Source organism: Virgibacillus siamensis (genome assembly GCF_039522605.1).
GTDB lineage: Bacteria > Bacillota > Bacilli > Bacillales > Amphibacillaceae > Lentibacillus > Lentibacillus siamensis.
Map to the genome: position 1 here is coordinate 1 of NZ_BAAADS010000009.1, position 181,472 is coordinate 181,472.

Here is a 181,472-nt window from a genome sequence, read left to right on the forward strand (position 1 = left end):
CAGCGTTCGTCCTGAGCCAAGATCAAACTCTCCATAGAAAACTCACTTTTGGTTCTTTCAAAAGTGTAGTTGAACTTGTGCAAATAAGAACCGCTTCTAATTTGCCATAGAAAGTTGATATACGATTGACACCAATCAACCATATTTGAATTCTTAGCTTTGTAAATTGAATCCAGGGGAAAGCATTTGCTTTCGTCCTGTTTCGCTAATCCAGCTCCAGCGCTCAGCGACTAGCGGACTTCCCTCACCTCCGTACGATAAGTCAACATCGATTCACTTGCGTTCATCGTGTTTCCTTTATCTCCTGCGGTTCAGTCCAGTCCGTACGTCGCTAACCGAGCGCTTACGCTTTTTTATTGACATACTGGTTGTTTTGTTCAGTTTTCAAAGAGCAAATTTGTTGCGCCGCTTCAAAACAGCGACTTGACTAATATATCACCTTTCAAAAACAATGTCAATAATTAATTGAAGTTTTTTTGAAAGAAGTGTGTTGCCTATCTAAGCGCAACGATATTCAATATATCATGATATTCTCTTCAAATCAAGAGAAAATTTCATCATGTTTCGCCGTCAAAAATCGCTCTGAATTTCAACAGCGAATATTACTTTATCATGCCTCATTTTCAAAGTCAATATTATTTTTTCAGCCAATCCAAAATTAAGACTGAAAGCTATGGTATCAATGCCATAGCCTTCATTGCTGTTCCAACCATATATTCATATGCTGTCTAAACTTCTGTTGTGCAACAATATTATAAAGCAGACTTGTATTTCAATTGGTAAACGCCAGCACCTTTTGTTGGAGCCAATTCAGTTTCCAATAAACCTTTTTCATGCAGATACATCAGCATTGCGGCAAGATCAAGCACATATGGCGATACCGCCGGCTGTTGCTTTAATTCCTCATACGACCATGCTGCATCCTTTGTTCGGATAATATCGAGTAAATGTTTTGCGGACACTTCCGCTCTGGTGCTGATGGCAAAATCTGCCGCCAGTATCATCAGCTTGATACGTTGTTCAATATCCTCTTCACTTTCGATCAGCTCTTCATACAACTTATATACCTCAGGATCAATCTGCTTCACCTGGTTCCAGAGTGTCACTTCCGGATGGTAGCCCTTTTCAATGACAGCAAGTCTCGCTAAATAATGAAGCGAATGCACCATTCTGCTGTAAGCGTCTTTAAGCTGGTTTGATTCATGAAGCTCTTTCACTTCATTATAACTTTTGACCAGCTTTCCAAATTCCATTGCTTTGCGCAAATTCCTTTTTTCAAACGGGAACGTTCTCAATTGGTTCTTCAGATCAGCAATATAACCGTTGCGGTCAAAAACAACTTTTCCATTAATCACCCATTCAACTGCTTTACGATAACCACTTGTATCAATCCATTCCATCAACCGTTTCTCTTCCACGATGTGCATGGCTGCTGTCTTTTCATCGTCAAGTTCATAATGTTTCACAAACCAATCCTGTTTTGCATCATCACTCACAATAATAAGCAGAATCACATCAAAATTATCGGTGATTGGACTGTTTGGTTTCATTTTTTCAATAATCACGATGCCCAACGTGCCGGATTCACTGGCACGCTCCTGATAAATAGGTCTCAGTAAATCTTCCATTTTGATTACTCCTCCATTAACCTCAATATTATATAATTCGTTATATTTTTGTGAAATCCTTTTTTTGAGGTCAAAAAAGCTGTTGAAATATGCTATACTGTCAATGAAATACTAAGGAGGACAATCATGGCACAGCAGCAATTAGTCTATTCAAGCAAAATAAATAAAATCCGTTCTTTTGCACTGCTCCAGGTGTTCATTGGTTTTGCCTTTATGTACGGTGGCATCCTGTCCAAAAAAATTGAATGGCTGATGGCCATATTTATGATAGTTGGCTTGCTATTTGTCATTTTCAGCTGTGTTGTTTATTTTTGGATTGGCATGCTGTCAACCAAGGCGGTACCCATTGTCTGCCCAAGCTGTGAGAAACCGACCAAAATGCTTGGACGTGTTGATGCATGTATGCACTGCAAACAGCCATTAACCCTGGACAAAGACCTTGAAGGAAAAGAATTCGATGAAAAATATAATACACGTAAATATCGTAAAGAAGCAAAAAGGAAGGCAAAAGAATACAAAAAATAAAAAAGCCCGCCAACAAGGCGAACTTCCCAAATAGCAATAAAGCCGGATGCCCACTCAGGACATCCGGCTTTTAATATTATAATCATTAGTGCTTTTGTGTTTCAAGCTGTTGGCAATCTTCGCACTTACCGTAAATCTCCATTCTATGATGACTTACTTCAAATCCGGTTACTTGTTCTGCCAGTGATTCCACTTCATCCAGCGTCGGATAATGGAAGTCCACTATTTTACCGCACTCATCGCAAATAATATGATAATGCTCTGTCGTGTTGCAGTCAAAGCGGCTGGAAGAATCACCATAAGTCAGTTCACGGACGAGACCGATTTCACGTAATACACGCAGATTATTATATACCGTCGCAACGCTCATATTCGGGAATTTTCCTTCGAGCGCTTTATAAATATCATCGGCTGTCGGGTGAACCATTGTATTAAGAAGATACTCAAGAACCGCATGACGCTGTGGTGTTATCCTGACGCCTGAATTTTTCAGTGTATCGATTGCCTCACGAAGTCTCTGTTCAGACACCGTCATGCACCTCACTTTCATTTATTATAATAAAGCCTTATTCATTCTTATTTTATAATTCTTATAAATAGTGTACCTTCCTGAAGAGCTTTCTGTCAATATAAGTATATTGAACCAATAAAAAAATCATGCGTAAAAAAACAAATGATTCGTTTACAAATCATTTGTTTTTTTATCTTTAAATATCAGCTTTCAACGGAATCTCCGTTCCCTTCAGACTTTGATTCACATATCTTGCTGCTACAAACAGAAAGTCTGACAAACGGTTCAAATAGGACACGACCAGCGGGTTCTCCAGCTCATCGCCCATACCAACTGCAGTCCGCTCCGCACGTCTTGCTACCGTTCTTGCAGTGTGCAATGCACTGGAAGCACTGTGACCTGATGGCAGGATAAAGTTTCGTAACGGCTCAAGGCTCTTATCCCACTCATCTATTTGATCCTCAAGTTCCTGAATATACTCCTGTTTCAACTTCCACTTCACTTCTTTGTCCTTTGGGGTTGCCAGCTCTGCCCCGACATGGAATAAAATGGTCTGAATCCGGTGCATTTTTTCAAGAAACGCTTCCTTCTTGTCCCATTCCTCATTTTCCAGAAAACTTAGTGCCAGTCCTATCATCGAATTGGTTTCATCACATGTGCCGTATGCTTCAACACGCAAATCATTCTTCGGTACGCGCTGGCCATAAATTAACGAAGTCGTCCCTTTGTCCCCTTTTCGTGTATAAATTCGCACTCTTAATACCCCCTGGTTACATCTATTTTATTTACGTACTCGTCACGATTTTCCAGATATGTGTGAAGGTTTTGTTCAAAAATCTCCAGCGCACGTTTCTGATACATTGGTGAACTGCCTGATATGTGCGGAGTTACAGTAATGTTCTCCTCTTTCCAAAAAGGATGGTCTGACGGCAGTGGTTCTGTTTCAAACACATCCAGTACCGCATGGGCAATCTCTTCCTCCCTGATGGCCTTTAGAATGACATCACTGCTCACTGCATCACCACGCCCCATGTTCAAAAATACTGCATGGTCAGGCAACAGCTGAAAATCTTCATAGCTAAAAAAATGTCGTGTTTCGGATGTGCTTGGCAATACAGAAACAACAATATCCGCTATAGGCAAAATGCTTTTCAAGTCACTGTTGGTGTACGTTTCATCAATATTATCAACTGTCTTTCCACTTCTGGAGATGCCATAGGTCGTCATGCGAAATGCTTTTGCCAGACGTGCGACCTCACCGCCAATTGCACCTGCCCCAACGATAAGCATTGTTTTTCCTGTTAATTCCTGCAATCGAACTGTCTTGTCCCACTTACCGGCGTGCTCATTCTCAATTATCACTTTGGCCTGACGGTATACCTGGAGGAGCATGGAAATTGCATATTCCGCCATTTGATACTTGTGAATTCCTTTCGCGTTTGTTACCAAAATCCCTTTTTCCTCAATTGTTGCTAAAGGCATTTCTTCCAAACCTGCAGAAATGACCATAATCCATTTTAATCGGGATGCACATCCCACCAATTCGGGTGTGAGATCCTGTCCATACGTAATCAATATGTCAGCATCATCCAAATGCTGTTCTGCCTCCTCCATCCTGTCACAAAAAATAAATGCGACATCCGGATATTTATCGTTCAGTGCTTGTTTATGTTTATCCGATAGTTTTGCTGACGACAGGATAACCAAATACCATTCCTCCTCATGTTTGTTTATAAGGTCTAGCCTTAATTATACTTCCTGACGTTACAAAATAAAAGCAGCCCCACATCAAAGGACTGCTTTTGAACAATTACTGGTTATCACGGATGGCCTGCAGTGCTTCTTCCACATGCCCGTCCACTTTTACTTTACGAAATTCTCTTTGAATATTGCTGTCCGGATCAATAATAAATGTCGACCGTTCAATGCCATAATATTCTTTGCCGAAGTTTTTCTTCAGCTTCCAGACGCCGTATGCTTCGGCAACTTTATGATCTTCATCAGCCAACAGCAGAAATGGAAGATCATGCTTATCAACAAATTTCTGATGCCGCTCGATCGGATCAGGGCTTACACCAATGATGATTGCATCCAATTCACTGAAGCTTTCCTGTGCATCACGGAATTCACAAGCTTCTGTAGTACACCCCGGCGTCATATCTTTCGGGTAAAAATACAAAACTACCGATTTTCCTTTAAAGTCTGACAGGCTAACCTCGTTTCCATCCTGATTCGGCAAGGTGAAATCAGGTGCCTGGTTACCTACTTCAACACTCATAGATTTATCCCTCCATGCAAATTTCACTTATCCTTACTATAGCACATCAATTTATCTGTCTCTATCTTTCTGATTAGACTGGACAAGCCTGAGTACAAAAGCAGTTGGCAGGATATAGCCGATCAGTGCCTGGATCAACGCAATCAGTCGCCCAATACCAATTGGTGTTATATCACCATACCCAATCGTCAGCAATGTTACCCCGCTGAAATACATCGAATGAATCAGTGAAGCAATAATACTGACTTCCCGCAATTCTCCATTTTCCACAAGAAGAATCTGATTGATGGACAGGATAAAATATATCAACCCAAACCCAATAATAACCGTAAAATAAACGACTAATAATGTATAAAAAATTTCAGCAGAAAACCTGCTTTCACGCAAGTGCAGATTGACGCGATATCTCCCGCCGCGAATAAATTGGATAAGGCTCCACACCATTATTCCACAAATACCGCAAATGAACAGCCATGATAAAATTCCCATATAATCCCCCGCTTAACCTATACATATGCTTATCCAACCGATGATTTGCCAATATTTTGATGGATGTTAGCGTGTTGCGGTCGTAAATCGGGTGCTGCCTGATTCAGATTCGGCTCGCTCGATTGCGTGGTCTGCCTGCTTGAACTTTTGGTAAGTGTAAAATGTACAAGCCATCAATTTTTGATATAGTAGAAAGTGGTTTTAGAAACTTGGTTGTCACCAAGCCTTTAGGTGACATCCTTATGCAGTAAGATGGTTTTTTACTTTATTATCTACCAAAAAAGCTAATCGGGAGGCATTATTAAATGGACTTTTCTAAATCAAAGGAATTACATAACGAAGCATTGGAGCATATTGTCGGCGGAGTAAACTCCCCTTCACGCGCATACAAAGGTGTTGGAGGCGGCACACCTGTTTATATGGAACATGCGAAAGGCGCGTACTTCTGGGATGTGGACGGTAATAAATACATCGATTATCTGGGGGCATACGGTCCAATCATAACTGGGCATGCTCATCCGCATATCGCAGAAGCCATATCATATGCTGCGAAAAATGGGGTTTTGTATGGGACTCCAACCCGTCTCGAAAACAAATTTGCCAAAATACTTAAGCAAGCCATTCCCTCACTGGAAAAAGTCCGCTTCGTCAACTCGGGTACAGAAGCGGTTATGACCACTGTCCGTGTTGCACGTGCGTACACCGGACGGAACAAACTGATCAAATTTTCCGGATGTTATCATGGTCACTTTGATTCCGTATTGGTTGAAGCCGGATCTGGTCCGGCGACTCTGGGCACGCCGGACTCGGCAGGAATTCCGGAATCCGTTGCGTCAGATGTCATAACCGTTCCATTTAACGACCTTGAAGCATTCAAAGCTGCGATGGAACGATGGGGTAATCAGATTGCAGGGGTGTTGGTTGAACCGATTGTTGGTAATTTTGGTATCGTTGAACCCGAAGCAGGATTTTTACAGGCTGTAAATACTATCACCCATGATGCCGGCGCCCTCGTTATATATGATGAAGTCATCACAGCATTCCGCTTTACCTATGGAAGTGCCCAGCAAGTGTACGGAATCGAGCCGGACATGACTGCGATGGGTAAAATCATTGGCGGCGGGCTGCCAATCGGCGCATATGGTGGGCGAAAAGATATTATGGAACAGGTTGCCCCGCTTGGACCGGCTTATCAGGCAGGCACGATGGCCGGAAACCCTGCTTCCATGGCAGCTGGAATTGCTTGTCTCGAAGTTTTGCAGGATGTTGGTGTTTATGAAAAACTTAATGATCTTGGCAAGCGGTTGGAAGAAGGAATTCTAAATCAGGCAAGCCAATATGATATTCCAATTTCTGTAAATAGATTATGTGGGGCACTGACCGTCTATTTTGGCAGCGGCAGGATTTCCAACTATGAACAGGCTGAAGCAAGTGATGGTGACGCCTTTGCGGAGTTTTTCCGCCTGATGCTGGAGCAGGGCATTAACCTCGCACCATCAAAATTTGAAGCGTGGTTTTTAACGACAGAACATACAGAAGCGGACATCGACCAAACGATTGAAGCTGCAGGCAAGGCTTTCCGCACAATGGCAAGCAGATAATCAAACGTTTGAACAAGAGCACCCTTCGATTATGGAGGGTGCTTTTTGTATGATTTATGGCTTTATCAGTCAGCTTAGGGGGTTTATCAGTCACTTCCCTGAATTTATCAGTCAAATTAGAGGGTTTATCAGTCAATCCAGATTGTTTATCGGTCACTTTGTCAGTTTTATCAGGATTTCACTTCACCCAGCGCATATAAAAACCCCCCTGCACTTTTGCAGAGGAGTTCACATACTCACAGTTCCATTTGTTCCGGGTTGTCCAGGTTCTGAACCTGGTACAAATCATAATAACTTCCTTTACGTGCCATCAGCTCTTTATGTGAACCGATTTCCTGAATCTCACCGTTTTCAATCACCACAATCCGGTCGGCATGTGTGATGGTTGCCAGCCGGTGCGCAACGATAAATGTCGTACGGTCGGATGCCAGTTTTTCCATCGCTTCCTGTATCGTGTGTTCACTCTCCAGGTCAAGTGCTGATGTTGCTTCGTCAAAAATCAGGATTGGCGGATTCTTCAAAAACACACGGGCGATGGCTATCCGTTGTTTTTGACCGCCCGAAAGTTTGACCCCACGTTCACCAACCAGCGTGTCATAGCCATACTGCAAATCGTTAATAAAGTCATCTGCATTTGCCGCTTTGGCAGCCGCAACCACTTCATCATCAGTCGCATCAGGGTTTCCCATACGAATGTTCATGGAGATGGATTCGCTGAATAACGTATTATCCTGCAGAACCATCCCAATGTTATCGCGCAACGAACGGGCCTGTACATCACGGATGTCCATACCATCCACTTTGATGGATCCATCTGTTACATCATAAAATCGTGGTATCAGACTGATCAGTGTCGACTTGCCCCCGCCACTCATTCCGACAAATGCAATCGTTTCACCTTCTTTTACATTCAGACTGACATTTTGTAATACGGACGGTTCGGCTTCCTCGTATTGGAAAGAAACATTTTCAATATCGATTTGCCCGTTAACACGTCCAAGTTTCGTTGCATCCTCTTTATCGACAATGTCATACTTCTCATTCATAAGTTCAAAAACCCTGTCAATTGATGCTACCGATTGTGTCAGCACCGTAGAAGAGCTGATCAGGCGGCGTAATGGACTGTACACGCGTTCCATGTAGCCGACGAATGCAACCATCGTACCCAACGTCAGGTCCCCGTTTATTACGGAATAACCCGCAAAAGCAATAACCAGTAATGGCGCAAGGTCTGTAATAGTATTCATGACCGCAAATGTTTTGGCATTCCAGTTTGTATGATTCAACGCTTTTTGCAGGAAGTTTTCGTTACGAACATCAAATTGTGTCTGTTCATAATCTTCCAGTGCAAAACTTCTGGTGACCGGGATGCCCTGCACCCGTTCATGCAAGTGACCCTGCACTTCCGCCAATGATTGGGATCGTTCCCTTGTCAGGTTCCGCAGCCTTCCATAGAAAAATTTGACAGAAAACCCATAGAACGGGAACAAAATAATAGCTACCAATGTCAGCCACGGATCCAGTGTCAGCATAATAACGATTGCGATTAAGATCGTAATCATATCCAGCCAGATGTTCATTAGACCGGTTAAGACAAAAGTCTTTGTTTGTTCGACATCATGTATTACCCGGGAAATAATTTCCCCGGTTTTTGTCTGAGAATAAAATCCCAGACTCAATTTTTGGATGTGATCAAACAGCTTATCCCTTATGTCATAAAGGATTGTGTTCCCTACCCATTGCGCCAGGTATTGTCGAAAATATTCTATCGGCGGTCGCAAAACAAGGAATATTACAAACGCTCCGCCCATCAGCCAGAATAAATCATTCAATTTTTCAGCATCCGACAGATCTTCCGCGTGAATGATTTCATCAATGACATATTTCAAAATCAACGGAATCAACAGCGGGATTGCAAATTTGGCAATACCGACGATAACCGTCCAAAATATTTTCCATTTATATGGTTTAACGAAAGATAAATATTGCTTAATACTGCTCATTATGTCGCATCCTTATAAAAGTAGTGAATTCCGAAAAGAAAAGCCTTGCTACTTTATTGTAACAAGGGACTCTTTATTAATTACATATTGCATTATAAATCGTTCAACACCCATATTCAACGAATTGAATTATATGCCGGTCAAAGAAGGAGTATCTTTACCATAAGAGTGAATGAAAAAACCAATTAGTTGCTGTCTAACTCGTTACCTGTACGTTAAATACCGCTCATACCATTTATCAATGAAATCAGCCGCAAACGGACCTTTGCCCTGCCTGATCCAGTGAAGCAGTATACGTACGTTTTTCCACAAAATTCCATCCAGTACATACGGATAGTTCATCACTGCTTTATGCTCTTCATACTCATCTTCATCAAGCAAGTCCCATGTCATATCAGGATATACCTTTACATCCAGATCATAGTCTATGTACTTCAATGCTTCCTGATCAAAAATAAACGGCGAGCTGATATTGCAGTAATAATATATCCCATCAGTACGGAGCATTCCGATAATATTAAACCAATATTTGGAGTGAAAATAACTTATTGCCGGCTCACGTGTCGTCCAGGTTCTGCCATCGCTTTCTTTAACCGATGTTTTATCGTTCGCACCAATGACAATCATTTCCGTGCCTTTCAATACAAGGCTGCTTTCCCACACCCGATGTAATTGCCCATTATGCTTATAACTTTGTATCTGCATGACCGAGCCTGCTTCTGGACTAACCATCCTATCGTCCTTTCTATAATTTAAACGAAAAGTTTGTCTTTATATTATATAGGCAACTGTACCATTTATAAAGCAATACTTCTCAAAGAAAATATCTAAAAAATGAAAATGGATGGTATTGGACCACGTTGCGTGTCGGTTTGTCCGTTTCGTGAAAAAACATTAAAAGAGCCCCCTGAGGAAGGGGGGCTCTAAATGCTTAAAATCGGGGATAGGCAAGTTACTTTTTCTTTTGCTGAGATTTTTGATTCTGCTTTTTCACTTGTTGTGCATTTGTTTGTTCGGATGCAAATTCAGTACCGTACTGACCTTGCCCTTGAGCTGCTTGTTGATTTTGTTTCTTTACTTGCTGAACGTTTGTTCCTGCAGCTGACTTTTTAGGTTGTTTAGCCATCAGTATCACCTCCGCAGCCCTTAATTTGTCCAGTACACAAGTTTTTATCCTCACTTCTAGGAAGTAAAACTTAACCGCATCTGGATAAAAATGGGAAACGACTGCAATATCGAACATGCGTCATAATCCTATTCCCCGCGTATATATTTCATCATTTTCTGGTGTGAAACAGGAAAAGGAAAATCATTCAGTCCGGTTTGGTCAACAAACTGGATTCGTTCATCACGAAGCTCAGCAGTTTCTGTGGTTGCTTCCAAAATTTCAAGCTGCCAGATAATATGAGAAAACACGTGTTTCAATTCACCCTTTTTTTCATTCAGCCTAATCGTCAAGCCATATTCCATTTCAACCCAATTTTCTATATGATCCATGCCTATTTCTGCCGATGGAACCATTGGGAATTGATAAAGGTTGGCAAGTAATCCGTCGCCCGGACGTTTTTCAATAACGTATTGATTTTTTTCATTCCTGATCAGGAGTACCACATATGGGACTCTTTTCTGCTTTTTTGCTTTTGACTTCACTGGCAATTGCTCTTCCACGCCATCTGCATATGCCTGGCAGTGCTCCTGAACCGGGCAGAACATACACATTGGTGATTTTGGTGTACAGATTAGGGCACCCAATTCCATCATTCCCTGATTAAAGGAAGATGGATCTACCGTGGAAATCAGTTCATCCACATACTTTTCAAATTGTTTCTTAATTTTGGGCAGTGCAATATTGTCCTCTATTTTCAATATTCGTGACAACACTCGCATTACATTGCCGTCAACCGCTGGCACAGGCTGCTGGAACGCAATGGACAGAATGGCACCTTTTGTATATGGACCAACGCCTTTTAATGCACCGAGGTCTTTTTCATTTGCTGGAACTTTACCATTATAATCTGCCACAACTTCACGAACAGCGTTTTGCAGGTTTCTTGCACGGGAATAGTATCCAAGACCTTCCCATGTTTTCAGTACATCCTGCTGATCGGCATTTGCCAAATCAGACAGTGTGGGATACTTCTCAATAAATTGATTAAAATATGGGATAACCGTATCAACTTTTGTTTGTTGGAGCATGATTTCGGAAACCCATACCTTATAGGGATCCTTATCCTCGCGCCAGGGGAGATCCCGTTTATTCGATTGATACCAACCGATTAAATCTTGCCGGAATGATGGAATATCAATGTTTTCCAATGCTTTCTCGTTCATGTTGAAACACCCTTTATGGTACAATTAATTAATGGAAACGTTTTTTGATAAACGCGAATTTTGTCGAGTTTTCTGAGGAGGACCTTAACTTATGGATACTGGTACCCATATTGTTATGGGAATTGCACTGGGTGGACTTGCTACACTGGACCCTGCCGTCCACAATGATCCTGTTTTATTTAATGCAGTGCTTGCAGGAACCATCGTCGGTTCACATGCACCCGATTTTGATACAATTTTAAAACTGAAAAATAATGCTGTATATATTCGCCATCACCGCGGTGAGACACATTCCATACCGGCCGTTATGATGTGGGGGATTTTGATAGCTGGTATCATCCACATATTTGTCCCGCAAGTTGACTTCCTGCACTTGTGGGCCTGGACATTTCTGGCAGTTATCCTCCATGTGCTGGTTGATATTCCCAATGCATATGGAACCCAGGCATACCGGCCCTTTACGAACAAATGGATAGCTAAAGGATTTATTAATACCTTTGATCCCTATATTTTCTTTCTGCATGTAGCTGGAATCGTTGCCTGGCTGCTTGGTGCCAATCCGGGTTACACGTTTTTAATCATTTATACCGTCATTATTCTGTACTACATTAAACGGTATATTGATAAACGGGAGATTGTCCGAAAAATTATGGATTACTTCCCGGATACAACCCAAATTGCAACATCACCGACCATTAAGCAAAATGAATGGCGTGTTGCCATTACAGCTGAAGATAATTTTTATGTAGGCACAGTGAAAGACAGACATATTGAAATCGTTGATGAATTTCAAAAAATTCCATTGCCGGAAAATGAACTGATGGAAATGGCAAAAGACGATAAAAATGTTTCGGCGTTCCTGTCGTTCTCACCCGTCTACAGATGGGAAATCAATGACTTTGATGATTTTACCGAAGTTCGCTTCATTGATTTACGGTACAGGTCAAATCATTATTACCCCTTTGTTGCCGTTGTTCAGATTGATGACAACATGCGAAAAATGAATTCATATACCGGATGGATTTTTTCCGAGCATAAGCTTCAGCGTAAACTGGACGTAGGAGATAATCCGGTTTAATTTGGACTTCGGTAAAGTGTTTATAAAATTGAAATGGTGCATTCAGTCGCTTCGGAAATATACTTCGCTTTACGCGAGCGGCTGTTGAGCCTCCCGCTGGAGTCTACGTATATTTCCTACACTAGTTTACCCTGAATTTTTTGTTCAAGATATACAATTTCAATATGTCCCCGCCAGGTTTTATTTTTCCACTTTGTCACCCAGCAATGAAATTGGAATTGCTTCTTCTTTTTCATACGTTTCATCCAGAAGGTTGATCCGGTGTCCCCATGCGAAAACACCATTTATATAATTTATTTTGAATCGGTGTCCGGGATCGCCTTTCATTTCATGAACATCTGATCCCTGAAAGTCATCTGGGTTCAGCATGTATGCCATAGCCACCTGCATTTTTCGCTCATAAATGGCTACTTCACTGACATTCCCCACTTGTTCAGCCTTCAGAGCCTTCTCTTTAAATTTACCAATTTCTTCACGCAGTTGTTCCAATGAATAGTCACTGTATCGGTAATCCATTATAATCACTCCTCTCCCTAACAGTTTACATTTTACCAATAGTTTAGGAGAATGGAAATAATGATACTCATTAATTTAGGAGGAAAAGTATATGCCAACAGTAGCAATTACTGGTGCGGGCAGTGGTCTTGGACGGGCGCTTGCCCTAAAATATGCCAAAAGCGGCTGTAAAATTTTTTTGCTGGGCAGAACGGACACGAAGCTGCAAATCGTTCAAAAACAGATTATGAACGATGGAGGAAATGCGGAAGTAATTTTATGCGATGTTCAGGAACCAGCTTCAGTCAGCATCGCCTTTCAGCAAATAGGTGAACTCGATATCTTCATCAACAATGCAGGGGTTGGTATTTTTGGCCCAGTGGAGGATTATACGGTAAGTGACATTGAACATACATTAAATACCAATATAAAAGGAACCATTTTAACCGTACAATCTGCCCTGCCATTGATCCGAGCAAGCAAAGGACGAATACTTACAATAATCTCTACAGCCGGTCTGCGCGGTAAAATGAACGAATCGATTTACTGTGCAAGCAAATTTGCCGTTAAAGGATTTACGGAAAGTTTGCAGAAGGAATGGGAAAATGACCCAATTTCGATTACAGCCGTTTACATGGGCGGCATGAATACGCCGTTCTGGGACAATTCTACACATATAACGGACACGTCCGGACTAAAAGGTCCTAAACCAGTGGCTGACCAAATTTTTGATGAAGATGATGGTCGAAAGGAAATCATAATTGACAAATAGAAAGATGCAGCTGGTACTTGCCGGCTGATTTTTTTATCGATTTATAGGTAAAAATACCTATTTGTTACAATGAATTTGTCTAAAAATCAGATAGTTAGTACTTTTTACCCACAGGAATTCAGTCCCCTTTTCGAGAATTAAGTAGTGTAAAGAAAAAACTTGTCGAAAGGGGTTATACAATGAAGAATTGGCGTATGATGGTTGCCGCTGTATTACTGGCCATTCCGGTCAGTTTTGCTGGATTTGGGGCAGATTCAGCCGCAGCAGCAAGTGACGGGAAGCCTGATCCGGTTGATATCGGTGATGAGCTGAGAAATCAGAATGTGAAGGAAGCAAATTTTGATAAATCTTCCATCCCATTCAGTACATTCAGCAAGGTGCAGTCTGAGCCGTATGAACCTGTACCGGGGACAGAGAAATTATGGGTTGCCCTCGATCAGACAAAAAACAAATACTACCTGAAGCCTTTTACACTAAAGGCAGTTGGTGAACATGCAGAGATCTGGGTAGCGAATGATCGCAAATTCCCACAGGAAAACCGGAACGATTCGATTCAAATTACCCAGGAGCAAATTGATTACATCCTTTCTGAGGTAGACAATAACATTTATCCGACAGATACAGAATTTTTTGGTACACCCGATTCGCTCAGCGGTGAAAATGCAATGCTGGAAAGTAGTTTAGGAGAAAATTATTACGTCAGTCAGAATCACAGCGACCGCAGCATTATTCTAATTGATAACATCAAAGACGAAAACTACTATGATCCTGAATTTCCAAGTTATGTAGCAGGATTCTTCTCCCCAGTGCTTGAAACATACACAAACCGCAACATTATCACCGTAGATTCATATGACTGGGCTAATCGTGTCGGGGATAACGCTGCCAATGCAAATCTGTATGAAGGCACCGTTGCACACGAATACCAGCACTTGATCCACGCAGACAATGATGCCGATGAAGAAACATGGATCAACGAAGGCATGTCAGACTTTGCGGAATACCTAGTTGGTTATGGACACCCGGAAGGTCATGTTCAGTCATTTGCAGAAAAACCGGAAAACTCCCTGGTTGCCTGGGAAGATCAGGGCCCACGGGAAGTCCTGGCTGACTATGGAAACGCATACTTGTTTCAATTATACTTAAATGATCATTTCGGCGGAAAATCATTTATTCAGGATCTGGCCAAGAATAAAAAACCTGGCATTAAAGGGGTAAATGATGCACTAAAAACAGCCGGTTATGATAAAACTTTCGAGGATGTATACCGGGATTATCAAACCGCACTTGTCCTGGATGAAGAGCGCAAATTCGATGGAAAATATGGTTTTGAAAGCATTGACTTTACGGTGAACACAGGCACCAAACAGGCCTATGCATCTGAAGGGGCACCTGCCTGGGGAACGGATTTCATTGAAATGCCGAAGAAGGACGATGCTAAATTGTTATTTGATGGAATAGATTTTCTGCCATTGCAATGGAAATCGGAAAAGGATCCAAAAGACTCCGCCAACAATGTATTATGGGGCGGAACTGGTTCGCTGGCGGATAATTCTCTAATCAAAGAATTCGACCTGTCCAATACACAAAATCCGAAACTTACTTTCGACACCATGTACAACATTGAATCCACCTGGGATTACGGATTTGTACAGGTTTCCACTGATGGCGGTGAAACATGGACATCACTTGCCAATGACAATACAACGGATGAGGTCAATTCGAGTGCTCATCCAAAAATCAAATCGAATGTTCCTGGGTTTACTGGCTCATCTAACGGATGGACAACTCAATCGTTTAACCTTAGCAAGTATGAAGGTCAAAAAATAATGATTGCCTTCCGCTATGTAACCGACTGGGCTTCACAAAAAGATGGCTGGTATATTGATAACATCAGTGTGGATGCAGTGAACTTCAGCAATGACGGCAGCAGCACCGATGATTTCAAAAGCTTGGATGAAGTGCAGAAAAACTATGTTGACTATCTCATCTCCATTATTGAAATTGAGGAAGACGACGGTGAAAAAGAATATGACGTGAAGGAAATCAATCCACTCAATTTCACAGATGACGATATGAAAAAAATTAAAGAAGAGATAGAAAGTGATGACGATGAAAGGGTCATCATGACAGTAACTTACGGTGCACCGGATGACGGACTAAACAACGTTGATTACAGTTACAAGCTTCGTGATGAAGATGAACGTGACGATGATGACAGATGGGACGATGACGATGATCGCGACGACGACCGCTGGGACGATGATGATGACCGCTGGGACCATGACAACGGTGATCGCGACGATGACCGCTGGGACCGTGACGACGATGATCGCGACAACGATCGTTGGGACCATGACAGAAGATAATGACCGGGTAATCGCAGAAGAATCAATATCTGGTATACATCATTGATTCTCATTAATAAAATGGCAACTGACCATGTGTGAATGGTTAGTTGCCATTTTTTCTAACGCGGGTTAGTCTCTTAACGGAGCAAATTTTCCCCTTCTACTCACAAAGTCCGCAAGCAAATAAAGAACAACTTGAATGGGAAACGAGTAAATATAATTCCAATGCAGCGGTTCATACAGTCCCATCCAATCCAATAATGGCAGCCCGATAAAGGAAGTAAACGCCCCCAGCACCAGTGCCTTTACGAAGGGATTGGCGTACGGTTTAATCCGTAATAAAGCCATTACCAAAGTAGGAACAACCAGTAAATCCCAGGGGAGGTAAGTGTTGATTGAAGGGAATACTTCATATCTGTAATCCCATAAACCAAAAAAAACTCCTATTAAATCGAGACATGTTGCGACAAGCGCAGTGAAAAAGCCAGCGAAAAGCAATCGGTTTCCGCTCTCATTCCTTGTCAGCTGATAGCAGCCCCATAAACAAATAAGAATAATTACTATTCCCAACCACCATCTCCAGGTAAACAAAATATGGTCAAGCCAAATTTGAAATTTTTCCTGGTGTGCAAATCTAAAAAGCATCGAATTTTTCTCAAAAACTGTTTGCGTATCCAACGAATCCACTCTCCTATTTTTATAATATCCAATCTAACAGGTTTTATGAGCGGAATTCCCGTACCATTTTCGAATTGGTACGAAATATGTGTTGGATTCATTTTAAAAAAGTGCATTTCTATACCAATTTCGTGATCAAGGGTAAAAGTTATTGCGCCACAACACGGCGTTTTCGATTTTCTTTACGAACAGGCGCTGATTCATACCACTGCTTTTCTTCCTCCGAGACCGGATATACCCCAGGAACCGGTATTGGTTTTCCGGCATCATCCACGGCAACCATCGTTAAGAAAGACTCTGTTGTCAGTTGTTCGGTGTGATGAATCAAATCGTTTGCTGTCACTTTTACATACACTTCCATCGAACTACTCCCGGTATATGTTACATAAGCCTCTAATGTCAGAGAGTCCCCCACCTTTGCCGACGAAAGAAAGTCCACTGAATCAATCGATGCGGTAACAACGGCACTTTTGGCATGCCGCATCGTTGTCAGTGCGGCAATTTCATCAATATATGCAAGAACTTTCCCGCCAAAAATCGTATCCAGATGGTTAGTATCCGGCGGTAGCACAAGTCTTGTCTGTATTGTTTTCGTACTGCTGATTGGTACCTTTTCCATTTTTAAAACCTCCAATCTTAGAAAACTTGGCTGTCACCAAGCCTTTAGGTGACGGTCTTAGTTGCAGTTATATTTTATAATTATCTGCCAATAAAAAAAGCCCTCTATGAAGGCTGTGAGCACAATCTATTTGCACCGGAGTACTAATCCAATGTAAGTTCGCGCAACACCCTCCTATCTCCCGTAGGAAAAAATGTTCTTCCTTATGGCAGGTCTCCTGGCTCAGCATCATTGACGGTTCTCTATTTCCTTCCCGTTCCTTTTGAACAGTGGATTAAAGCTGACTGGATGTTTCCGAAAAATACAGTCAGTCGATAGAGATGTCTCAGCAATACAGTGGCGGGACCGCGCTGGATTTTCACCAGCTTCCCTTTCAGCCTTGTTACCAAAGGCACCATAAGGCATTTTATTCAAATTCAATACATGTCTATTTTAGCACATCACTGGTTATCATTCATTATTAGTATCATATTCATCCAAAAACTGCTTGATTTGATCGATGGAAAATCCTTTCCGGTAAAGTCCTTCTTTTATTTTATTACGCAGTTCATAACCGGACGTTTTTTGCCGGTGCTTGCGCAAAAGCTTCTCACCCTGCTTGACCAGTGCATCCCACTCAGCAGCATCATCCTTCCTTTCATCCACATCAGCCAAGACATCCTGAATCACATCCTGCGTAAAACCTTTTTGCATCAATGTTCCCTGTAATTGCTGCACTTGCTGTTTGAACGATTTATTTTTGCTGCCGTTTAATTTTTTGCCGACCCATTTTTCAGCCCGTTCATATTGAATGGCGTACGTATACAGATTAATAGCTTCTTCCGCAGTTCCCGGTGTGACACCTTTTTCAAGAAGTTCTTTTTTTACCAGCTGCGGACCTTTGCTTGTCGTCTCAATTCGGGTGCGGACAAATGCTTCCGCAAACTGTTTATCATCGACCAATTTTTCGTTAATCAGCTTATCCATTATTTGCTTAATATGCTCAGCATCAATTTCTTTTTTGACAAGATAATCATAGATTTCTTTTTCTGTTCGCATCCGGTAGCTTAAAAAATGGATAGCAAGGGTATATGATTTATGCAGTGTATCTTTCCGGACAAGTGTGGAAACCATGATATCATCGAGTTCAAGATTTTTTCGCAGCCTGTACTCAATTAAAATCGATTCATCCACACTAAAGCCGTATTTTTCACCTTGACCATCATCCAAAAAGATATTATAACGATCACTGCGTTTTTGCTGCGTCGTGATCCGGGTAATTTTCGCCATTGCATTTCCCCTCCCCTTTTTGCTTTATTTTATCATGAAAAAATCCCTTTACACCACGAAACGGATAAATATTACTGTATAATAGATTATAATAAATGCTGTATTTTAAGGAGTGAGAAATGTTGAATATACTGATTACAGGCGGCACCGGATTTGTTGGGCAGCACCTTACAAGCACTTTAACTGCAAAAGACCATCATGTATTTATTTTGACCCGTTTCCCTGACTATCATATTGACAAAGACCGTACTACATACATAGCGTATGACCACCCGATTAGCAAGCTTCCGACAATACATGGTGTCATTAACCTGGCAGGTGATTCCCTGTTTGGCTACTGGTCCAAACAGAAAAAGGATGCAATTTATAAAAGTCGTATGGAAACGACACAATTTTTGATTGACCTGATGAAACAGCTGGAGAAAAAACCGGATATTTTCATCAGCGGATCAGCTGTAGGCTATTATGGAATGTCAAAGGATTTAATGTTTACCGAGCAAACGGCTAAACACGGTGATGACTTTTTGGCCGGGGTAGTAACGGAATGGGAGAAAACCGCAAGTCAGGCTGAAACAATGGGAATTCGGACTGTTTATTCCCGCTTTGGCGTCATTTTAGGTGAAGATGGTGCATACCCATTAATGCGTATGCCAGTTAAAATGTATGCTGGCGGTAAAATTGGCAATGGTGAGCAATGGTTATCCTGGATCCATATAGAAGATGTTGTACAACTCATGTTATTTTGCCTTTTTAATGACCACATTTCCGGTCCCGTCAATTTTACAGCACCGGAACCACGGCGCAATAAAGAATTTACCAAAGAATTGGCTGGCATTCTTAAACGTCCATACTGGCTGCCGGCACCTGCCTCACTTATCCATACTGTCCTCGGCGATATGGGAAAGCTGATAACAAAAGGGCAGTATGTTCTTCCAGGGAAGGCACTCGAGTACAATTTCCAATTTTTATTCCCGGATTTGAAGGCAGCACTGATGCAGCTGGAAAGGGGTATAAAATAAATTCCGGCGGACAATCCTAATGGTAAAGTGAGGGATTCCATATGAATAAAAAAACGAAAAATCACCGGGAAAAAATTTTATCCAAAACCCAGGAAGTCCACTATCAAAAGGAATTCAAACGGGCAGACCAAGTGTATAATCAACTTTCCCAAAAAGGAAACCGCCATTAAGGTGGTTTCTTTTTTATGGTTCTCTGTAATATATTCGTGTTTTCATACGGTATATTCGCTAATCGAGGCAGGATATTCGCGGTAATGCCTTCTATATTCGCGTTTTTGCGTATGATATGCCCGTTTTTTCCATGTAACCATTTTTTTCAACAATTCTTATCCACAAATTATTCACCGATTGTGCATAACCGCCAAACACATTTCCACAGCAACTCAACTTATGAACAGGTTGCCTGTGCATAAAATCGGTTTATCCTGTGAATTGTGTGGACAAATCAGGTGATAGCTTATGAACCGCAATTTTTATCTGTGGACAAATGTGTTGATGAATTATTTTTCTTTTCAATAGAACCTTTTTGTTGTTACGTTCGTATATAGACTAGAAGAAAGGAGTGAAATCGATGGATAAAGTTGCTCTTTTATCGGACATCAACTGGGCGGTCATTGCCCCGATAATTGTTATTCAGCTGATCCTGTTTATTGTTGCATTAATTGATCTTATTCGTATTGACAGAACAAATGGACCAAAGTGGATGTGGATTCTTATTATTCTCTTTATCAATATTATCGGACCAATCGTTTATTTCATATTTGGAAGGAGACAACAATAAATGTCCTTGCTTACCGTAAATGAACTGACCAAAAGATATGATGATAAACTTGCAGTAGACCATATTAATATTCAATTTGACCCGGGAAAATGTGTTGCACTAATTGGCCCGAACGGTGCTGGTAAAACAACGACATTACGCATGTTGTCGGGATTGATTAAACCGACCAGTGGTAAGGTTTCATTTGAAGGGATGGGGCAGCATGATGATATACGCAGATTGATCGGTTACCTGCCACAATACCCGATTTTTCACACGTGGATGACTGGCAAGGAATTTCTTATATATGTCGGACGCCTTGCATTCCTGTCAAAAGAAGAAGCAACCAAACGGACCAATGAATTACTAAAGCTGGTTGGATTGGAGGATGCTGTCAATAAACGGATTGGCAAATATTCTGGCGGTATGAAACAACGTCTTGGCATTGCCCAGGCCATTATTCATCATCCGAAAATTTTAATGCTGGATGAACCGGTAGCATCGCTCGACCCTATCGGCCGTCGGGATGTATTAAGCCTGCTCGAAACATTAAAGCAGGAAATGACCATATTATTTTCAACGCATATTTTGAGTGATGCTGATGAAGTAAGTGATGAACTGTTGTTGCTCCATGACGGTAAAATTGTTGAATCCGGTTCAATGGATGATTTGCGACAAAAATACCAGACATCGGAAATTGAGCTGGCATTTCAGGATGATCCGGTGACATATCAAAAAACCCTGGAAAAACTGCCGTCCATTGGAACATGCTACCTAAACAAAAACATGCTATTTGTTACGGCGGAGAATATACAACAGGCACGAAAAGAAATCCTTACCAGTGCTGCGCGTGAAGACTGGCCGTTAACATCCTACTCCATTAAGCGTACTTCGCTGGAAGATTTGTTCATGAAGGCGGTGAATAATTGATGCAATGGCTGACAATTTTACAAAAAGAACTGATTGAAAATATCCGTAATGTAAAATGGATCTGGGTACCGCTCATCATGATTTTAATTGCAAGTTTGGACCCTGTTTCCAGTTACTACCTGCCACAAATTATTGATGCAGTTGGAGGAATGCCTGGGGGGACCCCCGAGATTCAGCTGCCCGAATTTATGCCGAGTGATATTATTATGATGAGCTTGTCACAGCTCAGCAGCATCGGTGTACTTGTGATTGTCTTAATTTCCATGGGGACGATTTCCGGCGAACGTAAAAGTGGAGTTTCCGAACTCATTTTGGTAAAACCGGTTTCCTATGTGAACTACATTACAGCAAAATGGGTGTCCATACTGCTGTTGACACTGGCAGCAACATCCCTGGGAATACTGGCAAGCTGGTATTACGTCAATGTGCTGTTCGGTGAATTGTCATTCGGGATGCTTTTAAAAATTATTTTCTTTTACGGATTGTGGATGACCCTTGTAGTATCGTTGTCGATATTTTATAACACCTTGGTCAAAACACCCGGATTAGTGGCATTCCTGACCATCGCATCCATTTTGCTGATGAAGGCAGTCACCACAATATTCGCCCATCTGCTCGAATGGAGCCCGAACAATATTTCCGGTTACATTCACCAAATGATCGTATCAGGCAGTATCCCATCCGAATTAACCGGCGCATCTGTTGTAACAGTCATCATTGTCATATTACTGCTGGTGGCTTCTGTTTTCACCTTTAGAACGAAGCAGCCGATATAAAAGAGGACTGGGCGAACCAGTCCTCTTCCTCATTTCACCTTCACAATCGTAATCTTTCTTAAGAACACAAACGAGATAAGGTAAAGAACGATCCCTATTCCAATCATTTGGTAAAAAAACGTTAAATCAATATCGGCGAACAAATCTATAAAGAAATCAATGATCCAGCCCTTCGCAATACTGATAAGCAATAGTAACACAAGGGTTCCAAGAAAACCGCCGCCGCCTGCAAAGCCATATTTATAGAAGATTAAACCGACAATAAACATAAATGACAGGAAGAAAAACGAAACGGATGTATCAATAACAATCCTGGTATACCACGTATTTTCCAAAAAGTAGGCAAGATGCATAAAGGTAAATGTATCAATCCCTGTCGCTTCCGCAATGCCATTTACTATTTCCTGCAAGACACTTGCCGCAACAGACATGGTGAGTGAGAGTACAAAAAAGAAAATTCCCAGACTGATAAATAAATTTTTACGAGTAGCCCCCATTTTGATCGAGAAAGGCACCGATTCCTTTACGGTTAGAAATCCCAGAATCGCACAATAAACATAGATTGGGGCCGTTAACATAAAATACATAAATCCATCCTCAACACTGGTTAGAAAAATAGCAAATGCAAATGCCACAACTAAAATACTTAACAAAATCGTCCAGAATACAGTAAGCGAGTGGCGAATGTCCGTAACAAAGAAATAAAGTAATCCTTTAATTTGGTTTCCCATTGTTTAAGCCCCCTTTTTTTCAGTTAAATGGATCATTAATTCCTGAATCGGGATTCCTTCTGCCGTCAACCCGGCTGATTGGGCCTGCTTCATATCAGCGTGTACATAAGCAGTCATCATACCGGCAATTTGCTTTTTCTCAATCACATCTTTGTCAGAAATAAATGCCTCCACTTCATCAGCAGTCCCGGAGACGGCACACGTGCTGTTTCGCAATACTTCCGCTTCCTCTTTCATGACCAGCTTCCCATTTTGCAAAATCAAAATTTCTTCAAACATCAAACTGACTTCATCAATTAGATGTGTAGAAAAAATAATCATCCGCTTTTCGGCCTCAAATTCTTCCAACAGGATGTCATAAAATTTTTTTCTTGCAGCAGCATCAAGCCCAATGTATGGTTCATCAAAAATGGTAATCGGTGCTTTGCTTGCCATACCAACGATAATACCAAGTGCTGACTCCATGCCTTTGGATAGTGCTTTTACTTTGGCATTGGGATTGAGGTTGTATTCCCGAATCAATTCATCGGCAAGCTGCTGATCCCACGTTGGATAAAAATAAGCAAAGATGCGCAGTACATTTTTTATTTTTAAATCACGTTTAAAATTGTTTCCTTCTTTAATTAAACAAATCGACTCAGTCAGGCGCTGATTGTCAAAAGGATTTTCCCCATCAATCAGAATCTCTCCCCCAGATGCCAATATATGACCGGATAAAATATCCATAAACGTTGTCTTCCCTGCCCCGTTACGACCAAGCAACCCGTATATTTTCGGTTCCGCCAGCGTAAACGAGACATGATCAAGTGCATTCGTGTCTTTGTACCGCTTCGACAGGTTCTTCACTTCAATCTTCATTTAATTACCCTCCCTCTTTACCATCTCCAGCAATTCTTCATTACTGATGTTCAATTTGATTGCTTCACTTTTTAAAGGCAGCATGAAATTTTCATAAAATGTTTCTTTTCGTTTTCCGGTTACCAACGCTTTGGCATTTTCCGTAACAAACATCCCTACACCCCTCCGTTTAACTAATATCCCTTCTGCCACAAGCTCATTAATTCCTTTCGCAGCAGTCGCCGGATTTATCTGATAAAATTTAGCAAATTCATTGGTCGACGGCACCCGCTCCCCCGGCTCCACCGATCCATTGATAATAGAGTCTTCCAGTTGTTCTTTAATTTGCTGAAATATCGGCCTGTTCTCATCCAATTTATTCTTCATAAAAAGGCTCCTTAGTTATTCGGTTAATTACTTATGTAACTAACCATATAACCAAACAATCCATTTGTCAAGTAATTTTTTGAAAATTTTTATGATCTTGAACAGAAAAAACTCTGCACTTTCCGACAGTGCAGAGCATCATTAATCAATCTTCGCCTATTTTTTTATCCTGTGATTTGGGCAGGCGTCCAGCTTTTTTAGCCGATTCACGCAGGAGAAATTCCACATGACTATTGACACTGCGGAACTCGTCCTTGGCCCAGGACTGTAATATATCATATAGCTTTGGGTCTATTCGCAGCGGGAAATTTTTCTTTTTGGCCATATAACCCCTTCTATTGGTAAAGTGTTCCGGTATTTACGACTGGTTGTGTGCCATGATCGGAGACAATCGAAACGAGCAGATTGTTGATCATCGCTACACGGCGTTCTTCGTCCAAATCTACTATTCCGTCCTGCTCAAGTTGTTCAATTGCATCCTGAACCATGCCGACAGCACCTTCCACAATCTGTTTACGGGCTGCAATAATCGCGCTTGCCTGCTGACGTTGGAGCATCGCCTGGGCAATTTCGGTGGAATATGCAAGGTGTGTCAGTCTTGTTTCGATGATTTCCACTCCGGCAACCGTCAGCCGATCCTGCAGATCTTTTGCCAGATGACCGGACACTTCCTCAGCATTTCCCCGCAATGTCAGTTCATTATCCGTAAATGTGTCATACGGGTATTTCGTTGCCACTGCCCGTATGGCGGTTTCACTCTGGATTTCCACGAAATTTTCATACCGGTCAACATCAAACACAGCTTTGGCAGAATCAACCACCCGAAACACGATTACAGCAGCAATTTCGACCGGGTTTCCGTTCACATCATTAACCTTCAAACGCTTACTGTTAAAGTTGCGTACCCGGAGTGAAATGGTTCTGCGGATGGAAAATGGAACCGTAATGACAATTCCCTCTTTCCGGATACTTCCCATATACTTTCCGAGAAAAATAACAACCACTGACTGATTGGGCTGGATTAGGGTGACTCCGCTTCCCAATGTAACAGCAAGCACCAGACAGACAGCACCAAGCACAAAATATTCCTGAAAAAAGCTGAACACGGTTACTGCGAGCAAAACAATGATTGCCAGAATGCCGGCAAAACCATTCATCACCCATGCATCTTTTTCACGCATTTGAGCAACACACCTTCCCCAAATTGGATTTCATATTGATATTTTAATGATATCATAATTGTTTACTTTTGTAAAAATATTACCCCGTTTCCAGGATACTGACAGGTGTTTTTTCTGTCATAAGCAGATAACCTTCACCATCCGTACTAATGGTCATATCACCAAACACTGCTGTTGAATAAATGCCAGCATTGACTTTAATTAGGTTATTTATAACCCGGTCAACCGGGTGTCCGTAATCATTTGTTCGACCATAGCTGATTATCGCAAGCCTTGGACTTACCTCTTTTAAAAAATCGAGCGACGTACTCGTGCTGGATCCGTGGTGTGCAATTTTAATAATTTCCGAATCAAGATTATATTTTTTAAGAAGTTCTTCTTCCTGCTCCTTTTTTACATCAGCCATCAGCAGAAAATCGATTTGCTTAAAACTGATTTGCAATACAATGGACGATTCATTATTATTTTCGCTTCCACTGTGCGCGTTCAATACTCTCACGTTCACGTGGGGATCAATCGAAATAAGTTCATTTTCCTTAGCGATTGTCACCGGTATTTTGTAAAACAAAATCTGACTGATATATCTCGCGTAAGTTTTTGTTGTATACATTTTTCCCGAATCCAGTAATTGTTTCACCTCTACTGACTTCAGGATATACGGAAGTCCTCCGATATGGTCAATATCCGGATGTGTTGCCACAAGGAGATCAATCTGATTAACATCCAATTTTTCAAGATAAGAAACAACTTTTTTGCCCGCATCCGGTGGCCCGCCATCAATTAATATGTTTTTGCCGGAAGGGGTTTGAACCAAAATGCTGTCACCCTGTCCAACATCGATGAAATGCACATCCATTTTTGGCTGCTGCTCAGCCTGTATGTAGCCGGCCTGGCCAGTCATTATGAAAAATATCATGATAGTCCCTGAGAAAAATTTCAGCATAAACCGGTGCATACGTACCACCCTTTTTGATAATGTGACAATATAGTTTTTCCAGATGTAAGGTTTACTATCCGGTTTGGTTAAGCAAACGCATTATTCTGAAGGATCGTATTTTATTCTGAAGGATCGTATTTAAACTAAAAAACCCGCTGATGCAGTGCATCAGCGGGTTTTTTTCCAACATGTTATTCACTTTTAGCAACAACAATTTCACCGTTATCAACATTAACCTGTACGGAATCAACAGTTTCCTCTTCCAAAATCAGATCTGTGAGCTGATCCTCAATTTTGTCCTGGATGACACGACGCAGTGGACGTGCACCAAAGCGGCGATCATAGCCAAGACGGACCAGTTCGTGTTTTGCTTCATCTGAAATGGTAATGTTAATATTATTTTCTTCAATCGTTCCTTCTAATTCTTGCAGCATCAAGTCAACAATTTCCATCAGATTATCTTCTGTTAGTTCATTGAAGGTAATGATGCTGTCAAAACGGTTCAGAAATTCAGGCTTGAAGTATGCGCTCAGGTTTTCAAGTGTTGAGACAGATTCGTGTTCGGCACTATTGAATCCGACATTTACTTCTTTCACACCGGTTCCCGCGTTACTTGTCATGATAATCACGGTATCTTTAAAGCTTACGGTACGGCCGTGTGAATCAGTCAGTTGGCCATCCTCCATGATTTGCAGGAACATATTTTGTACATCCGGATGTGCTTTTTCAATCTCATCAAGCAACAGGATGGAATAAGGGTTTCGGCGTACACGTTCCGTTAGTTGTCCTGCTTCCTCGTGGCCTACATAGCCTGGAGGTGATCCGATAATTTTGGACACCGCGTGTTTTTCCATATACTCACTCATGTCAAGTCGGGTCAGACTGTCACGTGAACCAAACAACTCTTCAGCCAGTGCTTTGGTCAGTTCCGTTTTACCGACACCTGTTGGACCTATAAACAGGAATGACCCGATCGGACGATATTTTGATTTTAATCCGGCACGGCTGCGGCGAACTGCTTTGGCCACTTTATTAACCGCCTCGGCCTGTCCGATTACTTTTGTGCCAAGGTTTTCGGCAAGGTCCCGCATTTTTTCCTGTTCATCTCTTGCCAGTTTGGTTACTGGAATACCTGTTTTCTCTTCAACAATCAGCTGAATATCAGTGACATCGACATCAATTACCTGTTCTTCATCTTTCGCTTTGTCTAGTTGTTTTTGCAACTGAATTTCCTGATATCGCAAATGTGCTGCACGTTCATAATCTTCCTGTTCAGCCGCTTGTTCTTTTTCCTGCACGACATCATCCATTTTTTGTTGGAGGGAATTGGAATCCTTCTCCGCATTGGCAAGATTCAATCGTGAACCGACTTCATCCATCAGATCAATTGCTTTGTCCGGCAGAAAACGATCCTGTATATAGCGCTGTGACAATGTCACGAATGCATGAATCGCCTCGTCGGAATAACGCACCTCATGGAATTTTTCGTAACGGTCTTTGATGCCGTTTAAAATCTGTACTGCATCATCCACGGAAGGCTCTTTGACGATTATTGGCTGGAAGCGGCGTTCCAATGCTGCGTCCTTCTCGATTTTACGATATTCCTTCAACGTTGTTGCACCAATTAACTGCATTTCCCCGCGTGCCAATGCAGGTTTTAAAATGTTTCCTGCATCCATTTGCGAGCCTTCTGCAGTGCCTGCTCCAACTAAGAGATGTATTTCATCCACGAACAGGATGACATCTTGACGTTCCTGCAGTTCCTGAACAAGCTGTTTCATACGCTCTTCAAATTGACCGCGAACACCTGTATTCGCAACAAGTGATGCAACATCAAGCAGATAAATTTCCTTATTCATCAGCTTGGATGGAACATCGCCTTCAGTGATTTTAAGTGCCAGCCCTTCCGCTATTGCAGTTTTACCGACACCAGGTTCACCAATCAGAACCGGGTTGTTTTTATTGCGGCGATTCAATGTTTCAACAACACGTTTCACTTCATTGTCCCGGCCGATTACAGGGTCAATCAATCCTGCCCGCGCTGCATGCGTTACGTTTTTACCCATTTCGTCAAGCAGACCATTGCCTTTACCGGTGTTCTGTTGTGTCTTCGTACCTGTGAAACTTTGACCATTTCCCTGGAAAAATTTATCGGCAAAGCCGCCTTGCTGACCTTGGCCGGCATTAAATCCGCCATTCATCATCTGACCTTGAATTTCGCGAAAACATTTATTACATACGTGCATTTGCATGGTTTCATTGTTTATTTGCATAGCTACATTTATTGTTGCTGGCTGAATACCACAATTTTGACATTTCATGTGTCATTCCTCCTGGTAAAAAATTTTAAATTATCAAGGTCTGACTTTGACTATCTTTGACCTTTGATTCTTATTATACTCTGACCTTTTTTGACTTTCAAGTGGTTTGGTCAAATTTTTTTATTTAATTTTTGACCATTACAATCAACGTTATAACATTGAAATAACCCGGTACAATTATTGTTATCGCAGTTTTTTTCGTCTATAATAGTTTACACAGTAATGATAAAACCAATTTGTTTTACTCTTTCACATTAAAATTTTTCCGGAATCTGCACTTTATAAACATAAAGAATTGATCAAACTTCAATAGGGGGCGATTGGATGGTAGAAACCAGGTCAAACAGCACGAGACATAAACGTAAATCGTGGAAGAAACCCGTTTTGCTTATTATTCTTTTACTATTATTACTTCTTACAGTGATCGTAATTTATGCCGCATTTCAAGGTTACCAGGCTGCGGAAGAGGCATATCATGGACTGGACCGTCCTGGTGAAAAATCAGCATTGCGGAATAAATCGGCCACCATCGGCGAAGATCCGATCTCCCTATTACTGATGGGCGTTGAAACGTACGCAACGCATGGCCAAAACGGCCGCGCCGATACATTGGTTGTTGTCACACTTAATCCTGAGACCAACGAGATGACGATGACATCCGTTCCCCGTGATACTCGGGTGAATCTACCGGCGGAAGCAGTTGGTCAATATGCCGGATATCACAAAATCAACGCTGCCTATACATATGGTTCCATCAGTGGATATGGCAATAATAAGCTGACCGTTGAAGCGGTTGAAGATACGCTTAACATACCGATTGACGAATATATTGCCGTTAATTTCAAAGGGTTCCGCAATATTGTGGATGCCCTAGGTGGGGTTACCATTGATATTAAGGAAGGCTTTTGGGAAAAAAATATTTTTAACGATAACAAACGAATCTATTTTGAAGAAGGAAAAACAACATTAAACGGGGAAGAGGCACTTGCTTTTGTACGGATGCGCAAACGAGATGTCAATACCGTCTACCCAAGGGACGCACGGCAGCGGCAGTTTATTCAGGCTGCAGTGGACAAGGCTATATCTATAAAAACCCTGTTTAATCTGGGAGAGATTTCAGATATCCTTGGAAAAAATGTTGAGACCAGTCTCAGGCCAAAGGAGATATTTAATCTGGTGCGAACATACGCGTCACTTGACTCTTCAAAAATTCAAACCACCGAAATAGGAGGATCCGACCAGCGTGTAGGTGGATCGATATATTTCATTCCATCCGAACAAGGATTAAATCAGGCAACCAGTAAACTAAGGGAGTCTTTGAATCTAAAATGATTTATATAACCCAAGTATCAACCTTTTGTTGTGGTGTACTTGGGTTTTTTTGTATCATCTACTGTTTCGCTTTTTCTTTTTGCCTTAATTCCACGCGCCTGATTTTTCCGGAAGTCGTTTTGGGCAAATCGTCAATGAACGCTATTTCTCTCGGATATTTATACGGTGCTGTTGATTGCTTTACATGATCCTGAAGCGTTTTGATCAGATCGTCGTTTCCTTCAACACCCGGCCGCAATACTACGAATGCCTTCACGATGTTCCCGCGGATTTCATGCGGACTTGCGACAACCGCACATTCCTGGACCGACGGATGTTTGACCAAAGCATCCTCCACCTCAAATGGGCCAATCGTATAACCCGAACTGATAATAATATCATCGCTCCGGCCTTCAAACCAGAAATATCCTTCTTCATCTTTAGAAGCCTGGTCACCGGTAATGTAATAATTACCGCGTTTTGACATGCTTGTACGTTCCGAATCTTTGTAATACTCTCGGAATAAAGCAGGACAATCCAGCTTCACCGCAATGTCCCCTACCTCACCAGCAGGCAGCGGTTCACCGTTTTCATCAACGACCTCAACATCATTTCCCGGAGTCGGTTTTCCCATCGCGCCCGGAATTACCTTCGTATCCTTCATAAAGCCGAGCAATAACGTATTCTCTGTTTGACCATAGCCGTCACGAACCGTTACATTAAAATAGTTCTGGAACGTATCAATCACTTCTCTGTTCAACGGTTCCCCGGCAGAAACAGCACTGTGCAGCGCTGGCAGCTGATAGTCATCCAGGTTATCCACTTTCGCCATCAGGCGGTATTCAGTCGGCGTGCAGCACAATACATTAATGTCCTGATTCTGCAGCAGCCCCAAATAGGTCTTCGGATCAAATTTTCCGTTATAGACAAATCCTGTGGCACCAGCACCCAATACGGACAGGAACGGGCTCCAGATCCATTTTTGCCAGCCTGGCCCTGCAGTAGCCCAAACTTTATCTCCTTCATTAATGGAAAGCCAGTTGGCAGAGGCGGTTTTTAAATGCGCATATCCCCAGCCATGTGTATGTACCACACCTTTTGGATTACCGGTTGTTCCGGAAGTATATGGTAAAAATGCGATATCATCACTTTTTGTATCGGCCATTTTCAGCCCATCCGATGCATTTTCTTTTAAATTATCAAGATTGTGCCAGCCATCGACCTGTTTGCCGACTGAAAATAACTTCAGTTCATTATACTCTTTTATATCTTTATACTGATCAACAAATGGATAATAGCTGACAACACCGCTAACCTCCCCGTGACTGACACGGTACTGCAGGTCTTTTGTTTTCAGCATTTCCGAACTTGGAATGATAATAATTCCAGTCTTCAGGGCTGCCAGATACGTTTCATATGCTTCAATCAGCCGTGGGATCATAACCAGGATTTTATCGCCTTGTTTCAAGCCCTGTTCCAGGAATACATTACCTATTTTGTTTACATTTTTCATTAATTGTTCATACGTAATTTCTTTCGTTTCACCGGCCTCATTTTGCCAAATTAATGCTTTACGGGCAGGGTCTTTCGCAAAGCGCTCCATTTCCATAACAATGTTGTAGTCTTCCGGAGCAAGCAAATCATCCCTGTTCATTCTATCAACTCCAATTCTTGTGGATGGTTTTATTATAGCAAAGGTTCGGAAAATTATAAATAGAAAACACACAGCGATCAGCCGCAAACATTAATTGTAGATCGGCTCTGTGTTCATGGGAAGGTTGTGGGCACGTATCAAGTTGCAGAAGAGTAATTTCATTTATTACCGGGTAACAGAATCGGCGGGGTTATCAACGGATTCGGTCATTTTATCAGGAGGTTCGGCCGTTTTATCAGCGGCTTCAGTCATTTTATCGGCGGGTTCGGCTGTTTTATCAACGGCTTCCGTAAAAAATACGGCAGCTTCAATTTTATCGGTACCGGACCAGCATACGGCGAGTTCCATAAAATGTACGGCGGCTTTAACCTTTTATACGGCGGATTCCCGGTAAAGTACGGCGCATTTGGTCTGATGTACGGCGACTTTTTCGCAACATACGGCGGGGAGAATTTTGGGGTAGAAAAAAACTGCCCAATCAATTGAGCAGTTTTTTTACAATTAATATCCGAACACAGAGTGCGGCAGCATATCTTTCATTACCAGGTAATCAAGGCTTTTGAATTCGTAGCCTTTCTTTTTCAGTGAGGTAATCACCTTGTCAAGTGCCTTTGCATTATCAGATGACACCGTGTGAAGAAGGACAATGGCACCAGGATGGATTTGTTCCATAATATTTTCATATGCATATTTCCATCCTTGTTGATGGTCCGTTTCCCAGTCTTTGAAGGCGAGCGACCAGAAGATGTGGATGTAACCCAGTTCATTTGCCCATTTCAACGTATTTTCATTAAACATACCACGAGGCGGCCGTAGATATTTCAATTCGTCCTGATCCGATACTTCTGCAACGGCATCCTCCAATGATTCCAACTCTTTTTTCATGGATTTCTTGGTTACCGTTGTAAAATCCGGATGGTGGTATGAGTGATTGCCGATAATATGTCCCTCATCGGCCATTCGTTTTACCAGCTTTGGCTTGCTTTCGACATAATGCCCTGTAACAAAAAACGCGGCCGGTACATCTTCTTTCTTCAGCACGTCAAGAATGTCATCGGTATAACCTTCCTCATACCCATTGTCAAAGGTCAGATAAATCACTTTCTCGCCGGAGTCATCCGCATAATAAGCTCCATATTTATCAAGAAGTTCCTTATACTTGCCGATTTCCGGTATTTTATTTTCAGTGTTTTTTTTGTACCCCCAGCCATAGCCGTTTTCAGCAGACACAAATCCGCTAAAAAAGGGAAAAGCAAGAAAAAACATACAGATTGAAACAGAAACTACCGATTTCCGCATAACAACCCACCTCATTTTTCCTTACTTTCCCCTGATGCAGATAAAACTATTCAATTATAATACCATGGCACCAATCCACCCAAAGATAAACAGCGGTATATTATAGTGCAGAAAAGTCGGTACACAGGTATCCCAAATATGATGGTGCTTACCATCAGCATTTAAACCTGATGTCGGTCCAAGTGTACTGTCGGAAGCCGGTGATCCTGCATCTCCTAATGCTCCGGATGTTCCAATCAACGTTGCAATGGCCATTGGTGAAAAACCTGCAGCAACACAAATTGGCACATATAATGCCGCAAGAATCGGAATGGTTCCAAACGAAGATCCAATTCCTATTGTTACAACCAGACCAACCAGCAGCAGGATTAGTGCAATCAGTCCTTTATTGTCATTCAGTGTTCCAGAAGACACTTCGACCAATGCATCAACTGCTCCTGTTTCTGTAAGAATGTGTCCATAACCTGACGCCACAAGCATGACAAAAGCAATGGTTCCCATCATGGCGATTCCGTCAGTCATAATCTGATCGCCCTTTTTAAATGGTACAGCGACCAGCAGGAACATCAATATCAAACCAGTAAGTGCGCCAGCAACAAGGTTTTGTGTAAAAATCTGAACCACTAAAGCACCGACAATTGCCACCAGGGTCAGAAAATGTGTACAATTAAATGTCACATTTTCCACTTTGGGTGCGGTAAATTCAACCTCTCCACCACCAGCACCCGGCACTGCCACACGATCTTTCCGATACGTAATAAATACAGCGATCAATAAGCCGATAACCATCCCGGATCCCGGAATCAGCATGGAAAGAGCAGTTTCCGTCTCAGTGATTTCAACGCCATTCTGTACCATACCTTTCACAATGATTCCGTGAAAAATCAGCCCGAACCCTGCAGGTATCATGATATATGGCGCTTTAAGCCCAAACGTTAATGCGGCCGCCACCGCACGGCGATCCAGTTTCATATCATCAAAAACTTTTAATAATGGCGGTATTAATATTGGTATAAATGCAATATGAACAGGCACCAGATTTTGCGAAAGCGATGCAACACCAGCAATAACGAGCACCATCATCGTTTTCTTCCCTGTCAGTACCCTTATTAAAAAATTGACAAGGATAGCCGTGATTCCGGTATAGCTGATCGCCACTGCAAAAGCACCAAGCAAAATATAACTCAACGCCGTTTCCGCCTGACCTCCCATTCCGCCTATCATCATCTCAATTGATTCTATAATCGACTGTCCCGATAATACACCGGCCGTTATAGCTGCTATTATGATTGCCAAAACAACATTAACTCGTAATAAACTGAGTATTGTCATTACCAGAACAGAAATAACCACAACCCATTCCATCGTTTTTCCCCTCTCTGTCAAACTATCTTTAGTACTTCATTATGATAAAGCATTAAAGCAAAGAAATCAACCCTTTATATATATTTCATTTTAATTCCTATCAATTCATGCTGTGTGCCCACTAAAACATGCGATCTCAGCTCCAAAGTGCGAACTGAACCCTGAAACGTGCGATCTCCTCCCAAAACATGCGAACTAATCTCCGAAACGTGCGATCCCGCTCCCGTACATGCGAATTCCATCCGAAACATTCAATCCTGCCTTCAACGCACCCTCGATTAAAAAACCCGCCTGCAGCACAGCAAGACGGGTTTTCTTAACATTATTTCAGCTGAAATGAAAACGAGACATAGTCCTGAATCGGAATCCAGGCGCCAATCCCTTGTTTGGTTACATTTTTAATAACGATTGCTTTATCTGAACCTTTCAGTTGAAAATAAACTTCACCAAAGGTTACCTGCCCCTTCTCGTTAACAGCAGGGGCATATGTCTGCAGCACGCCAAACTTTTCAGATGGGATTACGTAAGAATTATCTTTTTTGGTATCTTTCCCAATCACGGTACTGTAGGCGAGTGGAAGCTCTATCTTTTCTTTCGCTTCTAAAAGCATCATTTTCTTTATGTCATCAGGGTTGGCAATTTTATTTGTCAGTGCCCCTTTCACTTCCCTTTTTTTATGCTGTGTATAGTGCAGTTTTTGTTCGGATTCCCCGCCCATATTATTTACTTCATTCGTATTAATCTTTTGATACTCCCAGTTAATATTCGTTTCCTTTGACTTATAGTTCAGCGGCCAGCGACCAATATAGACCATTCCCCGGTATCCAAAGGCGATGGGGGAAGGATTTATTGATGTTTCATTAAGCATTTTTATCAATTCGGGATTTTCAATCGGAATATCCACTTCCGCTATTAATTCTTTGGTAAAATCACTTGGCTCCACAATTTCCTGATCCTCGGTAGAATTCGGGTACGTATTTTCTTTCGATATGTTCAACACATGGCTTGGAACCTTCGTATCCTCTTCTTTCTTCTGTTTTTCTTTTCCAATGACAGAAAAAGGAAGCGCTAAAACCAAAGCAGATAAAATCAAAGTAATGATGAACGTTCTTTTTTTCATGTAGAGTCCCATTCCTTTCCTTTTGGCTTAGTTTTTTCGGGACACATGAAATTTATACGCTGTAAATTCACTCACTTAATTCGATTGCTTCAATTGTCTCCTCAATATCAATGGAATTTTCCACAGAACGAACCATTGAACAATTTTGACGGGATATTTTAAGATTCTTCTCCAATTTGTCATAGTTCAGATGACGGCCTTTTATCGTATAATGCAATGCAATTTTTTCAATTCGGTTTGCTTCTTGCGGGTTCCTTTCAACTTCAGCGGAAATAATCAGGTCTTCAAAATCAGTCCGCTGTTTCTCAAGAATCTTACGAAATACTGAACCGCTGCAACCGGCAATCGAGGCCACCATCAGCTGAAATGGCCTAAATCCATAGTCCTCATTTCCGGAAATTGCCAGCTCTCCGTAATCAAACTTTGTGTGCATGCCATTATCTTTCAGATGAAACTCCATTATATCCGCTCCTTTTCAATGATCTTACAGTATATATATCCATTATCGCTGCAATGGTAAACAATTGCATTGAATTTTACCAAAAAAACAATTAGATTGAAAGAATGAACATTTTTGTATGATGAGGTGATGTGAAGTGGCGTCAGTAAAAACCAGGTTCTGGATCCTGATCTCGCTCGTTTCCATTTCAGGGTTCTCACAAGGAATGCTCCTGCCATTGTTGGCAATTATTTTGGAGCAAAACGGTATATCTTCATCCGTTAATGGACTGCATGCCACAGGGTTATATATCGGCGTTTTGTTAGCTTCCCCATTCATCGAAAAACCGATGCGAAAGTACGGCTTTAAACCAGTCATTCTTGTGGGGGGTGCGTTGGTATTTATCTCCCTGACATTATTTCCTTTGTGGCAATCCCTTTGGTTCTGGTTCGTACTGCGGGTGACCATTGGTATTGGTGATAACATGCTTCATCTGGGTACACAAACATGGATAACGACAACCAGTCCTAGACAAATACGCGGAAGGAATATTGCCTTCTATGGTTTATTTTTCGGACTGGGATTTACGATTGGACCATTAATGACAAGGTTGCTTTCCATCAGCGAAGCACTTCCTTTTTTACTGTCGGCATTATTGAGCATGATTGTCTGGTCAACTATGTTTTTCGTACGGAACACCTGGCCTGAAGCGGATGAGTCAATCGAAACCGGCTCATCGACTTCCATGGGACGATTCATTAAAACAGGTAAAATCGCCTGGGTCGCCCTGCTTCCGGCGTTTGGCTATGGTTTTCTGGAGGCCACCCTTCACGGTATATTTCCAATATATGGGTTACGAATTGGACATGATGTCGACATTCTTTCCCTGATTATTCCGTGTTTTGCTGGAGGCAGTCTGATTACACAAATCCCACTGGGTGTACTTAGTGACCGCTATGGAAGACGGACGATCTTAATTGGTGCTCTCACGCTTGGCATCGGCAGTTTTCTGCTGGCAGCAACCATGGAAACTTCCGTAGCAGCATTATTTTTTTCCTTTGCACTGGCGGGCATGTTTGTCGGTTCACTGTATTCTTTAAGCATCACGTACCTGGCTGATATTCTGCCATCGTATCTTTTACCAGCCGGCAACCTGATGACCGGCATTTCGTTCAGCATTGGCAGTATCTGTGGTCCATATTTAGGAGGACTGTTTATTGAATTGATCCCCGGGGTTTCCTTCTTTTTCTTATTAGCAGGTATGCTGGCATTGATTCTGATCGCCACCTACTTCAAAAAAATACCGTCATTTCAGCACAGTTGACACTCGATTGCGGGTGTCTATTTTTGTACCATTCTGCCAGTCTTTCTCTCGACTCTAAAATTATTTTAAATCAGGTGTAATTATGTATTGACTTTATCAATTATAATGGTAATATAATAATAAATATTTATTTATAATAATTATAATCTGAGGAGATGAAGATCCATGGCAAATGGTTCCGAAACATTGCTGCCCCCCAAAAGCCATCGGTTAACAACCCTTTTGAAAACGCCCTTATTCAACCGTATTTCACCGCATCTGGAATTAATCGCAGCTTTATTGAGCGGTCTTCTGATTCTGATAACGTGGCTTCTTGGTAATCGCCTGTCAGATACCATGTGGGTTATCCTATACTTAATTGCATTTGCAATCGGCGGTTATGCCAAAGCGAAAGAAGGAATCCAGGAGACCATCGCAAACAAGGAACTGAATGTTGAAATGCTGATGGTATTTGCGGCAATTGGTTCAGCAGCTATCGGGTATTGGACGGAAGGCGCCATTCTGATATTTATTTTTGCATTATCCGGAGCACTGGAAACCTATACAATGAATAAAAGCAATAAAGAAATCTCCGCATTAATGAACCTGCAGCCGGAGCAGGCGTTATTAATTTCAGATGGAAAGGAAACCATCGTACCTGTATCCGAGCTGGGGGTAGGCGATCTTATTTCGGTAAGGGCAGGCGAACGGATTCCCGCTGACGGCACCATCATGAAAGGAACTACTGCTGTAGATGAAAGTGCAATCACCGGAGAATCGATTCCAGTCAGTAAGGTGAACAATGAGGACGTATTTGCCGGTACCGTTGCACTTGACGGATCGATTTGTGTAAAGATTACCAATCCGGCAAGTGAAACACTCTTTCAAAAAATCATTCAAATGGTCCAAACGGCACAGGAAGAAAAGTCGCCTTCCCAGCTGTTTATCGAACGCTTTGAGGGGACATATGTAAAAGTGGTGCTGGCAGCAGTTGCTATCATGATGTTCCTTCCCGCTTTATTGTTTGGCTGGACATTATCTGAAAGTATCTATCGTGCCATGATTTTGCTCGTTGTGGCATCACCGTGTGCACTTGTTGCATCGATCATGCCGGCCACATTATCGGCCATTTCCAACAGTGCCAGGCGCGGCGTGTTATTTAAAGGCGGGGTACACGCGGAAAACTTAAGCCACATGCAAGCAATAGCATTTGACAAAACTGGAACTCTGACGAATGGAACTCCTGAAGTGACAGATCTGTATGTAAGTCCCGGAATCGATAAGGAAGATGTGCTGCTCCACGCTGGTGCAATCGAAAAAGAATCAACCCACCCGCTGGCAGAAGCTATTACATCACGCAGCGGTGATTTGGATTTTTCGATGGTGGATGTACAAAACGTTAAAACATTAAGCGGGAATGGAATCGCAGCTGTTATAAACGATGAAACGTGGAAAATCGGAAAGGCCGCATTAGTTGGCGAAACCGAGGCGAATGGATTTCTGAATGGTATTGCCGAAAAACTGGCTGCAGAAGGAAAAACAATCGTATTTGTTAAACGAAGTAAGGAGATTATTGCCCTGTATGCACTAAAGGATACGATCCGGAAAGATGCCAAAATAGCGATTAAAACGCTAAGAAAGCATGGTATCCATACGATTATGCTGACTGGTGACAATGAAACGACTGCAAAAGCCATTGCAGCTGAAGCGGGGATTGATGATTATATCGCAAAATGTCTTCCGGAAGAAAAAGTGGACCATATAAAAGCACTGCGGAGTAAATTTAATCATGTCGCGATGGTTGGTGACGGTATCAATGATGCACCGGCACTGGCAACTGCAAACATTGGAATTGCCATGGGGAAAGGAACAGATGCCGCGCTTGAAACAGCAGATGTTGTACTTATGAAAAATGACCTGCCGAAAATCACAAACGCCATCCAATTGTCGGAACGGATGAACCGGATCGTCAAACAAAACGTCATTTTCTCCATGAGTGTGATTCTTTTGCTGATTGCATCCAATTTTATGCAGATGCTGGACCTGCCGCTCGGTGTCATCGGACATGAAGGAAGTACCATCCTGGTCATTTTAAACGGACTTAGATTACTAAAATAGCTGTCATATCAGACAGCTATTTTTAATTCTGCTCTATATTATTTTTCCGCAATACAGCATTGATGACTCCGCCTATTAAAATGATTATTCCGGTCAGATAAAACCAGATCATCAATACAATTACAGTTCCCAAACTACCGTACGTTGCCGCATAGTTTCCCATTGAATTCACGTAATAGGAAAATGCCAGCGATACGAGCTGCCAACTGACTGTTGCAAACAATGCACCCCATACCGCATATTTGAAATAAACCTTTCTGTTGGGAGCAAGTTTATACAGCGCAAGCAGAACAATAAAGAAAGTTACGGATGAAATGACCCATCTTAACGTTTCCCACACACTCAAGAAACCTTCCGACAAGCCAACAAATGTAAATAAAAATTCTCCGATAATCTTCCCGAACACCGGCAGCAGAAATGCCATACATATGACAAAAAACATGGCGAGCGTTAATATCACGGCGATTAACCGGGCTACAATAAAAGAACGGTCTTCTTCTACTTCATAGGCTTCATTGAATCCCTTCATTATTGCTTTAATTGCATTCGACGCAGACCATAGTGTGCCGATTAAACCTATCGATAACAACGAGCCATTGCGGTTATCGACAAGTTCGCTGACATTTTCATTAATCATATCGGCTATTCCACCGGGCGCATAGGTGGCAATAGCCTCCATAATGACCTGGTCATCCATAGGAATATATGCGACAAGCGTCATTAAAAACAATAAAAACGGAAAAAGGGATAACAGGAAAAAGTAAGCAAGCTGTGCCGCAGTTCCGAACACATCATGTTCCGTTATTTTTTCAAACAGCTGTTTGCCAAATGCTTTCGCTTGTTCCATTCACCATCATCCCCTTATATTTATTTTGACGAATCTTCAAGCTGTTCCTGTTTCCCCTGTTTTTTATTAACGTACTTGTCCAGAGAGTTTTCAACCTGATCAAGTGCTTTTAATGCATTTTCCGTGCCGCTGGTCAATTTTTTATTGAATGAATCAAATCTTGTTCTGGCTGTCTTCACGGCGTCTGACGGATTTTTCGCATAGTACCCGGAGCGGTCTTTGACAACACTCATTTTCTGTTTTGTATAGGCCCTTGTATCACGACTGAACAAAGATACAAGTCCGCCTGCAATTGCACCTGCAATAACCCCGATAAATAAATTCTGTTTACCCATTTCTGTTTCGCTCCTTTAATTTATATGTTGTTTTGCTTTTTTATATCATTTAATAATTCATTACAGCCATTCGATATCAAGTTGTAAGTATAATCAAAATTACCTGTGAAGTACGGATCCGGCACATTTACATCATCGGGATCTTTTACAAAATCCATTAGCTTGGCAATCGTAACTTCACCTGTTTCATCATTGATATCCCGAAGATCACGGATATTTTGTTCATCCATTGCAATCATGTAATCGAAATCCCGCCAGTCCTCTGTATGTACCTGTCTCGCTTTCATATCTTTGTAGGAAATACTAAGATTATCCAACATGTTTCTGGTACCTTCGTGTGGCGGCTCCCCATTGTGCCAAGGTCCTATTCCTGCAGAATCAACTATTATTTCATCCGAAAGATTGTCTTTTTCCACAAGATCACGGAATACTGCTTCCGCCATCGGAGACCTGCAGATATTCCCCAGACAAATAAATAAAACCTTTATCATACCAAAACTCCTTATCTTTTCTTTACCCAATCAAGCCAGGTATAAACTCCCCCCTAATCCGTCAACGGTGCAATGCACCCGGCATCATTATTTTTGGCAGCATTTACGTATGTATCCACATTATATGACGTAAACGCGTCAGCTTCCAGTGTTTCCAAAAAATGATGCCATTTACTTGCATCCCGTTCACGCGATGCAATCCACTCTTCTTCTTTATCCTTTGGCAATATAATTGGCATACGGTGGTGAATATCCTGCATGTACTCGTTCGCATCTTTGGTAAGTATCGTGCATGTGAACAGGTTTTGATCCTCCTGTTGCCATTTGTCCCACAATCCGGCAAAAGCGAACAGTTTTCTGCCTGCCAGCTGAATGCGCTTCGGCTGTTTTTCTTTTCCATCCCGCTTCCACTCATAAAAGCTGTCCGCTACAATTAAACAACGCTTGCGGCTCAACAGCTTCTTAAAGCTTGGTTTTTCATGGGCTGTTTCGCTGCGAGCGTTAATCATTTTGTAGCCGATTTTTTCGTCTTTTGCCCATGAAGGAACAAGACCCCATCGCAAATATCCGGCCCGCTTCTCGTTTCCGTCGTGGATGATTGCAAATACATTCTGACCTGGTGCAACATTGAAACTTGGCTGATACGAATCAATCGGCTCTTCCAGGTCGAACTCGCGTAAAATGTCCACTTCATCCGCTAACAATGTATAACGTCCACACATTTGGCTTCCCCCTTAAAAAATACTTAAGTCCCACTGGCTCGCAATATGCCTCAGCAGCCGTATACCGGCAATACTGTTGCCTTTATCATCAAGTGCCGGACCATAAACACCAATCCCGCAGCCTTCCAGAAATGGCAATTCCTCGTCACGAACTCTTGGTGGTACTGCAGCAATGATACCTCCTGAAACACCACTTTTTGCCGGAACCCCTACATATGTTGCAAATTTTCCTGAAGCATCATACATACCACATGTTAGCATAAGTGCTTTGGCAATTCTTGCAACCTGTCTTGGAATAATTTCATCCCGTGTTTCCGGGTCAATCCCATCATTGGCAAGAATTAAACCAATTTGCGCCAGATCATTAACAGTCACTTCAATGGAACATTGCTTAAAATACGTTTCCAGCGTAATATTTAAATCGGATTCCAGAAAACCGGTCTCCAAAAGATAATAACCAATCGCCCTGTTTCGTATGGAAGTATCACGTTCAGATTCGTACACATCCACATTGATTGCCGGACGGTAGCCAAGCATCTCCGTAAGCAATTCAAAAATTGGTTCCATTTTTTCATCGGACGTTCGCCCTTCCAAAATGGATGAGACTGTTATTGCTCCTGCATTAACAAGGGGGTTAAACGGTTTTTTCACCTGTCGCATTTCCAGATGCATGATGGAGTTGAATGCTTCCCCGGTCGGTTCCACATCAACTTTATCAAGCATATAGCCAACCCCGCGTTCCATACACGCCACAATAAAACTCAGCACCTTGGAAATACTCTGTATCGTGAATGGTGAATCCGTTGCACCCGAACTAATTGTCATGCCGCCCTTCCCGATAATGGTAATACCAAGATCATTCGGATCAGCCTTTTGCAGTTCAGGAATATAGGATGCCACTTCACCGTCACCAATTTTATTATGATAAAAAGCTACCCAATCATCAACATATTCCTGCAGCCATTCTTCTGTCTGTTCCGTGTTCCAGTTTGCTGTCCCCTGTACCATATCATCCACCTCACTTTTTAGTATGCCAACACTGATTAAACGTCTCATGTACTAGTTATGTTTTCCATTGTCATGCTGTAAAATGCTGCATACGTAATAATTAATATATCGTCCCAAAAAAGAAATATCATTTTTCCTGCCAAACCGCCACAACCAACATTTATAAAAACATACTCCGTTCCAATAAATCAAGCCGGAACAATGATATTAAAAGGAATTTTCAACGTTTACATGGTTTCCAAAACGGACCTTACTATTCCGACAAATCGCACGACCTTTTTACATTTTCCCGTCTGTATCAAATAGATTCCACCGAATTGCCATCGTCAAACAAATGATCATAGCAATTTGCGGGATGTTTCCTGCGGGGTCATAATCGGCTAAAACTTTTTCCGGACTCAAGTTGAAGCAGTGCATGTTTCCTGGGGTATTAAAGTCATTAAAAAAGTGCTGATCCACTTCCGATCAGCACTTTTTCAATCTTCTTATTTACCCGTTTTTATTTTCCAATGAATTGCTGGGTCCAGTAATTTCCGTTTTCTACATACCCTACTCCAATATGAGTGAAGCTTTCATTTAGAATGTTTTCACGGTGGCCTTCACTGTTCATCCAACCATTGACAACTTCCTGTGGTGTACGCTGACCTCTTGCAATGTTTTCACCTGCAGTTTTATAAGTGATTCCATATTGTTTCATCATATCAAAAGGTGATCCGTACGTCGGGCTGTTATGGGAGAAATAATTGTTTTCCGCCATATCACGGGACTTCTCACGAGCTACTTTACTTAATTCATTACTGATTTCAAGCGGTTCTAATCCCCGTTCAGTACGTTCCTGGTTTGTCAATTCAACAACTTTCTTTTCGTACTGGCTCAACTGATTGGCTTGGCTATTGTTTTGCTGTTGCCCAGTTGCTTGGTTCTGTTCTTGGTTTTGCTGCTGCGCAGGTGCTTCTGTTTGTTCCTGTTGAGGTGCCTGCACTTGTTTTGCTGGTTCTTCTTGTTGATCAGACTGTTTATTTTGCTCAGGCTGTTCCTGTTGACCTTGCTTCTGTGTTTCCTGTTCTGGTACAGGCTGTTTTGTTTCCTGTTTAGGTTCAGGTTTTTCCTGCTGTGCAGTGGCCTGCTTGTTCACGGAAACTTTCTCCCAGTCTACATTACCAAAATATTTATCAAGGAAACTATTAAAATCCTTTGATGAAAGCTGCAAGCAATCACTGTTTTGCTGTGACTGACTTTGAGATTTATCTGTATTTGCTTCGGCATCAGTGGTAGTTTGCAAAGCCCCACCAAATAAAACTGCCGCAGAAACGGTTGTTACTACAACTTTATTAAACATCTTGTCACCTCTCCTGTGTTTTTTAATTTGCAAAATCATCATACCACGTGGTTCGTGTAATAATTCTGGAAGCCATTACCATAGAAAAGTTCAGATGCAGAAAATGCCACAGAACTGAGCCTGAAACATAGATTGATAGGAAAATATACTTTATACAGGGGAAAATTGGAATTTTATCTCTCTTGACATCTTGTAAACCAGGGCTGTTATATTACAAAACCACCGGAATTGTAATAAAAATGTTACTTGATTTTCCCCCGCCAATTGTTCTCTAGAAATACCGTCAAACCAATATATGTCAGATGTTTATCTACCCCCAGAAAGTATGGTAAAGTTAAGAATAAATATAATGAATTTCTATATCTTCTGTCGTTTACACATATGATAGAAAACTGTTACATCATTGGAGGAACTTGCTATGTTATCAAATGCTGAAATTGGAATTGATTTAGGTACTGCAAATATACTTATTTATTCAAAGACAAAAGGAGTCGTATTAAACGAGCCATCTGTGGTTGCCATTGATATGAACACCAAAAACGTTGTTGCCGTTGGAGCAGAAGCTAAGGAAATGGTCGGAAAAACCCCTCAGAACATTGTTCCGATCCGTCCATTAAGAGATGGTGTCATTGCCGACTACGATGTCACCGCACAAATGCTGAAGGAATTTTTGAAAAAAGTCAGCAAAAAAATGGGGCTATCCATGCGTAAGCCGACGGTTGTCGTATGTACCCCATCCGGAAGTACAACCGTTGAACGCCGTGCCATTCACAATGCTGTAACCAGTTATGGAGCTAAACATGTTCATTTAATAGAAGAACCGGTCGCAGCAGCAATTGGCGCTGACCTGCCCGTTGATGAACCTATTGCCAATGTAATTGTGGATATTGGCGGCGGTACAAGTGAAGTAGGGATTATATCATTTGGCGGGGTGGTTTCATGTAACTCCATTCGTACCGGCGGGGATAAAATGGATGAGGAAATTACCCATTATATCCGCAAAAAGTACAATATTCTAATCGGTGAACGAACCGCTGAAAATATTAAAATGGAAATTGGTCATGCCAATGAGGATCATAAGGAAGAAACAATGGAAGTACGCGGGCGCGATATGGTAACCGGCCTTCCAAAAACAGTAACTGTATCTTCAAAAGAAGTATTTTCCGCCCTGAACGAATCATTGGAAAAGATCCTTGAGGCAATCCGCGCAACACTGGAGAACTGCCCACCTGAATTAAGCGGGGACATTGTTGACCGCGGAATCGTTCTAACTGGCGGCGGGTCATTATTAAATGGAATGCAGGACTGGCTGTCACAAGAAATTATTGTTCCGGTTCACATTGCGCCGAATCCGCTTGAGTCTGTTGCTATCGGAACAGGGAAAGCACTTAAAATGATTACGAAATTGCAAAAAGCAGCTAAATAGAAGGAAAAATCGAATCGTGGTCATAACTGAGGCACGTGTATAGCTATTCCACAAATAAATCAGAGCCTGTTTTGAAAGTCAATCTAAACAGGCTCTTTTATTATTTGCCTTGGTAAAGGTATGACAGCTTCGACCAGTACTCTCGGGATTAATCCCAATACTTAGTATGGAAATTGACGCTGTCGGTAGTTAACCGAGATCCACTTCATGGTTGTAAATTCCTCCAGGCTCCATTCCCCGTTCAGCCGGCCAAGTCCTGATTGTTTTTCACCGCCGAATGCGACAATCGGTTCATCATTAATCGTAATGTCATTGACGTGGATCATACCGGTATGTACCTCTTTGGCCAATTGGACACCGCGCTCCCCGTCAGCTGTATGGACTGCTCCGCTGAGACCAAACTCGGTATTATTTGCAATCCGGATCGCATCTTCGTCTGTTTCGAACGGTATGACACTGACAACCGGTCCAAACATTTCTTCCTGGGCAACAGCCATATCCGGCGTAACATCGGTTAAAATCGTTGGTTCCACCATATTACCGGAGATCCTGCCTTTTAAAATAGGTGTAGCACCTTGTTCAATGCCTTTTTCAATGATTGATTCAAGTCTCTGTGCCGCATCCTCGTTGACGACAGGACCGATAACTGTATCCGGGTCACGCGGATCGCCGGTTTTCAAGGAAGAAATTTTCGTTTTATATTTGGTAATGAACGCTTCGTAAATAGCTTGATGGACAATAATCCGGTTGGCGGACATACAGATTTGTCCCTGATGCGTAAACCGACTGAAAGCTGCTGCGTTAACCGCATAATCTATATCAGCATCGTCAAGAATGATAAAAGCACTGTTACCACCCAATTCGAGAAGTGGTTTCTTGAAATGTTTAACCGCAACCTGGGCAATATGACGGCCAACATTGGTTGATCCAGTGAACGAAATGATACGTGGGATCGGATGCTCCACAAATGCATCACCGATTTCGCTGATATCAGTGACCACCACGTTGAACAATCCCTTTGGAACGCCTGCCTCTTCAAAAATCTTTGCAATAAGAGTACCGCCAACAATTGGTGTCTCCTCATGCGCTTTCAATACAACACCATTGCCCGCACCAATCGCCGGCCCAATCGATTTTACAGACAGGAAGAAAGGAAAGTTGAATGGACTGATTACACCAACCACACCTGCTGGCATGCAATACAGGCGATTTTCTTTTCCATCTTCCACAGACGGCAGGATTTTGCCCTGTTTTTTCAAAGGGAAAGTTGCTGCCTCCTTTAACATATCTTTGACAAGTCCAATTTCAAATGCAGCTTTTAAGCGTGTACCGCCCAGTTCATCTATAATAAATTCAGTAATATCATCCTCATGCTCCTCTACATATGAGGCAGCATTTTCAAGAATATCCCGCTGCTTGTATGGATTGATTTGATTCCACGCATCCATTCCTTCTTTTGCAGCCTGATAAGCAGCATCCACATCCTTTTTTCCAGCCATCTTGAACTCTGTAATTACCTCACCATTGTATGGATTATTATCAGCCAGTGTACGGTTGCTGTTTCCTTCACGCCATGTTCCGGCAATATACTGTTTGTTAATCGAATTAATGTCCAACACCATTTATCCTCCTTGGAATCAATTTCTATCAAAACTTTCAATTGAAATTTCACTTACATTAGAAAATTTAGTCGGCACCAATAGCCTTTATGTGACTACCTTAGTCGCATAAGATTTACATTCCCCCTATATACCAACACTTTCTTTCTTATCTGCCAACTAACTTTCCCTTTAGCCGTTATAAAATACGGTGTCTTCTCCGAATATTCATTTTACGAAATGTGGTTGATACTTTTCCATAACCGCCCATAAATGTTCTCAAACGATGATTTTTTCGTTTGCACCTGCAGCACAAAGACCGATTATCCTTAAAAATGGATAATCGGTCTGATTTGTCTTTTAATAATATTTTTTAGACAGATCATTTACGACAGTTTTAGCAGGATCATATCCTCCCAAGAGTTACTCATTAGGTAAACTTGTATCGCCATCTCCTTGCTTCGCATTAAATTTCCACTTAAGATTGACAGTATCTCCCTGGAACTGGTTTTGCGGTTCATCACTGTTAACAAATTCAAATTCAACTGCAAATAAGTTCTCTTCGCCTGATTTTAATCCGGCTCCATGACCATCAGCTTCCGGATCAATTACATTTTCTTCTACAAGGTTAAGCGGATTTTCCTTAAGTTCTGCCAATGTCGTTTCATAAACAACAGTATAACCTTTTGTGTCATTAATAAGGAAATTCAATTTAATTTGCTCACCAAAGTCACTTGTATTATCACCATTTACATCCGTTACAGTATATTCAGTATTCAGGATGATTTGGCTCATATCAAGGTTACCTATATTACTTAGTTCAAACTCCCGAACAACTTTGTCTCCCGGCTTCATACTATCCAAATTAATAATATTTGTTTTATTTGCGGAAAGATCCAAAGTCCCGGCAGCAAATGTATTATTCGTTACGACTTGATCACTGAAGTATGCGTATGTTCCTCCTCCTACCAATGATAGTCCGAGCGCTGCTGAAGCAATGCCTAAACCTATTTTCTTCTTTATGCCCATAAACTTTCCATTCCCCTTTCCTACCTAATCTTGGTATAGGTAATATTTAATATTTTGAACCCCTTACAAGGATATCAAGCGTCAGTTGATGATACTTTCTCTTTTTTCTTATGCCCGTCGATTTCTTTAAAAGCCCTCCAAATCATGATAACGGAATGAACGAGTAATAAAATCCCAGGCAGGATTACCAGTAGTGCGGTACCTTCCTTCGATTGTGCAAAGTGCATAAAATAGCCAACAAACGGGACTGTGAATCCGGTATAAACAGCTTCAACATTCTCCGGGGATACTGGTTTAAAGTCGCGATTGTCATTATTGTCCCCCTTTGTAATATATTTTGTTTGGCTGCCTGTACCCTTAACTTCATGAATACGGTGTGTAACGGTTGTTGTTTTGTCTGTCTTATATGTAATCACATCACCTTTATTTAGCTTTAAGACATGATTAACGGGTTTAACCGCAATAATCGATCCGGTTTGAAAAGTTGGCTCCATCGAACCTGATAAAACCACCTTAAACTGATAACCAAAAATGCTAGGTTCTCCACCAGAAGCCTTTGATGAAATAACCATAAAAATCATAAAAATTAATACGATAATTAAAAGAGTTGTCACTGCATTGCTTAACCATTTCTTAAGTGTACGGAATGTCATTTTTCACCCTCACTTTTACGCAGATTCTTTTTCTCTTTGTCTTTATCATTATTTTCATCCTGTTTCTTTTCTGCAGACTGACTGTTACTTTCTGATTCATTATTAATGGACTCTTGGGTGTCATCTTCCTTTTTTGAAGTTTCTTTATCTGTGCCAGTTTTTTGGTCCTTTGGTTCCGCTGTTTCATCCTGTTTTATTTTTTTCTTCTCCGTGTTGTCTTTGTTCTTTGGATGGTCCTGTTTCTCAGTATTTGTCTGCTTCGTTTCTTTATCGGTTATTTTTTTACTTTCTTGTTTGTCTTTATCGGTTGCTTTTTTATTTTCTTGTTTGACCGGCTCCACTTCCTCCTTCTCAACCTCCCAGGTCCCCACTGTAATCGTACCGGAGGCTGTTTCTGTATCGGTAAAGTAAGCATTAGTTGGGGTTGTAATATTTATGAAACCGGTTAATGTAATTAAAAAGATAATGCCTAATTGGAGGCAAAGGATAGAAAACCAGTTTTTGTGTATAAAGGTTTTGAAGTTCTTTCGTTTAAAGATTTTTTGATTCCTCCTTCTTACAAGAAAACAAAGAATGAATAACAGCAGTTTCTCTTAAAATTACAATTCGTGGTTTTAATGCATATTCCTTTATTTTATTTCAAAAAATTACAAAATGAATAAATAGTACCCCTTATTTTATAAATAGTGCTTTGTATCTATGTTCCAGGAAGTCCTTCGTTTAAATTACATTCATTTAACCCCTTATAATTCTAGTTTTCTGTCGACAAGGAGAATTTTTTCTGTAAAAATGAAGGATTTTCGAAGGATGTATTGAATTACTGTATATAGCAGGATTGATGAGGTGATTACATGTATACCGTAATATATCTGTATCGGGTGAAGCAGGAGAAAATCCAAAAGTTTATTGATATTAATGAAAAGGCAAGTGAAATATATCTGTCAAGCGGAGCACTGGAGGACATGACTTATTTGGCGGATGATCTTGATGGAAACCACGGATGCATGGGGCTGTTCGATGTGATCGATGTGGCGGATGATGAATCTGTCATATTCGGGCAGTCTGTTTTCCGTAACAGATCCCACTATGATGAAGTAATGGAACAAATTGATAATGATTCGGAAGTCAAACAACTTTTTGATGAGATGAGGGATACAATTGACATGTCGAGGGTTATCACGTCAACTTTTTCAACTGAGCTGTAAGTTTTTGTTTACAAATTTTTCAGAATACTATATAATGAATATAGAATCATGTGAAGACGCTGCCACGTCCACCTAACATGATCATGATCGATTCCACAATACAAATACTGTGCTGCCTAATCTGTTTACAGTTCGAACCCCAGTTCTGTTCCAGCGGATAAAAAGCCAGTTCAATTTGACTCCGGAGAATTCTCCGGTCATGTTGAAGTGGTTTATTTTAATTTGGAGAGGAGTGATGTTGTGTCTGGAGCACTCGAAAATATCAAAGTGCTTGATTTGTCGCGCGTGCTCGCAGGTCCGTACTGTACGATGATTCTTGGCGATCTTGGTGCGGAAGTCATTAAAGTGGAAGCTCCCGGTGGAAGTGATGAAACCCGGAAATGGGGGCCCCCTTTTCAAAATGATGTCAGTGCTTACTACCTTTGTGCAAACCGGAACAAAAAAAGCATCACGGTGGATTTAAAGAGTGATGAAGGTGTAGAGATTATTAAATCACTCGTAAATGAAAGCGATGTCATCATTAATAACTTTAAATCAGGAACAATGGAACGGTTCGGCATTGACTACGATACGCTCGCCAAAATAAACCCGGGTATTGTGTACTGCTCGATTACCGGGTTCGGGGAGACTGGTCCCTACAAGGATTTTCCCGGTTATGATTTTATTATCCAGGCAATGAGTGGGTTGATGAGCATTACCGGTGACAAGGAATCCGGTCCACAAAAGCTCGGTGTGGCCATTACGGATATTTTAACAGGGTTGTACGCATGCGTTGGAATTCAGGGCGCACTGCTGGAACGAACACAATCCGGCAAAGGACAAAAGCTGGACATTTCCCTTTACGATGCTGCTGTAAGTTCGCTCGTAAATATTGGCAGCAACTATTTGATGTCCGGAAAAATTCCGGCGCGGCTTGGCAATCATCATGCCAACATTGTTCCTTACCAGACATTTCAGACCATGGATGGGGAGATGGTAATTGCTGTTGGCAACGATAATCAGTTCAACATGCTTTGCACGCTCCTGGGCAAACCGGAATATGCAGCGGATGAACGTTTCCAGACCAACCCGGATCGTGTGGCAAACCGTGATGTATTAATTCCGCTATTGCAAGATGAATTTTTACAAAAACCGACCGACTACTGGCAGGAAAAGTGTCAGGAAAACAAAATCCCATGCGGGCCGATTCAGACGATTGATGAGGTGGCGGACGATCCGCAGCTGAATGCACGCGACATGTTTATCAAAAGCGAGCATCCTACTGCGGGGCCGATTCAAATGATTGGCAGTCCATTGAAATTATCACGGTCACCATTCCAGCTGAATCATCATCCGCCAGACCCCGGAGAACATACAGAGGAAATTTTAAACCAATTAGGCTTAACCAACAAAAATAATTAGGAGTTGATACAATGGATTTTAATTTCTCAGAGGAACAGGAAATGCTCAGAAATACCGTCAGAAGCTTTGTCGATAAGGAGATCATGCCAAATATCGCGGAATGGGACAGGGAAGGAAAATTTGACCCAGCTATTATGGGACGGCTCGCCAACCTCGGCTTAATGGGCGTCTGTATCCCGGAAAGATACGGCGGCAGCGGCATGGATTATAATTCACTTGCCATTGTATGTGAAGAACTGGAGCGCGGCGATACAGCTTTCCGTACTTCTGTATCTGTTCATACAGGCTTAAACAGCATGTCCATTTTACAGTGGGGAACGGAAGAACAAAAGCAGAAATACCTAACCCCACAGGCAAAAGGTGAAAAAGTTGGCGCCTTTGGACTGACCGAACCTGGTGCCGGCTCTGATGTTGTCGCATTGCGAACCACTGCTAAAAAAGACGGTGATCATTATATTTTAAACGGGCAAAAATCATGGATCTCACTCTGTGACAGTGCCGACCATTTTCTGGTTTTTGCGTATACCGACAAGGAGAAAAAACACCACGGGATTTCAGCATTTATTGTAGAGCGGACGTTTGAAGGCTTCTCCTCAAAAGCGACGAAAGGAAAACTCGGAATTCGTTCCGGAAATACCGGGGAATTATTTTTTGACAATGTAAAAGTGCCGAAAGAAAACCTGCTTGGTGAGGAAGGTGAAGGCTTCAAGATTGCAATGGCCTCATTGGACAATGGCAGATTCACCGTTGCCGCCGGTGCAGTCGGGCAAATCAGAGCATGCCTTGAAGCAAGCGTAAAATACTGTCATGAGCGGGAAACGTTTGGAAAGCCGATCGGTCAGCATCAGCTCGTGAAACAGATGATCGCCAACATGGAAGCAGGGCTGCAAATGAGCAGTTTACTCGTCTATCGTGCTGGTGAATTAAAAAATGAAGGAAAGCGGAACACACGCGAAACATCTATCGCCAAATGGCAGGCATGTGATTTTGCCAACAAAGCTGCCGATGATGCTGTTCAGGTGCACGGTGCATATGGATATTCCGATGAATACCCGGTTGAACGGTACTTGCGCAACTCAAAAGCTCCGGTTATTTACGAGGGAACACGTGAAGTTCACACGTTAATGCAGGCGGATTATGTCCTTGGTTATCGTCAGGATAAACAACTGAACAACATGCTGCCAGCTTGGGAAGGAAAATAAATTCCAGGGATTTTTTCATGTATTTTGAACGAAACAAAGCGTATTTCTATTAATGGAAATACGCTTAAGTTCGATGCGCAAAAAACTGATACCGTCTATAACCCGCGTATCCGAAAAACTGGTATACGGAATAGTCGGTGTCAATGGCGTATTGCCAGCACTGGCTAAGGAAGCTAGATCACTCTGGTAAATTCAGCTGCCAGGATATGCCAAACTGATCATTCAACCATCCGAACTTTTTGCTGAATCCATAGTTATCTATTGGCATGAGTGCTATGCCATTTTGCATCATTTTATGATAAAGAGTGTCGATTTCTTCTTCGGTTTCACACGTAAGATAGATAGAAAAAGACGGTGTAAATGTAAACTCATGATCAATATGACTGTCGATACACATGAATTCCTGTCCCTTTAACGAGAATACAGCCTGCATAACTGTACCTTCTTCACCAGGACCCTCAACCCCGTATCGAGTAATGCTTTTAATTTCAGAATCCTCAATGAGTGATGTATAGTAGTTTATGGCTTCTTCTGCCCTGCCACCTTGAAACATTAAAAACGGTGTAACTTTTTCCATTATAGCGCATCCTTTCCCATGTTTTTTAACCTTCGTATCACTGTTGCTTATCTAGTCGTCTATAACAAAATGCCACTAGAGCAATGCTGACGCCGTTTCTTATTATAATTAAGCGCCTGAATATCTGACAACGACTAAGGTTGTTGGTTTTCAAACCAATTTAACGCCCTCTGTTCCAATTCCTTCACGAAAGATTTTTTTGCTTTGCTGTAAAAAGATGTATCATCATATCGTTGGGCCAGTTCCTCTTTCAAGCATTTATATCTTTCAATTTCATCGGAATGTGTTCTTAAATAATCTCGTAAAATCAGATGTCGTTTAATTTGAGGGTTGTCATACTGATAAACATGAATATGATGGGTTCTGTTCTCTCCACCTTTGCGAAATAATCGTCTCCCTTGTATCCCCCATTCACCAGCAACATCGTATCCAAGCAAATGCATCTGCTCATTAAATGAATCGATTTTCTTAATATCTTTCACAAGACACATCATATCAATAACAGGCTTTGCCTTCATGCCTGGAACAGAGGTGCTTCCAAAATGTTCAAATTTGATTATTTCATCCCCGAATATTCCTTTTAAAAATTGAGCCTCATCCTGAAACATGTGACCCCAATTTTTATCATACTCTGACAGTCGAACTTTCAAATAAATACCCCTTGGCACAGTACTTTCATTTGATAATGCCTTTAAGCACAATCCCATTCTTCATTTCCAAATTACTTCAGTATCTTCGCCCCGTTGCAGAACAGTATTACCTGTCTAACTTAATAGATATTGCTAATGTACCCCACTTCTTTTCTTTTTCCGGAGTATATATTTTATATGTATTTTCCACCATTTCTTCAACAGAGCCGCCAGCAGCATCTAAATCCATCGACGGGATATCCTCATACATTTCTTTGAATGTATGATAGACTTTTAAACCTATAACTTTCACTATTAAAGTATCATTTTCGTCAGGAACTTTAACAAAGTCAATTTTATCTCCAATTTTTAATTTTCTTCTCTTTTCGTCATTCAAACGTACTTCGACTGTTTTTCTGCCTGATTTTATTGAGTTAAATGGTGTTTCAAATAATCTCATCTTGTGAATCACGATTTATCACCCGTAACGTTACTATTTTTCTACTTGACCTATACAATACTCAATTTAAAAACGCTATAACCTTCATTGAAAATACTGACCACTCATTTAGCTTGCATTTCCAATCAATAAGCCAAATGATGTAATACGCACCAATCCTTATTAACGTATAGCGCCTGATTGTTTTAAATATAGGTAAAGACCATAATCTGTTGGTACAGAAGCATAACCCATCTGTCTTAGCATAGCTGTAATATTACCACGATGATATGTTCCATGGTTAACGACATGAGGGACTTGCTCGAACACACTGGTTTCCATGATGTCACCATTCGGATTCGCAATCTTGAGGGACTTATCTGAACTTTCCAATTGGCTAAAGAACAACCTATATCGCTCTGATAGATTAAGAAACATCGCTTCCATTTCCTCTAAGTTTTTTGACTCCGTTTCTTCTTTTAATTGCTTTTGCAACTCCAATGAATAACCCATCTCCTTACCGGAAAAAACCTCTATCCAGCCGAGATCAGAAAGATAAACGTGAGCTAAAACACTAGATATCGAGGAAAATACACTCTGAATTTCTTTATAATACACATCCTTTGGAAGCTCTTTTAGTCGATTGAAAATTTGTCCATTTGCCCATTTATTATACTCATATAACTTTAATTCAAGCCGTTCCATTTAATTTTTCTTCCTTTCATCTTTAATCTAACGCCAGTTCAATTATACACTACTACTTTTATTAATAGTAAAATGAAAATAGATTTACCCTTTTTAAGTTCTTTCAAATAATTACCTCCCACCAGAAAATAACAACTGGTGAGAGGTTTTATTTTTTGGCAAACTCATCATATTGTTTATACAAATCTTTTAAGGCCGATTCTAATGCATTTCCGGCTTTTCCAAGATAATGCTCTTTTACCACCTGGACAGGCTCATCAATTCCATCCTGCAGACTGTGCCCTCTCAGGAGTTGCTGTACAAACTCACGGCCGTGCAGCGTTGCAAGTGTACAGCCAGCTGTTACGATCACACCATATTTCTTATCAATTTCAGCGGTAATCGTTAATGTTTCATAAATACTTTTGGCTGCCATACCGGATGGGAGCCGTGCATGTCCAGCAATAAATACGGTATTCATTAGTAGATCCACCTCTCACCTTTAAAAATCAGACCTTTTGTAACCAAGTTGTCCGGAAATCGCTTTTGCAGTTTGTTTTGACTTTGTTTTTATCCACTCCAGATTTTCACCTTCAAAATGACTGGACAAACCGCTGACAGCCAGGGCAGCAACAACCTCATTGCGATAATCATATACCGGATAGGAAATACCGGTTGTATCGGCATCCTGCTCCCCGATACTATAAGCATACCTGTTTTCGCGGATTTTTTCCAATTGATCTATTAATTCCTGTTTATCAACTGATTGATTGTTCCGATAAAAGGTGTCTGCAGCCAAAATCTCATGCTGCTGTTCCGGCGGCAAATTTGCCAGCAGCATTTTGGGGCCAGATCCTGCATACAAAGGTGAGCTTTTGCCAACTCGTGTGTTAAGACGAAGCGCTCTGGAACTGTCCACTTTTTCAATGTATGTGGCTTCATTCTGATTCACAATAACCAGGTGGATTACTTCGTTAATTTCCTGAGCCAGTTGTTGCATGTACGGCAACGCGATGGTTCGTACCTCGAGCTGATCCGAGACAATTTGCCCCAGTTCAAGCAGTTTCAGACCAAGGCGATACCTGCTGTCATGCTCATTTTCTTTTGTTTTGTATAAAACATCACTTTCTTCCAGTGCAGCTAACAGCCGATATGCTGTCGGCTTTGGAATATCTGCTTTAGTCGCTATTTCTCGTAACGTCAATTCCGGTGTATCCACCGAAAAAAAGTTGAGTAGTTTTAAAGCCTTCATCACACTCTGGTTCATAGTAGGTACTCCTTGCTGTAATTTCTTCTGTATTTATAGAAAGTTGAGGCTGCCGCAATAAAGGACAACCTCAATTTCATTAATTAAATGCTGACTTTATCTTTTTCGGCTGTTAGTTCTGATTCGTGAATCATAACTCCGCGTTTTTCCATTTCCTTCATGTAAGGTTTTCCGGGGACACATTGCTCCGGTGGGAAAACACCTCGTTTTGTAATGGTGCCATTTCCAATCATCTGAGCGACTGCCGAAATAGTATTTGCGGTTGCTCTAGCCATCGCCGTAACATTGTTTTTCCTGTCTTTATATGTTGTCATTTCATAAACATATGTTTTCAGTTTTCCGTCTTTTTCTCCGCTCACTTTTATCCTCAGCAGCACCGCATCATCTTTATCCTTCAAATCGACAATCGGGTCAAGCACTTTTAAAAGTACTTCCCTCGGATTGACTGTTTGCCCGTTTACATCCACTTCATAATCCATGCGGGTTAAATTCAGATCGACAAGCAGTTTGAATTTTTCGGCATGACCCGGATACCGAATTGTTTTGTATTCCAGCGTTTTTAATTGCGGATACGAGATAGATAGTGTTGATGTTCCCCCTGATGTGTGAAAAGCTTCAAGCGGACCAAATTTTTCAAAGTGTACCCGCTCCACTTCAGATAAAGATGAAATTTCCTGTTTGATTCCATCACGAATAATCAGGGCGGGATCTGTATAATGATCAAATACCCCTTCCATGGAAAATACGTGATTATACTCAAATGGCGGTTCCGGCCGAACAGGAATGCCACCGACATATAATTTAATTTCTTCCAGTTTATCAAGTTGGCCGGCACCATGACCGGACAGAATATTGATCATGCCGGGTGCAACACCCAAGTCTGGAATAAGCGTAACACCAGCTTCAGCAGCTTCTTCCTTCAGTTCCAGAACACGATCGGTCATATGGCCAATGTGACCGCCTAAATCGACCGAATTCACGCCAACTTTAATGGCTGTTTTAGCGACAACTTCATTAAATGAATAGAATAACGCATTGATAATAACGTCAAACTGGCGCATATAGTTTGCAAGATCCTGTTCATCTTTGGCATTCACTTTATAAGCTGTCAATTTAGGGGAATTCAACTGTTCACATACTTGTTGTGCCCTTTCCAGATCAATATCCGCCAAACCGACAGCGGTAACTCCATCACTTCCTGCCAAATCCCGTGCTGCTTCTTTCCCCATTAATCCGGATCCCAATACACCTATTTTCATCAATCATCCACTCCTTCAAATAATTTAATCTGTCTTGGTTGCCCCTTTCTTTGGATAGGTCATTTTTGTGCGCAGGCCGCCACGCTGAACGGGAACCTGCGCTTTTTCCCTACTCAACATCAATTTGAGCGCGTTGCAGTTTTCCGCTGTAATCGATATAGACAGCTTTCCACTCAGTGAATACATCGAGTGCCTGCACCCCTGAGTCACGGTGGCCATTTCCGGTTCCTTTCGTTCCGCCAAATGGCAAATGAATTTCGGCCCCGGTCGTACCTGCGTTGACATACACAATCCCTGTATCCAGATCCCGCTGCGCCTGGAACACACGGTTGGCATCCGTTGTAAAGATGGAGCTCGATAGACCGAATGAAACGCCGTTGTTTACTTCGATTGCTTCCTCAAAACTTTTCACCGGAATCAACGAAATAACCGGACCGAAGATTTCTTCCTGGGAAATACGCATATCGGCTGTACAATCCGTAAACAGGGTTGGTGCAAAATAATGCCCTTCTGCATACTTGCCGTCATCCAGGACATAACCGCCGGCAATCATTTTCGCCCCTTCTTCCTTGCCAATTTGAATATATTTTTGAATCTTTTCCAGACCAGCCTTATTAATAATCGGACCGACCTTGTTTGATTCATCCAGTCCATCGCCTATGGTAAGTTTTTCAATTTCAGCAAGCAGACGCTCTTCAAGACGTTCTTTTATATCTTCATGGACAATCACCCTGCTGGCCGCGGTACATCGTTGACCACTCGTTCCATAGGCACTCCAGAGAATCCCTTCCACCGCCAGATCAAGGTCAGCATCATCCATAACTGTGATTGCATTTTTACCGCCCATCTCAAGGGATACCTTTTTCAGTTGCTTGCCGCATTCACTGGCAATATTACGGCCAGTTTCATTGGATCCGGTAAATGAGATAACCCGGATATCATCATGGTGCACCATTGCATCACCAACTGCTGATCCCTTGCCAAACACCACATTCAGGACACCTCTTGGCAAGCCGGCTTCCTCAAGAATCTTCGCCAGTTCATAAGCCAAAATCGGAGTTTCAGTCGCTGGTTTCCAGATAACCGCATTACCGGCAACAATGGCCGGAAAGGATTTCCAAGTAGCAATTGCAATCGGGAAGTTCCAAGGCGTGATAATTCCAACAACGCCAACTGGTGCACGCTGACTCATGGAAAATTTATTAGGCAGCTCTGCTGGAGTTGTGTGACCAAACAGACGGCGGCCCTCACCAGCCATATAAAAGGCCATATCAATACCTTCCTGTACTTCACCGCGTGCCTCTTCAAGCACTTTGCCATTTTCCATCGTCAATAATTGCGCAAGCCGCTCCTTCCGTTCCTTCATCATCTGACCTGCCTTAAACAGTACCTCAGCACGCTGAGGAGCAGGTACAAGCGCCCATTTTTTTTGTGCTTTTTTGGCAGTCTGAACCGCCTTATCAACGTCTTCTGCACCTGAGAGCGGAACGTCAACAATCGTTTTCCCGTTTGCCGGATTGATTACAGCTGTATAATCCTTTCCTTTTACCCATTCGCCATTAATAAAATTTTTCAGTTTCTCTGTCGTAAGCAGTGCTTCTGTCATCATAAATACCTCCCAGAAATTAGTGTTTTCCTTTCGCTCTGTCGCGAATTTGCGTAATGGTCGATGATACGGAAATCTGTTCTTTATCGGTTAAAATTTCAATCACGCACGGTTTCCCATTTTCAAGCGCTTGCTTAAACGCTTGTGCAAACGCTTCGGCTGTGCTTACCTGATAGCCATGTGCACCAACACTTTCCGCCATATCCTTAAAAGAAACATTGCCTAAATCGGTACCAATCACTTTTTCCGGATAATGCATTTCCTGGTGCATCCGGATCGTTCCATACATCTGATTATTAAAGACCAGACTAATGATTGGAATGTTGCATCGGACCGCTGTTTCCAGCTCCTGAAATGTCATCATAAAGCCGCCATCACCGGAAAGGGAAACAACTGGTTTATTCGGAAAGGAAAGCTTGGCTCCAAGTGCTGCCGGCATTCCATACCCCATCGCTCCTGAAGTCGGACCTACGTACGTATGATTTTTTTTGAAGGGATAGAAGGCGTGCAGCCATCCCGCAAAATTTCCAGCGTCATTGGTCAGCAGCGCATGTTCCGGCAATGCCTTTTCGACCATTGCTATAATATGCTTGTTAACCACATCATTATGCGAAATATCCAGCGTGCTCACACTCTCATAAGCATCTCGCCGTTCTGCTGCCCAGTTTCCCCATGAACGCTGTGCTTCCATTTCCACCATCACTTGTAATGCTTCCTGAAGATCAGCGACAATCCCAGCATCAGGGGCATACACTTTCCCAATTGAGTTATGATCGATATCAACATGAATCAGTTTTTTATCCGGTGTGATGATTGTATAATCCTGTGTGGTAACTTCGGACAGCCGTGTCCCCAAGGCCAGTATCACATCTGCATCGTGTACTGTCTTTAGCAGCTTCTGGTTGGTTCCGAGTCCGAGATGACCTGCATACAGCGGATGATCATTCGGAAAACAATCATGTCTTCGAAAAGCGGCCATAACCGGGATGGAAAACTTTTCAGCAAACTTAATGAGTGCCCCCTCCGCTTGTGAGCTTTTTACACCGCCGCCTGCAATAATCAAAGGCTTTTCGGCTGTCAAAAGAACTGTTTCAACATTTTTCATTTCCTGTTCAGACGGCTTTGGCTTTGGCTTCACTACAGCAGGGCCAAAATGCATTTTCGTTTCTACCGGGAGGACATCTTCCGGCAGGGACACCACAACGGGACCGGGCCTGCCTGTCTGTGCAATCCGAAGTGCACGCTGAACCAGCTCAGGCATGCGTTCCGGATCGTTCACTTCCACCGTCCATTTGGCAATATGACCGAAAAATCGGTCCAGGTCCACTTCCTGGAAACCTTCCCTCCCCCTGAACCTGCTATGTACCTGCCCCAAGAACACAACCATTGGCGTCGAGTCCTGATAAGCTGTATGAACACCGATTGAAAGATTGGCTGCGCCGACACCCCTGGTAGCAAAGACAATCCCGGGTTTTAAGGATGACTTTGCATAACCTTCCGCCATAAACGCTGCACCACTTTCATGCCTTGCTGATAAAACCCGAATGGCTTCTTCGTCATGCAGTGCATCCAATACCGGCAGATAACTCTCACCGGGTACACAAAACACATTGGAGATTCCTTCTATATTCAAACACTTTACAATTGCCTGTGCAGCCGTAGTCGTTTCGGTTTTGCCGGTTACCTGTGAAGTATTCATCCATTTGTCACCTCCTTTAAATCTAGCGCTTTTATTCTGTTTATCACTTCATCCAATCTGTTTTTTCCGACAGATAGTGATATTCGGACATAACCTTCTCCTTGTGAACCGAATGCGTTGCCCGGGGTTACAATGACCCCTGCTTCATTTAATAATTTCCCGGCAAACTCCATTGAGGTATACCCGTTCGGAATTTTAACCCAAAGAAAAATCGTTCCATTCGGCTGATCCGCCTGCAATCCCATTTCAGACAGGGCGTCGTGCAGTTTTTCCATCCTTTCCTGATAGATTTTATTGTTTGCTGCAGACGCTGAGAAATCACTTGTTAAAGCAGCAGCGGCAGCCCTCTGAACAGGCAGAAACTGACTTGTATCAATATTGCTTTTCAAGGCAGACAGCGCTTGAACAACCTCTTTATTACCAACCATGTAGCCAATCCGCCAGCCGGTCATCGAAAAACTTTTTGATAATGATCCGAATTCAACAGCAGTTTCTTTCGCATTCGGTACCTGCAGAACACTCGGCGATTGATAGCCATTAAAGGTAACCATGTCATATGCAGCATCATGCACAAGCAGCATATGATTTTTTTCGGCAAAAGTAATCGCTTTCAAAAAAGTGTCTAAATGAACCGTCGCTGCAGTCGGATTGGCGGGATAATTTAAAAACATTGCCTTTGCTGTTTGAGCAGTTGAAGCGTCAACTTGATTAAATAACGGAACATAGCCATCCGTATGATCAAGCGGTAATGAAACACTCTTTCCGCCTGCCAGCTGGACAGCTGTGCGGTAAACCGGATAACCGGGATCAGGTACAAGAACGCTATCATCTGGATTAATCACCGCATGCATAAGGTTGGCTATTCCTTCTTTGGACCCGATAACAGCCAACACCTCTGTGTCCGGATCAAGGTCCACATTGTACTGATTCTTGTAAAATCCAGCCACTGCTTCCCTGTATTCCTGACAGCCGCTATAAGTAGAATACCGGTGATTCTCCGGTTTTTGTGCTTCTTCAGCTAACTTATCAACGACAAACTGTGGAGCTGGTAAATCCGGTGCGCCTATGCCCAAATCGATAACATCCATCCCCTCCGCCTCGAGTTTCTTTTTTTTCTGTTGAAACTCAGAAAACAAATATGGCGGCAGATTTTTCACTTTGTCAGAAACAAAAGCCATCTCTCACCCACCTGTTTCATTTATTGAAATGCCATTTCATATCCATCTTAAGTATAAACTAACTGCATAAAATTTTCAATTGTTTCAAATAGACAGATTAATTTTATAGCATCAAATATTAATAAAAGTAACAAAGTGACTGATAAACGCACAAAACTGGCTGATACACTTCACGATTAATTCACACTACAATCCCCGTACAATCATTGTTATGATATAGATAGAAAAATACGGACAAAAAAGGAGATCATTTTACACATGAAACATTCACAGTGGATTGATATTTCACAGCCGTTAACAAACGACATGGCCCATTTTCCGGGTGATAGCCCGTACAACTATTCACTGACCTATGCCAAAAAAGATGGAGGACCGGCGAATGTCGGTCAAATGACAGCCAGTCTGCATACCGGTACCCATGTCGATGCTCCTTTTCACTATGATTCTGAAGGGGAAACCATTGAACAGCTCCCCCCTGACCTGTACATTGGTCAAGCAAAAGTTATCGATGTCAGTCATACCGAAACCATTACCGCTGATGTACTGAGCTCTTTTGATTTTGAAGGGATAAGCCGGGTACTGTTGCATACGTCGCTGCCAAACAATCCAAAGCATTTTCCGGAAGAAATCCCGGAGTTGAACCCTGACATTGCTGATTTTTTACACGTAAAAGGTATAAAATTACTTGGTGTTGATATGCCCTCGGTTGATGCACCAGACAGCAAAGAATTGGCAACACATCATGCACTGCATGCAAACGGGATTTATATACTGGAAAACCTGATGCTCGATGGGGTGCACCCTGGCACATACGAGTTAATCGCCTTACCACTCGCACTTCATGGCGCTGACGGCAGTCCGGTTCGCGCCGTTTTGAAACCGCTGGAAGAAAACAGAAACGAAGACTGACAAAGATATTGAAAGAATATCATTCGTGCTGCCGGAAGCTTGGCTGACTGTTAACCGAAAGATGATTTCGATCGTTACTTCTCCCTGAGTTATCGGATCTGCGGTCAAGGATTTGATTCTGTTATTGCGTATCCACCATGTAATGTTATACTTATGAATAATATTTTTTAGTGATGGAGGCAAACAATGGACACAAACAAAGATCAATGGTCATCACGAATCGGATTTATTTTATCATCTGCAGGTGCTGCGATCGGTCTGGGGGCAATATGGAAATTCCCATACATGACCGGCATGAATGGCGGCGGCGCCTTTTTCCTGCTGTTTATCGCATTTACTATCATTATCGGTCTTCCACTGTTAATTGCCGAATTTGTCATCGGGCGCGGTGCCGGGCGCGAAGCAATATCTGCCTATAAAAAACTGGCTCCGAAAAGTGGCTGGTCGATTATCGGACGCTGGGGAGTTTTCGGGTCATTTGTTCTGTTGTCATTTTACAGTGTTGTCGGCGGCTGGGTACTTCTTTACTGTCTATTATCAATTCCCGGTCTAATCATTAAAACCGGTGCTGATTATGAACAGTTATTCGGATCGATTACGGCCAATCCGCTGTGGACAATTACCGGCCTTGGACTGTTTCTGATTATTAATATTATTGTCGTTTCGTTTGGAATCAAAAATGGGATTGAAAAAGCAAGCAAAGTGATGATGCCGCTTCTGTTTGTCTTTTTTATCATTCTTGTTATCCGTTCTGTAACGTTTGAAGGCGCATCAACAGGATTGGAATTTTTCCTTCAGCCTGATTTTTCGAAAATAACCGGGGAAAGCGTACTCTACGCACTGGGACAATCATTCTTTTCATTGGCTGTGGGTTTTTCAGTTATGGTCACATACAGTTCTTATCTTGGAAAAGATGTCAGTCTCCCATTTGCTGCAGGATCCGTTTCGCTCATGAACATTTTTGTTTCGCTCCTCGCCGGACTGGCAATTTTCCCTGTCGTTTTTTCATTCGGGTTGGAACCGACTGAGGGACCTGGATTATTGTTTATGGTTTTACCGGAAGCATTTGCACAAATGCCTTTTGGCGAAGTATTTCTGAGCTTATTTTTATTATTATTCTTATTTGCTATTTTAACGTCATCATTCAGTATGCTGGAAATTATCACGTCTGCGTTCACAATTAATAAAAACCGTTCCAGGTCAAAAGTAGCTTTAATTGCAGGCATCGTTGTATTTATTGCTGGAATTCCAGCCGCACTATCATCAAGCTCGATGAAAAACGTCACGATATTTAATCTGACAATATTTGACGCAAGTGATTTTCTGGTCAGTAATATTTTATTGCCTGGAGGATGTTTGCTGATTGCGTTATTCATCGGAATCCGCATGGACAAAACGTTGATGAAACAGGAATTTTCCTATAGCAACGACCTGTCACCCTTCATATACAAGTTGTGGTTCCAAATTATGCGCTGGCTCGTGCCTGTAACGATTATAATTGTATTTTTGAGTTCAACGGGAATTTTGTAAAAGATGACTATTATTGGTCATCTTTTTTCTTGGTTAGAATTAATGTTTTACGGGAAATAATGACTATGGGAGGGATGATTGTGTCCGATAAAATCGTAATTGTTGGTGGTGTTGGCGGCGGATCCACCGTAACATCACAAATCAGACGGATGGATGGTGACGCTGAAATCATTTTATTCGATAAAGGAAACTATATTGGCTTCTCCAATTGCGGAATGCCTTATTACATTGGCGGCGTGGTAGAAAAGCGGGATAAACTGTTGGTCAGCACAGAAAAATTCATTGATAAATTTGGTGCTGATGTTCGAACAAGTTCCGAAGTAGTAGCAATTAATCGAAAGGATAAAAAAATTACCTATGAAGATTCATCAGGTAAACATGAAGAATCATACGATAAACTCATCTATTCACCCGGTGCATCGGCCGTTATTCCAGATGTAAAGGGAATCAACAAGGAACATACATTCACATTAAGAACGATTTCGGATATGGACGAAATCCAGCATTATATCGACGAATATCAGCCGAAAACGTGTGCCATAGTCGGCGCCGGATTCATCGGGATGGAAATGGTTGAAAATCTGAGTAGAATCGGAATTGATTGCACGATTGTCGACCGGTCAAAACAGGTGATGAAACTGGTCGATGGTGATATCGCCTCTGTCATCCATGAGCACCTAGAGAAAAAAGGTGTCAACATTCTATTGGAAGATGGTGTTGCCTCATTCTCAAATAATGGCTCCACACTTAATCTTAACAGCGGCAAATCAATACAGGCCGATATGACAATCATGGCAACTGGCGTTAAACCAAACACCGTAATCACCACTGCAGCAGGTCTGGAAACAGGTGAAACCGGAGCACTGAAGGTCAATGAATTCATGCAAACAAACGACCCTGACATATATGCACTTGGTGACGTCGTGGAAACGGAAGATTTTCTGACAAGAAACCCCCGCCATGTAGCACTTGCCTGGCCGGCACACCGGCAGGCATATATTATTGCAAATCATCTGCAGGGAGGAAAGGTTGCCTATAATGGCACATTGGGATCAGCTATTTTTAAGGTGTTTGACTTGGATGTTGCAGCAACAGGATTAAATCGTGCAGCACTTCAAAATTTGGGCATTCCATTTAAAGAAGCATCACACGATGCATTATCACACGCCGGCTACTACCCGGGTGCAGATAAAATCAGGATTAAAGTTCTTTTTGATGACACAGATGGAACCATTTACGGTACACAGTGTGTCGGCGAAAGCGGTGTCGATAAACGGGTTGCTGTTATTTCAACAGCAATGAAAGCCAGCATGACTGTCGCTGACCTCGCACAGCTCGAACTCGCTTACGCACCACCATACTCTTCACCGAAAGACCCGGTTAATATTCTTGGCTATAAAGCTGCCGGTATGCTTACGAAATAATGCCCGACCTCACGGGTAACTAGCCAATGAACCGGACACCTGTCAAAGAATAATAAAAGCACCAGGAAATTCTGGTGCTTTTCTAATCCTATAAATCGTCCGCCACACGGTATACAGCTGAAAACTTTGTCTCATCCATTAATTCACTCACATGCACGCGAACACCGTGTCCAAAGATTATTTCTTCTTTTGTCATCGCGATAATCATTGCTTTCGTTTTGTTCTGCAGATCCAGGTAGATATCACCGACAAGCGGCTTCATTTCATCGTTATCATCCATATTTTCCGGTGATTCATCTTTTAGTCTTTGTTCATCGGTAACAACATTTTTATCATAATATGCAATGTCATTGCTGTCCTCAGCCTTGCCCACAACCATCACGACATACTCACTGTGTTTCACCCCGTTATCTCTTGTTGTAACGACATTTCCATCTTCAACATTGTCAACTTTTTCAATATCATTCAACGAATAATGATCGAGAAAATCCGGAGTTGGTTTAATGATTAAAATGTAATCGCCCGGTTTGGGTTTTGTGTCTTTGTCAATTGTGTATCGTTTACCATAAAAAATAAATGAATCATTGTGATTTGGACGGTAAAATGTAATTTCGCTCGCTCTGGTCAAAACCTGCTTCATGTCTTTCATACGATATAAGTGAACAGACTGCTTAAACATCGGCTTCACGGAATATACTTTGTGAAGTTCGTTTTTGTAAAAGACGAATTGGCCTTTTCTTACTTGAAACAGCTTCATATACAACTTCCTCCCACATTACGGTATATATTATGTCCCTTTTATTTTTCCATATTACCACGGACTTTAAACATGAAACAGCGTAAAATGCAAAAAATTTTCCAGAATTGGGCTAATGTGCTGTTCTGTTTTTAAAAAAGCCGATCAAAAGCACTGCTGCCGTAATAATCGCTGTCCACAAATATGTTACAAGCCCATGATTTAAATTAAACCAGTCCATCACAACCGGATCCTCCATAATCATACCGCCTGCTGTCCAGGCGAGAATACCAGCTCCAATATAAGCAATCCAGGAATACTTGTCCATCATGCGAACAATTAGCTTGGAGCCAAAAATCATAATCGGTATACTGACTGCAACTCCAACCGCAATCATGCCAATGTGACCATTTGCTGCACCGGCAATTGCCACAACATTATCTAGACTCATAACCGCATCAGCCATGATGATGGTGCCGACTGCCTTTAAAATTGTTCCGGATGACTTAATTTCCGTTTCCTCCTCATCTTCAACCAGCAAATTAATCGCAATACCAATGAGCAGGATGCCGCCAATTAAGTGAACAAGTGGAACCTTTAGCAGGAATACAATGATAATTGCAAATAAAATCCGTAACAGAACCGCTCCACCGGTCCCGATTAAAATTGCCTTATTCCGCTGGTGCTTCGGCAAAGCTCTCGTTGCCATGGCAATTACAACCGCATTATCACCGGATAACACAATATCAATCGCAATGATATTTAATAAGGAAAAAAACGCCTCCGCGGAAAATTCAAAGCCAAACATGCTGCTTCCACCTTTCTAAAACAACCCAACATTTCTATTTTATCATTAATTCACCGACATCTAGTAAAAAAAAGCAACGGTATTCCAAAACGGATCCGGATAATATCAGCGTACATTTTCATCCATATGGACAAAACGCAGGTCGGTATCAACAGTCCCTATTATTTGTTTTGTATAAATGTTTTCACCACGGAGCCATGCCGCGAAATCGAAAATAACAGGCTCACGGTCTCCCCCAAGGGCAAACCATGCCTTCAATTGTTTTGGAAAATAGGCTGAAGTATGAATCGTACCTGACCAGTTTTTGTACTGTTTGGAAAAAACACCTTTATCCGTGTCATTCAGCAGCCGGAACGCTTTATACGCATCGGTCACTTTGTTCCGCTGGCGCTCCATGGCATCCATCCGTTTATGCGAATCGGCAAGATGATGACGATTTTCATCTTTCATCAGCTCAAAATGATTTGTACAAACGTTTGATTGCCGGACCATAACCCCGCGCGGCGTGGCTTCAACGACATATGTTTCCTCATTCCTGTCCAACAGTATGTAGCTGAACGAATGACGGTGAGGAATTTCTTTCAATAGCGAGATAGCCTCTCCTGCATCCGCACACGTTTCCAGAACTAGTCTTCCAATCATGTTACAAATAAATCCGTCACCCGGCTTCTTCCGATGCATGAAATTATAGCCTAATACAAGACCTTTTTCATTCATCCCATCCATTCGTCCAGTTATTCGTTGTGATGGTCCGATAATGGCATACCCCTGGTCAGACGGCTGGAAAAAGGTAAATCTTCCTTCATATGTTTTCGGATGATAGTCATAATTTCGAATCATGTAATCCTCACCCGTTAAGATGGAACAACCGCTCCGTACATAATCCAGACGATACCCGCCAAAGTCCTGCAGCACCGCATCCATATCCCATTCAAGAGCATCCCCGATTCCTTCCAGTTCATCCCAGACACCCGGAGCCACGCAGGTAATAGCGGCTTTTGCTTCTTGTTGGTCAATGGTGAACCGGGGCCTTCTGATTTTCCACTGCTTTTCACGATTTTTCAGCGTTAGGGAGTCCTTTAACAATTCTCCCTGCATATACCCGAAATCATAATGTGAACCCCTGAATTGTACAATATCACTGTAAATTCTTTTCAAAATTACCTCTCCCATTTCTGAAACCAAATTCGATATTTTTCGTATATATACATGTAACATATCATATCTTAGGAGCTGAAATCATGACAGGAATCTTAACAACAACCATCCTATCCTTCATTCTGTATGCCTTATTTGCAGGCATTATCATTGCCAAAAGCAAGGCCGCAAAGAAACGAACTTCGAAAATTGCCGGGTTTATTTTCATTGCCCTTTTTATAATTGGCGGAATCATCAATTACATTATTCTGCTGCCGATTACAATCCCGAATGTGGTAATAGCCAATATTATTATTGCTGCGGTGGGTACATTTCTGCTGTTTGGAATGACCGCAACCAAGTTCCAAAAGAAAATCCGCGGTACATATGAAACGGCGGCCGGATTTTTAATCATTCTGGCAGTCATCGCGGTTCCCGGAGTATTTATAATGGGTATTTTAACACTGGATAACACCTATGATTCAATCGCCAAAGAAGACGTAGAGGAAGCGAAACCACTGGATAAAGATACCACACCAATCGTCGTCTCACCGGAATTTGCCCGGAATAAAATGCAAAAGTCGATGAGTGTCGTTCCAAACACACAATTTTATGACCTTGGTAAACTGCAAGTGCAGAAAGTGGATGATGAAGTATTATTTGTTGCCCCGGTTGAATTCACTAGCTTCTGGAAATATCTAAGCGGTGGAGAAACGGAAGGGTATTTCACTATTTCTGCAACAAACATTAACGCACAGCCTGAGTTTGTCAAAAGCAAAATGAAATTTACGAATTCCAGTTATTTTAACCATAATGTACAGCGCACCATCTACAATGCGTATCCATCCTACATTCAAAGCGGTGAACCACAAATTGAAGTGGATAAAAACGGGAAACCATGGTATGTTCAAACATTGTATCAGCCGATTGGACTGACCAATAAGCCTGATATGAGTGACCTTTATGCAGCAGTTGTCGACCCGGTAACAGGCGAAGTCAAAAAATATAAAACTGAGAATGCCCCGGAATTCATTAATGGCTCCGTCAGTTCAGAAATGGCATCCGCAGAAAATGAGTATTTCGGAAAGTATGTCCATGGCTGGTTAAACTCCCTATTCGGCAAGGAAGATGTTAAAATCCCGAACGAATCCGGGACCGAAAGCAGTGTTACGCCGATATTTGATGAAAATGGTGAAATGTACTACTTTACTGACATGGCATCACCAAAAGAAAACATTGATTCCGCGCTTGGTTACACGATGATCAATGCTCGCACCGGTCAATTGACCTATTATAACGGCAAGAAAAATAATGGCATTATGGACAGCAAAGGGGCAAAAGAGATTGTCAACAAGGAGTTCCCCGAGAAGAACTGGGAAGGCTCCATGCCAGTGTTATACAACATTGATGGCAATCCGACATGGGTCGTCAATGTGCTTGACCCGAATGGTTTATTTAAAAAATATGCCTATATAAAAGCAGGAGATGCTGACTTTGTCGTATTTGGTGACACTGCCAGAGAAGCACTGGAAGCATACCGGCTGCAGCTTGTCCAGAACCCAAGTAATGTTGAGTCCACAGGCAAATCAAATCTGGAAACAGTAAAAGGTGAAGTTAACCGTGTGCTTGTAACTTCCACACAAAAAACCGGCCAGGTGATTCAGTTCATTCTTAAAAATGACAAGACCATCTATACGATTAATGCTGGAAAAGAACCACTGGCACTGTTCCTGCAGTCCGGCGACAACGTTGCATTTGAAGCTATCATCCGCGACAATGGAACCGGAATCGTGGAAACCATTGAAATAAAAGGACTTACGAATTAATCAGTAAAAAAACGTCCTGAACAGCAAATCACCTGTTCAGGACGTTTTCTATTTTTCCGCCAAGTCTTCCGCCAGTTCGGACAGTTTTTCCCAGCGCTCCATTTTCTGCTCCAGTTTTTCTTCCAGCTCTTCCTGTTCTTTATAGTAATCCTGAACCTTTTCCACATCACTTCCGGCCTGTGCAATCTTTTCCTGCACCGCTTCAATTTCCGTTTCCAGCGACGTAATATGATCCTCAATCGTTTCCCATTCCTTTTTATCCTGGTATGACATTTTTTTGCGCTGTGCCGGCTTTTTCTGCTTTTCTTTAACCGTAGCCGTTTTTTTAGCGGTATCCTGCTTTATTTCCTGTTTGAGATATTCGCTGTAATTGCCATAAAAGTGTCCAATCTGATCCGTATCCTGAAATACCAGCATATGGTCAATAACCCGATCCAAAAAATACCTGTCGTGTGAAACGGTAATAACAACGCCCGGAAACTCATCAAGGTATTCCTCCAGCACACTCAGGGTTTGTGTGTCCAGATCATTGGTCGGTTCATCCAAAAGCAGCACATTCGGCTCCTTCATCAGCACCTTTAACAGATAAAGCCGCCGCTTTTCGCCGCCGGACAGTCTGCCAATATACGTCCGCTGTTCAGGACGCGGAAATAAAAAACGTTCCAGCATCTGTTCAGCACTTATCGTTTCACCGTTTTTCGTATGGATGACCTCGGCAACTTCCTTAATGTAGTCGATAACCATCGAATCATGGTCAAGTTCTTCCTCACCCTGTGTGTAATAACCGATCCTTACCGTTTCCCCAACTTCAATTTCGCCTTGATCCGATTCTATCCGGCCAGCCATCATATTCAGCAAGGTCGTTTTCCCGGAACCATTTGGCCCGATAATTCCCAGACGGTCCCCCGGTACAATCAGAAAATCAAAATCATTTATCAGCTTTTTCCCCATGAAGCTTTTTTCAACATCTTGCAGTTCCATCACTTTTTTTCCAAGACGGGCAGAGCCAGCCTGAAAAGCTACATTCTCCTTCTTTGTATCGAATTTCTTTTCCTGTAATGCATGTACACGCTCAACATGTGCCTTCTGCTTGGTCGAACGCGCCCGTGCACCGCGTTTCAGCCAGGCAAGTTCCCGTTTTAATGTGTTTTGATGCTTTTGTTCATTTCGTGCTTCCAATGCTTCACGTTCTGCTTTCTTCTCCAAAAACAACTCATAATTGCCTTCATACGTATAAAAATTTCCTTTATCCAATTCAAAAATATGATTGGTAACCCGATTTAGAAAGTACCGGTCGTGTGTGACAAGAAGTAATGCTCCCTGGAATGAGGAAAGAAAATTTTCCAGCCATTCCACTGTCTCATTATCCAGATGGTTTGTCGGCTCATCGAGGATAAGCAAATCGGCAGGCTGAATGAGCGCTTTGGCAATAGCAACGCGCTTTTTCTGACCACCAGAAAGCTCCGTTACTTTTTTGTTAAAATCGGTGATACCAAGCTTTGTCAAAATCGTTTTAGCAGCTGAATTTGCCTCCCATGCTTCATGCTGGTCCATCTGCTGCTGCATGTTCAAAAGATGTTCCTGAGCCTGTTCATCATTCGACTCACCCTGTAAACGCTGCAATGCCTGTTCATAGTTACGCATCACTTTCATAATCGTTGCATCGCCATAATAAATCTGTTCGATAACAGTCAAATCAGGATCAAGCTCCGGATCCTGTGCCAAATATTCAATCCGATAATTTTTCGCATGGTTGATGGTGCCTTTTTCAGCTGTGTCAAACCCGGCAATGACTTTTAGAAGTGTTGACTTACCAGTTCCATTTACACCAATCAAACCAATTCTGTCCTGCTGTTTGATCGTGCAGGTTACATCCTTGAACAATACCTTTTCCCCGTAAGATTTATATAAATTCTCTATTGTGAGCATACTATTCCCTTCCGTTCCGCTGTCTGATTATTTGCTTTACAAAAATAACAATCAAAAATAATAACCATGATGTTACACCATAGTAGATATATTTGCTGAGCTGATCCATTTCGGAATAAAAGATCGACATTCCGACCCAAATAACACCGATAGCAAGGATCTGGTATCCAAAAAATTTCATAACTATCGCCCCAAATCTTCCTGTATCTGTCTGACAACAAGTTTATCTTAATATCTGCTTATTTTCCATCGATAGAAAATCCTTCTTTCTATAAAATTATCCTAAAAATATGTACAGCGCCATCTTGAAGATGACGCTGTACATATCTGTCACTCTACTTCTGAATTGCATTGTATGTCGAACACTACTTCCTCTGGCAGACCCGTGGATTCAACAACAAACCTAACTTCCGTCCCCTTTTTTAAAAGATTAAGAGCAACTTCTTTTTTTACATTTTGCTCATACACTTGCTTTGATTGCTTTAACTCCTGATGGGATTGGTTCAACTCTTGGCGAAATTTCTCCAACTCTCGTTTCGACAGCTCCACCTCTTGCTCCTTTTTGGCTAGTCTCCGCTCTGACTGTTCCATTTCCTGCTTGGATTCTTCCATTTCCTGCTTGGATTCCTCCATTTCCTGCTTGGATTCCTCAATCTCCTGCTGTTTTATTTCCATACTTCGTCGAAATGCCTCTTCATCCATTATCCGCTTAAACCGGGCTTCATATGCCATACGCTGTTCTTGCGTCATACTTAACTCTTCCCAGTTTTGAAAAGCATTACGCAATGATTCATCGTCCATGGAAATCTCCTCCAGTTCCGAATAAATGTCTTCATAGTCTTTTCCTGTCCTGCGGTCAACCATTCCCAACATCAACAGCCATCTCACCAAAATATCATCTCTTGGATTCAGTTTATCATTTTTCCAATCTAAAATTAACTTACCCATCTCAATGAAATGAATCTCCATAAGATCCGTTAACTTAAACTTTTCCCCGTCTTCATACAAATGAAACGAAGTATGGAAGTTTTCCGTTTCACTGAAAAGGTCGTAATTTAAAATATTTATCGCGATTACGGGTCGCAATTGGCTGTATGGCATGCTTTTTTCAAGTGGCTGCTGATACATTCTGGACCAATAGAAAAGAGATCGTTCCACCATATCATATTTATTCGCAAACTGTATTTCCACATCAATCCATTCATCCGCATCGGTGACAACCAGCAAATCCAGTCTTGACGCCTTGTCATCCAAATATTCATTCGCTAAATCCGTATTTCCAAATGAAATATCTTTGATTTTGCTGCGACCGGTTTTTTGTAATATGGCGTTCAAAAATACAACCGTAATATCTTTATTTTTTTCATTTCCAAATAGTTGTTTAAAAGCATAGTCGACTTTTAAATCCATTAATTTTGCCAGCGGTATCCTTTTAAGAAGTTTTGTTCCGTTCTCCTTAGAACCCCCTTTTAATTTGGAATAATCGCATGAATTTTCTTTCACATAAACTGGTGCAGTATATTCAGTCAATACCATATCAACACTTCCCTTGTGTTATATGAAGACTTACTAAGACGTATATTCTTTTTTTATTATAGCAAAAGTCAGATACATACGCAAACATATGTTCCCAAGCACTCCCTGCTCCCCTTAGAAACACGTGGGCCGAATAAATTTTATCAAAATACCATCAAACTGCCTTACGAGTCAAGTTGTTTGGCAAGATTTGCAGTTTCAATTGCTGCAACAGCTGCATCTGCACCTTTATTGCCAGCTTTGGTTCCGGCGCGTTCGATTGCTTGTTCAATCGTTTCAGTTGTGATAATCCCGAAAATTACCGGTTTGTCTGAGTGCATTGAGGCATTAGATACGCCTTTTGCTGCTTCATTACAGACATAGTCAAAATGCGGGGTTGAGCCGCGAATCACGGTACCAAGTGTAATAACTGCATCATACTCCCTGCTCGTTGCCATTTTCTGTGCAATCAGCGGAATCTCAAATGCCCCCGGTACCCAGGCAACATCGATATTTTCCTCTTTAACACCATGCCGTTGTAACGTGCCTGTTGCACCGTCCAGCAATCTACTAGTTATGAAATCATTAAACCGCGCCACAACAACGCCTATTTTCAAATCCGTTCCCACCAGATTTCCTTCAAATGTTTTCCCCATTTCTGCCACTCCTTTTTTATTGGTGAAAATTAAGCATGTGTCCCATTTTGTCAAACTTTGTGTGCAAATATTTTTCATTTTCTTTTCGTGTACCGGTTTGGATGGGTATACGTGATTCGATCTTAATCCCGTATGACGAAAGCCCGCTGACTTTTTCCGGGTTGTTGGTCAGCAGCTCCACCTTTTTAATACCCAAATCCGTTAAAATCTGGGCACTCAGATTGTATTCACGCAAATCAGGGGCAAATCCAAGCTGTTCATTCGCTTCCACTGTGTCCATTCCCGCATCCTGCAGCTGATAGGCACGAAGTTTATTAAGCAAACCGATACCGCGGCCTTCCTGGCGCATATATACCAGCACACCTGAGCCTGCTTCATTGATTTTTCTCAGTGCCGCGTGCAGCTGTGGTCCGCAATCACAGCGGAACGAACCAAATATATCACCAGTCAGACATTCCGAATGAACCCGTGTTAGAACCGTGTCCTCAGAATCAATTTCCCCTTTAACAAGGGCAATATGTTCCTTGTCATCAAGGTCGTTCGTGTAGCCAAATACTTTAAACGTACCAAATTCGGTTGGCAATGTTGTTTCAACCACCCGGCTGACATGAATCTCGTGCTGTTTGCGATATGCGGCCAAATCCGCAATCGTAATAAATTTCAAATCGAATTTCTCAGCCATTCCCTTTAAGTCAGGAACACGAGCCATCGTGCCGTCATCTTTTATAATTTCGCAAATAACACCGGCAGGAAAAGCACCACTTAACATAGCCAAATCAACCGAAGCTTCGGTATGTCCGGAACGTATCAGTACACCGCCATCTTTAGCAACCAGCGGAAATACATGCCCAGGCTGTTTGAAGTCACCTTCACTCGCTTCAGGATCCAATAGCGCCTGAATTGTTTGCGACCGCTCCGCAGCACTGATCCCGGTTTTGGTATCTTTATGATCGATACTTACAGTAAAAGCTGTTCCAAACGGATCACTACTAAGGCTGGTCATCATTGGCAGATTCACCTTTTTTGCCAGCCTTTTTGTAATCGGTGTGCAAACAAGCCCCTTACCGTGTGTTATCATAAAGTTGATAACATCCGGTGTCGCCTGTTCGGCAAGCGCGACCAGATCACCTTCATTCTCCCTGTTTTCATCATCAACAACAATTATCGGTTTTCCTTTTTTTAAATCTTTTACTGCACTTTCTATTGTGTCAAACATTATTCCACTTCCTTCACATCAATCCTTATTTTTAAGTAAGTTCGCACGTTTTGGGCATGACTTCGCACGTTTGGGGGGCCTGTTCGCACGTTTGGCGCCGACTTTGCACGTTTGTGTAAATCATCATTTGACCCAATTTAAAAGTGCCAAAATTTTTAATTAAGCCAGCCACATTATCTTAATCGCGAAGAAACGCTTGGTTAATCCCATCTTTTTGTTCCATACTTTGTTTTGGGACCATATTATAGACGTGTTTTGCGAGCATATCACACTCGATATTTACCGTGTCGCCTTGCTTTTTATCACCTAAAATAGTTTCGGAAACAGTGTGCGGAATAAGTGAAATGGTAAACGCGTTTGGCATGACATCAAACACGGTTAAGCTGACACCATCTACCGCTACCGAACCTTTCATGATAAAAAAGTCAGTAAACTCTTCCGGAATTTCAATATCGTAATAAACCGCATTTTCATCTGCCTCTTTTCGTGTAATCTTTCCCGTCCCATCAACATGCCCGGAAACAAAGTGACCGCCAAACCGTCCATTTGCAGGCATCGAGCGTTCCAGATTGACACCGTCCCCTTCACACAATTCATTTAATGAAGTCGATTTAATGGTTTCCGGCATAACATCAACCTGAAAATCAGTTACTGAAAAGTTAGTCACCGTCAGACAGATTCCATTGACTGAAATACTGTCTCCAACATGAATATCCTCAACAACTTTTTCCGAACCGATTGACATCTCCACCGTCTGTTCGGATACACGCTTCATTTTTTTGACCGTTCCTTTTTCTTCAATTATTCCTGTAAACATGTAAATCGTCCTTTCGCGGTTCTGCGACTATTTTTACATCATCACCCAGCATCGTTACATCCAAAATATTCATCTCCTGCGTATCTTTCATTGTTGAAAAGCCATTGCCGGCAATGGACGTTGGGGCATCCCGACCCCCGATTAATTTCGGAGCCATGTACGTAATCAGTTGATTGATATAACCACTTTCCAAAAATGAACCGTTAACTGTTGCCCCCCCTTCGACAAACAGAGACATAATGCCCCGTTCACCCAAAAATTGCAATATATCCTCTATATTCAGTGTTTCCAATCGATAAATCGTTACGCTTTTTTTCATTTTGTACGGTTCCAGCGCTTCATCCGATACGTTTTTTCCCGAAAAGATCCATGTATCTGCTTGACCATCATTCAGAACATTTGCATCCAATGGGGTCTTTAGGGATGTATCCAAAATAATGCGGATTGGATTTTTTCCGCCGTTCGGAAGTCGTGTGGTCAGACTCGGATTATCGGCTAAGACAGTCTGCACACCAACCAGAATAGCATCGTGTGTATGACGATACTGATGGACATCCAGTCGTGCGGCTTCTCCGGTAACCCATTTGCTGTCACCGGTATGTGCTGCCGTTTTCCCATCCAGACTGACAGCAGTTTTCATCGTTACAAATGGTGTTTTTGTCTGTATATAATGAAAAAAGACAGCATTCACCGCATTTGCTTCTCTTTCCATAATTCCTTGCTTAACTTCAATTCCGGCCTGTTGAAGTTTTTCAATTCCTCTGCCTGCAACTTTCGCATTTGGATCTGTCGCAGCAATCACGACCCGGCTGATTCCTTTTTCAATGATTAAATCAGCACATGGCGGGGTTCTCCCATGGTGACTGCACGGTTCCAGGGTGACATATATCGTTGCATCGCTTGCTCGATCCCCCGCCATTCGGAGTGCATGAACTTCCGCGTGGCCTTCTCCCGCCTTCAGATGCGCCCCAAGGCCAAGAATCGCGCCATTTTTGGCGATGACTGCACCGACCGGAGGGTTTGGACTTGTCTGACCGGAAACGGTACGGGCCAGATCAAGGGCTATTTTCATATAATGATGATCATCCAACTTCATTTCACTCCCTTTTTTTTATACTAAAAAAACCCCTGAATCAGCTTCAGAGGCATAAGGGTAGAATTTTATAAGTATAACGCATCGATATACAGAACCAGAATTGCATATACAAATAACACTGCATTTTCATCCTGTAAACATGCGAACACCAGAAAATTCCTTCTCCCATCCAGACTTTAACTGTCGGCTCCAGAGTTGCACTGGATCCACCGCTTGGCTGACCGCCGCACGGGTCACGGACTGAGAAACATACATTTCATCACCGTCGATTGGGAATTTCACCCGACCCCGAAGGAACTTGCATATGGAATTATTTTTTTAAGTATAGCATTTGGCTGAGGATCATTTCAATTATTATCAATTCACGTGTGTCAGAACAGGCCCCGCATGTTTCCTCTAACTTTAGTTCCGTGACATTTGAACTCTTTTTAAGGCAGCTAACCATTATTTTTTAACGTTGGGTTAATTTTACCCTTATGAAAGTACTGCTTTTTTTACATGCTGTTTACGTTTCCGGTAAACTTCCGTCTTATACGACAAAAAATAAACCTATTCGACTATTTAACTAGCAGACCTCTTCCATTAACCTGATAGTAGATTCACAAAAAATTCTGAGGAGGATAAACATGTACAAAAGGCTTTTGGCTGTTTTAGGAATTTGTGCACTTATCGCAGGAAGTGTCTTGACCATGACTGGCGGAAACACCACCGCAGACGCAGGAAACAAGTTCAATTCTCCCAACAATGGAAAAGTGAAAAATGTGATCGTTATGATTGGTGATGGCATGGGACCGGCATATACAACAGCATACCGCTATATGAATGATGACCCTTCCACACCGAAAATGGAACGCACTGCATTTGATAATTATTTTGTCGGTATGGCAAGTACAAATCCTGAAGACGCGGAAGAAAATGTAACGGACTCTGCTGCTGCAGCAACTTCGATGGCGGCGGGTGTCAAAACGTACAATGGTGCCATTTCAGTCGACAATGATCGTAAACCAGTAGAAACGGTACTGGAGGCTGCAAAAGAAAAAGGGATGGCAACCGGGCTTGTGGCAACTTCACAAATAAACCATGCAACCCCGGCGGCATTTGGAGCGCATGATGTATCACGACATAATTACAATGATATTGCTGATGATTATTTTGATGACATGATTAACGGTGCACATAAAGTCGATGTCATGCTAGGCGGTGGAACAAGTTATTTTGACCGCGAAGGAAGAAACCTTATCAAGGAATTCAAAAATGACGGCTATAACTATGTAACTTCCACTGAAGACATAATGGAAAACGATAGTGAAAAAATGCTGGGACTATTCGCCCCTGTTGGCATGCCCAAAGCGATTGACCGCCCGAAATCTGATCCTTCCCTGGAACAAATGACAAAAGCAGCACTTCAGCAATTGGATAAAGAGAAGAACGGATTTTTTCTGATGGTGGAAGGGAGCCAAATTGACTGGGCAGGACATGCAAATGATGCAGTTGGTGCCATGAGTGAAATGAACGACTTCGCCAATGCATTCGAAGCAGCCGTTGAATTTGCCAAAAAGGACAAGCATACCCAGGTTGTTTTGACAGCGGACCACTCGACCGGCGGATTCTCCATTGGGCGTGATGGTAATTATAACTTCAATCCTGAACCAATCAAAGCAGCTGACCGCACACCGGAATTCATGGCTCAGGAAATTATCGACGGAGCTGATGCGGAAGAGGTGTTGGATGAATACGTGGACTTTGAATTTACAGACGAAGAAATGGAATCCATTGAGAAAGCTGCTGATACAGAGAATTTTGATAAGCTGTACAGTGCCATATCTGAAGTCTTCAATAAACGGGCAGGTGTTGGTTTTACAACTGGCGGACATACCGGTATTGATGTTCCGGTCTATGCCTACGGGCCAAAAAGCGAGGTTTTCTCAGGTCTGATTGATAATACCGATATTGCAAATGAAGTGTTTAACTTTTTGAAGTAGGAAAATCTATTATGAGCAGGCTGCCTTTTTAAATGGCAGCCTGCTTTTTAAGATGGCAGTTTAAATATCAACCGTGCGGGGCCAAACATCAACCGCAAAATGCAATTATCAACCGCTAGAGACTAAACATCAACCGCAACATGAAATTATCAACCGCTAGAGACCGAACATCAACCGCAAAACGGAATTATCAACCGCTAGGGACCGAACATCAACCGCAAAACGGAATTATCAACCGGTCGTGGCCAAATATCAACCATCCAATCGTTACAAGATAGACAATAAACATATACACTCTATGTTTTTGCTATAATGCAATCATGAGGAGGAATGATTCACATGCCGTTGCCAAAAGGAAAACATAACTGTATTACCGATATTGACGGTGTGAAGGTCGGCCATGTTACCCTATACGAAAAGATAACTAACGAGGACACGATTTGCACCGGTGTAACTGCCATACTTCCGCACGAAGGAAATTTATTTCAGAAAAAAATGCGCGCGGCAAGCCATGTAATAAACGGATACGGAAAGACTGCAGGACTCGTCCAGGTGGATGAATTGGGTCTCTTGGAATCACCGATTATGCTGACAAATACATTCAGTGTCGGTGCAGTGCTTCAAGGGGCACTGCAGTACATGCTGCGGCAAAATAAAGACATTGGCGATACAGCAAGCTCTTTGAACATCGTTGTTGGTGAGTGCAATGACAGCTACCTGAATTCGATGCGTCTGCAGGCTGTAAAACTGGAACATGCCGTCAAGGCAATTGAAAATTCCAGCCGGGAACCTGTACAGGAAGGTGCGGTTGGTGCTGGAAAAGGCATGATTTGCTATGGCTATAAAGGTGGGATTGGAACAGCATCCCGAAAAGTGGATGAATATACTGTCGGCTGCCTGGTTCTGAGTAATTTTGGAAAACGGGAGCACGCCCTATTCGCAGATTTTGCTACAAAAGAAATGGATACAACAGACGGATCAATTATGATGGTAATTGCAACCGATGCACCACTCTATGACCGGCAATTAAAACGGCTTGCTAAACGTTGTGCTGCTGGACTCGGCAGAACCGGTAGCCATATCGGTAACGGAAGCGGCGACATTGCCATTGCATTTTCGACGGCCAATACATATGATCATCAATCAGACTCACAAACAGAGACGCTTTCGTTTATTCGTGATGAGCATCCGGTCATGAACAAGCTGTTTCAAGCGGTAATTGAAACAACGGAAGAAGCAGTCATCCGGTCGCTTAAATGTGCAAAAACAACGGAAGGAAGGGACGGAAGGGTTGTAGAAAAGGCACCACTTGAGTGAACTGGTGCCTGGAAAATACTTTGTAAAAGGGTGCAGGTATGGGCAGACGTTAGCATACTTTCACCCCCTTAGTCTTTAATTCCCTGTAAACGCATCTTTTCGAATTCACGTATTTTATCATAGGACCTTACTAATTGTTCAGGAACCAGTGTCCTGCCATATTCCCAGGCATTCGCTTCTATTTCCGATTGGAGTTCTTCTTTTTCATCATCTTCCCCGTAGATTAGTATCTTTAAATCACGTTTGTTTTTCTTAAAATCCAAATAATAACCAAGTTCATGATAAAGGATTAGTTTAACAATATTTTCATCTGATTCTTTAAGTTTAAATAATTCACCAATATACCCATTAACTTGTAGATAATTAAATTTGATCGTCTTTGTTGATACATTATAACTCATTGGTACAGTTAGATCATTGTTAGACTCACAGTTAATGTCCAAATTTAGTTCTGTTAATGTTGCCATAATAATCCGCTCAATGTTCCATATATAAAGCATTTTTTCATCACTGTCCTTATAGTCCGTAACCTTTTTAATTATTCTTACATGAACAAGGGATTACGTCAATGGGACCCCTTTCTATTCTTGAATTAACAATATACTTCCATTTGATACATTCTTTCATTCAATTAACGCACCTGAATAGACCCTTCCAAAGCAGTTGCATTTTCGCTGATTTGGGAAAAGAATAAATAAATGTCGATTGTATTAAGGAACATCTTTATTATCACGCCTCATTAAAATACTTTGTCACTGGTTGACCTAACTCTCTTTTTGATGATCTCCCCGTTGCCTATCTAAAAATCTCTGAATTGGCACATTCGTATAAAAGAAGATTCCCCCAATTAAAATCCCGAAAAACCACCCGGCAACCTGCCTGTATATCAGCATTTCATCGTATCCATCCACACCGTATTCTTGCAGCAGGTATACCTTTAAGCCTGCCATAAAAAGCCCTCTCACGATAAACAGGATCTGAATATACTGAAACCACTTGAAAATCCCTCTTTGAAAAAATAAGTTGGTGCTGTCTTTTCTTGCGTGGCCCTGCAAATATGCAAAGTCGACTGCAAAATATAATGCTAGCGGGCGCCGGACAAAGAACGTTATTATATGGATACCCACATAAAATAAGCCTAAATATACGCTATTCCACAGCATTTGCTCTGCTGATCCGGAGAGAAGGTCAACTGTTGTACCTAGAAACAATGCACCTATCCCAAGAAAACCAGCAATATTAAATTCTTTCTCAACAAAAAATCGATAAATGGTGTAAAGAAATCCTGGAACAGTAGAGATAAGCATAGCCGCATAATCCCCTAAAGGGTCCTGGCCATATTTCCATATGAAATACGGAAGTGCTGCATAGAAAATCAGATCCATTATAATCAGCTTTTTATCAATGCTTTTCTTTTCAGTCATAGGCAGTATCCCTCAGCTTTTCTGCGTATTTAAAAGCATTTTCAATGTATTCCGTTACCTCGCTGTCAAATTGCACCAATCCGATATCGGCTTTTTCCCGTTGAATCTCCCAGGTCTTTTGCGCTAATTCCATATTTCCCGAATACATTTCTTTTACCAAATCGGACCATTTTTCAGCGAGCTGCAGGCCTATTTGTGTCTCAGCCGGATTACCTTTTGTCCGTTCACTTCTAATTTCCTGAAATAGGGATTGCCATTGCTTAATCAAATCATTATCGTCGGCAAAATTGGGTAGTTGTGCAAGCAGTTGCTGTTCTTCCTTGGAAAAGTATTGATCCCTGTTCTGCTGCACAGTATTATTTTTCGTTGCAAAATGCCTAAAAGTACTGAATATATCCTCCGAGTATTCTTTTCCGCTAAGGTCGACTAACTGTATGTACGCCTTGATTTTTTGTTCCATATATTCCAAGTTCCGCTTCTCTTCCCGAACCGCATTCAAACGTATTTGCAGTAATTCCTGCACAGACTGATTATTTTTCAAGGTGATTTCTTTAATACGATCCAGGTTAAAACCAATTTCCTTAAGTGTTAATATGTATTGAAGCTTGATAATGGAGTCAGAATCATAGTAGCGGTGTCCGCCTGTACTGATTTCCGCAGGCTGCAAAATACCAATCTCATTATAATACCTTAAAGTCCGAACACTTACCCGACTCATTTCAGCTAGTTTTCCAATTGAGTATGTCACGATCCCCCCCCCCCTTATCCGACCCTATTATATAATATGACGCTACGTTAGATTCAAGGGAATTTATCGATAATTATTACGTTTGAAAATCAGGTTAACTAAATACATCCTTATCGCTTGTCGGCAGTACAAACATCCTGATTTCAGCAGAAAAAAATAACCCCCAATAGCAGGAGGTTACTTCCGCTTTAGCCATACACTCAGGAAAAGCCTAAAAATTTCTTATTCCTAACTCTTATACGGAGAATTCTCATAAGCTCCCTTAATCCTCATCCTTCACATCAATATCTTCCGGGAGCGATTCCCGTAAATACTCCTGAATCGTTTCCCGGTATTTTTCCATTTGTTCCAGGTGTGTGCTGAACTGATCCTTATTAATAAGATACTGTTTTCCGTCATAAACTGACCGTATCTTACACTGCAGTACGAATGCCCTGATTTTGGCTTCATCCAATTCTAGGTATTCAGCTGTTTCAGAAATCGTTAAATACATGTCCGCACCTCCCCTGAATAATAAGGAAAGCAAACGATTTTCATCCGGTTAAATCGCCTGCTTTCCAAACTTTCATTATATAGTTATTTAACCAATATATCCCGGTACTCCGGAGTATCTTCAATTTTCTTTTGGGCGTATGGACAGGTTGCTTCAATCTTCCTTCCTTGTTCTCTGGCGAATCCCACCATTTTACCGACCAATTCACCCGCAATGCCTTGCCCACGCAGTTCATCTGCAGTGTATGTGTGATCCACCTCAAACACATCGTCACCAATTTCTTTGTAGGTGATTTCAGCAATTGGATTTTGTTCGTCCTCTCCCATGTAAAATTTATGATCGCCTTTTTTAATGTCAGCCATGTTCCATTCCTCCTTCTATTTTATCTATTCCCACAGCAACTGTAACTAAACAAAGCAGTTGTTACATAGTCACAACAATTGCCAGCAGGAACACAAACATTAGATAATTGACGGAGAATAAAAACATCTTATTAGCCCATTTTAAATCATCTTTCCCGAAAAGTCCGCGGATGGCAAATATGAGCCAGCCAAAATTCAGTGCAGATACGAATACGATAAAAACAGTACCAAGAGATGCAAGATAAAAAGGCAGTGGCAGAAGACAGGCAATATAGATCACAATTTGCCGTTTGGTAATTTCAAAACCATGTACTACCGGAAGCATTGGTACGCCGGCTGCTTTATATTCGTCATATTTCCTGATTGCTATTACAAATGTATGGGGAATCTGCCAGATAAACAGGATAAGGGCCAGCATTATCGGCACAATATGACTCGCCGGTTCAATCGCTGCCCAGCCAATCAACGGTGTCACCGCACCCGAAACACTGCCGATGACAGTGTTCAGCGTAAATCGCCGTTTTGACCACATTGTATACAAATACACATATACAAACCAGCCGACAAACGCATATAATGCTGCCTCAAATGTTGTGAATAATAATAAACCCATGCCAGCAGCCGACAGGATAATACCCGCCCACAATACGGCTTTCAGTGAAAAATTCCCGGTTACGGTCGGGCGATTTTGGGTCCGGGCCATCTTCCTGTCAATGTCCACATCAAACCAATTATTAAGAATAAGCGCACCGGACATAACCAATGTACTTCCAGCGATTGTCAGGATGAGAGCATCCAAATGGGCTGCCAATGTGGATCCGGTAAAATAAATTGCCAGCCAAAAACCGGCAAAAACCGGGACAACATTCGAAATTAAAACAATCAATTTAAATAGTTCTTTAATATCCCCTGCCAGAGTTGTACGATTACTCTCCATAGTATATACACCACTTATTTCAGCATTCTTTGAAATGAGCGATCCCTCTTTACTCATTTTCATTTTCCTCCCTTTAACGGGTAACGAAAGTTTTTCATTTATAATCATTATATCACTGAAAAGCATTTCTATCTGACCCATAATATCTAATATAGTATAACAATAATCATTACTCATCACACGTGTCTTTGCTTATTGTTAAAAAAACTGTCAGAAATGGGCTGAACCTGTATATTTTTTAACAAACAGGGGAAATACAATAATTTCCAATTAGAAAGATGGAAATACCTTAGAAAATTTGATTGTCAGCAACGCTTGGGGGACGCCTTAAGCTCACTTCTGATACTGATCTGCCTAAAAAGAGCCCTTTCATTAATGATGGAAGGACTCTTGTAATATCATTTCCCGCTCTTTTTTTCATTCAGCATCTTTTTAAATTCTCTCTGTTCTTCCCGAAGTTTTTTCACTTCCTGTTCCAGTGACGTGATTTTTTCGGTCAACGGCTTAAGCGCCTCTTCTAACTGACTTTGCAGGCGTAGTGCCTTCTCATTATTCGCTGATTCCATGATTCATGCCTCCTTCCCTTCCATGTTACAAAAGTATTGACCATTTTGAAAGAAAGCTGGATTTTTTCCAAGACACCTGCTCCGATGTATAATGATAGTAAAAGGACGGTTGCTGATGTGTTTAATAACCCTTCAATTCCAACACCATTCCAAATACAAATTAATCGTTGCGGCCAACCGTGATGAGTTTTATCAGCGTCCTACGGCAGATGCTCACTTTTGGGAAGATAATCCTGATATTTTAGCCGGACGTGATTTAACTGCTAAAGGCACATGGCTCGGCATTACCAAACAAGGCCGTTTTGCCGCGCTGACTAATTTCCGCGACCCTGAGCAGACAACTGCGGGGAAAAAGTCCCGCGGGGAAATTGTCAAAAGCTATCTTGCCGGCAAACTTACCCCAATCGAATACTTAATGAAACTGCAAGACCAGCAGCACGAATTTGTGGGATATAATGTTATTGTCGGTACACCGGATGAGTTGTACTATTACAGCAATGTACAAAATGAAATCAAGCAAATCCCGGCAGGCACCCACGGACTCAGTAATGAATTCCTGAATACACCCTGGCCGAAAGTAACGCGAACGAAGTCAAAACTTCAGGAATACGTTATGGCAAATGACAGCCTGGATCAAAATACATTGTTTGAAATCATTTCGGATACTGAGGAAGCCGCGGACGAACAACTTCCCGGAACGGGCGTCGGTCTCCAACTGGAACGAAAATTATCGCCTCCGTTTATAAATACACCCGAATATGGGACCCGCTCCTCCGTGATATTGTTGGTTGATTACGAAAATAACGTAACATTTACAGAACGGACATATGATAAAGGAAAGTTCAACCGCGAAAAGCCCTTTTCTTTCCGAATTTGTGAAAAATAATGGATTGGTCCCTCCCCCGGGCCAATTCATTATTTTTTTCCGCAGAAATAGCAGTCGAATCAGCAACCCACAAATATACCGAATACCGGAACAAAATAATTGTAATGTTACTTAACATGCATTATAATATAATTAAGTAACATAATTATCGGAGGAAGATCTATGGAATTCGTTGAGCCTATCAGAAGTTTGGATGACATAAAAGCTATTAAAAAACTACTTAAAAAACATTCACAACGCGATTTATTATTTTTTGTTCTTGGAATTAATACAGGCATGCGAATTAGTGATTTGCTTTCCTTAAAAGTGAGCGATGTATGGGATGGAACAGAAAGCAGGAACTTTTTATGTATCACAGATACCCATACTGAGCAGGAGAAAACCTTCTATCTAAACAGAAGTGTTGAAAGGGAATTAAAAAAACACCTTTCCTCAGTCAATTTCGGGCAGCAGGACTACCTTTTTAAATCAAAAAGAAATAATTATCCCATCACGCGTCAACAGGCCTATCGAATCATAAATCAATCCGCAAAGGAAGCAGGGATGTCTGGAAAAATTGGTACCCATACATTACGGAAAACATTCGGATATCACGCTTATCGCAAAGGAATCGCTATCTCCTTTATCGCTAAGATTTTGAATCATCAGTCTTCCTCTGAAACGTTACGCTACATTGGAATTGACAAAAATGAAAAACAATTAGTGAAAGTGGATGTCAATTTATAACCGCACGCTTGGTTTTTATTAGAAAACTTGGTTGTCACCAAGCCTTTAGGTGACAACCTTAGTGGAACTTATGCAGTAAGAAAGTATTTTTTACTTATCTGCCTAAAAAAGAGAAAGGATGAACAAGCCGTTGAATGTTCTGGTTTCAAAGTTAAAAGAAGTATTGCTTGCCGTACTCCCCATTACCTTAATGGTCCTAATCCTGAATTTTACTTTAACGCCTCTTGACCCCTCACTGATTGCCCGATTTATTATTGGAGCAATTTTAATTATTATTGGATTATCGATTTTCTTGTTTGGTGTAGATATCGGAATTACTCCCATCGGCCAGTCAATCGGAAAGGCCATTGCCAAGTCAAATAAAATCTGGATTGTTATGATTGCAGGCTTATTGCTGGGCTTTTTCATCTCAATTGCTGAACCGGACTTGCATATTCTTGCCGGTCAGGTCGAGATGGTTACGTCTGGACTGATAACAAAAACAAGCCTCGTTATCGTCGTATCCATAGGGATTGGTTTACTTATCGCTACCGGTCTGGTACGAATCGTCTATAATATCCCGCTTTATAAACTGTTAACGATTCTTTACCTGATCATTCTTGTACTTGCAATTTTTACATCTCCAGAGTTTTTAGCCATTTCTTTCGATGCATCCGGCGCAACTACCGGTGCATTGACCGTACCATTTATTCTGGCGCTCGCTTTAGGTATTTCGACATTGAAAAAAGACAGTAAAGCATCCGAAAAAGACAGTTTCGGATTAGTAGCCATTGCCTCAACCGGTGCTATCATAGCCGTGATGCTCATGAATATCATCATGCAAACCGATAAAATGACCGGCAGTTTGGAAGAGGCACATGAATCCAATTCCGTAATCAGACCTTTTCTGCACGAGATACCGGTTATTACGTTTGAAATAATTGTAGCTTTGTTACCGATTTTATTAATTTTCCTTGTATTTCAGAAAAAATCGTTTAAAATGTCTAGGAAAGCAGTTAGAAAAATTCTAATGGGGATGCTGTTTACGTTTATTGGTCTTGTATTGTTTCTTGTCGGTGTAAACGCCGGGTTCATGGACGTTGGCAGTGCCGTGGGATATAATATAGCATCGCTTGATAATAAAGTGTATATCATTATCATAGCCTTTGCATTAGGGCTCGTTACCATTTTGGCTGAACCTGCAGTACATGTACTTACCAATCAAATCGAGGATGTAACGAGTGGCTATGTTAAAAGATCAGTGGTTCTGGGTACGCTCTCATTCGGGGTTGGCCTGGCAGTTCTGCTGTCGATACTGAGGGTGCTGATTACTGACTTGGAATTGTGGCATTACCTGCTTCCAGGATATATCATTGCAATTACACTTACTTATTTTGCTCCAAAACTGTTTGTCGGGATTGCATTTGATTCCGGTGGTGTTGCCTCAGGACCGATGACAGCAACCTTTATACTGGCGTTTGTCCAGGGAGCTGCGGAAGCTACAGCAGGTGCAGATGTCCTTGTTGATGGATTTGGCATGATTGCACTTGTTGCAATGACACCTTTAATTGCATTACAGGTATTGGGTCTAGCATTTAAATTTAAATCAGGCAAAGGAAAAGGGGGAGTAAAGCGCAATGTCGAGCAACGCTAAATCGGCAGATCTTGAATTGATCTGTATTATCGTTAACTTCGGGCTAGGAAGTAAAGTTATGCAAACAGCGAAAAAGAACGGTATTTCAGGTGGGACTATACTGGTCGGAAAAGGAACGATTAAAAATAGAATGCTTGAAATGCTGGGTTTAACCAATGTCAGAAAAGAAATCATTCTATTGGGAACCAGTAAAGCAACAGCCGGTCAGATGCTTGAAAGACTTAATGAGAAATTCAAATTCACCAAGCCAAATCACGGCATCGCCTTTACTGCCTCAATTAATCAAATCTTTGGTGCTAGAAGTTTTCAAAGTGATCGTACGATGGAAAGCGGAGGTGCAGATGACAAAATGTATCATGCCATTACGGTAATTACCGAAAAAGGAAACGCAGAGGACGTTATTGATGCAGCAACTGAAGCTGGCTCAAAGGGCGGTACAATCATTAACGCTAGAGGGTCGGGTATCCACGAAACCAGTAAAGTTTTTTCGATGGAAATTGAGCCGGAGAAGGAAATTGTTCTGATTCTATCCGAGAAAGAAAGCACCGATGCAATTGTTTCCTCCATTCGAAAAAAACTCAATATCGATGAACCAGGCAACGGAATTATTTTCGTTCAGGATATTAACAGTACGTATGGATTGTATGAGTGATTTTGGCTCAAGGTATGTAGTTTAATAAAATACAGTATAAATCCCATTTGCAACGGCAAATGGGATTTTTGTAACGCTACTTCGGCCGCTCGCAGGATTACTATTCTTTCACCCAAAATTATCGAGCAATGCACGCACTTCATCTGTTGATTCTGCTTCCATCAACTGGTTTCTTAATTCACTTGCCCCCCGAAACCCTCGGATATATATCTTAAAAAAGCGACGAAGCGGTTTGAATGGGCGCGGCTCAAACTCTTGTGAATATTTATCATGGAGATCAAGCTGCAGCCTTAAAAGATCAAGTAATTCCTTACTGCTATGTTCGTGAGGTTCTTGTTCAAATGCAAATGGATTTTTGAAAACTCCTCGTCCAATCATAACCCCATCAACACCGTATTTATTGGCAAGCTCCATTCCGGTTTGACGGTCAGGAATATCCCCATTGATCGTTAAAAGGGTATCCGGTGCCACCTCGTCACGCAGTTTTTTGATTTCCGGAATCAGTTCCCAATGGGCATCGACTTTGCTCATTTCCTTTTTCGTACGCAGATGAATAGAGAGATTGACGATGTCTTGTTCCAATAAATGTGTCAGCCAATCACGCCATTCATCCACATCTGTGTAACCAAGCCTTGTCTTCACACTTACAGGCAATCCACCGGCTTTTGCTGCTTGAATGATTTCCGCTGCAACATCCGGACGACGGATAAGACCGCACCCTTTTCCTTTGGGGGCCACGTTTGGTGCAGGACAACCCATATTGATATCCACACCCTGAAAGCCTTGTTTAGCCATACCAATGCTCATCTGCCGAAAATATTCCGGCTTATCCCCCCATATATGAGCCACCATTGGTCGTTCATCTTCTGTAAACGTCAAACGCCCGCGCACACTATAGATTCCCTCTGGATGACAATAGCTCTCTGTGTTTGTAAACTCTGTAAAAAACACATCCGGTCTGGCTGCCGCGCTTACTACATGGCGAAAAACAACATGTGTCACATCTTCCATTGGAGCCAGTACAAAAAACGGACGTGGTAATGTATGCCAAAAATTATCTGTCATTTCAATTTCAATTCCTCTCATTATAGGACAAAAAATGCAAAGATGTCCCGATTCCCTTTACACTTATACCACGTTTAAGCGCGTTTTATCAATCTGATTGCAAAAGACAATCATCTCTCCAGCCAGCATACACACTCAATATGCGGTGTCTGCGGGAACATATCAACCGGCTGTACTTCCTGTGTTTTAAATCCGCCGTCTTCCAGAATGCGCAGATCTCGCGCCAGTGTAGATGGATTGCAGGAAACGTAAACAATCCGCTTCGGCTGCATTTCAACCATTGCCTGGAGCAGCTCCTCGTCACATCCTTTACGTGGCGGATCTACCACGATAACATCCGGATCCAGCCCCTGCGCCTTCCACCATGGCATGATTTTTTCCGCTTCACCGACATAAAATTCCGCGTTTGTGATGCCATTCATTTTTGCATTTTTCTTGGCATCGGTAATTGCTTCCGGCACGACCTCCACGCCATAAACTTTCTTCGCTTGCTGTGCCAAAAATAATGAGATCGTTCCAATTCCGCAATACGCATCGACTACTGTATCTTTACTACCCGCGTCCGCGTACTCCAGTGCTTTATCATAAAGCGTCTTCGTCTGGAGTGGATTAACCTGGTAAAATGATTTAGCTGAAATCGCAAAGGTTATGTCACCGATTTTGTCATAAATATATTCATCGCCCCAAATTAATTTCGTTTTATCACCCATGATGGCATTTTTCCGCTCACTATTAACATTTTGGACAATCGATTTGATGTGTGGAAATTTATCAGTTAAGGCTTTGACAATTTCTTCTTGGTGCGGCAGCTTAGCTGTCCGTGTGACCAACACAACCATAATATCTTTCGTTTCCTGACCTGTTCGCACCATAATATGACGCAGCACTCCTTCATGCGCCACCTCATTATATGCTTTTATACCAAGCTTGTTGGCAATTTTACGGATTGTCTTAACGACCTCATTAATTACTTGATTATGGGTTGTGCACGTTTCGGTATTTTCAATAATCCGATGGCTGCGTCTTTGATAAAACCCGGTTATGAGCTCGCCGTTCTTCTCACCGACCGGAATTTTCGCCTTATTCCGGTAATGCAGCGGCTTGTCCATGCCGATAATCGGATGAACTGGTACATGATCCAGGTGAGCAACCTTTTTCATCGTATTTTTCACCTGAGCTTGTTTCATCTCAAGCTGCAGCTGATAGCTCATGTGCTGAAGGCCGCATCCGCTGCATTTGATATCACATACCGGTTCAATACGTTCAGGACTTTCTTTCGTCAGCTCCAGCAACTTACCAAAACCAAAGTTTTTATTTACTTTAACGACTTTTATCGTACCCTCTTCGCCGGGTAATGCCCGCGGGACAAACAGCGGATAACCATTTATCTTGCCGACGCCACTTCCTTCATGGGTGAGGTCTTCAAATTGCAATGTGATTGTTTCATTCTTTTTAACTGGAGGAGTTTGTTTACTCATGGGAACCTTCCTTTTCGCGTAATTTTCGTCTTATCATGGCTGGAACTTGAATTGCCTGCGGGGTAATATACGATTAAAATGAATATATAATGTATCTGCAGTGTATTTGTTGTAATTCAATTGTGGACAACATATATTTTTCTAAAGGAGGTGAACTTGTGGAAGCAATACCTGTCATGGCAGCATTCATCCCAATCATTATTATGTTTCTCTTGTACATAGGAATTTTAGCGCTGATTGTTTGGTTTGCTGTTACCTTCATCAAAACGCAAAAGGAACGAAATTCGATACTTCAGTCCATTTCCGATAAAATGGACTATCCGGAAAAAAAGCATACTGATTGACTTGAAATGGAAAAAGATCCATTCCCCTACATACTACCGGGATAGTGGATCTTCTTCCATTTCAGCTGCAGACCTTTCCTTTTCCACAAATTTATCCGGAACAAAAAATTCAATATGCTGCTGCAAGTTGGTAAATGTCCCCGGTAAAAGCCCGCCGAATTCGCCATCTATATTCAGCTGCATTTTTTCGTCCGTCGTAACGTTAACCTGCTTCGCCTGGGCGTAGATGATATGCTTATCCTCCAGGTGTGCCCCGCGCAGTGCCAGACTTGCAATGCGGACAAATTCTGCCAAATTAGCATTCTTTATAATGATAAGATCAAAGTAGCCATCATTTGCTCTGGCATCCGGTGCCAGTTTTTCAAATCCACCGACAGAATTGGTATTGGAGACAAGAAAAAGCATAATATCCTCGTCAATGACAGTTCCATCATACTCAATTCGTGCCCGTGTCGGTTTCAAGGACGGAAGCATTTCAATACCTTTCATATAATAAGCCATATGACCCAGCATTGTTTTTAACTTGCTTGGCACTTCATATGTTAATTCGGTTAACTTACCGCCGCCCGCTATATTCATAAAATAATGGTCATTAACCCGACCGATGTCAAGGAGCATAGATTGCCCATCCAGAATAATATCAACAGCCTTTTTAATGTCACGGGGAATGCATAATGCCCGGGCAAAATCATTGGTGGTGCCTGTCGGAATAATTCCGAGTTTCGGACGGTATTCCTGTTCCGCAAGCCCATTAATGACTTCATTAATCGTCCCGTCCCCGCCGGCAGCAACAACCAAATCAAACTGGCGTTCAACGGCAATTTTTGCAGCGTTAACAGCATCACCTTCACTTGTCGTCGCGTGTGCGGACGTTTCATAGCCCGCAACTTCAAAACGCTCCAGGACAGTTGCCAATTCTCTTCGGAAGACTTCCCGTCCAGATGTCGGATTATAGATTATACGTGCCTTCTTCATCATATCCCCCCCATGTTTCCAAAATGCGTTAAAAAGGGCTAATTTATTTCTGCATACAACGTATATCATAGCCTTTTTTTGTCCATTTGAAAAGAGGTAAGCAACAATGAGCATGCAACCTATCCATCGTAAGTTGATTTGCTGTGCAGGGTAACATTCGAATCAGGCGAACTTTGCACTTATGCAGTAAGAAAGTTTATACTTTCTTACTGCTTAGAAAAACTCGGCATTCGCCTCGTCTTATAGCGATTGCCGAAGTTTTTCTTATAAGGTCAACCATAATTTATACTTTCTGACGTTACAAAAAAAACGGAATGTTTCCCTAACCGGAAAACACCCCGCTCCTTCTACACAGCTAACCTAAAACAGCACGGTCACTTTCAAATTGTGCTCCGCGAATGCGCTGGAATTCTTTTAACAGATCTTGAATGGTCAGCTTTTGTTTTTCCTCTCCGGCGATGTCGAGGATAATCTGCCCTTTATCCATCATTATCAGCCGGTCACCTAAATCAAGCGCCTGCTGCATATTATGTGTTACCATCAATGTGGTTAAATCATACTTCTTAATAACATCATCTGTCAGGTTGGTAATCAATTTTGCCCTGGAGGGATCAAGTGCGGCTGTATGCTCATCAAGAAGCAGAATATTCGGTTCGGTGAACGTTGCCATCAACAAGGATAAAGCCTGCCGCTCGCCGCCGGAGAGAAATCCTACCCTGGCATTCAGCCGGTCTTCAAGCCCCAGGTTCAGACTGGAAAGTGTTTCTTTAAACATATCCTTCCGTTTTTTCGTAACCCCAGGAACAAGTCTCCGCTTTTTGTTGCGGGCGTACGCCATTGCCAGATTTTCCTCAATCGTCATGGAAGGTGCAGTTCCGGCCATTGGATCCTGGAACACCCGACCAATAAATTTGGATCGTTTATATTCCGGAAGATGGACAACATTTCTTCCATTAATGTTTACTTCGCCAATATCCGGAATAAGGTTCCCGCTGACAACATTCATCAAGGTTGATTTTCCGGCACCATTACTGCCGATAACCGTGACAAATTCACCTTTGTCCATGTCCAGCTCAACATGCTGCAACGCCTTTTTTTCATCAGGTGTTCCCTCGTTAAATGTTATGGAAATATCCCTCATGCTAAGCACTTCCATCCACCTCCCCGGCCTTACTTTGCTGCAGCTTAATCTGTTTTGCCGCCCGGCGCTTTTTCTCTTTTCTGGCGTGCATGTATTTTGGCGCAACAAGCGCAACAATAACAAGTAATGCAGTAATCATTTTCATATCACCGGTTTCCAAAAATCCAACACGGAGTGCCATGGCCACCACAATGCGGTAAATGATGGCACCGCCGATTACTGCCAAAGTGGCCCGGGCAATTGTTTTGGTTCCGAACAGTGCCTCACCGATAATAACAGAGGCAAGACCAATAATAATCATTCCAATCCCCATGTTGACGTCAGCAAATCCGCCATGTTGGGCAATCAGCCCGCCGGAAAAAGCAACAAGTGCATTGGAAACCCCGATTCCGACAATGATTAAGGAGTCTGTGTTCGCTGACAAACTTCTGATCATCACCTGGTTATCGCCTGTCGCACGAAGCGCCAATCCGACTTCTGTTTTCAAATAATAATCGGTCAATAATTTGATAGCAAGGGTTACCACAATCATGATCAGTACAATACTCCAAGTTGGCGGGGCATTGTTGGTGCCAAAAAATGTGAACAACCCATTCAAAATTGGATCCAGCCCGGTTTTTTCCCATAGTGACTCCAATTGCTTAAAAACAGTTGATTCACTCAACAGCGATAATGTAGGCTGACCCATAATCCGCAGATTAATGGAATAGAGGGCAATCATCATGAGAATTCCGGAAAGAAGTGCATTGATATTTCCTTTTGCATGTAGAATTCCTGTAATACAGCCTGCCAGAAAACCAGCCAGTCCTGCCAGCAGACTCGCGATAATGGGATGGACTCCACTTATGATGGAAATCGCAGCAACCGCAGCACCCGTTACAAAGCTCCCATCAACAGTCAGGTCAGGAAAATCCAGAATGCGGAAGGATAAATAGACTCCTAAAGCCATAATTGCATAAATAACCCCTAGTTCAACCGCGTTAAATACTGATAGAAACATATTTTCCCCCTTCTCGCAATCTACTTTGTTGAAGATCGGATTAATAAGGCATGTGTTCCGGGTGCCCTACTAATCCGTATCAAACTACTTCTCTTCCACAAACTTTGCTTCGTCCCATTCACTGTTCCACTCAATCCCCTGTTTCTCTGCAGCCTGTTTATTGATATACAATTCGATTTTAGGCGGATACTCAACTGGAATATCGGACGTTTCCTTTTTACCCGTTAAAACCTTAACAGCCATTTCACCAGTGCGATAGCCTATATCATAATAACTGATTCCATATGTTGCAAAACCGCCTTTTTCAAGTGAATTCGGCTCTCCGACAATCAATGGAATATCCTGTTCATTGGCCACGCCGACAACAGTCTCCAATGCGGAAACAACGGTATTATCAGTCACAACATAAATAACATCAGCTTCACTGACAATGGTCGATGCTGCCTGCTGAACCTCAGAAGAATTTGCGACTGTACGCTCGACAAACGTTAAACTCGTTCCTTCTGCAGCCTTCTTAACGGACTCAATCTGTGAAACTGAGTTTTGCTCCCCGGCATTATAAATTAACCCGACGGAAGCGCCTTCGAAATATTTATCGATAAATTCAACGGTCTTTTTGATGGCATCTGGATGGAGATCCGTTACCCCCGTAATGTTTTCACCGGGCTTATCCATTGCTTCAACCAAGCCGGCACCGACTGGATCCGTTACCGAAGTAAACAAAATCGGGATGTCCTGTGTTGCCTGCAGTGCACCCAACGCACTTGGAGTGGAGTTGGCAAAAATCAGATCCACACCGTCTGTCACAAATTTATTGCTGATTGCGCTGACGTTGTTCATGTCATTCTGTGCACTTTGATAATCATACTCCACATTTAATCCGGCTTCGGAAATTGCGTCCTTAAAGCCTTTATATGCGGCATCGAGCGATGGGTGTTCCAGAATTTGGGTTGCTCCGATAGTGTAAGTCTCCCCGGATCCTTCACTGCCACTGTCAGAATCCTCTGCTCCGGAAGATTCATTCGAACCGCATGCTGCAATCATCATCATGCCAATTAACATCACCAACATAAGTAAGCCCTTTTTCATCTGCATAGTCCCCCATTCCATTTTGGATTTTTTAGAAAACGAGGCTTATCACCGGACATTGACGGTGAAAGCCTTCGTTAACTTATACGACAAGCAAAATTTTCACATTTTACAACTGCCAAAAAATTCAATAATTTAATTGTACAACGTTTCTGTCAGAATGGAAATACTTCGTGGTAAAAAAGTTTTATATGTAGCGTACTCTCCGGATCTATAAACTCTTCCGAAGAGCAATATAGGATCCTTTAGCAAAACTTCGGCTTATCGCTAAAGGGATCTTATGAAAACGTTTTGTGCTTATTGGAGGCATTCGATGTTCTTGTTTGGGCTTATCCAGTAAGAAAGTATTTATACGTTCTTAGCCGCTAAAAATAAACGGCTTTTTCGATACTTTGCAGCACCCGGTCAGCACTTGGCAAATAATAATCCTCCAAGGCAAAGAATGGAACCGGTACATCGAATCCCGCAACCCGTTCAATCGGAGAACGAAGATACAGAAATGCTTTATCATTTATGGTGGAGGCAATATGTTCCCCGAATCCTCCCGTTGCCTGTGCTTCATGGACAATAACAGCTCTGCCTGTTTTTTTTACTGATTCCGCGATAAGCTTCCGGTCAAGCGGGTATAATGTCTGCACATCGATTATGTCACAGTAAATTCCTTTTTGTTCCGCTTTTTTTACTGCCTTCTCCACAACGGGAATCATTGCACCCCAAGCAATTACACTGACATCAGTTCCTTCACTTAGCTGTCGACCTTTTCCAATCTCAGTTAGGTATTTTCGGGTCGGTACATCTTCCCTGGATGCCCTGTAATTGTGCATTGGTTCTAAAAAAAGAACCGGATCGGGATCTTCAATTGATGCAATAAGCAATCCTTTTGCCTGTGCTGGCGAAGATGGGCATACCACTTTCAGACCCGGCATATGGGTAAAAATTGCCTCCATACTATCTGAATGTACTTCAGGTGCACGAATTCCGGCACCATATGGAGCCCTGATCACCATCGGTACACTAAAATGGCCCATCGTTTTCATCCGGATTCTTGAAACATGAGTCATGATTTGGTTGTACGCTGGATAAATGAATCCCATAAATTGAATCTCCGCTATTGGTTTGAATCCATTTACAGCAAGCCCTACCGATGTACCAATAATTCCGGACTCAGCCAACGGTGTATCAACAATACGATCCTCCCCAAAAAGTTCCTGAAGTCCATCCGTTGCACGGAACACACCACCATTTTTGCCTACATCCTCGCCAAGCACCAGTGTACTGTCATCCAATTCCAGCATTGTTTTCATAGCGTCATTGATTGCCTGAATCATTGTCATTGATTTAACTGCTTCCGGTTGTTTCACTTCACGGTTCCAGTCAATGGCCATAATCATTTCTCCTTTCCAATCTCAATCAGCCGGTTAATTTTCCCTCAATAATGAAAGATATGACTCCTTTTGATCGAGAAGCTGCTCCGGAAGTTCTGCATATATATGGTCAAACATATCTTCCACGTTTGCTGCGGGGTATTCTTCCATCGCCTCAATTGCCCCATCAACTTCTTCTTTGAGCGTTGATTTGACTTCGATGATTTCCTGCTCATTCCATAAGCCATACAAATTCATGAATCCTTCGAGACGTGTCAGTGGATCAACAATATCAACGCCCTTATCAGCAGGACGGTATTTACTTGGGTCATCTGCGGTAGTATGTGCACCGGTTCGCCAGGTAACCGCTTCGATTAACGTTGGTCCCCCTCCGGCACGTGCATGGTCAACCGCCTTTTTCGTTTCAAAATACACAGCAAAGCAGTCATTACCATCTACCCGGACACTCCGCATGTTGTAGCCGGATCCTTTTTGAGCAATTGTTTTGGAATTCATTTGCTTTTCAACGGGAAGGGAAATCGCATAACCGTTATTTTGATTAAAAAATATAGTAGGTGTCTGAAATACACTTGCAAAATTCAATCCTTCATGAAAGTCGCCCTGTGAAGTTGCACCATCACCAAAATACGCGATAGCGACACGGTTTGTTTTCTTTCTTTTTTCAGCCCATGATGCTCCGACTGCATGCGGAATCTGACTCGCTATGGGAACTGCCGGCGGGAAAATGTTTTTATCATCCGGTGGAACACACCCCTCCATTCTGCCATTCCAATACAAAAACATTCGCGTCATGTCAGCGCCATATGTCAAGGTTGCTCCGTGATCACGGTATGTCGGGAACATCCAGTCACCTTCAGACATTGCCAAGGCACTGCCCACTTGTGCAGCCTCTTGCCCGCTAAAAGGCGGATATGTCCCAATCCTCCCCTGACGCTGCAACCTGGTTGCTTTTTGATCAAATGTTCTAATTCGATACATGTGATAAAACAATTTATTGACGAACTTGGAATCGAACCGGGATTTATCGGAATCATCTACAAGGTGTCCTTCATCGTCAATGATTTGTTTGACAGGATATTGTAACCCCATTTGGTTTCCCCCTTCTTAATTACGGATATCCCATTTCGGTTTGATTGATCGGGTATAGAAATTATTTCGTCTCCTTCTTGATTCCAATACATTTTCACAAATATGATTTGCCGCTTCGATTGTAGACTGACTGCTTTTATCAGCTTGTTGGTAAACATTTAACAAGACATTATAAATTTCCTTCGTTTTCATGAGCACTCTTTCCTTATTTGCACCATACAATTCATCAGCAACCTGGATTAGTCCTCCCGAATTAATAATGTAATCGGGAGCATACAAAATTCCCTTGTCAGCCAACTCCTCCCCATGCTGTTCTGACTGAAGCTGGTTATTAGCTGAGCCTGCAATTGCTTTTACGTTCAACTCATTGATTGTTTGATCATTAATGACCCCTCCAAATGCGCATGGAACAAATATATCAGCCTCCTGTGAATAGATTTCATCACTTGGCACACACCTGGCAACTCCCGGTGCAGATTCAGCTTCTTCTAAAATCGAATTCACATTTTTCCCGCTGATATCTGTCACATAGACTTCTGCACCTTCATCAAGAAGACCTTCAGCTACCTTATATCCGACCTTTCCAAGACCTTGTATGGCATATACAGCTCCGGATAGATCGTCATTACCAAACAGCATCTGATTTGTCGCTTTCAATCCATATAATACCCCATTGGAGGTCGGAATCGATGAATCACCACCGCCCCCATACACTTCGGGAACGCCGACAATATTGTTTGTCTCCTTCATGGCATATACGAAGTCATCCATGTTCGTTCCCATGTCGGTTCCGGTATAAAACCGTCCTCCCAGGGACTCGACATACTGACCGAAACTGCGAAACAGTTCCGGTGTTTTGTCTGTTTGCGGGTCTCCAATTATAACTGCTTTTCCACCGCCAAAATCTACATCGGCTGCTGCACATTTATATGTCATCCCTTCTGCCAGGCGAAGCACATCCTCAAGTGCCTCATCAAGGTTAGAATAAGGGCGCATTCGGCATCCTCCAAGGGCCGGCCCCAGTGTCGTATTATGTATCGCAATTATTGCCCGTAATCCTGTTGCAGGATCATTGCAAAAGACAACCTGCTCATGTTCGGACATTTTATCGAGCAATGCAAATTCCTGCGTGATGGATGAATCCTTAACTAACCCCATAACAATCCTCCTATAGCGGTATTTTGATGTGTTCATCCCTAGTATTAAAGCGCTTTCAAAAACAGGCATCATATGACGTTATTTCAACGCTATTTTATCATTGTGTGATAACACCGTCAATATTTTCCGAAATATTCCTATTTTTAAACAAAGAAGCGATCACCCGGATAAATGGGTGGTGTATGTAACCAACCTTTTTAGCCCGGGAAATTACTCCAGCAAACCTGCCATATTCTCCAATTGTTCTTTTGCACCATTTACCATCCCATCAATAACTTCCTGTACAGTCATAACTCGTTCAATTAAACCTGTTACCTGACCGGCATTCATAAATCCGTGTTCCAGATCCCCGTCAAGCGCACCCTTCTGATGCTGAAGTTCCGATGTCATCGTGCTGTACTGCTCCAGGGACATACCATTCTTCTCGAGTTCCTGTAATTGTTGGGCATAATCGGTATTCAAAATACGCCGCATCCGGCCATAGGTTCTACCGATAAGTACTGTCCCGGTTCCTTCTGACGCAACAAGCCCCTGTTTATAAACATCATGAAAAGGTGCTTCTTTTGTTGAAATAAGACTTGTTCCCAGCTGTACCCCCGATGCTCCGAGGGCAATTGCTGCCGCCAATCCCCTGCCATCACCTACACCACCAGCGGCTATAACCGGCACACTGACATTACGGCTAACCTGGGGAATCAGTGTAAATGTCGTCAGCTCCAGATTGGAATTAATTCCAGCGGCCTCAAATCCTTCAGCAACAATGATGTCAGCACCAGCTGATTCCGCTTTTTTGGCATGTTTAACGGAAGCAACCACGGTTAGAACTTTAATATTGTGTTCATGCAGAACAGAAATATGACCTGCCGGGTTCCCGGCCGATAAAGAAACAACTGGTACATTATATTCTGTTACCAATTGAATTATTTCCTCAACGTGCTCCGAAACATTGATGGCAATGTTGACAGCAAACGGTTTATTTGTCCGTTCTGTCGCTTCCTTAATAATTTTTTCAACCTGTTCCGGTGTCATTGTGCCACACCCGATTGTCCCAAGCCCCCCTGCTTCAGACACAGCTGCAGCGAGCTGGGCATTGCTGATATTCCCCATTCCGCCCTGAACAATCGGATAGGTTATTCCAAGCGTCTTACAGACCGGGTTCATAGTTACCACTCCTTTGACTTTCACGATTATCTATTTTCCTTTAAACTCTGGATTCCGTTTTTCGTTAAATGCGGCAAGTGCCTCAAGTCGGTCTTCGGTTGGAATCGTTAATTCATACGCTTTTGCTTCCATTTCCAATCCGGTTTGCAAGTCTGTGTTCATTCCGCTTGTAATTGCATACTTCGCTTGTTTTACTGCAACTGGGCCGTTCTTCATTATATCAGCAGCAATTTGCAGACAAGTATCGTGCAATTCATGCTTCTTTACAACCTTCAAAAGAAGTCCCATTTCAAGCGCTTCCTCAGCAGCGAATTTTTTGGCAGTAAGAATCAGTTCTTTTGCCTTCATTTCGCCAACCAATCGCGGCAGACGCTGCGTTCCACCGGCTCCAGGGATAATTGCCCAGTTCGTTTCCGTGAGTCCCATGACGACCCCATTTACGGCGATGGCAAAATCACAAGCCAGCATCAGCTCAAAGCCACCTCCAAATGCATAACCATTTACCGCGGCTATTGTTGGCTGCGGCAATGAGGCAATACTGTTAAAGACATCCCGGATTACTTTTACATTTCGTCGGACCTCCTTTTCGTTAAGTATTTTTCGTTCTTTCAAATCAGCACCGGCACTAAATGATTTATCACCCGCCCCGGTAAATAAAACCGCTTTAACCTCCGGATCAAGATGGACTTCTTCAACGACTTCCCGAAACCGTGAGAGTGTTATGTAGTCAAAACAGTTCAATACTTCTTCTCTGTTAATTGTTACAAATGCAATATTATTTTTCTTTTGCAAAAGTATAGTCGACATAAGGACAGCCCCTTCAACTTTTCTAATCCCCGGCATTCTCTACAATTGTTGCAATTCCCTGGCCAACCCCGACACACATCGTCGCCAACCCGTATCTTGTCTTTTGCTTTTTCATCTGGTGGATAAGCGTTGTTAAAATCCGTGCGCCGCTTGCACCGACCGGATGGCCAAATGCAATTGCTCCACCGTTCACATTTACTTTCTGTTGGTCAAGTTCAAGCCGGCGGATACATTCAAGCGACTGGGAAGCAAATGCTTCATTCAGCTCAACCAAATCGATATCCTTCACACTAAGGTCTGAACGTTCCATCGCTTTCCGGCTTGCATAAATCGGACCAAGCCCCATAATTTTCGGTTCCAGTCCCGCTGCAGCACCAGCAACATACTTCACCAATGGTTTGAGTTCTAACTCACTGGCTTTTTCAGCACTCATTACAAGCAATGCGGATGCCCCGTCATTAACACCGGACGCATTTCCCGCAGTAATCGTGCCTCTTTCAAAGAGTGGCTTAAGGTTGCCGAGTTTTTCCAGTGAGGTTTCCGGGCGCGGATGTTCGTCGGTATCAACCGTAATCTTACCCGCTTTTCGATCTGTGTAGATGACGGGTACAATTTCGTCAGCAAACTGGTTATTTTCCATCGCCTTTTTCGCCCGAATCTGGCTTTCGTAGGCAAAATTATCTTGTTCCTCACGAGTAATCCCAAATTGTTCTGCAACATTTTCAGCAGTTTGCGGCATGGAATCTGTCCCAAATGATTTTGCCAATTCAGGATTTATAAAACGCCATCCGATGGTCGTATCATAAAGTTCCTGATTACCGCGCGGAAAAGCTTTATCCGGCTTGGGCATTACCAGCGGCGCCCGTGTCATGCTTTCGGTTCCACCGGCAATAAAGATATCCCCTTCCCCGACAGCTATTGCCCGTGCAGCATACATGACCGCATCAAGACTTGATCCGCACAGACGATTAATCGTTGTACCACCCACCTGTACGGGAAGTCCGGCAAGTAACCCTGCCATTCGGGCGACATTACGGTTATCCTCACCAGCCTGATTGGCATTTCCAAGCACAACATCTTCAATTTCTGCTGCAGGCAGTCCTGGATTCCGGTCCAGCAGCGCTTTAATAACGACAGCGCCCAGATCATCGGGGCGGACATGCTTTAAGGATCCCCTGTATCTGCCAATTGGTGTGCGGACTGCATCAACGATAACAACTTCTTTCATTTTTTTACCAACTCACTTTTTTCCGTATAATCATATACACCTCTTCCGGATTTCCGACCCAGCCGGCCAGCTTTCACATATTGCTCCAAAAGAGGTGCCGGACGATACTTTTCACCAAGGGTTTCATGTAAATACTTCAAATTATTCAACCGTGCATCCAATCCGACAAGATCACCAAGCTCCAGTGGCCCCATCGGATAGTTCAAACCAAGTTTAATGGCTTTATCAATATCTTCCGCAGCAGCTACACCCTCCTGGAGCATAAGAAATGCTTCATTTCCGACCAGCGCACTGATTCGGCTTGTCACAAACCCCGGAAACTCATTCACTTCCACCGTTTCCTTGCCCATTTGTTCAGCCACGGATCGAATAGCAGCAACAGTTTCATCTTCTGTATCCAGTCCTTTGACCATTTCCACAAGACGCATCCGATGAACCGGATTAAAAAAATGCATGACAGCAAACTGACCCGGGCGGTTTGTGTACGAAGCAAGTTCGGTTGGACTGATTGTCGATGTGTTGGAAGTCAAAATCGCGTGATCCGGAGCATTTGCCGAAGCAGTTTCCATAACGCTTTTTTTTAGGTCACGTTTTTCCGGTACAGCTTCAATGATAAAATCTGCAGTTTTGGATGCTTCTTCAAGTACAGGAGACGTACGAAGATTAGCCGTCATATTCCTCGCTTGTTCAGTGGTAACTTTACCAAGCTTCATTCCCTTTTCAGATGTCCGTTTTGCATAAGTTATTGCTTCCTCAAGCTTTACGCCGGAGACATCCACCAATGTCGTGGAAAAACCGGCAAGGGCAGAGACATAAGCTATCCCGCGCCCCATTACACCGGCCCCCACAACAGTAATCTTTTGTACTGTCAAGGCAAAACTTCCTTTCTGTTTGTTTTGGTTAAATCTATCATTTCGTTTTGCGGATTTCTTCACGGTATTATATCTACCGCCGTACTTTTCCGGGAATCCGCTGTATAAAAGTGTAATCGCGCCGTACTTTGGCCCAATGTCACCGTATAAAAGAGAAAACCCGCCGTACATCAGTGGAAAGCCGCTGTACAAAACGTATTACCGCGGGCTGAAATGGGCGAGACCCCCGCGAATGAGGTGTGAACTTAAAATAATTCTACACTCCAAAAGGATTTAACGGCTTGGATCCGTAGTATGAAAGAACACTCTTATCCTCCATATACAGATCAAGTGATTCAACGGCCAGTTCACGTCCGAAGCCAGATTCCTTATAACCCCCGAATGGTGTCCCTGGAAATGCGGAAAACGGCGTATTTACCATAACAATACCGGCCTGAATCTGGTGGGCTACACGAGTCGCCCGTGCCTGGTTTGTCGTCCAGATTGCCGAACCAAGTCCATATTTTGTGTCGTTCGCACGCTTAACAACTTCTTTTTCGTCCGTGAATTTTTCAACAACTACGACGGGTCCGAAAATCTCTTCCTTTACAGCCTTCATATCCGGGGTAACATCAGTAATGACAGTTGGTTCATACCAGTGGCCATTTTCAAACCCTTCGACATGCATGACTTTTCCGCCGGTTGCGATCGTTGCTCCTTCTTCTTTGGCAGACTGAACATATCCATCAATAACTTCAACCTGATCCTTGCTGATGATGGAACCTAAATGGGTCCCCTTATCAAAAGGATCACCGGATTTCAGCTTTTTCGTTTTTTCAATAAACCTCTCCATGAATTCGTCATAAATGGATTCGTGTACAAACATGCGTGACCGTGCCTCACACGACTGTCCTGTATTGAAGTAAATACCGAATAAAGAACCGACTACTGCAGCTTCCATATCTGCATCCTCAAACACAATATTAGGTGATTTTCCACCAAGTTCGAGTGTAACCCGCTTCAGCGTGTCAGATGCTTTTCCCATAATATCCTTGCCGGTTGGTGTGGACCCTGTAAAAGCCACCTTATTGACATCCTCATGTTTCACAAGATAATCCCCAATAACCTTTCCGGATCCTGGAACGGTATTGATCACCCCTTCCGGAACGCCCGCTTCATGACAAATTTCATTCAGAAGGATAGCGGTTACCGGGGTTAGACTTGCCGGTTTCACGACAACAGAACACCCCGCTGCAAGTGCCGGAGCAATTTTCCATGCTGCCATCATCATCGGATAATTCCACGGGATAATCTGCGAACATACTCCAACAGGCTCTTTATGTGTATAGTTGAAAAAGCCGTATGGCATGTTATTTACAGTACCGCGATGGCCGACAATTGCCCCTGCGTAAAATTCAAAGTCTTCAATAGCCTGATTCACCTGTACCTGCGCTGCTCCAATTGATTTACCGCTGTTCAGAACTTCCATTTCGATGAGTTCATTGAACCGTTCCCGCATAAGTTGTGCAACTTTATTAAGTACTCGTGAACGTTTTCCAACCGGATACTTGCGCCATTTACCATGATCAAACGCATTCCGGGCTGCCTGAACTGCCTTTTCCGCATCTTCCTCATGAGCTTTTGCTACAGTTGCCAGCACCTCCCCTTTTGCCGGATCATAGGTTTCAAATGTTTTGCCTGCACTTCCTTCAACACGCTCTCCGTTAATGATCATTGCATAATGTTCCCGTTTCATTTCTCCAACTTCTGTAATCTTTTCCACATTTACTGTTTGCGTCATGCAAAAACTCCTCCCCTGATTTTTAGTGTGTTTTTCGTTTTATTTTCCGTGAAATTCCGGCTTCCGTTTCTCCTGAAAAGCTCTTAACCCTTCTTGATGGTCGTCAGTCATCCCGGCAATCCGCTGTGCCTGCGCTTCATTTTCCAAAAAGTCCTCATACGGCTGATGCATCCCGTCTTGCATGTACCGTTTGATCAAAGCAAAGGCCTTTGTCGGCATGGCTGCGACTGAACTGGAAAACTGCTGGACCTTTGCTTCCCAGTTATGTGGGTCAATGACTTCGGTTGCCAAACCAAGCTGTAATGCCTCTTCACCGGTTATTGGTTTCCCCAACACCGCAATTTCCAGCGCTTTAGCATAGCCGACCAGGCGCGGCAAGGAGTACATAAAGCCGGAATCTGGGACAAGCCCGATATTCATAAATGCACTGATAAATTTCGTCTCCGGCTGAACCAGTCTGAAGTCCGCCGCCAACGCCAAACTCATTCCCGCCCCGGCTGCTGTGCCGTTTACGGCTGCGATAATCGGTTTTGAAAATTCTTTGATAGCCTTCATCATTGGATGATAGCGTTTACGAAGAAATTCAGCATGGTTAGTATTTTCATCTACGCCTGCCAAATCTTCACCTGCACAGAAAGCCTTTCCATTACCTGTAATGACCACACACCGGATAGCATCATTTTTGGCGGCTGATTTTAGTGCATGCGTAATTTCTTTATTCATATCAGTCGTAAAAGCGTTATATGCTTTCGGCCGGTTCAATTTGATGGTTGCAATGTTGTTTTCAGATATATACTGTAGGGTCTGATAGTCCTCGGAACCCATTTCTACACCCCTTTAAACGAAGGTCGCCGCTTATCCATAAACGCCTGCATACCTTCTTTTTGATCATTCGAGTCAAATGCGAGGTAAAAATTTTTCCGCTCCAGTTTCATCCCATCCGTTAAGGAAAGTTCTTCAGCTTTATGTACCGCCTCTTTGATGAGTCTTAGTGGAATTGGTGCCTGGTTCGCCAATTGCTTTGCCAATCGCATTGTTTCCTCTTCCAGCATTTCCGGTGCAACCACGCGGTTGATCACACCAACCCTCTTTGCTTCGGCTGCGCTCATCGATTTACCAAGCCAAATCCATTCCAATGCTTTTCGTTCACCCATGGCTTTTGTTAAAAATTGGGTTCCGCCTGCTCCCGGCATAACACCTAGTTTGACTTCCGGAAAGCCGAATTTAGCCTTCTCGCCGGCAATAATCAAATCACAGTGAAGAGCCAGTTCAAATCCACCGCCAAGGGCAAAACCATTGACAGCCGCAATTAACGGTTTTTTAATCAGCGTTATCCGATCCCAGACGGCAAACGGGTCCAAAAGCTCAAGTGACAGTGGACTATCCTCCAGCATCTCCTCGATATCTGCACCAGCCGCAAAAAACTCCTCATATCCCTTCACAATTATGACACGGATTGTTTTATCACAGTCGAGTGCCTCCATTTCCCCAACGATTTCATCAACCATTCTCCGGTTCAGTGCATTGGAAACGTTGGGACGATTGAGTTGAATTACACCAATACCATCTTCTTTGACTACGTTGATATGTGCATCGTCACCCATCAATTTCTTCACCAATCATTAAGGTTACAAGATCACCGGCAAATTCCATGACATCTTTTCCGGAAGCCTTTCCTTCATCGGTTTTCATTGCTTTTTGAAGGGATTCCTGGTCATCATAAATCATTTCACAAAGCAGATAATAATCACTCTTGCCCATCGGAGACCCGACAATTTTGGTCACTTTCATTTCACGGAGTCCGGGAATCTCCTTCGTGATAGGTGTGTGTACATTAAAATAATGTTCATCGAATTTTTCCTTATCCTCAGGCTGTTTATACAAAGCTATCAATTTAGTCATCCTAATTCCTCCTCATAGATTTCAACCGCTTTTTTGTCTGGCTCCTGTTCTAATCACTGGCTTCATTGCCTCAAATGGATTTCTGCATTCCATACAATACAAAATACTTCTGCACGCGGTCGGACCGAATACATTTTCCATGGATGTATATTCCGAGTCACAATAAGGGCAATTAACGGTCCACTGCTCTCCTGGAATATAATGGTCAGGTGGTGGTGCAATCCCGTGTTTTTTCAGGTTCCGCTTCCCCGTATCCGTAATTGCATCTGTCGTCCATTCGTGCTGAAACGAAAATGCCACGTGACATTCCTGTACCCAATCAATTTGTTCAATTGCTTTTCTGACGTCCTTTTCAATAATGTCCAGAGCAGGACATCCGGCAAAAGTCGGCACCATTGAAATGGATACGATGTTTCTTTCAACCTTGAGGTCATGAATCATGCCCAAATCATAGACACTTACCGCAGGAAGCTCTGGATCATCAACTGTCTTTAATACAGCGAATAATTCATCGCCTTTCTTTTCCATCTACATCACAACCCCCTTTTATTAAAAGGTAATGTTCGAATCTACCATACCGCTTCCTTGTCACTGCTATAGACTTCAGCGAAAGTACGGATTGCCTGATCAAGATCAGCTGTGTGCCCCTGATTCCGCCCATTGCCAAGCCTCTTTTGAGGGATACCAGCCGGCGGGGAAACCAGTACTGCTTCCACTTCCTTAAGCCATTGCTTTTGCATAAATTCTTCACTGGCAATCAACTGGAATGTAACAATGTCTGATGCTTTCGGTCCTAATTCAAACGCATCACCAAACGCATTCCAGGCCTCTTCAATCCTTTCCTGAATTCTGGAGCGTGCCTCTTCATTAGCGTGCTGCAGCTGCTCCATCCATAACTTCCAATGCGCCAAATGATAGGTTTGCTCCATCAAAACTTTCTGTCCGATATTAGCAAGTGGCACATAGGAGCTCCGTGTAAGTGCATCCAATTTGACCCTTTTAAGCTCCTCGTAAAAATACTGACGTACAACGACTAATGCCCAGTCATAATATGGTTCCTCCAGATAGTTTCCGTCCCCATTGCGTTTTTCAAGAAAGACTGCATTTTTTCGCTCATCCGCAGACCGATCATGCGCAAGTATGTCTGTTTCACCTTCTCCAAGTTCCTCCAACAGGCCAAAATACATATTCGCATGCCCCATCGTATTCTGTGTAATGGACGAAAAAGCAACGTCTTCTTCGATATGCGGTGCAAGTCCAAGCCACTCCGACCCGCGGAATGCCACAATAAATTCATCGTCCGCCATCTGATAGATTAAATCTTTCAATGCCGCCAAATAAACAGGATTTTGTTTTGCTTCTTCAGCGGACCCTACGTTATCTGTCATGATTTCTTCACCTCTTTCCATGACATGATTTCTTTTTCATCAAGCATTCCCTGCTCTTTTTCACGCCATTTTTTCCGCAAATATCCATAACCTTTTGTTGTCCGGTATTGTTTATTATCCAATCGTTTTGTCCAGGTTGTTCGTTCCTCACTTGTCATCGAGCGAATATGATCCCGCTGTACAACCCATACATCCAAAACAGCTTCACGACGCATAAAGTTTTCCTGTGCCATCAACATCGCCATGTCGTCATTCGGTGCAAGCAGGCTGAACTGATGCTGGATTGGCGCTTTAGCACTTTTCTTGCTGAACACTTCATATTCCTTGTAAAACTTTGACTCATCCTGCATTTCCATCATAACTCCCCTTCCAATTTGTGGATTGTCAATTCAACTATTATGAACTCATTTCCTGCGGGATTAGCGCCTGGCGTACCCAACGGTTTTTCTCGTAGGCGATTTCCCTTAACCGCAGCCGTTCTTTTGACCTTGGTCCATTATTTTTAATGATATTCTTAAATTCCTTCCAGTCAGGCTGCTGATAAACCCACTGCCCTTTTTCCTCATCGTAATGGATGGTGTCGTCCGGTACAGTCAGACCGAGTGAAAAAGCACGCGGTAAATACTTATCCAGGAAGGCCTGTCGCAGTTCTTCATTGTTGCTCTTTCGAATGCGGTATTTCATCATAATATTCTGTTTGGATGACCCGGTTGTATCTGCAGATGGCGGGCCAAAAAACATTAGGAGTGCAGGCCACCAGCGATTAAGCGACTCCTGTAAAATCTCCCGCTGGTGTTCGTTACCTTCCGCGAGTGCCATGATAATTGCCTCACCATGTTGAGCATGGAACACTTCCTCCGCGCAAATACGTTGAAGGGCGCGCTGGTAAGGGCCATATGACGCATCCAGCATATTAGTCTGCGAAATTATGGCTGCACCATCAACCATCCAGCCGACCATGCCCGCATCAGCCCATGTCTTCGTCGGCATGTGAAAAACGTTGTGAAACTTGAGGTCCCCGCTCAGAAGATCCTCCATCAGGTTCTCGCGTGTTTTCCCGTAAGGCTTCATTAAATCTTCCGCCACGCGAAGCAGCAATTGCCCATGCCCCATCTCGTCCTGCACCTTAGCCATAATGCCAAGTTTACGTTTCAGTGTCGGCGCCTTTGGAACCCATTCTTTTTCAGGCAACGCACCCATAATTTCACTGATACCATGCATGGAAATAAGCTTAATGAGTGCCTGCCGGTAGTCATCCGGCATCCAGTCATCGGCTTCAATTTTTTCCCCTGCTTCAATCCGTTCCATAAACGCTTCGTATTTTTCCTGATCCACTTCGGAATAATCGTTTGCAACATAATCTCCATCCGGAATGTAATTGTACATCATTTCATCCCCTTATTACGTTTTATTAACGTCATTTTATCAAATCGTTATATATTGTCAATACAAATTTAAAAATTGTTTGAACAGTTTGTCTTATTTACATAGAAGCAGCAAGCTTGTCGACACTTATTTAATTGACAGAAGTGCTGAAACACTATACGATTAATATCACAAATTTATATTTAACGTTTATAATTAATCACATAAACTTTTTATTAAGAGGTTATAAGAAAGGAACATAACATGGAAAAACAATTTAATACACGTTCCATGATTTTCACTCTTTATGGTGACTACATCAGACATCATGGTAATGTTATATGGATCGGCAGCCTTATACGGTTGCTGAAAGAATTTGGTCACAATGAAATGAGTGTGCGTGCGGCCATTTCCCGCATGCATAAACAGGGGTGGGTACAGTCCGAAAAAATAGGCAATAAAAGCTACTATTCGCTGACAGAACGCGGAAGGGCACGGATGGAAGAGGCGTCCAACCGAATATACAAGTCCAAGTCCCCTTCCTGGGATGGCATGTGGCGTATGCTTGTATACACCATTCCCGAGAATAAGCGTCATTTGCGTGACGAACTGCGAAAAGAATTGGTTTGGAGCGGCTTTGGCCTTCTATCCAACAGTTGCTGGATAACCCCGAATCCGCTGGAAGATCAAATAAATCGATTGGTTACAAAATACGGAATAAATGATTATGTATCATTCTTCCGTTCAACGTATGAAGGAATGAGCACTAACCAAGAGCTTGTAGCGAAATGCTGGGATATAGATGATCTTAATGATCATTATTCTCAGTTCATTCAGGAGTACAGCCAAAAGTATGTTATCGATAAACCGAAAATTGAAAAAGGTGAAATCAGCGATGGCAGTTGTTTTGTCAAAGCTGCAATGCTTGTTCATCAATACAGGAAATTTCTTTTTATTGATCCAAACTTGCCTGCTGAACTGCTGCCCGAAAAATGGCTTGGTGATTCAGCAGCATCTCTTTTTTCAGACTATTACCAGCTGCTCCAGAATCCTGCAAACCGCTTTTTTGAATCGGTATTTGAGCTTGGCAATGTTCATGAAACAAATAAATAGGGTCAGGCTTTCCGGAGAACCGGAAAGTACTGCCTTTTTTTCAGTTAAGAACCCCAACTTTCGCAGTGTAAAATGAGCATATTATTTTGAAGTTCTTACACACACGCAATATACACTGAGCGGCTTGACTTTGGATTAATTTTATGGAAATGTACATCCGCCGCTGCGGAAATCAAACGCGGCGGATGTACATTTTTCAAGATTGTCGAGGTATCCATTAGAGAACAGCTTTATTGATCTTTTCAAATACTTCCTGTTTACGGAATTCCTGACCCTTTGCTGAATATGTGGAAATCGTTTCTTCAATCATTTCCATATCCTTATCGGTTAGCGTTCGGACCACTTTTCCAGGTGAACCGACTACAAGTGATCGGGGTGGTATTTTTTTGCCTGGTGGAATAAGGCTGTTGGCTCCGATAATGGAATACTCCCCGACCTCAACTCCGTCCAGCACCGTAGCACCCATCCCGACAAGCACACCTTTCCGCAAGGTACAGCCATGAACTATGGCATTGTGACCAATGGAAACTTCATCTTCCAATGTAAGCGGAAATTGTTCATATAGGTGGCACATGCTATTTTCCTGTATATTACATCGTTTTCCGATTTTAACAGGCCCTTCGTCCCCCCGAATCACTGTATTGAACCAGACACTGGACTCAGCGCCAATTGTTACATTTCCAATAACTCTTGCACCGTCAGCTATGAACACCGAATCGTGGATATCCGGACGGTACTCCTTATATCTGTAAATCATCAACTATACCCTCCTTCTATTAATCCTCCATCGTTTTGATTAGTATGGAAGAAACACAGGTTGCAGCTTTTTTACCGTTTTGCTCCAGTTCTGTCACAACATAAGCCAGTGTTCTGCCAAGCCTCTCCACTTTTGATGTAATTTCCACTTCACCCTCGAAAACCGGTCTATGAAAGGTTGTATCCAAATCAATTGACGCAAAACCCTGCCGATCCGTCAGCCTAGATGAAATCGCATAGGCCATCATAATATCTGCAGCCGCTGCCAGAAACCCGCCCATGGCGACACCAATACCATTCATATATTTGCTGTCAACCGTCCAGGTCCCATATGCAACACCATCCATTGCTTCATGTACCCTAGTTTGCATAGTGGTATCACATGGAGGCGGTGTCATGTTTTGATTCGCCACTTTCTGCAAATCACTCATTTTGAAAGTAGTCACCATGAATTCCTCTCTCCAGTCACTTCAAGTTTGCTTATAAAATTTGTTTTTTTAATATATACCATCCCTTCCATGGTAGCCACCACTTCGCCAGTGGAGAGCTTTATCTGTATATCATACACAGCTATTTTAGGTGTCCGTTTCTTTTCGGAAGCCGTGCAAATTAGCCTGTCTCCTACCTTTGCCGGTGCAAGATAGGACATGTGCACATTCAACCCAACTGCAACTTGACCATGCGAATTGCTCGCAATGGCAAAGGCATAGTCCGCCAGGGAAAACAGCAGTCCGCCATGTGCATACCCATGAAAGTTCAGCATATCGTCTTCAATCGTTAATCCTGTTTTGGCAAACCCTGTATCACATTCCAGAAGCCCTATGTTTAACCTGTTTGCAAATGGATCCTGTCTGAAAAAGTCCTTAAGTTCCTTATCCATTGATTTCTCCTTTATTTTCATCAGTAACCAATATTAATTGACTGTCTGTTCCATACGTTTATCAACTATCCGGACTGCTTTTCCTTCTGAGCGCGGAATGGATTTTGGAGGTTTAACATCAATATCAATTGACACTAGACACTCTTGTTTAATGGCTGTCTGCAATTGCTGTTTAAGCCTGGAAACTTCCGCGTGTTCCAAATTCTGCTGACATCGTACGTATGATTCTTCAGAAAGCTCAACACTAAGTTCTACAGCATCCAAATGCCCATCTTTACTAAGGAACAACTGATAATGTGGTGTCAGTTCTTTTACATTCAGCAGGGAACGTTCCATTTCAAACGGAAAAACATTGACTCCACGTATGACGAGCATATCATCAATTCGTCCTTTTACCCGGGTCATCCGGGCAGTCGTTCGGCCGCAGCTGCACTTTTCACGATTAATTGCAGCAATATCACCTGTGCGATACCTTATTATTGGAAGCGCTTCCTTTTTTAAGCTGGTAATAACAAGTTCGCCGTATTCTCCATCCGGAACCCGCTCATTTGTATCAGGCTCAATCACCTCAAACAGGAAGTGGTCTTCCTGAATATGAAGCCCATCCTGTTCTTCCATACATTCGATCGAGACTCCTGGGCCGACTATCTCACTAAGTCCATAAATATCCATCGCTTTTATTCCCAGCTTCTGTTCAATTGTATTACGCATTTCTTCAGACCATGGTTCAGCGCCGAAAATACCGTATTTCAAGCTGGTTTCTTTTGGATCGATCCCCTGCTCCCTCATCTTTTCGGCAATATGTAGTGCATAGGACGGTGTGGAACAGATGACTTGTGGTTTGAAGTCCTGAATCAGCATAATCTGCCGTTTCGTATTTCCGCCAGAAACAGGAACCGTTGTAATCCCCAACTTCTCTCCACCGTGATGCAGCCCGAGTCATCCGGTAAACAATCCATAACCATATGCATTATGCATCACATCATTTGGACTGCCACCTGATGCTGCAATTGACCTTGCTACAATTTCAGCCCAATTATCAATATCGTTTTCGGAATAAGCTACAACGGTTGGCTTCCCGCTCGTTCCAGATGAAGCATGAAGACGGACAATATCCTTCATTGGAGAAGCAAACAACCCATATGGGTAATGGTTCCGGAGGTCTTTTTTGACAGTAAAAGGCAGCTTTTGTAAATCATCCAAAGACTGAATGTCATCAGGATTGAAACCAGCCTCCGTAAACTTTTCCTTATAAAATGGAACCTTATCATACACCCGCTGCACCGTTTTTTGTAAATTGTTCAATTGCAGCTCCTCCAGCTTATCCCTCTCCAATGTCTCCAATTCTTCATTGAAAATCATGAAATCTCCCCTTCTGGTAATATATTCTCAGCAAATCCCTGTTGTATGACATAAACATAACTGACGTAGTAAATACGTTATTTATAATGATATCGACAGCTCCAAAAGTTGTCAACTGTATTTTGAATTTTTAAAACTGATTATTTTTTCAATCTGTTTATTTGAGTAGCAGTTTAGTCAACTGTCTTCTTTAATCCTTTTCATATGCTGAATGATTCGGATTCAGAAAAAAAGTAAATTTACTGTTGACAATAGAAATGGACTTTTATACGATTTATATAATAAAATAAAATAGTCCGTTTTATATTCGTTATATATAAAAAGGGAGGATACTAATGGCACTTTATACGATTGTTGACCGAGAAACATGCATTTCATGCGGGGCCTGTGGTTCAGCTGCCCCCGATTTGTTTGACTACGATGATGAAGAAGGGTTGTCCTATTATATCGGTGGTGACAATTATGGCTGCAAACTGATAAAGATCTTGCAGAAGACCTGGAGGATGCCTATGAAGGGTGTCCGACTAGTTCCATCAAGATGGCGAACGAGCCATTTGACGGAGATCCGAATAAATTTGAGTGATAAAGGAGTTGCATGAAAATGGCAGAGGAAAAAGTTTATGATATTACCATTATTGGTGCTGGGCCGGTTGGATTGTTTACAGCCTTTTATGCCGACATGCGCAATGCATCGGTACACATGATTGACAGCATGCCCGAAGTCGGTGGGCAATTGGCTGCTTTATATCCGGATAAATATATTTATGATATAGCAGGCTTTCCTAATATCAAGGCAAAAGACCTTGTGGAGCAGTTGTATGAACAATCCAAAACATTTTCTCCGGCATTAAGTCTGAGTGAATCTGTCAGAGATGTCATTCAACTGGAGGATGGGACGTTCAGAATCGATACATCTGCTGCAACACATCATACCCGAAGTGTTATTATTACGGCAGGAGCGGGAGCATTCCAGCCGCGTAAGCTGAAAATGGAAAAAGCTGCAGAATTTGAAGATGGAAATCTGCACTATTTTGTTAAAGAGCTCGATAAATTCAAGGATCGACGTGTGCTTATTTGCGGTGGCGGTGATTCAGCGGTTGACTGGTCGCTGGCGCTTGAATCAATCGCTAAAGAGGTAACACTTATCCATCGGCGCGATAAGTTTCGCGCACATGAGCACAGTTTGTCCTTGCTGGAGGAGTCTGATGTCAACATCAGAACACCTTATCAAGTAAGCAAATTAATTGGAAATGATAAAATTGAGCAAGTGTTGCTTCAGGAAATCAAGGGTGACAATGTGCATTTATTGGATGTGGATGATGTTATCGTCAACTTTGGATTTGTCACATCACTCGGTCCATTAAAAAACTGGGGAATGGAGACATCCAAAAACGCCATTTATGTCAATCAGCAAATGGAAACGACGGTCCCAGGTATTTTTGCAGCCGGAGATGTTTGCTCATATAAAGGCAAGCCCAAATTGATTGCCACCGGGTTTGGTGAGGCCACTCTCGCCGTTAACCATGCCAAGGCAATGATTGACCCAAAAGCAAAACTCAATGTGCACAGTACACAATTATTTGCGGCTACGACATAGACATAATTGGAAAAGGCAGTACGGTTTAACGGGCATATCTTTGCATGAAGTCAAGAATTTGAATGGGGATTGCTTAAATTTAAGGTTATCCCCCAGTGGCAAGCGCCACTTGTTCCTGCTGCGTTCGCACGTTTCATGTTTTTATGTAAAAAAACACCTCTGTCGACTAAAACAAGTTGACCAGAGGTGTTTTTTACATTATGAAAATTATCTTTTCTCCATTTCAGCAAGAAGTATTTTATTGACCATTGGCGGATTTGCCTGGCCTTTTGTGGCTTTCATCACCTGACCAACGAGAAATCCTAACGCCCGGTCTTTACCATTTTTATAGTCGGTTACTGATTGCTCATTTTCATCAAGTACTTTAATAATAATCGGTGTCAGCTGACTTTCATCGGAAATTTGCACCAATCCTTTTTCCTTCACAATCTTTTCCGGATCGCCGCCTTTATCAACCAGTTCAGCAAAAACTTTCTTGGCGATCTTTGAAGAAATTGTTCCATCTTCAATCAGTTTAATCATTTTGGCTAACGCTTTCGGTGTCATCTCTAAATCCTGCAGTTCTTTCTGATGCTTGTTCATATAACCGGAGACTTCACCCATCAGCCAGTTGGACGCATGCTTAATTTCAGCACCATGATGAATGGTGTCCTGGAAAAAGTCGGACATTTCCTTGGAGCTTGTTAATACGCCTGCATCGTATTCCGGTAATCCAAGCTCAGCAATGTATCGCTGTTTACGTGCATCAGGCAGTTCCGGAATCTGCTGGCGAATCCGTTCTTTCCACTCTTCATCAATATACAATGGAACAAGATCCGGTTCAGGGAAGTAGCGATAATCATCGGACCCTTCCTTAACCCGCATCAAAATCGTTTCTTTCGTTTTCTCGTCATACCGGCGCGTTTCCTGCAGAATTTCACCGCCGGCCAGCAACACTTTTTCCTGCCGCTTTTCTTCAAATTCCAATCCTTTTTGCACAAACGTAAATGAGTTCAGGTTTTTCAATTCGGATTTTGTTCCGAATGCTTCCTGACCGATTGGACGAATAGATAAATTGGCGTCACAACGCAGTGACCCTTCTTCCATTTTACAGTCTGATACTCCCGTATACTGGATGATATTCTTCAGTTTTTCCAAATAGGCGTATGCTTCCTCCGGTGAACGCATATCCGGCTCCGAGACAATTTCAATCAGCGGGGTACCTTGGCGATTGTAGTCAACCAATGAATAACCATCATCCTGGTGATTCAGTTTCCCGGCGTCTTCTTCAAGATGAAGACGGGTAATGCCTATCCGTTTTTTCTCCCCGTTCACTTCAACCTCAATCCAGCCGTTTTCACCGATCGGTTTATCAAACTGGGAAATCTGATATGCTTTCGGGTTGTCTGGATAGAAATAGTTTTTACGGTCAAATTTGGTGTCTGTCGCGATTTCACAGTTCAATGCCATTGCTGCTTTCATGGCGAAGTTCACTGCTTCCTCATTTAAAACCGGCAGTGTACCCGGAAACCCAAGATCAATCGGATTTACATTTGAATTTGGTTCATCTCCGAATGCATTTGGACTTGGGCTGAAAATTTTCGAATCAGTTTTCAGCTCAACGTGTACTTCAAGTCCGATAATTGTTTCAAAGTTCATTTATCAGCACCTCCTATTTGAGGGCGTTTTGTATGGTAATCAGTCGACTGCTCATATGCATGTGCAGCACGGTAAACGGTACCTTCATCAAACGGTTTGCCGATGATCTGCAGACCAATTGGAAGTCCTTTTTCTGAAAATCCACACGGCACAGAGATACCCGGTACGCCGGCAAGATTAACAGGAATGGTTAAAATATCATTTGCATACATTGTCAGCGGATCTTCAATCTTTTCGCCAATTTTAAATGCTGGTGTTGGTGTTGTTGGTCCGATGACAACATCATAGTCTTCAAAAATCCTGTCAAAATCATTTTTAATCAATGTACGAACCTTTTGGGCCTTTTTATAATAGGCATCGTAATAACCGGAACTCAGCGCAAACGTTCCGAGCATAATTCGACGTTTTACTTCTTCGCCGAATCCTTCACTGCGCGAGTATTTAAACATGTCAATCATGTTGTCGGCTTTTTCTGAACGAACACCATAACGGACCCCGTCAAAACGGGCAAGGTTTGCAGATGCTTCAGATGATGACAGCAAATAGTACGTAGCCACCGCATATTTGGAATGCGGCAGTGAAACTTCTTCCCATTCCGCTCCCATCGATTCATATACTTTCAGCGCCTTTTCAACGGATTCCTTTACCTCCGGATCAACACCTTCACCGAGATATTCTTTTGGTACGGCAATTTTAAGTCCCTTTACATCACCAGTTAGCGATTCGGTATATGCCGGCACATCGACATTCGCACTGGTTGAGTCCATTTTGTCATGACCGGATATGATTTCCAGAACTCGGGCATTATCCTCAACGTTACGTGTCAATGGACCAATTTGATCAAGTGACGATGCGAAAGCTACCAATCCGAAACGCGAAACACGTCCATATGTAGGTTTCAATCCAACAACACCGCAAAATGCTGCTGGCTGGCGAATGGAACCACCTGTATCAGAACCCAGTGAAAACAGTACTTCGCCAGCTGCTACTGCCGCAGCTGAACCGCCGCTCGAACCACCTGGAACATACGCAGTATTCCATGGATTACGAGTCGGCTTGAAACTGGAGTTTTCATTGGATGATCCCATCGCAAACTCATCCATGTTCAGCTTGCCGATCGTTACTGCTTTTTCCGCATTCAGCTTATCAACAACGGTTGCATCGTATAATGGGTTGTCAAAGTTCCGTAAAAATTGACTTCCACACGTTGTCCGCAGTTCTTTTGTAACGATATTGTCTTTAATGCCAGCAGGTATTCCAAATAAACTTGATGTTTCATCCGAGGAGTTCTCCAGTAATTTTGCCTGGCTGCGTGCATTTTCTTCATCAAGTGTCAAAAAAGCATGGATGTCATTCTCGACTTCGTTAATCCGATCATATGATGCATCAACAAGATCTTCTGGTATAATTTCTTTCTTTTTCAACATTTTTTCCAATTGCTTTATACTGTGGTCAAACAATGCCATTGTTTACTACCCTCCCTATTCCAAAATTGACGGAACACGGAACAGACCATTCTGTTTATCCGGAGCATTTTTCAATGCTTCCTCTTTTGTGATCCATTCTTTCGGTTCATCTTTTCGAAGTACATTTTTCAAATCAAGCACATGTGTTGTTGGTTCCACATCATCTGTATCCAGCTCATTCAGCTGTTCAGCATATGTAATGATGGAATCCAGCTGATCAGCAAGCTTGTCCGCTTCATCCTCGTTAATTGCCAACCTCGCCAAATGCGCAACATGCTTTACCTGGTCTTTGGAAATATCCGACATATGGTATACACCTCCATGACAATTTTATTTATTTTCTTCTTATTATAGTATTATTTTATTTATTTAACACTATTGATAATAGCAGAGTCAGCACTCTATAAGCAACTAAACCACAAAAACCACCTTCCCAATGAAATTGAGAAGGTGATATTCTCTATAAATGTTATTCGTTTAATTTAGCAATTGTTTCATCAAACTCATCTTCCATGTCTGTTGAAGGCTTGCCTGCCATACTTACCAATACCGTCACAACCAAGTTAAACAAGAAACCTGGAAGAATTTCATACAGGTCAAAAATCCCGCCGGACAGGTAAGTACCCCAGATTACGACGGTTGCAGCGCCGACGATAATTCCCGCCAACGCACCGTTTCTGGTAGCGCCTTTCCAAAACAGGGACAAGAGAATGATTGGTCCAAATGCGGCACCAAATCCAGCCCATGCATAGCTGACGAGCTCCAGAACAGAACTTTCCGGATTCATGGCTATAATTGCGGCAATCAGAGCAATTGCCACTGTAGCAACCCTTCCCACCCATACAAGCTCTTTATCAGAAGCCTCTTTACGGAAAATTGCTTTGTAAAAATCTTCCGCAAGAGCTGATGAGGAGACAAGCAGCTGTGAGTCAATTGTGCTCATAATTGCAGATAGAATTGCTGCCAGGAGTATCCCTGCTACAATAGGATTAAATAGGATCTGTGAAAAAGCGATAAAGATTTTTTCCGGATCTGCTAGCATCTGCAGCCCATTTTCATTAACGACACGAATACCAAATTCGCCAAGCATATTTACATCCTGTGTACTGATAAATGCCAGTCCGACAAAACCAGTGAAGATTGCACCATATAACCCGACGATCATCCATGTTGTACCAATAAACCGGGCCATTGGAACGTCTTTAGCTGAACGCAATGCCATAAACCGGACGATGATATGCGGCTGTCCAAAGTAACCCAGTCCCCACGCAATTGAAGAAATAATGGCAAGCACCCCCACTCCTTCAATCATATTTAAATGCTGCGGGTTAATCTGTCCAACTGCATCAACTGCAGCATTCCAGCCGCCCATATTGTTAAGCGCAACAATAGGAACAACGATTAAGGCCAGGAACATGAGACTCCCCTGAATAAAATCTGTCCAGGATACCGCCAGAAATCCGCCCAATAATGTGTACGAGACAACAACAATAGCACCAATCCACAATGCTGATTGATACGATAAACCGAAAGATGCTTCAAATAGTTTTGCTCCAGCAACCATTCCCGAAGAAGTATAAAACGTGAAGAACAATAAAATAACCAATGCAGATATTACTCGGAGAATATGTGACTTATCTTTAAAACGATGCTCCAAAAAATCCGGAATTGTCAAAGAATCTTCTGCTACCTCCGTATAAACTCGCAATCGTTTTGCAACGAATTGCCAGTTCAGATAGGCACCAATCGCCAATCCAACTGCGATCCATGTTTCCGACAGGCCGGATGCATACACAGCACCAGGCAGCCCCAACAGCAGCCAGCCACTCATATCTGAAGCACCAGCACTTAACGCAGCAACACCCGGACCAAGTGAGCGTCCTCCCAGCACATAATCGGATAAATCATTGGTTCTGAAATACATAATAATACCAATAGCAAGCATACCAAGCAAATAAACGATAAATGTCACCAGCGTTGCAATATCCATCTACTTTTTCCCTCCTTCTGTAAATAGTGTGATAATCGATAGTAAAATCAAAATTGGCATAGGGACAAATAACCAAAACCAGGTAGCTCCTTGGATTGCATATTCCATATTTAATCCCCCCCTTTCTGAAAATTACTAATTGTATTCACTTTATATAATAGCATAAAATTTACGATTACACACTATTAAACTGTTTTATAACAGTGTAAAAAGGGAATAATTGATAACATATTCGTTTTGACTGCATATATTATCGTGTATATAAAAACACACAAAAAAATACCTGGGACGGTTTCCACACCACCCAGGCAAGTTCATATAGTAATAGGGTAAAAATTTTAGCAATCAGTCTCTAGCAAATTAGAGGCTGATTGTGTTGCCGATTGAGAGTACGCTAGGGTGTGCATCCGAAGCCAGTTCAGTTGGCTCGTCAGCGAATAAAAACCCTGCTGTCAAAAGTGCACCTAATGACAATGTTAAAATCAACTTTTTCATTTATATCCCCCCTTAAAAAATATGTTTCTATAAATTAATCAGTTCTTCATAGGTTTCATTGGCTAATTTATAATACTTTGCAGATTCCTTGTACCTTTTTAAACCTTCAAAGTGTTTGCCAAGCATTCTAGCATAATCAGCTAAATTCGCAAAATCTTTTTGTTTCTGTAAAAATGGTATTAATTCATTTATTACAAGCTTTTCAAATTTTTCATATTCTTGTCTTATTACTAAATCATATGATTTTAAAGCTAAAAAATGAACTTTATAAGTACTTTTATCTGAAATATCTTTGAATATTTCACAACCCTTTTCAATCATTTCACTGGTTTTATAAATCTCAGAAATTGAGTAATATTCTTTGATTAACGAAATAACAGTAAGAAGCCTAGTGTTTAAATCAACTTCTTTATTATTTAGAACTTCATTATAGTAATATATTGCTTTTTTTCTTTCCCCTTTGGTTGAGTGAAGATACCCTAAATTATGATTAGTAAGTTGAATGATTTGAGGATTTTTACTTAATTCACCTAAATGTTTTGCTAAGTTATGGTGCTTAATCGACTTATCATACATTCTTATTCTTCGGTAGGAGATTCCTAGAACCGAGTGACATTGGGCACAACGAATAAAATTATAATTTTTTCTAAAGGTATCAATTGCCTTTTCAGCGTATCCAATTGCCTCAAGTGTATTATGCAATGTACTATGAGTCACCGCAATAACATATTGAATATCTGCAATGGCTTCTTCCGATAGGTCAAGCTGATTCAACTTCTCCTCAGCTTGTTTATACATCCTCATTGCCTGATTATGTTCACCCGTAACTGAGCTGTGATTCCCCTTAAATTTATACCAATAAAACTGATGCAGGCGGTCAAAAGTTCCTGATAAATCCGTTAGCTTATTAATCTGTCTTAACGCTTCTTCATTTTCACCGATAATCAGAAAATATCTGATTTTGTGGATTTCAAACATGATTAAATTATCAGACTGACTTTCATAGATAAGCTCATTTAGTTCATTATATGTTTTTATTATTTCATCTTTGTCTTTTGTATCAAACAACATCCCATACCAATCCTGGCATTTCTCTTTAATTGTTTCATCTGTTTCGTCGGTAAGCTGGATGCCAAGACGTGTGCACAGCAGGCTGATCACATTGGGACTTGCCTCTGTTTTCTGGTTTTCAATTTTAGACAAATAAGCATACGATACAATTCCGTCAGCCAGTTCGGCCTGGGTCATTTCCTGCTGAATTCGATGTAGTTTGATATATGGACCAATTTCCATCTTTATACCCACCTCGCTAGCTGAATTGAAATTGCATACAGGCTTTTTCTATATTTCTATAATAGCATATTTTCAAAAAAATTCATATTGGGAAAGTTGAAGGCTTTCAAGGTGTCTTAAGTACCAAAAATCTTGCTAACTTTCCTGATTCGAGGAAAGTTGTACAAAAAAAGTCCTTTTTTACCATGTTTTTGTGTAAAAAAGGACTTTATCGAATTTTGTAAGTCTATAGGCTTATAACATTTCTGATGTAGTTTTACCTTGCATATGATGGATCAGGTAATCAGGTCCACCTGCTTTGGAGTCTGTACCTGACATATTGAAGCCGCCAAATGGTTGATAACCAACGATTGCTGCTGTACATCCACGATTGAAGTACAGGTTACCGACATGGAAATCTTCACGTGCCTGTTCTATATGTTCGCGGTTATTGGTAATTACGGCGCCAGTCAGACCGTATTCGGTATTGTTGGCAATTTCAATCGCATTGTTAAAGTCTTTTGCTTTTGTCAGTGCTACAACCGGGCCAAAAATTTCTTCCTGCATAATCCGTGCTTCCGGATCAACATTACCAAACACAGTTGGATTTATGAACCAGCCTGTGCTGTTATCACCGGTTCCACCCGCCAGAAGTTCCCCTTCTTCTTTTCCGATTTCAATATAACTCATAATCTTATCAAATGCGCCCTGATCAATAACAGGGCCCATAAAGTGTGAATTATCATGCGGATTCCCCGTTGACAGTTCTTTTGTCAATTCCGCAACACGGTCTTTCACCTGATCATATACTTCTTCATGAATAACCGCGCGTGAACATGCCGAACATTTCTGACCGGAAAAGCCGAATGCAGATTGAACAATGGATTGTGCCGCAAGTTCAAGATCTGCTTCATTGTCAACCACGATTGTATCTTTACCGCCCATTTCGATAATCGTACGTTTCAGCCATTTTTGACCAGGCTGTACTTTTGCTGCGCGTTCGAAAATACGTGTACCGACATCACGGGATCCGGTAAAGCTGACGAAACGTGTACGAGGATGATCAACAAGATGGTCTCCAACTTCACTACCCGGACCTGGGATATAGTTGATAACACCTTTCGGAAGTCCCGCCTCTTCCAGCACTTCCATCAGTTTGTACGCAATAACAGGTGTTGCGCTTGCCGGTTTAAGCAGCACAGTATTTCCCGTGACCATTGCTGCAACTGTTGTCCCCGCCATGATTGCAAACAAGAAGTTCCAAGGCGAGATAACCACACCAACACCCAGAGGAATGTAATGGAACTGATTATGTTCAATTGGACGGCTGTTTACATATGCACCATCTTTTAATTCAAGCATTTGCCGACCGTAGTACTCCATAAAATCAATTGCTTCCGCAGTATCCGCATCTGCTTCTTTCCATGGTTTTCCACCTTCTTTTACCAAAAGAGCGGTGAATTCATGTTTTTTTCTGCGAACAATTGCTGCTGCCCGAAAAAGTACGTCTGCTCGGAACTTCGGATCTGACTTTCTCCATGTTTGAAATTTTTCATCAGCAGCCTTCATTGCTTTTTCAGCCAATTCTTTGTCCGCTTTTGAAACGTATCCGACTACCTCGTCTTTTTTAGCCGGATTAACTGAAACTATTTTATCTTCGGTTGTAATACGCTTTCCGCCAATAATCAGCGGGTACTCCTTACCAAGTTCAGCTTCAACCTTTTTAAGCGCTTCGAGCATTTCATTTCTGTTTTCTTCCACACTGAAATCTGTGAAAGGCTCATGTTTATACGGTACTACCACGTCAATTACCTCCTTGAAAAGTATATTGCTACTCCTGTGATTGCGTTTTCATAATTGGCAGGACGGAGTATCCCCGTACATAAGTATAACCGAGTTTAGTTTAGACTTCCATAAAACGATTCCTAAAAATAACAGAATGCAGACAAGAACAAAGGCGTAAGCGCCCGTATAGCAACGTACAATCTGCGCCCTGCCATTTAGTGTGGGACGGCGTTGCCGGGCAAAGCTCCCACCAAGTTCTCTGCTAGTTGCTGGGCGCTGGAGCTGAACGTGGATGAATTAGGGGCAACTGAATTATCCTCTTGTAAAAAATTTTATAATTTCCAGACAATTAGAAAAGGTATGAATCAGACTGATTCATACCTTTTCGTTAATGCAGAATATGGACTTCCGGTTTATTGGAGCCCGCTTCCCGGTAAATAAAACTTTCCAGGCGCTTGTTTGACTTAATTTTAATTTCCAGATCATAATAGTCTGGGAACATTTCTTTCACCAGCCCATACGTGTACTGGGTAAAGCCAATAACTTCACCTTTTCCGTAAAATTCAATCGGGATCTCCAAAGTCAGCTTTTGAAGCTCATTCTTAATATAAAAACCTTTACCAATTACCCCCACATAATTTGGAAAATATTCGGCGACATCTGCAGCAAAGTCGTCAATCAGCTGCTTGTCATCAAAATGGTTTTCTTGAGCAAAATCGGACGGGAACAGAACATAATCTTCCTTTATTTTTTCCCACTCATTAATTTTTGAGTCTCCGCCTTTAACCGCTGTCTTCGCTACATAATCACCTGGTACGGGAGAATTTTGCCCCTCTTCGCGATAAATAGCAATGAGAATAGGGATGTTCTTCAACCCTTCCATTTTCCGGATGCGTTTCAGAACCGTCTGTGCTATCTTCTTTCCTTTTTTCAGCATGACATCCTTCCCAATTTCCTCATAATATGACGGCCCCCCGACTTCTGTCTGGAAGCTGTACACGGATTTCATGGCAATGCCAATGGACATTCCCTTCAGCTCAACGGAATTATCTTCTTTTTTCACAAGATAATTTTGCTCCAGGACATGTGATAAATATTTTGGGTTATTCCGTTGCTGTTTTTCTGAATTCTCGTCTTTGATTGGCGGATTCAATGCCATTGAAGACACGTGCCGGACTTCCTTTTCCACTTGTTTCCTGTGTTGCTTGGCCTTTTCAGCACTCGGGTTTTGGCTGTTTTTGTATACTTTCATTTTTTGGTCAACTGCTTCTTTGATTTGTTTTTCGGTCAACTCCCGTTCCAGCCATTTATACATCATGTCTTTGCCCAAATATTGACCTTCTTCAAAGAAATACTTGTCCGGATCATAGTATTTCTTGGAATGCCTTCTTAACCCCTCTGACATTTCATCAATATCAAGCCGGTTCCCCATTTGGTTAACAATAACACCACGTGCTGCACTGGGACGATAAGGCAAAATGGTCCGGTACATTTCATCAGACAATTGGTAACTAGGAACAATCGATGTCTTTTCAGACTTATTTTCGTCTTCTTTTTTAACTACCTCTTTCTCATCAAATTTAGGTGAACAGCTTGTCAGGATCAGGAGGGCTCCCAACAGCAATATTATACATTTTTTCAACTTCCCCGCTCCTTACTAATCTAAGACTTCACTTAGTTGTTGCTCATTCCAGACAGTCACACCCAACTTTTCTGCTTTTTCCAACTTTGATCCGGCATCCTCACCGGCAATTACAAAGTCTGTCTTTTTGCTGACACTTCCCGTAACTGTACCGCCGAGTTGTTCAATAGCCTCTTTTGCTCCCTTTCTCGTAAATGACTCCATCTTCCCTGTAAGGACTACCGTTTTTCCTGAAAAGACGGAATCCCCGGCGATATCCTGTTGCTTGGGACCAGTGTATTCCATATTAACATTCAGATTGTTCAATTCATTTATCAGTTCTTTAACTTCCGCTTCATCAAAATAGCGAACAATGGAATCAGCCATTTTTTCACCGATTTCATCAATTTCTACAATATCTTCAAACGTTGCCTGTTGAAGGTTTTCCATTGTCTCAAAGTGGGATGCAAGTGTTTTTGCGGCCTTTGATCCGATAAACCGTATCCCGAGCCCGAAAAGCAGCCGTTCCAGCGAATTTCCTTTTGAGTTATCGATGGATCGAAGCAAGTTGCTGACAGACTTCTCGCCCATTCGCTCTAGTTGCAGAAGGTCATCCTCTTTCAGCCGGTAAATATCAGCAATCGTATGAACCAATTTTTCCCTGAACAGCTGAATGATGACTTTTTCGCCTAGGCCGTCGATGTTCATGGCATTCCGCGATACAAAATGAATCAGTCCCTCTTTTAACTGTGCCGGGCAGCTTGGATTAATGCATCTTAGTGCAACTTCTTCCTCCAGGCGGACAAGTTCACTGTCGCATTCCGGACACTCTTCCGGCATAAAAAATTCTTTTTCCTTGCCCGTCCGTTTTTCCTGAACGGCACGAACGACTTCCGGGATGATATCACCGGCTTTTTTAATGACAACTGTATCGCCAAGACGGATGTCTTTTTCACGGATCAGGTCCTCATTATGCAGGGAAGCACGCTGGACGGTTGTCCCGGCCACCTTAACCGGATCGAGTACTGCTGTTGGCGTGATTACGCCGGTTCGTCCAACACTCAATTCAATCTCACGCAGAATTGTGATAACTTCCTCGGCAGGAAATTTATATGCTATTGCCCAACGCGGACTTTTGGCAGTAAACCCTAATTCATCCTGCTGGTCAAGATTATCCACCTTAACGACAATCCCGTCAATTTCATAGTTCAGGTTCGGGCGCTCATTCTCCCAATATTCCACATACTCAATGACTTCCTCAATCGTTTCGCATTTTTTCCATTCAGGATTCGTTTTAAAGCCTAATTCTTTTAAATACGTTAGCCGTTCACTGTGCGATGAGAGCGTTTGCGACTCCCATTCGCCTACCCCGTACAGGAAAATATCAAGGTTCCGGCCGGCGGCAATTTTTGGATCAAGCTGCCGCAATGATCCCGCCGCTGCATTCCGCGGATTGGCAAATGGCTCGGCGTCATTGTTTTCACGTTGTTCGTTTAATTTCAAAAAAGATTGATGCGGCATAAACGCTTCACCGCGCACTTCAATTGTTTCTGTATCTTTGATGGTCAACGGCATACTGCGGATGGTCCGTAAGTTGCTGGTTATATCTTCACCGGTTGTACCGTCACCACGGGTTGCGCCTCGGACAAATCTTCCATTCTCATAAAGCAGCGAAACGGCAAGCCCATCAATTTTCAGTTCGCATACATACGAAATGGGTGCATCCGTGCCTTGTCTTGCCCGCCGTGCGAAATCCCGCAGGTCTTCAGCACCGAAAGCATTTCCGAGACTCAGCATTGGTACGTTATGCTGCACCTTCTGAAATGCATCAAGCGGCTCGCCGCCCACCCGCTGTGTCGGTGATTCCGAAGTAACCAGTGCAGGAAATTGTTCCTCAAGCTTACGTATTTCCTGCATCTTCTGATCATATTCCGCATCCGGTACACTCGGATTGTCCAGTACATGATATTCGTAATTATATTGATTCAGCAGGTCTGTCAATTCAGCAATCCGTTGCTGTGCTTCTTGCTTATTCATCAGACAGGCACCTCCCTATTGTTTCGTAATTGGGGCAAATTTAGCCAATACGCGTTTGACACCAGTCGGTGCCGGGAATGCAATATCCAATTCCATTCCTTCACCTTCACCCTGGACTCTCACAACTGTTCCGGTTCCCCATTTTTTGTGACCTGCCTTATCGCCAGGTGACCATGTTTCGCTTTCTGCACCAGTTGTGTGCTGCATTTTTTCAGCTTTGCGTTTCATCGGCTTATTTTTCGGATTCTTCTCCATTGGACCAAACATGGCGGAACGGGCCTGTTCAAAACCATCCATCAGTTCTTCCGGAATTTCGTTTATAAATCGGCTGATTGGATTCATATTCGTTCTTCCATATAATGTGCGCATTTTTGCATGGGTCATGTATAACTGCTGCTCTGCCCGCGTAATGCCGACATATGCCAAACGTCGCTCCTCTTCCATTTCTTCCTCGTCAAACATTGATCGGCTGTGCGGAAATACATTTTCCTCCATTCCGATCAGAAAAACAACAGGGAATTCAAGACCTTTCGCTGCGTGAAGTGTCATCAGCGTGACTTTCGCTTCTTCATCGGAATCCGTGTCCTCATCGACTTTATCGATATCGGCAATCAACGCAAGATCTGTTAAAAAAGCGACCAATGTTTTGTCCTCACTTGTCTTTTCAAAATCCTGCGTTACCGTCATGAACTCCTCTAAGTTTTCCAGTCTGCTCTGGGACTCAATCGTTCGCTCGTTTTTCAACGACTGTTCATATCCGGTTCGCTGCAAAACCGCCTCCACCATATCGGTCGCAGTCAGAAATTCCTGCTGCTGTGTCAACGTTTGAATGAGCTTACCGAATTCAGCAAGTGCTTTAGCCGCTTTTTTTGGTACTCCGGCGAAGTCTACCTCTTTCACAGCCTGATAGAATGAAATCCCTTGTTCTTCGGTATATGAACGCAGCCGTTCAATCGATGTTTTGCCAATACCACGCTTTGGTGCATTGACAACCCGTTCAAAACTCAAATCATCATTCGGATTTGTAATCAGCCGTAAATATGCTGTTAAATCCTTGATTTCCTTCCGCTCATAGAATTTTTGCCCGCCGACCATCTGATATGGAATAAAAGATTTGGTGAAGGTGGATTCAATCGCACGGGACTGTGCATTCGTCCGGTACAGTATTGCAACATCATTACGGGAAAAGCCATCTTCGGCAGTAAGCTCCTGGATTTTCTCCGTAATAAACAACGCTTCTTCCTGTTCTGTGGTCCCTTGAAAATAATGAATGTTTTTCCCCTCATCATTTTCCGTCCAAAGGTTTTTCGGCTTGCGTCCGGTATTATTTTTGATAACTGTATTTGCCGCTTCCAGAATCGATTTAGTCGAACGGTAATTCTGTTCAAGAAAAATCGTCCGTGATGACGGATAGTCCTTCTCGAAGGAAAGTATATTGGCAATATCTGCCCCCCGCCAGCGATAAATGGACTGATCGGAATCCCCGACCACACAAAGATTTTCATATTTACTCGCCAGTTGTTTTACTAAATAGTACTGGGCATGGTTTGTATCCTGATACTCATCAACATGAATATACTGAAACCTGCGCTGATAGTACTCCAGCACTTCAGGCACCCGTTTGAACAGATGAATCGTCTGCATAATCAAATCATCAAAGTCGAGGGACTGATTTTTCCGCAGTGTTTTCTGATATCGATCATACACCTGGGAAACCTGCCGTTCAAAAAAATCCCCCACTTTATTGCTGTATTCTTCCGGCGTAATCAGTTCATTTTTGGCGGAACTGATCGCACCAAGCATCGCCCGAGGTTCAAATTTTTTCGGGTCAATGTTCAAATCTTTTAACGTTTGTTTAATCACAGAAAGCTGGTCACTGCTGTCCAGAATCGTGAAATTACCACTGTAGCCAATCCGGTCAATATCTCTGCGAAGAATCCGCACACACATCGAATGGAACGTCGATACCCAGATCTGTTCACTTCCTGGACCGACAAGTCTGCGGACACGCTCTTTCATTTCACGTGCAGCTTTGTTGGTAAATGTAATCGCCAGAACATTTCGTGGCGGTACATCTTTTTCCCCAAGCAAATAAGCAATGCGGTGTGTGAGCACACGCGTCTTCCCGCTGCCGGCACCTGCCATAATCAATAATGGCCCGTCCGTGTGTTTAACAGCTTCCCGCTGCTCGTTATTTAATCCTTTCAGTAAATTATCCATTGTTTGACTCACAATGTCACCGCCTTTATTCATCGTTTGTTTCGTTAGCTGCTTTCACCGTTTTTAATGCTTTTTTAATATCCTCATATATAATGTTGCCGACCACGATGGTATCAGCATGTTTTTTCATTTCACCAGCCTGGAAACTGTTTTCGATTCCACCACCGTAAAACAATTTCGTATGATGTAATTCATTCTTTACTTTTTCGACAAGCTGCGGGTCCCCATATGTGCCGCTGTATTCCATATAAAAGACCGGCAGATGAAAAAAGTTCTCCGCCATTGCAGCATATGCCAGAACATCTTCTTCATCGGGTACCGTACAATTTGTTTTTGTAAATGCTTTTGCTTCCTGGTTTAAAATGCAATACCCTTCAACAGCTGTTTCGTCCCAGTTCATCAATGCTTTATATTCTTTAAGAGCCTGATGCTGAAGATCCATTACCCACTTTTTTTCCATGCTGTTCAAGACCATTGGAATATAGTAATAATCAAAACCTGGCGTAATTGTCTCCATTGATGATAGTTCCAAAATACATGGAACCGTGTGCCGGCGGATGCGGGACAGAAGATCCAAAACCCCATCCAGTGTAACTTCATCGGTGCCGCCAACAATAACAGCATCTGTTCCAGACTCACAAATTCTGTCGAGGTGTTCGTCCGAAATTTCTTTGGCCGGATCCAGTTTAAATAAATGATTCCAATTGTTTGCTGTATAACCCAATATAAATATCCTCCATCATATAAAATCCGGTTAATTCTTTACTATATTTCAGTATACCAAAAATCGCGCTATGAATTTAGGATTATGTGGTATGTTTTAAAAATTGTTATAGGGAAGGAAAGGAACTGAACCCACAGCCAGATTCACTTCTTTTTCACAGTGTTACTTTTTAAGCACGTAGTTGAACCAAACTGCGACATAGTTCCGATTAGCATGTCGCACTTTATGGTTTCCGCGTCAAAGCATTCTATTAACAAATTTTCACTAAAAATCTGTGTCATTAGTTGGGGGAGATACTGAAGAATGGAAATGCTGCTGCGGGGTTGGCAGCAGCATTCTGTAAAAAACTACTTATCGTCATCCATGATTCGGTCCAGGACGAGTTTATACCCGTCACTGCCGAAGTTGATGCACCTTCGCACCCGGGATATTGTTGCCGTTGAAGCATTGGTTTCTTTTTCAATAATATTGTACGTATGGCCTTCTGTCAGCATTTTTGCAACCTGCAGACGCTGGGCAATGGAATGTATCTCAGACATTGTTGCAATATCATCAAAAAATTTATAGCATTCTTCTCTGTCTTTCAATGATAAAATTGCATCAAAAAATTGATCCAGCTGCTTTCCGCGCAGTTTATCGATTTGCATGACAAGCCCACCTTCTTTCCTTAATTTGTGATCGTTACGGACTGATCCATTCCCGGCTGTTCAGGAACAATATTAATCCATGTTTTCCCCGGTACAAACCCGACAGGCTCACCATTTTTCACGGGAATAATTCTGCCATTCCTGTTTTCCCACTGTACTTTCCGAATCTTTCCTCGTTGAATCAGGTATCCATCACCGCCTGACGTAATATCGATTGCACGGCGGCCGGCATCATCAATTACCTCATGGTGTGTCTCCACAATAAAAACGTTATCAACTTGTATCGGTTTACCGGAATTTAATTCGACTGTTTTTTCTCGGTCATTATATCGGGTGTACTTTTTGCTTTCGTTGTCATAATTAAATTCAACAATTTCCATCGGGTTGTCAGAATAAACAATTTCAACATGTTTGGCCGGCTCACCATTGAACGAGCCAATGGCTTTGTCCGTCATAAACGGCAGTGGGTTGTAGGACGCCTTCACATCGTACCCTTTTTTCTTTGCTGCGTCATACACTGCATCAAACAGCAGGTAGGAATTATGCGGGGCTTTACGGAAGGATTCCCGCTTAAATAAATACCCATCATTATCATGAAGTGATCCATTCAAATGCTCGATTCCGCGCTCTTTAATCATATCATTTACAAAGTTTGCTGCACCATGGTAAACATAGATGGCATTATAACCGTCAGCAAGTTCGAAATAATACTCTCTTGCACTCCGGACTGGCCCTATCACTTCCGGCTTCTCACTCTGATATAAAGCCAAAAAACGGGTTATGTATCCTTCAGCCAAAACCTCAAAAACGATATCAGCTTTTGACAAACCAGTCTGCGGACGTGCATTGGTATGATTGTTAACCATCACACCGACAATCCGGGCATTCGCATTCTCATCCGCCCTGATTCCTGTCAGAGGAAATACCGCGGCTTCTTCAGGCATTCCGCTTTTTTCTTCAACTGCATTTTCCTTTGACTCGCTTTCATTGGCATTCCGTTCCTCATCTGAACAAGCTGTAAATAAGACAGTCAACAACAGAACCAGTAATACGTATACTCGCTTCATGTTCCCACCCTTTTATTAGAAAACTTGGTTGTCACCAAGCCTTTAGGTGACAGCCATAGTTGCACTTATGCAGTAAGAAAAGTTTTTATACTTAACTGCTTAGAAAACTTGGCTTATCGCCAAGCCTTGGCGAAAGCTTTAATTGCACTGATGCAGGAAGTTTTATACTTCACTGTCAAAATAGTAGTAGTTACATTATACGCTATCGCATGATTGCTGGAAAGAGTACTTCACGTTTTTTAACATCCAGGATTCCCTGCTGGGTAACCCGAATATACGGCAGATGCGTTGCGGAAAGAAAAAGAATCGTATATATCGGATCAGCAAACGGGTAGCCGAAGTCTTTCAACAGGTCCTTCAACCCTTTTTCTTTATCAATTAAGGCGGACATGTCACCATCAAACATACTACCGCCAAGACGAAGCGGCAGTTCAAAAATAATCTCACCCTGATGAGCAAGCACAATTCCTCCGCCATGCTCTTTAACACGCTGCCATGCCAAAATCATATCCGGTTTGCTCTTTCCAATGCAAACAAAATCTCCAGTTGTTGAATAGGAGCTTACCATTGCCCCAAGGTTGTTGGTAAACCCTTTAATGGCAGTATTGATGCGCCATTTGCCTTTTCGGTCAACAAGCAAAAGAAACGCATCATTATTTGTATTCGGTATAACATCAAGTGTCACATCTGTCTCAATTGGATATGGCTTAATGATCACATTATTCATCAGCTCAAGCCCGATTGGTACGGAAAACTGCAGATCCGACTTGCTCAGCTCCCAATCAACTTCAAGGGGGGCAATGTCATACTTTTCCCACTCAAAGTCCACAGTTGACTGTTGCACTTCATAATCCCTTTTAATCCATTTCCCTTTAGCCAGAACACTGACAGGGTGCGGATTTTCTTTAGCATCCAATATGTTAATATTTGCTAACCGTCCGGGGGCAATCGTCCCAAGCTGCTCTGTCATACCATAATGCTGTGCTACATTATGTGACGCCATCCGGTATGCATCAGGCAAAGGAACCCCTTTTTCAATCGCAATCTCAATGCAAATATTCATTAAGCCTTTTTCATAGAATGCTGGTGTCGCACCATCCGTTGTCATCATCATGTTATCATACGTATCGATGCCGGCGTCCATAATTTCTTCCAGCAGCTTCGGCAAATCCGGTCTGATTGATGAATATCGAAGACCTACCTGATAACCAAGCCGCAGCCGTCGGATGACTTCTTCGCCCGTTATCGATTCATGATCTGCGGACACACCAAGCAGCTTCATTTTAGTCAGCGTCTTTTCCGAAGCACCAGGCAAGTGCCCCTCAACCGGTTTTCCCATCCGTTTCGCTTCCTGTATCCAATACAGCAAGCGGTCATCACCCCTCAGCAGGCTGGGCCATGCAGTCAGTTCGCCACCCTGTACAACCGAAGAATGTTCAAGCCAGGACAGCACCTCTTCCGTATTAAAAAATTCCTCCTCATTCTGCAAAGCAGTCTGAGAATCGAAGCGTGCCCACCAGAACATGGACACCGGTAATTTATTGAATGCTCTCAATAAAGTAACCGCTTTCTTTTTATCCATCAAAAAATTCCATACAAGATTATCATTAATTAATGTTGTTGTTCCAAAATCTGCAGCATACTTAGCTAAAGATACCGGATTATACAATTGAAACGGATGAGCATGCGGCTCCATATATCCGGGTACAAGGTAAGAACCTTTGCAATCTATTATCTTAGCGGACTGGTTTTCCGGAAGTTTATCACCAACATAGACAATCCGGTCATTTAAAATCCAGATGTTCCCTTTAAGCCACTGCTTTGTATATGTATTCAAATAAGTTCCATTTGCTAAAACAAAATCAGGTTTCACGGTACCATCAATTACAGCTACATGTTCCCTTATTTCACGGTTTCTCCAATAGTATCCATTTTCCAGCATTAACAGCACTCCAATAAAACAATTTCCTTTATTTTACCATATTTTCGCACTTTACTGCACTAAATAAACGCTATTATCGTGAAAATTCTATGACACTTCTTTCTATATTACCGTCTCCCCCTTTTACAAAAACAAGGAACACTTTTTCCTCTTACCTAATACAATAGCCTATAACCGATTATCTATTTAATTTTCGTCAGGAGTGTTATACATGCCAGCAATTACCGGGAAGGAATACGTTAGCCGGATTAATCAGCAGGGGGCAGACATATGGTGTAACGGCAGCAAAATAAATGGATACATTTCTGAACATCCCGCCTTTAGAGGAATCATCCAAAGTCAGTCACACCTGTATGATATGCAATATGATAATGATTTAAGGGATTTGATGACTTATCGCTCACCAGCTACAGGCAATCGGGTCGGCACTTCTTATCTGCAGCCAAAAACGAAAGAAGATCTTGCCAAACGGCGCGGAATGATTCGCAGGTGGGCTCGAACAAGTGCAGGGCTGCTTGGGAGAAGTCCTGATTATTTAAACACCATACTAATGGCTTTTGGCTCATCGGCACAACTGCTTGAAGGAAAAGAAAATTGCTTTCCTGAACATTTGCGTGCGTTTTACGAAAAAGCGAGAGAAGAAGATTTATCATTTACACATACGTTTATTAATCCGCAGGTCAATCGGTCTGAACTGTACTTTGAAGTGTCAGATGAACCAATTGCCGCGAAGATAGTTGATGAAAATGAAGAAGGAATTGTGGTGAAGGGGGCGCGGCTTCTTGCCACACAAGGTGGAATTACCGATGAAGTACTCGTTTTTTCACCGGGTGGCATCCTTGATACAGCAAATGCCTTCGCTTTTTCCGTTCCAAGTAATGCGAAAGGGTTAAAATTCATTTGCCGTGAATCATTTGTTCATGGGGATTCACGCTTTAACTATCCACTAAGTTCGCGATTTGAAGAAATGGATACAGTGGTTGTATTTGATAATGTTACAATTCCGTGGGAGCGGGTGTTTTTTTATAAAAATCTGGAGGTTGCCAACTCATTTAAGGCGAAAAGTGCTTTTCAACCATTCACACTGCATCAAGCAGTATGCCGGCAGACCGTAAAAGCGGAATTTATGCTTGGCGTTGCGCAATCGATTATTGATACGATTAACATTTCTGAGTTCCAGAACGTCCAGGAAAATGGGGCGGAAATCATCACCACACTGGAAACAATGAAGGCACTTTTGACCAAAGCCGAAGTAGACGCATCGACCGATGAATTCGGATTAATGCGCCCCGACCCGAAACCGTTGCAGACTGCTATCTGTTTTTTTCCAAAAATCTATCCAAGGCTGACGGAAATCGTCCAGCTGCTTGGTTCAAGTGGAATGATTACAATTCCGACTGAAGCCGACTTTAACTCCAACATACGGAGCGACCTTGATCAATACTTGCAAAGTGCTTCCAGTAATGCTGAGGATCGTGTTAAGCTGTTTCGGCTTGCCTGGGATTTGACTATGAGTCCATTCGGCACCCGTCAGACGCAATATGAACGGTTTTTCTTTGGTAACCCGGTGAGATTGTCGAGCCAGCTTTACTTTGACTATGAAAAAGATTCATATGTTGATTGGGTACACGAGTTCATTAATAAGCCCGAGGAATAATCCCCCGGGCGTTATGATTATTCTTTACCGATATCCGTGCGATAAAAGAAGGCATCCAAATTACCGAAAGACTCCAGACATTGATACGCATTATTTGCAGCGTGATTCAGGCTTGGTCCTCTTGCCCCAGCCAAAAGCACCCGGCCGCCGTCTGAAACAAGGCCATGCTCTGTTTGTTTTGTTCCGGCATGCATAACATAACCGGTTTCCGGCAAATTCATATCAGGCAATGGAATGCCTTTTTCATATGCTGCCGGGTAGCCTTTTGATGCGAGCACAATACCGAGACAGCTGTCATCCGCCCAGTTAAGCGCCGGATCTTTCCCCGCTAAAACATCCTGAACCACCTGGACAAAGTCATTTTCAAGAAGCGGCAGTACGACCTGTGTTTCGGGATCACCGAACCGCACATTGAATTCAATCACTTTCGGTCCGTCTTCGGTCATCATCAGACCAGCATATAAAATCCCTGTAAATGGACGGTCTTCCTTCATCATGCCGTCCGCTGTTTTCTGAAGGATTTCTGTCATGGAAAATTGGAGTGCCTCGGCAGAAACATCTGTTGCCGGCGCAAATGCACCCATTCCACCGGTGTTTGGACCCTGATCATTGTCAAAAGCACGCTTATGATCGCGGGCGGTAAGCATCGGGTACACATGATTTTCATGAACAAATGCCATTAACGAAAACTCTTTTCCAACAATACAATCCTCAATAACAATCATTGCCCCCGCTTCAGAAAATGTTTTATCAATAAGCATTTCATCAACAGCCTGCAGTGCTTCGTCTTTTGTTTCAGCAACGATAACGCCTTTTCCTGCAGCAAGACCATCAGCCTTGACTACAATCGGCGCACCTTGTTCCTCAATATACAGTTTTGCATCGTCAGCATTGGTAAAACTTTCATATGCGGCCGTTGGGATTTGATATTTTTGCATGAATTCCTTGGCGAACCGTTTGCTTCCTTCCAGGAGTGCAGCCTCTTTTGTCGGGGCAAAAATGGCCAGCCCTGCTTCACGGAAACGATTGGCAATTCCGGCAAGCAGCGGATTTTCCGGTCCAACGATGGTAAGATCAACTGATTTTTCCTTGGCAAATGCAATCAGTCCGTCAATATCCATCTCATTAATATCCACACAATCAGCAGTTTCAGCGATTCCTCCATTACCCGGCGCCGCATAAATTTTGTCCGCATTATCACTTTCCGCCAGCTTCATTACAATACTGTGTTCACGTCCGCCCCGTCCAACAACTAAAATGTTCATGTGAAAACACCTTTCCTGATTAATGTTTAAAATGACGCATTCCGGTGAACGCCATGGAAATTCCGTACTTGTCGCACATATCGATTGAATCCTGGTCACGCTTGGACCCGCCAGGCTGAATAATGGCTGTTACACCGGCTTTTGCAGCGATTTCCACTGTGTCCGGCATCGGGAAAAATGCGTCAGACGCGAGCACCGCTCCTTTTACTTTTTCTCCTGCCTGTTCAATGGCGATTTTAGCGGCACCTACACGATTCATCTGTCCTGCACCAACACCAACTGTTTGCTTGTTTCCTGCCAGAATAATCGCGTTTGATTTAACATGTTTGACCGCCTTCCATGCAAACAGAAGGTCGGCAATTTCTTCATCAGACGGCTTCTTTTCAGTTGGAAATGTCAACCCATCTTCGTTCAGTTCACCAGAATCGTTGCTTTGAACCAAAACACCGCCCTTGACGGTGGTCAGCTTATGATAGCCGGATTCACCATTTTCCATTTCCAGCTCAAGTAAGCGGATATTTTTCTTTTTCGTTAAGATGGTCATTGCCTCTTCCGAAAATTCCGGCGCAATAACAATTTCCAAAAAGATTGCGGAAAGCTGTTCAGCCGTTTCGGCATCCACCGGCCGGTTGCAGGCAACGATTCCGCCAAAGATGGATCTTGAATCGGATTCATATGCTCTTGAAAATGCTTCGCTGAGATTTTCGGCAACGCCAATACCACACGGATTCATGTGCTTCACGGCAACTGTGGCAGGTTCGTTGTAGTCTGCGATGATTTCCAGTGCTGCGTTGGCATCCTGAATATTGTTATAGGAAAGTTCTTTGCCATGGAGCTGTTTGGCTGAAGCGAGGCTCATGCCAGTTTCCAGCGCATTTTTATAAAAAGCAGCATTCTGATGCGGATTCTCCCCGTACCGCAATGTCTGTTTTTTCTCGTAGGTAACAGTATAATTTTCCGGGAATTCCTCTTCGGTAAAGTAGTTGGCAATCAGTGCATCATATTGAGCTGTATGACGGAAAGCCTTTGCAGCCAATCGTTTACGTTCAGCCTTATCCAGCTGGCCCATTTTCAGGGAGGCCAGAACAGAATCATAATCTTCCGGATCCACAACAACCGATACATCCGCAAAGCTTTTCGCCGCAGCACGCACCATTGTCGGCCCGCCAATGTCAATATTTTCAATGATGTCCGACTCGGTAACACCTGATTGTTCAAGCGTTTGTTTAAACGGATAAAGGTTCACTACAACAATGTCAATCGGGTAAATGCCATGTTCTTTCAGCTGCTCCATATGACTTTCATTGTCGCGTTTCGCCAGCAGTCCACCATGAATCGTCGGGTGCAGTGTTTTAACCCGACCATCCATAATTTCCGGAAATCCGGTTGCTTCCTCAACTGCTTTCGCTTCCACACCCGCTTCCTGCAAAACTTTTAACGTTCCGCCTGTTGAAAGAACTTCATAATCCATTGCTGCCAGACCTATTGCAAAATCCGCAACATTCTCTTTATCAGACACACTAATCAGCGCACGCTTTTTCATCAAAAATTCCTCCCTTTCCTATTAGTCTGGTCTTGTTAATGGCTCTTCTGGTTAAAATTGTTGATCCGGAACACATTGCGCTAAAGATTGTTTACTACATCCTAATACTATTAACCACCGCCGTACTTTACCGGGAATCCGCCGTATAAAAGAGCAATCGCGCCGTACTTTGACCCAAAGTCGCCGTATAATTGTGAAAACCCGCCGTACATTTGAGGATACCCGCCGTATCACAAATTGTTCCCAACTGTTAAAGATGGCAGCAACGACATTAAACTCGGTGATGCGCACTTATACTGCAAAGGAAAGACGAATATATTTCTAGCGGAGGAAATATACGTAGACTCCTGGGGGAGCTAAGGCATCGGTGAGACACCGCAGTGCGGTAGCACAAGGTGGCTCACCAGCCGCCCCCGGTAAAGAAGACACAGCGAAAGTGATTTTCTTGAGCTGATGTCGCACTTATGCTCGAAAGTGAAAGCGAAGTATATTTCCGGAGCGATGTTATAGCACTCTTTTCTTCACCACACACAGTTTTTGAGTCAACAATAACCTACTCCCTCACCAACCGATTGATTACCTCAGGATACAATTGATGCTCCACATCCTGGATCCGTTTTTTCAACGCTTCTTCTGTATCATCCGGCAAAACTGCCACACCTTCCTGAGCAATAATTGGCCCGGTATCGATGCCTTCATCAATATAATGAACCGTCACACCGGTTTTGCCGACACCCGCGGCATACGCCTGGCCGATCGCGTCCTTGCCCGGAAAATCTGGAAGCAGGGACGGGTGGATATTAATGATATTGTTTTCAAAAGCCTGGAGCAGTACAGGACCAGCAATCCGCATGTATCCGGCTAAAAAGATCCACGTTACACCAGCTTCCATCAATTTTTCAACCAGCATCGCTTCATATTCCGCTTTTGAAGCATACGATTTCGGATTAAATTCAAGCACCGGCACATCATACTTTTCCGCCTTCCGAATAACACCGGCACCTTGCTTATCACAAACAAGCAGAACAACTTCACAATGAAGATCCCTTTTTTCCATTATCGCCTGAAAATTACTGCCGGTTCCAGATGCGAAAACGGCAGCCTTTATCTTCCTCATGATGTAAAATGCACTCCTTCATTTGCGGTCACTTTTCCAATAACGGAAGCTGATTCTCCTTGTTCATCCAAACAATTCAATGCATCTTCAGCATCATCCGCTGCAACGACGATCGCCATGCCAACCCCCATGTTGAACACACCATACATCTCATCATCTGCAATATTCCCCTGTTGCTGTAAAAAGTTAAAGATACCAGGACGTTCCCAGCTCGTCGTATTGATTTCCACGCCAAGTCCTTCAGGCAGCATCCGCGGGAAATTTTCATAAAAACCGCCGCCGGTAATATGGGAAATTCCTTTGACATCCATCTTTTGCATAACAGCAGCCACTTGGTTTGCATAAATTCTTGTAGGTTCCATTAGTGTATCGGCAAGTGATTCGGACAGTCCTTCATACTTTTTCGTCAAATCAAGACCTGAAACCAGATTGCGAACCAAGGAATAGCCATTTGAATGAATTCCGCTTGATGACAGCCCAATCACTGCATCACCTGCTGCAATCTTTTCACCGGTTATCAAGTTGGATTTTTCTGCGATTCCAACCGTGAATCCCGCCAGGTCATATTCATCATCACCGTACATACCGGGCATTTCAGCCGTTTCTCCACCAATTAAAGCTGCCCCTGCGTCCTTGCAGCCGTTGGAGATGCCGGAAACAATCTGTTCAATCATTTCCGGGTCGTTTTTTCCGCATGCAATATAATCCAGAAAAAATAACGGCTGGGCACCTTGTGCGACAATATCATTGACACACATCGCAACCAGATCAACGCCAACGGTATTGTGTTTCTGCAACTGAAATGCAAGCTTCAGTTTGGTTCCGACGCCATCGGTTCCGGATACGAGAACCGGTTCCTTGTAATGAAAGGAAGAAAGATCAAAAAGTCCCGCAAAAGCACCAATTCCGCCAAGTACTTCAGGCCGGTTTGTTTTTGCAATATGCTTTTTCATCCGTTCCACAGCTTCATAACCTTTTTCCACATCAACACCGGCATCTTTATATACATTTGACATGCCACACACACCTTTCAGCATCATTAGCTAACTTTTCGAGTAGGAGATGGTTGATTCTTTTTCCTTTTTAACCGGATACTTGCCGGTCATGCATGCCGTACAAATCCCCTGATGAATTGTCTTATCTTTAACAATCGCTTGTTCAAGCCCATTTTCCGACAAATATGCAACACTGTCTGCACCAATCTGATCGCACAGTTCATCCAGCGTATTATTGGCGGCAATCAGTTCTTCCTTTGATGACATATCAATTCCGTAATAGCATGGACTGATAATCGATGGAGAAGCAATGCGGACATGCACTTCTTTTGCACCAGCCTCTTTCAGCATTCGTACAATTCGTCTGCTTGTTGTACCGCGCACAATCGAGTCATCAATCATGACAACCCGTTTACCTTCCACAATTCTACGGACCGGAGATAGCTTCATTTTAACCCCCTGTTCCCGCAGCTCTTGTGAAGGCTGAATAAACGTTCGGCCGATATAACGATTTTTGATGATTCCCATTTCATATGGAAGCCCCATTTGCTCCGCATAGCCTATGGCAGCTGAGATGCTTGAATCCGGCACTCCTGTTACTACATCAGCTTCAGCGGGGGCTTCCTTTGCTAGTTCCATTCCCATCCGTTTACGGGAAGCATGAACATTCACATGGTTCAAATCACTGTCCGGCCTTGAGAGATAAACATATTCCATCGCACACATCCGGCGCTGTTCGCGCATCGCAAATCGAGTCGATTCCACACCATCATCACTGATTGTCAACAATTCCCCCGGCAAAACTTCACGTTCAAAGGTGGCGCCAATTAAATCAAATGCACACGTTTCAGAAGCTACCACATATGCATCGCCAAGCCGGCCAATTGATAATGGACGGATGCCTCTTGGATCAAGCGCGACATACATTCTGTCCTCGGTCATAATCAGGTAGGCATATGCACCGACAAGCTTTTGCAATGCGTCTATAATGGCTTCTTCCTTGTCTGCTTTCGTACTCCGCTTGATCAGATGGGCGAGCACCTCTGTATCAGATGTCGTCTGCAGAATACTTCCCTCATTTTCAAGCTCGCCTCGAAGTTCAAATGCGTTCATAACATTACCGTTATGCGCAAGCGCCATGCTGCCCTGCTGCGTATGAAACAATAATGGCTGTACATTCGCATACCCTTTATCTCCCTGGGTTGAGTATCGGACATGACCAATTGCTGCTTTACCGGCAAGGTCGGAAAAATTTGCTTGTTTAAATACATCATTAACGAGTCCAGTATCTTTATGAATCTTCAAAGATGTACCATCACTGACGACCACTCCGGCACCTTCCTGCCCGCGATGCTGCAGGGCATGAAGACCGTAATATGTCAGTTCCGCTGCCTTTTCGTGACCCCAGATTCCAAACACACCGCATTCCTCATTTATGCCTTTGATTTCAGTAAGCATGGGATTGCTCCTTTCCAAAGTTTACTGAGCTGGCTGGTATCTTCCTTGATTATCGCTGCATTATTGACAGTTACATTCAACATTCCAGAGCCATTTACAGTTCCGATATGCTGATAGTCGTTTATTACCTTTTCAAATGCTTCCTGATTTTTCGGTTTTACGGTTACTAGAAAACGGGATTGTGATTCACTGAACATTTGCACCGTAGGATCCCCTGCCAGATGGACATCTGCGCCGAGTCCGTTTTGGTCAAATGTACTTTCGGCAAGCACCACACCAAGCCCGCCTTCTGCCAGATCATGTGCTGACTGAACGAACCCGCTGCGGATTGCCTCATGCAGCTGCTTCTGTCGGGATGCCTCCACTTCCAAATCAATCGCAGGTGCTTTTCCTTCATACTTGTCACCTACGACTTTTTGCAGTTCACTTCCACCAAATTCAGCGTTGGTTGTCCCGATTAGATAAATCAAGTCACCTTCCTGCTGAAAAACATTTGGTATCAAATGGTCAAGCGACTCGAGCAGACCTACCATCCCAACGACAGGTGTCGGAAAAATTGATGTTCCTTTTGACTGATTAAACAATGAAACATTACCGCTGATGACGGGAGTTTCAAGCATTCGGGATGCTGCACTCATGCCTTCCACACTTTTTTCCATCTGCCAGAACACTTCGGGGTTTGTCGGATTTCCAAAATTCAACCCGTCGGTAAGCCCTAACGGACGGGCACCGGAGCAGACAATATTACGGGCAGCCTCAGCAACCGCAATCTTTCCGCCGGTTTCTGGATCAAGATAAATATACCGGGAATTACAGTCCGTTGTAATAGCCAGCGCCTTATCCGTGCCTTTAATCCGCACCACTGCAGCGTCCGAACCCGGTGTAACGACTGTATTGGTCTGGACCATCGAATCATATTGGTCATAAACCCATTCCTTACTGGCAATTGTCGGCTGCTGCAACAGCTGTTTCAGCATTTCCGCATGATGTTCCACTGCTGGAACTTTATTGTCCATCTGTTGGTATTCTTTGAAATATTCCGCCTCTTTTGCTGGCAGGTGGTACACAGGTGCCTCTTCAGCCAGTGCATCGACCGGAATATCTGCCACCATTTCACCATGCTGTTTCAGACGAAAAACTTTTTCTTCCATTACTTCACCGACTGCTACTGCCTGCAGTCCGTATTTTTCAAAAATAGATATAATTTCCTGCTCACGGCCTTTTTTGACAACAAGCAGCATGCGTTCCTGTGATTCCGACAGCATTAATTCATAGGCGTTCATGTTCTGTTCGCGCTGCGGAACAAGATCCAAATCCATTTCCAGTCCAGTGCCGGCCTTGCTTGCCATCTCGCTTGCCGATGATGTCAGTCCGGCAGCTCCCATATCCTGCATGCCAACAAGAGCATCCGAATGAATCACCTCGAGACACGCCTCGATGAGCAATTTTTCCATAAATGGATCTCCAACCTGAACTGCCGGACGATCTTTATTCGAATCCTCAGCCAGATCATCTGATGCAAAAGTTGCCCCATGAATGCCATCCCGTCCTGTTGGAGCACCGGCATAAAGCACTGTATTTCCAATTCCTTTGGCAATGCCTTTCTGGATGTCATCATGGTTGATTAATCCAACACACATCGCGTTGACAAGCGGATTATCCTCATAGCTGTCATCAAACTGAACTTCCCCGCCAACCGTTGGCACGCCGACACAGTTTCCATAACCGGCAATACCGTGGACAACTTCCTGAAAAAGATATTTTACACGTTCGGTGGTGAAATTTCCGAACCGAAGCGAGTTCATCAGGGCGATTGGACGTGCACCCATGGAAAAGACGTCACGAATTATTCCACCGACACCTGTTGCAGCACCCTGATATGGCTCTACCGCGGATGGATGGTTATGGCTTTCCACTTTAAATACAACCGCCTGATTATCACCAATATCGATAACACCAGCTCCCTCACCAGGTCCTTGCAGAACATGCGGACCTTCCGTCGGGAATTTCTTTAACAAGGGCTTCGACGTTTTATAGCTGCAATGCTCCGACCACATAACAGAAAAAATGCCTGTTTCGGTAAAATTCGGACGGCGCTTTAGGATGTTTTTGACCATGTCGTATTCCTGATCGTTCAATCCCATATCTGTGTACAGTTTTTCACGCTCGATCTGTTCCGGACTAATATCATGTGTTGATAACATAAACGTCCCTCCAATTCTCTACGATGGACTGAAATAGTTTTAAACCATCATCACTTCCGAGCATTTTTTCAACAGCACGCTCCGGGTGCGGCATCATGCCGAGCACATTGCCTTCTTTATTCACAATACCGGCAATATCCGCAATCGAGCCATTCGGATTGTTTTGATAGGTGAACACAATCTGATTATTCGCTTGTAACCCGGCCAGGGTTGCTTCATCACAGAAATAGCTGCCTTCACCATGTGCAATTGGGAAATGAATGACTTCAGTGTGCTCATAGTTTGTTGTAAATAGAGTCTGATTGTTTTGTACAATAAGCGGTTCCTGATGACACATAAATGCCAGATTTTTATTGCGGAGCATTGCACCGGGCAGCAAACCCGCTTCCAAAAGTATTTGAAAACCATTACAGACGCCCAGAACCGGTTTGCCTTTTCCCGCCGCTGTTCTGATTTGCCTCATCACATCTGATGTGGATGCAACAGCACCTGAACGAAGATAGTCCCCATATGAAAAGCCGCCTGGCAGCAGAATCCCGTCATAGTTTTCCAGACTGCTGTTCTCATACCAGACAAGTTCCGCCTCTTCTTTCAACACCTCTTTTGCGGCATGATACATGTCACGATCACAATTCGACCCCGGAAAAACAACTACAGCAAATTTCACAGGACCTCAGCCTCCTCCACATCGAACCGGTAATCCTCAATTACGGGGTTTGCGAGCAGTTTGTCACACATCTCTTTTACGCGTTGTTCCATGTCCGCTGTTTCTTCCACCATCAGTTCCATATATTTGCCCACACGAACTTCCTCAACAGCCTCATATCCAAGCGAATTTAATGATTCCTGAATGGCCTTCCCTTGTGGATCAAGGACCCCCTCTTTCAGTGTGATATGAACGGTAACTCTTCTCATGACATTGCCTCCAGTCGTTGTAGGATTTCCTGGTAAACCTCCAGCAGATCACCCGTACCCTGCCGGAAAACATCTTTATCCAATTTTTCCTTGGTGGTACTGTCCCAGAGCCTGCATGTATCTGGTGATATTTCATCCGCAAGCACAATATCCCCGCTTGCCAGGCGTCCAAATTCCAGCTTGAAATCTACTAAAGCGATATTAATAGATGCAAAAACTTCCTTTAGTTGTTTATTAACGTGACGTGCTTTCTCTTTAATTTCCACCAGCTCGGCAGCACTGATATCACTCAGCAGTAATGCATGATCATCATTGATGAGCGGGTCACCAAGTTCATCATCTTTGTAAAAAAGTTCAATAAGCGGCGGGGTGAAAGGGGTCTTTTCTTCAATTCCCAGCCTTTTTGTAATGCTTCCTGTCGCCTGATTACGGACAACAACTTCCAATGGAATGATCTCGGTTTGCCGAACAAGCTGCTCTGTTTCGTTCAGCTTTTCAATAAAATGTGATGCAATCCCTTTTTCCTGAAGCAGTTTAAATACTCTGGATGAAATTTCATTATTCAATCTGCCTTTCCCGGAAAAGATTGCTTTCTTCTCCCCATTAAAAGCGGTGGCATCATTTTTGTAGGATAAAACGAGCTGTCCGGGCTGCTCTTTTGCCGTATATACACGTTTTGCCTTGCCTTCATATAACAGGTAAGCTTTCATTTATTCCACCCCAAGTCCGATTCGGTTAAAGATCGCATCAACATTTTTCAGATGATACGTATAATCAAAACAGTCGTCCATTTCATCCTGGGTCAGCTGTGAATTGATTTGTGCGTCATCCTCGACCAGTTTTTTGAAAGGTGTTTCGGTTTCCCATGCATGCATCGCTTTCGGCTGGACAATATCGTAAGCTGCCTCCCGGCTCATACCTTTATTAATTAACGCAAGCAGCACACGCTGTGAAAAAATAACCCCGTGTGTTTTATCAATGTTGCGTTTCATGTTATCCGGAAAGACTGTCAGCTTTTCAACGATGTTGGCGAACCGGTTCAGCATATAGTTCAAGCCAATCGTTGTGTCCGGTAAAATAACGCGCTCAGCTGATGAATGCGAGATATCACGTTCATGCCACAGTGACACATTTTCAAATGCTGTTACCATGTTGCCGCGCAGCACTCGTGCCATCCCAGTCATATTTTCCGAACCAATCGGATTCCGTTTATGCGGCATTGCAGAAGATCCTTTTTGTCCTTTAGCAAAAAATTCTTCCGCCTCACGGGTTTCTGTTTTTTGCAGTCCGCGGATTTCGGTTGCAAATTTTTCAATGGAGGTAGCTATCAGCGCCAATGACGACACATATGCTGCATGACGGTCACGCTGCAATGTCTGCGTTGATACCGGCGCCGGCGACAATCCCAACTTTTCACAGACATACTGTTCCACAAACGGGGCAATATTGGCATATGTCCCAACCGCACCTGACAACTTCCCGAACTCAATATCTCCTGCAGCTGCTTCAAAACGTTCCAGATTACGCTTCATTTCTTCATACCACAGTGCCATTTTCAGACCAAATGTGGTCGGTTCTGCATGGACGCCGTGCGTTCTGCCCATCATGACGGTATGTTTATGTTCAATGGCTTTATTTTTCAAAATATCAATAAAAAGGTGTAAATCTTTTCGAATAATTTCGTTTGCCTGACTGAGCTGGTATGAAAGGGCCGTGTCAACAACATCCGTGGAAGTCAGACCGAAATGGACCCATTTTCGTTCATCCCCAAGCGTTTCAGATACAGCACGTGTAAAGGCAACAACGTCATGGCGGGTCTCCTGTTCTATTTCATAAATCCGTTCCAGATCAAATGAAGCATTCTGACGCAGTTTTTTCACATCGTCCGCCGGAATGACCCCAAGCTCACTCCATGCTTCACATGCCAGAATTTCCACTTCAAGCCATGCGTTGAATTTATTTTCTTCTGTCCAGATAGCACCCATTTCTTCCCGTGTATAACGATCAATCATTGTTTTGCCTCCTCATAAGCTTCAGCCATATCGGTAATCTCTTTAACAGAATTCCCAATAAACGTTACGTGTCCCATTTTTCGTTTTGGTTTAACACCGTCTTTACCGTACAGATGGACAATTCCGTCAGTAAGACCCGGCATCTGAGTAAGTGTCGGCTCCAGATCCTCACCTAAAATATTGACCATCGCCGCACATTTCAGCAGGCTTACTGGCGTTAATTCAAGTCCGCAGACAGCCCGAATATGCTGTCCGAATTGGGAAATATTACAGGCTTCAATCGTATAATGTCCGGAATTATGCGGCCTTGGTGCCATTTCATTCAAAAAGATATTGTCCCCATTCACGAACATTTCAATCGCGAACGTGCCGACAATGTTCATTTTTTCTGCCAGTTTTTTTGTCGCATCAATTGCTTTTGTCTGAACCGTTTCCGAAATATTGGCCGGTACGGTTGTCTGGTAAAGAATATGATCTTTATGGTCGTTCTCAGCAATCGGGAAAAATGCCATTTCGCCTGATTGCGCGCGGGTAAAGACAACGGAGATTTCCCTATCAAACGGAACCCATTGTTCGATAATACATGCCTCATTTTTTTCAACAAATGCACAGGCGGCTTCGATATCGTCCGCACTTTCCAGTTTCAGCTGCCCTTTTCCGTCATAACCCCCGCTGCATGTTTTGATGACTGCTGGAAATGTAAAGTTATCAAGTGCCTGTTCACATGACCCGGCATCCGATACGATATGGAAATATGGCACCGGCAATCCGGCATCCTGCATTACCGTTTTTTCCTTTTCCCTGTTTTGGGTGACTTCCAGTGCATATGCACCCTGCGGAAGTTTGCCGAGTTGTTCCAGATATGTTGCTGCATCCAAATCAACATTTTCAAACTCATAGGTAATGACATCACTTATTTCGGCCAGTTTTTTTATACCGTTCCTATCATCATATGCAGTGGTAATCTGCTCATCGGCCACCTGTGCTGTCGGACAGTCCGGTGTTGGATCAAGCACAGCAATTTTATAACCCATATACCGTGCAGCAATCGCCATCATCCGTCCGAGCTGACCGCCGCCGATAATTCCAATTGTTTGTGGTGGAAGAACTACATTATTTTTTGGCAAGATTGTCCCTCATTTCTTCAACATTTTCCTGCATGGCCGTTCGTGATTCCGTAAGCCGTTCCGCAACGTTTTCATCAAATGCTCCAATTATCTGTGCAGCGAGCATCCCGGCATTTTTGGCACCGGATCTGCCAATCGCTACCGTGGCTGTCGGTACACCGCCCGGCATCTGGACGATGGAGAGCAATGAATCAAGGCCATTCAGTGCTTTTGTTTGAACGGGAACACCGATTACCGGCAATGTTGTCTGCGCCGCAACCATCCCCGGCAAATGAGCGGCACCGCCTGCACCGGCAACAATCACTTTCAATCCCCGGTCGCGGGCTGTTTTAGCGTACTTAAACATCGCATCAGGGGTCCGGTGTGCAGAAATAACATCTTTTTCGTATGAAACACCCAAATCATCAAGCATCGTACATGTATGCTGCATTGTGTCCCAATCTGAAATACTTCCCATGATGACACCAACCTGTGGCATATAAATCCTCCGTTCTCTGGAAAATAATATTCAGGCTTATTTCCTTCACCTGCAAATAAAAAGTCTATTCGTCTCCCCCAAGTATGAGAGAAGATGAATAGACTTTTCTAAACATAATAACGGATCATTGCATGACAATGATTCATCTTCCCTCATAGTCCAGCATTTATGGTGCCGGGTAGAAACTTCCAGGCCGTATCCCCGAAAATATATGAGGTACCGTATTTACTTCTGGTTTTAGAATATCAAAATAGATTCCAACATGTCAATAAAAAATCGAACAATAATAATTCTTTTTTAATCAATGTTCGGTTTTTGCAACAAACATATACTTGTGCTGGCAGCTTAGCCCCATCAGAATTGACTTCTATTTAAAACTACCGCAAATTTATTTTGCGTCTCATTAAATTACCTTTTATAATTGGGAAGTATGAGGAGGATGCTTCATGAAGAATGATGATCAACAGTCGTTAACTCATTTAAATTATTTATATAAACAGCTGCTCAATGAAGTGAATGTCGGTGTTCATGCAATCGATGAACAAGGAAAAACAATTATTTATAATAAGAAGATGATGGAAATCGAATCGATGGAAAGTAATGATGTTCTTGGGAAAAATGTATTGGACGTTTTTTCCTTCAATGAAAACCAGCACAGTACACTTGTCCAGGCACTTAAGACTGGGAAAGTCACCAAAGACGTGAGACAAACATATTTCAATAATAAAGGCAAGGAAATCACCACCATTAACAATACATTTCCCATCATGAAGGACGGCAAAATTACCGAAGCGGTTGAAATTGCAAAAGATGTGACACAATTGGAGCATGTTATTAAAAAGAATGTGTTACATAAAAAAAACAGCAGCTATACGTTTAATCAGATTATCGGAGAAAGTGAAGCATTTACTTCTGTGATTGAAGAAGCAAAACTCGGGACCAGAACAACTTCTTCCGTCCTGATTGTCGGAGAAACCGGTACTGGCAAGGAACTGTTTGCACAAAGCATTCATAATGGAAGTAATCGTTCAAGTGCATCCTTTATCGCGCAGAACTGTGCGGCAATCCCCGAAAGCCTGATGGAAAGCCTGTTATTTGGTACGAAAAAAGGGGCTTTCACCGATGCAGTTGATTCTCCGGGTCTTTTTGAGCAAGCAGATGGCGGGACGTTGCTGCTTGATGAAATCAACTCGCTGAACTCAGCTCTTCAGGCAAAACTGTTACGGGTCATCCAGGAGAAATCCATTAGACGGATTGGTGATACAAAAGATAAAAAAGTCGACGTACGGATTATCACAACGATTAACGAAGACCCGGCTGATATTCTGGCAAACAATCAAATACGAAAAGACCTGTTTTACCGGCTTAGTGTCCTAACCTTACACATACCGCCATTACGGGAAAGAAAAGAGGACATTATATCACTATCCAGGGAATTTATAGCTAAATACAATGCGCTTTTCCATATGAATATACAAAAAATAAGCGATGAAACAATATCCCTTCTGTACCAGCATGACTGGCCGGGAAATGTTCGGGAACTGGAACATACCATCGAAGGGGCGATGAACCTGATTATTGACGAAACAGAAATAAAAACACACCACCTGCCAATCCGCTTCCGAAAAAGATACCAGCATCATGGGGATAATCATGCAAGCGTCAATACAGCGGCTAATCCTGAAACCCCTTCAACTTCCAAAACATTATACGCTAAAATCAATGATGTGGAAAAGGATTATATTGAACAAGTTCTAGCGGAGGCTGAATTTAATATAACACAGGCCGCAAAGACGCTTGGCATCAGCAGACAAAGCCTGCAATACCGGATTAAAAAGCACAAGATTCAACTTTTGACTGTTTAGAAGTGATCGTACCTGATTAGAAAGCAGTTACGAACGACTTAAAAATAGTACCGATCATCGATTTTGATGATCGGTACTATTTTTTTCGGATAATCCCATTATCTATTGTTTAAATTAGATACTTTAAAAAAATACACCGCAAAATTATATCTTATTTATCAACGGTACCTGCGTCTTTCGGATGGACACCGTGACGGTAATAGTCCTTATATTCAGGCTTCATTGGTTTTTGTCCACGGATAATATCAGATGCCTTTTCTGCCAGCATCAACACGGGTGCATGGATATTTCCATTTGTCGTATGCGGCATTGCAGACGCATCCACTACCCGTACGTTGTCCAGTCCATGAACTTTCATAGTATTTGGGTCCACAACAGCCATCGGGTCTGTAGCAGGACCCATTTTTGCCGTACAAGATGGATGAAGTGCAGTTTCCGCATCACTTGCTACCCACTCCAGAATCTCCTCATCCGTTTGGACTGAAGGACCAGGTGAAATTTCACCTGAATTGTACGGTGCTAACGCTGACTGGGAAATAATATCCCGCGAAACTCTAATTGCTTCAATCCACTCACGCCGATCCTCTTCGGTAGACAAATAGTTGAAAACGATACTTGGATGCTGAAAAGGATCACGTGAACGGATTTTCAGACTGCCACGGGAGTTGGAGTACATTGGTCCAACGTGCACCTGGAACCCATGCTCCGTGTCGGCTTTTTGCCCGTCATATCGAACCGCAAGTGGAAGAAAATGGAACATAAGATTTGGATAATCCACACCGTCATTTGAACGAACAAAACCTCCTCCTTCAAAATGATTCGATGCTGCCGGACCAGTACGCCCAAGCAACCATTGCAATCCGATCCAAGGCATTTTTGCTTTATTCAAGCTCGGTTGTTCCGAAACCGGCTGCGGACAAGCATGCTGAATATATACTTCAAGATGATCCTCCAGATTTTCGCCTACCCCCGGCAGATCAACGATTGGTTCAATTCCAAGTGAGCGCAAATGTTCCGCGTCTCCCACACCGGACAATTGGAGCAGCTGCGGCGTATTAAATGCACCACCGGCAAGAATCACTTCTTCCGCATTCACTTTATAGGTTTTTCCATTCTTTTGGTATGTCACACCATTTGCTCGCGTTCCATCAAAATCGATGCTCGTAACAAAAGCACGTGTTTCCACAGTAAGGTTTTTACGTCGCATTGCAGGACGCAAGTAAGCGCCTGAAGCTGATACACGTCTGCCATTGTGCACGTGACTGTCGAACGGACCAAATCCTTCCTGACGAAAACCGTTTACATCCGGTGTTCTGGAGTAACCAGCCTCGACCGCTGCATCAAAAAAGGCATCAAATAAAGGGTTTGTGGCAGGTCCACGTTTCAACTTAACCGGACCATGATGACCCCGGTGTTCATCGGATGGATCTGCTCCAAAAGCAGTTTCCAGTCGTTTAAAATACGGCAGACAATGTGCGTAGTCCCAAGTTTCCATGCCGGGAGCGGAACCCCACCTTTCATAGTCCATCGGGTTTCCACGCTGATAAATCATGCCGTTGATAGAGCTCGATCCCCCAAGCACTTTACCCCGGGCATGTGCGACATTCCGTCCATTCATATATGGCTCAGAGTCAGTAGAGTAAATCCAGTCATAAAAGCGGTTGCCTGACGGAAACATTAAAGCTGCCGGCATCTGAATAAACAGATCCCATGGATAATCACTGCGCCCTGCTTCCAGGACAAGTACACGTTTTGATTTATTTGCACTTAGACGGTTACCGAGTACAGAACCTGCACTGCCGCCGCCAACAATTACATAATCATATGTTTGATTCATTTGTAAAACCTCCTAGATGATTGTAAATGGAATAAAGTGTGCAAGATAACTCATTCATTTTAACTATTCGTTGCAATCATTTTTAAGTGATAATGATACACCTTGCACGCATTGAAATTAACTTAACCCATGACTATGGATGAGCATCTTTCGCGATCCCAATTGCATCAATTAAAATTTATTTTGTTAAATATTTTTTTAATGTATTGAACAAAGTAAATATAACATTGTCGATTAAAATTGTAAAGCCTAAGCTAGACTCCAATTTTTCAATTTTAATAGAAACTGCTTAGAAAACTGTTATTATCAAGTGCATGCATTCTTACTTACCTGCGTAAAAATAGATGCAGATGCTGCTGATGGAAAAAATTTTTATCTTTATTAACTGTTAAAAAAGCATTACAAGCATGCCTGATAGCATGCTTGTAATGCTTCATTTATTTTTCTCAACTTGGTTTATTGATCGGCCGTGTCTTCCGGCTTCACTTCTGGTTTAGCCGATGGAACATTATTTTTTCTTGAATTGAACAGTCGTCCTTTACGAACTTGCTTTACCCAAAAACCGCCATTAATCTGTTTCGGCTCATATGAAATAATAAACGCTTTTGGATCAATGCTTTTAATGGTCTCATACAGCTTCAGTTCATATTTTCTCGGTGTAAGAATTTGCATTGCCAGCCGGTCACCATCCATCCCATAGGCAAACCAGCTTGTCACCCCATAGCCGCGATCCCTTAGTTTACGGGTGAAGGCAATATCGGGATCTGATGAAATAACGTTGACCGTTATATAACCAAGAGCAAGTTTCTCCTCAATCTTGGTTCCGACGATTACCCCAAGACCGAAACCTATCGCATATGCAATCAGGTTCTGGATTTCATTTAAATTATCCAATACTAGCCCAAGACCAACTACATATACGACAATCTCGAACATACTTACAAACGCAGCTGTATATCTTCGTCCTTTTAACGTCAGAATCATACGCATTGTCGAAAGTGATACATACACAATATTGATTACAAGAATAATTGCAACCATAACAAATGCGTTACCCAGCATAAAAAATACCTCCTGCATCTCCTACCAGATATCATACTCCATACTTAATGTGTATGTACAACATTTTTTTGCCATGCAATAATTTTTCCGAACTTATGGTTTGTTCGGGCCAAAGACTCTTTTTTCGACAGATGACTGTTTGCCGTGTAATCTTTTGTTTAAGGTCCGTTTCCAGTTTGGTGCGAGTAATTCGCAGGAAGCCAATGCTTCGGCTGCCTTCAGGTCCGTTTTCTTCACATGCATCACTTCATTACAGGCAGCGATTGTCCATTGTGAATAAGGACGCTCCATTAATTCCAGGTGCATTCCCGCTTCTGCTTTTCCTTCCTTGAGCACACGAAAATACCAGCCTGTACGCCCGCTATTCTGGATGCGAAGTGCAAAATCCATGATTCGGAATTTCCGGGCGGGTTTCCAGCACGGCTGACGGGGCTGTGATACCTGGATCAGACTATTACCAAACCGGTATGTATCACCTATACAAACACTAAACTCATCAACTTTTTCCACTGACAGGTTTTCCCCCATCGCGGACACACCAATTGAATCCAGCTTCAGTTCATTCTGCCAAAACGCATAATGCTTTTTAGGATATGCAAATACAGCCTTTTCCGGGCCGCCATGATTTTTCGTATCGGCCACCTCATCATCAGTAAACCCGGTTTTGCCAAGCCACTTTTCACCTTGTTTTTCCTGTTTGAATATACCGCTTTTCCAAGGCCGGTCCATCCGGTTTTCAGCACTCTCATAACCCATGTGTTTCACTTTTCCTGTAAACAATTTATGTACGTATGGTGCATCCATATTTGCCACCTTCTTTCTTCCAATATTGTATATGTAATTGCAACAAAAAGTAAATAACACAGAACTTTTTTAAAACCACCGTGCAAAATAATTTATCCTCAATCCTATTCCATGATATATTTAATAAACATTTATTCACAACTGGAGGCGAAAACAAGCATGACTGGTCAGTTGAAACAAGCTACATTTGCGGGCGGATGTTTCTGGTGCATGGTTAAGCCGTTCGATCAGTGGGACGGCATACATGACGTTGTATCGGGTTATACAGGCGGGCACATGGAAAATCCGACATATGAAGCGGTAAAAAAGGGTTCGACCGGACACTATGAATCAGTTCAGATTACTTATGACCCTGCAGTGATAGCGTATGATAGAATACTTGAAATCTACTGGCGGCAGATTGATCCAACTGATGATGGCGGCCAGTTCCATGACCGTGGTGATTCGTACCGGACAGCCATCTTTTATCATGATAACCAACAGAAGGAAGCTGCTGAACAGACTCGAAATGCACTTGCAGCGAGCGGAAAATTTTCCAAGCCGATTGTGACGAGGATATTACCTGCTTCAACGTTTTATCCCGCAGAGGATTATCACCAGGATTTTTATAAAAAGAATGAATCCTATTATAAGGAAGACCGGGCCCAATCCGGACGGGATGAATTTATAGCCGAAATGTGGGAGCAGCAGGAATAATGCTGCTCCCTTTTTTGCAGGAGGGATCCATAAAATAATCTATATGCTCGTTTTTGAAGCCGATATGCGCGGTTTCAACCAATATATGCTTGATTTTATGCCCAATATGCTCGATTCCGACCCATATATGCTCGATTACCATTTCTGATTAATCCAGGGATATCGTTCTTGCACCTCACAATCATATTTACCTGACACGGTATTTAAACCACCGTAAATATAGTATAATTGGTGTTCATGAAGTGAAGGAGCGTGTATATGACTAATCAGAACTCACTGACACCGTTAAAAATGCTGTTATTCAGCTTTCATGCTACAAACACCATCATTCTCAGTTTTTTACCATTGTATCTGAGGTATAAAGGATTAAATGGAACGGAAATTGGCTGGGTTCTCGCTGTTGGTCCGTTAGCATCTATCTTTTCCCAGCCGTTTTGGGGTTATATGAGTGACAAATATAAAACGGTCAAACGAATGCTGATCATCTGTATAATCGGACTACTGATCAGCAGTGTTTTATTTTTTCAGATGAACGGATTACTCGCAATTATCCTGATGGGGGCAGTCTTTTACTTTTTCACCTCACCCATTGGGGCATTGGGCGACAGCCTTGCACAGCGCCGTGCTGATGATCTGCAAGTGTCGTTCGGTACAATCCGAACGTGGGGGTCAATCGGATTTGCCACTTCCTCTTTGATTGTCGGGGAAGTTCTTTCCAATATAGGTGTTCAATATATGATTTGGCCATATGTTTTCTTTGGAGCAATTGCCCTGATTGTCGCGTTCCGACTGACAGATGTGAAAGTGGAATCCGATCCGATCCAATTCAGCGATATTAAACAGTTATTGCAAAATAAAACCTTTCTTATATTTTTATTTATGATTGTGTTTCTGACAATCTCACACCGGGCCAATGACAGTTTCATTGGACTCTATATTGTTCAGCTTGGCGGCAGTGAAGGGCTTGTCGGTCTCGCGTGGTTTGTCGGCGTGATAAGCGAGGCAGTTGTCTTTGCACTTGCAGGACGCTGGTTTCGAAAGTTCCACACGCTCATTTTCATCATCATTGCCGGTGTCCTCTTTAGTTTACGCTGGTTTATCTATGCAGCCGTTAAGGATCCGATGGTTATCATTGCCTTACAAGTTCTGCATGGAGTCACATTTGGTGTCTTTTATTTATCAGCACTGGAATATGTAACAAGAATCATTCCAAGATTGCTGCAGTCAACAGGGCATCTAATGTTTTACGCCGTCTTTTTCGGAATTTCAGGAATTGTCGGCTCACTAATTGGTGGAGTATTGATTGATTCCTACGGCGGGGACACGTTATATATGCTGATGGGATTTTGTGCACTTACCGGAACTATATTCCTTATCATCTATCACGCACTGCCGTTTGGGAAAAAAGCTCGCGGATAGATGTGCGGTGTTCCTGCCCAAGCGGTTGATGTTCTGGTTCCTGCGGTTGATGTTCCAGCTCTTGCGGTCGATGTCCTGGGCTCAGCGGTCGATGTCCTGGGCTCAGCGGTCGATGTTTCCGCTCTTTCGGTTGATGTTCTCACCTCAGCGGTCGATGTTACGCCCGTATGCTATTTCCCGTAAAAAATACGAAAGCGGAACCGCCACGATGGCGAGTCCGCTTTTCCATTTCTAACTCAAAAATATAAAATACAGAATAAAGATGACAAACAGTCCGTACATGACTGGATGAATTTCTTTGACACGTCCTTTTAGTGCCATTGTGATCGGATAAAAAATAAATCCCAATGCGATGCCTGTTGCGATGCTGTACGTCAGTGGCATCGTAATGATGGTGAAAAATGCCGGCACCGCGATTTCGAATTTGTCCCAGTCGATCTCCTTCAGCGACGATGACATTAAAACACCGACAATAATCAGCGCCGGTGCGGTTACTTCCGCAGTTACAACACTCAATAACGGTGAGAAAAATAAGGCCAAAAGAAAGAATCCTGCTGTAACCACGGGAGTGAACCCGCTCCGTCCGCCAGCTGCCACACCTGCTGTAGACTCAATGTATGAAGTTGTAGTGGATGTACCCACAACAGCGCCAACCACTGTTGCACTGGAATCGGAAAACAATGCTTTTCCGGCACGCGGCAGTTTATTATCTCTAATCAGCCCTGCCTGTGTCGCAACTGCCACAAGCGTTCCGGCTGTATCAAAGAAGTCAACAAACAGAAATGTTAAAATAACAACGAGCATTTCCAGTGTAAAAATATCCCCAAAATGAGCAATGGCCTGTCCAAAAGTCGGCGCTAGACTTGGAACCTCACCGACAATGCCGCCAAAACCAGATGGGGCATCAATCAATCCACAAAGAATACCAACAATCGATGTCAGGATCATCCCGTAAAAAATGCCGCCCTTAACATTCAATGTCAATAAAATCACAGAAACGATAACCCCGAACAATGCCAATAAAACATGTGGGGAAGTAAGGTCTCCTAAAGCAACAAGCGTAGCATCGTCACCCACAATAATCCCGGAACTCTGAAATCCGATGAATGCAATAAATAAGCCAATTCCAGCGCCAACTGCCAGCTTCAGGTTCGCGGGAATCGCATTAATAATTTTTTCCCGAAATCCTGTTAAGGTTAAAATAATAAATATAATGCCGGATGCCAACACACCGGATAACGCTGTCTGCCATGGTATACCATAACCAAGCACTACAGTATAAGCAAAAAAGGCGTTGAGCCCCATTCCGGGTCCAAGAGCAATCGGGTATTTCGCAATAAGTCCCATAAAGAGTGACCCAACTGCAGCTGCGATTGCTGTTGCAGTAAAGACCGCTTCCTTATTAATCCTTGTCACACCTTCAGGCAATTGGTCCACACCTTCCAATGCCATGGTCGATGGAATGACAAACAAGATATAGGCCATGGCTAAAAAGGTGGTTAATCCGGCCATGAATTCTGTCCGATAGTTCGTCCCAAGTTCCTGAAAACGAAAGTATTTTTTCAATGCAAATCCTCCTCATCATCTGAAAGAGTACTGCATAACTTTTGTGGAAAATGATACAAAGAACATGATTGCATGCTTCCTGAATTCTGCGTAGTCAGACCGTTAGCGGCGGTCCGGTAGAAACTCTCAGGCCAAATCCCCAAAATTATACGCAATATCTTATTATTTTTCTCGGCTACTCCCATTCAATTGTTGCAGGCGGCTTGCTCGTAATATCGTACACGACGCGATTGATATGTTCGACATCGTTCACAATTCGAGTTGAAATCTTTTCCAGAACATCCCACGGAATCCGTGCCCAATCTGATGTCATTCCATCGATTGAGGTTACCGCTCTGATGCCGATTGTATAATCGTATGTCCGGGCATCCCCCATCACGCCGACACTCCGGATATCCGGAAGCACGGTAAAGTATTGCCAGATATCCCTGTCGAGCCCGGCATTGGCAATTTCTTCGCGTAGAATTGCGTCCGATTCACGAACAATCGACAGCTTTTCTTCCGTAATTGCGCCCAACACACGGATGGCGAGACCCGGTCCCGGGAACGGCTGCCGCCAGACAATCCGGTCAGGAATCCCCAGTTGTGTCCCAAGTTCACGTACTTCATCTTTAAACAACGTATTTAATGGCTCAATCAATTCGAATTGCATATCTTCCGGAAGACCGCCAACATTATGGTGTGATTTGATTGTTTGTGCTGTTTCCGTACCACTTTCAATCACATCCGTGTAAAGGGTCCCTTGCGCAAGGAAGTCTATGTCTCTAAGTTTGGCCGCTTCATCATCAAAAACATAAATGAATTCATTCCCGATAATTTTACGTTTGAGTTCCGGATCATCTACATTTTCCAATTTGGATAAAAAGCGCTCAGAAGCGTCTACCTTAATAATGTTCATATGAAAATCATCGGCGAAAACTTTCATTACATCGTCTGCTTCATTTTTCCTTAAGAGACCATGGTCAACAAAAATACATGTGAGCTGATCACCGATTGCTTTATGAATTAGTGCTGCTACAACAGATGAATCAACACCGCCGCTAAGTGCGCAAAGTACTTTGCGGTCACCGACTGTTTCGCGGAGTTTATCCACTTCCATATCGATATAGTTTTCAATCGTCCAGGTAGCAGTACAGTCGCACACATCAAATACAAACTGTTTCAACAGATGATTGCCATACTCAGAATGGCGAACTTCCGGGTGAAATTGAACCCCATAAAGCTTCTCCTCCGGGTTGCTCATCGCTGCAATCGGAGTTGATGGACTGGTTGCATCCACCCGAAACGTTTCCGGCGCTTCCAGTACTTTGTCACCATGACTCATCCAAACAGACTGCTCTTTCGGTGTATCTCGGAACAACACAGGATTATCAGCTAACTCAATCATAGCCTTTCCATACTCGCGGTTTTTCGCCTTGGCAACTTTCCCGTCGTAATGTAAAGCCATCAGCTGCATTCCATAGCAGATACCCATAACAGGGATGTCCAAATCAAAAATCTTCTCATCACACCGGAAACTGTTTTCATCATATACGCTATGGGGACCACCGGACAAAATTATCCCCTTTGGATTCATCTTGCGGATTTCATCGGCGGTCAGCTTGTGCGAATGCAATTCACTGTACACACCATGCTCGCGGATTCTTCTTGTAATCAGCTGATTGTACTGACTTCCAAAATCCAGCACTAAAATCATTTGGTTATCCATACCATACTCTCCTATCTGTAATCGCATTTCCTCACTGGAAATTCAGGGATGCATGAGAATCCAGATGCCTTCTCCCCCGAGAATCCTTTTTCTCTCAAGTAGTCTTACCTTCCCGAACTCAAAAACCCGGATTTTCTCCTTGCATGCGGCACTTAAGCTGCATAAAGGCAGAAAATCCGGGTTTGACGCTGCACACACCAACAGATTATTCCGCCTTCATAGTCGGTGCATTTACGGTGCACCGGTAGAAACTTTCGAACCGTATTATCGAGGATATACAAATGGCGATTTATGTCGTTTTTTAATAATCCTTATTCTACTAACCAGAGCGATACAAGGTCAAGCCTTTACACGTTTTATTAAATATTTCCATAATTGATTTAATTCGGCGGCTTCCTGATTGTCCGTTTCATTCTTATAGAGCATTCGTTCATAATGACTTGTAAGACGCCGCATCGCATCAGTCTGGAAGCGGGAATCAATGCGCTGGGAGTACTCGCGTAATGTTTGGTCAGGCTTTTTCGAAAGACCATTTTTAGCTAGTACCTTCAACAACAAATGGTAGGCTTCCTGATACGTCTTCGGATCACTTTTGCTGTTGTATTTTAACGTTACAAACAGCGTCTGCCAGCGTAACCTGGTCCGGTAGAGAATGTATGCCACAAGCAGCACCACGGCAGATACAAGCAGCACAAGCCACCAGTTCAGGTTTGATTCTGCCGTACTATTACTTTCACTTGTTCCACCGTCAATCTGCGGCTGCTGGGGGTCAATCGGCTCAGGTTGTCTCTGTTGCTGCTGTTGTTGATTATTGCTTCCGGTGGATTGATCTGCCCCTCCAGTGGCAGTGTCATTATCAAGATTCAGCTCAAAGTCCGATAAATTGGAAAAACCTTGTGTTGGCTCAAAAGGCACCCAGCCAATTTCAGGAAAATATACTTCGACCCACGAATGTGCATTTGCGTTGGTTACCTCATAAACATTTTTACCGTTGTCCTTATTGTCAATCTGTTCGCCGCCTGTAAACCCTTTAACCCAGCGGGCCGGAATATCTAGCGTTCTGAGCAAAACTACCATCGAAGTGGAGAAATTATCACAATATCCCGCTTTCGACTCAAATAAAAACTGGGCAACGTAATCATCTTCTTTCCCGGGAACCGGTACATTCTTGGTCTGATAAACAAAACCATGGCTGTTGAAATACGATTCAACTGCTTGTGCTTTGTCATAACGATTATCCTCTTCACTTGTTATTTCTTTGGCCAGTTTACCCACTTTTTCAGGAAGCGAGTCAGGCAGCTGTGTATAGCGTTCGTCAATAAATGCAGGATCCTCCATAACGGCATCGCGTAACTTATTGATGGCAAAGGTTGGTTTTTCATACGTAATGGAGTAGCTGTTCAATCGTACCCCTTCATCGTCAATTTCTGTCCGAATTTCCCCGGAACCTGATTCCAGCAAATAGTTTACATCATTTTGTTTTGTCTTTACTGCTTCAATCCCATATGGATAGATCAACTTTTCCAGACCGCTGTCACCCTGAAAGTTTATTTCTGTCACAAGCTCTTCCGTTTCCACACTGCCTGCAAACGTCTCCAGTGTAATATCATTCGGATTTTGCGTTGAGTACGATAAATTTCGTGACTTTTTCCACCCTTTACCGGTATAGATATCCTTCGTCTCAACCCGCCAGTAATTCTTATCTTCAGCAACTGCCCGAAATACCGGGGTATTGTCCTGTACAAATGAACCGCCAAGCCTTGTATCATCATTTCCGTACCCGACTTTTTGTATTACGGATGAACCTTCACCTGAACCACCCGCATTTTCAGCCGCACTTTTTATAAATGGTACTGGATCAGGCCACTGTGGATCAAACTTCGGAGCAGCATAGCCGACCAACGTGGAAAACATGACAACAACTACCAATGGCGCAATCCAAACGGTCTGCTTTTTCATCCAGGAGAAATGGATTGCCTCCTGGTCAATTTCCTTGAATAGACTTGTCATTCCAAGCGCGATAAACGAAACAATAAATGTGCGGACAATTGCCGTATCCGCCTCATAAACGGTAAATGTATCCAGGACTGTCAAATAAATAAACGTAAGCAGGATAAACAGAAAAATTCGTTTCATGATAATAAACCAATACTGAAGCAGATAGCTCATCAGCCAAATCAGTATCAGGAACAGTACACTGCGAAAGAGCGGGGTCAGTTCATACCACTGTTCGGAAAACAGCGCATTTATGTTATAGCCGATTTCGGTGAACAACTGGGTGACCCATGGTTTGCTCAAAGGAGTACCTGTCATAAACAGGGAATCAATGATAAAAATCAGGCCGACACCTTTTAATGACATCGACAACAGCCAATGGAGCTGGAGAATTGAGACAAAAAAACAGAATAGCGTATACAAAATAAAAACGGTTAAATTATTCACATCGCCAACGACATTAATCGGGTACAGCCATTCCAAAAACAAAACAAATGCGCAAATGTACAGAACGATGGTATATAACATTGGAATTTTCGTATTCATGATACACTCACCTCGGTGGCATTGTGGATCAGCTGTTTTTCCGTAAGTACATTAATTACAATTCCAGTCAGGCGAAGCTGTTGAATGATCTGGTTCTCCCTGTCCGATATCAGTGCGGAACCCTGTATAAACAGAACAACAAGCTGTTTCGCCTGCTGTCTTGCCTTCTGAATCATTTCCATGAAGCCGTCATCAAAATGATTGGTAACCATTATCATGTTTGACCCTTTTGGAACTTTTGGCAATTCCTCCTGCATCTTCTTGGAAAATGGCTGGGGACCAGCAGGCTGTATCCGTGTCAGATGCTTGCGAATGGAGTCTGATTTGATTGGATCATGATGCATTGGAAAGAAAACCGTTTTCCCGCCAACCGATAAAAAGCTGACTTGGGATGCCTGCCTGCGGACATATTCCAGCAGGGATACAGTCAGTTCAATTGAAGCTTCAAAAGCAAGCCTGTTAATCCCCTGATAATCACACGCATCCAGAACAACCAATGTGTTCGTGCTTTTCTCCTGCTCAAATTCTTTGGTGATGACGTTGTTTTTCTTAGCTGTTTGTTTCCAATCTATCCAGGAAAATTTATCACCCGGTTCGTATTCCCGAACACCTGAGACAATATTGGTGTTGTTCAAATTCAGGGCATGGGACGAAATGGATCCCTGCTCGAAACTGCTGAATGTGTCATTCATATGGACGTTCCGGTTATCAGGAAATGCCACAACCTGATCTTTCACTTGGAAGGTATGTTCTTTTTTGACAAAACCAAACACATCCCCGACCCTGATCCGGATATATTGCAACTGATGTTCACCGCGGGGTACCTGCTGCAGTACGTATGGAAAATTGATTTCGCGGTGAAAGCCCGGAAACACGATTTTTTTAATACTACGGTTTACTTGCATTCTGTCAGGTTCATTTAAATAGCGATAGGACTCATAGCTTCCTTTCGTCCGCTGTAACGTATCGGGAAAAATTTCTTCACAGATGCAGAAATACAGTGGATAAGGCATCGTACGTTTTACTTTCACTGTGACATCAACGTGATCACCTGTACGAATAACATTTCGGGAAAAATGGCGTGTAACCTGCCATTTATGGATGGGGTACAATAACAATCCCAAATGATAAAGGAAGATAGGCAAAAAACCAAAAAACAGAAACCAGCTGGTAAATCCACCCTGGAACATGGCATATGAAAACAGGACCAGGATCAGAAGTACAACAGAAAACAGCTTCCCGACAAATATCAAGCGTTTATTCATCAACCAAATTCCTTTCGAATAGGTATATGTGTATCCGTAACGATCGATTGGATAACCTGATCACTTGTTAACCCGTCATATTTTGCCTCTGAATTCAGGATAACCCGGTGTGCAAGCACATATGGCGCCAAATATTTCACATCATCCGGCAGAACATAGTCACGTCCGAGCATATACGCATACGCTTTCGCCGCTTTCATAAGTGCAATCGACCCGCGGGGGCTGACTCCTAAATAAATAGATTTACTATAACGGGTTTTTTGTACAAGATTAATAATATACTGTTGGACATTCTGATCAATATACGTATTTTGCACTTCTTCCTGGATGGAAATTAATTCATCTCTGGTCAAAACAGCGGAAATAGATTCGATTGGATGATTTTTGGATGTGAGATCAAGCATCTGCAGTTCCTGCTCTGGCGAAGGATACCCCATGTTCAATTTAAGAATAAACCGGTCAAGCTGGGCTTCCGGAAGTGGATATGTGCCTTCATACTCTATCGGATTTTGAGTAGCCATCACAAAAAATGGCCGTTTTAATGGGATGGTGTTGCCATCAACGGTAACATTTTTTTCTTCCATTCCTTCCAATAGTGCAGATTGCGTCTTAGGAGACGTTCTATTTATTTCATCAGCAAGTACTATATTTCCTAGAATCGGTCCGCTCCTAAACTCGAATTCCAGTTCTTTCGGGTTATAGATGGAAACACCCGTTACATCTGACGGCAACAAATCCGGTGTAAACTGGATTCTTCTGAAATCACAGTCCAAAGATTTCGCCAACGCTCTGACAAGCATCGTTTTACCGACTCCAGGAACATCCTCCAGCAGCACATGCCCCTGTGCCAAAAGCGCTATCAAGCTCAGGGCTGCTTCCTCTTCCTTGCCGACTATCACATTATTTATATTCGTTAACACTTTTTCAATACGCTCGTTGTATAACGTTTTCTCCTGCATCATTCGATTGTTCCCCTTCCTCGCTACAATGGTCAAGGCTGAAGCTTTTCGTCAACCACCCTGATAATCCGACAGCCTAAAGTTGTTGTAATTTGCTAAATAATCTATGAAAATATAGCTACCTTTACTATACTAAAAAATACCTATGAAGTACAAAAAGAAAACTGGTTATCAGCCAGTATACATGGTTTGAAAGATTTTTATACATTTCGCGGCATACTGTTCCGCTTGTGAACTTTATTATTTTAAGAAAACCTGGTTGTCACCAAGCCTTTCGGTGACAGCCTTAGTTGCACTTCTGCAGTAAGAAAGTTTCATACCAAAAAATCAGGTATGCGGCCCTGGCTCAGCCGCTTCATTTATTCAGGAAGCTCACTGACATCAGGCACAGCATCTGGGTTCTCTAATCGATGAAATACGGATTACCTTTCATGCCCAGCCAAATATCGGACTGCTCTATCTGCCATGACAGCTGTAAAAGCCTGTGCTCCTCTCCTTTTGGTGCCATTACCTGGACACCAAGAGGCATCTTTTTAGCAGATACATATATTGGCAGTGACACAGCCGGCTGCCCCGTTAAATTCGCCAATTGAGTATAAGGGGTATAGGTCAGGCTTGGCAGAAACATATCATAAATCAATTTCTGCTGCTCACCGCTGTCAGACTCCCGCATCAACCCGCGCAGTTGTGCCTGTTTTTCCGGTGAAAGTGTCAGCTCACCCACTTCTGGTGCTGTATACGCTGTTGCGGGTGTAATATAAAAATCGTACGACTCATGAAAAGCTGCCATTTTTGCTGCAGCAGTATCCCATGAGGCAAGGCTGGCCGAAAACTCCGCTGCCGATAATGACTTGCCTGCTTCATTCAGCATCCACGATTCAATTTCCAGGTCGTTTTCCGTAAGCTCCCGGCCAAGTGATGTTTCCAGCTGTCCTACAACCGAAGACATTTCACCGCTGTTCATCAAATAATAATCCTTCATGAGCTGAATTCCATCCACATTATTTTCCTGTTCTTCGACGATATTTCCTTCACGTTCCAGCCATTTGACCAGTTTTTCAACCGCACTCCTGGCGTCCTCTGACACAGGAGTGCCAACAGGTGACTTGGTCGAAAAAGCTATTCGAAGCGGTTTTTCAAACGGTTTTTCCATAACATTGGTATACCTTCCCCGGAAAAGCGGCGTCTGGAATGCAGCTTCAGGCTGGATTATCTGCAGCAGATCAAGCATTGCCGCACTGTCCCTTACTGTTCGGCTCAATGCAAAATCAATCGCAGCCCCTTGCCAGGCCCGGCCTGCTCCTGGGCCAACCGGTGTTCTTCCTCTTGTTGGTTTCAGCCCAAACAGACCCGTAAAGGACGCTGGAATCCGAATTGAACCTCCGCCATCACTCGCTCCAGCCATTGGTACAATTCCTGATGCAATGGCTGCAGCTGATCCGCCGCTCGAACCACCGGGTGAATACCCCGGGTTCCATGGGTTTCGTGTTGGACCATGAAAAGCCGGCTCCGTTATATTTTTCAGTGCAAATTCAGGTGTATTGGTATGACCCAGCAACAAGAATCCTGCATTACGAATTCTTTTAACCAGATGGGAGTCATGATCACTGATGAATCCCTTCATCAGGAAGGAGCCTGAGGTCAATGGTTCATCTTTGATTGCTTGTGAAATATTTTTAAGCAAAAGGGGAACACCGAAAAACGACTGGTTATCCTTCATTTTCTGGAAGTCGTTTTCAAGTCTTTGTTTCCGGTCATGCACAACTGCATTCAACTGCGGATTAACTTGTTCCAACTGTTTAAAAGCTGCACATAACAATTCTTCCGGCTTTATTTCACGTTGTCTGATCCGTTCCGCCATCTCCGTAGCGTCCATTGATAAATACGTTCTGGAATCCATACTACTACCCCCAATAAAAGAATATTTTCATTGTATCATGCAAAACGGATTCCAGATATTCACTTCTCTTCTTTCCAGGGGGGGTCTCCGTATTTATGCAGTTCCTGATTTATTTTGCCGATAATAAATGGGATAGCAAACGACAAAATCGTGCAGATGATTCCCAGCGTTCCGGGTACGCCTTCTATAATAAACTGCCACATAATATTCATCACCTCAATCGCTGGTTTTATCGGCTCCCCCTGTTGCCCTGATATTCACATTGACTTGAACGTTAATGTCACTGTCGACAAAATAGTTTTTACCGCGATCCCAGTTCTTTTCTACTTTTTTCCAAAAATCATAGTGATGCCGATGGAGAAGTTGTTCAATACCAAGGACATCTGTACGCAAATCCTGCTGCATTTTTTCCACGGTTTGGTTTACAAGTTTGGTTATTTTTTCCTCCGCCTTCGTTTCGAGCTTCTCTAAATTTCGCTTATTAGCTACATCGACTGAACTGAACGTTTCGGCAACCATTCCATCCATATTGATTGTAAGCGATGCATTCACTTTATTTTGTTCTATACTTGTTATGCTCATATTGCTATTCACTCGCAGGATCTGCAGTGTTGTCAAGTGCTCATGCAGTTCTGTCTTAATCATACCTCCCTTTATTTTTCCTGTGATGAAATTCAAACCCTTTATTTCTTTGGAATTAAGTGATCCTACGACGCGTTTTTTTCCACCATTATAAACTTCAGCACCCTGATACTTTACCCTGTCACCTTCCATTTCAAGTTTTGGAATGACAAAGCTTTCTGTAGTTACCAGAAAATCATGAACTTTGCCAACCCGTAATGGTTCCAGCACATCAGCATTCTTAAAATCATTATCCATCATTGATTCAATATAAATAGTCGGGATGTTCTCATTATCGGATGTTGCCTCAAGTGCTGCCATTGCTTTCCCATCCATGATTACAACTCTGACCCCCCTGCGCATTTCATGGTCGCGAATAAAAAAATCCATCAAACTGGAAAGCAAATTTGGCTTGTTCGCCACTTCTTCCGACATAATAATCATTTTTAAATGCTGAAAATAGGGCGAGCGGCTCGTTTGTTTGGCCATTTTACGTTCAATAGCAAATAAACTGTGACCCGTCGCCGAAATGTTCATATAAGCCTTCTTTTTGCTGCCCCCGCCGGTTGGTGTTCCAAATCCAGACGGTACAGCAATCTGCGTTGTCAACGTCAATTGAAGTTCATCGTCAGTCTGTTCCTCGGCAACATCTATCGCCGCACCCAGCACAAAGCCACGCTGTTCGATTTCCACCCGGTCCCAGCATCCTGCTAATAACACAACTGATATACTGCTGATCATCAGACAGATTAGCTTACTTTTTGCCACGCTTTGTCACTCCTCTGAGCTTTGCGACAGCCAGTAGTAAAAGTGTCACAAACATTGTAATTCCTAACCCATAGTAGCCGACAAACGACCCAAATTCACTGAGCTGGGTAATATCCTGTGGCGCCAACCCAATTAAGTAAATTATTGGAGCAAGGATTAATATAATTTTTTGTTTAGCACCTTTTCCAAAAACGGATTGCAATGCGAAAACGGAAGCATCCAATGCCAATGTTGTGGTGTTAAATATAGCCATAATCCAAATAACAAAAAACACGGATTCAAAACGTTCGAAAAAGCCGCCGGGGATTTCCACTTCCTTGGCCAGTTCCACTGTCGGATACAGCAGATTTGTAGTTGCCTGATTGCCAAATACTGCAATACATGCAACAAACAGAATCAAATACATCACTACCGCAGCCATCATACCCAGTGCTGCTTTTGCAGGTGCATTCTTTGGCCGTTTAACCAGTGAAATATAAAATAGAAGGATCCCAAATCCAAGGTAGGAAAAAATGCTTGAATTTAATGCAGCCAAGTATCCATCTATATCCGTTTGAAAGACCGGCAGCATATTACCTTTATCAAACCAGCCAAGCGTGAACAAAATTACAACCATTGCTATAAAAATAATGATCGGCAGGAACAACATATTCAGGCGGAATATACCGGAACGTGAACCTGAAACCGCATAGATGATGACGAGAAAAAATGCCAGCATGATTACTTCAATCGGGGTCCGATCAAACAGGTAATGCTTGGCAAGATCGCCAATAGCCCGCGTTTCAAAGGCGGTAATCAGCAACCCTTGCACAGCTAATAGTAAAGTAAGGCAAATACCAACTGGTCTTGATACAATCAGCGACGCATAATCAAGAAACTCCTGCCCAGGAAATTGTGCGGCGAGACGGGCAGTCAGCCAAGTTAAAAATGAAACGATTATCCCGCCAATAAGTAATGGAAGCCAGCCGTCCAAGGCAAGTGTACCTTCTGCAAGTGATCTTGGAAGGTAAAGGATGCCAACACCGATTACGATGGACGGAATGGCAATCATAATTTCTTTGTCGGTAATCTTATCGTCCCCGTACTCAAATCGATCCATCCATCATCTCCCCTTTTTGTCGGCAGACTTTTTATCATCCGGAAGTAAATAACCGGGACGTTTGGTTAATACCGGAATTGGTGCCCGAAATACAAGGTCCTTCCAATCCTGAAAGAAAGTCGGTGCAAAAGGACTCGAATACGGAACACCGATACTTTTTAAATTAACGATATGGATATTGATCATAATGTAAGCAAGGATGATTCCATACAGTCCCAATATGGCTGCTGCAAGCATGACACCAAAACGAAGCAGCCGAAACGATATCGCAACACTATAGGCAGGAACGCTGAACGATGCGATTGCCGTCAGCGCAACGACAATAACCATAATCGGACTGACAACACCGGCATTAACGGCTGCCTCGCCAATGACCAGTCCTCCGATAATCCCAATCGTCTGCCCAATTGCTTTTGGCAGGCGCACACTCGCTTCCCGTAATAGCTCCATCGTGATCCCCATTAGAAAGGCCTCTACAACGGATGGAAACGGTACCCCTTCACGGGATGCGGCGATCGAGAAGGCAAGCTTGGTCGGAATCATGCCCTGATGGTATGAAACCAGCGCAATATATAATGCAGGCAGAAACATTGCCAGAAATGCTGCCAAATAGCGCAGCATGCGAAGTCCTGTTCCAATCCACCATCGTTCATAATAATCCTCAGGCGCTTGCAATGTATTCCCGATTGTCGCCGGGGCAATCAATACAAACGGGGTGCCATCCAATATAATCGCGAATTTCCCTTCAAGCAGTGCTTCTGCTACCGCATCAGGCCTCTCCGTATTCAGCATTTGCGGAAATGGAGACAAAAAACTGTCCTCAATCCACTGCTCAATATAACCTGATTCCGGTGCACTATCCATATCAATCGAGGAGAGCCGTCGTTTCACCTCTTTTAAAAGATCCGGATGAATGATTCCATCCACATACGTAAGCGCCAGTTTTTTCTTAGATCGGCGACCGACATCATAGGTATTAAAACGCAAATTCGGATCACGAATATACCTGCGGATCAAAACCATGTTTGTCCGAAAATTTTCGATAAACCCTTCACGTGGACCGCGAATAATGGTTTCGGATGGCGGCTGATCAATCGAACGGGTTTCCCAGCCTTTCACATCCGCGATGATTGCTTTGCGAACACCATTAATATAAAGAATTGCACTTCCATACAGAAGAGCATTGGAAACATCGTCCAGATTTTCACCGGTACTGACATCACTGATTGAAACAAGTTCCTGTTTGATATCATTGAATAAATTCGCATTTGTCACAGGAAGATCCTTCCACTCGGCCATTACCTGTAGGTTCTTCAGGATGTTATTATTGATCAGATTTTTATCGACAAGTCCATCGATAAACACGAGTGCACATTTGTGATCTGTATGACCTGCAGTAAATTCCCGTATAACCAGATCATTTGGTTCCTCCAGCATTACTTTGAGGTTGGAGATATTTTTATCAAGATCTTTATAGATATCAAGCGTGAAATCTTCCTGTTTTTTGTCCTGTTGCTTTTTGCTACGTTTGGAAAAGAACCCCATTTCGCTCCCCCTCAAAAGGTCATTTTCCTTCTGTTTCCCTCGCTTGCCATTTTTTATACAATCGTATAATAATGCACTTTACGTCCACACTAACTAATAAATGTAAAAAGGAGATGAAAATCACTTGGAGAATCATACCAATAATGTTCCACTTACAGCTGCGGAAATTTCCTCGTTTTGGAATTCGTATCAAAGTGCAACGATGACCATCTGTGGCCTTCGTTATTTTCTGCAACATGTTAGATGTGAACAAACAGAGGCCTTATTGAACTTTGCACTTGGGCAATCAATGAAAAACAAAGAACTATTGGAGCAGTTCTTCCATGCTGAAGGTCACCCCGTACCACAGGGTTTTACCGAAAAAGATATCGATTTGAATGCACCAAGACTATTCTCGGACAAACTTTATATTTACTATTTGCTCCATATGTCCACGATTAAACTGACAACATGCAATTTAGCCATGGTAATGTCTTCAAGACAGGACATTATCAATTTTTACAACGACAATATTGACCATTTGCAGGAATTGCATTTTAGCTCCAAGAAGCTGGCAAAAGAAAAAGGGATATTTATCCCCGGCCCGCACATACCGCAACCTGACCAGATTGATTTTGTGAAAAAACAAAGCTTTATGGCGGGCTGGTTCGGGGAAAGGCGTCCATTGCTCGGACAGGAAATTGCAAGTCTGGTATACAATGCCAAACGTAATGCATTGGGACAGGCACTGATAACCGGCTTCAGCCAGGTAGCCAAGTCAAAAGAAGTAAGAAAATATTTCGAACGGGGCCGTGATATTTCCGGAAAACAAATGGAAGTTTTCGCATCGATTTTAAATAAAGAATACATTACGGACTCATCCCTAATGCTGACTTCAGAAGTTACCGATTCAACAACAGCACCATTTTCTGATAAATGCATGATGTTTATTGTTACCCTGCTCAGTGCATCCGGTATCGGGCAATATGGTACATCCATGTCAACAACCTCCAGGCATGACCTTAGTGTTCAATATACTCGTTTAATTGCTGAAATTGCCCATTATGCCGACGATGGAGCTGATATCATGATTAACCATGGCTGGATGGAACAGCCCCCTATGTCAGCTGACCGAAAAGATCTGGCGGAGTAGGCTGCTTATGGAAAAAGGAAAAAACAGAGACAAACTTGAAGTGCTGTTCTGGAGTATTGCGTTTCCAGGGTTCGGACAATTGCTGAATGGGGCATACATTAAGGGATTACTGTTAGTTGGATTGGAATTTTTAGTAAATGTAATGGGCAATTTTAATCAGATTATCATTTTAAGCTTTAACGGTGACATACAAAAAGCAGTGGAAGTAACGAATTACGGGTGGTTGATGTTCTATCCATGTTTATATTTCTTTGCCATCTGGGATGCCTATAAAGATGCAAAAGGTGATAGCAGACCATATGCATTTCTGCCATTTGTTTTCTCGGCTTATTTTGTAACCGTTGGGGTTATTTTCTCAGCTGACTTGAAAATGTTCGGCTATCTGATTGGACCGGTCTGGCTGCCAATCATGTTTTTGCCGGTTGGACTTCTAGTAGGCGGAATGATTAGGTGGATATTGTTAAAAAGATTGGAATAACCGCTTTTTAAAGGATTGAAGCCTTTAAAAAGCGTTATTTTACTGTTTAGTCTGCAGTTGATGATAAATCATTTTTTTCCACTGTAAAAATTCTTCCGAAAGCGTCAGATCCTTTTCCCTTGGACGTTCAAACGAAATTTTCAGTTCTTGTTTGATGGTGGTCGGTTTCTGCGACAGGATGATAACACGATCCGATAAATAGATTGCTTCTTCAATATTATGCGTTACGAACAGGATTGAACGCTGATAGGACTGCCAAATCGACAACAGCCATGCCTGCATATCGAGCCGGGTAAATTCATCCAGTGCTGAAAATGGCTCATCCAGACAAATCAGGGACTGATGGCTTAATAGACTGCGGATAAAAGCAGCCCGCTGCATCATTCCCCCCGATAATTCATGCGGAAAAGCTTTTTCATATCCTTGCAGACCAGCACGTTTCATTAACGCAAGGGCCCGCCGTTCATCCTTATCACCAGTTAATTCCGCACCAAGCATCACGTTCTGCAGGATTGTTCTCCACGGCAAGAGCGATGGTGCCTGTGGGGTATAGCTGATACCACCGCGCTCACCGTTCATCCGTCTCCCATCCAGCAATATATCGCCGGAATCAGGGTTGGAAATTCCGCCAATCAAATGAAACAGGGTGCTTTTCCCGCTGCCGGAGGGACCCAGTATGGAAACAAACTCCGCATCTCCTACCGAAAATGACACATTATCCAAAATAGTTTTACCGCTGAATGTTTTCGTCACGTTTTTAATACACAGCTTTGGCATGTTAACTCCCCTCCGGCCGCCATTTAATCATGATACGTTCCAACAAATTAATGAAAGCAAAAAACACCAGGCTCAAAGCCATAATATAAGCGATTGCTACGAAAACGCGGTCTGTCTGAAAGGAGGAGGAAGCTAGCGTCATGTAGACACCAATTCCTTCACCAGCCCCCAGCCATTCCGCGATAACCGCACTCATCACACTATATGTGGCCGCTATTTTCAACCCGGAAAAAACGGACGGTAATGCATACGGCCATTCCAACTTCTGAAAGACCTGCCACCTGTTTGCTCCGGCCATTTGCATGTAATGCTTCAAATTGGCATCCGTTTGTCTGAAACCATCCAATGCAGCGACAGCAATTGGAAAGAAACATACTACTATAATGATGATTAATTTCGGCAGCATTCCGAATCCAAACCAGATAACAAGCAGTGGTGCCAGGACAATGATTGGAATATTTTGCGATAAAATAATGAGCGGATAAAATGCCTCCCGGATTAATGGAAGCAAATGCAGACAGCAAGCTGTTACAATTCCGAATAAGCTGCCAAGTACAAAGCCCAGCACAGCAAGTTTTATCGTGGCCGTTAAGTGCGGACGGAATTCCTCCCACCCTCCTATTCCTGCCTGCCATATTTGGGATGGCGCCGGCAACAGCCACTCCGGGATTTGAAAAAAACTGCTGAAAATTTCCCACAGCAACAGGACCGTGAGCAGAACAACGGCAGGCTTCCATCCCCGCTTCACTGCCCGTTTCATCACCTGTATTTCTCCGTCAGCTCATTCATGGAGACGTTGTCAGGTTTATACAGCACTTTTATTTGTGAGATAACACTTGGGCAGCCCAGTTCCTCCATTTTCCGGTTCATTTTTTCGACGATAACCAATAATTCCGGCAGCTCACCTTCCATTGTCGTTTCAAGCGGATGCACTTCATACTTAACTCCTGCCGCATCGATGACTTCGATTGCGGCATCCACATACGGAATAACATCTTCCCCGTTTTCAGTTTTTGGTATAATTTGTATACTCACCAATGAATTACTCATGATTTATCCCCCTCATCATTTGGCAAAAATTTATTTGTAAAGGCATTCTTACTGTTCAGCTTTTTATCAAGCAAATCATTCTTGTACATCCAGTTAGCGTAGTTGTCCCAGACTTCAAGCTCCTGAACACCCCATCGGTCCGCATCTGCTTGATATTTTGGCGATAACCATTTCTGACTTGCTTTTACTAGTTCGGCATCAATTTCCGGTACAGCATTGATTAATATTTCAGCAGATTTTTCCGGATAATCGATTGCAAAGTTATACCCCTTTGAAACTGCTGCCATGAACTCGCTGACTGTTTCCGGGTTCTCGCTGATCATGTGTTCATTCGTCATCAGTACAGGTGTGTAATAGTCCAGTTTCTTGGAATAATCCGTTACATACAACATGTTCAAATCAACACCGCGAAGTTCTGCCTCGATACCGGTCCACCCATAATAAATCCAGGCAAAATCGACATCCCGTTTAACAGCGGTAAAAAAATCCGTGTTGCCCATATTGACAATGTCGACCTTGTTGAAATTCGCTCCGGCTTTCTTCATCAGGGATGACAAGATCGCCTTCTCAACCGGAGCACCATATCCGCCGTATGTTTTGTCTTCAAAATCTTTCAGCGAATCAATGCCTTTTGATTTCGGGGAGGCAAATCCGGAAGTGTTATGCTGAATGACAGCAGCTATCGAGACAATTGGAACATCCTGAACCCGGGCTTCGGTAACCCCTTCCTGATAGCTCACCCCAAAATTCGCCTTGCCTGCTGCCACCAGCTGATTGGATCCCACTTCTCCAGGCATGATAATTTCCACATTCAATCCCTGGTCAGCAAAATACCCTTTTTCTTTTGCAACATAGATACCGGTATGATTCGTGTTGGGAGTCCAGTCCAGCACAATGGACACATCCTTCATGTTTTCCTCTCCCTTGGACTCCTTCGCTTTTCCGTTATCCCCGCATGCAGCAAGGATCATCAGGAAGCATAAAACGACGAGTATTTTCTTCAATATCCATTCCTCCTATCCGTTGTGGAACCGATCTGGTGCAGACAGGTGCAATGGAATGTACAGCAATAAAAAACACCATAGGTTCAATACCTACGGCGCACGCAACGTTCATTCATATCTCATCAGCATGTTCCCTACGCCGGTCTCAACCAGATCAGGTTCCAAGGGTCAGTATCTAACGGATACAATCTCAACCAGCATACACTGGTCCCCCCACAACTTGTATTATTTGAATGTCCAACCACATTTTAACAGATTGATAGCGTTTTAACCAGCTTTGATTTTAAACTGGCGGGTTATGGGTGAACGAACTTCAGGTCCAATGACATTTTTTAATCCCTTATCCAGGCATTGAAAAATATCAGTAAAATTTAATGTTCTATCAGCGAAAACCGGACTTCTATCATTAAGTTCCTCGGTTCTATCAGTATACAAGCGCCTTTTTTGCTTCATACCTCAACAAACACCGCGTCCACTATTTTGTTTACTCATAAAATGAACCGAAATGAATAAAAAAAGGTGGTATATATGCTAGGATTTTCAATGATTCAACTCATCCGAAATCATGATCAGAAGTTTGACAAGAGATTGCGACAAGGTCTGTTACACATGTATCGGCCTTTTCGCCGCATTCCGTGTTTTTTGCATCGGCCCATCGAGAATTTTTTGAAAAAGTTCAGGCGATACCCAGTCGTTATTGAATTCGAAAAGAAAGACGCACCTTTATCACTGGCTGCTTATGAAGCGAATCTTATAATTAAAACAGAATTTCGTTCCAAGCTGATACACCAGTATCAAAGCATTAGCAGCTGTTCAGCAGTTTTGACAGCTTCGGCAATCGAAAAACTTATGAACAGCAACTGCAGCATTAAAAAAGTTCATTACGACCGGGAAATTACCGCACTGTTGGATGTTGCTTCCCCATCTATTCATGCAACACAATTGAATGAACAGGGTTTAACCGGAAAGGACATCAATATTGCTGTCGTTGATACAGGAATTTATCCGCACGAAGATTTGACACAACCGAACGACCGAATAGTTGCCTTCAAGGATTTTATTAACAACAAAGCTGATCCGTATGACGACAATGGACATGGAACACATTGTGCTGGGGATGCAGCCGGTAATGGTTTTTCATCAAATGAAAAATACAAAGGCCCTGCTCCAGAAGCCGGCGTCATCGGTGTGAAGGTACTCAATCAAATAGGATCAGGTTCACTTTCCACGATTGTTGCCGGAATTCAATGGTGTATCGATAACAAGGAAGAATATCAAATCGATGTTATTTCCCTATCGTTGGGAGCGGCAGCTGATGAATCAAGCTGCAGTGATCCCCTAGTCCAAATTGTCGAACAGGCATGGGCAGCGGGAATAGTTGTTTGTGTCGCTGCAGGAAATTCCGGTCCGGATAAACGAACAATTGGAACTCCTGGTATCAGTTCCAAAGTGGTAACCGTTGGAGCAATTGATGACCAAAATACAGTCGACAGAGCTGATGAACAAATTGCATCATTTTCCAGTCGAGGCCCTGCGTGTGGTGAGGAATCAAAACCAGACTTACTGGCTCCCGGGGTGAACATTATCTCTTTACGGGCGCCAGGCTCTTTTCTGGACAAAACGTCTAAATCTGGTCGAGTAGACAGTAATTATTTCTCATTATCGGGAACATCGATGGCAACTCCAATCTGTGCAGGTGTTGCTGCTCTTATATTACAAACTAACCCGAGCTTTTCCCCTGACCAGGTAAAACAAAGTCTCCTGCAAGGTTCAGTTGATAAAGGATTGCCTGCTTATGCGCAAGGTGCCGGGTATTTAGATGCAGAACAGGCTGTCACCAGAAATGGTAATTAAAGACCAGGTTGGTTTAAACAATATCGGGTATACAGAGTACTAACTTGTGTACCCTTATTTTTACGAGGAGGAATGAACATGCATTTAACTTCTCAACAAGAGGAAAGGTTTATCCCGGTGACGACTGATGGGCAACGTCTCGACCAGATTATCACGCAATTGACCAATACGCAGAAAAAAATACAGCAAGACGAAAAAAACTATTATGATAAGGAAAAAGATCAACAAATCATCGATCAGTATTATCAAAACATCAACTTTAAAAATCCAGGCAATGAAAAATTAGTTCAAGCGCTGCAACAACTTCTTACAGAAACCCATACAAATCAATTAGATTACGACCCAAGTGAGTATGTTTACCCCTGGGTTGATTTAAGACCAGACGGAAGCTTAGCCAGTGTTTATTCGGGAATAAAAAGGCAGGCAGAGGAAGTACTAAGGGAAGATTATGAAACCTCATTAAAACGGAAAGAACAGATGAAAAAAGTTCCGGATGATGAACAGAAAGAAAGCAGACTGAGACAGATTGAGGCAGATTTCAAATATAACTGTGAACATGCCGTCCCACAATCCTGGTTCAATGAACGAAAGCCGATGCGCGGCGACCTTCATCACCTGTTTACGTGTGAACCCGCATGTAATTCGACCAGAAGCAATTACCCGTATCACGATTTTGCCGATTACAAGCCGAAGAATCAATCTGAGGCAGCATGCGGTAAAGCTGATGAAGAATTATTTGAGCCGGCACATGCTAAAGGTGCAGTCGCCAGAGCCATGCTGTATTTTTTAATTCGTTACCCTGACGAGATTGAAAAATCACATTTGAAAGGGATTGATACAAACCTGCTATTCGACTGGCATCAGAAGTTCCCGCCCACCCTTTATGAGAAACATCGGAACCTAGCGATCTATAACATTCAGGGGAACCGAAACCCATTCATTGATTTTCCTGAAAAAATGAGGGTTTGCTCACTGAAATAGTATAAACAATAAAAAGGGCGTTTGGTATAAGTAAATAATCTTATACGAAAACGCCCTTACCTTTATATTCACTGTACCCCTATCATAATTCCAAAATAAACAGACACAACCATTAACAAAGAAGCAATCGTTGAAATGAAAATGGACTTCTTCTTAATGGCTGCAAAAACGGTCAGCACGCCAAACAATACGCCTAAACCAAATAACGTATAACTTTCCAAACCAAAAGCGACCGAAACATTAAAAATACCGGTACTTTCAGCATTATGAATAGTGCTTATGAAATCCCCGTCATATACTGCCTTAAAAAGCGGTGAAGCTCCATAAGATTTGATCAGTGTATAGATTTGATGCGGCGGCCAGGATTGCCCCATAAATGCTGTAAGTCCAAATACAAGTAATGCATAAACGCTTTCCAGCCGTCCCCATTTTAATGGATTAAATGATTTGTCATGGTGTTTTTTTCGAAACAATATTCCATTAAGAAAGGCAAATAACACAAGCGAAATAATAAATATGTGTTTAATTACCAATGCCTGTCCGTAATTAACGACGAGACTGTTTTGATACTCCTGAAAAATCGAAGCATTCGGATCATCGTACGAATTGATGTCAATTGACATGGTAAAATAACCTGCCACCAATGTAACAACTAGGCTAATAACAGCAACGGGCGTAAACCATTTCAAAAATGCCAACCAGTTCGTTTTGTTTTTGGAAAACCAGCTTGCCATAAATAAAATCCCAATCCACACGGTAACCGCCAAAAAATGAAATGAATGCGACAGAAAGCCCTGCCAATTCGTAATGGTTGCTGCATGACTTGACCGTGTATAGCCAAACAGCATTAACAAGGTTAAAACAAGCGCCCATGTAGTTAAATGGGTTTTTGATTTCAATTGTTTGGCACGCAGGACACAGATCAGAATAATCGAAATGAAGGTGATAAATATCCATGCCTTACCAATTTCAAATGTCGTGATAACACTTTTTAAAATTGGCCACAAATCCCTTTCAGCTGCTAAAAGACTGGCTGTGTGAAAAACTGGCAGAAACGCTGTTACAGGTATTAACCCGGCAGCTAGATAAAGTACTTTTTTGGGAATGTCAATTGGCGGTTTCTTATCTTTCGGAACCATGAACAGAATCAGGGAACCTATCAAAATTGAGAAACAAATGTATAATATAAACTCCGTCAATGAGACCAACAGCATCTCACTTCACCTCCAACCTTATTCGGTACGTTTGCTGAAGAACATCCAGGCTATTAACACGATTCCTGCAATCACCAGAACTATAATAATACCATTTCCCGGAAAAGATTGCTCGTCTTCATTATTTGTCTTTTGTTCGGATGAATTTCGTTCCTCGGTATCCTGGTTGCTTTGCCCTGTTTTGTCTTTGTTGGAGTTGCCGGATTGTTCACCTTCGTTTTGGGAGGCATTATTTTTTGGCTGTTTCGCTTCATCTTTTTTTATAGTAAAAGAATATTGATTTTCAATTAGATGCCCATCGGCCCCAACAACTTCCCATTTCACCTGATATGTCCCCGAATTCAGTGATTTTTGAAACGATGCAGTCAGTACATCATCCGTTATCTTAACAGATGCAGGCTGAAGCTTATTCCCTTGATCATCTACCAGATAAAGTGTACTGCCTTTTTCAATTTTAGTGTTGAAATTTAACGTTACATTATTGATGGATTTCTCCAGTTTTTGACCATTCGCAGGTGATGATTTTTCCAATACGGAATGGGCATTTGCTGCGTGCATTGGAACTAACGCCATTAACAGAAATATGAATAATGCGGTGGCAAGTGTATTTTTCAGCATGTTACCTTCCTTCCAGTTATCATTATTACGCGCAAGCGCTTCAACAACATTTCTATCAACAGTATGTTAACATACAATTAAATTAAACAAATAGAAGGAGGCACACGATGACTAACCAAATACCTGAAATCACACTGAATGATGGTACACACATTCCAGCAATTGGCTTTGGTACGTATAAATTGTGGGGAAATGACGGTGCAGCCGCTATTGCAACTGCCATCGATAACGGCTATCGTTTGATTGATGCAGCCTACAATTATGAAAATGAAGGAACAGTCGGAGCGGCTCTTAAGCGGACATCCGTGCCGCGGGAAGAGTTGCGAATTGCTTCAAAACTTCCCGGCCGCTATCACACGTATGACAAGGCTGTAAAAGCAATCCAGGAATCACTTTACCGTGCGGATCTGGATTACTATGACCTGTATTTAATTCATTGGCCAAACCCAATTCAGGATATTTATGTAGAAGCATGGCAAGCCTTGGTTGATGCAAAAAAATGGGGGCTGATCCGTTCCATTGGTGTTTCCAATTTTCTGCCGGAGCACATGGAGCGCCTTAAAAAAGAAACCGGAGTGCTTCCTAGTATCAATCAGGTGGAACTGCACCCGTTTTTCAACCAGGAAGAACAGCGCAAGTGGCATGACGAACATGGCGTAGCAACGGAATCATGGAGTCCTTTAGCCCGTGCCAATGATCTTTTTACAAATGATACAATAAAAGAGATTGCGTCCAAGCACGGCAAGAGTATTTCGCAGGTTATTCTGCGCTGGCATTATCAGCATAATACAGTGCCAATTCCAAAGTCTGCTTCACCAAAACGGCAACTGGAAAACATCACTGTATTCGATTTTGCTTTGGATGATGACGATATGACGACATTGGATAAACTGACAAGGCCGGATGGCAGAATGAATGACCAGGATCCGGCGGTTTATGAGGAGTTCTAGAAAGAACAAAGGCGTAAGCGCCCGTTTAGCAACGTACAAACTGGAGCACTCCGCAATGAGATAAAGGAAACACGGTGAGCTGAAAGCGAACCGATGTTGACTTTCACCGCAAGG

Annotated in this window: 172 protein-coding genes, 3 pseudogenes and 6 riboswitches; of the genes and pseudogenes, 40 read left to right on the forward strand and 135 right to left on the reverse strand. The window is 42.7% G+C overall.

Annotation, left to right across the window (positions count from 1 at the left end):
- Positions 1-752 precede the first annotated feature (752 nt).
- Positions 753-1,628 carry a nucleotidyltransferase-like protein gene (locus ABD010_RS06260; RefSeq protein ID WP_343811279.1) on the reverse strand — a complete coding sequence of 292 codons (876 nt, stop codon included), beginning with the start codon at positions 1,626-1,628 and terminating at the stop codon, positions 753-755.
- Between the two features lie 126 nt (positions 1,629-1,754).
- Here ABD010_RS06260 and ABD010_RS06265 point away from each other — a divergent pair, with 126 nt between their 5' ends.
- Positions 1,755-2,153, forward strand: coding sequence for a YgzB family protein (locus ABD010_RS06265; RefSeq protein ID WP_343811281.1), 399 nt, complete (start codon positions 1,755-1,757; stop codon positions 2,151-2,153).
- An 85-nt stretch (positions 2,154-2,238) separates the two neighbouring features.
- Here ABD010_RS06265 and perR read toward each other — a convergent pair whose 3' ends face one another.
- From perR to ABD010_RS06290, 5 genes are all read right to left on the reverse strand, one after another.
- Complete coding sequence (gene perR / locus ABD010_RS06270) at positions 2,239-2,688, reverse strand: peroxide-responsive transcriptional repressor PerR (protein ID WP_390350819.1); 450 nt, start codon at positions 2,686-2,688, stop codon at positions 2,239-2,241.
- A gap of 172 nt (positions 2,689-2,860) precedes the next feature.
- Complete coding sequence (locus tag ABD010_RS06275) at positions 2,861-3,418, reverse strand: cob(I)yrinic acid a,c-diamide adenosyltransferase (RefSeq protein ID WP_343811285.1); 558 nt, start codon at positions 3,416-3,418, stop codon at positions 2,861-2,863.
- A gap of 2 nt (positions 3,419-3,420) precedes the next feature.
- Complete coding sequence (locus tag ABD010_RS06280; protein WP_343811287.1) at positions 3,421-4,371, reverse strand: D-2-hydroxyacid dehydrogenase; 951 nt, start codon at positions 4,369-4,371, stop codon at positions 3,421-3,423.
- Between the two features lie 103 nt (positions 4,372-4,474).
- On the reverse strand, positions 4,475-4,942 hold the full coding sequence (gene bcp, locus ABD010_RS06285) for a thioredoxin-dependent thiol peroxidase (protein WP_343811289.1): 468 nt from the start codon (positions 4,940-4,942) through the stop codon (positions 4,475-4,477).
- Between the two features lie 51 nt (positions 4,943-4,993).
- The gene (locus ABD010_RS06290) at positions 4,994-5,431 is read right to left on the reverse strand and encodes a potassium channel family protein (RefSeq protein WP_343811291.1); all 438 of its coding nucleotides are present in this window, start codon (positions 5,429-5,431) and stop codon (positions 4,994-4,996) included.
- A 305-nt stretch (positions 5,432-5,736) separates the two neighbouring features.
- On the opposite strand from ABD010_RS06290, the gene ABD010_RS06295 reads away from it, so the two are divergent.
- The gene (locus tag ABD010_RS06295) at positions 5,737-7,032 is read left to right on the forward strand and encodes a glutamate-1-semialdehyde 2,1-aminomutase (RefSeq protein ID WP_343811293.1); all 1,296 of its coding nucleotides are present in this window, start codon (positions 5,737-5,739) and stop codon (positions 7,030-7,032) included.
- 236 nt (positions 7,033-7,268) lie between these two features.
- Here ABD010_RS06295 and ABD010_RS06300 read toward each other — a convergent pair whose 3' ends face one another.
- The 4 genes from ABD010_RS06300 to mutY all read right to left on the reverse strand — a co-directional run bounded on the left by ABD010_RS06300 (position 7,269) and on the right by mutY (position 11,366).
- On the reverse strand, positions 7,269-9,035 hold the full coding sequence (locus ABD010_RS06300; RefSeq protein ID WP_343811295.1) for an ABC transporter ATP-binding protein: 1,767 nt from the start codon (positions 9,033-9,035) through the stop codon (positions 7,269-7,271).
- Between the two features lie 204 nt (positions 9,036-9,239).
- A complete protein-coding gene (ntdP, locus tag ABD010_RS06305) occupies positions 9,240-9,767 on the reverse strand; it encodes a nucleoside tri-diphosphate phosphatase (protein ID WP_343811297.1) in 528 nt (175 codons plus the stop codon).
- 220 nt (positions 9,768-9,987) lie between these two features.
- Positions 9,988-10,161 (reverse strand): gamma-type small acid-soluble spore protein, encoded by a 174-nt coding sequence (locus ABD010_RS06310; protein ID WP_343811636.1) that lies wholly within the window; start codon positions 10,159-10,161, stop codon positions 9,988-9,990.
- A 128-nt stretch (positions 10,162-10,289) separates the two neighbouring features.
- A complete protein-coding gene (mutY, locus tag ABD010_RS06315; protein WP_343811300.1) occupies positions 10,290-11,366 on the reverse strand; it encodes an A/G-specific adenine glycosylase in 1,077 nt (358 codons plus the stop codon).
- 91 nt (positions 11,367-11,457) lie between these two features.
- Here mutY and ABD010_RS06320 point away from each other — a divergent pair, with 91 nt between their 5' ends.
- On the forward strand, positions 11,458-12,444 hold the full coding sequence (locus ABD010_RS06320; RefSeq protein WP_343811302.1) for a metal-dependent hydrolase: 987 nt from the start codon (positions 11,458-11,460) through the stop codon (positions 12,442-12,444).
- Between the two features lie 180 nt (positions 12,445-12,624).
- Here the strand turns inward: ABD010_RS06320 and ABD010_RS06325 are convergent, their stop codons facing one another.
- Positions 12,625-12,960: a YfhH family protein gene (locus ABD010_RS06325; RefSeq protein ID WP_343811304.1), complete on the reverse strand. Its 336-nt coding sequence runs from the start codon at positions 12,958-12,960 to the stop codon at positions 12,625-12,627.
- A gap of 91 nt (positions 12,961-13,051) precedes the next feature.
- Here ABD010_RS06325 and ABD010_RS06330 point away from each other — a divergent pair, with 91 nt between their 5' ends.
- Together ABD010_RS06330 and ABD010_RS06335 are read left to right on the forward strand one after the other, a co-directional pair.
- On the forward strand, positions 13,052-13,711 hold the full coding sequence (locus ABD010_RS06330; RefSeq protein WP_343811306.1) for an SDR family NAD(P)-dependent oxidoreductase: 660 nt from the start codon (positions 13,052-13,054) through the stop codon (positions 13,709-13,711).
- A 179-nt stretch (positions 13,712-13,890) separates the two neighbouring features.
- On the forward strand, positions 13,891-16,080 hold the full coding sequence (locus ABD010_RS06335; RefSeq protein WP_343811309.1) for a choice-of-anchor J domain-containing protein: 2,190 nt from the start codon (positions 13,891-13,893) through the stop codon (positions 16,078-16,080).
- A gap of 111 nt (positions 16,081-16,191) precedes the next feature.
- Here ABD010_RS06335 and ABD010_RS06340 read toward each other — a convergent pair whose 3' ends face one another.
- The 3 genes from ABD010_RS06340 to recX form a co-directional block, all read right to left on the reverse strand.
- Positions 16,192-16,740 carry a CBO0543 family protein gene (locus tag ABD010_RS06340; RefSeq protein ID WP_343811311.1) on the reverse strand — a complete coding sequence of 183 codons (549 nt, stop codon included), beginning with the start codon at positions 16,738-16,740 and terminating at the stop codon, positions 16,192-16,194.
- A gap of 148 nt (positions 16,741-16,888) precedes the next feature.
- Entirely contained in the window at positions 16,889-17,359 is a 471-nt protein-coding gene (locus ABD010_RS06345; RefSeq protein WP_343811312.1) for an acyl-CoA thioesterase, read from the reverse strand.
- Positions 17,360-17,549: 190 nt separating this feature from the next.
- A riboswitch (cobalamin riboswitch) is annotated at positions 17,550-17,773 on the reverse strand.
- Between the two features lie 36 nt (positions 17,774-17,809).
- Entirely contained in the window at positions 17,810-18,628 is an 819-nt protein-coding gene (gene recX / locus ABD010_RS06350; RefSeq protein ID WP_343811314.1) for a recombination regulator RecX, read from the reverse strand.
- Positions 18,629-18,747: 119 nt separating this feature from the next.
- On the opposite strand from recX, the gene ABD010_RS06355 reads away from it, so the two are divergent.
- The 5 genes from ABD010_RS06355 (at position 18,748) to ABD010_RS06375 (ending at position 22,113) form a co-directional block, all read left to right on the forward strand.
- Positions 18,748-19,647 carry a TIGR01777 family oxidoreductase gene (locus ABD010_RS06355; protein ID WP_343811316.1) on the forward strand — a complete coding sequence of 300 codons (900 nt, stop codon included), beginning with the start codon at positions 18,748-18,750 and terminating at the stop codon, positions 19,645-19,647.
- A gap of 41 nt (positions 19,648-19,688) precedes the next feature.
- Positions 19,689-19,817 carry a YfhE family protein gene (locus ABD010_RS06360; RefSeq protein ID WP_343811318.1) on the forward strand — a complete coding sequence of 43 codons (129 nt, stop codon included), beginning with the start codon at positions 19,689-19,691 and terminating at the stop codon, positions 19,815-19,817.
- Between the two features lie 401 nt (positions 19,818-20,218).
- Entirely contained in the window at positions 20,219-20,428 is a 210-nt protein-coding gene (locus tag ABD010_RS06365; protein WP_343811320.1) for a PLD nuclease N-terminal domain-containing protein, read from the forward strand.
- Complete coding sequence (locus tag ABD010_RS06370) at positions 20,429-21,337, forward strand: ABC transporter ATP-binding protein (protein ID WP_343811322.1); 909 nt, start codon at positions 20,429-20,431, stop codon at positions 21,335-21,337.
- The gene (locus ABD010_RS06375) at positions 21,337-22,113 is read left to right on the forward strand and encodes an ABC transporter permease (protein WP_343811638.1); all 777 of its coding nucleotides are present in this window, start codon (positions 21,337-21,339) and stop codon (positions 22,111-22,113) included. The genes ABD010_RS06370 and ABD010_RS06375 overlap by 1 nt, the downstream gene beginning before the upstream one ends.
- Positions 22,114-22,142: 29 nt before the next feature.
- Here ABD010_RS06375 and ABD010_RS06380 read toward each other — a convergent pair whose 3' ends face one another.
- The 7 genes from ABD010_RS06380 to ABD010_RS06410 all read right to left on the reverse strand — a co-directional run bounded on the left by ABD010_RS06380 (position 22,143) and on the right by ABD010_RS06410 (position 28,507).
- Positions 22,143-22,844: a hypothetical protein gene (locus ABD010_RS06380; RefSeq protein ID WP_343811324.1), complete on the reverse strand. Its 702-nt coding sequence runs from the start codon at positions 22,842-22,844 to the stop codon at positions 22,143-22,145.
- A gap of 3 nt (positions 22,845-22,847) precedes the next feature.
- Positions 22,848-23,702, reverse strand: coding sequence for an ABC transporter ATP-binding protein (locus ABD010_RS06385; protein ID WP_343811326.1), 855 nt, complete (start codon positions 23,700-23,702; stop codon positions 22,848-22,850).
- Positions 23,703-24,068 (reverse strand): GntR family transcriptional regulator, encoded by a 366-nt coding sequence (locus ABD010_RS06390; protein ID WP_343811328.1) that lies wholly within the window; start codon positions 24,066-24,068, stop codon positions 23,703-23,705.
- Between the two features lie 145 nt (positions 24,069-24,213).
- Complete coding sequence (locus ABD010_RS06395; protein WP_343811330.1) at positions 24,214-24,393, reverse strand: type II toxin-antitoxin system antitoxin; 180 nt, start codon at positions 24,391-24,393, stop codon at positions 24,214-24,216.
- Between the two features lie 10 nt (positions 24,394-24,403).
- The gene (locus ABD010_RS06400; RefSeq protein ID WP_343811332.1) at positions 24,404-25,249 is read right to left on the reverse strand and encodes an SPFH domain-containing protein; all 846 of its coding nucleotides are present in this window, start codon (positions 25,247-25,249) and stop codon (positions 24,404-24,406) included.
- Between the two features lie 79 nt (positions 25,250-25,328).
- Positions 25,329-26,165, reverse strand: coding sequence for a ComEC/Rec2 family competence protein (locus tag ABD010_RS06405; protein ID WP_343811335.1), 837 nt, complete (start codon positions 26,163-26,165; stop codon positions 25,329-25,331).
- Positions 26,166-26,377: 212 nt separating this feature from the next.
- Complete coding sequence (locus tag ABD010_RS06410; protein WP_343811337.1) at positions 26,378-28,507, reverse strand: ATP-dependent Clp protease ATP-binding subunit; 2,130 nt, start codon at positions 28,505-28,507, stop codon at positions 26,378-26,380.
- Between the two features lie 324 nt (positions 28,508-28,831).
- Here ABD010_RS06410 and ABD010_RS06415 point away from each other — a divergent pair, with 324 nt between their 5' ends.
- Positions 28,832-29,839, forward strand: a complete 1,008-nt coding sequence (locus ABD010_RS06415; protein ID WP_343811339.1) for an LCP family protein — start codon at positions 28,832-28,834, stop codon at positions 29,837-29,839.
- Positions 29,840-29,897: 58 nt separating this feature from the next.
- Here the strand turns inward: ABD010_RS06415 and mbcS are convergent, their stop codons facing one another.
- The 6 genes from mbcS to ABD010_RS06445 form a co-directional block, all read right to left on the reverse strand.
- Positions 29,898-31,472 carry an acyl-CoA synthetase MbcS gene (mbcS, locus tag ABD010_RS06420; protein ID WP_343811341.1) on the reverse strand — a complete coding sequence of 525 codons (1,575 nt, stop codon included), beginning with the start codon at positions 31,470-31,472 and terminating at the stop codon, positions 29,898-29,900.
- Between the two features lie 165 nt (positions 31,473-31,637).
- Positions 31,638-31,820 (reverse strand): hypothetical protein, encoded by a 183-nt coding sequence (locus ABD010_RS06425; protein ID WP_343811343.1) that lies wholly within the window; start codon positions 31,818-31,820, stop codon positions 31,638-31,640.
- A 153-nt stretch (positions 31,821-31,973) separates the two neighbouring features.
- A complete protein-coding gene (gene pdaA, locus ABD010_RS06430) occupies positions 31,974-32,771 on the reverse strand; it encodes a delta-lactam-biosynthetic de-N-acetylase (RefSeq protein ID WP_343811345.1) in 798 nt (265 codons plus the stop codon).
- A gap of 54 nt (positions 32,772-32,825) precedes the next feature.
- Positions 32,826-34,136 carry a Na+/H+ antiporter family protein gene (locus ABD010_RS06435; protein WP_343811347.1) on the reverse strand — a complete coding sequence of 437 codons (1,311 nt, stop codon included), beginning with the start codon at positions 34,134-34,136 and terminating at the stop codon, positions 32,826-32,828.
- 322 nt (positions 34,137-34,458) lie between these two features.
- Positions 34,459-35,256 carry a YfkD famly protein gene (locus tag ABD010_RS06440; protein WP_343811349.1) on the reverse strand — a complete coding sequence of 266 codons (798 nt, stop codon included), beginning with the start codon at positions 35,254-35,256 and terminating at the stop codon, positions 34,459-34,461.
- A gap of 67 nt (positions 35,257-35,323) precedes the next feature.
- On the reverse strand, positions 35,324-35,716 hold the full coding sequence (locus ABD010_RS06445) for an OsmC family protein (RefSeq protein WP_343811351.1): 393 nt from the start codon (positions 35,714-35,716) through the stop codon (positions 35,324-35,326).
- A gap of 136 nt (positions 35,717-35,852) precedes the next feature.
- On the opposite strand from ABD010_RS06445, the gene ABD010_RS06450 reads away from it, so the two are divergent.
- Positions 35,853-37,019 (forward strand): MFS transporter, encoded by a 1,167-nt coding sequence (locus tag ABD010_RS06450; protein WP_343811353.1) that lies wholly within the window; start codon positions 35,853-35,855, stop codon positions 37,017-37,019.
- Between the two features lie 165 nt (positions 37,020-37,184).
- Positions 37,185-39,116, forward strand: coding sequence for a heavy metal translocating P-type ATPase (locus ABD010_RS06455; RefSeq protein WP_343811355.1), 1,932 nt, complete (start codon positions 37,185-37,187; stop codon positions 39,114-39,116).
- A gap of 22 nt (positions 39,117-39,138) precedes the next feature.
- Here ABD010_RS06455 and ABD010_RS06460 read toward each other — a convergent pair whose 3' ends face one another.
- From ABD010_RS06460 to ABD010_RS06485, 6 genes are all read right to left on the reverse strand, one after another.
- Complete coding sequence (locus ABD010_RS06460) at positions 39,139-39,963, reverse strand: YihY/virulence factor BrkB family protein (protein WP_343811357.1); 825 nt, start codon at positions 39,961-39,963, stop codon at positions 39,139-39,141.
- Between the two features lie 20 nt (positions 39,964-39,983).
- Positions 39,984-40,298, reverse strand: coding sequence for a YtxH domain-containing protein (locus ABD010_RS06465; protein WP_343811359.1), 315 nt, complete (start codon positions 40,296-40,298; stop codon positions 39,984-39,986).
- A gap of 20 nt (positions 40,299-40,318) precedes the next feature.
- Complete coding sequence (locus tag ABD010_RS06470; RefSeq protein WP_343811361.1) at positions 40,319-40,789, reverse strand: low molecular weight protein-tyrosine-phosphatase; 471 nt, start codon at positions 40,787-40,789, stop codon at positions 40,319-40,321.
- Between the two features lie 53 nt (positions 40,790-40,842).
- Positions 40,843-41,511: an SOS response-associated peptidase gene (locus ABD010_RS06475; protein WP_343811363.1), complete on the reverse strand. Its 669-nt coding sequence runs from the start codon at positions 41,509-41,511 to the stop codon at positions 40,843-40,845.
- A gap of 12 nt (positions 41,512-41,523) precedes the next feature.
- The gene (locus ABD010_RS06480; protein ID WP_343811365.1) at positions 41,524-42,519 is read right to left on the reverse strand and encodes a glutaminase; all 996 of its coding nucleotides are present in this window, start codon (positions 42,517-42,519) and stop codon (positions 41,524-41,526) included.
- 499 nt (positions 42,520-43,018) lie between these two features.
- On the reverse strand, positions 43,019-43,891 hold the full coding sequence (locus ABD010_RS06485) for a CAP domain-containing protein (RefSeq protein ID WP_343811367.1): 873 nt from the start codon (positions 43,889-43,891) through the stop codon (positions 43,019-43,021).
- Between the two features lie 385 nt (positions 43,892-44,276).
- Between ABD010_RS06485 and mreBH the strand changes: the two genes are divergently transcribed.
- Positions 44,277-45,284: a rod-share determining protein MreBH gene (gene mreBH / locus ABD010_RS06490; RefSeq protein ID WP_343811369.1), complete on the forward strand. Its 1,008-nt coding sequence runs from the start codon at positions 44,277-44,279 to the stop codon at positions 45,282-45,284.
- 161 nt (positions 45,285-45,445) lie between these two features.
- Here mreBH and ABD010_RS06495 read toward each other — a convergent pair whose 3' ends face one another.
- The 5 genes and pseudogenes from ABD010_RS06495 to ABD010_RS18325 form a co-directional block, all read right to left on the reverse strand.
- Positions 45,446-46,903, reverse strand: a complete 1,458-nt coding sequence (locus ABD010_RS06495) for an aldehyde dehydrogenase family protein (protein WP_390350817.1) — start codon at positions 46,901-46,903, stop codon at positions 45,446-45,448.
- 402 nt (positions 46,904-47,305) lie between these two features.
- On the reverse strand, positions 47,306-47,911 hold the full coding sequence (locus tag ABD010_RS06500; protein WP_343811373.1) for a TasA family protein: 606 nt from the start codon (positions 47,909-47,911) through the stop codon (positions 47,306-47,308).
- Positions 47,912-47,985: 74 nt separating this feature from the next.
- Entirely contained in the window at positions 47,986-48,564 is a 579-nt protein-coding gene (gene sipW / locus ABD010_RS06505; protein WP_343811375.1) for a signal peptidase I SipW, read from the reverse strand.
- Positions 48,561-48,905: a hypothetical protein gene (locus ABD010_RS06510; protein WP_343811377.1), complete on the reverse strand. Its 345-nt coding sequence runs from the start codon at positions 48,903-48,905 to the stop codon at positions 48,561-48,563. Before ABD010_RS06510 ends, sipW begins: the two co-directional genes overlap by 4 nt.
- Positions 48,906-48,932: 27 nt before the next feature.
- A pseudogene (locus tag ABD010_RS18325) lies at positions 48,933-49,151 on the reverse strand (SipW-dependent-type signal peptide-containing protein); the annotation flags it as partial.
- 264 nt (positions 49,152-49,415) lie between these two features.
- Between ABD010_RS18325 and ABD010_RS06515 the strand changes: the two are divergent.
- The 3 genes from ABD010_RS06515 to ABD010_RS06525 all read left to right on the forward strand — a co-directional run bounded on the left by ABD010_RS06515 (position 49,416) and on the right by ABD010_RS06525 (position 52,372).
- On the forward strand, positions 49,416-49,769 hold the full coding sequence (locus ABD010_RS06515; protein WP_343811379.1) for a DUF1428 family protein: 354 nt from the start codon (positions 49,416-49,418) through the stop codon (positions 49,767-49,769).
- A 240-nt stretch (positions 49,770-50,009) separates the two neighbouring features.
- Positions 50,010-51,170, forward strand: coding sequence for a CaiB/BaiF CoA transferase family protein (locus tag ABD010_RS06520; protein WP_343811381.1), 1,161 nt, complete (start codon positions 50,010-50,012; stop codon positions 51,168-51,170).
- Positions 51,171-51,181: 11 nt separating this feature from the next.
- The gene (locus tag ABD010_RS06525; protein WP_343811383.1) at positions 51,182-52,372 is read left to right on the forward strand and encodes an acyl-CoA dehydrogenase family protein; all 1,191 of its coding nucleotides are present in this window, start codon (positions 51,182-51,184) and stop codon (positions 52,370-52,372) included.
- 178 nt (positions 52,373-52,550) lie between these two features.
- On the opposite strand, the gene ABD010_RS06530 is transcribed toward ABD010_RS06525, so the two are convergent.
- From ABD010_RS06530 to ABD010_RS06575, 10 genes are all read right to left on the reverse strand, one after another.
- Positions 52,551-52,949, reverse strand: coding sequence for a VOC family protein (locus ABD010_RS06530; RefSeq protein ID WP_343811385.1), 399 nt, complete (start codon positions 52,947-52,949; stop codon positions 52,551-52,553).
- 134 nt (positions 52,950-53,083) lie between these two features.
- The gene (locus tag ABD010_RS06535; RefSeq protein WP_343811387.1) at positions 53,084-53,599 is read right to left on the reverse strand and encodes a GrpB family protein; all 516 of its coding nucleotides are present in this window, start codon (positions 53,597-53,599) and stop codon (positions 53,084-53,086) included.
- 106 nt (positions 53,600-53,705) lie between these two features.
- Entirely contained in the window at positions 53,706-54,050 is a 345-nt protein-coding gene (locus ABD010_RS06540; RefSeq protein ID WP_343811389.1) for an ASCH domain-containing protein, read from the reverse strand.
- A gap of 150 nt (positions 54,051-54,200) precedes the next feature.
- Positions 54,201-54,722 carry a DinB family protein gene (locus tag ABD010_RS06545; protein ID WP_343811391.1) on the reverse strand — a complete coding sequence of 174 codons (522 nt, stop codon included), beginning with the start codon at positions 54,720-54,722 and terminating at the stop codon, positions 54,201-54,203.
- A gap of 148 nt (positions 54,723-54,870) precedes the next feature.
- Complete coding sequence (locus ABD010_RS06550; protein ID WP_343811393.1) at positions 54,871-55,182, reverse strand: DUF3870 domain-containing protein; 312 nt, start codon at positions 55,180-55,182, stop codon at positions 54,871-54,873.
- A 21-nt stretch (positions 55,183-55,203) separates the two neighbouring features.
- Positions 55,204-55,968, reverse strand: a complete 765-nt coding sequence (locus ABD010_RS06555) for an IclR family transcriptional regulator (RefSeq protein WP_343811395.1) — start codon at positions 55,966-55,968, stop codon at positions 55,204-55,206.
- Between the two features lie 83 nt (positions 55,969-56,051).
- Positions 56,052-57,227 (reverse strand): saccharopine dehydrogenase family protein, encoded by a 1,176-nt coding sequence (locus tag ABD010_RS06560; protein ID WP_343811397.1) that lies wholly within the window; start codon positions 57,225-57,227, stop codon positions 56,052-56,054.
- Positions 57,228-57,336: 109 nt separating this feature from the next.
- Positions 57,337-58,833: an aldehyde dehydrogenase family protein gene (locus tag ABD010_RS06565; protein WP_343811640.1), complete on the reverse strand. Its 1,497-nt coding sequence runs from the start codon at positions 58,831-58,833 to the stop codon at positions 57,337-57,339.
- A gap of 19 nt (positions 58,834-58,852) precedes the next feature.
- Positions 58,853-60,532 carry a thiamine pyrophosphate-binding protein gene (locus ABD010_RS06570; RefSeq protein WP_343811399.1) on the reverse strand — a complete coding sequence of 560 codons (1,680 nt, stop codon included), beginning with the start codon at positions 60,530-60,532 and terminating at the stop codon, positions 58,853-58,855.
- A complete protein-coding gene (locus tag ABD010_RS06575) occupies positions 60,529-61,710 on the reverse strand; it encodes an aminotransferase class I/II-fold pyridoxal phosphate-dependent enzyme (protein WP_343811401.1) in 1,182 nt (393 codons plus the stop codon). The genes ABD010_RS06570 and ABD010_RS06575 overlap by 4 nt, the downstream gene beginning before the upstream one ends.
- Positions 61,711-61,968: 258 nt before the next feature.
- On the opposite strand from ABD010_RS06575, the gene kynB reads away from it, so the two are divergent.
- The 3 genes from kynB to ABD010_RS06590 all read left to right on the forward strand — a co-directional run bounded on the left by kynB (position 61,969) and on the right by ABD010_RS06590 (position 65,573).
- Positions 61,969-62,619, forward strand: coding sequence for an arylformamidase (gene kynB, locus ABD010_RS06580; RefSeq protein WP_343811403.1), 651 nt, complete (start codon positions 61,969-61,971; stop codon positions 62,617-62,619).
- Between the two features lie 186 nt (positions 62,620-62,805).
- On the forward strand, positions 62,806-64,149 hold the full coding sequence (locus ABD010_RS06585) for a sodium-dependent transporter (RefSeq protein ID WP_343811405.1): 1,344 nt from the start codon (positions 62,806-62,808) through the stop codon (positions 64,147-64,149).
- 74 nt (positions 64,150-64,223) lie between these two features.
- A complete protein-coding gene (locus ABD010_RS06590) occupies positions 64,224-65,573 on the forward strand; it encodes a CoA-disulfide reductase (RefSeq protein ID WP_343811407.1) in 1,350 nt (449 codons plus the stop codon).
- 88 nt (positions 65,574-65,661) lie between these two features.
- On the opposite strand, the gene ABD010_RS06595 is transcribed toward ABD010_RS06590, so the two are convergent.
- From ABD010_RS06595 to ABD010_RS06605, 3 genes are all read right to left on the reverse strand, one after another.
- Positions 65,662-66,330 carry a hypothetical protein gene (locus tag ABD010_RS06595; protein WP_343811409.1) on the reverse strand — a complete coding sequence of 223 codons (669 nt, stop codon included), beginning with the start codon at positions 66,328-66,330 and terminating at the stop codon, positions 65,662-65,664.
- 112 nt (positions 66,331-66,442) lie between these two features.
- Positions 66,443-67,117, reverse strand: coding sequence for a TerC family protein (locus ABD010_RS06600; protein ID WP_343811411.1), 675 nt, complete (start codon positions 67,115-67,117; stop codon positions 66,443-66,445).
- Positions 67,118-67,222: 105 nt separating this feature from the next.
- Positions 67,223-68,275: a C45 family autoproteolytic acyltransferase/hydrolase gene (locus tag ABD010_RS06605; RefSeq protein ID WP_343811413.1), complete on the reverse strand. Its 1,053-nt coding sequence runs from the start codon at positions 68,273-68,275 to the stop codon at positions 67,223-67,225.
- 83 nt (positions 68,276-68,358) lie between these two features.
- Between ABD010_RS06605 and ABD010_RS06610 the strand changes: the two genes are divergently transcribed.
- Positions 68,359-70,080: a DNA-binding protein gene (locus tag ABD010_RS06610; protein ID WP_343811415.1), complete on the forward strand. Its 1,722-nt coding sequence runs from the start codon at positions 68,359-68,361 to the stop codon at positions 70,078-70,080.
- Between the two features lie 48 nt (positions 70,081-70,128).
- Here ABD010_RS06610 and ABD010_RS06615 read toward each other — a convergent pair whose 3' ends face one another.
- From ABD010_RS06615 to ribD, 7 genes are all read right to left on the reverse strand, one after another.
- Positions 70,129-72,009: an ABC-F family ATP-binding cassette domain-containing protein gene (locus tag ABD010_RS06615; protein WP_343811417.1), complete on the reverse strand. Its 1,881-nt coding sequence runs from the start codon at positions 72,007-72,009 to the stop codon at positions 70,129-70,131.
- A 1-nt stretch (position 72,010) separates the two neighbouring features.
- Positions 72,011-72,190 (reverse strand): hypothetical protein, encoded by a 180-nt coding sequence (locus tag ABD010_RS06620; RefSeq protein ID WP_343811419.1) that lies wholly within the window; start codon positions 72,188-72,190, stop codon positions 72,011-72,013.
- Positions 72,191-72,339: 149 nt separating this feature from the next.
- Positions 72,340-73,545, reverse strand: coding sequence for an Rpn family recombination-promoting nuclease/putative transposase (locus tag ABD010_RS06625; protein WP_343811420.1), 1,206 nt, complete (start codon positions 73,543-73,545; stop codon positions 72,340-72,342).
- A 164-nt stretch (positions 73,546-73,709) separates the two neighbouring features.
- Complete coding sequence (gene ribH / locus ABD010_RS06630; RefSeq protein ID WP_343811422.1) at positions 73,710-74,180, reverse strand: 6,7-dimethyl-8-ribityllumazine synthase; 471 nt, start codon at positions 74,178-74,180, stop codon at positions 73,710-73,712.
- A gap of 16 nt (positions 74,181-74,196) precedes the next feature.
- On the reverse strand, positions 74,197-75,396 hold the full coding sequence (locus ABD010_RS06635; RefSeq protein WP_343811424.1) for a bifunctional 3,4-dihydroxy-2-butanone-4-phosphate synthase/GTP cyclohydrolase II: 1,200 nt from the start codon (positions 75,394-75,396) through the stop codon (positions 74,197-74,199).
- Positions 75,397-75,574: 178 nt separating this feature from the next.
- Positions 75,575-76,213 (reverse strand): riboflavin synthase, encoded by a 639-nt coding sequence (gene ribE, locus ABD010_RS06640; RefSeq protein ID WP_343811426.1) that lies wholly within the window; start codon positions 76,211-76,213, stop codon positions 75,575-75,577.
- The gene (gene ribD, locus ABD010_RS06645) at positions 76,194-77,303 is read right to left on the reverse strand and encodes a bifunctional diaminohydroxyphosphoribosylaminopyrimidine deaminase/5-amino-6-(5-phosphoribosylamino)uracil reductase RibD (RefSeq protein ID WP_343811642.1); all 1,110 of its coding nucleotides are present in this window, start codon (positions 77,301-77,303) and stop codon (positions 76,194-76,196) included. The genes ribE and ribD overlap by 20 nt, the downstream gene beginning before the upstream one ends.
- A gap of 159 nt (positions 77,304-77,462) precedes the next feature.
- Positions 77,463-77,609, reverse strand: a riboswitch (FMN riboswitch).
- A 326-nt stretch (positions 77,610-77,935) separates the two neighbouring features.
- On the opposite strand from ribD, the gene ABD010_RS06650 reads away from it, so the two are divergent.
- Positions 77,936-79,291 carry an alkaline phosphatase gene (locus ABD010_RS06650; protein WP_390350816.1) on the forward strand — a complete coding sequence of 452 codons (1,356 nt, stop codon included), beginning with the start codon at positions 77,936-77,938 and terminating at the stop codon, positions 79,289-79,291.
- A gap of 339 nt (positions 79,292-79,630) precedes the next feature.
- Entirely contained in the window at positions 79,631-80,608 is a 978-nt protein-coding gene (locus tag ABD010_RS06655) for a DmpA family aminopeptidase (RefSeq protein ID WP_343811428.1), read from the forward strand.
- A 68-nt stretch (positions 80,609-80,676) separates the two neighbouring features.
- Here the strand turns inward: ABD010_RS06655 and ABD010_RS06660 are convergent, their stop codons facing one another.
- The 7 genes from ABD010_RS06660 to ABD010_RS06690 form a co-directional block, all read right to left on the reverse strand.
- Positions 80,677-81,108 (reverse strand): hypothetical protein, encoded by a 432-nt coding sequence (locus tag ABD010_RS06660; RefSeq protein WP_343811430.1) that lies wholly within the window; start codon positions 81,106-81,108, stop codon positions 80,677-80,679.
- Between the two features lie 264 nt (positions 81,109-81,372).
- Positions 81,373-82,032 carry a VC0807 family protein gene (locus ABD010_RS06665; protein WP_343811432.1) on the reverse strand — a complete coding sequence of 220 codons (660 nt, stop codon included), beginning with the start codon at positions 82,030-82,032 and terminating at the stop codon, positions 81,373-81,375.
- A complete protein-coding gene (locus tag ABD010_RS06670; RefSeq protein ID WP_343811434.1) occupies positions 82,025-82,780 on the reverse strand; it encodes a MerR family transcriptional regulator in 756 nt (251 codons plus the stop codon). The genes ABD010_RS06665 and ABD010_RS06670 overlap by 8 nt, the downstream gene beginning before the upstream one ends.
- A gap of 262 nt (positions 82,781-83,042) precedes the next feature.
- Positions 83,043-83,273 carry an excisionase family DNA-binding protein gene (locus ABD010_RS06675; RefSeq protein WP_343811436.1) on the reverse strand — a complete coding sequence of 77 codons (231 nt, stop codon included), beginning with the start codon at positions 83,271-83,273 and terminating at the stop codon, positions 83,043-83,045.
- Positions 83,274-83,356: 83 nt separating this feature from the next.
- Positions 83,357-83,635 carry a GNAT family N-acetyltransferase gene (locus ABD010_RS06680; RefSeq protein WP_343811438.1) on the reverse strand — a complete coding sequence of 93 codons (279 nt, stop codon included), beginning with the start codon at positions 83,633-83,635 and terminating at the stop codon, positions 83,357-83,359.
- 61 nt (positions 83,636-83,696) lie between these two features.
- Positions 83,697-84,629, reverse strand: a complete 933-nt coding sequence (gene cyoE, locus ABD010_RS06685) for a heme o synthase (protein ID WP_343811440.1) — start codon at positions 84,627-84,629, stop codon at positions 83,697-83,699.
- Between the two features lie 341 nt (positions 84,630-84,970).
- A complete protein-coding gene (locus ABD010_RS06690) occupies positions 84,971-85,138 on the reverse strand; it encodes a hypothetical protein (protein ID WP_343811442.1) in 168 nt (55 codons plus the stop codon).
- A gap of 115 nt (positions 85,139-85,253) precedes the next feature.
- Between ABD010_RS06690 and ABD010_RS06695 the strand changes: the two genes are divergently transcribed.
- The 4 genes from ABD010_RS06695 (at position 85,254) to ABD010_RS06710 (ending at position 89,035) form a co-directional block, all read left to right on the forward strand.
- Positions 85,254-86,024 (forward strand): NRDE family protein, encoded by a 771-nt coding sequence (locus ABD010_RS06695; RefSeq protein WP_343811444.1) that lies wholly within the window; start codon positions 85,254-85,256, stop codon positions 86,022-86,024.
- Between the two features lie 162 nt (positions 86,025-86,186).
- Positions 86,187-86,750, forward strand: coding sequence for a tyrosine-type recombinase/integrase (locus tag ABD010_RS06700; RefSeq protein WP_343811446.1), 564 nt, complete (start codon positions 86,187-86,189; stop codon positions 86,748-86,750).
- Positions 86,751-86,880: 130 nt separating this feature from the next.
- Positions 86,881-88,383, forward strand: coding sequence for a DUF1538 domain-containing protein (locus ABD010_RS06705; protein ID WP_343811448.1), 1,503 nt, complete (start codon positions 86,881-86,883; stop codon positions 88,381-88,383).
- The gene (locus ABD010_RS06710) at positions 88,367-89,035 is read left to right on the forward strand and encodes a P-II family nitrogen regulator (protein ID WP_343811450.1); all 669 of its coding nucleotides are present in this window, start codon (positions 88,367-88,369) and stop codon (positions 89,033-89,035) included. Before ABD010_RS06705 ends, ABD010_RS06710 begins: the two co-directional genes overlap by 17 nt.
- 108 nt (positions 89,036-89,143) lie before the next feature.
- Here ABD010_RS06710 and ABD010_RS06715 read toward each other — a convergent pair whose 3' ends face one another.
- On the reverse strand, positions 89,144-90,100 hold the full coding sequence (locus ABD010_RS06715; protein WP_343811452.1) for a tRNA dihydrouridine synthase: 957 nt from the start codon (positions 90,098-90,100) through the stop codon (positions 89,144-89,146).
- A gap of 110 nt (positions 90,101-90,210) precedes the next feature.
- A complete protein-coding gene (gene rlmD, locus ABD010_RS06720; protein WP_343811454.1) occupies positions 90,211-91,578 on the reverse strand; it encodes a 23S rRNA (uracil(1939)-C(5))-methyltransferase RlmD in 1,368 nt (455 codons plus the stop codon).
- 158 nt (positions 91,579-91,736) lie between these two features.
- Between rlmD and ABD010_RS06725 the strand changes: the two genes are divergently transcribed.
- On the forward strand, positions 91,737-91,922 hold the full coding sequence (locus tag ABD010_RS06725) for a hypothetical protein (protein ID WP_343811456.1): 186 nt from the start codon (positions 91,737-91,739) through the stop codon (positions 91,920-91,922).
- 33 nt (positions 91,923-91,955) lie between these two features.
- Here ABD010_RS06725 and ABD010_RS06730 read toward each other — a convergent pair whose 3' ends face one another.
- From ABD010_RS06730 to paaA, 19 genes are all read right to left on the reverse strand, one after another.
- On the reverse strand, positions 91,956-92,897 hold the full coding sequence (locus ABD010_RS06730; protein WP_343811646.1) for a diacylglycerol kinase: 942 nt from the start codon (positions 92,895-92,897) through the stop codon (positions 91,956-91,958).
- Positions 92,898-93,252: 355 nt separating this feature from the next.
- Positions 93,253-94,038, reverse strand: a complete 786-nt coding sequence (locus tag ABD010_RS06735; RefSeq protein ID WP_425542258.1) for an ABC transporter ATP-binding protein — start codon at positions 94,036-94,038, stop codon at positions 93,253-93,255.
- Position 94,039: 1 nt separating this feature from the next.
- Entirely contained in the window at positions 94,040-95,038 is a 999-nt protein-coding gene (locus ABD010_RS06740; protein WP_343811460.1) for an ABC transporter permease, read from the reverse strand.
- An 84-nt stretch (positions 95,039-95,122) separates the two neighbouring features.
- Complete coding sequence (locus tag ABD010_RS06745) at positions 95,123-96,127, reverse strand: ABC transporter substrate binding protein (RefSeq protein ID WP_343811462.1); 1,005 nt, start codon at positions 96,125-96,127, stop codon at positions 95,123-95,125.
- Between the two features lie 365 nt (positions 96,128-96,492).
- Positions 96,493-97,512 carry an alpha-ketoacid dehydrogenase subunit beta gene (locus tag ABD010_RS06750; protein WP_343811464.1) on the reverse strand — a complete coding sequence of 340 codons (1,020 nt, stop codon included), beginning with the start codon at positions 97,510-97,512 and terminating at the stop codon, positions 96,493-96,495.
- A 33-nt stretch (positions 97,513-97,545) separates the two neighbouring features.
- A complete protein-coding gene (gene pdhA / locus ABD010_RS06755) occupies positions 97,546-98,601 on the reverse strand; it encodes a pyruvate dehydrogenase (acetyl-transferring) E1 component subunit alpha (RefSeq protein ID WP_343811466.1) in 1,056 nt (351 codons plus the stop codon).
- Between the two features lie 15 nt (positions 98,602-98,616).
- Positions 98,617-99,759: a Leu/Phe/Val dehydrogenase gene (locus ABD010_RS06760; RefSeq protein WP_343811468.1), complete on the reverse strand. Its 1,143-nt coding sequence runs from the start codon at positions 99,757-99,759 to the stop codon at positions 98,617-98,619.
- A 210-nt stretch (positions 99,760-99,969) separates the two neighbouring features.
- Positions 99,970-100,920, reverse strand: a complete 951-nt coding sequence (locus ABD010_RS06765) for an NAD(P)H-dependent flavin oxidoreductase (protein ID WP_343811470.1) — start codon at positions 100,918-100,920, stop codon at positions 99,970-99,972.
- A 30-nt stretch (positions 100,921-100,950) separates the two neighbouring features.
- The gene (locus ABD010_RS06770; protein WP_343811472.1) at positions 100,951-101,727 is read right to left on the reverse strand and encodes an enoyl-CoA hydratase-related protein; all 777 of its coding nucleotides are present in this window, start codon (positions 101,725-101,727) and stop codon (positions 100,951-100,953) included.
- Positions 101,728-101,749: 22 nt separating this feature from the next.
- A complete protein-coding gene (locus ABD010_RS06775; protein ID WP_343811474.1) occupies positions 101,750-102,955 on the reverse strand; it encodes a thiolase family protein in 1,206 nt (401 codons plus the stop codon).
- Complete coding sequence (locus ABD010_RS06780) at positions 102,952-103,788, reverse strand: 3-hydroxyacyl-CoA dehydrogenase (protein WP_425542259.1); 837 nt, start codon at positions 103,786-103,788, stop codon at positions 102,952-102,954. Before ABD010_RS06780 ends, ABD010_RS06775 begins: the two co-directional genes overlap by 4 nt.
- Positions 103,789-104,083: 295 nt before the next feature.
- Positions 104,084-105,607: an aldehyde dehydrogenase family protein gene (locus ABD010_RS06785; RefSeq protein WP_343811476.1), complete on the reverse strand. Its 1,524-nt coding sequence runs from the start codon at positions 105,605-105,607 to the stop codon at positions 104,084-104,086.
- Between the two features lie 39 nt (positions 105,608-105,646).
- On the reverse strand, positions 105,647-106,432 hold the full coding sequence (locus tag ABD010_RS06790) for an enoyl-CoA hydratase/isomerase family protein (RefSeq protein ID WP_343811478.1): 786 nt from the start codon (positions 106,430-106,432) through the stop codon (positions 105,647-105,649).
- Between the two features lie 2 nt (positions 106,433-106,434).
- Positions 106,435-107,211, reverse strand: coding sequence for an enoyl-CoA hydratase/isomerase family protein (locus ABD010_RS06795; RefSeq protein WP_343811480.1), 777 nt, complete (start codon positions 107,209-107,211; stop codon positions 106,435-106,437).
- The gene (locus ABD010_RS06800) at positions 107,204-107,509 is read right to left on the reverse strand and encodes an EthD family reductase (protein ID WP_343811482.1); all 306 of its coding nucleotides are present in this window, start codon (positions 107,507-107,509) and stop codon (positions 107,204-107,206) included. Before ABD010_RS06800 ends, ABD010_RS06795 begins: the two co-directional genes overlap by 8 nt.
- A 21-nt stretch (positions 107,510-107,530) precedes the next feature.
- Positions 107,531-108,037 carry a 1,2-phenylacetyl-CoA epoxidase subunit PaaD gene (gene paaD / locus ABD010_RS06805; RefSeq protein ID WP_343811484.1) on the reverse strand — a complete coding sequence of 169 codons (507 nt, stop codon included), beginning with the start codon at positions 108,035-108,037 and terminating at the stop codon, positions 107,531-107,533.
- A 41-nt stretch (positions 108,038-108,078) separates the two neighbouring features.
- Positions 108,079-108,897 carry a 1,2-phenylacetyl-CoA epoxidase subunit PaaC gene (paaC, locus tag ABD010_RS06810; RefSeq protein WP_343811486.1) on the reverse strand — a complete coding sequence of 273 codons (819 nt, stop codon included), beginning with the start codon at positions 108,895-108,897 and terminating at the stop codon, positions 108,079-108,081.
- The gene (paaB, locus tag ABD010_RS06815; protein WP_343811650.1) at positions 108,894-109,247 is read right to left on the reverse strand and encodes a 1,2-phenylacetyl-CoA epoxidase subunit PaaB; all 354 of its coding nucleotides are present in this window, start codon (positions 109,245-109,247) and stop codon (positions 108,894-108,896) included. The genes paaC and paaB overlap by 4 nt, the downstream gene beginning before the upstream one ends.
- A gap of 46 nt (positions 109,248-109,293) precedes the next feature.
- On the reverse strand, positions 109,294-110,283 hold the full coding sequence (paaA, locus tag ABD010_RS06820) for a 1,2-phenylacetyl-CoA epoxidase subunit PaaA (RefSeq protein WP_343811651.1): 990 nt from the start codon (positions 110,281-110,283) through the stop codon (positions 109,294-109,296).
- Between the two features lie 243 nt (positions 110,284-110,526).
- On the opposite strand from paaA, the gene paaX reads away from it, so the two are divergent.
- On the forward strand, positions 110,527-111,375 hold the full coding sequence (gene paaX, locus ABD010_RS06825) for a phenylacetic acid degradation operon negative regulatory protein PaaX (protein ID WP_343811488.1): 849 nt from the start codon (positions 110,527-110,529) through the stop codon (positions 111,373-111,375).
- 217 nt (positions 111,376-111,592) lie between these two features.
- Here the strand turns inward: paaX and ABD010_RS06830 are convergent, their stop codons facing one another.
- From ABD010_RS06830 to ABD010_RS06845, 4 genes and pseudogenes are all read right to left on the reverse strand, one after another.
- Complete coding sequence (locus tag ABD010_RS06830; RefSeq protein WP_343811490.1) at positions 111,593-112,132, reverse strand: gamma carbonic anhydrase family protein; 540 nt, start codon at positions 112,130-112,132, stop codon at positions 111,593-111,595.
- Positions 112,133-112,151: 19 nt separating this feature from the next.
- The gene (locus tag ABD010_RS06835; RefSeq protein WP_343811492.1) at positions 112,152-112,580 is read right to left on the reverse strand and encodes a PaaI family thioesterase; all 429 of its coding nucleotides are present in this window, start codon (positions 112,578-112,580) and stop codon (positions 112,152-112,154) included.
- Positions 112,574-113,011 carry a hydroxyphenylacetyl-CoA thioesterase PaaI gene (gene paaI / locus ABD010_RS06840; protein WP_343811494.1) on the reverse strand — a complete coding sequence of 146 codons (438 nt, stop codon included), beginning with the start codon at positions 113,009-113,011 and terminating at the stop codon, positions 112,574-112,576. Before paaI ends, ABD010_RS06835 begins: the two co-directional genes overlap by 7 nt.
- Before the next feature lie 33 nt (positions 113,012-113,044).
- Positions 113,045-114,373: pseudogene (locus ABD010_RS06845) on the reverse strand (phenylacetate--CoA ligase family protein).
- A gap of 335 nt (positions 114,374-114,708) precedes the next feature.
- Here ABD010_RS06845 and ABD010_RS06850 point away from each other — a divergent pair.
- Together ABD010_RS06850 and ABD010_RS06855 are read left to right on the forward strand one after the other, a co-directional pair.
- Positions 114,709-114,956 (forward strand): annotated as a pseudogene (locus ABD010_RS06850) (ferredoxin).
- An 18-nt stretch (positions 114,957-114,974) separates the two neighbouring features.
- Positions 114,975-115,970: an NAD(P)/FAD-dependent oxidoreductase gene (locus tag ABD010_RS06855; protein ID WP_343811496.1), complete on the forward strand. Its 996-nt coding sequence runs from the start codon at positions 114,975-114,977 to the stop codon at positions 115,968-115,970.
- 207 nt (positions 115,971-116,177) lie between these two features.
- Here ABD010_RS06855 and gatB read toward each other — a convergent pair whose 3' ends face one another.
- From gatB to ABD010_RS06925, 14 genes are all read right to left on the reverse strand, one after another.
- Positions 116,178-117,608, reverse strand: coding sequence for an Asp-tRNA(Asn)/Glu-tRNA(Gln) amidotransferase subunit GatB (gene gatB / locus ABD010_RS06860; RefSeq protein ID WP_343811498.1), 1,431 nt, complete (start codon positions 117,606-117,608; stop codon positions 116,178-116,180).
- Positions 117,605-119,074 (reverse strand): Asp-tRNA(Asn)/Glu-tRNA(Gln) amidotransferase subunit GatA, encoded by a 1,470-nt coding sequence (gatA, locus tag ABD010_RS06865; protein WP_343811500.1) that lies wholly within the window; start codon positions 119,072-119,074, stop codon positions 117,605-117,607. The genes gatB and gatA overlap by 4 nt, the downstream gene beginning before the upstream one ends.
- Before the next feature lie 15 nt (positions 119,075-119,089).
- Complete coding sequence (gene gatC, locus ABD010_RS06870; protein ID WP_343811502.1) at positions 119,090-119,380, reverse strand: Asp-tRNA(Asn)/Glu-tRNA(Gln) amidotransferase subunit GatC; 291 nt, start codon at positions 119,378-119,380, stop codon at positions 119,090-119,092.
- Between the two features lie 163 nt (positions 119,381-119,543).
- Entirely contained in the window at positions 119,544-121,064 is a 1,521-nt protein-coding gene (gene putP / locus ABD010_RS06875; protein ID WP_343811504.1) for a sodium/proline symporter PutP, read from the reverse strand.
- Between the two features lie 360 nt (positions 121,065-121,424).
- The gene (locus tag ABD010_RS06880; protein ID WP_343811506.1) at positions 121,425-121,559 is read right to left on the reverse strand and encodes a hypothetical protein; all 135 of its coding nucleotides are present in this window, start codon (positions 121,557-121,559) and stop codon (positions 121,425-121,427) included.
- Between the two features lie 27 nt (positions 121,560-121,586).
- Complete coding sequence (locus tag ABD010_RS06885) at positions 121,587-122,852, reverse strand: helix-turn-helix domain-containing protein (RefSeq protein WP_343811515.1); 1,266 nt, start codon at positions 122,850-122,852, stop codon at positions 121,587-121,589.
- 234 nt (positions 122,853-123,086) lie between these two features.
- Positions 123,087-124,634 (reverse strand): L-glutamate gamma-semialdehyde dehydrogenase, encoded by a 1,548-nt coding sequence (gene pruA / locus ABD010_RS06890; protein WP_343811516.1) that lies wholly within the window; start codon positions 124,632-124,634, stop codon positions 123,087-123,089.
- Positions 124,635-125,004: 370 nt separating this feature from the next.
- Positions 125,005-126,258 carry a CamS family sex pheromone protein gene (locus tag ABD010_RS06895; protein ID WP_343811517.1) on the reverse strand — a complete coding sequence of 418 codons (1,254 nt, stop codon included), beginning with the start codon at positions 126,256-126,258 and terminating at the stop codon, positions 125,005-125,007.
- A gap of 15 nt (positions 126,259-126,273) precedes the next feature.
- Positions 126,274-128,274 carry an NAD-dependent DNA ligase LigA gene (ligA, locus tag ABD010_RS06900; RefSeq protein WP_343811518.1) on the reverse strand — a complete coding sequence of 667 codons (2,001 nt, stop codon included), beginning with the start codon at positions 128,272-128,274 and terminating at the stop codon, positions 126,274-126,276.
- Between the two features lie 15 nt (positions 128,275-128,289).
- Positions 128,290-130,494, reverse strand: coding sequence for a DNA helicase PcrA (gene pcrA / locus ABD010_RS06905; RefSeq protein ID WP_390350820.1), 2,205 nt, complete (start codon positions 130,492-130,494; stop codon positions 128,290-128,292).
- Positions 130,495-130,519: 25 nt separating this feature from the next.
- Entirely contained in the window at positions 130,520-131,218 is a 699-nt protein-coding gene (pcrB, locus tag ABD010_RS06910) for a heptaprenylglyceryl phosphate synthase (protein ID WP_343811520.1), read from the reverse strand.
- A 347-nt stretch (positions 131,219-131,565) separates the two neighbouring features.
- Positions 131,566-131,865 carry a YerC/YecD family TrpR-related protein gene (locus ABD010_RS06915; protein WP_343811521.1) on the reverse strand — a complete coding sequence of 100 codons (300 nt, stop codon included), beginning with the start codon at positions 131,863-131,865 and terminating at the stop codon, positions 131,566-131,568.
- A gap of 20 nt (positions 131,866-131,885) precedes the next feature.
- A complete protein-coding gene (locus ABD010_RS06920) occupies positions 131,886-132,932 on the reverse strand; it encodes a DUF3048 domain-containing protein (protein WP_343811522.1) in 1,047 nt (348 codons plus the stop codon).
- Between the two features lie 202 nt (positions 132,933-133,134).
- Positions 133,135-134,874 carry an adenine deaminase C-terminal domain-containing protein gene (locus ABD010_RS06925; RefSeq protein WP_343811523.1) on the reverse strand — a complete coding sequence of 580 codons (1,740 nt, stop codon included), beginning with the start codon at positions 134,872-134,874 and terminating at the stop codon, positions 133,135-133,137.
- Between the two features lie 211 nt (positions 134,875-135,085).
- On the opposite strand from ABD010_RS06925, the gene hpaB reads away from it, so the two are divergent.
- Complete coding sequence (gene hpaB, locus ABD010_RS06930; protein WP_343811524.1) at positions 135,086-136,531, forward strand: 4-hydroxyphenylacetate 3-monooxygenase, oxygenase component; 1,446 nt, start codon at positions 135,086-135,088, stop codon at positions 136,529-136,531.
- Between the two features lie 17 nt (positions 136,532-136,548).
- On the opposite strand, the gene purD is transcribed toward hpaB, so the two are convergent.
- The 12 genes from purD to purE all read right to left on the reverse strand — a co-directional run bounded on the left by purD (position 136,549) and on the right by purE (position 149,645).
- Complete coding sequence (purD, locus tag ABD010_RS06935; protein WP_343811526.1) at positions 136,549-137,796, reverse strand: phosphoribosylamine--glycine ligase; 1,248 nt, start codon at positions 137,794-137,796, stop codon at positions 136,549-136,551.
- A 19-nt stretch (positions 137,797-137,815) separates the two neighbouring features.
- A complete protein-coding gene (gene purH / locus ABD010_RS06940; protein WP_343811528.1) occupies positions 137,816-139,339 on the reverse strand; it encodes a bifunctional phosphoribosylaminoimidazolecarboxamide formyltransferase/IMP cyclohydrolase in 1,524 nt (507 codons plus the stop codon).
- A gap of 553 nt (positions 139,340-139,892) precedes the next feature.
- On the reverse strand, positions 139,893-140,456 hold the full coding sequence (gene purN / locus ABD010_RS06945) for a phosphoribosylglycinamide formyltransferase (RefSeq protein WP_343811530.1): 564 nt from the start codon (positions 140,454-140,456) through the stop codon (positions 139,893-139,895).
- A complete protein-coding gene (purM, locus tag ABD010_RS06950) occupies positions 140,453-141,472 on the reverse strand; it encodes a phosphoribosylformylglycinamidine cyclo-ligase (protein WP_343811532.1) in 1,020 nt (339 codons plus the stop codon). Before purM ends, purN begins: the two co-directional genes overlap by 4 nt.
- A gap of 27 nt (positions 141,473-141,499) precedes the next feature.
- A complete protein-coding gene (gene purF / locus ABD010_RS06955) occupies positions 141,500-142,909 on the reverse strand; it encodes an amidophosphoribosyltransferase (protein WP_343811534.1) in 1,410 nt (469 codons plus the stop codon).
- Positions 142,885-145,113 carry a phosphoribosylformylglycinamidine synthase subunit PurL gene (gene purL / locus ABD010_RS06960; RefSeq protein WP_343811536.1) on the reverse strand — a complete coding sequence of 743 codons (2,229 nt, stop codon included), beginning with the start codon at positions 145,111-145,113 and terminating at the stop codon, positions 142,885-142,887. The genes purF and purL overlap by 25 nt, the downstream gene beginning before the upstream one ends.
- Entirely contained in the window at positions 145,097-145,780 is a 684-nt protein-coding gene (gene purQ / locus ABD010_RS06965) for a phosphoribosylformylglycinamidine synthase subunit PurQ (RefSeq protein WP_343811538.1), read from the reverse strand. Before purQ ends, purL begins: the two co-directional genes overlap by 17 nt.
- Positions 145,777-146,028 carry a phosphoribosylformylglycinamidine synthase subunit PurS gene (gene purS, locus ABD010_RS06970; RefSeq protein ID WP_343811540.1) on the reverse strand — a complete coding sequence of 84 codons (252 nt, stop codon included), beginning with the start codon at positions 146,026-146,028 and terminating at the stop codon, positions 145,777-145,779. Before purS ends, purQ begins: the two co-directional genes overlap by 4 nt.
- Positions 146,025-146,738, reverse strand: a complete 714-nt coding sequence (gene purC / locus ABD010_RS06975; RefSeq protein WP_343811542.1) for a phosphoribosylaminoimidazolesuccinocarboxamide synthase — start codon at positions 146,736-146,738, stop codon at positions 146,025-146,027. The genes purS and purC overlap by 4 nt, the downstream gene beginning before the upstream one ends.
- Positions 146,739-148,040, reverse strand: coding sequence for an adenylosuccinate lyase (gene purB, locus ABD010_RS06980; protein WP_343811544.1), 1,302 nt, complete (start codon positions 148,038-148,040; stop codon positions 146,739-146,741).
- Positions 148,037-149,167, reverse strand: a complete 1,131-nt coding sequence (gene purK, locus ABD010_RS06985) for a 5-(carboxyamino)imidazole ribonucleotide synthase (protein ID WP_343811546.1) — start codon at positions 149,165-149,167, stop codon at positions 148,037-148,039. Before purK ends, purB begins: the two co-directional genes overlap by 4 nt.
- Positions 149,154-149,645 carry a 5-(carboxyamino)imidazole ribonucleotide mutase gene (gene purE / locus ABD010_RS06990; protein WP_343811548.1) on the reverse strand — a complete coding sequence of 164 codons (492 nt, stop codon included), beginning with the start codon at positions 149,643-149,645 and terminating at the stop codon, positions 149,154-149,156. The genes purK and purE overlap by 14 nt, the downstream gene beginning before the upstream one ends.
- 135 nt (positions 149,646-149,780) lie before the next feature.
- Positions 149,781-149,880, reverse strand: a riboswitch (purine riboswitch).
- A gap of 211 nt (positions 149,881-150,091) precedes the next feature.
- On the opposite strand from purE, the gene ABD010_RS06995 reads away from it, so the two are divergent.
- Entirely contained in the window at positions 150,092-151,510 is a 1,419-nt protein-coding gene (locus ABD010_RS06995) for a sigma-54 interaction domain-containing protein (RefSeq protein WP_343811550.1), read from the forward strand.
- Positions 151,511-151,661: 151 nt separating this feature from the next.
- Here the strand turns inward: ABD010_RS06995 and betA are convergent, their stop codons facing one another.
- The 3 genes from betA to ABD010_RS07010 form a co-directional block, all read right to left on the reverse strand.
- A complete protein-coding gene (gene betA, locus ABD010_RS07000; protein ID WP_343811551.1) occupies positions 151,662-153,347 on the reverse strand; it encodes a choline dehydrogenase in 1,686 nt (561 codons plus the stop codon).
- Positions 153,348-153,803: 456 nt separating this feature from the next.
- The gene (locus ABD010_RS07005; RefSeq protein ID WP_343811552.1) at positions 153,804-154,409 is read right to left on the reverse strand and encodes a DUF2179 domain-containing protein; all 606 of its coding nucleotides are present in this window, start codon (positions 154,407-154,409) and stop codon (positions 153,804-153,806) included.
- Positions 154,410-154,502: 93 nt separating this feature from the next.
- Positions 154,503-155,213 (reverse strand): MOSC domain-containing protein, encoded by a 711-nt coding sequence (locus tag ABD010_RS07010; RefSeq protein WP_343811653.1) that lies wholly within the window; start codon positions 155,211-155,213, stop codon positions 154,503-154,505.
- 159 nt (positions 155,214-155,372) lie between these two features.
- On the opposite strand from ABD010_RS07010, the gene msrA reads away from it, so the two are divergent.
- Together msrA and ABD010_RS07020 are read left to right on the forward strand one after the other, a co-directional pair.
- Positions 155,373-155,909 (forward strand): peptide-methionine (S)-S-oxide reductase MsrA, encoded by a 537-nt coding sequence (msrA, locus tag ABD010_RS07015; RefSeq protein WP_343811553.1) that lies wholly within the window; start codon positions 155,373-155,375, stop codon positions 155,907-155,909.
- A gap of 258 nt (positions 155,910-156,167) precedes the next feature.
- Entirely contained in the window at positions 156,168-157,328 is a 1,161-nt protein-coding gene (locus ABD010_RS07020) for an MFS transporter (RefSeq protein WP_343811554.1), read from the forward strand.
- 231 nt (positions 157,329-157,559) lie between these two features.
- On the opposite strand, the gene ABD010_RS07025 is transcribed toward ABD010_RS07020, so the two are convergent.
- From ABD010_RS07025 to ABD010_RS07070, 10 genes are all read right to left on the reverse strand, one after another.
- A complete protein-coding gene (locus ABD010_RS07025) occupies positions 157,560-158,894 on the reverse strand; it encodes an NCS2 family permease (protein WP_343811555.1) in 1,335 nt (444 codons plus the stop codon).
- Between the two features lie 71 nt (positions 158,895-158,965).
- Positions 158,966-159,067: riboswitch (purine riboswitch) on the reverse strand.
- Positions 159,068-159,069: 2 nt separating this feature from the next.
- Positions 159,070-160,602: a glutamine-hydrolyzing GMP synthase gene (gene guaA / locus ABD010_RS07030; protein WP_343811556.1), complete on the reverse strand. Its 1,533-nt coding sequence runs from the start codon at positions 160,600-160,602 to the stop codon at positions 159,070-159,072.
- 199 nt (positions 160,603-160,801) lie between these two features.
- A riboswitch (purine riboswitch) is annotated at positions 160,802-160,903 on the reverse strand.
- Between the two features lie 38 nt (positions 160,904-160,941).
- Positions 160,942-163,143, reverse strand: a complete 2,202-nt coding sequence (locus tag ABD010_RS07035) for a transglutaminase TgpA family protein (protein ID WP_343811557.1) — start codon at positions 163,141-163,143, stop codon at positions 160,942-160,944.
- Positions 163,140-164,408: a DUF58 domain-containing protein gene (locus ABD010_RS07040; RefSeq protein WP_343811558.1), complete on the reverse strand. Its 1,269-nt coding sequence runs from the start codon at positions 164,406-164,408 to the stop codon at positions 163,140-163,142. The genes ABD010_RS07035 and ABD010_RS07040 overlap by 4 nt, the downstream gene beginning before the upstream one ends.
- Positions 164,408-165,370 carry an AAA family ATPase gene (locus ABD010_RS07045; RefSeq protein ID WP_343811559.1) on the reverse strand — a complete coding sequence of 321 codons (963 nt, stop codon included), beginning with the start codon at positions 165,368-165,370 and terminating at the stop codon, positions 164,408-164,410. Before ABD010_RS07045 ends, ABD010_RS07040 begins: the two co-directional genes overlap by 1 nt.
- A 400-nt stretch (positions 165,371-165,770) precedes the next feature.
- Entirely contained in the window at positions 165,771-167,267 is a 1,497-nt protein-coding gene (locus ABD010_RS07050) for an amidase family protein (protein ID WP_343811560.1), read from the reverse strand.
- Between the two features lie 59 nt (positions 167,268-167,326).
- Entirely contained in the window at positions 167,327-167,470 is a 144-nt protein-coding gene (locus tag ABD010_RS07055; RefSeq protein WP_343811561.1) for a hypothetical protein, read from the reverse strand.
- 13 nt (positions 167,471-167,483) lie between these two features.
- A complete protein-coding gene (locus tag ABD010_RS07060) occupies positions 167,484-168,656 on the reverse strand; it encodes a Ger(x)C family spore germination protein (RefSeq protein ID WP_343811562.1) in 1,173 nt (390 codons plus the stop codon).
- The gene (locus ABD010_RS07065; RefSeq protein WP_343811563.1) at positions 168,643-169,755 is read right to left on the reverse strand and encodes a GerAB/ArcD/ProY family transporter; all 1,113 of its coding nucleotides are present in this window, start codon (positions 169,753-169,755) and stop codon (positions 168,643-168,645) included. Before ABD010_RS07065 ends, ABD010_RS07060 begins: the two co-directional genes overlap by 14 nt.
- A 3-nt stretch (positions 169,756-169,758) precedes the next feature.
- Positions 169,759-171,300, reverse strand: a complete 1,542-nt coding sequence (locus ABD010_RS07070) for a spore germination protein (protein ID WP_343811564.1) — start codon at positions 171,298-171,300, stop codon at positions 169,759-169,761.
- 124 nt (positions 171,301-171,424) lie between these two features.
- On the opposite strand from ABD010_RS07070, the gene ABD010_RS07075 reads away from it, so the two are divergent.
- Both ABD010_RS07075 and ABD010_RS07080 read left to right on the forward strand, forming a co-directional pair.
- Positions 171,425-172,432: a DUF3231 family protein gene (locus ABD010_RS07075; RefSeq protein WP_343811565.1), complete on the forward strand. Its 1,008-nt coding sequence runs from the start codon at positions 171,425-171,427 to the stop codon at positions 172,430-172,432.
- Between the two features lie 7 nt (positions 172,433-172,439).
- The gene (locus ABD010_RS07080; protein ID WP_343811566.1) at positions 172,440-172,910 is read left to right on the forward strand and encodes a hypothetical protein; all 471 of its coding nucleotides are present in this window, start codon (positions 172,440-172,442) and stop codon (positions 172,908-172,910) included.
- Positions 172,911-172,949: 39 nt separating this feature from the next.
- On the opposite strand, the gene ABD010_RS07085 is transcribed toward ABD010_RS07080, so the two are convergent.
- The 4 genes from ABD010_RS07085 to ABD010_RS07100 are packed head-to-tail and all read right to left on the reverse strand — an operon-like array spanning position 172,950 to position 175,741.
- Positions 172,950-173,687, reverse strand: a complete 738-nt coding sequence (locus ABD010_RS07085) for an ABC transporter ATP-binding protein (protein WP_343811567.1) — start codon at positions 173,685-173,687, stop codon at positions 172,950-172,952.
- 1 nt (position 173,688) lies between these two features.
- The gene (locus tag ABD010_RS07090; RefSeq protein ID WP_343811655.1) at positions 173,689-174,447 is read right to left on the reverse strand and encodes an ABC transporter permease; all 759 of its coding nucleotides are present in this window, start codon (positions 174,445-174,447) and stop codon (positions 173,689-173,691) included.
- Positions 174,447-174,737, reverse strand: coding sequence for a thiamine-binding protein (locus ABD010_RS07095; RefSeq protein ID WP_343811568.1), 291 nt, complete (start codon positions 174,735-174,737; stop codon positions 174,447-174,449). Before ABD010_RS07095 ends, ABD010_RS07090 begins: the two co-directional genes overlap by 1 nt.
- Positions 174,734-175,741, reverse strand: coding sequence for an ABC transporter substrate-binding protein (locus ABD010_RS07100; RefSeq protein ID WP_343811569.1), 1,008 nt, complete (start codon positions 175,739-175,741; stop codon positions 174,734-174,736). The genes ABD010_RS07095 and ABD010_RS07100 overlap by 4 nt, the downstream gene beginning before the upstream one ends.
- 114 nt (positions 175,742-175,855) lie before the next feature.
- A riboswitch (TPP riboswitch) is annotated at positions 175,856-175,966 on the reverse strand.
- A 441-nt stretch (positions 175,967-176,407) separates the two neighbouring features.
- Between ABD010_RS07100 and ABD010_RS07105 the strand changes: the two genes are divergently transcribed.
- Together ABD010_RS07105 and ABD010_RS07110 are read left to right on the forward strand one after the other, a co-directional pair.
- A complete protein-coding gene (locus tag ABD010_RS07105) occupies positions 176,408-177,595 on the forward strand; it encodes a S8 family peptidase (protein WP_343811570.1) in 1,188 nt (395 codons plus the stop codon).
- 78 nt (positions 177,596-177,673) lie between these two features.
- Positions 177,674-178,576, forward strand: a complete 903-nt coding sequence (locus ABD010_RS07110) for an endonuclease I family protein (protein WP_343811571.1) — start codon at positions 177,674-177,676, stop codon at positions 178,574-178,576.
- 68 nt (positions 178,577-178,644) lie between these two features.
- On the opposite strand, the gene ABD010_RS07115 is transcribed toward ABD010_RS07110, so the two are convergent.
- On the reverse strand, positions 178,645-179,790 hold the full coding sequence (locus ABD010_RS07115; RefSeq protein ID WP_343811572.1) for a copper resistance D family protein: 1,146 nt from the start codon (positions 179,788-179,790) through the stop codon (positions 178,645-178,647).
- Positions 179,791-179,808: 18 nt separating this feature from the next.
- Complete coding sequence (locus ABD010_RS07120) at positions 179,809-180,408, reverse strand: copper resistance CopC family protein (RefSeq protein ID WP_343811573.1); 600 nt, start codon at positions 180,406-180,408, stop codon at positions 179,809-179,811.
- 107 nt (positions 180,409-180,515) lie between these two features.
- On the opposite strand from ABD010_RS07120, the gene ABD010_RS07125 reads away from it, so the two are divergent.
- Positions 180,516-181,358 (forward strand): aldo/keto reductase, encoded by an 843-nt coding sequence (locus ABD010_RS07125; protein WP_343811574.1) that lies wholly within the window; start codon positions 180,516-180,518, stop codon positions 181,356-181,358.
- Positions 181,359-181,472 lie beyond the last annotated feature (114 nt).

Bases quoted from the DNA above. Each gene is read 5' to 3' on its own strand.
- ABD010_RS06600 (WP_343811411.1), bottom strand. From the start codon at position 67,117: ATGTTTGGCTTTGAATTTTCCGCGGAGGCGTTTTTTTCCTTATTAAAT.
- ABD010_RS06370 (WP_343811322.1), top strand. From the start codon at position 20,429: ATGTCCTTGCTTACCGTAAATGAACTGACCAAAAGATATGATGATAAA.
- ABD010_RS06675 (WP_343811436.1), bottom strand. From the start codon at position 83,273: ATGTATTTAACGATTTCTGAAACAGCTGAATACCTAGAATTGGATGAA.
- purS (WP_343811540.1), bottom strand. From the start codon at position 146,028: ATGAGAAGAGTTACCGTTCATATCACACTGAAAGAGGGGGTCCTTGAT.
- ABD010_RS06545 (WP_343811391.1), bottom strand. From the start codon at position 54,722: ATGGAACGGCTTGAATTAAAGTTATATGAGTATAATAAATGGGCAAAT.
- ABD010_RS06460 (WP_343811357.1), bottom strand. From the start codon at position 39,963: ATGGAACAAGCGAAAGCATTTGGCAAACAGCTGTTTGAAAAAATAACG.
- ABD010_RS06470 (WP_343811361.1), bottom strand. From the start codon at position 40,789: ATGATAAAGGTTTTATTTATTTGTCTGGGGAATATCTGCAGGTCTCCG.
- ABD010_RS06830 (WP_343811490.1), bottom strand. From the start codon at position 112,132: ATGATTTACAGATATAAGGAGTACCGTCCGGATATCCACGATTCGGTG.
- ABD010_RS07090 (WP_343811655.1), bottom strand. From the start codon at position 174,447: ATGAAACGGGCAGTGAAGCGGGGATGGAAGCCTGCCGTTGTTCTGCTC.
- ABD010_RS06355 (WP_343811316.1), top strand. From the start codon at position 18,748: ATGTTGAATATACTGATTACAGGCGGCACCGGATTTGTTGGGCAGCAC.
- ABD010_RS06525 (WP_343811383.1), top strand. From the start codon at position 51,182: ATGGATTTTAATTTCTCAGAGGAACAGGAAATGCTCAGAAATACCGTC.
- ABD010_RS06375 (WP_343811638.1), top strand. From the start codon at position 21,337: ATGCAATGGCTGACAATTTTACAAAAAGAACTGATTGAAAATATCCGT.
- ABD010_RS06880 (WP_343811506.1), bottom strand. From the start codon at position 121,559: ATGAAAAAGTTGATTTTAACATTGTCATTAGGTGCACTTTTGACAGCA.
- pdaA (WP_343811345.1), bottom strand. From the start codon at position 32,771: ATGCGGAAATCGGTAGTTTCTGTTTCAATCTGTATGTTTTTTCTTGCT.
- ABD010_RS06480 (WP_343811365.1), bottom strand. From the start codon at position 42,519: ATGGTACAGGGGACAGCAAACTGGAACACGGAACAGACAGAAGAATGG.
- purL (WP_343811536.1), bottom strand. From the start codon at position 145,113: ATGTTATCAACACATGATATTAGTCCGGAACAGATCGAGCGTGAAAAA.
- ABD010_RS06835 (WP_343811492.1), bottom strand. From the start codon at position 112,580: ATGGTGACTACTTTCAAAATGAGTGATTTGCAGAAAGTGGCGAATCAA.
- ABD010_RS06780 (WP_425542259.1), bottom strand. From the start codon at position 103,788: ATGGGGCGCGGGATAGCTTATGTCTCTGCCCTTGCCGGTTTTTCCACG.
- ABD010_RS06385 (WP_343811326.1), bottom strand. From the start codon at position 23,702: ATGAAGATTGAAGTGAAGAACCTGTCGAAGCGGTACAAAGACACGAAT.
- gatA (WP_343811500.1), bottom strand. From the start codon at position 119,074: ATGGCATTGTTTGACCACAGTATAAAGCAATTGGAAAAAATGTTGAAA.
- ABD010_RS06330 (WP_343811306.1), top strand. From the start codon at position 13,052: ATGCCAACAGTAGCAATTACTGGTGCGGGCAGTGGTCTTGGACGGGCG.
- ABD010_RS06530 (WP_343811385.1), bottom strand. From the start codon at position 52,949: ATGGAAAAAGTTACACCGTTTTTAATGTTTCAAGGTGGCAGGGCAGAA.
- hpaB (WP_343811524.1), top strand. From the start codon at position 135,086: ATGCCAGCAATTACCGGGAAGGAATACGTTAGCCGGATTAATCAGCAG.
- ABD010_RS06915 (WP_343811521.1), bottom strand. From the start codon at position 131,865: ATGCAAATCGATAAACTGCGCGGAAAGCAGCTGGATCAATTTTTTGAT.
- ABD010_RS06415 (WP_343811339.1), top strand. From the start codon at position 28,832: ATGGTAGAAACCAGGTCAAACAGCACGAGACATAAACGTAAATCGTGG.
- ABD010_RS06360 (WP_343811318.1), top strand. From the start codon at position 19,689: ATGAATAAAAAAACGAAAAATCACCGGGAAAAAATTTTATCCAAAACC.
- recX (WP_343811314.1), bottom strand. From the start codon at position 18,628: ATGGCGAAAATTACCCGGATCACGACGCAGCAAAAACGCAGTGATCGT.
- ABD010_RS06855 (WP_343811496.1), top strand. From the start codon at position 114,975: ATGGCAGAGGAAAAAGTTTATGATATTACCATTATTGGTGCTGGGCCG.
- ABD010_RS07070 (WP_343811564.1), bottom strand. From the start codon at position 171,300: ATGGGGTTCTTTTCCAAACGTAGCAAAAAGCAACAGGACAAAAAACAG.
- ABD010_RS06710 (WP_343811450.1), top strand. From the start codon at position 88,367: ATGTCGAGCAACGCTAAATCGGCAGATCTTGAATTGATCTGTATTATC.
- ABD010_RS06425 (WP_343811343.1), bottom strand. From the start codon at position 31,820: ATGGAACTCGCCGTATGCTGGTCCGGTACCGATAAAATTGAAGCTGCC.
- ABD010_RS06760 (WP_343811468.1), bottom strand. From the start codon at position 99,759: ATGGGGTTAGTTAAGGATTCATCCATCACGCAGGAATTTGCATTGCTC.
- ABD010_RS06475 (WP_343811363.1), bottom strand. From the start codon at position 41,511: ATGTGTGGACGTTATACATTGTTAGCGGATGAAGTGGACATTTTACGC.
- purB (WP_343811544.1), bottom strand. From the start codon at position 148,040: ATGATTGATCGTTATACACGGGAAGAAATGGGTGCTATCTGGACAGAA.
- ABD010_RS06500 (WP_343811373.1), bottom strand. From the start codon at position 47,911: ATGGGCATAAAGAAGAAAATAGGTTTAGGCATTGCTTCAGCAGCGCTC.
- ABD010_RS06680 (WP_343811438.1), bottom strand. From the start codon at position 83,635: ATGGCTGACATTAAAAAAGGCGATCATAAATTTTACATGGGAGAGGAC.
- paaI (WP_343811494.1), bottom strand. From the start codon at position 113,011: ATGGATAAGGAACTTAAGGACTTTTTCAGACAGGATCCATTTGCAAAC.
- ABD010_RS06790 (WP_343811478.1), bottom strand. From the start codon at position 106,432: ATGGGTTCCGAGGACTATCAGACCCTACAGTATATATCTGAAAACAAC.
- msrA (WP_343811553.1), top strand. From the start codon at position 155,373: ATGACTGGTCAGTTGAAACAAGCTACATTTGCGGGCGGATGTTTCTGG.
- paaC (WP_343811486.1), bottom strand. From the start codon at position 108,897: ATGACAGATAACGTAGGGTCCGCTGAAGAAGCAAAACAAAATCCTGTT.
- ABD010_RS06320 (WP_343811302.1), top strand. From the start codon at position 11,458: ATGGATACTGGTACCCATATTGTTATGGGAATTGCACTGGGTGGACTT.
- purM (WP_343811532.1), bottom strand. From the start codon at position 141,472: ATGTCAAATGTATATAAAGATGCCGGTGTTGATGTGGAAAAAGGTTAT.
- ABD010_RS06775 (WP_343811474.1), bottom strand. From the start codon at position 102,955: ATGAAAGAAGTTGTTATCGTTGATGCAGTCCGCACACCAATTGGCAGA.
- ABD010_RS06735 (WP_425542258.1), bottom strand. From the start codon at position 94,038: ATGAGGGATATTTCCATAACATTTAACGAGGGAACACCTGATGAAAAA.
- ABD010_RS06410 (WP_343811337.1), bottom strand. From the start codon at position 28,507: ATGAAATGTCAAAATTGTGGTATTCAGCCAGCAACAATAAATGTAGCT.
- ABD010_RS06795 (WP_343811480.1), bottom strand. From the start codon at position 107,211: ATGGGTGACGATGCACATATCAACGTAGTCAAAGAAGATGGTATTGGT.
- ABD010_RS06625 (WP_343811420.1), bottom strand. From the start codon at position 73,545: ATGGTATTGACTGAATATACTGCACCAGTTTATGTGAAAGAAAATTCA.
- ABD010_RS06800 (WP_343811482.1), bottom strand. From the start codon at position 107,509: ATGACTAAATTGATAGCTTTGTATAAACAGCCTGAGGATAAGGAAAAA.
- gatB (WP_343811498.1), bottom strand. From the start codon at position 117,608: ATGAACTTTGAAACAATTATCGGACTTGAAGTACACGTTGAGCTGAAA.
- pcrA (WP_390350820.1), bottom strand. From the start codon at position 130,494: ATGGATAATTTACTGAAAGGATTAAATAACGAGCAGCGGGAAGCTGTT.
- ABD010_RS06515 (WP_343811379.1), top strand. From the start codon at position 49,416: ATGTATACCGTAATATATCTGTATCGGGTGAAGCAGGAGAAAATCCAA.
- ABD010_RS06550 (WP_343811393.1), bottom strand. From the start codon at position 55,182: ATGAATACCGTATTTATTGCTGGACATGCACGGCTCCCATCCGGTATG.
- ABD010_RS06565 (WP_343811640.1), bottom strand. From the start codon at position 58,833: ATGACAGAAGCACTGCTTACGACAGAGAAACTGAAAAATTTTATTAAT.
- ABD010_RS07115 (WP_343811572.1), bottom strand. From the start codon at position 179,790: ATGCTGTTGGTCTCATTGACGGAGTTTATATTATACATTTGTTTCTCA.
- ABD010_RS06615 (WP_343811417.1), bottom strand. From the start codon at position 72,009: ATGCTCACAATAGAGAATTTATATAAATCTTACGGGGAAAAGGTATTG.
- ABD010_RS06650 (WP_390350816.1), top strand. From the start codon at position 77,936: ATGTACAAAAGGCTTTTGGCTGTTTTAGGAATTTGTGCACTTATCGCA.
- ntdP (WP_343811297.1), bottom strand. From the start codon at position 9,767: ATGGTTAGTCCAGAAGCAGGCTCGGTCATGCAGATACAAAGTTATAAG.
- pdhA (WP_343811466.1), bottom strand. From the start codon at position 98,601: ATGGGGTTACAATATCCTGTCAAACAAATCATTGACGATGAAGGACAC.
- ABD010_RS06260 (WP_343811279.1), bottom strand. From the start codon at position 1,628: ATGGAAGATTTACTGAGACCTATTTATCAGGAGCGTGCCAGTGAATCC.
- ABD010_RS06560 (WP_343811397.1), bottom strand. From the start codon at position 57,227: ATGAAAATAGGTGTATTGGGATCCGGATTAATGGGGAAAGAAGCAGCA.
- purF (WP_343811534.1), bottom strand. From the start codon at position 142,909: ATGCTTACTGAAATCAAAGGCATAAATGAGGAATGCGGTGTGTTTGGA.
- purN (WP_343811530.1), bottom strand. From the start codon at position 140,456: ATGAGGAAGATAAAGGCTGCCGTTTTCGCATCTGGAACCGGCAGTAAT.
- ABD010_RS07045 (WP_343811559.1), bottom strand. From the start codon at position 165,370: ATGATGCAGGAGAAAACGTTATACAACGAGCGTATTGAAAAAGTGTTA.
- ABD010_RS06345 (WP_343811312.1), bottom strand. From the start codon at position 17,359: ATGGAAAAGGTACCAATCAGCAGTACGAAAACAATACAGACAAGACTT.
- mutY (WP_343811300.1), bottom strand. From the start codon at position 11,366: ATGAACGAGAAAGCATTGGAAAACATTGATATTCCATCATTCCGGCAA.
- ABD010_RS06610 (WP_343811415.1), top strand. From the start codon at position 68,359: ATGACAGGAATCTTAACAACAACCATCCTATCCTTCATTCTGTATGCC.
- ABD010_RS06465 (WP_343811359.1), bottom strand. From the start codon at position 40,298: ATGGGTAAACAGAATTTATTTATCGGGGTTATTGCAGGTGCAATTGCA.
- ABD010_RS07040 (WP_343811558.1), bottom strand. From the start codon at position 164,408: ATGAATAAACGCTTGATATTTGTCGGGAAGCTGTTTTCTGTTGTACTT.
- ABD010_RS06570 (WP_343811399.1), bottom strand. From the start codon at position 60,532: ATGAATACTTCACAGGTAACCGGCAAAACCGAAACGACTACGGCTGCA.
- ABD010_RS06765 (WP_343811470.1), bottom strand. From the start codon at position 100,920: ATGAACCCGGTCTGTAAGACGCTTGGAATAACCTATCCGATTGTTCAG.
- ABD010_RS06745 (WP_343811462.1), bottom strand. From the start codon at position 96,127: ATGAAAAAGGGCTTACTTATGTTGGTGATGTTAATTGGCATGATGATG.
- perR (WP_390350819.1), bottom strand. From the start codon at position 2,688: ATGACGGTGTCTGAACAGAGACTTCGTGAGGCAATCGATACACTGAAA.
- ABD010_RS06750 (WP_343811464.1), bottom strand. From the start codon at position 97,512: ATGGCCATTGACTGGAACCGTGAAGTGAAACAACCGGAAGCAGTTAAA.
- guaA (WP_343811556.1), bottom strand. From the start codon at position 160,602: ATGGATAACCAAATGATTTTAGTGCTGGATTTTGGAAGTCAGTACAAT.
- purE (WP_343811548.1), bottom strand. From the start codon at position 149,645: ATGCCACAGGTTGGTGTCATCATGGGAAGTATTTCAGATTGGGACACA.
- ABD010_RS07080 (WP_343811566.1), top strand. From the start codon at position 172,440: ATGGAAAAAGGAAAAAACAGAGACAAACTTGAAGTGCTGTTCTGGAGT.
- paaD (WP_343811484.1), bottom strand. From the start codon at position 108,037: ATGGAAAAGAAAGGCGATGAATTATTCGCTGTATTAAAGACAGTTGAT.
- purD (WP_343811526.1), bottom strand. From the start codon at position 137,796: ATGAACATTTTAGTTGTTGGACGGGGCGGACGTGAACACAGTATTGTA.
- ABD010_RS07050 (WP_343811560.1), bottom strand. From the start codon at position 167,267: ATGGATTCCAGAACGTATTTATCAATGGACGCTACGGAGATGGCGGAA.
- cyoE (WP_343811440.1), bottom strand. From the start codon at position 84,629: ATGAGTAAAGAGGGATCGCTCATTTCAAAGAATGCTGAAATAAGTGGT.
- ABD010_RS06265 (WP_343811281.1), top strand. From the start codon at position 1,755: ATGGCACAGCAGCAATTAGTCTATTCAAGCAAAATAAATAAAATCCGT.
- sipW (WP_343811375.1), bottom strand. From the start codon at position 48,564: ATGACATTCCGTACACTTAAGAAATGGTTAAGCAATGCAGTGACAACT.
- ABD010_RS06660 (WP_343811430.1), bottom strand. From the start codon at position 81,108: ATGCTTTATATATGGAACATTGAGCGGATTATTATGGCAACATTAACA.
- ABD010_RS06440 (WP_343811349.1), bottom strand. From the start codon at position 35,256: ATGAAAAAAAGAACGTTCATCATTACTTTGATTTTATCTGCTTTGGTT.
- ABD010_RS06700 (WP_343811446.1), top strand. From the start codon at position 86,187: ATGGAATTCGTTGAGCCTATCAGAAGTTTGGATGACATAAAAGCTATT.
- paaA (WP_343811651.1), bottom strand. From the start codon at position 110,283: ATGTACAATTACATTCCGGATGGAGATTATGTTGCAAACGATTATTCC.
- ABD010_RS06655 (WP_343811428.1), top strand. From the start codon at position 79,631: ATGCCGTTGCCAAAAGGAAAACATAACTGTATTACCGATATTGACGGT.
- ABD010_RS06715 (WP_343811452.1), bottom strand. From the start codon at position 90,100: ATGACAGATAATTTTTGGCATACATTACCACGTCCGTTTTTTGTACTG.
- ABD010_RS06290 (WP_343811291.1), bottom strand. From the start codon at position 5,431: ATGGGAATTTTATCATGGCTGTTCATTTGCGGTATTTGTGGAATAATG.
- ABD010_RS06995 (WP_343811550.1), top strand. From the start codon at position 150,092: ATGAAGAATGATGATCAACAGTCGTTAACTCATTTAAATTATTTATAT.
- ABD010_RS06635 (WP_343811424.1), bottom strand. From the start codon at position 75,396: ATGTTTGACACAATAGAAAGTGCAGTAAAAGATTTAAAAAAAGGAAAA.
- ABD010_RS06295 (WP_343811293.1), top strand. From the start codon at position 5,737: ATGGACTTTTCTAAATCAAAGGAATTACATAACGAAGCATTGGAGCAT.
- ABD010_RS07120 (WP_343811573.1), bottom strand. From the start codon at position 180,408: ATGCTGAAAAATACACTTGCCACCGCATTATTCATATTTCTGTTAATG.
- ABD010_RS06925 (WP_343811523.1), bottom strand. From the start codon at position 134,874: ATGCTGGAAAATGGATACTATTGGAGAAACCGTGAAATAAGGGAACAT.
- ABD010_RS07035 (WP_343811557.1), bottom strand. From the start codon at position 163,143: ATGAATACGAAAATTCCAATGTTATATACCATCGTTCTGTACATTTGC.
- ABD010_RS06590 (WP_343811407.1), top strand. From the start codon at position 64,224: ATGATTGTGTCCGATAAAATCGTAATTGTTGGTGGTGTTGGCGGCGGA.
- ABD010_RS06445 (WP_343811351.1), bottom strand. From the start codon at position 35,716: ATGGAGTTTCATCTGAAAGATAATGGCATGCACACAAAGTTTGATTAC.
- ligA (WP_343811518.1), bottom strand. From the start codon at position 128,274: ATGAATAAGCAAGAAGCACAGCAACGGATTGCTGAATTGACAGACCTG.
- ABD010_RS06455 (WP_343811355.1), top strand. From the start codon at position 37,185: ATGGCAAATGGTTCCGAAACATTGCTGCCCCCCAAAAGCCATCGGTTA.
- ABD010_RS06395 (WP_343811330.1), bottom strand. From the start codon at position 24,393: ATGGCCAAAAAGAAAAATTTCCCGCTGCGAATAGACCCAAAGCTATAT.
- putP (WP_343811504.1), bottom strand. From the start codon at position 121,064: ATGGATATTGCAACGCTGGTGACATTTATCGTTTATTTGCTTGGTATG.
- ABD010_RS06595 (WP_343811409.1), bottom strand. From the start codon at position 66,330: ATGAAGCTGTTTCAAGTAAGAAAAGGCCAATTCGTCTTTTACAAAAAC.
- ABD010_RS06555 (WP_343811395.1), bottom strand. From the start codon at position 55,968: ATGAACCAGAGTGTGATGAAGGCTTTAAAACTACTCAACTTTTTTTCG.
- ABD010_RS06365 (WP_343811320.1), top strand. From the start codon at position 20,219: ATGGATAAAGTTGCTCTTTTATCGGACATCAACTGGGCGGTCATTGCC.
- paaB (WP_343811650.1), bottom strand. From the start codon at position 109,247: ATGCAGGATGAGTCAAAGTTTTACAAGGAATATGAAGTGTTCAGCAAG.
- ABD010_RS06310 (WP_343811636.1), bottom strand. From the start codon at position 10,161: ATGGCTAAACAACCTAAAAAGTCAGCTGCAGGAACAAACGTTCAGCAA.
- ABD010_RS06785 (WP_343811476.1), bottom strand. From the start codon at position 105,607: ATGACGCAAACAGTAAATGTGGAAAAGATTACAGAAGTTGGAGAAATG.
- gatC (WP_343811502.1), bottom strand. From the start codon at position 119,380: ATGTCGGATATTTCCAAAGACCAGGTAAAGCATGTTGCGCATTTGGCG.
- ribE (WP_343811426.1), bottom strand. From the start codon at position 76,213: ATGTTTACAGGAATAATTGAAGAAAAAGGAACGGTCAAAAAAATGAAG.
- ABD010_RS07065 (WP_343811563.1), bottom strand. From the start codon at position 169,755: ATGGATCGATTTGAGTACGGGGACGATAAGATTACCGACAAAGAAATT.
- purH (WP_343811528.1), bottom strand. From the start codon at position 139,339: ATGAAAAAGCGTGCGCTGATTAGTGTGTCTGATAAAGAGAATGTTGCG.
- ABD010_RS06885 (WP_343811515.1), bottom strand. From the start codon at position 122,852: ATGGAAATTGGTCCATATATCAAACTACATCGAATTCAGCAGGAAATG.
- ABD010_RS06620 (WP_343811419.1), bottom strand. From the start codon at position 72,190: ATGAAATTTTTTGGATACCAGATCCTTGCTATCGGTGTTATTTGGGTC.
- ABD010_RS07125 (WP_343811574.1), top strand. From the start codon at position 180,516: ATGACTAACCAAATACCTGAAATCACACTGAATGATGGTACACACATT.
- ABD010_RS07055 (WP_343811561.1), bottom strand. From the start codon at position 167,470: ATGTGGCAGTTTATTATAGAAGGCGTACCCGGAACGCTGGGAATCATC.
- mbcS (WP_343811341.1), bottom strand. From the start codon at position 31,472: ATGAACAGGGATGATTTGCTTGCTCCGGAAGACTACAACATTGTTATG.
- ABD010_RS06730 (WP_343811646.1), bottom strand. From the start codon at position 92,897: ATGAAGAAGGCACGTATAATCTATAATCCGACATCTGGACGGGAAGTC.
- purC (WP_343811542.1), bottom strand. From the start codon at position 146,738: ATGAAAGCTTACCTGTTATATGAAGGCAAGGCAAAACGTGTATATACG.
- ABD010_RS06435 (WP_343811347.1), bottom strand. From the start codon at position 34,136: ATGGAATGGGTTGTGGTTATTTCTGTTCTGGTAATGACAATACTCAGT.
- ABD010_RS07020 (WP_343811554.1), top strand. From the start codon at position 156,168: ATGACTAATCAGAACTCACTGACACCGTTAAAAATGCTGTTATTCAGC.
- mreBH (WP_343811369.1), top strand. From the start codon at position 44,277: ATGTTATCAAATGCTGAAATTGGAATTGATTTAGGTACTGCAAATATA.
- ABD010_RS06740 (WP_343811460.1), bottom strand. From the start codon at position 95,038: ATGTTTCTATCAGTATTTAACGCGGTTGAACTAGGGGTTATTTATGCA.
- ABD010_RS07085 (WP_343811567.1), bottom strand. From the start codon at position 173,687: ATGCCAAAGCTGTGTATTAAAAACGTGACGAAAACATTCAGCGGTAAA.
- ABD010_RS06665 (WP_343811432.1), bottom strand. From the start codon at position 82,032: ATGACTGAAAAGAAAAGCATTGATAAAAAGCTGATTATAATGGATCTG.
- ABD010_RS06335 (WP_343811309.1), top strand. From the start codon at position 13,891: ATGAAGAATTGGCGTATGATGGTTGCCGCTGTATTACTGGCCATTCCG.
- ABD010_RS06390 (WP_343811328.1), bottom strand. From the start codon at position 24,068: ATGAAGAATAAATTGGATGAGAACAGGCCGATATTTCAGCAAATTAAA.
- kynB (WP_343811403.1), top strand. From the start codon at position 61,969: ATGAAACATTCACAGTGGATTGATATTTCACAGCCGTTAACAAACGAC.
- ABD010_RS06695 (WP_343811444.1), top strand. From the start codon at position 85,254: ATGTGTTTAATAACCCTTCAATTCCAACACCATTCCAAATACAAATTA.
- ABD010_RS06325 (WP_343811304.1), bottom strand. From the start codon at position 12,960: ATGGATTACCGATACAGTGACTATTCATTGGAACAACTGCGTGAAGAA.
- ABD010_RS07005 (WP_343811552.1), bottom strand. From the start codon at position 154,409: ATGCTGGGTAACGCATTTGTTATGGTTGCAATTATTCTTGTAATCAAT.
- ribH (WP_343811422.1), bottom strand. From the start codon at position 74,180: ATGGGGAAAACATTTGAAGGAAATCTGGTGGGAACGGATTTGAAAATA.
- ABD010_RS06575 (WP_343811401.1), bottom strand. From the start codon at position 61,710: ATGGCTTTTGTTTCTGACAAAGTGAAAAATCTGCCGCCATATTTGTTT.
- ABD010_RS06400 (WP_343811332.1), bottom strand. From the start codon at position 25,249: ATGCGTGAAAAAGATGCATGGGTGATGAATGGTTTTGCCGGCATTCTG.
- ABD010_RS07095 (WP_343811568.1), bottom strand. From the start codon at position 174,737: ATGAGTAATTCATTGGTGAGTATACAAATTATACCAAAAACTGAAAAC.
- ABD010_RS07010 (WP_343811653.1), bottom strand. From the start codon at position 155,213: ATGGATGCACCATACGTACATAAATTGTTTACAGGAAAAGTGAAACAC.
- ABD010_RS07110 (WP_343811571.1), top strand. From the start codon at position 177,674: ATGCATTTAACTTCTCAACAAGAGGAAAGGTTTATCCCGGTGACGACT.
- ABD010_RS06380 (WP_343811324.1), bottom strand. From the start codon at position 22,844: ATGGGAAACCAAATTAAAGGATTACTTTATTTCTTTGTTACGGACATT.
- ABD010_RS06690 (WP_343811442.1), bottom strand. From the start codon at position 85,138: ATGGAATCAGCGAATAATGAGAAGGCACTACGCCTGCAAAGTCAGTTA.
- ABD010_RS06300 (WP_343811295.1), bottom strand. From the start codon at position 9,035: ATGAGCAGTATTAAGCAATATTTATCTTTCGTTAAACCATATAAATGG.
- ABD010_RS06770 (WP_343811472.1), bottom strand. From the start codon at position 101,727: ATGTCGACTATACTTTTGCAAAAGAAAAATAATATTGCATTTGTAACA.
- ABD010_RS06405 (WP_343811335.1), bottom strand. From the start codon at position 26,165: ATGATATTTTTCATAATGACTGGCCAGGCCGGCTACATACAGGCTGAG.
- ABD010_RS06585 (WP_343811405.1), top strand. From the start codon at position 62,806: ATGGACACAAACAAAGATCAATGGTCATCACGAATCGGATTTATTTTA.
- bcp (WP_343811289.1), bottom strand. From the start codon at position 4,942: ATGAGTGTTGAAGTAGGTAACCAGGCACCTGATTTCACCTTGCCGAAT.
- betA (WP_343811551.1), bottom strand. From the start codon at position 153,347: ATGAATCAAACATATGATTATGTAATTGTTGGCGGCGGCAGTGCAGGT.
- rlmD (WP_343811454.1), bottom strand. From the start codon at position 91,578: ATGAGTAAACAAACTCCTCCAGTTAAAAAGAATGAAACAATCACATTG.
- paaX (WP_343811488.1), top strand. From the start codon at position 110,527: ATGGAAAAACAATTTAATACACGTTCCATGATTTTCACTCTTTATGGT.
- ABD010_RS06920 (WP_343811522.1), bottom strand. From the start codon at position 132,932: ATGAAGCGAGTATACGTATTACTGGTTCTGTTGTTGACTGTCTTATTT.